Source organism: Lysinibacillus sp. PWR01, from assembly GCF_043359455.1.
In the GTDB taxonomy this organism is placed as follows: Bacteria; Bacillota; Bacilli; order Bacillales_A; family Planococcaceae; genus Lysinibacillus; species Lysinibacillus fusiformis_F.
Map to the genome: position 1 here is coordinate 1 of NZ_JBHERJ010000089.1, position 175,915 is coordinate 175,915.

The window sequence follows — 175,915 nt, forward strand, 5'->3', positions numbered from 1 at the left end:
TGCAGTAGATGAATTTACATCTACTGCACTTTTTAATTTACTTAAAAATAGCTACGATAATAATAACCCTTTACAGAAATTAAATCCTGTAAGGGCTTATTATTTTTCTGGAGGTTTAGATTGGAATTCTCGGTGTTTGTAGGTCCAAAACCAATGTATAACTGATATATTTGCTTGCTCTGAATACCCTTGTTTAATTTTGGTAATAAATTTTGTATTTTAAAGCTAGATCGACTAAGCTATTGGTAAAGGAGGAGATAGGTATGAAGGAAAAATTAAAGTGGGTGCACAATCAGCTAGGCAACACAAACCAAGGCTCACTATTACTATCATATTTTACACTGGAACAAGTAAAGAAGGTTGGTCAATTTCAGCGTACATATGAGCGATTTGAGCAGACACCTCTCCATCATCTTGAGGCACTTGCTTCATATATGGGTGTAGAAAAAATCATGGTTAAAGATGAATCTTATCGATTTGGTTTAAATGCCTTTAAAGTATTAGGCGGTATTTATGCAATTGCGCAATATATTGCCAATAAGCTTGGGAGGAATATAAAGGAGCTATCGTTTGAACAGTTAAAATCTCCGGAAGTAAAAGCAGAAGTAGGCGATTTAACATTTATTTCAACGACAGATGGTAATCATGGTCGTGGTGTTGCATGGGCAGCTAGAGAACTGGGTTTTCAAGCGCGAATATATATGCCAGCTGGCAGCGCGGCTGAGCGTTTGCAGCATATTAAAAGTGAAGGGGCTTTTGCTGAAATTACGACAATGAATTATGACGATACTGTTCGTTATACCTCACAGCTTGCACAAAAAAATGGCTGGGTTCTGGTTCAGGATACAATGTGGGATGGCTATGAAGAAATTCCATTATGGATTATGCAAGGTTACACAACCATTGTGCAGGAGATTGTTGAACAGATACAGCTAGCCCCGACACATGTATTTTTGCAAGCGGGTGTAGGATCCTTTGCAGGAGCAGTAGTTGCGTTTTTACAGCAATACTATGAGCAGGAAGTTACTTTTGTATTGGTTGAGCCTCATGTCGCTAATTGCTATTATGAAAGCTTTAAAAAAAATACGGATCAATTTGCCTCTGTTGGCGGGGAGATGCAAACGATTATGGCAGGGCTTGCTTGTGGTGAACCGAATCCACAGGCTTGGCAAATCTTAAAAGCCTCCACAAAAATAAGTATCTCCTGCGAGGAAGAAATAGCAGCTACAGGTATGCGCGTTCTTGGCAATCCATTAGACACAGACACTCGCATTATAGCTGGTGAATCAGGAGCGGCGCCATTTGGTTGCTTTTATGAAATAATGACAAATGAACAATATAAGGAATTAAAAAATGCCTTACACCTAAATGAACATGCGAGGGTGCTGTTTATTAATACAGAGGGTGACACAGATAAAGAGAACTATCGACAAATAGTATGGCATGGGAAATATGCGAACCAATAGCAAACTAGTGATGAACTAGCTTGCTATTTTACTTTGTAAAAGGTTTTATTGATGTATCTTAATGTTGGCAATTTTATAAGCACCATAATCATCCGTAATAACTGTATAAGTTTTATAGCGATCATAGAATTGGTAATTACCTTGTGTATCATAAAAATCAAAAGTTTCGTTCATGTCAACATAATATTGACCATTTGAGTATTGTACATCTAGCACGTCATTGTTTGTAAAATAGAAGTAATGACCCTGATAGGCAATCTCATTAATGTATTTCTCCAATTCTTGATATGCTGTACTGCCAGGTGAAAGCATATCAGCTATCCAATAAAAATCACCATCATTGAGTGCCATTTCATAATAGAGACGGAATGCTTGCACGAATTGACCTGCTAGTAAGGCGTCTGTTTCGTTGGTGGGTTTTGTTTCAATGGTAGACTGTTGACTACCTTCATAAACATTCGCAATAGCCCGAACCTCATTTGCAGAAAGTGGTTTAGCAATCCATCCATCAAATTGATCAAGCATACTATAAAGAGGAATGGAAAAGGCAAAGTTAGTACTTGTATCAGTTGTATAAAGTAGTGAGTTAATTCCAATTACTTTGCCTGTATTAACATCAACTAATGGGCCACCGCTGCTACCTTTATCAATTTGTGCATCTACCTGATAAATTTGCTTATAAATAAAATTTTCAAGTTTCATATCACGTTTATTACCTGTTATATAGCCAATAGAAGCCGAATTTTCAAAACCTTGTGGACTACCAAATGCAATGACTTCTAGACCTATAGGTGATTCTACAGTCTCCATGCCTAATGGCTCTGTGTCTTGGTAGTTAGGCACCTTTATTAAAGCAATATCATAGCGATCAGATATACCGATAACAGTACCTGGAAATTCTTGACCATTTGCATTACGAATCATTACATCAACTTCACCTTGGATAACATGAGCATTTGTAATAACATATCCACCCTTTTTATATAGGAAGCCAGAGCCTTGACTATTGTTAGTTAGGACAGTGAAGACTTTTTGTTGTATTTCCTTTATAAGGGTGACACGATCAACCTGCTGTGCATGAGCTTCTTGTTTTTTGGTGAGTTCTTCTGAAGAAACTTGTTGTGCATTTATCTTTTGATTATCGTTAATTTCCGAGTAAGCGGTGGTATAGCTCTTTTTATCATTAAAAAAATCCCAATATGCATAACCTAGACCGCCTATTGCAATAAAACAGATTGAAAGTACGATAATTGCCCATGTTGGGATACCTTGTTTTGGAAATGATGGATTTATGAGCTTATTACCACAATCCGAGCAAAATTTACTGTCTATAAGATTTACATGCTGACAATTAGGACACTTCACCTTATCACACCCCTGTGAAATATTTACTATTCATATCGGCTTGAAAATATAGCTTTATAGGTATTTATGGAATTATATTAATTTGAAGGGTGTATATGGAATGAAAAATTTTTTTCATTTTGCTCTTGACCTTAACGTTGCGTCAAAGCTTACAGTAGCATTAATGGAGGTGATTACATGGAATATACCATTCAGGAGCTTGCTCAGTTGTCAGGTATTAGTACAAGAACATTGCGCTATTACGATGAAATTGGGTTGCTGAAACCAGCAAGAACCAATGAGGCGGGCTATCGATTTTATGGCCAATGGGAGGTCGATATGTTGCAGCAGATTTTATTTTACCGCGCATTAGATATGAAGTTAGTGACGATTCAGGCTATTATTCAGGCACCTAATTTTCAGCATGCCGAGGCGCTTAAAACACATAGAGATGCTTTGCTTCAACGCAAGAAACAGTTGGAAACAATCTTACAGACAGTAGAAAAAACAATACAATCCATTGAGGAGGAACAACCAATGTCAAATGAAGAGAAATTTAAAGGTTTTAAAGAAAAGTTAATCGAGGATAACGAAAAGCAGTACGGCCAAGAAATACGTGAGAAATATGGGGATGAAACAGTGGATGCATCCAATGCTAAGCTTATGAATATGACAGAGCAACAATATCAGGCGATGCAACAGTTAGAGCAGCAAATGTTTGAGCGTTTAGCCGAAGCAATGGAGCTTGGAGATACTACAAGTGACATTGCGATGGAAGTAGCAGAGTTGCATAAACGTTGGCTGAGTTTTACGTGGAAAGAATATTCCAAAGTGGCACATGCTGGGCTGGCACAAATGTATATAGCTGATGAACGTTTTACGGCTTATTATGATGAGCGAGGGGCAACAGGAGCAGCGCAATTTTTACATGACGCCATTATAGCTTATACAAGTAAATAAATAGGTCTTCCTTATGCTGACATGTTTTAGAAATCGTAAATTAGGAAAAAATGAAAGCATGAGGAGGAGATTTTTGTGGATCAACAAGTAATGCAACAATTAAAAAGACAACTAGAGCAAGAATTACAAGAAATAGAACAGCGACTTGAGGAATCTGAGCGTCCTCAAGCGACAGAGCTATCTAATTATGATAATCACCCCGCTGATAATGCCAGTGATTTAACGGATCAATTGACAGAAATGGCTATGGATGAGCATCGTGAAGACACTGTGGAGGAAATTAAAAAGGCCCTTCAAGCAATGGCAGACGGAAAATACGGTAAATGTGTTGTCTGCGGTGAAGAGATTCCATTAGGACGCTTAGAGGCTATGCCTAAAGCTCTGACCTGCGTGGAGCATGCAGAGCAGAAAGAAGAAAATTTACGACCAGTGGAAGAAGATGTGCTATCCTCAACACCAAAATCAGATGATTTCATTGAGCTTGAGGAATTTGGCTCTTCTGATACACCACAAGATAAAATTTAGTAAGTTTTTCCTCACGAAAGCAGTATAATAACTGTAGAGGTGAGGATATGAAGATCATTGATTTACACTGTGATGCACTTTTAAAATTAACTACTCTTGAAACGGCGAATTTTGCTGAGGATGTGCGTATACATGCCAATCAAAAAAGATTGCAATTAGGGCAAGTAGAGACTCAAGTGTTCGCCATCTTTATTGACCCAAAAATCCCGCAAAATTTGCAATTTCTTGAGGTCATGCGTCAAATCGAAGTATTCCATACTCATGTTTTACAAACAGAGGGCATGGTGCATATTACAGATTGGGCACAGTTAGACCAATTAGCTCCACATGAAATAGGAGCTGTTTTAAGCTTAGAGGGCTGTAGTGCCATTGGCGAAGATTTAACGAAGCTAACAGCTGTACTGGATGCGGGCGTGAAATTAGTAGGTTTAACGTGGAATGAAGAAAATGCTGTAGCTCATGGCGCTGAACAGGATGCAACCCTTGGATTAAAGCCATTTGGTAAAGAAGTTATACAATTATTAAATGAGCGCGATATGATTATTGATGTCTCCCATCTAAATGAGCAAAGCTTTTGGGATGTCTTGCCGTTAGCGAAGCATATTATTGCAAGCCATAGTAATGCACGTGCACTATGTGACCATCCACGCAATTTAACAGATGCGCAGGCAAAGGCACTTGTAGAGCATGGAGGACATATCCATGTTGTTTATTTCCCACTCTTTATTGGAAAAGATGCAACACTAGACCATTTAGTGGGGCATGTGGAGCATTTAGCGAAACTAGTAGGTGTAGAGCATATAGGATTAGGCTCCGATTTTGATGGAATTGATAGGACTGTTAGTGGCTTAGCACATGCAGGAGAAGCGCAAAATTTACTAGAGGCATTACGCACACGTTTTTCAGATGAAGAAGTGTATGGTATTGCAAGTCTAAATTTCCGACGCTATGTAAAAAAAACAGCAACCCTTTAAGGCTGCTGCATCTTTAATAAAAGAAATAATGAAATAATAAACCGATTCCTAATAGGAAGCCGAAGAATGTATTTGTTTGCGCTGTATATTTCATCGCAGGCATTACCTCTTTGGCTTCTTTTTTGTCTCGGAAAATTTGAATGGCACGTAATGGTTTTGGAATACTTAGGAAGATGATTAATGCCCAAAATGTAATACCATCAACTGCTACAAGAGCGATCACCCATAAATAGGAGACGATAAAAAAGCCTGATAACACGGAAATCGCATTATCACGTCCTACCAAAATAGCCAAGGTCTTTCGTCCGCCCTCTGTATCACCAACAATATCACGAATATTGTTCGATAGCATAATGGCACCGACTAAAATCATGCTTGGTACAGAAAGCAACACAGCATCCAGTGTTACTGTAAGCGTTTGAATATAAAAGGCAATTAATACAATGCCCATACCCATTACTGCGCCAGAGACAATTTCACCAAATGGAGAATAGGCGATTGGGTACGGTCCACCTGTATATAAGAAGCCAATAAGCATACAAACAAGTCCGACAGCTGCTAACCACCAAGACGTTGAGGCACATATGTAAATGCCAAGAAGCATGGCAATAGCATAAAAGCTTAATGCAATCATCATAATTGTTTTTGGCTGTACACCATGACGGACAATCGTACCGCCAATCCCAACAGAATGCTCGTTATCTAATCCTAATTTGTAATCATAATATTCATTGAACATATTCGTTGCTGCTTGGATAAGCATACTTGCAATAAGCATAGCAAAAAATAGTCCAAAATCAATTGTTTCTTTATCAATTGATAAGGCAATAGCTGTTCCTAGGAATACTGGAACAAATGAAGCGGTTAAAGTATGTGGGCGTGTTAAATGCCACCAAACTTTAAAACCCCTATCAGCTTCAATGACTTTGGTCATAAGGTCTTTCTCTCCTTCAAATGTTGTCGACTCTTCTTATTTTAAACGAAGATTGAGAAAATGGGTAGGTTCACAGCTTATTACATACTGTTTAATGAAAAAAAGTGATACAATAGAACATGCATTTATGATCTGAAAATAAAAAAAGAGCGGTTAGCAACAGTACGAATAACTGTGTTGCCAACCAAAATATGATGTGTTTTAACCATCATTCATTATGTACATTGCAACAACGGAGGTAATTTTCATGCAACAGAAGTGGTACCAAGCCACAGAAGTAGAAGTGGACTCTTTGGGCCAAAGCCTTCATTTTTATATGGAAACAATTGAAGTAAGTCGCCTTTCTGCACTGGCGTTCTATGCAGCAGGCGAAGAATGTTATAAAGGTGAACGATTTTATTGGCAAAATAGAGAAAAAACAATGACATTAGTTGGACTAGGACATGCTCATACCATTCAAAACAACGCTAAAGATGACCGCTTTGATGCTGTAGAAGCGGAATGGAAAAAATTAACGAAAAACTGTCTAAAAGGTCAAAGAGAGCTACAACCTATTTTGTTTGGTGGCTTTACATTTGATCCTCAAAATAATGTGGATGGGGAATGGACGGATTTTCCAGAGGCTTATTTTGCATTAGCAACGTTTCAGCTTGTGATACGTGATGATAAAGCATACGTGAGTATTCATCTTTTGACACAAGATCAGCAGGCTGAGGGGCAGTTCGAAGCTCTAAGAAAAGAGCGAGATCATTTAATTCATGCGGCTCAGGTTAAAGAAGTGAAAACGTATACAAAACCTGAAATCACAAGTTATTTTGAGCCATATAAGGAACCTTATCTAGCCTCAATTGATCAAGTGACGGCATTAATTAAGGAGAAAAAGGCAGATAAAGTGGTCATTGCACGCTCGCTTGCTTTGCAATTTAAAGAGCATATATCTGCACCACAAGTGCTTTCCCAAATTATTCATGAGCAACCAGAAAGCTATTTATTCGGCTTAGAGCATAGAAATTTATTGTTTTTTGGAGCATCACCCGAACGTCTTGTGAAAGTAGAAGAGGGTCGTGCATTTTCTTCTTGTATTGCTGGCTCGATTAAACGAGGTAAAACAGCAGAGGAAGATGAGGCTTATGGGCAAAGTTTATTAAATGATCCTAAAAATGGCGGAGAACACCAGTATGTTGTCGATATGATTGCGGATACATTCCGTAAAAATTGCATGGACATGACGGTGCCAGATAGACCACGCTTATTAAAAATACGGGATATTCAACATTTATATACACCTGTAGAAGGTCAGTTAAATCAGGACGCAACAATCCTACAACTGACTAAATCATTACATCCAACACCCGCTTTAGGTGGTGTACCGCGCACAGAAGCAATGGCGGCCATTCGCAAATATGAGCCGATGAATCGAGGGCTGTATGCTGCGCCAATAGGCTGGCTAGATGCAGAGGGTAACGGTGAATTTGCAGTTGCCATACGTTCAGCTGCCTTACTAAGTGATAAAGCTTATTTATATGCGGGCGGTGGGATCGTCGCAGATTCAGAACCACAATCTGAATATGAAGAAACATTAGTCAAATTCCGTCCAATGCTTCGTGCGCTAGGGGGACAATTGCATGAGTGAACGAAAAATACTAACAGATTATGTTTATAAAATGGTCGCATCGCTAGTGCAGGCTGGTGTAGAAAATGTTGTCGTCAGCCCAGGCTCACGTTCAACACCGCTTGCTTATGCGGTTGCTTCCACTAAACAGGTAAAAATGTATCGGCAGGTAGATGAACGCTCAGCTGCGTTCTTTGCGCTAGGGCTGGCTAAGGCAACTGCTAAACCAGTAGTTCTCTTATGTACATCTGGTACTGCGGCAGCAAACTATTTTCCTGCGATTGTGGAGGCAAGCTATGCACGTGTACCATTGATTATCATAACAGCTGATCGCCCACATGAATTACGTGAGGTAGGCGCTCCACAGGCTATCAATCAGCCTAATTTATATGGTTCACATGTGAAATGGAGTGTTGATTTTCCCTTAGCAGATGGTGCTGAACCAACATTGCCTTTTATTGAGCGTCATCTTGCTCGTGCGGTAGCCATTGCAACGAGTGCACCTTTTGGACCAGTACATATCAATGTACCTTTCCGTGAGCCTTTATTAATTGATTTACAGCAGGATCTACCAGCAGTGACGTTTAAGCACAGCAGTATGGGACAATTAACCCCTACGACTACTGATCAGCAGGAACTTTCCTCTATTCTACAATCAACTAAAAGAGGCTTTATGATTATTGGTGAGTTAGCTCTTGGTACAGATTTATCCATTGTTTGGCAATTTATGCGTCAGCTGAAGTGGCCTGTCATTGTGGAAAGTTTATCGAATATGCGTACATCCGTACCAGAGGATTGTTTACCATATATCGTGACAACCTATGATGCCATTATGAAGAGTGATGACTTCAAGGCACTGGTGCAACCAGATACAGTAATCCGAATAGGAGCACAGCCTGTTTCGAAATTTATTATGCAATTTATAACAAAAACACAGCCCAATGCCTATGTGATTATTGATGAAGACCCTATGTTTAGAGATGCTACGGGCGTATCTACGCATTTTATTCATGCGAATATCGATCAGTGGCTGACAGAATTAGCTACCACTGAAACAGCTATTGAGGAAACCTACTTAGCTGAATGGCAAAAAGCGAATCAGCTTGCTACTATGCATATTGAGCAATACTCAGAGGTAGAAAAAGATGAAGGGGCCATAGTCAGTCGTTTACTCAAAATGATTCCTGACGGTAGTGATATTTTCGTTAGCAGTAGTATGCCAGTACGTGATATCGATACATTTTTATTGGCTACACCGAAAGATCTACGTGTTTTTGCCAATCGAGGCACGAACGGAATCGATGGGGTAGTATCAACAGCTATCGGTTTCAGTCAAGGAAATAATCGAGAAAGTTTTTTACTGATTGGTGATCTAGCCTTTTTACATGATGTCAATGGACTGATTGCTTCCAGATATCAGGAATGTAACTTAACGATTATTGTGATGAATAATGATGGTGGAGGTATTTTTTCTTACTTACCACAGTCAACTGTTGAAGATCATTATGAGGATTTATTTGGCACACCAACAGCCCTTGAATTCCGTGATATTGCCCATATGTATGATATGGACTATGTACGTGTGGAATCAATTGACGAGCTTTCCGAGAAATTTTCAACAAATAAGAAACGTTCTTTACGATTGGTTGAAATATTTACAGATAGAACCGAGAATGTGAATGCGCATCGAGGACTTTGGAATCGAATTAATGCGGAGTTAAAAGCATGACAAAATGGATGATTCGGGGGCTTGAAACCCATGTTGACATATGGAATGAAAATGGTGAACACACGCTCGTTGCGTTGCATGGATTTACAGGTAGTACGGCAACATGGCATAGTCTAGCACAAGCTCTTCCTCATGTTCGTGTTATTGCCATTGATTTAATTGGGCATGGTCAAACAGCTATTCCACAGCACGTACAGCGTTTTTCTATGGAGGAGCAATTGCAGGATTTAGAAGAACTATTTTGCCAACTCAATTTAGAGAAATTTACGCTGTTAGGCTATTCGATGGGTGGAAGAATCGCTTTATCCTATGCCATTACGTATCCAGGTCGCATTCATCAGCTCATTTTAGAAAGTGCTTCTCCTGGCTTACGAACAATCGAAGAGCAAAATGAACGTTGTAAGCGAGATGAAGCACTGGCACAAAAAATAATGACAAATGGTATATGGTCATTTGTCAATGCATGGGAAAACATATCGCTTTTTGCTTCACAGCAACGTCTATCTAAAAGTGTAAGAGAAGTCATTCGAGTCGAAAGGCTTTCACAGAAAGAAGAGGGACTCGCAGGAAGCTTGAGAGGTATTGGGACAGGAGTTCAACCTTCAAACTGGGATAGACTGGCGCAACTAGAAATACCTGTCCTGTTAATTACTGGAGCATTGGATGAGAAATTTTGTAAAATTGCACTAGAAATGAAAGCGTTCTTAAATACTGTTAAGCATTTAACAGTAAATGACGCAGGACATGCAATTCATGTGGAAAATCCCGCTGAGTTTGCTACAATAGTAGAGGAGTATTTAACGTAATATAACGATTACGTTAGCGCCTCGCTAGAAACGAGACGAATTTAATGCTATAGGAGGCAATTCAATGACACGTCAATGGACTACACTACATACTTATGAAGACATTAAGTATGAGTTCTATAACGGTATCGCAAAAATTACGATTAACCGTCCAGAAGTGCGTAATGCATTCCGCCCAAAAACGGTTATGGAAATGATTGACGCATTCTCACGTGCACGCGATGATAAAAATATCGGTGTTATTATTCTAACTGGTGAAGGTGAACATGCTTTCTGCTCAGGCGGAGACCAAAAAGTTCGCGGTCACGGTGGCTACGTAGGGGATGATGAAATCCCACGTCTAAACGTTCTTGATTTACAACGTTTAATCCGTGTGATTCCAAAACCTGTAGTGGCAATGGTTGCAGGTTATGCAATTGGTGGAGGACATGTTTTACATGTTGTCTGTGACTTAACAATTGCTGCGGACAATGCTCGCTTTGGACAAACTGGACCAAAAGTAGGTTCATTCGATGCTGGCTATGGCTCAGGCTATCTTGCTCGTATTATTGGTCATAAAAAGGCACGCGAAATTTGGTACCTTTGCCGTCAATACGATGCACAACAAGCACTTGATATGGGCTTAGTCAATACAGTTGTGCCTTATGCGCAATTGGAAGATGAAACAGTTCAATGGTGTGAAGAAATGCTTCAAATGTCACCAACTGCACTACGCTTCTTAAAAGCAGCGATGAATGCAGATACAGACGGTTTAGCAGGTCTTCAACAAATGGCTGGTGACGCTACACTTCTTTACTACACAACTGATGAAGCAAAAGAAGGTCGCGACGCATTCAAAGAAAAACGTCAACCAGATTTCGGTCAATTCCCAAGATTCCCTTGATTAGTAAAGGGTGTAAAGCTCGTATCTTTTTGGAGATACGAGCTTTTTGTATATGAATGAGGAGGATTGGTGGATAGAAAGCTTAAAGTTGCGGATAGAAGCGGCTAAGCAGTGGTTAAAAAGCTAAAAGTAGCGGATAGCATCTGAAGTGTGAAGGATAGAGTGGGGTTGTAATAAGAGTGTTGGATAGAAAGTTAAAAGTGGTGGTTAGAAGCAGCTAAGAGGTGGTTAAAAAGCTCAAAGTAGCGGATAGCATCTGAAATGTGAAGGATAGAGTAGGGTTGTAATAAGAGTGTTGGATAGAAAGCTAAAAGTAGCGGATAGAAGCAGCTAAGAGGTGGTTAAAAAGCTAAAAGTAGCGGTTAGAAGCAGCTAAGAGGTGGATAAAATGCTCAAAGTAGGGGATAGCACGTAAAATGTGAAGGATAGAGTGACTTAAAATAAGGGTAACGGATAGACATACAAAAATGTTAGATACCCCGTGGATTAATAGACAAACTAGACAGGAAAGCGTTAAGATGTAGGGTGATTGGAGTGACAAAGATGTATCCTAATTGGATTTTACAACGAGCTTATTTAACACCATTACGCAAGGCACTGACTTTTAAAAAGCGAAGCTGGACTTTTCAAGAATTAAATAATGAATCGATAAAACGTGCTCGACAATTAGTGGCACTCGGTATTCAACAGGGTGATCGAATTGCGATCATGGGGCCAAGTAAGCCTGAGCTTGTGATCATGATGTATGCTTGCATGCATTTGCAATGTGAGATGGTGATGCTTAATCGCAGACTATCACAGGAAGAGCTGGCTTATCAGCTAGAGGATTCAGAGGCTGTGGCAGTGTTGATTGCAGATGAGGATGTAGAGAAGCTGCCATCTGAAACAGCCTATCATTTATTTTCAGCGATTGAAGAGGGGGCAGAGGGTGCACTAGAGATTGTCAAGGAATGGCCTCTTCATCAAACAACAACGATTATGTATACTTCGGGTACAACGGGCTTTCCAAAAGGAGTTCGCCAAACGGTTGGAAATCATCAGGCTAGTGCGACTGCCTCCGTTTTAAATATTGGGCTGCAGGCTCAGGATGTTTGGTTATGTGCTGTACCTTTATTTCATATTAGTGGATTTTCCATATTAGTGCGGTCGCTGCTATATGGCAATCAAGTCGTTTTATATGATCAATTTGATGTGGAAGCTATCGCGCAAAATATTATGGATGGAGATGTTACCCATATGTCTGTTGTAGCGGTGACCTTGGAACGTATTCTACATACACTAGAGCAATGCAATGCGAAAGCTTCACCTCATTTTAAGCTGATGCTAGCTGGAGGTGGGCCTGTACCCGTGGATTACTTAGCGAGAGCGCATGCGTTAAATTTAGCTGTCGCACAAACATATGGGATGACAGAAACCTCCTCACAAACAGCCACATTGGCAAGTGAAGACGCTATGCGGAAAATTGGTTCTGCTGGAAAGCCTTTATTTTTTAATCAAATAAAGATTGCTGAGCCAAATGCTAAAGGTGAAGGGGAAATTTGCATTCGAGGTCCTCATGTCACACCTGGCTATATTGGACGTTTTGCACAAAAAAATGCAACGATGGCTGGCTGGCTTCATACTGGCGATATTGGTTATTTAGATGAGGAAGGTTACTTATTTGTCATTGATCGAAGGGCAGATTTAATTATTTCTGGAGGAGAAAATATTTATCCTGCAGAAATAGAAAATGTGCTACTCACACATCCAGCAGTCAAAGAAGCGGGTGTATGTGGTATGCCTGATGAGCAATGGGGACAGGTACCTATTGCATTTATCGTGTTAAATGAGCAGGTATCTGTTGAGCAATTACAAGCCTTTTGTATACAAAAACTTGCTAAATATAAAGTGCCTAAAGAAATGATTATCACAGACAGTCTTCCGCGAAATGGCGCGGATAAATTGCTGAGACGAAAATTATTACAATAAAAATCTTGAGAAAGAAGTCTTCTTAAAAGGAAGGCTTCTTTTTTATTTGAACTTTTAGCATGAAATTAATCATTTATTAACATAATAAAAAAAGAGAGGCATAAACTATTTAGTAAAGGAGAATGACTCATATGAGGAAATATATATATAATGTTGTCATTATATTATTTGTTCTACAAATGAGTCATGTGCAAGTATTTGCAAACTATGAAAAAGAAGATGTAGCAACAGCTCATACAATTGAAACACTACAATCTCTCATTAATAAAGAAGTTATGCAACTATCGTCCGAATTCTCGATTCGTTATACTGGTGATATAGCCGAGATAAAAGATGAACTAACGGACATTACTAAAAACGCGATTGAAAACTCTTATATTTATACTAATATTTCAAGTTTCCAATGGAAGTACGAAGGGTATAGCAATAATATTGTCATTGCATTTGCATTTACGTACCATTTATCACAAACGGAGGCGGTATTTGTAGAGCAAACCTTGGCGAATATTATTGCGCCTATGCATGGATTAAGTGACGTAGAAAAACTACAGGCTGCACATGATTTTATTGTCTTATCTGCGGAATACTCCAAGGAAACAGAAGGAAGTCAATATTCTCCTTATACATTATTAACGGAGAATAAGGGCGTCTGCCAGGCATATGCTTTAGTGCTATATCGAATGTTAGAAATGCTGGGCTTTGAGGTACAATATGTACCTGGAAAAGTAGGAGAACAGCTACATGCCTGGGTATTAGTGAAGCTTGATCATGCTTGGTATCATATTGATGTGACATGGGATGACCCTTTGCCAGATCGGAAAGGGGAAGTTCGCTATCAATATTTTTTAGTGTCGGATCGCCAATTAGCACAAGATCATACCTGGGACTATGCAAGCTTCCCTGCTGCAACAAGCGAGAAATATACGGAATTGCAGGAAGAAACGAAAAGACAAAGTTTAGCAATGCCAATACAACATCGTTTCAATCAAAATATGGGATTATCAATTATTGGAGAAAATAGGTTAGCAGTACAACAATTAGTGGAACAGCCGATGAAGCTTATTGCACAAAAAAACAATAAGCAAGACACTTTAGTTCAGTTTGACTTTACTGAATGGGCACCGATGCTAGTAGAAAGTAGTATAACGGCTTATGTTGCAATTCAGCCAAAAGCGAAGCATATGACTAAGCAAAAAACAATAAAGTGGCTAGCGTCTTTTTATCGAGCGGAGAAACGAATGCCACAAGAAAAATACGTCATAATAAAGGAGGTGTCCCATCCATTGCGGGGCACCTCCTTACTCATATTATTGAACGCTTAAAGCTTTTTCTAATGTTTGAATATTTTTTTGCATCAATGTGAAATAGGTTTCCTCATTTTTTTCATCATCAGCTGTTAATACGCTTAAATTATGCAAGACAAGAGATTCTGCACCTACTTCTTTTTGAATAACCTCTGCTAATTTTGAAGAGACATTTTGTTCAAATAAAATATAGTGAATATGCAATTCATTTGCTTTGTCTACAATCTTTGTTAATTCCTTTTGGGATGGCTCATTTTGTGAATTCAAGCCAGCAATCGGCACTTGAGTTAAGCCGTATTGACCTGCAATATAGCCAAATGCAGCATGTGATACAAAGAATGTTTTATTTTGTGCTTTGTCAGTCATTGCTTTAAAATCTTGATCTAAATCCTGTAACTCTTTTACTAATGCATCATAATTTGTGTTAAAAGTTGCCTCCTGCGCCGGCATTTTTTCAACTAATGTGTTTTTAATAGCCAGTGCTAAATCTTGACTAATTGTAGGAGATAACCAAACATGTGGATCGATATCGCCATGCTCATGCTCGTCATGTCCATGTTCTTCACCTTCATGTTCGTGCTCATGCTCTTCCTCTGTGGCACCGTGCTCATGCTCGTCATGTGTGTCTGCTTCATGTTCTTCATCTTCCGCATGCACATGCCCTGTGCTGACAGCTAATTTTTCATCTGAAACTGCATCAGCAGTTGCCACCATTGTAACATCTTCGTTCGCTAATGTTTTTTTAGCGTTTTCTACAAAGCCTTCAAGTCCTAATCCAATATAGAAAAAGATATCAGCATCTGCTAATTTCATCATATCTTTTTGTGTTGGTTCGAAGGTATGTTCATTTGCACCAGCTGGGTAAATGGAAGATACTTCAACATAATCGCCACCAATGCGCTGTGCAAAATAGCTTAACGGATAAACCGTTGTATAAATGTTTAACTTATCTTTTTCCTCAGTCTTTTGGGCTGTGGACGATTTGTCTCCACCTCCACAGGCGGCAGTAAATAAAGCAAGAACTGCGACTAGCAATACTAAATACAGTTTTTTCATATAATAAGATACCTCTCTTAAATAGTAATCATTACGATTTATTTTTTAGAACAGTTATTATGATAACGCACAACTTAAAAAAGTACAAGAAAAAAATGCCCTCCGAAAATTAATTCTTTTTCGAAGGCCATTTTTCAGGCACAGGATCAAAGCCACCAGGATGAAATGGATGGCATTTGGATATACGTGTAATCGTTAAAAGGAAACCTTTGAATGCACCGTGCTTTTGAAAAGCTTCGAGGCCATAAGAAGAACAGGTAGGATGAAAACGACAAGTCGGTGGCGTCATAGGTGAAATGAATTTTCTATAAAACCGAATGAGCCAAATAAAGGGGTATTTCATCGCTGCTCTTCCTTTTGCTGAGCTGTGATTTGTTCAGGCTTTGGATCAATTGTTTGTGTAAAGATATTATTTTTTTTCTTCATAATGATAATGACGGAAACGCCAAACATTAGCATCATCATGGCAATCATAATGATAATTGGTAAAGGTACGCCCATTGCTTTCACTCCAAATTCAAGTAATGATAATTAATTCTCCTCTTGATGATAGCTTTGCTTCGGTTTTTCATCAACAGTATGTTTAAAGGCATAGGCACGGTTGACACTGATAATCGTCGCAAGGGTGATAAAGATAACGATGATAACTGCGACTATTAAGAGCGTAGTTAAACTCATAGTATTCACTCCGTTCTTTATTCATCATACCTATTATAAATTATCTGGTCCTATTAATTGTGAAGGAAGTTTGACATAAAAGCGAATAAAACAACACCTATCACTCCATACTATGGAAAAAGGAGTGAATCATAAAGATGGATCGTCAGCGCGTATATTTTTCACTTGCCAATAGAACTTATTATACAAATCCATATGCAGGACCATGGAATTTTGAACTGAATGTAGATCGACAAGCATTAGATGTTTTTGAGAGGATCTTTCAGCAAATGCAGCTGTTGGAAATTTCGAATGCATGGCGTGCACAGTTACCGTATATACAGTATCACCTAGATAGGGAAAATGATGAAATAGATAAAAGATTAATGAAAATCTATGCACTTGTTCATGAATATGGGGATGATGATACGAAGGCATTCGTTGAGCAGCTTCCTTATTTTAATAAACGTGTCTAGCGAATAAGGGAAAAGGTCACTAATTCAGAAGTGACCTTTTCTTCTATTAACAAATGGCTTTTAAAATTGTAAAAACCGCCTCTCGAGGGACGATGATGGGGATAGTGAGTTGATCTTTAATCATGTTTTTCATCGTTGTGGAATAGCCCATGCAATCAAGGATAAGCAAATCCGCTCCTCGCTCTTCTAATTGTTGTGCATTTGCCAATAAATGTTGCTGATCAAAGTGGTATGGGGAGCTAGCTGAAAAAGTTACATCGAACTGTGCTTTTTGCCATTTCTCTGCAACTGTTCGTTGTTGTTCTGGTTCGGGACCTATTAAACCAATGGCTAATTTTGTATGTAACCCTTTCACTAAATTCGTCATCATACGATCAGGCAGTAAAAGATTTTTATAGGATAATTTATTCGTAAAATCTCCTGTACACATAAGTAGTATCCAAGTGAATTCATGTAGATCATCAATGCATCTCTGAATATAGGGCATAAGCTTTTGTTTACTGAGCTTTACTTGTTGACCATTGGTAAGAAGTGTCACTAACACATCAGTATCTTCACGAGAAGGAGAAAGGGTAGTAATTTCCTCTAAGGAAAGTGAATCCAGTACACCGAATTCATGAACATGTAAACCTGCTTCTCTTAATTGCTGTATATCCTCTGCCATATCTTTGCGTGGTGCCTGACCAATTGTTACAACGGCAATTTTCGAATGTTGCATTGTGCTCACTCCGCTTCGTAATATTTTTGTCCATTTACATAAGTTTGTAAAACCTTTGCTTCTGTTTCAAAAATAGGATGTGACCAAACAACAAAATCAGCATCTTTGCCTTCCTCAAGACTACCAATGCGATGATCTAGCTGTACGAGTTTAGCTGCGTTGATCGTAATACTTTTGAGGGCTGTGTCTTCATCTAAACCATAACGAATCGCTTCTGTGGCACAATATTTTAAGTATTGAATTGGTACGAATGGATGATCTGTCATGATGGCGAACGGAATATTATGCTCTTTAAAAATGGCTGCAATTGCTGGAGTAGAATGACGCGTTTCATATTTAGATGGTGTTAACATATAAGGGCCAAGCGTTGCATGAAACCCACTATTTTTAATGGCATCGACAATGAGATAGCCTTCTGTACAATGCTCTAAATGAAGCTGCACATTAAATTCTTTGGCAATTCTAATAGCTGTCATAATGTCATCTGCTCTATGACAGTGAAGGCGAAGGGGCATGTCGCCTCGAAGTACCTCAATAAATGGGCGTAACTCAGCATTTTGTTTAATTTGTTCTGCTCGTTGTTGTTCATTGAGTTGACTGGCACGTTGGAAACCATCCCGTAAAAGCTGTGCAATGGCCATACGAGTCATTGGCTTGCGTTTATACTGATTGCCAAAGACGTTTTTCGGATTTTCCCCTAGGGCGCCCTTTAAACCACTTCTTTCTACTAAAACTCGAGAGGCAAGGGTAGGTCCTGCTGTTTTAAGAATACTCCAAATGCCACCAATGACATTGGCACTACCTGGACCGGTTTGTACAGTGGTTACGCCACCTTCTAACGCATGTTGAAAGGAAAAGTGTCGGATATCTACACTATCTAAAGCGTGCATAAGAGGTGTAAAGGGTTCGCTATATTCATTGGCATCATTAATGTCTTCAGTAACTTCAGCCCACGTTCCAACATGGGCATGAATATCAATTAACCCTGGTGTGACATAAGCTCCCTGTAGATCAACTAGCTCTGCTTGTGGGGGGATTTCTTTCGCTGGACCAATATAGACAATACGCCCATCTTCGATCCATAACTGCTCACAAGTATCGTTTTGTTCATTGACTGTAAGAAACTTTGCATGATGATAAATAATCATTGTGTAAACCCTTCTTCCCGTGCATAAACTTTTGTTCCTTTAATATAGGTTGCGACAACCTGTGCATCTAAATCTAATGGATGCTTATCCCAAATCACAAAATCAGCAAAAAGACCATCACATATAGCGCCTGTTTTGTGGGCGATACCAAGGAAATTTGCAGCTCCTGTTGTTAGAGCATATAGCACATCCTGACGTGTCATACCTTCTCTTACAGCTAAACAACCTTCTAACGTTAGATGAGAGGTGCTACTAACGGGATGATCTGTACAAAAAACAAATGGAATATTGTGTTTGGACAGCTGGTGATACAGTTTTGGTGATAGCGCCATCATCTCATTATGCTCGATATATCGAAATGTTGGACCAGCAATAATTGTATTGAAGGATGTCTCCTGAAGGAGCGGAACTTCAGTGCCATGGATAATATGAAAATCGAAAATCGAAGCAAATTCTTGTTGAAGGCGGCTAATGAATTCAAGATCAACGGCTTTGTGTGCTCGAATAACGATTTTTTTAATCGACGGTTCTTGCTGCTGAATTTGTTGTAATGTTTCTCTTAAAATTTTGGCGATGCCCATGCGAGTGAGTGGTTTTTTCTTTTCAGCGAAAAATGTACTTTTTGCCTGATGTCCAATAGAGAAGGAATACGCCACATCTTTTGAAAGGACCATTTCATCAACGGTTGTATGTGTATGATGAATAATAGCCGTTTTTGCACCGATCAAGCTTTTAGGAGAGGGAACAATATGAGAGGCTGTCACCCCATGAGATATGGCTTTTTGAAATGCAGTATCAAATGGATAAATACCATCAACTACAGAATATTGCAGATGTGAATCAAATTCATAGCTATCATCACCCTCCCAACGAATTCCTATTTCGGCTAAACCGATTTGTGAACAGCTATCGATAAAGCCAGGTGTAATATAGTAGCCATCTAAATCCAATTCTGTTTCGGCTAGGCTAGTAGCGGATTCAAAGTATTGCCCTTGTACTTGAAACGATTGTTTAGTAAAGCTACGAGTCTCGGAATTAAAAACAAGTCCATTTATATATCGAGTCATTGGATCAGATCTCTCCTTATGAAGAGAAAAGCGGAGACGATCATCTCCACTTTTCCAGTTCAATTATTTAGTAATGGATACGTTTGTACCATTCGGATGTACAATTTGTACGGAGTTATCAGCAGAAACCTCAAAGCCCTGTACTTTTTTGTTTACACCTGCAACCGTTTGTGTCGCCTCTAATTCAATACGTGGCACATCAGCTAAAATCAGCTTTAATGCTTCTTGGTATAATTTTGCACGATCTTCTTGCACCACTGTTTCAGATACGGCACGCTCTAATAATTTATCCACTTCTGGGTTGCTGTAACCTTTACCATTTCCTAACGCACCAATTTGATTTGTATGGAATAACTGATAAAGGAAGAAATATGGATCTGGATACCAAGTCCAGCCACCAATATTCATTGGCGCATTACCCTTTGCGACAGTATCACTGTAAGTACCCCATTCAAGCACTTTAATTTCCACATCAATGTTTAAGTTTTTCTTTAACTGACTTTGGAAAATCGTTGCGTAAGGAACACGTGCTTCTGATACGAAAATGTCTGTCTTGAAGCCATCAGGATAGCCTGCTTCAGCTAGTAATTTTTTTGCTTCTTCTGGATTATATTTTGGTACTAAATCAACTAACGATTTATCATACCCCCATGAACCAGGTGGTAATGGTAAGTATGAAACATCACCGCCACCCCATTGGTTAACGCCAGAAATGATTTCCTCTACATTTGTTGCCATATAAATAGCTTCACGAACGCGTTTGTCAGCAGTCGGACCTACTTTGTTATTAAGATCAAGGTAAACAATGGATAGACCTGGATTTGTTAAAAGCTCAAGGTTGCTATCTTGGTTGATGATTTCACGGTTTTGGCCTTTGACATCCATGGCGATATCAATATCTCCAGAACGTAATGCATTCGTCATCATATTTTGATCGGAGATAAACTTCATTGTTAAGTTATCGATATTCGGCTTATCACCCCAATAATTTTCGTGACGAACTAATTTTACCTCTTGATCTTTTTTCCACTCTGTTAATTGGAATGGACCTGTACCAATAAAGTGTTCAGAAAAATTATCGCCCCAGCCTTCAATCTCTTCTTTTGGAATAATGATATTCCCTGCATCCGTTAGCATAGCAAGTAGGGCAGCATTCGGTGTGGCTAAGTGAACTTCTACTTCATAATCAGATAGCACTTTCACCTCTGTCACACCACTTAAACGATTCATAGCGGATTCTTTGGCAGAGCGTTCTAAAGAGTATTTCACATCTTCAGCTGTCATTTCACGGCCATCTTGATATTGACCTTTTTGGAATTTTACACCTTCGCGTAATTTGAACGTGTAAACTAACATATCCTCTGAAACATTCCATTCTGTTGCTAATGAAGGGATGATATCGGATAGATCTTTGTTATAAACAACTAACGTATCACCCATTTGACGCATTACCTGTGATTCATAAACCCCCGTGTATTTGATAGGGTCAAATGTTTTGGCATTGGCTGACAGACCGACATTTAATGTGCCGCCTGAAGTAGCTTCTCCGTCTTTTTCATCTGTTGAAGTACTTTTTTCATTGTTCCCACCACAAGCAGCTAAAACACCAATTAGTAAAGTTAACAAGAGAAGTAGTAAAGACTTTCTTACGTTTAATTTCTTCATATGCACTAGCCTCCTTAGTTTTTGTTTCACAATATGAACCGTTGATTCAAAAATGGTAGGTTCGAGAATAAAATTAGCACACTTGTAAACAGAAAGTAAATAAAAAATTACAAAGATTCAGAAAAAAATATATTTACAAACAATTATTAAGTGGTGTAGTATGTGGTTATTCACAATATGAACCACTGATTCTAATAATGAAAAGGAGGTCTTGCTAAGATGGGCTCATTTATTTTAAAAAGGTTAGTTAACCTCATCCCCACACTGCTAGTAGTAGGGATTATCGTCTTTATTATTACGCGAATGATTCCTGGTGACCCGGCTTCAGTCATGCTTGGACCACAAGCTAGTGTAGAAGATGTAGAGAATTTAAGAGAAGAGCTAGGTTTAAATAAATCCATGCCTTCGCAATTTATTTCATATGTAGGAGATCTAGCACAGTTAAATTTAGGATATTCCTATTCTTATAGTGAGTCTGTCATCGGGCTTATTCTCGAAAGGTTCCCTAACACAGTGATACTGGCATTGGCAGCATTGTTAATAGCAGTCGTGATTGGTATTCCAGCAGGAATATTTGCAGCGAGAAAGCAAAATACAATGATTGATTACGTTGTTATGCTTGTGTCATTAGTTGGTGTATCCATGCCAATTTTCTGGTTGGGCATCATGCTTGTTTTATTCTTTAGTGTTAACCTTGGTTGGTTCCCTGCGACTGGGATGGGGAATATCAGCGATGGCCTATGGACCTATTTGAAGCATTTAATTTTGCCAGCATTTGCTTTAGCAACAATTCCAATGGCGACATTTGCACGGATTACCCGTTCAAGTATGTTAGAGGTTATTTCGCAAGATTATATTAAAACAGCTCGTTCTAAAGGTATTAAAGAATATTTAGTGATTGGTAAACACGCATTTAAAAATGCCTTAACACCGATTTTAACGGTGCTAGGAATGCAAATTTCTAATTTACTGGGCGGGGCAGTATTAACAGAAACGATTTTTAGTTGGCCTGGTATGGGTCGATTAATTGTAGATGCCATTGATAAACGTGACTTTGTAGTCGTACAAGGTACTGTTATTTTCATTGCGTTTATCTTTGTGCTTGTTAATTTAGTAGTTGATGTGCTTTATAAAGTGGTCAATCCTAAGGTCAATTTAGAATCGGATGGAGGGAAAAAATAACAATGACTCAAGCAATCGTCAATGAAACGAGAAAAAGAAATACGTTATTGCGCAAGTTGCTAAAAAATAAATTAGCGACAATTGGGTTAATCATTGTCACCTTAATGGGTATTGTTGCTATTTTTGCCCCATTGATTGCTACCCATCCACCGAATGAAATGATTGTCGGTAAATCATTTTTACCAATGAATACAGAAGGACATCTATTAGGAACAGATAACTATGGTCGTGATTTGTTTAGTCGCTTAGTTTACGGTACACGCATATCGATGATTGTTGGGATTGCAGCGGTGCTATTTGGTGCTGTGTTTGGCACACTGTTAGGTTTAGTAGCAGGGTATTTTGGTGGTCGCATTGATTCGATCATCATGCGCACAATGGATGGTCTTTTCGCATTTCCGTTTATTTTACTAGCTATTACGTTAATGACGGTATTAGGGCAAGGACTTGTCAACGTTATTGTTGCGATTGGTATTGCTAATATTCCAGGTTTCGCACGACTTGTTCGTGGACAGGTTTTAAGTGTAAAAGAGGAAGAATTCGTTGAAGTGACGCATTCTTTAGGTGCTACACATACGAGAATCATTTTTAGCCATATATTACCGAACTGTTTAGCTCCTTTAATTGTCTATGGAACGATGAGTACAGCTGGCGCTATTATTTCAGAGGCTGCCCTTAGCTTTTTAGGATTAGGCGTTCAACCACCGACAGCTTCATGGGGCAGTATTTTAAAAGATGGTAAAGACTTTTTAGTATTAAATCCCCAAATGGCGACATTTTCAGGCATCTGTATTTTATTAACAGTTCTTGGGATTAACCTTTTAGGGGATGGATTGCGCGATGCATTAGATCCGAAAATGAAAGTTTAATGGAAGGGGGTGGAGTCATGACTGAACGTTTACTGGATGTAGAAAACTTAACAGTAGAATTTAAAAGTGGCGGCTCTACAATGAAAGCTGTTAATGGAGTAAATTTACAATTAAATAAGAAGGAAACACTAGGTATTGTGGGAGAGTCAGGATCAGGAAAAAGTGTGACAGCCACTGCTCTCATGCGTTTAATTCCATCTCCGCCAGGAAAAATAACGAATGGAAAAATTCTATTTAATGGCCGCGATTTAATAGGAATTTCTGAAAAGGAAATGCGCAATGTGCGAGGCAATGACATATCAATGATTTTCCAAGATCCAATTACAAGTTTGAATCCTGTATTAACGGTGGGCAATCAAATTATTGAAGTCATTCAAGCACATGAAACAATATCGAAGAAAGATGCAGCTATCAAAGCCGTTGATATGTTAAAAATGGTTGGTATTCCTGAGCCAGAGAAACGATTAAAAATGTATCCTCACGAATTTTCAGGAGGAATGCGTCAGCGTGTCATGATTGCTATTGCCCTTGCTTGTAACCCGAAACTACTCATTGCTGATGAGCCAACAACTGCACTGGATGTCACTGTACAAGCTCAAATTCTTGATTTAATGAAAAAGTTACAACAAGAACACGATACAGCCATCATTATGATTACGCACGATTTAGGTGTGGTTTGGGAACTATGTGACAAAGTAAATGTTATGTATGCAGGTCGTACAGTAGAGTCTACTACAACAAGACAGCTCTATGAAAAACCGTTACATCCCTATACGTGGGGATTATTAGAGTCTCAAATTACAATGGGGACACAAGAGCAACAAAGGTTGCCAGCCATTCCAGGTAGCCCGCCAGATTTAACGATGCCACATAGTGGTTGTCACTTCTCAGCACGCTGCCCTTTAGCAACAGATATTTGTCGTAGTACGGTGCCTGATTTAGTGGAAGTACAGGACAACCATTTTGTAGCCTGTCATTTACAAGCAAAAGATCGAATTGTCGCAAGGAAGGAGGGAATTTTTAATGCAACAGCACAATGAACTTGTCTTAAAGGTAAGTAATTTAAAAAAGCACTTTCCCATTAAAAGTTCAATTCCTTTTAAAAAATCAACACAATTTGTGAAAGCGGTAGATGGTGTAAGTTTTGAATTATATAAAGGGGAGACACTGGGGATTGTGGGCGAATCGGGTTGTGGTAAATCGACGGTTGCTCGTTTAATCAACCAGCTAATCTCACCAACAGAGGGAATGGTTGAATTTAAGGGGACAGATTTAGCAAGCTTAAATACAAAAGATATCCGCGTTGCTCGAAAATCCATACAAATGGTTTTCCAAAATCCTTATGCATCACTCGATCCTCGGAAAACGATTGAATACCTTATTGCTGAGCCACTAGTTATCCATGGTATTGGTGATGATGCATCACGTAAAAAGCGTGTTATTGAATTACTTGAAACAGTTGGATTAAGTGCATACCATGCAAAGCGCCATCCACATGAGTTTTCTGGTGGACAAAGACAACGCATTAATATTGCTCGGGCTCTTGCACTCAATCCAGATATTGTTGTATGTGATGAACCTGTTTCAGCATTAGATGTCTCTGTACAGGCACAGGTGATCAATCTATTAAAAGATTTACAGAAAGAATTCGGCTTAACCTATATTTTTATTTCACATGATTTAAATGTCGTGAACTACATGTGTGATCGGATTGCCGTCATGTATTTAGGGAAAATAGTGGAAATTGGCACATACAAGGAAATATATGAAAACCCTCAACATCCCTATACACAAGCCTTGTTATCAGCCATTCCTAAGGAAAATCCTTTTGATAAAAAGGAACGCATTATATTATCTGGCGATGTTCCAAGCCCAGTAAATCCTCCTAGTGGCTGTGCATTCCATAAGCGTTGTCGTTTCGCTACAGAAAAATGTGCAGACGTTCAACCGACACTTGATACAGTAACAGCTACACATCAAGTATCATGTCATTTATTTACGTCAATACAGCAAGAAGTATCATCGATTTAACGAAATGTATATTTTATTGAAGCAGAAAAAGGAGCGGACTGATTATGTCATTGAAGCATGTTATTGAATTATACGAGGTAATGGATAGTATTTATGTAAACGGAGCCACGATTAAAGAATATTTACACAATATTGATTCCACAGCAGATGTCAAGGTAAAAACTATTCAAGGCGAAAGCGGCTCAACTGATTTTGTTCGCGTCCTCGTGAAAGGAAAGAACGGCAAATCCTCAGGCGGGAATGCACCTACATTAGGAATTATTGGACGCTTAGGTGGTATTGGAGCGCGCCCTGAAATGACAGGCTTTGTATCAGATGGAGATGGCGCACTGGCATGTTTGGCAGGGGCAGCAAAAGCTATTGATATGGCCTTAAAGGGTGATCAATTAGAGGGTGACGTTATTTTCTCCACACATATTTGTCCAACAGCTCCAACCTTACCACATGAGCCAGTGCCATTTATGAACTCTCCAGTGGATATTAGTGTCATGAACGAAAATGAAGTAGAAGATACAATGGATGCTATTCTATCCATTGATACAACAAAAGGCAATCAAGTATGTAACCATAAAGGATTTGCTATTACGCCAACAGTCAAAGAAGGTTACATATTAAAAATTAGTGATGATTTATTGCAAGTGTATACACAATCAGCTGGCATTTCTCCAGTTGTTCTACCGATTACGATGCAAGACATTACACCATATGGTAATGGTTTATTCCATATCAATAGTATTTTACAACCGGCTGTTGCAACATCTAGCCCTGTTGTAGGTGTAGCGATTACAACTGAATCTGTTGTGGCAGGCTGTGCAACCGGTGCAACACATGTCACGGATGTAGAAAATGTTGTGCGATTTGTGTTAGAGGTAGCAAAAACTTATGGTGCTAATAAATGCTCTTTCTTTGATGAAACACAATTTACACATATGAAAGGCTTATATGGTAGCATGAGTCATTTACAAACGAAAGGAAACGAGGTACACACACATGAATGATTTACAAGCACTTAAAGCTCAATTAGTAGATGCAGTTGAAAATCATCAAGATGAATTGATAGCGTTTTGCTCGAAACTTATTCAAATTCCTAGTGTCAATCCTCCAGGGGATACGACTGAAATAACAGCTTTTATTGAAAACTATTTAAATGATGTTGGCATTACTTATCAAAAATATGAAGCTGCAGATAAAATGTTTAATTTAGTAGCTTCCATTGGGAATGGTGAAGGAAAGGAACTCGTTTATTGTGGTCATACAGATGTTGTACCTGTCGGTGATTTATCAAAATGGGATTTTGATCCGTTTTCAGGAGAAGTGAAGGATGGCTGGATGCTTGGCCGTGGAGCAAGTGATATGAAAGCCGGTTTAGCGGGTATTATTTTTGCAACAAAGCTATTAAAGAAACTGAACATTGAACTACCAGGGAAATTAACTTTGGCGATCGTACCAGATGAAGAAACGGGCGGCGAGTTCGGTGTTCCTTGGCTGTTAGAGCGCGGCTATGTGCAGGGAGATGGTTGTTTAATCGCTGAGCCATCTTCACCTTTAAATCCAACAATTGGACAAAAGGGCTCCTACTGGTTTGAATTAGAAGTGCGTGGGGAACCTGGACATGGAAGTCTATCACCTTTGGCTGGACGAAATGCCATTGTCGATGCTATTCGAGCTATTCAAGAGATTCGTACACTATGGGATGTAGAAATTACGATTCCAGAAGAGGTACAGCCACTTATCGAGGTATCAAAAAAATACATGCGTGAAGTGGAGAAAGATCGCTTGAAATATCAAGAAGTTTTAGAGAAAATTACTGTAAATATTGGTACAATTGAGGGAGGTACGAAGTCCAACGTAATCCCAGATTACTGTAAGGTTCAGGTCGATTGTCGCTTACCATTTGGTATTACACAAGAAGAAGTAACAGAAATCTTGACAAATAAACTAGATGGTTTGGCTATCGATTATTCGATCCAACGTTTTGGCTTCAAAAGTGTAGCCAATTATACGCCTGCTGAAAATCCTGTGTGCCAATCGATAGTGGAAAATATTTCGTACGTCACAGGGCAAGAGGCATATGGTGTCATGCAATGGGCAAGCAGTGATGCTCGTCATTTCAGACAATATGATATTCCTGTATTGCAATACGGCCCAGCTTATTTACCAAGTATTCATGGTTATAATGAAAAAGTGCGAGTTGAGGATATCGTACGCTGTGCAAAAGTTTATATAACTGCTGCTGTTGATTTCCTATATCAAAAGTAAGAGATTAGCTACTCTCTTACTTTTGATAAAGTGATATCAGGTGCTGACGGCTGCTAAATCTGTCGATTATTTCCCCCTTAAGAGAGAGATTTGCAGCCGTTTGTACAGATAAATAGATCAGAAGGATGAGAGATATGCTAAAGACATTAAATTTATCAATTGCGGTTTTAAAAATGTTTACAAAGGAAAAGCCAACATGGGGTGGACGAGAGTTAGCACTGGCGATGAATATGAATCATACAAATTTATATCGCATTCTTGAAACCTTCGAAAATAATGGGTTTATTACAAAAGATCCTATAACGAAAAAATATTCACTTGGTATAGCATTATGGGAAATAGGTATGAATATGTATGATTCATTAAACATAGATCAGCTATGTATGCCAGTTCTTGATAAATTAAAGGATGTCACTGGCGAAACAGCCATTTTTACCGTACTGAATGGACTGGAAGCGTTAACATTACTAAAAGCAGAACCTGTAAATAAGGTGAAATTTACAGTTTCAAGAGGAAGTAGATCACCACTTTATGTAGGAGCATCTTATCGTTCGATGCTTGCTTTTTTAAATGAAGAGCAAATTGCAAAGGTCATAGATGAACCGTTAACAGCTTATACGAATAATACGATGACAGATGCTACAGAAATACGGGCAGAGCTAGAAAAAATTCGATCATGCGGCTATGCACTTAGTAATAGTGAGTATTCTGTTGATGTATTGGCGCTAGCTATGCCTATATTCAATAGTGAGGAACAGGTCGTAGCATCTATTACCGTTTCTGGACCAATCTATCGTTTTACAGAGCAACGTGTTCCAGAGTTTTTGGGACCTCTGACGGAAGCTAGAAATGAAATAGAAGGAATTATTCGTAGATATCATTTGAATTTTAATTAAGGAGTCCTATTATGCAGCATTTACATGACATTGCACTAAATGTTTTAAAAGGCAATTTAAATGTTCAATCATCAGAGTCACTATTAATTTTGACAGATAGTCACAAACAAGACATCGCAAAAATCTTTTATGAAGCTGGAATGTCAATTACAGCAAATACAATGCTCATGGTGATGCCCCTGTTAGACAAATCTGGACAGGAGCCCATCCATGCAGTTTCTGAGCTTATGGCGAATGCGGATGTTACACTTTGTATTACCTCCCACTCCTTAACACATACAATGGCTCGTAAATATGCCTGTGAAAAGGGCGGACGTGTAGCGACAATGCCAGGTGTGACATTAGAGATGCTGGAGCAAGGTGCCCTTCATGCGGATGCACAGGAGATTGAAGCCACGGTAGAAAAATATGTCCTTTTACTTGATACGGCAAAAGATATTCGCATTGTCAAGGATGGCCATGAGCTGACATTTAGTGTAGAAGGCCGTTTAGGAATTCGATCCACAGGTGTTATTCGTCAACCTGGTGAATACGGGAATATTCCTTCAGGAGAATCATATATTGCGCCAATTGAAACATCTGCAAATGGAGAGATTTTAGTAGATGGTTCTATTGCTAATATCGGTGTCTTAAAGGAGCCATTATTATTAAAAATTAAGAATGGTCGTTTAGAAGAAGCAATTGGTCCTGATGGTTCACGTCTACTGTCCTTACTTGGTGAAGGAAATGGTAGAATCATTGCAGAGTTTGGCATCGGAGCCAATAAAAGTGCCATCCTATGTGGCAATGTACTAGAGGATGAGAAGGTATATGGGACAATCCATATTGCTTTTGGCAGTAATGCGCCATTCGGTGGAGCCAATGCGTCAGATGTTCATATCGACTGTGTTGTGAAAAGCCCTATCGTCTACTTTGACGGTCAGCAAGTAATTTAAAGAAAAGCGTGTCTTCCTAGGAAGCACGCTTTTTTATATTGTTGAAAAACAAAACAGTCAACTGAAAGGTAGAAATGGATTTCTGTTGCAGGCTACTTGCTTTCCTGGGGCGAGCGCCGAATCGCTTCCTCCGCTACCGCTCCGTTTAGAGTTTTGCCTGTCTCGCTATCCTACGGGAATCAAGTAGCCTTCCACTCCAACCCACAAAAAAGTTTTCTTTTTGGCAAAGGTTACACAAATAAAATGGAGTGTTCACTACCCAGTTCATTGATGGTTTCACTTTACCACATTGAAAATAAGAGCTTATCCCCTCTAAGAATACAGATAATGGGAGATTTAATCTCTATGAAAAGTAAAGACATTTTGCAGAATGGTTGATTGGAGTGGAGCCAGCGTCACTCCTAGGGGATTTAGCGTCACAGAGGAGACCCTGGAGCGAACGAAAGTGAGTGAAGCGGCTCATCGGACGCCCCCTGGAAAGGACGCTGGCGGAACGGAAATCAACCCCTCGCCTTGCAAAGTTGCCTTTTTACATGCTTTACCAGACTGTAGTTTAGAGTTGCTTGTCTTTGTAGAATTACACTATAGTTATTATAGATAGGAATAGGAATGATGATTAAATTCTGTCCATAAATATAGAAGTAATGAAGAAGAGATTAACTTTTGTTTTGCAACAAGAAAGAACGTGAGGTTGAAGAGATGTTAACATTTACAGATTTACATGGCCTACAAGTAGATTTGAGTTTTACAAGAGGCGAATTTAAAGTAGAACCTAAACACGTCCTTGTCCTTTTAAAGCATGAAAATAAATGGTTATGTACGGTTCATAAACGACGTGGTGTAGAAGTACCAGGGGGGAAATTAGAAGAGGGCGAAACATTAGAGGAGGCGGCGATTCGAGAAGTTTTTGAAGAAACGGGTGTTCATGTGAAAAATCTTCAATGGTTCGCAGAGTATGCAGTGCATGATGAAATCGTTTTTTGTAAAACCGTTTTCACTGCACAATTTTTAGCGCAAGAGGACATAGAATTTGATTTAGAAACGTCAGGCATGCTTTGGTTAACAGATGAAGAATTTACCCAGCATCCTAACTTGAGTTTTCATATGAAGGATGAGGGAATGAAGAAAATGCTGGAGGAGTTGAAAGACCGTGACATACAATGGTGAAATTGTGGAAAAACGTGCCTATCCCTCACCCAATCCAGCCATACGACTAACAGAAATAACCTATCTATCACAGGGCTTACGTATAAAAGGATTATTAGCGGAACCAAAGACAGAAGGTACATATGATGGCTTTTTATATTTAAGAGGCGGCATGCAAAGCATTGGGATGGTAAGACCCTCTCGTATTGCCCAATTTGCGGCGCAGGGCTTTATCGTCTTTGCCCCATACTATCGTGGAAATCGTGGTGGAGAGGGTCGCGACCAGTTTGCAGGGGCAGATCGTTATGATGCTGTCTATGCCGTAGATGTACTTAAGCAATACTGTAATGACAATATCCATGTTTTTGGCTTTTCTCGTGGGGGAATTATGGCTCTTTGGACAGCCATTTTAAGAAAAGATATTACCTCGGTTGTCACATGGGCAGGTGTTTCGGATGCAACGGCCACTTATTGGGAACGCACAGATATGCGAAGGATGATGAAGCGCATTATTGGAGGAACACCGAATCGTGTCCCAGAAGCGTATGATGCGCGAACGCCACTATTTGAGATAGAGCAGATAACAGCCCCCGTACTGATCATTCATGGCTATCGTGATGAAAATGTGGATATAGAACATGCCAGACAATTGGCATTTTTTTTAGAGGATGCAAATAAATCATTCGAAACGTGGTATGATCTTAACTACGCACATCAATATCCACCAGCAAAAAATCGTGAAACTGTTCGTGCTCTTTGCAAGTGGATGAAACAACAATAAAGCATAGAAGAAAACAAAAAGACAAAGGGAACGAATAATTTGTTCCCTTTGTCTTTTATTTAGTCGTTATTTTAATGGGCCACCAAGTGTAGTGATAGCTTCAGAAACGTTTGAGAATTTTTTGAAGTTTTCGTTGAATAAGCCTGCAAGCTCAGCAGCTTTTGCATCATATGCAGCTTTATCTGCCCAAGCTTCACGAGGGTTTAACACTTCTGAAGGTACACCTTCAACCGCTGTTGGAATGTGTAAACCAAACACAGCATCTTGTGTCGTTTCAACACCTGCTAATTTACCATCGATTGCTGCACGTACCATTGTACGTGTGTAAGAAAGTTTCATACGGCTACCTGTACCATATTCGCCACCAGTCCAACCAGTGTTCACTAGGAATACTTGTGCGCCGTGCTCGTCAATTTTTTGTCCTAACATTTCTGCGTATACTGTTGCAGGAAGTGGAAGGAATGGTGAACCGAAGCAAGTAGAGAATACTGGTTCTGGCTCAGTAACACCACGTTCAGTTCCAGCAAGTTTAGAAGTGAAACCACTTAGGAAGTGATACATTGCTTGCTCTTTTGTTAATTTACTGATTGGAGGTAACACGCCAAATGCATCAGCTGTTAGGAAGATGATTGTTTTTGGATGACCTGCAACAGAAGGATCAACAATATTTTCGATGTATTGGATTGGATAAGCTACACGTGTATTTTCTGTTAGTGAACCATCATCATAGTCACAAATACGAGTTTCTGGATCAACAGCTACGTTTTCTAAAACAGAGCCGAAGCGGATTGCATTGTAGATTTCTGGTTCTTTTTCAGCAGAAAGGTTGATTGTTTTTGCATAGCAACCACCCTCAATGTTGAACACACCATTAGCAGACCAACCGTGTTCATCGTCACCGATTAGCTTACGATCTGGATCAGCTGATAATGTCGTTTTACCAGTACCAGATAGACCGAAGAATAATGCCACATCGCCAGCTTCACCAACGTTTGCTGAGCAGTGCATTGAAAGAATACCTTGTTGTGGTAATAAGTAGTTCATGATACCGAAGATAGATTTTTTCATTTCACCAGCATATTCAGTACCACCAATTAAGATAATTTTCTTTTCAAGTGATACGATGATGAATGTTTCAGAAGCAGTACCATCAACCGCAGGATCTGCTTTAAAGTTAGGAGCTGAGATGACAGTGAAGTCGGCAACATGAGAAGCTAATTCATCTGCTGTTGGACGGATAAATAATTGATGAGCAAAAAGATTGTGCCAAGCGTATTCATTAATGACTTGAATGCTTAATTGTGAATCTTTGTCAGCACCTGCAAAGCCTTTGAATACGAATAACTCGTCACGTTCTTTTAAATATTTTATTACTTTTACGTATAGGTTATCGAACACTTCAGAGGAGATTGGTTGGTTGACTTTACCCCAGTCAATTTGATCTTTTGTGCTTTCTTCTTCTACCGTATATTTATCTTTAGGTGAACGACCAGTGTATTTGCCAGTTTCTGCACGAACTGCGCCATCTACTGTTAACATTGCTTCACCACGAGAGGTAGCTTTTTCTGCTAATTGTGGTACTGAAAGTTGAACATTAATGTTACCGCCGTTTAATAATTCCTTCAGTTCGTTTGCAATTTCTACTGAATTCATCGATTAAATACCATCCTTTTTTATAGTATTCCCTTGATTTAGAGGGATTTTTTCTTAATTTCAAAAATAGTATAACACAATTGCTTAAATAATCTATACTAATTAAGAAATTATTTTAGAGTTTTTATCACTTTTCAATAAACTGACAAAAAATAATGTTTTTCGAGTAGAATACCATCAATCCTACAGTAATTAGGCGCGAAAATTGAGCCACACATATGTTACCACAAGTAGCTAGGTATGTTGTAGGGATTAATTTGCTTCTATTTACATCATCATCCAAGTATGAAAAGTTTTTGTTTAATCTGTTCTTTCCTTTTTATACAGTAATACATAAGAAAATATTTGACAACGTTCGACCTTTTCAGTAACATGAGATTGAACGGATACTCTTATCCCGAGCTGGTGGAGGGTCAGGCCCTGTGAAACCCGGCAACCTGCATGAACTATTTCACGACATGCGTTGGTGCCAACCTGATGCAAGGGAACATCCCTTGAACGATAAGAGTGAAAGGTTACGCAGTCATTATTCCTTTCCTCATGTAAAGTAACGTGAGAAAAGGATTTTTTTATTGTTAAAAATCAATGTAAAGGTAAGTATATGTAGTTCTTTCCTTATTATAATGACGGATCTTTCGAAATCCTCGTGTTAAAAGCAGCAGTAACGGCTTGAGAGTTCAATCCTTAGGAGCGGACTTGACATGGGTAATGAGTACCGTATTCATACACAACTACTTATTGTAAGAGTATTTAGGAGGAAAACCAAATGACAAACCGTCGACTGTTTACATCAGAGAGTGTAACAGAAGGACATCCAGATAAGATTTGTGACCAAATCTCGGATGCCATTTTAGATGCTATTTTAGCAGAAGATCCAAATGCACGTGTAGCGTGTGAAACAACTGTAACAACAGGGTTAGTATTAGTAGCAGGAGAAATTACTACCTCTACGTACGTAGATATTAAAGGTATTGTTCGTGACACTGTAGCAGAAATAGGCTACACACGAGGTAAATATGGCTTTGATGCTGAAAACTTAGCGGTGCTTGTGGCGATTGGTGAACAATCACCTGATATTGCACAAGGTGTTGATCAAGCATTAGAGGCACGTGAAGGCTCTATGACAGATGCGGATATTGAAGCAATAGGTGCTGGTGACCAAGGCTTAATGTTTGGCTATGCATGTAATGAAACACCAGAGCTAATGCCATTACCAATTAGCTTAGCACACAAATTAGCACGCCGTTTAACAGAAGTACGTAAATCAGGTGAACTTGCCTATTTACGTCCTGATGGGAAAACGCAAGTAACGATTGAATATGATGACAATAATGTACCCGTTCGCGTGGATACAATTGTTATTTCAACACAGCATGATGAAGAAGCAACACTTGAACAAATTCAAGCGGATTTAAAAGAATTTGTTATTGCTCCAGTCGTGCCAAGTGAATTATTAGATGCTAACACGAAATACTTCATCAACCCAACTGGCCGTTTCGTAATCGGTGGGCCAAAAGGAGATGCTGGTTTAACAGGACGTAAAATCATTGTTGATACATACGGTGGTTATGCACGTCACGGTGGTGGTGCATTCTCTGGTAAGGATGCAACAAAGGTAGACCGTTCAGCGGCATATGCGGCACGTTATGTAGCGAAAAATATCGTAGCGGCTGGCTTAGCAGAACGTGCTGAAGTACAACTTGCCTATGCAATTGGCGTAGCTCAACCTGTTTCTATTGCGGTAGATACATTTGGTACAGGTAAAGCGAAAGAAAGTGAGATCGTAGAATGGGTACGCGAGCTATTCGATTTACGCCCAGCAGGTATCATTAAAATGCTTGATTTACGTCGTCCAATTTATAAACAAACGGCTGCGTATGGACATTTTGGTCGTACAGATTTAAATGTACCATGGGAACAAATTGATAAAGCAGATGCACTACGAGAAAAAGCACGTTTATAAACTATTGAACTAAAGTAATGAAGTCGTTAGAAAATTATTCTAATGTATTAATAAGAAAAGGGGCAACATTGCCCCTTTTGTTTTTTTACAAAAAATGCCTCGCTAGGATTCGTGAACAAATTCGTTACACGGAAACGCGAGGGATTTTTTCGTTAGTATTGATTTTTTGTGTATGTTAGTTATTTCTGAAGCGATTTATAGTATTGACCTTTTTCTGCGTATTCTCGTACGATGCGTTCCATATCCTCTTTATCTTCTGCATTTAATTCACGGACAACTTTTGCTGGACGACCTAATGCTAAACTATTCGGAGGAATGACTTTACCAGGAGGTACTAGGCTTCCTGCTCCAATAAATGCACCTTCTCCAATCTCAGCTCCGTCTAAAATAATGGAACCCATACCAATTAAGGCATTTTTGCGAATTGTACAACTATGTAAAGTGACTTGGTGTCCAACTGTTACCTCATCTTCAATAATGAGTGGATATTTTGGGCTTTGGTGTAAGCAGCAAAGATCCTGGATACTGACACGTTTACCAATAATCGTTGGGGAAACATCACCACGAATAACCGTATTAAACCAAATAGTTGTTTCGGCACCAATTGTTACGTCGCCCGTAACAGTTGCGTAATCAGCAATGAAAACAGACGGATCGATCTTTGGCATTTTATCTTTAAATGGATAAATCATGAAAATCGCCTCTTTTCTTTCTATAATGTAGTATTATCGTATCAAATACGCAACTTTATGGAAATATAAAATTAAAATGTGCTATTTATTTCGCTATAATTAAAGTGTAATTATTTTTTAGGAGGACTATGTAAATGTGGAAATGGGAAGCTGATGGACAAGCAAAAGCTGTGATTGCTATTCTTCATGGTGCTTATGAAAATCACCGTTGGTACGCATGGCTGATAGAAAAATTAAGATTGGAAGGCTTCCACATAGTCATGGGAGATTTACCGAATCATGGGGTGGAAGCAAGGTTTGCCCGTGTCCATGATGAGGACTTCAAATTGTACAATAAATATACAAGAAACCTGATTGAGAATGCTTTTTCATATAATTTACCAACTTTTGTAATAGGGCATGGGCTAGGCGCAACATTAATTCTCCATACAATGCAAAAGAGGCAATATGAATGTGCGGGTATTATTTTAACATCACCTTGGTTGCAACTAAAGCTATTACCAGGTAAATTAACAAATGCTTTAACGAGTTTAAGTGCATTAACAGCCAATGTCAAATTGACACATGACATTACTTTAGAGAAATTAACGCGTAATGTTGAAGGTAGAGAAGAAATGAAAGATGATGTACCGCTCATGTCTGTTGTTTCTGTGAAATGGTATCGAGAGCTTCAGCAGATGATGAAAAATTTAGTGATGCTGCCTAAAGGTGAAATGCCAAATATGCCTATGCTCATTATGACGGCTGAGAAAGATAAAATTACGGACACACGCCAAACTCGAAACTGGCTACATCAACAAGAATTTACGGAATTTCAGTTTAAAGAATGGGAAAATTGTTATCATAATTTATTTCATGAGGGAGAGCGTGAAGAGATTTTTATGTATATACGTGATTTTATTAATAATGCTCTTCGAAGAATTGGCTATATAATTAAATAGGTTTATACCCTTCCATTTACTAGGTTACTTACTTAAATATTGTTACTTGAAAATAATATTGTAATTTTCTGAAAAGTGTAATACTATAATGACTTAAAGTAAGGTATTTCAAAATTGGAGGGGTAAAATGGATGTAATTGTGGAGAAATTGAATGGGATTTTATGGGGACCATGGTTTATTTACGGTATTTTATTGATTGGGTTATTTTTCTCAATCATCACGAGGTTCCTACAAGTACGACACATCAAAGATATGTTTGTTTTAATGTTTAAAGGGGAGAAATCGGAAAAGGGAATATCCTCTTTCCAAGCAATGTCTATCGCATTATCAGGACGTGTAGGTACAGGTAATATTGCTGGTACTGCGACAGCGATTGGAATGGGAGGACCTGGTGCTGTCTTTTGGATGTGGGCAATCGCTTTCATTGGTGCGGCAACCGCGTATGTAGAGTCAACATTAGCTCAAATCTATAAAGAAGAGAAAGATACAGAATATCGTGGTGGACCGGCCTTTTACATAGAAAAAGGAATGGGTCAAAAATGGTTTGCAGTTATTTTTGCTGTAGCTGCTTTAATTGCAATGTTAATTTTGATGCCTGGTGTGCAGTCAAATGCCATTGCAGGTGCTGTTGAAAACGCTTTCGGTTTGGATACATGGATCACAGGACTTATTATTGTTGTTTTATTAGGTGCCATTATCATCGGGGGTGTTAAATCAATCGCAAATGCGGCCCAGATCATTGTACCGTTTATGGCATTAGCCTATATCATTATGGCAATTGTCATTATCTTTATGAATATTTCACAAGTACCAACAGTTTTTGGTTTAATTTTTTCTAGTGCCTTTGGGGCTCAAGAAATTTTTGGCGGCATTATTGGTTCAGCGATTGCTTGGGGTGTGAAACGGGGAATTTACTCCAATGAAGCTGGTCAAGGAACGGGGGCTCACCCTGCAGCAGCTGCGGAAGTATCGCATCCTGCTAAGCAAGGAATTGTGCAAGCAGCATCTGTGTATATTGATACATTATTAATTTGTTCTGCTACGGCATTTATGATTTTATTTACTGGTATGTACAATGTACACGATGAGAAGGCAGCTGAAGGAGCAGATCCATTTATTCATGTTGGAGAATTTAATAGTGGTGGATTAGCAGGCGATGAGCAAATGACTTTTGCAAAAAGTATTGAAGCAGGTGCAGCGTATACACAATATGCAGTTGACTCATCATTACCTGGCTTTGGCGCTCCATTTGTAGCCATTGCGTTATTCTTCTTTGCCTTTACAACAATCATGGCTTACTACTATATTGCAGAAACAAATGTCGCTTATTTATTTAGAGGTAGTACAGAAAAGATTTTCATTTGGATTGCGAAGATTGCCATTTTAGTTGCAGCCTTCTATGGTACAATCCGTACGTCTGGTTTAGCGTGGGCAATGGGCGATGTAGGGCTTGGTTTGATGGTTTGGATTAACGTTATAGCTATTTTAATTATTATGAAACCAGCTATTGTCGCATTAAAAGATTACGAGAAACAGAAAAAAGAAGGAAAAGATCCAGTCTTTGATCCTCGTAAACTAGGAATTAAAGGTGCAGATTTCTGGGTTGACTATAATGAAAAACGTAATAACAAGTAGATAAAGAGCAAGGCGATCAACTAGTTTTATAGAAACTAGTTGATCGCCTTTTAGCATGTCATCATTAAATAGAATATTCTTTCATTTTCTCTAATGCAATGACGAATGGTGGATCATTTTGTTGATTAAGAAATGCATATTTTAAGACATGGATATATTTTTGTGGAAGCTGACTTACATATTCAATGACCTTATCACGTTCTTCTTTTCCACCTGGATGACCATGATAAATAACAAGAACAATCAAACCGCCCACTTTCAAGAGCTTCAATAGATTTTCAATCGCTTGGATTGTTGTATTAGGTCTTGTAATAATATCATGGTTGCTTCCAGGTAAATAGCCAAGATTAAAAATAGCCGCAGTTACTGGCTTGTGTACAAACTGTGTGACTTCTTCATGACCTTTATTTAAAACGAGTGCGCGGTGTTCTAAACCATGATCTAAAAGTCGAAGGAGTGTCGCATCAACCGCCTCTTTTTGGACATCAAAGGCATACACTTGTCCTTCATCCCCAACAAGTTGTGCTAGGAACAACGTGTCATGACCGTTTCCTGCAGTCGCATCAACAACCGTATCTCCTTCTTCTATACTATCTGTTAGTAGCTGCTGGGCATATTGTAAAACGCGTTGTAGTTTCATTTCGTAACCTCAGCCTTATAAAACTTCCCTTGCCAACTACCACGTCGTTCAAGCTCAGCGTCAATGCCATTCAAAACTTCCCATTTATTTACACTCCACATCGGTCCAATCATTAAATCAATCGGTCCATCACCCGTAATACGATGAATGACCATCTCTGGTGGTAAAATTTCTAATTGATCTGCTACTAGTTTTGTATACACATCTTGATCTAAAAATTCTAGCATACCTTTTTCATATTGCTTCACCATGGGCGTCCCTTTTAATAGATGAAGTAAGTGAATTTTAATGCCTTGGACATCTAATTGTGCGACTGCTCGTGCCGTTTCCATCATCATGTCATAGTCTTCAAGAGGCAAACCATTAATGATATGTGAGCAAACACGAATGCCATGCTTACGCAATTTTTCAACGCCTTCTACATAGGTTGCATAATCATGGGCGCGATTAATAAGAGTGGCCGTTTTCTCATGCACCGTTTGAAGACCAAGCTCAATCCATAAATACGTTCGCTCATTTAACTCTGCTAAATATTCCACAACATCATCAGGTAAACAGTCCGGACGGGTAGCAATAGAAAGACCTACAACACCTTCTTGCGCTAAAGCAGCTTCAAATTTTTCTTTTAAAACCGGCAATGGGGCATGTGTATTTGTGTAGGCTTGGAAGTAAGCCATGTATTGGCCATCCTTCCATTTCTGATGCATTTTGTCTCGGATTTCAGCAAATTGAACATCGATTGGGTCTACCTTATTGCCAGCAAAATCACCAGAACCTGCAGCACTACAAAATGTACAGCCACCAAAAGCGACTGTACCATCACGATTAGGGCAATCAAAGCCTGCGTCTAATGCCACTTTAAATACTTTATGACCAAATTGATTACGTAAATAGCGATTCCATGTATAGTATCTTTTCCCCTCTGAAGGAAAAGGAAAATTCATCTCTGTCATTTATTTCACTCCTCTAACGCTCTATTCTATCATGTGCTTTTCGTTCCGTCATGGGGGAAGGATATTATCATGATTTGGATGAAGAAAAATGGGAGGGAACAAAAGCAGGGGGGCAACTAAATACGAATGAAAATAGGATGGGAGTCTTGTAAAAAAGGTAAAATTATTTTCCTTGTGCTTTTAAGTATTTCAGCATACACTAACTATTTAGAGAAGCGAAATAATGGAGGTCATCCTATGCCAAAACGTGTTTGGTTTTTAATTATCGGAATGCTTGTGAACACAACAGGCAACTCTTTTTTATGGCCTTTGAATGCCATTTATATGCATGATTATTTAGGCAAATCTTTAGCAATGGCTGGTTTTGTCTTAATGCTGAATTCTGCTGCTGGAGTACTAGGCAATCTATTAGGTGGCTACTTATTTGATAGAATTGGTGGCTATAAAGCTATTATGCTTGGCATCCTGTTAACGATTGCTTCATTAGTTGGCTTAACAATTTGGCATGGCTGGCCACATTATGTGTGGTTTTTAACGATACTAGGCTTTAGTGGGGGCATTGTTTTCCCAGGAATGTTTGCCTTGGCTGGAGCTGCTTGGCCAGAAGGTGGACGTAAAGCTTTTAATACTATCTATTTAGCACAAAATGTCGGTGTTGCAGTAGGGCCAGCACTTGCAGGTATAGTGGCAGATTATCAATTTGACTATGTGTTTAAAGTTAATTTAGGCATGTATATTTTATTCTTTTTTATTGCCTTATTTACATTTAAGCGTTTGGAGGCAGGCAGTATTGCACCTAAAAATGTCTTGAGCGAAAGTAAACGAATCGTAAACAAGGCACCTTTCTATGCTTTGTTAATAATTAGTGCATCCTCCGTTTTATGCTGGCTAGCGTATTCTCAATGGAGTGCAACCATTTCATCTTATACACAAGATTTAGGATTAGGATTAAAACAATATAGCCTACTCTGGACAATAAATGGCCTTCTGATTGTCATTGGGCAACCACTCATTGCACCGCTCGTAAAGCGTTGGGAAAACAATTTAAAGCGTCAGTTAGTATTTGGCGTAACGCTGATTGCTTTTTCCTTCGGCATTATTGCCTTTGCGAGTGATTTTAAAATGTTTGGAGTAGCGATGCTTGTCTTAACATTTGGCGAAATGTTTTATACCCCGGCATTACCAACGATTGCTAATCAACTGGCACCAAAGGGTCGACAAGGGTTCTATCAAGGCATTATCAATAGCGCTGCCACTGGAGGACGGATGATTGGTCCACTATTTGGCGGTATTATGGTGGATCAATTTGGCATGATTCCTCTTGTTTTAACATTAGTGGTCATTGTACTATTGGCAATTATTCCATGTCTAACTTACGATTACCCTTTAAAGAAGAACAAAATAGTAACAGATTAATCGTGTCGCAATGAAAAGAGCAAAGACGAGTGTTAAGCACTTGGTTTTGCTCTTTTTTTAATAGTAGATATTGAAAAATTCTTGTGACAGGATTACAATCATACATATTCAAATATTTGAATATGTAGTTATGTGGAGGGGTTTTTATGGAAGAGGGCTTACAACAGTTTAAGGCGGATTTTTTTAAAGCATTAGCACATCCGTTACGCATCAGAATACTTGAACTCCTTGTGGATGGTCATAAAAGTGTCAATGAGATTCAAGATTGCTTAGAGAAGGAGGGTTCCGCAGTTTCTCAGCAATTAAGTGTATTACGTGCCAAAAATATCGTTTATGGCGTGAAGGAAGGAAAAAAAGTTTATTATTCTTTAAGTGACCCAATGATTGGTGCATTACTTGGGGTGGCAAAGGATATTTTTAATAACCATTTGGTTCATACCATTTCGAGATTAGAGGAAATGACAAGTAATGAAGGTGACGAAGAGAATAAGTAAATCAATGGTGATGAAAAATTGGGCTTTGCTTATTATTTCGAAGGGAAGATTTATCTATGAAGTCACTGTTTACAGGACGCTTTGAAGGGTATTCAGTTCATCATGTAAAGAAGGATTTATTGTCAGGAATTATTGTCGGAATCGTTGCTATTCCACTTGCCATGTCCTTTGCCATCGCATCGGGTGTGAAACCTGAATATGGGATCTATACGGCATGTATTGCAGGTATTCTTATTTCTCTTTTTGGTGGATCCAAATATCAAATAGGTGGGCCAACTGGGGCGTTTGTGCCAATTCTATTGGGCATTGTTCTTACTTATGGCTATGAAGATTTATTGCTTGCGGGTTTAATGGCAGGGATTATGCTTTGTGTCATGGGCTTTTTTAAGCTAGGGACTTTAATTAAGTTTATTCCACGTCCTGTAACAGTTGGCTTTACAGCAGGTATAGCTGTGATTATTTTTACAGGTCAAATTGCCAACTTTTTAGGACTATCAAATGTTAAAAGGCACGAGTATTTTATCGCCAATATTCAGGAAATCATGAAGCAGCTTGGTACGACAAATATGTATAGTATTCTTACTGCCGTCCTATGCTTGGTGACAATATTGATCACACCAAAATTTTTTCCAAAGGTTCCTGGTGCATTAGCGGGTATCGTTGTCTCTACACTTGTGGCAACTTTCTTCTTTTCAGGACAAGTTGCTACCATTGCAACAGCTTATGGTCAAATTCCTAATACATTACCTCATTTTGCGTTACCGAACATCACGCTTGAACGATTACAACAACTTATTGGTCCAGCGTTTGTCATTGCGATGCTAGGTGGCATTGAGTCTCTATTATCTGCAGTTGTTGCGGATGGGATGACAAATAGTAAGCATAACAGTAATCGTGAGCTAATTGGTCAGGGGATTGCTAATATTGTGACGCCCTTGTTCGGTGGTATTCCAGCAACAGGGGCCATCGCACGCACAGCGACCAATATAAAAACAGGGGCAGTATCTCCTATGTCGGGTATCATACATGGTGTGTTTGTTTTAGTCACATTATTGTTATTAGCTCCATATGCATCTCATATTCCGTTAGCAAGTATGGCTCCGGTATTGATGGTCGTAGCTTGGAATATGAGTGAACGACATCATTTTGCACATATCGTAAAATTAAAATCAGGCGATTCACTGGTGTTATTGATTACCTTTTTATTAACGGTATTCACTAGTCTCACATTAGCAGTTGAAGTGGGGCTTGTGCTGGCTGTGCTATTATTTGCGAAACGCATGAGTGAAAAGCTTGTTGTCACGAAGGTACTTCCAGACCATTCGAATAAAAGTGAGAAGGTACAGCCACATGTTGTGCATCAGCAGCATGATTGCCCGCAAATTAGTATGTACACAATTGAAGGGCCGTTGTTCTTTGGTGCTGCACAAATGTTTGAACAAACAATTGAAAGTACTTTGCATCAGCAACCAAGAGTTTTGATATTACGAATGGGGAAAGTGCCCTTTATGGATTCTACTGGAGAGGCATATTTTAGCAATAGCATTGAAAACTATAAAGCACAGGGCGGTACTGTTTTGGTAACGGGTGTGCAAGGTGATTTAAAGGATGCTCTTCAGCACAATGGTCTTTACGATAAAATAGGTGCGCAACATTTTTATCAACATACTGGAGAAGCGATTACAAAGGCTTTCAATTATTTAAACGCAAATCAATGTATCGGATGTCAGCATTTTGCATTTCATGAATGCAAGGATTTATCAAAGCCTAAGGAAAAAAAGGAATTAATTGTTCAGTAATGGGTAAGCTGTAAACAAAGGCTTGTGCTTTTCAATACTTTCCATTAGAATAAATGCAATATCATGTAAAGACTGTGATGAGGAATAGTAGATTTGTGGTTCTTTTTAGAGAGCTAGCGGTTGGTGGGAGCTAGTAAGAAAGCAAGTTGAACTCGCCTTCTGAGTCTGCCCGCGTGAAACAGCGTGTGTCGTTTCTTCCGCGTTAAGGAAGCTTGAGCCGAGTGTAATCACTAATCTGGGTGGTACCGCGGGAGTACAAATTCTCTCGTCCCTTCTTTAAGAATGGGGCGAGTTTTTTTATTTTTTAAATATTTTGTCAATTATGATGGAGAGCAGCATGATCAATCGAAGGAGGAAAAAGAATGAGTTTTAATCATGAACAAATTGAAAAAAAGTGGCAGCAATATTGGGCTGATAACAAAACATTCAAAACTGAAAATGAAATAGAGAAGCCTAAATTTTACGCATTAGATATGTTCCCATATCCGTCTGGCGCAGGACTCCATGTAGGCCATCCAGAAGGGTATACGGCAACTGATATTCTATCGCGCTTTAAACGTATGCAAGGCTACAATGTACTACATCCAATGGGCTGGGATGCTTTCGGTTTACCGGCTGAGCAATATGCGCTTGATACAGGGAATGATCCAGCTGAATTTACAGCTAAAAATATTGCGACATTTAAACGTCAAATTCAAGAGCTAGGCTTCAGCTATGATTGGGATCGTGAAATTAACACGACTGATCCAGAGTATTATAAATGGACACAATGGATTTTTATCCAGCTTTATAAGAAAGGTTTAGCTTATGTGGATGAAGTGGCTGTTAACTGGTGTCCAGCACTCGGCACGGTATTAGCTAACGAAGAAGTGATTGATGGGAAATCAGAGCGTGGTGGTCATCCAGTAGAACGCCGACCAATGAAGCAATGGATGCTTAAAATTACAGCCTATGCTGATCGTTTAATCGATGACCTAGAAGAAGTTGATTGGCCTGAGTCTATTAAAGATATGCAGCGCAATTGGATTGGCCGTTCAGAAGGGGCAGAAGTGACATTTACCATTGACGGTTCAGATCAAAACTTCACCGTTTTCACAACACGCCCTGATACATTATTTGGTGCTACATACTGTGTGCTTGCACCAGAGCATAAATTAGTGGAACAAATTACAACAGCTGACCAACGCCAAACTGTTGAGACTTATTTAGAGAAAGTTAAAATGAAATCTGACCTAGAGCGTACAGATTTAGCGAAAGAAAAAACAGGCGTATTTACAGGTGCTTATGCAGTGAATCCGATTAACGGTAAAAAAGTGCCGATTTGGATTGCTGACTATGTGTTAGTGTCTTATGGTACAGGTGCTATTATGGCGGTGCCAGCACATGACGAGCGTGACTATGAATTTGCGACTGAATTTGGCTTAGACATCGTTCCTGTACTTGAAGGTGGAGACATTAGTAAAGAAGCGTTTACAGGTGATGGTCAACATATTAACTCTGAATTCCTTAATGGCTTAAATAAAACAGATGGCATTGCAAAAGCCATTGAATGGTTAGAGGAAAAAGGTGTAGGAGAGAAGAAAACTTCTTATCGTCTACGTGACTGGTTATTCTCTCGTCAGCGTTATTGGGGTGAACCAATTCCAATGATTCATTGGGAAGATGGCACGATTACGCCAGTTCCAGAATCAGAATTACCATTAATGCTGCCAAAAACAGATAATATTCGTCCATCGGGTACTGGTGAATCACCACTAGCTAATATTGCTGAATGGGTGAATGTTGTCGATCCAGAAACAGGCAAAAAAGGACGTCGTGAAACAAATACAATGCCACAGTGGGCAGGTTCTAGCTGGTACTTCTTACGCTATATCGATCCTACAAATACAGAAGCCATTGCAGATCCAGCGTTACTAAAACGATGGTTACCAGTTGATATTTATATTGGTGGCGCGGAGCATGCCGTATTGCATTTACTTTACGCTCGCTTCTGGCATAAAGTTCTGTATGATTTAGGCGTTGTTCATACGAAAGAGCCATTCCAAAAATTATTTAACCAAGGAATGATTCTAGGTGAAGGTAACGAGAAAATGTCTAAATCGAAAGGCAATGTCGTCAACCCAGATGAAATCATTACGTCACATGGTGCTGATACATTACGTTTATATGAAATGTTCATGGGACCACTTGAGGCATCTGTTGCATGGTCTACAAATGGTTTAGATGGAGCACGCCGCTTCTTAGACCGTATCTGGCGTCTATTTGTCAATGAAGAAGATGGCGCAATGTCAGCAAAAATCCAAGTGTCTAACGATCAATCACTTGAAAAAGCATACCACCAAACAGTGAAAAAAGTGACAGAGGATTATGAAGGCATCCGCTTTAACACAGCTATTTCACAAATGATGGTCTTTATCAATGATTGCTATAAAGCAGATGTGATTCCAACGGCTTATGCTGAAGGCTTTGTTAAAATGATAGCACCAATCGCTCCGCATATTGCAGAAGAACTATGGCAACTATTAGGGCATAAATCAACACTTTCATACGAGCAATGGCCAACCTATGATGAAACGAAACTTGTAGATGATGAAGTGGAAATTGCCGTGCAAGTGGCTGGTAAAGTACGTGCGAAAATTGTTGTAGCGAAAGAAGCGTCAAAAGAGGATATCGAAAAAGTAGCGCTTGCTGATGAAAAAGTTCAAGAATACATGGCAGGAAAGAACTTAGTGAAAATCATCGTTATTCCAGGCAAACTTGTCAATATTGTCGTGAAATAAAGAAATATAAATTAAAAATGTACATTACTAAATTCAATTTTAGTGATGTACATTTTTTAATTCGGAGTAACCTTATAGCGATAAATGAGGAAAAAACTACACCCAGCTATCTGAGTGCAGTTCAAATAATAGTTCCTTATTCAATTTAAATAATCAATCCAACAATAATAGCTGTTAGGATACTTACAAGTGTAGCGCCGTACAATAATTTTAAACCAAACCGAGCAACCACATTTCCTTGCCTTTCATTCAAACCTTTTACAGCTCCTGAAATAATACCAATTGATGAAAAGTTGGCAAAGGATACGAGGAAGACAGAAATAATGCCTAGTGTACGTTCACTCATGGACTCAGCAACGTCACCAAGGTTGATCATAGCAACAAATTCGTTTGTCACTAATTTGGTTGCCATAATACCGCCAGCAGCAACAGCATCTGCCCATGGGATACCCATTAGGAAAGCGACTGGTGCAAAGATATAGCCTAATATTTCTTGGAACGATATACCAATTATCATATCGAATAGTGAATTGATTAAATCCATTAATGCTACGAAACCAATCAGCATAGCACCAACAATGATGGCTACTTTGAAGCCATCCATAATATATTCACCAATCATTTGAAAGAACGCTTGCTTATGCTCATCTTCAATTGTTAAGATATCTTCTTTTTCATCAACAGTACAGGGATTAATGATGGAAACAATGATAAAACCACCAAACAGGTTTAACACAATGGCTGTAACGACATACTTTGGCTCAATCATCGTCATATAAGCTCCAACAACTGACATCGACACAGTCGACATAGCAGAAGCACATAGTGTATACATACGTTGTGGTGCAATTTTATCTAATTGTTTTTTTACAGTAATGAACACTTCAGATTGGCCTACCATAGCAGAAGCAACAGCATTATAGGATTCCAATTTCCCCATGCCACTTACCTTGCTTAAAAATAATCCTACCCATTTCATTAGGAAAGGAAGAATTTTGAAATGTTGCAAGATCCCAATCAGGACGGATATAAAGACGATTGGTAATAAAACAGCTAAAAAGAAGGGAGATTCTCCTTCATTTGCTAGGCCACCAAACACAAAGGATATACCCGCATTTGCATAAGACAATAAGTGATCGAATACTTTGGTGATTCCTTTGATTAGAACATAACCAACTGTTGTATTGAGTAGTAAAGCTGCCAATAAAAATTGGATGATCAACATAATCACTATATATTTATATTTTATTTCTTTTTTGTTTTTACTCATTAATAAAGCTAAGGCAAAAACAAGTAACAATCCACAAAGGGATATTAAGTATCTCATAAGTTCCTCCATAAGTATCTGTGATATTTTGTCCTGATGTTCCAATTTCAGAAGAACAGCTAAAGATCTTAATTAGTCAGACGTCAGACAAACAATCTCACTATAACAGTTTTTTCGCTAGTTATTCAATAGATAATAGAAAAAAAGTATGCGACATGGCATACGAATAAATTCAATGTAAAAAATGTTCGTTCTATCTTTGATAGTGACTATCCATATTTATGGTTGCCAGAATAATTCAAAATAAAATACCCTTTTATTGTGTGAAGATTTTTTCATTTTATGACCATCGTGTTGATGAAACTTTTTGGTTTTTTTTGAAACCAACTAAGATTGGGTTACGACTATAATGTGAATAGGAGGTGTTTGGGTGAGTGAGCATTTAGCGGCCATTATGGAAGAACACGGAGAATATTGCTTACGAGTGGCTTATCTTTATGTAAAGGACTGGGCGATAGCTGAAGAAATAGTCCAGGATGTCTTTTTTTCTTATTATCGGCAACAGGATCGCTTTGAACAAAGAGCATCCCTAAAGACCTATTTAGTTAAAATCACGGTACATAAAAGTCATGATTATCTGCGAAGTTGGAAAAATAAACGCCATCTACTGTTGGAAAAATTACATATTGGTGCAAGTAAACAAACACCAGAAACGATGTTACTAGCCCAGGATGAGCGGGCAACCATAACGAAAGCGTTATTTGAGCTACCTATTACTTATAGAGAAGTCGTCATTCTTTATTATTATCAGGAATTGAAGGTTAAAGAAATTGCAGATATTCTTCCATGTGCAGAAAATACGGTTAAAACCAGATTGCATCGGGCAAGGAAAATGTTACAGGAACGATTAGCGAATAGTGAGTGGGAGGTGTTAGTGGATGACAGCTTTTAAAGAGAAGTTGGATCAAGAACTTGGCGAAGCACCACGATTTACGAAGTCCTTACAGGAGGATATTTTACGGCAAGTGCGGCAAACAAAAAAGACAAGACGCTGGTCTTATCCATTGATCATCATAGGCACGATTGTCATGCTTCTATTGTTAATAGAAATGGGTCCGTTAGGGCAGATGGAGCAAACGAAACATGCTTCAATTGTTCAATTAGCACAGCAGGAGACCATAAAAAAATATACAATGATTTTCAATTCGGATGAGGAAATCTTTAAGGCTGGAAGACCTGGGTGGGTCATTGGTCAACAGGTGATGGAGCAAAGTTCAGAAAAAGCGCTGTTACAACAACTATTACAGCAAGCTACAGTGACACAAACGAATGAGCGCACTTTTTTTAGATTACAACGTGATGTCTGGGTAGAATTTGAAAAAGGGCAGGTTATTAAGCTGAAGATGTTCATAAACGAGGAGGATATCGGAATTGTTGATTATGATAACCATTCATTTTATAAAGTAGATAATAGAGATTTGGCAAAGGCTTATTTAGATCTTGCTCTCAAAGATGAGGCTAAATTTGGCATGACAGGTTTAATCGTTATGCTAGTTATTCTCTTAGCTAGCCAACTACTTGTCGATAAACTAATGAGGAAAAAGTTTAATATACCAAAGGACTACGTCAATAGAGGACATCGACGTGCTGTTTGGGCTATTAAAATTTTGAATATCATTATGCTTCCGCTACTTATGTTAAAAGGATGGATTTTATTTACTGTTATCATCGGAGGATATTTAGCTGTTATCCTTTTCAGCTCTATTTTTATCGACTATTACTACGGTCGAGAGGAAAAAAGACATTATCTTTCCATTAGTTCAGCCTTTATCGGAGTGCTATTCCTAATCCTATTCATTTATTATAGCAGTTAAATAAACGAATAAGCCTGAACCCGAATAATCTCGAGTTCAGGCATTTTTTTCTATAGTTTCAGTCTGAAGCATTAATTGATAAATACTCGAGATCATAAAGCTGGCAGCTAAACCGTATAGCGCATTGAAACTTATACCTACGCCAATTCCAATGATGATGGATAGCAGGATGACAAGCCAACTATGATTATGAATACGGCGATTCGTAAATAAAAGGATTAACATAAACGGTAGCAAGGTAATGTGCAGGAAGGCAAAAGAATAAATAACACCTAAAATTGTTAGATCTATAGATAAGAAGCAGGTAAATAAAATCACCATAAGGCCAATCAAATAGAAATAATAGGGTCTTTTCTTTACAAAAAAACGTTTCGTTGCCCGCATGTCTACAAGCAAGGTTGTGATAATGGCTAATAGGACAATGACGAGAAAAGCAAATGTAAGAAAGCCTGGTTGCACTTCATATAAAAACGTAAAAATCAGCACTTGAAACTGGCCAAAGGATCCGCTATATAAGGCAATCATTAAAATCGCAGTAAATGATAGTGTTAATAACGCTAAAATCACACCTGAGGAAAACAGGCTACGTCGTACTTTTTTGGGCTTAATAAATGCAATTAAATACCATGTTGATTTATCAAAAAATACTTGTCCTAAAACGGCTAGTTGAATAATGACATAGAACAGCAGGATTTCGCTATTTTTAAAATAAAATAAATAAGGGTGGTATAAGCGAATCCCCTCATATACGGTGCTTGCTCCATTTTGTACAAAGTAATAAATGGGGATAAAAATAAGTAACGAAAAAAGAGCAATAATAAATAAAATTTCCAGCCATAGTATACTTTTCACAGACATGATGCGATCAAGAAGTAACATACCAATTAAAAAGAAGAAAAGGGTAATAGGTACTGGGATATTTAACATAATTTCAGACAATACACTAATACTTATTAATTGAATGAGCCAAATTTCAATACCTGTCAGCAGGTAAAATAGCCGTATAACCTTTAAATTCATACCAGATAATTTTCGCTGTATGGTAAAGAGCAAAAAACTTTGGGTATGCTGGTGTTGCGTATAATCACTCTTATTCAACAATGAGCCAAGTACGATAAATGAAATAGCTGTTGCTAATGTATAACAAATACCTGCCATAAAACCAAAAGAAATAAGGGCTGAAGGAGAAGACAATAATAAGTTACCATTAATCCATCTGGCTAAAAGAATAATGACACCTGCTGCTGTGCTTAAACTTGCAAATGGTACGAGCAATGAAAATTTCCTTAGCATACAATCAAATCCCTTTACTCATTTTAGAGGATTTATATTGTCGCGGTGATTGATTATATTTTTTCTTAAACGCTACACTAAAATAGTGTTGACTATTAAAACCACAGCTCTCAGCAATCGCAGACATACTTGCATCCAGATTTTCATTGATTTTCTTTACGGCCATTTCTAGGCGATAATTATTAATATACTCATTAATTCCGATAGACTGCTCCTCCAAAAATTTACGACTTAAATAGCTTGGATTCAAATGAATTTTTTCAGCAATGATATTTAGACTCAGTTTTTCATGATAGTTTTCATGGATATAGGAAAGCGCGCTTTGAATCGCATCATGGTTAGAACTCCATACTTTATATTTCTCCACGATTGCATCTAATTCACTTGCAATGACAGGTTTTGTAAGATAATCTTTTACCCCAATACGCAATGCTTTTTGGGCATATTCAAAGGTCTGATAAGCGGTTACCATAATGATATCTACCTCATAAAGCGCTTTTAATTCCTTGCTCAACGTGATTCCATCTTTCCCAGGCATTTGAATATCCAAAAAGGCGATAGTCATACGGTGCTTTTTAGCTAATTGCAGGGCCTGTGAGGCATCTTGAGCAGTATGGAATGTCCAATTCGGAAAATGTGGCTTTAATAAATAAATCATTTGCTCAAGCTCTAATGGCTCATCATCTGCGATTAAAATATTCATGGTGAGATTCTCCTTTCTTATTCAAATTGATAGAAAGCCTAAGCGGGAACATGGATGGTAACAGTGTAATGCTGTTCATTGTTTTGAATCGAGAATAAAATATTTTCGAGACCATAAATAAGCTCAAGTCGTTTTCTAATATTTTCGAGACCATAACCTTGCTGCAATTCGTCTACTACCTGCTCAGTAGTCATTTCTATTTTTTCTAATGGTTGTGTATTTTTTATTTCTATTAATAAGACATTCTCCATTTTTTTAATTGTAATGGATAGCTCTGCAGCTCCTATATGTTTTTCAAAGCTATGTTTATATGCATTTTCAATAATGGTCTGCAGAATAAATGGAGGTATTTGAACAGAAAGAGCTTCATCATCAACATATTTATTTACAGTCAAACGATGTCCAAATCGTAACTGTTGAATATTTAAATAACTATCAACAAATTGTACCTCGTTCTTTAACGCAATTAAAACCTCATGATTATTGTATTTAAATTTAAAGAATGTTGCCAAAGCCTCAATGCCCGCAACCAAATCTTCCTTTCGATTGATGCGGGCTAGGCTAAGTAATGAATTTAATGCGTTAAAAAAGAAATGTGGCTGTATTTGCTGATTTAACTGGAGAATATTCGCTCTTTGTAAATCCTGCTCAAGCTCTAAGTTTCTTTTTTCCTCCTCAAGGCTATCGATTTGTTTTTCGAAAATAAATATAAAAGTAAGCAGAAAAGCTCCAATAATTGGAGCAATTACACATAGGAGAATATATATGTTGAAGGTTTCTAGTTGTAACATAATGACCTCTCCGTTTATTTTATAAGTGTATGATACATTAAACTAAATTTTCTGCGAAATGGCAAGCTACCTTATGTGTTGAAGAGATTTCTCGTAATGATGGCACTTCTGCTTTACATTTATCTGTTGCGAATGGGCAACGTGTGTGAAAGCTACAGCCAGTAGGAGGATTAAGAGGGGATGGTAGGTCACCTTTTAAAATAATACGCTCCTTACGATGCTGCTTATCAATAACTGGTATAGAAGAAAACAGTGCTTTGGTATAAGGATGATGTGGCTGTGTGAAAAGGGAATGCTTATCAGCAATTTCTACGACCTTCCCGAGATACATCACCATAATACGGTCTGAGATATGTCGAACAACACTTAAATCGTGTGAGATAAATAAAAAGGTTAAATCTAAATCTCTTTGTAGTTGCTTCAGTAAATTGAGTATTTGAGCTTGAATGGAAACATCTAGAGCAGAAACGGACTCATCACAAATAATAATTTTAGGATTAACAGCAAGGGCTCTTGCAATGCCAATACGCTGACGCTGCCCACCAGAAAATTCATGTGGATAACGCTCTAAATACTCAGGACGTAACCCAACAAGGGACATTAATTCAATCATGCGTGCTTCTTGTTGCTCAGGCGGTACAATTTTTTGAATAGACATGGCTTCTGTTAGCATTTTACGAATCGTTCTTCGTGGGTTAAGGGACGCATAGGGATCTTGGAAAATTATTTGAATGTCCTTGCGCGCAGCACGAAGCTCTTTTTTGTTCATATTCACTAAATTTTTACCAAATAACAATACCTCTCCAGCAGTAGGCTCATCTAATCTTAAAATAGAACGACCTGTCGTTGATTTTCCACAGCCAGATTCTCCAACAATGCTGAGTGTCTCACCAGGCATAATATCGAAAGACACACCATCCACAGCTTTTACAACTTGCTGTGGACCGAAGAGCTTTTCTTTTTTTAAGAAAAAATGCTGCTTTAAATCATTTACTTCTAATAGTGGTTGAGTGTGTTGCGTAGTTGTCATACTGTCAGCTCCTTCATAAGTGTTTCTCCTTGCCATTCATTACTGTACATCCAGCATCTTACCTTTTTGCCTTGCTCAACAGTCAAAAGTTCAGGCTGTTGTTCACGACATAAATCCGTAGCAAATGGGCAGCGTTCTGCATAACGGCAGCCAATCGGGTAATTATAGGGACTTGGGACAGTCCCATGAATAGTAGATAATTCTTCTTGGTCCTCATATAGCTTTGGTAGTGATTGAATTAATCCATTTGTATAAGGGTGTAACGGTTTTTCAAAGAGACTTTCTGTTGAGCTTTCTTCTACAACCTGCCCCGCATACATAACAGCAATCTTATCGCAGATTTCTGCTACAACACCAAGATCGTGGGTAATGAAGATAATGCTCATGCCTAATTGTTTTTGCAGGTTTTGAATAATATCAATAATTTGAGCTTGAATGGTTACATCTAATGCAGTCGTCGGTTCGTCAGCAATTAACACATCTGGTGTACATGCTAGTGCCATGGCAATCATTATGCGTTGTCGCATCCCACCACTTAACTGATAAGGCTCCTGCTTCGCTCTTTTTTCTGGTGCAGGAATCCCAACGAGGCGAATCATATCGACAGCCTTTTGCCATGCTTCTTTCCGTGACAAGCCTTGGTGCAAACGAATGGATTCAGCAATTTGCTCTCCAACGGATAATACAGGATTTAAGCTTGTCATAGGCTCTTGGAAAATCATTGATATTTTATTGCCTCGAATTTTACGTAGCTCTTCATCTGATAGTTTCAGGATGTCCGTATTATTTAATAAAATTTCACCATTGATGATTTTACCAGGAGGAGATGGTACTAAACGAAGTAATGACAGGGAAGTCATTGATTTCCCACAACCAGATTCACCAACAATGCCTAGTGTTTCTCCTTTTTGAAGAGTAAAGGACACCCCATCCACAGCTTTGGCAACACCTTCACTCGAATAAAAATAGGTTTGTAAATTTTTTACTTCCAACACGGTTTCTTGTTTCATCCGATTTTCCCCTCCTTAGTTTAAATCCATTCGTTTATTAAAGATTCGGTACAAAATATCTACAAAAAGATTAATGAAAACAAATATTAATGAGGCAACAAGCACGCCACCTTGAACGACAGGTATATCACGTGTCCGAATGGCATCTACAATCATTCGTCCTAATCCATTCACAGCGAAAACAGATTCAACTAAAACTGTTCCACCAAGTAAACTACCAAATTGTAAGCCTACTACTGTAATAACTGGAATCAAGGCATTGCGTAATGCGTGCTTTAAAATGATAATGTACCCTTTTAAGCCTTTTGCTTTCGCTGTTCGAATATAGTCTTGGTTTACAACCTCTAGCATACTAGAGCGAGTCATACGTGCTACGATGGCAGCTCCACCAGCACCAAGTGTGACAGCAGGAAGAATAATATGCTTGGCACTATCCCAACCTGCTACAGGAAGCCAATGTAACTGTACGGAGAATACATACATTAATAAAATACCTAACCAGAAACTTGGAAGGGAGATCCCTAATAAAGCGACAACCATTAATCCTACATCCATAAACGAATAAGGACGGATAGCGGAGATAATACCAGCAATAAGCCCTAAAACAATGGTGATTAAAATACTATAAAAGGCAAGCTCTATTGTAATCGGTAAACGAGACGTAATTTCCCCAAAGACAGGTTGGTTATTTTTTAATGAATGACCCATATCTCCTTGTAGAAGATTTTTAATATACTCTGTATATTGAACGGCTAATGGTTTATTGAGCCCTAAATTTTCACGTAATTCTGCAACCGTTTCTTGAGAAGCTCCTTCTCCTGCTAAAATGATCGCTGGGTCTCCAGGAATCATCTGCATAATTAGAAAAACAACAAGCGTTACACCAAGTGTCACAGGAATAATTTGAGCTAGTCGTTTTAAGATAAATAATGTCATATGTCTTCTCTCCTTTAATTTTTCATTCTTGGATCTAGCGCATCGCGTAAACCATCACCAAATAAGTTAAAGCCTAATACAAGTATGGAAATCATAATACCTGGGAATAGCGCCATATAAGGAGCGGTAAATAGGAAATCACGTCCGTTAGATAGCATGGCACCCCATTCAGGAGATGGTGGCTGAGCACCTAAACCTAAGAATGATAGACCGGCTGCAGATAAAATAGCCGTTGCTAAGCGCATAGACGCTTGTACAATAATAGGTGATAAAATGTTTGGAAAAATATGCTTAATTAAAATTGTCATATCATTTGCTCCAAGTGTTTTGACAGCATCGATATATTCTAATTTTTTAACTTCCATTGTTGAGCCACGTACAATACGAGCAAACATAGGAATAGAGAAAAAACCAACAGCAATTGTGACATTGATAAGGCTTGGTCCTAATGCACTAACAATAGCTAAAGCTAGCAAGATACCTGGGAAGGCAAGCATGATATCTAAAATTCGACTAATAATAGAATCAACCCATTTGCCATAATAGCCAGCAATAAGTCCTAAGAAAGTGCCGATTGTACCACCGAATAAAACAGCTGAAATACCAACACCAATTGATAAACGTGATCCATATAAAATTCGACTTAAAATATCTCGCCCTTTGTCATCTGTTCCCATTAGATGATCTAAGCTGGGTCCTTGTAATTTTTGATCTAACTGCACGTCGTATGGATCATAAGGGGCTAAAATGGGCCCGATAAGAAACATCAATATATATAGAAGAATGATGATGCCTCCTGCGACAGCTGCTTTATTTTTCTTAATTTTGTTTAGGAAAGAAACAAGATTCTTTTTTCTAGATGCCTTGCGTGCATTCACTAAAACAGAATGATCGATAGTAGTTGTTACTTTATTCATATCGAATACTCCTTTTCTATTTGATTTGATTTCAATTTAGTGAAAAGCGTAAAGAATGTAAATATTTTATGGCTTATTAGTCAGAAAATTTAAAAAACACGTAAAGATTTTAAAAAACAAGTGAAATTTATTTCTTTATAATTCGAAATGTAAGGAACAAATCACACAAGGAGGAAATGTTGATGAAGAAAATGAAGTTGTTTTTATTCATGGCACTAATGATAGTACTTATTCTGCAAGCATGTTCTACTGCTAGCAATAATAGTACGGAAGGTTCCAAAGAGGGATCGAAAAGTGTAGGAGGAGAATTAGTCGTTCTAAGAGCAGCAGATGCGACAAGCCTAGATCCTCATTTCATTACAGATATTCCATCAGCGAATATTATTCATGGCAAGGTATATGAAACACTTGTTGCTTTTGATAGAGATCGTAAAATTGTTCCACTACTTGCAAAAGAATGGGAGCAAAAAGATGATGTCACTTGGACATTTACATTGAATGAAGGTATTAAATTCCATGATGGTGCAGATTTTAATGCAGAGGCTGTTAAAGCTACATTCGACCGTATTTTAGATCCTGCAACTGGTTCACCACAACGTGATAAATTATCAATGATTAGTGAAGTAGTAGTAGATGATACGTATATTGTTACATTGAAATTAAAAGAACCGTATGCACCGCTGCTATCTATTTTAGCAAGTCAAGAAGGTAGTATGATGAGTCCGAAAGCTATTGCTGAAGCGGCTGACGAATTAGCAACACATCCAGTAGGGACAGGCCCATTTGTATTTGAATCTTGGAAATCAGGTCAAGAAATTACATTAAATTCGAATAAAGATTATTGGGGAACTGTACCGAAAGTAGATAAAGTAACATTTAAAGTTGTACCGGAGGATTCTACGCGTCTAGCAATGATTGAAAGTGGAGAAGCGCATATTGCTGAACAAGTACCTGTAACAGAGATTGATCGTATTGAAAATTCTTCAACGATGACTTTATTCCGTGCAGAAGGACTTGCAGTAGAATTTATCGGATTCAATGTGAAAGATACCCTATTATCAGATGTAAAAGTACGTCAAGCAATTAGCTATGCTGTTGACCGCGAAGCGATTATCAGCGGTATTTATGATAATGTAGGAACACTTGCGAATTCGGCAATGAGTCCAAAAATTATTGGTTATTCTAGTGAAACGAAACCATATGACTATGATGTAGTGAAGGCAAAAGAATTATTAAAAGAAGCTGGCGTGAAAGAAGGAACAAAAGTTAAATTACTGACAAGTGACCGTAAAGAACGTATCAATATGGCTGAGGTGATTCAATCTCAATTAAAAGGAATCGGATTAGATGTTGAAATTCAAGTAATGGAATATGGTGCATTTATTTCTGAAATCACGAAAGAACAGCACCAAATATTTATTAGTGGCTGGGGTAATGCTACTGGGGATGCTGATTATAACCAATTTAATCTATTCCACACTGCTTCTATGGGACCTCCTGGAAACCATTTCTACTATTCAAATCCAGAGGTTGACAAACTAATTGAGCAAGGACGCTCTGAAGCAAACCAAGAGGCACGTAATGAAATCTACAAAAAAGCAATGCAAATCGAGTTAGATGAAGCTGTGTATATCCCAGTGCGTAACTATGAGCATTTAGCAGTCTATAGCAATGCTGTAAAAGGTTTCTGGTTAGATGCATCTAACTACACGATGATTAGTGGCGTTGAAATTGTAGAATAATCGAATTTGGTGATAGATGTAAAATACCAATTGGGAGGAAACTATGAGTAAACTATTGCTGAAAAATGTGAGATTAGAAGAAGCATATGAGCGCGAAAATGAACACATTGTTGCAACTCGTACAGGTATTTATGATGTCCTAATCGAAGATGGGCATGTTCAACAAGTGGATAAGAATATAGTGGCTGATGGAGATGTAGAAGTAGTAGATGCGCAACAGCAACTATTAGTCCCTTCATTCCGAGAGATGCATATTCATATCGATAAAACGTATTTTGGTGGAGAATGGCAGGCGCCAAGACCCATTACTAAAGGGATTTTAACACGTATTGAAGAAGAAAGAACGCTACTACCAAAGCAATTGCCGACAGCTGCTTATCGAGCTGAGGAAATGGTGAAGTGGCTTATTTCACAAGGACACACACATATTCGTTCACATTGTAATGTTGACCCGCAAATTGGGACAAGACATATTGAAATTACAAAACATGTTTTAGAAAAATATCAAGATCAAATCACCTATGATATTGTGGCCTTTCCACAGCATGGCTTATTACGCTCCAATGTAGAGGGACTAATCCGTGAGGCAATGGCAATGGGAGCAACGCTTGTTGGGGGCGTTGACCCATCCATTGTAGATCGCAATATCGAAAAGTCATTGCAAACAACAATGGGCATTGCTCAAGACTATAATGCAGGGATAGATATTCATATTCACACTGCTAACACACTAGGTGAATTTGAATTTTATAAGCTGATAGCGTTAACGAAACAGGCAAAAAAAGAAGGACAAGTCACAATTAGCCATGCGATGGCACTTGCTGATTTAGAACAGTCACGCTTAGAAAATTTAGTTCAAGCAATGGCTGAGGTACAAATGGATGTAACAACAACTGTACCAATAGATTTGAACCGTTCGACGATACCAATTCCTTATCTTTATAACAATGGTGTAAAGGTATCTGTGGGGCATGATAGTTTAACAGATCATTGGTCACCATATGGTACGGGTAATACCATTATGAAATTAAATGTGATGGCGGAGAGATTCCGTTTTATTGATGAATATTCATTAAGTCGGGCTTGGAAATACGCTTCTGGTGGTATCACGCCATTGAATGATGCTGGAGAACGTGTTTGGCCACAAGTTGGTGATAAAGCCAATATGCTGTTAGTGGATGGCGTGAGCACTGCCCATGTGATAGCAAGAAGATGCCCAATTACTACGGTCATTTCACAAGGCAAAATGATTCACCAACAGGATGTAGGAGAGTTGAAAGGAGAATTCAGATGAAGCAATGGCTTACAAATGTTCTACTTGAAACAGGAGAATATCTAAAGGAAAATGACACAGTTGGTACGAAAGTGGAGCTTTTTCACCTTGAAATTATAGATGGCTTTATTTCTCAAATTGTACCTGCAACACAGGCAATCGATTCACCAAATGAAGTTACAGATATGAATGGAAAGCTGCTATTACCTGCCTTTAAGGAAATGCATAATCATTTAGATAAAACATACTTATCTTTACCGTGGAAGGCTTGTGTTCCCGTAAAGAATTTAAAGGAACGACTTGATCGTGAAGCACAAGAGTTATCCGTTCTTGCTACAACTGGTAAACAACGTGCAGCTGCAATGATTGAAAAAATCCTTAAGAATGGTGCAAATCATATTCGTACACATGTTAATATCGATCCATACATTGGATTAAAAAATTTAGAAGGTGTACTAGCAGCATTGGACGATTATAAAGATGTCGTGACATCCGAAGTGATTGCCTTTCCACAGCACGGCCTATTAAGAGATGATGTCCCTAAATTATTGCGTGAAGCTTTACGCAATGGAGCGACGATGATTGGTGGCCTAGATCCAGCTGGCATTGATAACTCGATTGAGCCTTCTCTATATGAAGTGATGGATATCGCACAGGAATTTAATGTAGATGTCGATATTCACCTACATGATGGTGGCCACGTTGGGTATTATACAATCGATAAATGGATTGATATCGTGGAGGATGCCAAGTATCAGGGTAGAACGGCAATAAGTCATGCCTTTTCACTTGGTGATGTATCGATCATGGAACAACATAAAATTGCAGATCGTTTAGCGCAACAACAAGTAAAAATAATGTCAACTGTGCCATTTGATTTGCGACGATTAATTCCACCGATTGAATTACTGACAGAGCACGGCGTGAATGTCCACTTTGGTTGCGATGGCTTTTATGATTCCTGGAGTCCCAATGGCTCAGGAGATATTTTAGAAAAAGCGACTACTTTTGCAGACATTTCTCGCAAGCTTGATGAACGTTCGATTCGACAAACATTAAAATATATTACAAATGGTGTTACACCATTGGATGCGAATGGTCAGAAGGTTTGGCCGAATGTGAAAGATGAAGCAAGTTTTGTATTCTTTGACGCAGTATCAAGCGCTGAAGTCATTGCGCGTAAACCATCCAACCGAGTGGTTATGTCTAAAGGTAAGTTTATCAACTAAGTATTAATCTAAATCCCCCTTATTTAGATAACATAGCAAACTAGAAAATTTCTAGTTTGCTATACTTATGTTTTAATAGAAAAGATGAATAAAGGAAAGGGAAGTAGATTTTTATTAGTTGATCCATAACTTATATAGAAGTCTCTTTATATGCAGGTGCGATAAAATATGAAGCAACTTACAATCTATATGATTTTATTTAGCTGTGTATTTTTTTGGGCCAGTAACTTCATTATTGGCTCTATTTTAATTGAACATTGGGACCCTTTAACGGTCGCCATCTTTAGATTGATTGTCATAGTTCTGTTTTTAGGGGGGATTAGTTGGAAAGCAATTAGCAGAACAACATTTACGCGCAATGAGCTATTGTTGTTGGTCCTTGCAGGAATACTGGGTGTTTCCATTAATCACTATAGCTTTTATGCTAGTCTCCAACACACTTCTCCTATCACTGCGGCTTTAATATTAGCCTGTGCACCGATTGTCACTTCTCTACTGAATAAAATGATTTATCATGAATCACGTAACAGCATATTTTGGTTAGGTGCGATAATTTCATTTGTTGGTGTTGGTCTCATCATTACAAAAGGAGCACTTATCACCATTTCCATCGGTAAGGGTGAGGTGCTGAGCTTAATTACAATGCTAAGCTTTGCTTTGTTCCTCATTATTGTCAATCATCTTAGTTTGAAAATGTCAGCCCAGTCGATTACGTTTTATACAAATTTAATTGGTTTACTAGTGCTTGTACCATTTTCTTTTACTATTTTGCCACAGACGAATTGGCAAGTTGCAAAGCCCTACTGGTTTTTGCTCATTTTATCAGCGATTATTATTCACGGGGTAAGTAATTTAATGTGGAATCAAAAAATGAAGGAAATCGGCTCGACGAATGCGTCACTGTTGTTAAACTTTGAGCCGGCTATAGCTATGCTATTGAGTGCGGTATTTTTAAAACAATTCCCTACAAGTGTTCAAATATATGGCTCTTTATTAATTTTAGTAGGAATTTTGCTCTGTATTTATTATAAAGAAATTAAAATGTTGCTTTTGCTGAAAAGAAAAATAAATTAAAAAATGCACTTTTCTGTACAGTATGTTAGAAATGATTTCTAACATGCTGTTTTTTTTGTAGGCTGTATGTATTGTTTTTCTGAAAAAATAATATTACTTCAAAAATATCCACTTTTAGAATATTTCTATCATGTAGAAGCAATTGATACTGAATTAATAGAATTTTACCTATAATTTTTTGTATTAAAAATATATATTTGGATAATAAAAATCTTGAGGTATTGAAAGCGTTTTATAAAATATGCATCCGCTGTATTGTAAAAAATTTATTTTTTTATTAATTTAAGTAAAAATATATTTTTTTATGAAAAATGCGAACCATTTCTAAATATAAAAATTTCGTCTATTACATTTGTAAAATGCTCTTTTGTTCTATAAATTTCTATATACTATTGATTTACTGTGCTTCTTCTTATGAGAGATACACATAATAATCCTGCTGGCAAAATAAGACGTATACATTTGATGAATGTGAAAATATGCACAAATTTAATTATATCAATATAATTAAATGTTGTTTGTGTAATAGAGCGGAAAAGTAATATTAGCTAAAAGGTGTTATGTTTTCTGTAAGATAAACGTAGTTATACTTAGAGGCTGTAAGGTTTTCTGGATAGAACGTAATAATAAAAAAGAGAAAAACTTTTTGGAGAAATAATATTTTTTAGAAAAACATCTTGCATTTGAATAATTCTAAGTGGTAAATTGTTTAACATGGACGTTCATAGAATTTTCACAGGTAGCAAATGAGGGGAGAAATGAGAATTTATGAATAAAAATAGATGGTTAATTGCATTATCTGCAATCGCTATTCACCTTTCAATCGGTGGAGCCTATGCATACAGTGTATACAAGCTACCGATTGTCACAGAAATGGGATGGAGTGAAACAAAGGTAACGATTGCCTTTACCATTATGATGGGGTTAGCTGGTTTCTCAGCCGCATTATTTGGTAGTTTAGTAGAAAAAATGGGACCACGTAAATCGGCGATGGTAGCAGCTGTCTTATTTGGAGCAGGACAAGCTGGTGCTGGTGTAGCCATTTCAATGGATTCTGTTGTCATGTACTGGTTAACATATGGTGTTCTTAGTGGATTAGGAATGGGGATTGGCTATATTGCACCTGTATCAACACTTGTAAAATGGTTCCCAGACCGTCGTGGACTAGCAACAGGTATGGCCGTACTTGGTTTTGGATCGGGTGCACTTATTACAGCACCAGTCGCAGCCAACTTAATGGAGGCAGTTGGCATTTCTACAACATACTTTATTCTAGGGGCAAGTTACTTCACGTTAATGATTTTAGGGGCTTCATATATAGCACCACCTAAGCCAGGTTATATGCCTGCTAATATGAAAGCAGCTGCCAATAATGGCAAGAATGTAGTGAAGAAAGATTTAGCTGTTATGTCAGCACGAGAAGCTGTTAAAACAAAGCATTTCTGGATGCTTTGGTCAATGCATTTAGTCAATGTAACAGCAGGGATTATGATGATTTCTGTTGCTTCACCAATGGCACAAGAAATTGTCGGTCTATCTGTTGCAGGTGCTGCAGCAATGGTAGGAATTATGGGGTTATTTAATGGTGGTGGCCGTTTAATTTGGGCTGCTGTGTCTGATTATATAGGTCGTTCAAACGTTTTCGTTATTTTCTTTACAGCACAGCTAATCACATTTATCGTTTTACCACATACAACTAACGTGATTATTTTCCAAGCACTTATTTTCTTAGTTGTTAGTTGCTATGGTGGTGGGTTCTCAAATCTACCTGCTTTTGCAAGTGATTTATTTGGAACAAAGCAACTTGGTGTTATTCATGGTTATTTATTAACAACGTGGTCATTGGGTGGAGTTTTCGGACCATTGTTAGTAAGCGCAATCAAAAATGCTTATGGAAGCTATATTCCTGTATTCTATGTATTTGCTGGGTTAATCGCAGCTTCGTTAATTATTTCCTTAACGTTACGTGCAGATGTACGTAAGCAAACAGCTTTAAAAGCAGCGCAAAATGTTGGAGACGTTTCCGCTACTCAATAATTTGAACTTTCAATTTACTATATAGGTGTCATTTCGTACATGGCACTTATATAGTTATTTTTTTGAAACGATTGTTATATAACAATTATGATTTCTTTGTTTAATGTATAACAGCACATGTCTGATGTCAATAACATTACTGGAAATAAAGTGATTTCGTAATTAAAAGAGAAATTTTGTAACGAAATGCACAATCCGTTAAAATTTGAATCTTTTCTCATAGACTAACGTATATAAAGTAACTAGGGAGGGATCAATCATGGGGAAATTTTCTTTAGATGAATTTGTTCATAAAACACAGCAGGATGATAATGAGAATGATTATTTTGAATTGGAAACTGAACGCGTATTAGAGGTTAATCTAAACGGTGAAGTATGGTCAAAAATGGGTGCTATGATTTCCTATACAGGTGATATTAAATTTGAACGTGAGCGCGTGTTGGAACATGGTCTTGGCAAAATGTTTAAAAAGGCTTTAACAGGTGAAGGTACGCAATTGATGAAAGCTAGCGGAAAGGGCCGACTCTATTTAGCGGACCAAGGAAAAAAAGTAACGGTTTTTGATTTGAAAAACGACAGTATTTGTGTCAACGGCAATGATTTACTTGCCTTTGAGCCTAGCATCGAATGGGATATCCGTTTAATGCGGAAAATGGCTGGCATCATGTCAGGTGGTTTATTTAATGTAACGCTACAAGGTACAGGCAAAGTTGCGATCACTACACATTTTGAACCATTGACATTATTAGTGAAACCAGGTGAAACAGTATATACCGATCCACATGCTACTGTCGCATGGTCAGGCAACTTAACACCTGAATTTAAAACTGATATTAGCTTCCGTACATTTATCGGTCGAGGCAGTGGAGAATCCATCCAAATGGCGTTTTCTGGTGAGGGCTTTGTCATTATCCAGCCATATGAAGAAGTTTATATGTCTAGTGAAAGCTAAAAAAGCGCGTCCGTTTTCCACGGACACGCTTTTTCTTCTATTATAATGCAGCATGCATTCCTGCAATTCGTCCCGTTACGAGGGCTGAAGTGATATTATAGCCACCTGTATAGCCATGAATATCAAGAATTTCTCCACAGAAGAACAGCCCCTCTTTTTTCTTTGAGGCCATTGTTTTGGGCTCGATTTCTTTTACAGAGACACCACCACCTGTAACAAATGCTTTGTCAAGTGACTGTGTGCCGCTCACTGTTAATGTGAAGTTTACTAATAAACGTGCAAGCTGACGGATTTTCTCTTGGGATAATTCCGCACCCGTCAATTGAACATCAATATGTGCTCGCTCACATAAGAACAAGAGCCATCGTTCAGGGGCTATGCCTTTCCAAACATTTTTCACAGCCTTTTTCGGATCTTCCTTCATTAATTTATTTAAATATTGCATACATGTTTCTTCATTATAATGAACCAGTGTTTGAATACGCATTGTCACAGGCTCATAGCCAGTCTTCATTAATTCTTTCACAACGAATTGACTACAACGCAAAATAGCAGGACCACTTAAACCAAAATGGGTAAAAAGCATATCCATTTGATGGGTGACGAGTGTCTTGCCTTTTTTATTTAGCACAGAGACAGCAACATCACGTAACGCTAGCCCTTGAAGTTCACGGTCTTGAATAAAGTCCTCTTTTGAAATAACAGGTACTTCTGTTGGGAATAAGGTTGTGATTGTATGACCGGCACGCTCAGCCCAAGGATAGCCATCACCTGTTGAACCAGTTTGTGGGACTGCCTTGCCACCAACGGCTACAACGACTGCTTGACTACGGACTTCGGAGCCGTCTGCAAGACGTACACCCAAAGTTTTATCTTCGTCCATCAGAAGCTTGCTAACAGCTGTGTGTAAACGAACTTCAATATGAAGACGTTGAAGCTGTCTAATCAGCGCATCAACCACATCTTGGGCGCGATTGGATACAGGGAACATTCTGCCATGGTCCTCTTCCTTTAGGGCGACACCAAGCCCTTCAAAAAATGCGATGATATCTTCATTATTATAAACGGTAAAAGGACTATAGAGAAAACGACCATTACCGGGTATATGCTTCACGATTTCTTCAACAGGCAAACGATTTGTCACATTACAACGTCCTCCGCCAGAAATGGCCAATTTCTTGCCTAGTTTTGTGCCTTTTTCTAACAATAACACTTTCTTTTTACGCTCTCCAGCAGCAATCGCCGCCATTAAACCAGATGGGCCACCACCAATCACGATTACATCATACATAGTTAGAAACTCACTTTCTGTTCAAATTAGGAATCTTTCCTATTATACATGAAGTCTATATAGAGAGGGGCTTTCTTTGACGTTGAAAATAATAGAAAAGTGTTTTATAATTCTTTATCTCATCTTTCAGGATGAAAGGCATTTCTAGTAGAATGAAACACAATATTCTTTGTTATACAATTGGATTAATGAAAGTTTTCCTTTATTAGCATTGTCGGCATGAAATGAATGTCTTTTCATGCTATTATGGTAAAGGTTATGCACTAAATTATGAGGTGAAAAATAGAATGTGCGGATTTATAGGTTATATTAATGGAACAAATGTGATTGATCATCATCAAACAATAGAAAATATGATGAATACAATTATTCACCGTGGACCAGATAGCGGTGGTATTCATAGTGACGATAAAGTGACGTTAGGTTTCCGTCGATTAAGTATTATTGACTTATCTGACGTAGCGAATCAACCATTGTATAGTGCAGATGGCAATATTGTGCTTGTATTTAATGGTGAAATTTTTAACTTCCAAGAGCTGCGTGCAGATCTTATTGAAAAGGGTCATACGTTTAAAACTCAGTCAGATAGTGAAGTCATTATTTATGGCTATGTAGAATATGGCGTAGATTTTGTGAAGAAACTGCGTGGGATGTTTGCTTTCTGTATTTGGGATAAAAAGAATGATTTACAATTCATTGCGCGCGATGGCTTTGGAATCAAACCATTGTACTACTCTGAGCATACAACAGACGGTACATTTATTTTTGGCTCTGAGATTAAATCGTTTTTACCACACCCTTCATTTATTAAAGAGTTAAATAAACAGGCACTACGCCCCTATTTAACATTCCAATATTCATCTATGGATGAAACATTCTTTAAAGGTGTCTTTAAATTACCACCAGCTCACTATATGCTGATTCAAAATGGACAAAAGCAAATCGTGCAATATTGGGATAAAAAATTCCATGCAAAAGAAGCGCCGATTGAAAAATATATCGAGGAAATTCGTTCAACTGTTAAAGAATCGGTAGAGGCTCATCAAATCAGTGATGTAAAAGTGGGTTCATTCTTATCGGGTGGTATTGACTCTAGTTATATTACATCTTTATTACGCCCAGATAAATCCTTCTCAGTTGGGTTTGCTGACTATGAAGATATGTTCAATGAAACAAATCTTGCAAAAGACTTATCAGATACGTTGAATATTCAAAATGAACGTAGATATATTACTGCGGATGAGTGTTTTGAAGCTCTTCCTAAAATTCAATGGCATATGGATGAGCCACAATCCAATCCATCTTCAGTGCCACTTTACTTCCTATCCGAACTTGCTTCAAAAGATGTAACGGTTGTCCTATCAGGTGAAGGTGCCGATGAAATTTTTGGTGGCTATGCTTGGTATCAAAACTCAGGAAGAATGCAAAAATACGAAAAATTACCATTAGGTCTACGTAAAACATTACGTGGAATGGCAGAAGCCCTACCGAAAAATCAATACACGAACTTCCTTATTAAAGGTGCTCAAACAGTAGAAGAGCGTTTTATTGGGGAAGCGGTAGTATGGGATGAAGTAGATGCCATTAATGTTTTGAAGCCAGCTTATAAAAATGCGCCATCTGTAAAATCGATTACAAAACGTATATATGATGAAGTACCTGGCGATGATGATGTGACAAAAATGCAGTATCTAGATTTAAATCTTTGGATGCCTGGTGACATTTTATTAAAGGCAGATAAAATGAGTATGGCGCACTCGATTGAATTACGTGTACCATTTTTAGATAAAGAAGTAATGGAGTTAGCGAAAGAGATTCCATCAAGATACCGTGTGAATGATATCGATACAAAATATGTTCTACGTCAAGCTGCACATCAGGAATTACCAGAAGAATGGGCAAAGCGTCCGAAACTTGGATTCCCAGTGCCGATTCGTCACTGGTTACGTGAAGAAAAGTATTACAGCATGGTAAAAGAAATGTTTACAACTGACTTTGCGAATGAATTCTTTGATACAAAACAATTAGTTGGTTATCTAGATGAGCACTATGAAGGAAAAGCAAATCGTGGTCGTTATATTTGGACGGCTTATGTATTCCTAGTATGGTATAAAAAGTTCTTTGTGGACATGGTATAAAGAAATACTTGAATCGGTGGGGATGTGCCATTCCTCACCGATTATTTTAAGGTCTTTTTTCATCAGATTTTCTTTGGAATGAACTTTTTGATGTATTTATGCGTCTCATTTCCTATAAATATGTTAAGATTACAGATGGTTTACTTTTATTGCTCTTAGGGTGATAGCGCTTGCATATATGTTATGTTAAAACGAAAAAGTTTTATAAGTATCCTTTGAAGTGTTACGATAATAATATTGATTTTACAATGAATGGATGGGTATGATGTCCAATTTAATGAAAGGTACTGCGATATTAACAATGGGGATGTTTTTATCGAAGGTACTCGGATTAATTTATATTTTTCCGTTTTATGCAATTGTCGGCGAGAAGAACATTGCGCTTTACCAATATGCATATATTCCCTATTCAATTATGTTGGCAATCGCCATTTCAGGTGCGCCAATTGCCGTCTCTAAATTTGTCTCTAAATACAATGCAATGGGGGATTATCAATCAGGTCGCAAGCTGATGAAATCCGGCATTCTGATTATGATGGTGACAGGCTTCGCAGCATTTATTGCCCTTTTTCTACTTGCAACGCCAATAGCAGGGCTAGTTATTAAGAGTGAGGAACAGGTCTTTACAGTTGAACAGATTGCTTCAGTAATACGATGGGTTAGTTTTGCCTTAATCGTTGTACCATTTATGAGTTTATGGCGTGGCTTCTTCCAAGGCTATGACAAAATGGAACCTACCGCCGTTTCACAATTGGTGGAACAAATTGTGCGAATTGTTGTATTACTTGGTGGATCGTTCTTAGTGGTTATTGTGTTTAAAGGGAAACCAGAGACAGCCATCTCCTTTGCTGTGTTTGCTGCATTTATCGGGGCAATCGGTGGATTAGGTGTTCTTTATTATTACTGGAAAAAATATCAGCCTGAATTTAACCTATTACGTAGTCAAAGTGTGACTTCCACACAGCTACCAATGTCCAATATTTATAAAGAAGTGATTACCTATTCCATCCCAATGGTGTTTGTAGGGGTAGCCAATCCGTTATTCCAATTAGTCGATATGCTTACGTTTAATGGAGCAATGACGTCCATTGGTTTAGCAGGAGTAACAGATACTTATTTATCGATGATTAACTTTATGACACATAAGGTTGTCATCATTCCCGTTATGCTAGCGACTGGATTCTCAATGGCGCTTGTACCAACGATTACAAAGTATTTTACACAGGGTGAGTATTTAGCGCTACGCCATGCAATGGATAAGACCTATCAAATTTTAATCTTTATTACATTGCCAGCTGTGGTTGGTATTTCTCTATTAGCCAATGAAATTTACTTCATGCTATATTCTGAAAGTGAAATGGGGGCAACCATTTTAGCGCATTATGCACCTGTTGCGATTTTATTTGCGTTATTCCAAGTTACAGCAGCCTTACTTCAAGGAATTGATTTTCAAAAGTGGATTGTTTTCAGCTTATTATCAGGGATTTTCGTGAAGCTAGCATTAAATATTCCATTAATTCGTTGGTTAGAGGCAGATGGTGCTATAGTGGCAACAGCTATTGGTTATAGTGTTTCGATTATCATTAATATGCTTGTGTTACGAAAAACGTTGAATTATCGATCAGAAATGGTTGTGCGTCGTGTCATGCTAATTGCTTTATTGACAATGGCAATGGCCATTAGCGTGCTGATTGTGCATAAATTATTGGAATTACTAATGGGTCCAGTTGATAGTAAATTCTCAGCATTACTATTCTCAATTATTTGTGCGGGTGTCGGTGCGGCTGTCTATGGCTTTTTATCATTACGCCTAGGTTTAGCACAAAAGCTATTGGGTGAACGATTAACCCGTATGATGAGTAAACTGGGATTGAAATAGGAGTGGAACGATGCGTTTAGATAAATTACTAGCAAATATGGGGTACGGCTCTCGTAAGGAAGTGAAGCAGCTATTAAAGCAAAAAGCTGTCACAGTAGACGGTGCTTATGTCAAGGATGCAGCTTTACACGTAGACCCAGAGCAGCAAATGGTATCAGTGTTTGGAGAGCGCGTTGTTTATACAGAATTTGTTTATCTTATGATGAATAAACCGCCTGGTGTTATTTCTGCCACTGAGGATTTAAGAGATGAAACAGTTATTGATTTATTAGAGCCATTACAGCAGCATTTTCAACCGTTTCCTGTTGGTCGACTAGATAAAGACACAGAAGGCTTGCTTTTATTAACAAATGATGGTGTATTGGCTCACAATTTATTGTCTCCCAAAAAACATGTGCCAAAAGTTTATTACGCACAGATTGAAGGGGTTGTGACAGAAGAAGATGTCGAGAAATTCGCAAATGGTGTTGAACTCGATGATGGCTATGTTACCAAGCCTGGAAAGCTTGTGATCTTAAAGTCTGCACAGCAATCTGAAATAGAGCTAATGATTCAAGAAGGAAAGTTTCATCAGGTAAAGCGAATGTTTGAGGCTGTAGGTAAACGTGTAACATATTTAAAGCGAATTTCTATGGGAAGCCTGACATTAGATGAAAATCTAGCGTTAGGTGAATATCGCGAGCTAACTACAGAAGAGCTAAACGGTTTACAAAACAATCATTAAACATAGTATTCCTCGATGCCTCACATAGCATCGGGGATTTTTATATACAGTAATATAACAGTAACTGTATAATATGAAATGAGTTATTGTGATATAGTCAAAGAACGTATCATGTTCTAAATGTTTACGAAAAGACGATGGTATAAATAAGTAGAGGACAATTAAATGAAGAACCTGCGTATTAAATTATTACTATCTTTAATAGCTTTTGCAGTCATACTCGTTGCTGTTATTTCATATGTGAACCGACAAATATTGATAGCGGAAATTGAAAAGCAAGTGAGTATGAATAAAGTTTTAATTGAAAACCATATTCTTACAGATATGCAAACTGTCGATAATGCCCATTTTTATTTTGATAATAATATTTCAGACAAAATGGAACAGGAGCTTAGACAGTTAAAAAACTATTATCTTGAAAACCCTGCTGTAGCTACTTGGGATTTGCAGCAAATGAAAAAGAAACATGGTATGGATATTTACATAGTGGATCAATCCAATACAGTGGTTTACACGACTTTTGCCAAAGATATTGGCTTGGATTTCTCGCGTTGCTGTCAACGTTTTTCTGCTTTATTAGATGAACGGCGAGCTAGTGGCGAATTTTTTACAGATGGAATCGATATTTCAACATCGACAGGAGAATACCGGAAATTTGGCTATCTGGCAACAGAGGATAAAAAATATCTGCTTGAGTTAGGTTTAGACTTACTGAATGATCCTGTTTTTCAAACCTTTAATTTTGAAAAAACTGCACAGTACTTGATTGGTAAATATGCTGATTTAGTAGAAGTGCAGACGATTAATGCAGGGGGAGTTTTCTTTGATGATTCGTCATTAAAGAAGATTACTGTAAAAGATCAATCCAAACAGTTCCAAAAATACTTTGAGCTGGCAAAGAAAACAATGGAGCCAGTTGAGTATCAAAAGGCTTTAGCCAATGGTTATCTAGAAACACATCGTTTTCTGCCATATGAAGCAGAGACAGTGAGAGGGGAGTCTTCAAAAAGAATTGTCTATGTGAAATTTATCAATTTCACTAAAATGGAAGCACTCCAAAAAAATACGAAACAATTTTGGAGCTTACTGTTCATCGCCTTACTAACATCCTTTATTATGCTGCTCGTCATTAATAAAATTTTATCTAAAACAATACAGCTAGCTACTTTCGATCCGTTAACTGGTGTCTATAACCGTGCTACCTATATTAGAAAGATTGATAATTTATTAAGGAAAAGAAAAATGAATGTGCCAGGTTTATTGTTAATCGATTTGGATAACTTTAAACAAGTGAATGATCAATTTGGGCATGTAGAAGGAGATCACATCCTGATAGAAACAGCGAGAATTTTAAAGCATGTTGTGAAACAAAGTGGTTTTGTCGTACGCTTCGGTGGGGATGAATTTGCCATTGTTTTATACGATACAACAGAGCAACAGATGCAGCACATGGCAGAGGCCATTTTGACTCAAATAAGGTCCGTTGAATATGATGGCCATGCTAGCGAGAAATGGTCTGTACTATCTGTAAGCATGGGTGGAGCCATTTATAACCATGATGAAGATACAGAAATGAGCTTATTTGAACGGGCCGATAAAGCGCTTTATCAATCGAAAAATGCTGGTAAGGATCAATACTCTAGTTATGCAGAGGTTGCTGCTGACGAAGGGTTATAATAGTTAAAAAAACGCCCCATTCTATCGATAGCAATGGGGCGTTTATTAATGAGCCGCTGTTTTGGTTCTATAAAAGATACAACTACATAAAACAAGAACAGCGATGACAGGAAACATAGCATTCATATAATGAGTCAATAGCCAACCGCCTATTATGGGGCCAATAAAGCCACCTAAATTTTTAAATTGCGCAGCACCTAAGTAAGTTGCCTTTTGAGTATCTGGCGCAATTTCATCAATCATGACATTCATCGTAGGGAAGGCAAAGATTTCACCTATGGTAAAAATAATCATGGCAATGATATAGAGCGTATAATTAGTGGAGAATCCAAACATAAATAGTCCAATAGCAAAGAACAGTACGCCTACTAATAATGTTGCTGTGGATGAAAAGCGCTCTGATACTATACTAATTGGTAATTGTAGTAGTAACACAACCGCTGCATTGAGAGAGATTAATAACGAATATAGTTTCGCACCTTCATCAATTTTTAATTCGATAATTTGTGGTAGCGTTGAGTCAAATTGCGAGTAGCCGATATTGATTAAAATGGCGCCCAAAATAAAGCTAAGCAGCACACGATTTGTCAAAAGAATCGTGAATGTACTGAGTATCTTTGTTTGAGTGACAGCTTTGGGTTGCTGCATTTGATAGCGATTTAACACAAAAAATAAAAAGACAGCGTAAATAATATACATAATCCCTGTCAGCATAAAAGGGATACTCGGGCTGGATAGCTGTGAGATATACACACCAATAATAGGACCAATAACCGCTGCAATATTGATGGCCGTATAACGTAAGGAAAATAGTCTTTTTCGTTTTTCAGCAGGTGTAAAATCAATCATTAATGCCTGTGTGGAAGGTTCGAAAAATGAACGACAAAGCCCATTCAAAGCATTGAATAGGACAAAAAGCCAAACAACATGAACCGTTGCAAAGCCAAAGAACACCAGACTCCAAACAATAATCGTTAATAGAATAACGCTTTTTCTACCAAAACGATCGGTTAGATAGCCACCAAAAAATCCACCTACTGTGGAAATGAGTGGTGCAATACCAATGGTCAATCCAATTTGTAATGGAGAGGCTTGAATTTCATTATGTAAATAAATAGCTAAAAAGGGCATTGCCATAAAGCTTGCAATACGTGTGAATATTGTTCCACCTAAAATGATCCATACTAATGGATGAAACAACTTTGACAATGTCATATCAAATCCTCCTCTCAACATTTAGAATGTTTCGAGTTTAACGGATTGTTAAGCAACTGTAAATAGTCAAAATAATCTTGAACGAGAACAATGCACCCTTTTTCAGTGTGAACGGTAAAGATAATGGCGCAAATATTTATGTTTCTATGCTACGGAAGTGAGGCACAGATTGAAGAACAGAAGAGTATGATCGCTTTGCGCGGATAGATGAGCGGAATACAGAAGAATATGATCACTTTACACAGTTAGATGAGCGGAATACAGAAGAATATGATCACATTGCCCAAATAGATGAGCGGTAGCGAGTTGAAGAAGTCAGTAAATACGTCTCTTCTTCCAAATAGGGAAAAAATCTAATAATCTTCTAACGACAAAAAAGAATGACCCCGACGAAAGGTCATTCTTTTTCCATACACAATGCTTTACGTACAAGACGTAAAACTAAGACGTCAATTTTACTTTTTTCTTCGTCGTTGTCCATCTGCCTCGACTTGGACTTGTCACCAAATCGTTAAAGGCTAACACGTTCAAATCTCTTTGAACGGTGCGAGGAGTGATACTAAACTCTTCGACTAAATCCTGTGTAGACACGGTTCCTTTGTCTAAAATAAACATGTACACGTCTTTAATACGATTAAGCATTCGATCAGTAGTTGGTTTCATTAAATGAACCACTCCTTCATCTTAATTCTCTTGGCAAAGACTAGCGGACGACAATATGTGCGGAGTGCACTTAGGCTAATAAGTAGCTGCCTTAGACATCCCCTTTTCTAATTTTATAGTCAGAACAATTATTCTGATAACTTTATTATATAGAAAAACGACTTGATTTTCTAGTGAATGCAATAGAAATTTACAATTGACATATAAATTTTATACTGTATTTTGTGGGAATACGTGAAAAACATGCTATATATGGTAGTGACAGTAGAAGTTACTGAAAATAGTTGTCAGAAAGCTGATTGTCATATATGTTGTAAGGTGTAGAATAATGTTAATACTTTGAAGGAGGTACATGGTATGGATTGGTTACAAGCTGCAAAAGAAAGGCAAGATGAATTAATACAAGAGTTACAGGAGCTTGTGCAAATTAATAGTGTGCTCGATGAGGATACAACAACTACTGAAGTACCTTTTGGAGAGGGTCCACTTCAAGCACTTAAATGGTTACTAGCAAAAGGTCAGAATGAAGGCTTACTCACGAAAAACGTTGATAATTATGCTGGACATATTGAAATGGGTACAGGTGAAGAGTTATTAGGTATTTTATGTCATGTTGATGTTGTTCCAATTGGAGAGGAAGCGGATTGGACATACCCTCCATTCAGCGGCACAGTAGCAGATGGTAAATTATTTGCACGTGGTGCGATTGACGATAAAGGACCTACGATTGCGGCATGGATGGCCATGAAGCTTGTGAAAGATGCAGGTATTCCATTAGAAAAAAGAGTACGAATGATTATTGGTACGGACGAAGAAACAGGATTCCGCTGTGTCGACCACTATTTTAAACAGGAGGAAATGCCGACAATTGGTTTTGCACCAGATGCGGATTTCCCGCTCATCAATGCAGAAAAAGGCATTGCAGAGCTTGTGTTCTCTCAAAATAAAGTGGGTGATGGAACGAAAGAACAACTATTACTATTTAATGCAGGAAAGCGCCCAAATATGGTACCTGATTTTGCAAAAGCAACGATTCAGCATGTATCAGCATCATTCAAACAGAATTTTCAAACATTTTTAAGCAAAAATCAGCTAGAAGGCTCTTTATTAATGGAGGACTCTCGCTATATAATAACTATCAAAGGTAAAGCAGCCCATGCAATGGAACCAGATAAAGGTGTCAATGCAGCTGTTTATCTTGCAGCATTTTTACAACAAGAGTTGACGACAGAAGCAAGTAAACAATTTGTCGACTTTATTGCAGATGTTTTTTATCAGGATCATTATGGCAGTCAGCTCGACCTACAGTTTGAGGATGCAATGTCAGGACAAACGACATTAAATCCAGGGATCGTCAGCTATGATGTTCATAAAGGTGGCAGTTTAGTAATTAGTATGCGCTATTCTGTTTCCTATCCATTCGATGAAAAAATAACGGCAGCACAACGCTTAACGGTAGAAAAAGGGTTTTCTCTTGATATTCAAGACGACTCGAAACCACATTATGTCAGCGAGGATGATCCATTTATCCAGACATTAGCAGCTATCTATAGACGTCAAACGGGAGATACAGAAACACCTTTATTATCAACTGGTGGTGGAACGTACGCACGTGTGATGAAAAAAGGCGTGGCATTTGGCATGCTGTTCCCAGGAGAGCCAGATGTAGCGCATCGAGCGGATGAGTTTGTTGTCGTTGAAAACCTCGTGAAAGCAGCGGCAATTTATGCTGAAGCAATTGTTGAACTTGCAGGAAAAAAATAACTCAAAGACGAAAAGGATGAACAAAACATGGCATATTCATTATGGAATGATCAAATTGTGGAAGAAGGATCCATTGCGGTATCACCAGAAGATAGAGGCTATCAATTTGGTGACGGCATTTATGAAGTAATCAAAGTTTATAACGGAAATATGTTTACAGCACAAGAGCATATTGATCGTTTCTATGCAAGCGCCGAAAAAATTCGTCTTGTTATTCCTTATACAAAAGACGTTTTACACAAATTATTACATGAGCTAATTGAAAAAAATAATCTAGATACAGGGCATGTTTATTTCCAAATCACACGTGGTGCCAATTCACGTAATCACGTTTTCCCAGATGCAAGTGTTCCAGCTGTATTAACAGGTAATGTAAAAGCGGGTGAACGTGCATATGAGAACTTTGAAAAAGGGGTAAAGGCTACGTTTGTAGAGGATATTCGTTGGTTACGCTGTGATATCAAATCGTTAAACTTACTTGGTGCAGTATTAGCAAAACAAGAGGCTGCTGAAAAGGACTGCTATGAAGCGATTTTACATCGTGGGGATATCGTAACAGAATGTTCATCAGCAAATGTTTATGGGATTAAAGACGGTAAGCTTTATACACATCCAGCAAATAACTTCATTTTAAACGGTATTACTCGTCAAGTGATTTTGAAATGTGCAGAGGAGATTAGTTTACCTGTCGTGGAAGAACCAATGACAAAAGCTGATTTATTAACAATGGATGAAATCATTGTATCATCTGTATCTTCTGAAGTTACACCTGTTATTGATGTGGATGGTAACCAAATTGGTGCGGGAGTGCCAGGTGAATGGACGCGTAAATTGCAACAAGCTTTTGAGGCGAAATTACCACTTTCTTTGAATACAAAATAAAAGAATCGTTTAAGAGAACTATCGATAAGGGTAGTTCTCTTTTTTATGGATGTAATGTTTGGTGTCGTCATGTAAAATAAAAAGGATAGTAATGAATAATTTTACAGATTGAAATTTGTAGAATAATTGTCGATGTATTGAATACAATGCCTCTTTTCTACCAAAGCAATCAAGATAAAAAGAGAACTATAGATATGGTGAGTAAGAATGGAGTGACCTTTACATGGCACAATTGGTGAAATTACAAGATTATATTTCACGCTATCAAATTGATTTAGCGAGATACCCAACACAGTTTGTGCGCCTAAAGAAAAACCAATGGGAGCGCATTAAGCGACAGTGGGAATTGGGAGAAGATATTAGCGAGTGGCAACATGTCGACAATGAGGCAGAAGCGGAGGCTTACGAGGAAAAAGAACGATTTTCCTTCATAAAAAAATGGTTTGCTGGACGGCAAAAGGAAATAACAGAGGATGTTGAAGAAGTAGAGATATCAAATGAGCTTGTCAGTGATGAGGATATCATTCCAGAAGAAGAAACAACGCTCACATTTGAACCTAAAATTGTGTATGCACCACAATCCATCCATGAGCTGAAACGAATGTTTATTGATCAATTTTTTCATTTTCAAATGAAATGGGCCAGTTCAACATTACGAGAAAAATCATATGTAGATCCTCGTTTTATGCGTGACTCATTGCTTCGTATGTTATTGCAAACATTACCAGATAATTATCTATTGTTTTATTATCCGATACTACAAATTAGAAAAGCCCCTATAGAGCTGGATGTAGTGTTAATGTCCCCAACTGAGTGTATTTGTATTACGGTCTTAGAGGCTGACAATCAAGCTGTTTACGTAGGTGGCAGTGATCGCTTCTGGATTAAAAAAGTAGGGACGAAGGATTCTAAAGTTTTGAATCCAACGATTAATTTAGGTCGGATGGAATCGGTACTGTCGCAGTTATTTAAACAAGAGGATATTGATATGCCTATCCGTAAGGTTGTGCTAACTCGTAATGGATATTTTGATTATCCTGGTTCACCATTTGGGGTTCGCTTTGTTGATCGTCGAAATTACCATGAATGGATAGAGCATTTAAGAAAAGTTTCCTCTCCTATGAAGCATATGCAAATCCGAGCTGCACAGACGATTTTAAATACAGTCCAAACGACTTCCTTTAACCGAGATATTTGGCAGCAAGCTCCTCAGCCAACAGAGGACTGATGTATGAACATTCTATTTATTGTCAATGAGGCAGCAGGAAATGGAAAAGGAAAAAAAGTTTGGCTCCAACTTCAACAGCAACTAACGATTCCCTATCAAGTGGCTTTTACGGAATATGAAGGACATGGACAGGAAATCGCGCAACAATGGGCACATCAGCAGCAAGATAAAAAGTTACTTGTCGTTGTTGGTGGTGATGGCACCATCCATGAAGTGGTTAGTGGCGTTGTACATAATGAATACATCATAATTGGTGTTGTTCGTGCTGGCTCAGGTAATGACTTTGCACGCTATTTTCACTCATTTTCAAATGCTCAGCAAATCGAGGACTATGTAAAAACTTCCTTGGCCAATGTGAGGATGGATGCAGGAATCGTTCAGCTTGGGAATAGACGAAAAGAAATATTTGTCAATAATGCTGGCATAGGCTTCGATGCGTATGTGACAAAATCAATTAATACTTCTCGTCTTAAGTTTTATCTCAATAAGATTGGACTTGGAAAACTTTCGTATGCTGTCGCTGTTATTAGAGGGCTATTTCGCTTTGAACGCTTTGACATAACGATACGCTCAGGAGAACAGGAATGGCAATTTCAGCAGACATGGTTTGTGGCAATGAGTAATCAACCTTATTTTGGGGGAGGCATGAAAATATCACCTGCCGCAAAAGCAGATGATGGCCAAGTGGATATAACGATTGTACATGGGATTTCACGTATCAAATTATTAGTTGTATTTGTCACTGTGTTTTTTGAAAAGCATACAAAATTTAAGGAAGTTACTTTTTTACAGGGACAGAATTTTGATCTTATCGCAGCAGATAAGGTTGATTGCCATGCGGATGGTAATTATATTGGCATTGTCAATCAAGGGACCAATATCCACTGTACAATACAACAAAATGCTTGGCAGGTTATTAGCAAGGATTCATAAAAAATATCATTGTGCAATAATTTCATGCGAATTATAAGGGAATACGTTATACTATAAAAAAATCAATAATTTCACAAGAAAGAAATGAGGAACAACATTGAGATTAAGAAATAAGCCTTGGGCAGAGGAAATGATTACAGATCATCCAGAGGTGATTATTCCAAATCCTGAAGACTTTAAAGGAAATTGGCAGGCCGTTTTCGGCAATGATAACCCTATCCATATTGAAGTAGGTTCTGGAAAAGGGCAATTTGTGACAGGTATGGCTTTGCAAAATCCAACGATCAATTATATTGGTATTGAACTTTATGATAGTGTGATTGTTTGTGCATTAGAAAAAGTACTAGAGGCAAAATCTCCAGCGAATTTACGTTTACTAAAAGTAAATGGCGCAGATTTATATAAATTCTTTGACAAAAATGATGTATCACGAGTATACCTGAATTTCTCAGATCCTTGGCCAAAAACACGACATGCAAAAAGACGTTTAACGCACGGGGATTTTTTGAAATTATATGAGTCGATTTTAGTGGATAATGGGGAAGTCCATTTTAAAACGGATAACCGTGGTCTGTTCGAGTATTCTTTAATCAGTGTGTCTGAATATGGGATGTTATTAAAGTATGTATCTCTCGACCTACATGCAAATATGCCAGAGGATAATGTGATGACAGAATATGAAGAGAAGTTTTCTGCGAAGGGGCAGCCGATTTATCGCTTAGAATCGCAATTTATCACTAAATTGTAGGGGGAGTATGGATGGATCAGTTACAGTTTCACAATATGTCATTATCATGGCTAAACGGGGGTGTCACGTGCCTAGATGGTGGTGCGATGTTTGGCGTTGTACCAAAGCCACTTTGGTCTCGCAAATATCCAGTCAATGAAAAAAACCAAATTGAATTACCAACAGAACCGATCCTCATTCAATATGAGGGCAAAAACTACCTCATTGATACGGGTGTTGGTTTTAACAAATTAAATGAAAAGCAGTTACGAAACTTTGGTGTAACAGAAGAATCTTCGTTAGTAGATAGCTTACAAGAGTTAGGCTTAACGACAGCAGATATTGATGTAGTGTTAATGACGCATTTACATTTTGATCATGCTGGTGGTTTAACGCAATGGGAAGGGGATGTACTTGTACCAACTTTCCCGAATGCTAAAATTTTTGTAACGAAAATTGAATGGGATGAAATGCGTAACCCAAATATTCGTTCTAAAAATACCTATTGGAAAGAAAATTGGGAGCCCGTACAGCATTTAGTTGAAACTTACGAAGGATCGTTGGAAGTAGTACCTGGAATCGAAATGATTCATACGGGTGGTCATAGTGAGGGACATGCCGTAATCAAGCTAACGCAAAATGATGAAGTGTTATTGCACATGGCAGATATTATGCCGACCCATGCTCACCAAAATCCACTATGGGTATTAGCCTATGACGATTATCCAATGACAAGTGTATTTGCAAAAGAGCGACTGATGAAAGAAGCGCTAGCGAATAACTATGGCTTTATTTTCTATCACGATGCTTATTACCGTATGATTAGATGGGATGAATCAGGCAAAGAGATGGTGGATAAACTAGAGCGTAGTAGACAAGCTGTTATTACATTTTAATAGAGCAAGCAAAGGCGAGGTATTTGGCACATAAAATGTCAATGCCTCGCGTTTTTGTTCGTGAACAAGATAGAAAATATGATACACTTAACACGAAACTAAAATACAAAAGAGAGTTGAAATAAACATGGCAACTGAACAACCATTTTTACCAGTTTTACTAGGATCGGATATGAATGCATATGGTATGGCACGTGCGTTTTATGAAGCATATGGTATTAAACCACTTGTCTTAGGACGTTCTCATTTAACAGCAACACAAGATAGCCATATCCTACAATTTCAAGAAATAGACCGTTTAAATGAACAGGATGTTTTTGCACCTGCTCTTGCAGAAGTTGCAAAAAAATATGCTGATAAAAAACTATTATTGTTAGCATGTGGGGACGATTATGCCAAGCTGATCATCAAAAATAAGCCAGCGTTACAAGAGCACTTTACCGTACCTTATATCGATGAATCGTTGATGGATGAAATTTTATTGAAAGAAAATTTCTATAAAATGTGTGATCAATATAATTTTAAATATCCAGGTACAACAACGGTGACAGCTGACAACTATGAAAACTTTACACCACCATTTGCTTACCCTATTATTTTAAAGGCTTCAAATTCTGTAGAATATTGGGCATGTAAATTTCCAGGAAAGAAAAAAGTATTTGTTGCACATGATGAATCGGAAAAAACGGCTATATTAAAAGCAATTTATAGCTCGTCTTATCAGGATACAATGATTATTCAAGAATTTATTCCTGGGGATGATTCCTATATGCGCGTGTTAAATGCTTATGTAGGGAAAGATGGAAAAGTGAAGCTGATGTGTCTAGGTAATCCTATTCTAGAAGAACATTCTCCTGAAGGGATCGGAAGTTATGCAGCCATTGTGACAACCTATGATAAAGAATTAATGGATCAAGTACGATTCTTCCTAGAGGATATTGGCTATACAGGCTTTGCGAATTTCGATATGAAATATGATATTCGGGACAAGCAATATAAGCTATTTGAAATTAATTTACGTAATGGTCGATCTAGCTACTATGTAACGGCAAGTGGTCATAATTTAATGAAGTATGTTGCGGATGATCATATGTTAAATATCGAGCAAGAAGTCACATATGTGCAGGACAAGCATTTATGGATGATTATTCCGAAAGGTGTATTATTCAAATATGCATCGAATGAAAAGCTCAAACTAGAGGCGAAAAAATTAATTAGTGAGGGCAAATACACAAATTCTCTTTATTATAATGAGGATATGAATGCGAAGCGTTGGGTGAAGTTAACGCTCAATAACTTAAATTATTATCGTAAGTATAAAAAATACTTTAATAATAAAGGTTTATCCGAATAACATAGAGAAGCCATCTCCAATTCGTGAGATGGCTTCTTATGTTGTTGAAATAGATAAGTATCACTAGCAGAAAAAGACCTTTTCATAAGGCGAGAGGTTGATTTCCGTTCCGCCAGTGTCCTTTCCAGGGGTCGCCCACAGGAAAGCAAGTAGCCTGCAACGTAAATCCCTTTTCACCTTTCACAAAAATATTTTGTTTTTCAACATTATAAGAAGCCATCTCCAATAAATGAGATGGCTTCTATTGTCTATACATGATTAAACTTCTATTAGTTCCACGACAACACCAGAGCGTGCATCGGCAGCAAATTCGAATGTCTGCATCTCACCTTCATGCATACGCGAGATCCCCCCGCGATATACTGGGATGGTAATAATACCATTTGTGAAATCTTCAGTTTTCATAAAAATCCAAGAACCATCAATCGGCGAATCCTTTTTAAATTCTCTTTTTATGTTTTCAAGTACTTGTCCTGCAGGTACGAACGGAGAAACTTTTTCACTAGCTTCTTTAATAATGACTGCGGCAGCTAAGCCAGTTGCGACACCAATTAAAAAATCACGTAATTTCATACTTTTTTCCTCCTTTTTCTATACCCTTATTTTAGCATAGCCTATAGAGTGAATGCACGTTCACAATTTAGCGGATTTAGGAAATGTATCAATATTTCGAATTCGGAAATAATTGTGTTACAATAGGCAAGGAAGAATATTCTACTTCGTGGGGAGAGAGTCATCATGAATGAGGAAACATTACAATTATTTAAAACATTAACAGAATTACCAGGCGCTCCGGGTAATGAACACGCTGTACGTGCGTTCATGCGTTCTGAGTTAGAAAAATACTCGGATGAAATTGTTCAAGATAATTTAGGTGGTATTTTTGGTGTTAAGCACAGTGATGTTGCGGATGCACCGAAAGTTTTGGTTGCTGGTCATATGGATGAAGTAGCATTTATGGTTACGTCCATCACAGATAATGGGATGATCCGTTTTCAAACATTGGGCGGCTGGTGGAACCAGGTTATGCTTGCACAGCGTGTAGAAGTATATGCGAAAAATGGTGCAATTCCTGGTGTTGTTTCATCCATCCCACCACATTTACTAACAGATGCAGAACGTGCGAAGCCAATGGATATAAAAAATATGCTCATCGATGTTGGTGCTGACAATAAAGAAGATGCAATGGCTATGGGTGTTCGTCCTGGACAATCCATCATACCAATTTGTCCATTCACACCAATGGCAAATCCGAAAAAAATTATGGCCAAGGCTTGGGATAACCGCTATGGCTGTGGTCTAGCGATTGAATTAATGAAAGAAGTACAACACGAAAAACTAGGTTCGCATTTATATTCAGGTGCAAATGTAATGGAGGAAGTTGGCTTGCGTGGTGCACAAGTATCAGCAAACATGATTAAACCAGATTTATTCTTTGCGTTAGATGCTTCTCCTGCCAACGATATGTCAGGAGAAAAAAGTCAATTTGGACAACTTGGCAAAGGAACTTTACTCCGTATTTTAGATCGTACAATGGTTACACATCGTGGTATGCGTGAATTTATTTTAGATACTGCCGAATCAAATCATATCCCTTACCAGTATTTTGTCTCCCAAGGTGGAACAGACGCTGGACGAGTGCATACAGCGAATGATGGTGTTCCAAGTGCAGTTATCGGCGTATGCTCACGTTATATTCATACTTCAGCGTCTATTATTCACATTGATGATTATGCGGCTGCCAAAGCGTTAATTCTTGAATTAGTGAAAAAAGCAGATCGTTCGACATTAGAGACAATTCGCGCTAATGTATAAGAAGTTAGGAAGATGCCTTTTAGGGGCATCTTTTTCTATGGAAAGAAAGTAGGGATTAGATGAAGATAGCAATTGGCACAACCAATAAAGCCAAAACAGAAGCAGTTGAAGTAATTGCTCGAAAATACTTTGAGGGTTCTATCTTTACTCATGTGAAAGCTGCTTCTGAAGTATCAGATCAACCAATAAGTAATGAAGAAACCCGATTAGGGGCAATGAATCGTGCTAAAAATGCTTTGATTTTAACAGGTGCAGAATTATCATTCGGTTTAGAAGGTGGCGTAACTGAAATCGATGGTGACATGTATGTTTGTAACTGGGGTGCCTTAACGGTGTCAGACGGGACAATGTTTACAGCTGCTGGTGCACAAATTATACTACCAAAAGAAATTGCCCGGGAAATAAGAACTGGGGGAGAACTTGGCCCTATTATGGAACAATATACAAAACGCCGAGATATTCGTCAAGGTACAGGTGCTGTAGGTATTTTTACACAAGGTTTAGTGAGTAGACAGATGATGTTTGAGCATATTGTATCACTTTTGATCGGACAATATTTGTTCACATTTTCACAAAAATAGTTAAATAGAATTAGTGATAACAGGATAGTTAGGTTGCATCTTATGAATAATTTTTTTAAAATAGAAAAAAGTTCGTAGTGAAAGGAAGAGAGACATGTCGTTTTCATGGCTAAGAGCTATTGGCCTAATGCTTTTACTTCTTGTCCTTTCTGGCTGTAATCAATCTATAGATGATCAAATTGCTAATGGCCTCCAATTAACGGAGACGGTTTTTGCTGAAGAGCCAGAAGAACATACAGTGGAAATTGGGGATATTAAATTATACTTACCTTCAAACTTTAAAGTTGAAGACAGTTCAGATGCTTATAATATTGTGATTTCAAAAGGAAAAGAAAGCTATATTCTTTTTATCAATGATCGTGAAGCACAAGACAGTAAGCTTTATTATAGTCTTTTAAAAGAAAATGAAGCTGACAAAATTATCGAAGAGTCAACTTATGATAAGGACGGTCGTTTTGGCTTCACTGCGGTTCTAAAAACAGACGAAGAAAATGAAATGGAGCTCATTGTTAGTAGTGGTGGTGTGAAGATGACAACCATTTCAAAGGCTAAACAAATTGAAAATAATTTGCGTGAGATGACGAAAATCGTTCATTCGGTTAAGATGAAGTAAATAGAAGGATTGAACAGAACGGTTCACAAACATGTGAGCCGTTTCATTTTGAAGTTAGGATGTGAAAAAGATGAAACAAATGAAGTCCGAACAACTAGTCGAGCTATTAAAAAAGCAATTAACGGAAGAAAAATATGAATTTCATTTTGATAAAAAGCATGATAAATTACGTTTGAATCATAAGACGATTGAAAAAGGGATGGAGCTTTCCTTGCCTGGAATCTTAGCAAAATATAATGAGAAGCAAGAGGCGGCGATTAAAGAAGTCGTATACACGATTGAGCAAACCTTTAATGCGATGGAGCGAGAAAAAGAACAGGGTTTCCAAACGACTACACATATTTATCCAGTTATTCGTGCCACTTCTTATCCCCAAGCATCGAAAGAAGGACATGCCTTTATAACAACTGAGCATACAGCTGAAACACGTATATTTTATGCACTCGATTTAGGTAAAACCTATCGCTTTATTGATGAATCCATGCTAGAAACATTACAATTAACTGTCGAGCAAATTAGAGAAATGGCACGCTTTTCGGTGAAGCAATTACCAACCGCTTATAAAAAAGATGAGGTAGCAGGTAATATTTTTTATTTTGTCAATGTGAATGATGGCTATGATGCTAGCCGTATTTTAAATGATAGCTTTTTGAAAGAAATGCATGCACTAGTGGAAGGTGATATGACATTATCTGTGCCACATCAAGATGTATTAATTATAGGTGATATTCGCAATGAAACAGGGTATGATGTATTAGCACAGATGACGATGCATTTCTTTGCTGTCGGTACGGTACCGATTACGTCATTATCTTTTATTTATGAAGATGGGGAACTAGAACCGATCTTTATCTTAGCCAAAAACAGAGTGAAAAAGGAGCAAGAATAACAATGAACGTATTTTACAACAAAGAGCATGTAGGAGATGTCTTACTAGTTCAACTAGCAACGGAGGCTATTGTGAAAACAGTAGTAGAACGCGCTGGAGATATTGCTATTTTAAAGGAAGCTCAAACAGGAGAAATTAAAGCCTTTAATTTATTTAATGCAAGCAGTTACATCCAAACTGAAGCAAAAGGCTTAGTGGAAGTGACACCAGAATTAGTAGCGCAGCTAACAGCAGCAATCGAAAAAAATGGAGCTAGTATCAATCTTGATGTTGATTTTTCTCCAAAGTTTGTTGTTGGTTATGTAGAGACAAAGGACAAGCATCCTAATGCTGATAAATTGAGTATCTGTTCAGTGAATGTAGGAGATGAGACATTACAAATTGTTTGTGGTGCTCCGAATGTAGATGCAGGTCAGAAGGTAGTTGTTGCGAAAATTGGTGCCGTAATGCCTTCAGGAATGCTTATTAAAGAAGGAAATTTACGTGGTGTTGATTCTTACGGCATGCTTTGTTCAGCACGTGAATTAGCGATTCCTAACGCACCATCTGAAAAAGGAATTTTAGTATTACCAGAGGATGCTATTGTTGGTAGTGCTTTTGAAGCACCAACTAAATAAAAATTCCTCTATTTTAAAAAGAAATTATTAAAATTTAAATGTTTTATCATGATATTATTCCTTGTATCAAGGTGAAATGCCCTAAATCGTTATGTTACTAATATGCTAGTAGCATAACGATTTTTTTGTTTAGAATGAGCCTCTAAATGCAAGTTTCAAGACCGTTTTTATGGTATGCTTTTTCATGTAGACATTGAGCTATGGAATAATAGAAAACTAGACAATGCTATAAATGAAGTGTAAGAGAAATGAGTGAAACGAAGTGAACTGGTTTAAAAAACAAATTAGTAAATTTATTAATAAAGAAGACGAAGATTATGAGTATGAAGAATATTATGAGGACTATGGAGAAGTACAGTCAGAGCAATTACATACACATAAAGAACCACCAATGGCTAAGCAAAAGACTTTCCGTTTCCCTTTGATTGACGATGATGAAGGTGGGACATCATACACGCCATCAAAAGAAATGTTTGACCAAATGGATGAGGATGATTATGGACAAATTGGAGATTTATCGTTACCAAAGCATTTAAATCATCATATTGTCGACTCTAGTGTTTATGATGTAGAGGTTTCAGGGATTCGGGATTTACTAGCAAACCGGTCTAAACGAACAGGTAGAAAAACAATGATGAAAAGTCAGCCTTTAGAACAGGAATATCGTTCAAGAGCAAGCTTAGTGTTTCGAGATGCACAAAATGAGACTGCTAATATAAACCCTACACCTGCACCAAAAGAAAAGAGTCAGCGGAAAGAACAAAAAGTTGAAAATATTTTACCTGAGAATCGTAAGCGTTTTGTGCCAACAGATGTGCCTTCACCCGTCTATGGTTTTGCAAAACCAAGTCCAATCAAAGAATTATTAGATAAAAGAAAAGAAGAATATGAGAAGCAAGAAACGGATGTACAGGCAGTTGAAAAGATAACTGCTGCAAAGCCTTTAAAAGAAGCGACAACAAATGAGGTAAATGAAAATATAATAGAAGAAAAAGAGCCGGCTAGCACAATCCAAACGGTTGTTACAGAGCATCATGAAATCATTCAACCGAAAGAGCTATCGACAGTAAATGAACCCATTATTTTTGAGGACGAAGTGTTGGTTGAGCATAAAGATGAAATGGATAATTTGTCATCAAATGCAACTGTACCTCAAACGTCTTCTTTTGCAATGGATTTTGAAGATCAAGTGAAGGAAGCTGTTGTGCAAGATCAAACTGTTCAACAACTTTCTGCAGATTCATCTGAAATCCATGTCAAGGAAATGATTGTGGAACAAGTACAAATCGAAAATTCTACGATCCATATTGGAGAAGTTACAGTCGTTCAACCGTCAATGGATGACCAATCTCCTGATACTGCATCGAGGGAAGAAAAAAGTCGAATTCCATTTAATGTACTCATGTTAAAAACAGATAAAGAAAGATGGAGAATTCAACAGCAATTAAAGGTGGCCCAGCAGCCTATCCGTGTAGAAAGCAAGCCTGAAGCAGTGAAAAATAGGCTAGTGGATGTGACGACAGAAGAATCATCTTCCTTAGACAGCATTACAACAAATGAAACTTGCGTAACAAAGCCAGAAGAGGACATTGATTTGCTTATGACAGAGAATGTTCAATCACAAGCAGATTTTCCAGTCCAACTTGATATTAAAGATGATGTAGAAAGTGTCACTTCAAAATACAGTGCTGAAGAGCCTGTAGCTGTGATTACAATGGCCCCTGTTACATCAATGTCAGGTATCTCCACGAAAGAAAGAATAGCAATCGAAAAAGCAACCGCTGATGAAATTTCAGCAACTATTGAGCTAGAGCCTGAACCTGAGCTAGAGCCAGAACCAGAACTAGATTCGGAACTGGAACAAGAGCCAGAACTTAAGCTAGATACGGAACTTGAGGTAGAGCCAGAACTTGAGCTAGATCCAGATCTTGAACCAGTACCAGCTCCCGACATAGAAGTAGTTTCAGAAATTGTAGAGGCTGTTCCAGTAGAATCGGTTGAGGATCAAGTAGTAGAAATGGAAGCTGTAATACCTGCGAAGCCAGTTCATGTCTATCAAAAGCCAACGGATGAATACCTAGAGCCACCAGAGGAAAAAACACAGGATACGGATTGGATGGAGCAACAGGGCGATACATTAGTCGAAGCATTATCTTATTTCCAAGTTTCTGCGCAAATTGAATCGATTATGCAAGGCCCAGCTGTTACTCAATTTGAAATAACGGTGAGTCATGGTACGAAGGTTAGTAAAATTCGAAACTTAGCAGATGATTTAAAACTTGCCTTAGCAGCAAAAGATATTCGTATTCAGGCACCAATTCCTGGGAAAAGCTCAATAGGTATTGAGATTCCAAATCGAGTATCTCGAGCTGTTCGATTATCTGAGGTAACAAATAGTGCCTCTTTCGTTGAGTCGGATTCGCCATTAGAGGCAGCTTTAGGTCTTGATTTAACTGGAAAGCCTGTTACGTTAGATTTACGAAAAATGCCTCATGGCTTAATTGCTGGTGCAACGGGTTCGGGTAAATCGGTTTGTATTAATTCTATTTTGGTTAGTTTATTATATAAAGCTGCACCTCACGAGTTAAAACTCATGCTGATCGACCCTAAAATGGTGGAGCTGGCGCCATTTAACCATATTCCACATTTAGTTAGTCCAGTCATTACCGATGTAAAGGCTGCAACGGCTGCACTGAAATGGGCTGTAGAGGAAATGGAGCGTCGCTATCAACTATTTGCACATGCAGGTGCACGTGATATTACACGTTATAACGCAATAGCGGATAAAAATAATGAACATAGTCTGAAGTTGCCTTATATTTTAATTGTCATTGATGAGTTAGCTGATTTAATGATGATGTCTCCAGCAGATGTAGAGGAAGCTATTTGCCGTATTGCCCAAAAGGCGCGTGCATGTGGTATTCATTTAATTGTTGCAACGCAAAGACCTTCTGTGGATGTTATTACAGGGTTAATCAAATCAAATATCCCTACACGTATTGCCTTTGCTGTTTCCTCTCAAATTGATTCCCGTACCATTTTAGATGGGCAGGGAGCAGAAAGGTTACTTGGTCGAGGGGATATGTTATATTTAGGTAATGGTATGTCAGCGCCAGTGCGCCTACAGGGAACATTTGTTACAGACGATGAAATTGAAGCGATTATTGAGCATGTTCGTGAACAAGGAGAGCCTGATTATATTTTCGATCAAGAGGAATTATTGAAGAAAACAGAGGTGTCCGCAGAACAGGACGATTTGTTTGAAGATGTTTGCCGATTTGTCTATGAGCAAGGGGGCGCTTCTACTTCATTGATTCAACGAAAGTATCATATTGGCTATAATCGTGCTGCTCGTTTAATTGATATGTTAGAATCACATGGTTTTGTTTCGGAAGCGAGAGGAAGTAAGCCGCGTGAAAGTTACATTACAGAAGAAGATTTAATTACTATGTTTGAATAAGAATTGCATTGTTTTCGTCTAGATTATCTAATTTAAGTCGAATTTAGTTTTTTTAGAAAAGTTACACATCTATCCTTATGCATAAAAAGTGCTATAATAGACAAGATGTGTTGAATAGTACGTATTTTTTAACACTTGTGAAGGTATTAATACCTAACCATTCGTAAAATAATACGATACACCTAATAGATGATAGATGGGATATTGAAATTCCCGGGGGGTTTAATTAATGACAGTTTTTCATTTCACAGGCATTAAAGGTTCTGGCATGAGTTCGCTAGCGCAAATCTTATTTGATGCTGGTGAACAAGTACAAGGCTCAGATGTCGATAAATATTTCTTCACGGAGCAACCGTTACGTGAACGTAATATTCCAATTTTTACATTTAATGCAGATAATATTAAAGAAGGTATGACAGTGATTGCAGGAAATGCATTTTCCGACGATCATCCTGAATTAGTACGTGCTCGAGAAATCGGTGTAGAAGTCATTCGTTACCATAAGTTTTTAGGTGAATATATTGGCAACTATACATCCATTGCTATCACAGGTGCACATGGTAAAACATCTACGACTGGCTTAATGGCACATGTGGTAGGTGGTTATAAACCAACATCTTATTTAATTGGTGATGGTACTGGTGCAGGTCATGAAAATTCGGATTTCTTTGTCATGGAGGCATGTGAATACCGCCGTCACTTCTTAGCCTATAATCCTGATTATGCTGTGATGACGAACATCGATTTCGATCATCCAGACTACTTTGCTAATATAGAGGACGTATATTCTGCCTTTCAATCATTAGCATTACAAGTGAAAAAAGCAATTATAGCATGTGGCGATGATGAACAGCTTCAGCGTATTCAAGCAAAAGTGCCAGTTGTGTATTATGGATTTGGTGCTGAAAATGATTTTGAAGCTCGTAATGTAGAAAAAACAACTGAGGGTACAAAATTTGATGTTTTTGTACGTAATGAATTTTATAGCACTTTCTTTATCCCGTTATTTGGAGATCATGCTGTTTTAAATACATTGGCGGTGATTACGCTATGTGAATATGAAGGCATTTCACCAGACATTATTCAGGATCGCTTACACACGTATAAAGGTGTAAAGAGACGTTTTACTGAGACCGATATAGGGGATAATGTTTTAATAGATGACTATGCACACCATCCAACTGAAATTCGTGCGACAATTCAATCAGCACGACAAAAATTTCCTGAACGTGAGCTAGTTGCAATTTTCCAACCACATACATTTACACGTACACAAGCTTTTTTACAAGATTTTGCGGATAGTTTGAGCCTTGCGGATACAGCCTATTTATGTGATATATTTGGCTCTGCGAGAGAAACGCAAGGTGCGCTTTCTATTCATGATTTAGCATCACTTATTGAAGGCAGTGCAGTGATTACCACTGAAGGAATTGATATATTAACAAAACATAATGGCGCGGTATTCCTATTTATGGGCGCTGGTGATGTTCACAAGTTCCAAGATGCTTTTGAAGACGTGCTTAAAAACAATGAAACAGCTTAGTCCGTAGGGGTTAAGCTGTTTTTTCTCAAATTTAAGCAGGAATTCCGTTTTTTTTGTCGAAGATAGGGAAAGTAATAGTAAAGACAATTTACTAGCAGGAGGTCAACTTATGGAAGTGATTTTGTATATTGCAGCCATTATTGCTGCAATCGGTTTTTTAATTTTATGTGTGAGCGTGGGCATGACTTTATTCTCACTCAAGTCCATTCTAAACAGCTTAGCTGGGACATTATCTGGGATTGAAGGCCAGATGGAAGGCATTACACGCGAAACAACGTCTTTATTATCAAAAACAAATAGCTTAGCAGAGGATATTCAACATAAATCTGAACAATTAAATTCAGTTGTTCAAGCTGTTAAAGGTATTGGTGACTCCGTGAATGGTTTAAATAATTCTGTTCAGCAGATTACTTCTTCTGTTTCTAAAAGCGTAGAACAGAACGAAGAAAAAATTGCACAAGTTGTACAATGGAGTAATGTTGCGATGGGTATTGCAGATAAATGGAAAAAACGCAAAATCATTGAGCAAGAATCGGTATCACCTGATGCCTATGCATTTGAAACTGTGCAAGTAGAAGAAACACCAAAAAGAAAATGGGGTCGTAAAAAATGATGATTATTCAGTAAGTATTCCATGCTGACTGAATAAAAATAAAGTCTTAGACATAAGTTGAAGATGCATCTGTGAAAGTAGATGGACAACCAGTCTAGACAAATTTGATAATTAGATGGGGAGGAATTGTTGCATGACAACTCAAAAGCCAAATTTTAACGAAGTAAAGGAACAACAGCTTGAAAGTTCATTGCCTCAGCTTTATCATCCGCAAGACTCGATTTATGAAGAGGAGCGTGTAAACATGAAGGATTTTGTGATTGGCGCATTAGTTGGAGGAATCGTAGGTGCTGCTGCAGGTCTACTGTTAGCTCCAAAATCAGGAAAAGATTTACGGAGTGATGTGGCTGTACAAGCTGTTCAGTTAAAAGATAAGAGTGCAGACTTCTCGACAACTGCAAAAGATAAAACAGTTCAACTTTCTAAACAAATTCAAGAGCAATCTACACAATTAGTGGAGAAAGTAAAAACATTAAAAACGGCAAAAGCACCAACTGTTTTTGATGATGGTACGGTTTCCTTTGAAGGGGAAGAACCGCTAGAGGATTTTCTTCCAAGTGAGGAACCAAAAGCCGAAGAGACGACAGAAGAAACACAACAAAAAGAAGAGACAAATGAAGAAGTTCGTGCTTAGTGCATAATATAAAGGGATACGTTACAAGATAAAGTTGTAACGTATCCCTTTTTTAAATGATTGGTGAAGTTTCTAATAGTATTTCTAATTGATCACCACCGAATATTTCTGTATCAAAGCTTGCTGGCTGACCATTTCTTAAAATCGTAAAATTCCCCTTAAAGGCGCTTGGTAGCTGCCAATTAGAGAAACGGAAAACATCTTGATAAATCCAACGACTGCGATCCTTTTCTTTAAATACTAAAGTCGCCCCATTTGGTACAGTGGACTGTGGTGACACAACCATTTTATTGACAATCGCTTCATTTGCTGTTTTCCTTAGTTCCAAAACTTCTTGTTGAAAATGAATGATGATTTTATCCTCTAGCAAAAGGTTCATTTGGTCTGCTATATGTTGTACGGTTGGTAAAGATGGTTGTTGGAAGCTAATCACATCTCCATTTTGTACAGCATAGCTCAGTTTGGCTACTTTTCCATTAATCATTAGCTGTGATGAAAATTCTGGTAAATACAAAGGTTGTCCATCAACTTGAATCGTATAGGATTCAAATTGCTTTAATAAATGCCAATTATTTGTGATTTTAAATACATCCTCGATTGTTTCGGCTATGTCAAAAACGACAATATCACGATCGTTTAAAACCGTTTCAAGAGATGCTGAAGAGGTATTCACAGTAATTTTCGGCTCAATCACATATTTGGTATTTTGAATAGTCACCGTCTTTATTGCTGCTTCATCTATAAGATCTCTTACTGTAGCCGTTGCCTGTTGCCCATCTAGCCCTTCTATTAGCTGAATGGCATCTCCAGTTTTAATCAGGCTTTTTGTTGATGCCTGTTGCCCGTTTACAAATATTTCTGCTGGCTGGCCATGCCCACCTGGTATAAAAATATCCTGTCCGTTGACACTGATAGAAAGCCCATGACCTGGTTTTCCATATAATTGCTTTGCGCGAATATTCGCAGCTAAAAAAGCATCTGCCACAGTCATTTCTTTTAGTTCAAAAAGGCGAACCACTTGATTATTGACCGTTAAACTCATATATTGAATCGGCATTTTTTTAGCAGCAATGGCAATACCGATTGGCGTGACTAATTCAGGTGAGGCTTTGATATGTTCTTCCTTTGTTAAGTTTTGAATAGCATCAATACCTCGAACAGCAATACGATTTGCTGGTAAATCCAGAACTTGGCCAAGTTCTGTAGTTAGATTTGGTGTTAAGCTACCTCCACCAACGAGCATAACGGCTTTGGGTGCTACTCGGTTATTGAGTCGTAAAATTTCTTCTCCGATAGACTTTGCCAACTGTTTCACTGCAGGCTCAATCGCTAAAAAAACTTCCTCCTTGGGATAGAACTGATCAAAGCCTAGTATATCTTGAATCAGTATCTCCTCTGCTGTTTGTAGTTGACGTTTTGCCTCTTCAGCTACAGGGAAGTCTAGCAAATAGTGATCGCTTAAAGCTTCTGTTATTTCATCGCCAGCTGTTGGTACCATGCCATAAGCCACAACTGTACTTTTATCCGTAATGGCAATATCCGATGTCCCAGCTCCTATATCAACAAGTGCCACATTTAAGCGACGCATCGTTGGAGGAATTAGCACATTAATGGCAGCAATCGGCTCTAATGTCAATGCTTCCATCTCTAAATCCGCCCGTTTAAGAGCGGCAATCAGTGATTCCACCACTACCCGAGGTAGAAACGTTGCAATCACTTCGATTTGGGCTTCATCCCCTTGTTGATCCAAGAGGCTGCCAATTTCCTCGCCATCCAAGCGATAATAGAGGACTGAGTAGCCTACACAATAATAGTGGCTAATTTTTGCATCCTCTTTTTGTTGCAAGAGTTGTTGCTGTGCTTGTTGCACAGCCTGAAGTTCCAAGCGACTAATATCTTCTTCAGTAAAAATTGGTCGATTACGTATATTGATGGTCACACTAGCCTGTTCCGTTTTCAAAGATCGACCTGCTGCAGCAACACTTACCTTTGTGAGAGGCCCGTGTTTCTCTTCAAGTTCACGTTTTATTTCATTAATTAAATCTGCCACATACATGACATTATGTATTTGTCCATCTACCATGGCACGTTCTTTATGCTCTTTTACTAGAATATCTTCCACATGAAAATGGTCATTTTCTTCTTGTAGAATAATCCCGACCACTGAGCGTGTGCCAATATCAAGTGCGAATAGTTTAGAACTCAATGTAATCGCTTCCTTTCGCGTCATACTTGAAAATAATTTAGCGAGTTGAAGCGCTAAATTAAAAATGCGTGACATTCTGAACAACATTGATTATAATAATGCTATTATCTAAAAATGTAACATACATTTCAGAGTTCTGAAAGTGTCTGTCATGAGGAGAGGAGCAAGAAAGCATGAGCCAAAAAGATTTAGAAAGCTTACGTAGTCAAATAGACGGTTTAAACTTAGAAATTCTTCGTCTAATTAACGAACGTGCAGCTGTAGTTGATGAAATCGGTAAAATTAAAGAAAAACAAGGTGTGAATCGCTATGATCCACTGCGTGAAAGACACATGCTTGATCTTATTAAAGAACACAATCAAGGTCCATTAAACCAAATGACGGTTGATTATATATTTAAGCAAATCTTTAAAACAGCTTTAAAACAACTTGAAGCTGATAAGAAGAAAGAGTTGCTTGTATCTCGTAAGAAGAAATCAGAAGATACAATTATTAATATCAATGGTGAATTAATTGGACAAGGAAAACCATCTTTCGTATTTGGTCCTTGTGCGGTTGAGTCGTATGAGCAGGTAGCAGCTGTTGCCGCTTCTATTAAAGCAAAAGGTGAAAAGTTAATTCGTGGTGGTGCATATAAACCACGTACTTCTCCATATGACTTCCAAGGTCTTGGGTTAGAAGGTCTGAAAATTTTAAAACGTGTGTCAGAGGAATATGGTTTAGGTGTTATTACTGAAATCGTGACACCAGGTCATTTAGAGGAAGCATTAGATTATATTGATGTTATCCAAATCGGTGCACGTAATATGCAAAACTTTGAATTATTAAAAGCAGCAGGTGCAACAAATAAACCTGTCCTATTAAAACGAGGTTTAGCTGCAACAATTGATGAGTTTATTCATGCGGCAGAGTACATTATGTCTAAAGGAAATGAAAACATTATCCTTTGTGAACGTGGTATTCGTACTTATGAAAAAGCAACTCGTAATACATTAGATATTTCAGCCGTACCAGTTTTAAAACAAGAAACGCATTTACCAGTATTCGTAGATGTTACACATTCAACAGGGCGTCGTGATTTATTATTACCATGTGCGAAAGCAGCTATTGCAATCGGTGCTGATGGCGTCATGGCAGAAGTACATCCAGATCCATCTGTTGCATTGTCTGACTCACAACAACAAATGGATATCCCAACATTTGACGCATTCTATGAAACACTACAAAAATTCATGAAAAATCATGAAATTCATGCGTAATTGTTAACAGCGAACACCGCTTGCTTATTTCGGCAGGCGGTGTTTGTTATATCGTGACAAAATAATGTCTAGAATAGGACTATTAGTACTTGGTTTTTACGTAGTTCTTCTTGAAAATAATATGAAAATTATCGTATGATAAGGCTATAATAGGAAAAAAGGGAGGCACGTACGATGACTGTTACAATTTATGATGTTGCAAGAGAAGCAAATGTTTCCATGGCAACGGTCTCTCGTGTAGTCAATGGTAATCAAAACGTAAAACCAGCAACACGAAAAAAAGTACTAGAAGTAATTGAACGATTAGAATACCGTCCGAACGCAGTAGCGCGAGGTTTAGCAAGTAAGAAAACAACAACAGTTGGCGTGATTATCCCAGATATTGCAAACAATGTTTATGCGGAGCTGGCTCGTGGTGTAGAGGATATTGCCACAATGTACCGTTATAATATTATTTTAGCCAACTCAGATCAACATGAAGATAAAGAGTTACAGCTACTGGATACAATGCTTGGAAAACAGGTTGATGGTATTGTCATGATGAGTGATGAGGTCACAGAAAAAATGCAGCAAACGATGGATCATTCGCCAGTACCGATTGTGCTTGCAGGCTCAGTGGATGAATCCCAAACAATTGCAACTGTGAATATCGATTATTTCCAGGCAGCTTATGAAGCAATTTCATTACTTATTCAAAATGGACATACACGGATTGGTTTCGTGACTGGCCCACTTTCGTATACAATTAACGGAAAATTCAAGCTAGCAGCCTATAAGAAAGCATTGCAGGATGCTGGTTTACCAATAGATGAAGCATTAATTGCCGCAGAAGAGTCCAGTTATGATATGGGCTTAGAGGCTTGGGAGATTTTATCTACTCTTGAACAGCCGCCAACAGCTTATTTTGCAGGTAGTGACGAGTTGGCCATCGGTTTAATTCATGGTGCACAAGACGCTGGCAAAAATGTTCCAGAGGATATTGAAGTTATCAGCTTTGAGAACTCAAAGCTAGCACGAATGGTTCGCCCACAGCTAACAAGTGTCGCACTACCGCTTTACGATATTGGTGCTGTTGCTATGCGCCTGCTGACAAAGTTAATGAGCAAGGAAGCAGTCGAGGATGAGGCGGTAATTTTACCACACCGTATTGAGCATCGACAATCTGTCAAAAGTAAATAATGATTCCTAACACGTAAATCGCTTCTGAAGGATTTGCGTGTTTTTTATTGATTGATGGAAAGAACATCAGAAATAGAGGATAGCAGTTCAAAAGTGCTGGATAGAACGCAAGAATGGATGGATATACCACCAAAAGCGGTGGATAGCTCTCCAATCCAAAGAAAAAGCCCCACGAATGTCGTGAGGCAAAGAGGTTAATCTCGTTTTTCATTCCGAATAATATGTAGCGACTTTGCTAACATTTGAGCATTCTTTTCCTCTATTTCTGCTTTACGAGGAATGTGCTCATATAAAGGAATTGGGTCCTCCCATGTTGGAATAAATGGAACAGGTGCTTCTGGTTGCCAGCGATCAAGCCATGCTTGAGGGAGTGGTCCTGTTGGTAACGCTTGTTCAGTCATTTCCAACCATAACATGGACCAGGCACGAGGCACCACTCGCCAAATATCATAGCCACCGCCACCAACAGCAATCCATCTACCATCACAATACTCATGTGCTAATTGATGAGCAAGCTTTGGAATTTCACGATAAATATTCATGGTTCCATGTAAATGTGTTAATGGATCAAAGTAATGGGCATCTGCACCATTTTGCGTTAATACTACATCTGGCTTGAAAAATTCAAAAATCTCTCGCATGGACTGTTCATAGATTTCTAGAAAGCTTTCATCCTCTGTAAAAGCATCCATTGGAAAATTAAACGAGGTTCCATAGCCTTGGCCATTACCACGTTCGGTAATATTTCCTGTTCCAGGGAATAGATAACGACCTGTTTCATGAATGGACAGTGTACAAACATTAGGATCCTCATAAAAGCTCCATTGGACACCGTCTCCATGATGAGCATCTGTATCTACATAAAGTACACGAGCATTGTACTTTTCCTGCAAGTAACGAATAGCAACCGTGCTATCGTTGTAAATACAAAAACCGGACGCACGACCACGGAAACCATGATGGAGTCCACCGCCAAGGTTAAGGGCGTGTTCGGCTTTCCCTTCCATTACATAATCAACAGCCGTTAAAGTTCCACCAACTAGCTGTGCACTTGCTTCATGCATATTTTCAAAAATGGGGGTATCTTCAGTGCCAATACCATAACTTTCACATTGAGCTTCTGATAATTCACCATGTCCTGCTTTTTTCACGATGTCTATATATTTTGGATCATGTGCAAGCAACAATTCTTCTTCCGTTGCAACACGTGCTGGCACAATATCTACATCATCGAGAGCATTAATATTTTTTAGTAAATCCATAGTTAGCGTCAAGCGTTTATGATTGAAAGGGTGTGTATCTGAAAATTTATATCCGAGTTGTTCCGGCGAGTATACGAATACGGCCTTTTTCATTATAGCGAAACACCTGGTAAATTAGGCCATAGGACATCGAAGCCCTCTTTACGTAGATCTTCAATCATTGCTAAAGGATTTAGTGTTTTTACTCGGACACTTAAAATTTTGTTTTGTGTATTTTCAGAGTCAGGATAAACTAAGACGCTTTGGACATTGGCATGATGTTGGTGAAATATTTTCGTGATTTCAAATAAAACTCCTGGTGTATCTGATACTCGAATTTCGATTTTGGACCCAGGCTCTGTAGCACCAGTCAGCTCTATATAGGTATAGAGTAAATCTGTTGTCGTAACAATGCCTACCAATTTTCCGCCAGAGACAATAGGTAAACAGCCTACTTTTGACTCATAAAACGTAAGTGCTACCTCTTCAACAAAATCTAGTGGATGACCTATAAGAGGGTCTTTCACCATAATTTCCTCTACTTTTGCATTAAAAACAGGAGAGTTTGGTTCATCCTGTAAAGATGAAGGCAAGACCTCTTTAATATCTCGTTCAGTAATTACACCTAAAACGTGGCGTTCGTCATCTACAACTGGTAAATGACGAACCTTTTTTTCACGCATTAACTTCAGAGCCTCATGCACTGTATTGGTAGGAGCTAATGTGTAAGGCTCATCATTCATAATTTCTTCTACAATCATATATGCATCCCCTTTGTATTGGTTTTAATACATGAAACGATTTCTAAAACGAAGCCTATCAAATCTTTCCATTGTCTCAGGAGGCACACGTTTTCCTTCGCGCGCCATAAGGCAATTGGCTGGATGTGATGTAATTTCGGGATCATCCGTGGCAAAATATTCGAAACCAGCGGAGCTCATCATTTTCTCCATCATTTTGCGGTAATCCCAAACATTTAAACCAGTTCCTTTTAAATCCCAATGCCAATAGTACTCGGTAGTAATCACAAGATAATCTTCCATTTCATCTCCCATAAATGAAACGGCTAGTAGTGCCTTACCAGCACCAGTTCCACGGTAGTCTGGAATGACTTCAATGGCGCCTAATTCAATCATGTCATCGATACGATCTTCTGCCCATCGTTCAAGTGGATCAGGATAAAGATAGGTAACATAGCCTACGATAATATCTTCGTTTCGAATAATAATAATTCGGCCTTCAGGAAGTCCTGCAATTTCTATAATGGCCTGCTGCTGTTGTTTTGGAGGTCTGAAGGCAACCAGGCCTTCATGGAATGAATATGTAGCTAATTTTTCTGGAGGCACAGGTCCTTCCACATACACAGTACCATGCTTTGTTTCCTTTGTGACAGAAAAAAAAGTTTTTTTATGTTCCATAATTACACCACCTGAGTTTAATAATTCCATTATAGCTGATTTCTTGCGTAAAAACGCTTATTTTTGCAAAATACACCTGTATTTTTGGAAAAATAAAAATATTGAGACAATCTATGTGAATTCGTGTAAAATAAGATTATATTGCTTCTGTTATTCAACAGATAAAAGTAGTGCTGTTGGGAATTTGAACATTATTACTATGGCTAACTGTTATATAACAAGGGCTACATATCAATTTTGCTTTTGAAATATTTTCTGAATTTCAACAGGGGGGATTGTTGAAATTTAGTCAAAAACAAAAGCGAAGAAAGGGGTATTTTCATGGGGATGAAAATGAAGGAGAAGTTAATGGCTTTACCTGGTCAACACCATTTAATGAATTATGAAGAAGTGGCAGAGTCTCATAATTGGGCAGATACGGAAAAGGCATTTAGCTGGTTCGAAACAGGTTTAGTGAATATGGCGTATGAGGCTATCGATCGTCATACAGAAACACATCGTAAAAATAAGGTGGCACTTTATTTTAATGATGGTAAACGGAAAGAGGCATACTCATTTAATGAAATGAAAAGGTTAACAAACAAAGCAGCGAACGTTTTTAAAACGGCTACTAATTTGCAAAAGGGTGACCGTTTATTTATTTTTATGCCACGTTCACCTGAGCTTTACTTTTCATTATTAGGTGCGTTGAAAATGGGTGTTATTGTTGGACCGTTGTTTGAAGCTTTTATGGAAGGTGCTGTGTATGATCGACTTGCTGATAGTGAGGCAAAAGTATTAGTCACGACACCAGCGTTACTTGAACGTGTACCTTTAGCTAAATTGCCTAAATTGGAGCATATCTTTTTAGTAGGGGAGGATGTTGAGGAAACAGCTCAAATCCTAGACTTTACTAAACATTTAAAAGAAGCTTCAGCTCATTTTGAAATAGAGTGGGTAGACAGAGAAGATGGGATGATTCTTCACTATACCTCTGGTTCAACTGGTGCTCCAAAGGGGGTATTGCATGTCCATAATGCGATGGTTCAGCAATATCAATCGACACAATGGGTACTTGATTTACGCGAAGATGATATTTATTGGTGTACAGCCGATCCTGGGTGGGTTACAGGAACAGCTTATGGCATCTTTGGCCCGTGGTTAAACGGTGTAACAATGCTAATTGTTGGGGGAAGATTCTCACCTCAAGCATGGTATCAAGCTATTGAAGATTATAGTGTGACAGTTTGGTACAGTGCACCAACTGCGTTTCGTATGCTGATGGGTGCAGGAAGTGGCTTGCTTGAAAGCTATGATCTAACGTCTTTACGCCATGTACTATCTGTTGGTGAGCCTTTGAATCCAGAAGTTATTCGCTGGGGAGTAGAGGAACTAGGACATCGTATACATGATACATGGTGGATGACAGAGACAGGAGCCCATATGATTTGTAATTATCCTTCGATGGATATTAAGCCAGGTTCAATGGGGAAACCTCTCCCTGGTATTCATGCGACAATTGTAGATGATGCAGGTAATGAGGTGCCACCTTTTACAATGGGCAATCTTGCCATTCGTCGTGGTTGGCCTGCCATGATGCGCCAAATTTGGGGCAATCCAGAGCGCTATGAATCTTATTTCCTAAAAGGAGAATGGTATGTATCTGGAGATTCAGCCTATATGGATGATGAAGGTTACTTCTGGTTCCAAGGACGTGTGGATGATGTCATTATGACGGCTGGTGAGCGCGTTGGGCCATTTGAAGTGGAAAGTAAACTGCTTGAGCATCCAGATGTAATCGAAGCAGGAGTTATAGGGAAACCAGATCCGGTGCGAGGGGAAATCATTAAAGCCTTTGTATCCTTACGAGAAGGTGTTGAACCTTCTGATACATTAATTGATGATATACGTGATTTTGTTAAGAAAGGTTTATCTGCACATGCAGCACCACGTGAAATTGAATTTAAAGATAAATTGCCAAAAACACGTAGTGGTAAAATTATGCGTCGCGTATTGAAAGCTTGGGAATTAAATTTACCGACTGGTGATTTATCAACGATGGAAGATTAATCATCTCTACTAAAACAACAATTGATATTTATACAACATGTGCATAAAAAGAAGGCAGGGATTCATTCGATGAGCGAAGGGATTCTTGCCTTCTTTTTTCTGAATTTACAAGTGATGTGAAGGTGAAATAATGTCTATTTAAAAAAACAGGGAATTAAATAAAAATTCAGTTGACTTAATAAATATGCAGACGTATACTATTTTTAACTTATTTCAGAGGTGAGTGCAGTGAAAGTAGGTATTGTTGGAGCAACTGGATATGGTGGACTAGAGCTTATTCGGTTTTTACATAATCATCCAGCTGTAGATCAGATTGATTTATTTACTTCTTCAGAAGAGGGTGTTCTTTTTTCTTCGAGATTTGGTCATCTTGTTAGGATAGCTGATACACCGTTACAAAAGATAGCGTATGACACTTTAGAAAAATTTGATGTTGTTTTTACGAGTACACCATCCGGGGTGACAAGTGAGCTTTTACCGCCTTTGGTTGGGAAAGGACCAAAATTAATCGATTTATCTGGTGATTTTCGGTTAAAAGATCTCGCAAGCTATGAAACCTGGTATGGCAAAAAAGCGGCACCGTTCCATAGTGTTCAACAGAGTGTATATGGTTTAACAGAGTGGAATGCAGAGCTTATACGTCAAGCACCACTCATTGCTAACCCGGGTTGTTACCCGACAGCGGTCTTATTATCCTTACTACCACTGATAAAAGAACGCTTAATTGATCCTAGCTTTCTAGTGATTGATGCAAAGAGTGGCATTTCAGGAGCTGGCAATAAGCCTTCACAAACTACCCATTTTAGTGAGACAAATGAGAATTTCTCAATCTATAAAGTAAATACACATCAGCATATACCAGAAATTGAACAGGCACTTTCCATGTTTGCTCAAGTAGAGACAACGATTACTTTTAATACGCATTTGGTTCCCATGACACGGGGAATTTTGGCGACATCTTATGCCCCTGTAATGCCGGGTATCACGGAGTCGCAATTGATCACTTGTTTACAGGCAACCTATGAAAATCATCCATTTGTTCGGATTGTGACCGATGCATCAAGTTTAGGGACAAATCGTGTCAAAGGATCAAATTATTGCGATATTTTAGTGAAAGTAGATTCCCGTACAAATCGGGCAACAATTGTCAGTGTGATTGATAATCTCGTCAAAGGGGCAGCAGGGCAAGCTATCCAAAATATGAATGTGCAATTTGACTTACCACAAACGACAGGACTAGATGTCGTGCCGTTCTTTATTTAACAGCATGCAGGAAACTGTATGCTTCTCTTATTTATTAAACTAAGGAGGAATTTTGAATGACAGTAATCACTTCAACGAATGTAATGAAAAAATTATCAAGTAAAAATATCGTTTCACCAAAAGGCTTTAAGGCAGCAGGATTACATTGTGGTTTAAAGCATAAGAAAAAGGATTTAGCCCTTTTAGTAAGTGAAGTACCAGCAAGTGTAGCAGGTGTTTTTACAACAAACGCTGTGCAAGCAGCACCATTAAAAGTCACGAAGGAAGTTGTTTATACAACTAAGAAAATGCAAGCGATGATCGTAAATTCCGGCAATGCCAATGCTTGTACAGGTAAGCAAGGTGTAAAAGATGCCCAAACGATGCAAGCGCTAGCTGCTGAAAAATTAGGGATTGCTTCAAATTTAGTAGGAGTTTGCTCAACAGGCGTTATTGGGGAAATGATGAAATTAGAGCCAGTAGCGAACGGTATTCAACTGTTAGAGCCAAAGGACAGTTTAGAAAGTGCTATTGACTTTGCACAGGCTATTTTAACGACAGATACTGTCATGAAAAACACGAGCTATAGTACAACTGTGGATGGCAAGGAAGTTATTATCGCTGGTGTTGCAAAAGGTTCAGGTATGATCGAACCAAATATGGCAACAATGCTAGGCTTTATTACAACAGATGCCAACATTGAATCTGATGTGTTGCAGGCAGCTTTATCGACTATTACTAATTTAACATTTAACGCGATTACAGTTGATGGGGATACATCCACAAATGACACAGTGGTGGTATTGGCTAATGGCTTAGCAGGAAATGATTCTTTAACACCTGAGCATCCAGATTGGCAAAACTTCTATTACACATTGCAAACAGTAGCGGAAGATTTAGCAAAAATGATTGCCAAAGATGGTGAAGGGGCAACGAAGCTCATCGAAGTGGAAGTTGTTGGTGCATTTTCAGACGAGGAAGCACGTAAAATTGCAAAAACAGTCGTTGGTTCACCACTTGTAAAGACTGCTGTTTTCGGCTGTGATGCTAACTGGGGGCGTATTATTGCAGCGGTAGGATATAGTGGCGCAACAGTTGATCCAGATAAAATTACCATCCAAATTGGTGGGGCTACGATGGTAGAAAACGGTGAGCCGATTCCTTTTTCTGAGGATGAGTTAATACAAATATTAAAAATGCATGAAGTAAAAATCTATGTGTCTCTTGGTGTGGGTGATGGTAAGGGGCATGCTTGGGGATGTGACTTAACGTATGACTATGTCCAAATCAATGCATCATACCGCTCGTAAACGTATGGTCATTAAACTTGGGGGCAGTACACTGGAAGGTTTAAATGAGGCTTTCTTTGATAATTTTAAAAGATTACAAGAGAGTGGAGTAGAGCTGATTATTACCCATGGGGGTGGGCCAGCCATTAATCGTGAACTAGCTGCTCAAGGCATACAATCTCATACGTTAAATGGAATACGTGTCACAAATGAGGCTGCTATTAAGGTTGTCCAATCGACCTTAATAGGCCAAGTGAACCCTGCGTTAGTTCATGAATTAACAACCGCCGGTATAGCAGCCATCGGATTAAATGGCTTTGATGGTCAGTTGATGGTTGCGGACTTTTTGGATCAAGATATGTATGGCTTTGTCGGAGCGATAACAAACATCAATACATCCTTATTGGAAGCTTTAATGGGTGTAGAAATTGTACCTGTTATTGCCTGCGTAGGTGCTACCGAAGCAGGTCAGGCTCTTAATATTAATGGCGATACGGTGGCAAGTGAAATTGCTTTAGCGGTCGGAGCAGATAGCTTATTACTCGTGACGGATGTGAGTGGTATCCGTATTCAGGATGAATACCAAACAATAGCTACGCCTTCACTCATTGACCAATGGACAGAACAGGGTCATATATACGGTGGGATGATTCCGAAAGTACAAGGAGCCATCGACTGTTTACGGGCAGGGATCCCTTCCGTACAAATCGTGGGTGCAACATTAATTGGGACGACGATTGTAGCCTCAAGTGAACTTCATTCTTCCTAGTGTTCTAATAGGATAGCTTGAGAAGTATAGTTGTTGAAAGAAACTATTTTAAATGATAGTGGAGATGATAACATGAGTGTTTTATTCGAGAACTACGGCAAGCGTCGTGCACAAATCGTCAAAGGTCAGGGGACAATTGTTGAGGATTCTACAGGTAAGCAATACTTAGATTTTACAAGTGGCATTGCTGTGGTGAGTCTTGGTCATGCCCATCCAGCCGTTGTACAGGCGCTACAAGAGCAAAGTGAAAAGCTATGGCATATTTCAAATCTTTTTGATATACCAGGCCAGGAAAAGGTAGCAGAAAAATTAATTGCTAATACGCACTTTGCTCATGCCTTTTTCTGCAATAGTGGGGCTGAGGCTAATGAAGCGGCCATTAAATTAGCACGAAAACATACAGGGAAACATCATATGATTACGTTCGAAAAATCATTCCATGGTCGTACCTTTGGAGCTATGTCTGCAACAGGTCAAGGCAAGGTACATAATGGCTTTGGACCACTCGTGGAAAAGTTTACGATTTTACCATTTAATGATGTTGCTGCACTTGAAGCAGCCATTGATGATTCTGTGGCAGCCATTATGCTGGAGATGATTCAAGGAGAGGGTGGCGTTAATAGCGTCTCAGCAGAATTTGCTACAGCTATTGCAAAAGCCTGTGAGGAGCAAGGGATACTACTAATTATTGATGAAGTGCAAACAGGTATTGGACGAACAGGAACGCGCTATGCCTTTGAACAAACTGTATTAAAGCCACATATCATGACATTGGCAAAAGGCTTAGGTGGTGGATTCCCTGTGGGTGCAATGTTAGGGACTGCTGAGCTTCATGCTACATTTAGTCCAGGAACACATGGTACAACATTTGGTGGAAATCCTCTTGCGATGAATGTGGCACAAGCTGTGTTGAGTCATGTATTTGAGCCAGCCTTTTTACAGCAGGTACAAGAAATATCTGCCTATTTTGTGGAACAACTAAAAGCTCAATTACCTTCTAGCTATACCGTTCAAGGACAGGGTCTTCTGTTAGGGATTGGCTGTGGTGACACGGAAGTAGCGCCTTATATCTCGGCAGCAGAAGAGAGTGGTCTTTTGCTAGTGGGGGCTGGGCCAACTGTTATTCGTCTCTTACCTCCTTTAACGGTCACAAAGGAAGAGATTGATAAAGCAGTAGCTATTTTAAAAAACATATTACCGTGATAGACTTCAGTTCAGCAATGCAAGTGAAGCATCTGCGGCAAAAACGCTGATGCATAATGGATGAACAAAGAATCTGCTAATTATCTAGCAGATTCTTTGCGTTGTTAAAGCTATTGTAGCTGTTTTACTAAGGTTGTCACTAATTTTGGTAGCCAATCCTCAAGCTGACTAAATGTAAATCCTGCCTTCTCTGCTTTTGCGTTGGACATATACCAATCAGCAGGCACCCCATAAGGCGATGGTGATTCCTCATCGCCACCAATAAGGGAAATTTTTGCACGCTGACCACTCGCTTCTTCGATTAGAGCAATGAGGTCTTTGAGAGACATAGCACCAGATGCGGTAGCATTGTATGGTCCTTCAATAGGCGTAACGCCAGCAAAATATAAAAATTCAGCTGCTTCCTCATCTGTAATATAACTCATCTTTGCATCAATGTTCGGTAAAGTAATCGGCTGATTCTGTAAAATACGTTCAACGTGGAAATGTAAACGACGTGTATAGTCATCCTCGCCCATCACAATGGGGAAACGTACAGCAACGACTGGGAATGAAGCTTCTTTAAATAAGACAGCCTCCGCTTGTCGCTTTCCTTCTCCATAAGAAAATTCCTCTTGATGTCCCATGCGAATTTGATACTGGAATGGATCAAAGTCTTCTTCCTTTTTCATCTTACCATCTACTTCATAGGTTGAAAGAGTAGAAGTAAAGACCAGCTTTTTCGTTTTCCCTTTTAATATCTCGCAAATTGCTTGTGCCTCGTTGGGAGAATAGCAAATATTATCATAGACAATGTCCCATGTTGTATTGGCTAGTGCCTGTGCTAGAGTATCACGATCATTACGATTTACTACCAACTGCGTAACATTTGTACCAAAGGGATTGCCACTTTGACCACGTGTTAAAATCGTTACATGATGTCCATTTTGAATACAAAGATCCACTAGCTTTTTTCCAAAAAAACGTGTGCCCCCTAAAATCAATACGTTCATATATTTCCACCCCTTCAAAATAGTAGTCTTCTTTATAATGACAAAAAAACAGACTTACTACAATTCATAAGTAATATGTAGTAAGTCTGTTATTTGATTATTTAATACAAATGCTTTTTGCTAGGGCATAATGGCTTATCGCCTTGATGTGTCAGGTGGAGGCGTGGTATTTTCTCCTCCGTTTGAGCCATCTCCAGGGTTACCAGAGCCCTCGCCATTGCTTCCGGATCCATTTCCATTATTGGAGCCATTGCCGTTGTTACCAGATCCATCACCGTTATTGGAGCCATTGCCGTTATTACCAGACCCGTTTCCGTTATTGGAACCATTGCCGTTACTACCAGAGCCATTGCCATTATTACCAGACCCGTTGCCATTCCCATTAGTTGGTGGCGTTGTAGGTGGTATTGGTTCTTGGTCGTTTTCCTCTGGGTCAGGTTCATTTTCACTACCGCCAGTAGAAACAACATTGGATTGAGGTGATGATAAGCCTGTAATATCTACAGCGACTACTACATAAGCTTGTCCACTAGCAACCGTAATGCTTTGTGTTGATTCTAGTACGGATGTTACAAGCGTATTACCGCCATTCGTAACGTTGTAGATACGATAACCAACAACATCATTCGATGACTCTGACCATGATAATGTAGAGCCATTTACTGAAGCTGAGACAGCTGCTGGTGGGCTGCCATCTGCTGGGAAATCAACAGCTGATACAGATGAATTCGACAATGTTGAATTCTTTGGTAACAGACTAGCAGGGTTACCGCCAAGTCTACCTAACATTCGTTTAATAAAGTCTTGATTAATGCCTGCACCACCTGCTTTGACAAATTCTGCTGGTGTATTTGGCAGGGCATTATAAGTTTTACCTTTAATCGTCACAACACTTGAAGATGCTAAGCTATCATCAGGTTGAGATGGTAAAAATACCTTCGCATTAAATAAATCGGAACGTACAAGACCTGCGCTAGCGCAAGCTGCAGAAGGGGCCATACCGGAAATGCCACAGAATGATGCAGTCACAACATTTTTAGGCGCCTTAAAGCTTGTTGGTGGATCAATTAGCTGAGGGTCCGCATCGTAAACGGCATTCATTAACGTACCCCAAAGCTTATTCACACGAACGCTTGGCTGTAAGTAGGTGTTGTTAAATGCATAAAGTGTACGAGGTTGATCGTAACCCATCCAAACACCAAGAGATACATTTGGGTTATAACCAACTAGCCAAACATCTTTATACTCTTGAGAAGTCCCTGTTTTTGCAGCGAAATCAGAAGAGAATTTTAAGGTATTTCGTGCCATTGTCCCTGTACCTTTAGTAAGAACATCACGTAACATATCTGTCACGATATAGGATGTTTCTGGGCTAAATACTTGAACAGGTTCTACCTCATGTTTGTAAATAATATTTCCTTCTTGGTCTTCGATACGATCAATCATATAGGCATCAATGAATTGACCACCATTTGCAAAGGTAGCAAAGGCATTTGTATTTTCTTCTACAGTAGTCCCTTCACTTAAAGCACCAATACCAGTTGCTAGGTTAGTGAAGTCATCTGGGTGTAATTTTGTGAATCCCATTTTTACTAACAAATCAGCGGGGCGTCTATTAATAATATCATTATATAAACGTAGCGCTGATATGTTTTGAGAGTCTGCTAATGCCTCACGTGCAGGAATAAGTCCTCGCTCATCACTTGTAATATAGTTGCTTGGACTCCATTTACCAATAGAGAATTTCACGTCAACTAATGGGCTACCTGCACCGATAACTCCATATTCTATAGCAGGACCATAAACAAGTAATGGCTTCATTGTAGAACCGTTAGAACGGTAAGCTTGTGTTGCGTGGTTTACTTGAATTGTTTTAAAGTCTCGACCACCGACAAAGCTTAAAATGCGACCTGTGGTATTTTCTATTAAAATACTACCTACCTGTACGGGCATTTCAATATCAATTTCTTCACCAGTAACAGGGTCTTTCCCTTTACCAGTATACGTATGTCCATAATACTGGAAGTCCTTTGCTGCTTTTTGCATCGCATCATACATATCTTTATTAATGGTTGAGTAAATGCGATAGCCCTTAGAACGAACATCACGATCTGCTAAAATCGTATATTTATCCTTTAATTTTTTTTCTGACTTTAAGCGCTCTGGGTCAATGCCATCATCTTTTGCTAGTTTTTCAGCAATAATGTCATTTGCACGAGCTTCAAGCTCATAAGTCAGCCATGGATAACGATCCTCCGCACGCATTTCTGGTCCGCGGAAATCTGCAGCAATATCATAGTTTAACGCTTCATTATATTGTGCATCGTCAATATAACCAGCTTCTTTCATACGATAAAGTACTGTTTTCATACGATCAATACCTGGTTTCAAAGCTTCTTCACTTTTCAGTTCACCTGTATTCGTAAATGGTGTATAAGCAAATGGTGCCTGTGGAATACCAGCTATGTACGCTGCTTGAGGAAGAGACAATTCTTTTGCTTTTACGCCAAAAATCCCTTCAGCAGCTGTTTCAACACCTGCAATATTTCGTCCTGAAGAGTTACGACCATACGGAATAATATTTAAATAAGCCTCTAATATTTCTTCCTTCGTCATAAAATGTTCTAAACGCATCGCCAGTAAAATTTCCTTAGCTTTACGTTCATAGGATACTTCATTTGTTAGTACTTGGTTTTTAATAAGCTGTTGGGTAAGTGTAGATCCACCTGTTTGCGTAGCAGAATTTGTGACATCTTGTAATAACCCACGAATAACCGCTTTTGGTACAATTCCGTTATGCTCTCGGAAATATTCATCTTCTGTTGCCAGAACAGCATTCACAACCTCTGGTGCAACATTGCTAAGCGAAGTTTCACGTCGGTCTAAATCTGTCCGCAATTTCCCAATATAAATATCGTTGGCAAAATAAATTTCACTGGTTTCTTCATAACTAAAAATTTGATCGCGCAGCTCTTCTTTTGAGCGTAGCGGTTCTTCTTTTACAAGAGAAGCAAAATAACCAGCTCCAACTGAACCGACAAATACAGTACCAACCAATGCAAAGACTAAAAATAGTAAAAATAAGTTCCAGGTAACACTACCTGAAATACGTAATTTCTTCATCCATTTTTGTTCAAGTAATTCATCGATCTTTGCATTGATTTTTTCAATCCAATCTTTCAATGTATCGACCTCCTAAAATCTTGTCTATTATAGCACATATTGTTTTAACACGAACATAGTTATTGACTTTGAAAAAGAATCGTATAGAATTATGTTTATAGTTTTCTGGTGATGAAGAGTTTGCAGTAGTGTCTATATTCCCTGTTTAGAGAGCCGGTGGTTGGTGAAAACTGGTCATAATGTAGAGACGAATTACGTGCTTGGAGCTTAGACGTGCGCGCCTGCGATAAAGGCGATTGAATGAAGTGGAAGGTGGATGACATCTTCAAGCTGGGTGGTACCGCGTTAGTTTGCAACTTAACGTCCCTGCATGCAATTGTTTGCGTGTAGGGACTTTTTTTATTTAAAAATATCCATGCACGTAACGAATTTTAACCATTTTAGGAGGAATGAACATGACAAACGAATTATTACAAGATTTAGAATGGCGTGGCTTGCTCTACCAACAAACAGATGCGGAAGGTATGGCAAAACTATTAGATGAACAATCAGTATCTTTATACTGTGGTGTAGATCCAACAGCTGACTCCATGCATATTGGACATATTGTTCCATTGTTAACACTTCGTCGCTTCCAAAAAGCGGGTCACCGTCCAATTTTACTTGTTGGTGGTGCGACAGGGATGATCGGTGATCCATCTGGTCGTTCAGAAGAGCGTCAATTACAAACGGTAGAGCAAATCGATAAAAACGTTCAAGGAATCCGTAGTCAATTAGAACGTATTTTTGATTTTGCGGAAGATGGCAATGGTGCTCAGCTTGTGAACAATCGTGACTGGATTGGTAATATAAACACAATTGAATTTTTACGTGATTACGGGAAATTAATTAACGTGAACTATATGTTAGCAAAGGATACGATTGCTTCTCGTCTTGACACAGGAATCTCGTTTACAGAGTTTGCCTATACATTAATTCAAGGTATTGATTACAATCATTTATACAATCACTACAATTGCCGTATTCAAGTAGGTGGCTCTGACCAATGGGGTAATATTACAACAGGTTTAGAGGTTATTCGTAAAACACACGAGGAAGAAACGAAAGCCTTTGGGATTACGATTCCATTAGTAACAAAGGCAGATGGCACAAAGTTTGGTAAAACAGCAGGTGGTGCTGTATGGCTAGATAGTAAGAAAACATCTCCATATGAGTTCTACCAATTCTGGATCAATGCTGCGGATGCAGATGTCATTAAATACTTAAAAATCTTCACGTTCCTTTCTCGTGAAGAAATTGAAGCATTAGCAGTCTCTGTAGAGGAGGAGCCGCATTTACGTAAGGCACAAAAAGCGCTAGCTGAAGAAATGACTCGTTTAATTCATGGTCAAGAGGCATTAGAGCAAGCCATTCGTATTACAGCAGCTTTATTCTCAGGGGATCTAAAAGCACTTTCAGCTGAAGAAATGAAGGATGCTTTTAAAGATGTTCCTTCTATTGAAATGGCTAAAGAGGACAAAAACATTGTTGACCTTCTTGTAGAAGCAGGCATTTCATCTTCAAAGCGTCAAGCACGTGAGGACGTATCAAATGGTGCAATTAGTGTAAATGGTGAAAAAGTGACGGATTTAGACTATGTATTCGATGCGAAGGATCGTTTAGAGGATGCATTCAGCATTGTCCGTCGAGGTAAGAAAAAATATCATATGGTAAAATTTGTATAATTTCTATTAGCAAAACCACATTCCCAAAAACGAGGGGATGTGGTTTTTTAATCATAAGAAACTCGGCGGTTTTAATTGCTGATATTCTTTAGGATGCAGTATTTTTGCAAGCTTGATGGCACCTTCAATAAGACGTGGAGAAGGGCGACAATACAGCCATTCTTCCATTACATGAAGCTGTTCCGATTGAACGGCATGTAGCTCTTTGGCATATGGACGTTTTAATAAATGAGCAGGTTGTATACGCTCAAATGCTACACCAACCCAAGCCATCATGATGTAGTCGGGCTTACGTTCAACAACATCTGTCCAATCAGTTTGAACACTGGCAAGTTCTACATCTTGAAATAGATTGATGCCACCAGCAAGAGCACTAATTTCCGTTAGCCAATTTATTTTCCCAGGAGTAAAAATAGGATTTGGCCACCATTCCCAATAGAGGGTAGGTTTCTTTGAGATGGTTTGTGCAATGGAATGCATTTTTTCGATGGAATGTATATACTCTTCAGCAATGTTCTTTGCTTGTTCTTCCACTTGACAAGCCTTACCGAGGGTTATAAGATCCTGCGCAATTTCCTCTAATGAGTTTGCGTTAAAAATAATATGAGGAATATTTCTTTCTTTTAATGCCTCGATGTTTCTTTCCATACCGGGTACACTCAAGGAAGCCAGGACAAGATCAGGCTGTAATGCCTCTAATGCATCCATATTAATCGATAAATCTGGCCCAAGCTGCGGTAACTCTTTAACCGTTGCTGGCCAATCCGAATAATCATCGACGCCAACGAGCTGGTCTATCAGCCCTAAATAGGCGACTAATTCTGTATTGCTAGGACAAATTGAAATTAAACGCATATCGTTTTCTCCTATTCTTTTTAAGAAAAGTATAGCGAGAGTTTCTAGGATAGACAATGTGTGTATAAAAAAGGTGGAGAAAACATTTGTTTTCTCCACCCATTGTCATAAACTTATAGGAAACCTTCGATTAAGAAAGGGCAACTGCTTCGAGTGACTGTTCTTTTTTCACAATAGGTCCCATTGCGTTTGTAATGATTTGTTTGATATCCTCTAGTGTTGCTTTACGAGGGTTCGTCTCAGCACACACATCTAACAATGCATTTTTTGCTAGGATCTCAATATCCTCATCTTTTGCCCCTAATTCACGGAAGCCACTAGGAATATTTAAATCTTGTGATAACTTCTCAATAGCTGTAATAGCCTTTTCAGCGGCATCGCGCTTACTTAAACCCTCCACATTTTCTCCTAATAATTCAGCGATACGAGCAAAGCGCTCTGTACGTGCTGTTACATTGAATCGGCAAACATGTGGCAATAAAATAGCATTGCACACGCCATGCGGTAGATTATAGAAACCGCCCAATTGATGAGCAATTGCATGTACATAGCCAAGTGATGCATTATTAAAGGCCATTCCCGCTAAAAATTGTGCATATACCATTTGTTCACGTGCTTCTATATCAGCTCCATTTGCATAGGCACGTGGTAAAAATTCAGGAATCAGTTGGAGTACTTTTTCAGCACATGCATCTGTAATTGGTGTAGCATTCGTAGAAACGAATGATTCGATGGCGTGTGTTAATGCATCAACACCAGTTGCCGCAGTTAGAGCAGGAGGTAAGCCAATCATAAGCTCAGGGTCATTAATGGACAGTAATGGTGTTACATGCTTATCAACAATGGCCATTTTCACTTTACGTGCTGTATCTGTAATAATGGTGAAACGAGTCATTTCACTTGCAGTGCCTGCAGTTGTATTGATCGCAATTAATGGCACAAGTGGATTTTGTGATTTATCAACGCCTTCATAATCATGAATGCGTCCACCATTCGAAGCAATAAGTCCGATACCTTTTGCTGCATCGTGTGCGCTGCCTCCTCCAAGAGAAACAATAGAATCGCAGTTTTCAGCATGATACACTGCAATGCCATCTTCAATGTTTTGATCTGTTGGATTTGGTTCTGCTTTAGGGAAAATTGCTACATCAATTCCAGCAGCTGTAATGATATTTGCAATTTGTTCTGAGAGACCTAATTTGTGTAGGCCCTCATCTGTTACGATTAATGTCTTTTTCACTTCTAAATCATTTAAGCGCTTACCAACTTCTTGAATTGCTCCAGGTCCAAATAAGTTTGTTTTCGGCATAACAAATTGCTTTAGAACGTCTGACATATTTCCAACCCCTTTTAAAAAATTATTATTGCTTGAATGATGGTGAACCACCTTTCGCAATTCATCGTATTCTATTTTTTGTTAAAGTTCAACTCGTATTTTTATTAAAATTGTTAATTTTATTCATGTTATTATTTTACAAAAAAGTTAATGGGTCGAAGAAGGTGTGAAATGTTGTTTTGTAGTAGAATATTTAATTTAATAAGGTTTGAAAAATATTTTACTATGAAAATAAAATATATTTTTTGGAAAACAGTTCTATTTTGATGATCTATTGAATAGTAAATAACTGATATTTTGTTTTTATTATTAAGGTAGTGATTATGTTATTTTGAAACTATGTAATTACTATTTTAAAGTACATAAAATTGTCACAATATGTGGGGATAATTATTGTAGGTTATAATAATTAGGGCAATGCGTCTACGCTAAAAAAGTAGTGGCTTTATTTTGAAGAAATTTGTGGAAATAAAAGTTCTTGCCTTCGATTAAATTTATAGTTAGAATAGTTGATAGTTAGATAATCTAATTAAAAGGTGATTCAATGACAAAAATTAAGAAAACGTACACGAATGAAGATGATTTGCCAGTATTAGGGGTAGAGCCATATATTGAACTGATTCAGACGTCTTCTGCCAGTGATACAAATCAAGAAGATGCGAAATTGGGATTAATATTGTTATGGTTAAGTGATCATGTTTTAGATGTAATAGACAATGAGTTAGCTCCTTTTGGAATTACAGAAAGTAAATTAGACTTATTACTATTGCTGACACTACATGGAGAGAGACGTGCGACTCCGTCTGCTTTAGCTAAACGATTGGGCATTACGAGAGCATCCGCAACGTCAATGCTTGATTGGCTAGAAAAGAGAAATCTTGTTGTACGGAATCATAGTAAAGAAGATCGGAGGAAGATCTATGTAAGTTTAACGGATGAAGGTCGTATTTTTATTGCTGAAGTTTTACCGACTTATTGGTCGTCATGCGCTTCTAATGTAAGCGATTTGGAACCTGATGAACGACAAGTATTTGAGAAGTTAGTGAGTAAATTATTAAAATCTATACAAAGAAAACTAAAGGTGGAACGTTAAACTGTAGCTATATTGATGCAGTTTAATTTTCAGTCATTTAATTAGATTATCTAACTATAAGTTAATCGAACTAAAAAGGGTGATTTATTTAATGAACATTGTAATTTCAGAAAATCGCGCAAATTATGCTTTAATGACAACTATTTTATCCTGGACAGGTATGGTAGTGATGTCGAGTCTCTATTTAACAATACCGCTGATTAGTGTATTCAGTGATTATTTTAATATTTCATTGACTAAAGCGGGCTTTACATCAAGTGTTTTTTCACTTGGATTTGCACTAGGGTGTTTTTTCTATGGTGCGATATCAGAAAAATATGGACGTAAAAATGTCATTGTATTCGGGCTTTTTTCATTAAGCATGATAACGTTACTTCTAGGTTTAGTTAATGATTTTTCTTTTATCCTTCTATTAAGAGGATTACAAGGGCTCGCGGCAGCTACATTTTCACCCGTAGCACTTGCTTATACACTTGAGGTTTTTCCTAATGATCGAAAAGTTGGGGCAGTTGGTTTTATCAGTACGGGATTTCTTGTAGCGGGTATAGTTGGTCAGGTGTTTAGTGGATATGTAAGTGAACATAGTCATTGGCACGTCATCTTTTATGTGCTTGCTGCAGTGTATGTTATGACTGCTTTGTTAGTCATGTGGATCTTACCGAAGGGAATAATTCAGAACGAAACTAAAAATATATGGGCTCCTCTGAAGAGAATCGGTATTATTTTCACCAATAGAAATTTGATATTTAGTTATCTCATTGCGTTTGTATTATTAATGTCATTTGTCAGTATGTACATTATTTTAGGTGCATATTTAACGAGTGATTCCTTTGGTATGAAAAGTCAGAACCTCATTTACATTCGTGCCTTTGGGATAATAGGAATGGTTATGTCACCATTTGCAGGGAAATTAGCAAAGCGTTTTAATGTGCTGTTTGTACTGAAAATGGCCTTATCTCTATCGATTATTGCACTAATCCTGATGAGCTTTATTTCAACTATAGCTGGTTTAACGATCATTAGTATTTTATTTGTTAGTGGGATTGCACTTGCTGTTCCTTCATTAGTAACACTTGTTAGTCAGTTAGGCTGGAATATGGGAGGGATTGCAGTCTCGATGTATACAGTCATTTTATTTGCTGGAACAAGTGTTGCACCGTTCATATCTGTTTATTTGATACAATCTGGTAGCTTTACTGTAGCCTTCCTTCTTCTTGCTACAACACTTAGTACGGGATTAGTTTCTGCACTAATGATTAATAGCGGAAAAAACGTAGGTTCGAATTGATTGTCATAGGAATTAGGATAAAATGGTGAAACAATAAAAAAGCCCTGAAACCTTGATATACAAGGGATTTCAGGGCTTTTGTTGTCATTAACGAGAGTAGTACTCTACGATGAATGATTCGTTGATTTCAGCTGATAATTCAGAACGCTCTGGAAGGCGAGTGAATGTACCTTCTTTTTTGTCAGCATCGAATGTTAAGTAGTCAGGTACGAAGTTGTTTACTTCGATAGCTTCTACTACTACAGCAAGGTTTTGAGATTTTTCACGAAGAGAAATCGTTTGACCTGGTTTTACGCTGTATGATGGGATATCAACGCGTTTGCCATCTACTAAGATGTGACCATGGTTAACTAATTGACGAGAACCACGACGAGTACGAGCTAAACCTAAACGGTAAACTAAGTTGTCAAGGCGAGTTTCAAGAAGGATCATGAAGTTTTCACCGTGAACACCTTTCATTTTACCAGCACGGTCAAATAGTGTACGGAATTGACGTTCGTTCATACCATACATATGACGAAGTTTTTGTTTTTCTTGAAGTTGTAAACCGTATTCTGATAATTTTTTACGTTGGTTTGGACCGTGTTGACCTGGTGCGTAAGGGCGTTTTTCGATTTCTTTACCTGTACCGCTTAGTGAGATACCAAGACGACGTGATAATTTCCAAGATGGACCTGTATAACGAGACATATTGTTGTCTCCTCCTTTAAATTTGGTTTTTTTGTTGTAAAACAAAAACCAGTAGTACCCGTTCTTACACGTATTTTATTTTCATGTACTTTCGCCTATGCAGCCGTTAGGTTACGCAATACACCATCTAATTTTCATTACTGAGAATCTCAAGTAGTTGTATATCAGAAAATAGAGGAATAAAATACAATCATAAGCTTATACCACTGCTGCGTTTATTTTACACAACCTCCATTGTAACTGCTTAGGACAAGGACGTCAATTATTTGCTTTTAAAAATTTGTAAAAGAACATAGTAGGAAATTCCTCACTATCTATTTTAAATGATATAGGAATAGTTAATGATACGCTGTGTAATGTAAATTGTAAAAGTAAGGGATAATTACATAGTCAAAATGACACAAATTATGTATAATATATTATAAGTTAATAGTAATTGATTTGGACGTTATATAGAAAAGGTGATTTCATGACAGACCATTTACAAACGCTAAAATATATAAAATCTGATGTTTTGAGCTTTTGGGTGAGTTCTTATGAAGAACAAACTAGTTTTAATGGGTATTTTTGTTCATTGAAACAGTTTCTAAAGAAGCGCTTGAAAATTGACAATGCTGCTTTTCTCAGTTTTGAAGGTAATTCTTTAATACCTATTGAAGAGATGGCTTCATTAACAATTGAAACAAAGCTAAATGCTGTGTCATGGCTGATGATCGAAGCTAGTTTTTATCAACAAAAAGTAGTGAAAATTCCTTATATATTAAAAGCAAGACAAGCCTATTCAATGATGACAGATATGGTGCTTTTCCAAGCAGAGGGCAAAAATCCCATTGGTGTATTACTTGTGGAGGCAACAGAGTCTTGGACAGACTTTATGACCTCGGAGTACGGTGAAGAGTGTATAGAAATACTTTCAAAGGTTCTTCAAATGATTAGAGACAATTTAGATGTCAAAATAAATGAAGACCAATATAGAAAACTATATAACATGACTGATTTATTTCATTCAACAATGGATATTGATTTAATTTTAGAAAATGTATTAAAAAATATACGGGATAATTTCCCTGAATTTAATGTGGAGCTGATATTATCGAATGATCAAGATCGACACACGACCATCGATATTAAGCTTTTTGATTATTTATCTGAAAGACCTGCTACAATTGAAGCCTTTGTATCAGGAGAGTTAACGACAGAGTTAGCGAGCGATTTAAATTGTCGGTTGTTAAATGCACCTATTAAGGGCAGGCAAGCTATCTATGGCATCTTGCAAGTAAGTGCTCCCACGACTTATCTTTTTTCAACAACTGAAAAAGATTTTGTACGGATGCTGGCGCAAGCGTCAGGAAATGCTCTTGAAAATGCAAAATTATATCATCAATCGCATCGCCTCGTAAGTGACTTACAACTCATTAATGAAACATCGCATCGTTTAAATATGCGAATTGACATTCATGAAATGTTACTTTTCCTACAAAAGCAGTTACTGAAATCTTTTCAGCCAATGGAAGTTTGTTTCGCATTTAAAAAACACGATACATTTGAAATAACAGGTGCAAGTACCTCCTTGTTCCATTCAGAAAATGGTCAGAGTTATATAAAACATGTTGAACAGCATTTTGCTCAAACGAATGATCCACTATTTGTTGCCGATTTCAGCCGTCTAACTCCTAATCAAATTGAGTATCGTTCTATTATGGCGATTCCTATACTTATGGAGGAAAAGATTAATGGTTTTAGTATTGTCTTACATAAAGAGCCATATTTCTTTTCGTTCGATAGTTTCAAATTAATGCAATCTTTAATTCACCACTCATCGTTAGCCATTGCAAATTCAATTTTACGAACACAGCTTCAGGAAATGGTCGATTTGGATCATTTAACGAAACTATATGCTCGCAGTTACCTCGATCAGTTTGTAGAAAAATCACTTGAATATGATCAATCTGGTATGTTTTTGTTAATTGATATTGATAATTTTAAACGTATAAATGATACGTACGGTCACCAAGTTGGAGATAAAATTCTTGTACAGATTGCGGTTCAATTAAAAGAGACGATTGGAAGTCGTGGGATTTGCGCAAGATGGGGTGGAGAAGAAATGTCTGTCTATGTGCCTAATATCAATGAAAAAGAAGCTTTAGAATTAGCATCAACCATTGTGAAAGTAATCCCAAGTGCCACAGATCCACAAGTTACAATTTCTGCGGGGCTTATAACATGGGATGAGCGAGATCGACCAGCATTCCAATCTGTGTTTTTACATGCTGATACAGCCTTGTATGAAGCAAAAAATAGTGGGAAAAATCGTTTTTGTACTCATAACGGTTCGTATCAAACAAATTTATAGGTTTGATGAAGCACAATATAAATAGTTGTTTAAATAAATTACCCTGAAATGACAATATAAAACATTTCAGGGTAATTTTTGTTGTTTTATTATAAATGATTGAGTAGTGTTTTAACAAATTCCTCTAAGCCATTGCGATCTTCCTCTGAAAAGCGATTCACAATAGGACTATCAATATCTAATACACCAATGATCTCACCTTGTTTCAGCAGCGGTATAACAATTTCAGACTGTGAGGCCGCATCACAAGCAATATGCCCTGGAAAATCGTGTACATCTTTTACAACAATTGTTTCTCTCGTTGCCACAGCTGTACCACAAACACCACGTCCAATAGGGATTCTAACACAGGCAGGAAGACCCTGGAATGGCCCTAGCACAAGTTCATTATCCTGTAAAAGATAAAAACCAACCCAGTTGATGTTCGTTAAAAACTGATTTAATAGAGCAGAGGCATTACTTAAATTGGCAATTTGATTGGTTTCACCAGTGAGTAGTGCATCTAATTGTTTTGATAATGTTAGATATTGGTCAGCAATGGATCCTTCGTAATTAATTTGTGTAAACATATAAGCACCTCGTTTAAAAATTATTTATATTGGTAATATAACATTATAGTGTTGATGTAAATCCTCTGCGCTATGTGCATCCGAACCAAATACATATGGTAGTTGAATAGCTTGACTATAATGGATAAAGGCAAAAGGTGGATAGGGCTCCTGACAATATTGTTTACTTAAACCAGCACTATTTAAATCTAATTCATAGCCCGCACATTTCATGCTGTCCAATACTTCTCTAATACGTCGGGCATCATCGATTTTTTCGTTGTGCGCCAGTTGGAATTTATGAATAAGTGATGGGTGCCCAATCCGTTTTGGTTTGTATGGACCAAGATCTGCTCTAATTGATTGTAGGACAGTATCATAATATAAATCATAAACCTGTTCAACAGAGCCAACTTTTTTTGAAAAATCAATAAAGCATTCAGAAGAAAAGTCGATACATACAAAGGTATCTTGCCATTTTAAAAAATGAACTGATAAAATAGCGTCATCTAAAAAATGTCCATATGTATCAAGGAATTGACGAGTTTCTTGTTCGTAACCTTGAATATAGTCAACCTCTAATCCGATACGGATGCGAATATCCTGTGCATACCGTTGTTGCAGGTGTTGCAATTCTTCAATGTAAGGCATGAGATCATCAGGGTTCATGCCACTATCTTGTTGCGGGGTTGGATCAAAAAAACTTTTGGGCAATGGGGCGTGTTCTGTAAATGTTATATCTGTGAAATGATGAGAAATTGCTTTTTCAATATATTGGTTGAATGAGTCCGTAGTGCCATGTGGACAAAAAGGACTATGTATATGCCCATCACGTTTCATAATTTACCACTCCTTTAGCTCTATAGATACGCTATTTAAATATTTCACAATAGCGAAAATACAGTTTTCTGAAAAACACTTAAATTTTAGTACAAAAGGCGAAAACATAGTATATAATAAATACAACTAGCCAATTCGTTTATTGTAGAATAGGAGGCTTACGATGGAGTATATCATCATTCCGATTATCCTACTATTAATTTTAGCCATAGTAGGATTTATGATGCGAAGAAAACATGTTGCAATTATTGCAAAACTTGAAAATGAAAAATTACAAATACAACATAATCCTATAAATGAAGAAATTTCAAAAGTAAAATCTTTAAACATGAACGGTGAAACGGAAGAAATGTTTGAACGATGGCGCAATACTTGGGATGAAGTCATCGATGTACATATGACTAAAATCGATTCTCTTCTATTTGATGCTGAGGATCAAATTAATCGACTTCGTTTTAAAAGGGCAACTTTAATAGAACGTGAAATTGAAGATTACATTGAAAAATGCGACCAAGACAAAAATAATATTTTAGAAGAACTGAATGAATTAATTGGCAGCGAAGAAAAAAATCGAATTGAAATCGAACAATTAAAAGAATACTATCGCTCTGCAAGAAAGACATTGCTGGCTCATCAGCATTCATTTGGTGTAGCACTACCTGCATTGGAGAAAAAGCTGGAGACATTTGTTCAAAAATTTGAAGAGTTCGATGTATTGACAAATGAAGGCAATTATTTGCAAGCACGAGAAATTGTTATTAGCTTAAATCAAGAATCTCAGCAGACATTCGAGTATATTAATGATGTTCCTACTATTTTAACGGAAATTCAAGTTAAGTTACCAGGTGCGGTTCAGGAATTGCGTAATGGTCAGCGAGAAATGGAAGACCAATCTTACTATTTACAGCATTTAGAATTGACAGATGCACTTAATAAATATGAAAAAGAATTTGATGCATTAAAGCTGGACCTTGCAGAGCTTAATTTAAAAGTTGTTAAACCTCGTGTGACAGAAATTAATGAAGAAATCGATCGTTTTTATGATTTACTTGAAAAAGAGGTTATTGCTAAAAATTATGTAGATCAAAATTGTGATCGTTTATTAAGCTCTATCACCAATGTCATTTCTTCTACAAAGTTAGTGAATGATGAGGCAACGTATGTGCAACAAAGTTACCATTTAAATGAAAAGGATGCTGAAATTCCAAAAGCCGCTTTAAAACAATTGGAAGCACTGCAACGTCGCTATGATTTATTAGCCATGCGAGTTAAGGAAGAAAAATCGGCTTATTCTAGCTTACAGGAAGAGTTAATCGAAATTAGTGAAGAGCTAGAACGAATTCATGAAGAACAAGGGCATCTATCGAATACAATGAAGAAACTTCGAATAGATGAAAATAAGGCACGCGCTCAAGTCGAAAACTTAAAGAAAATATTACAAGATACCGATCGTTTATTAAACAAGGCAAATATTCCAGGGATTCCTGAGGAGATGGATGCACGTCTTGATGAGGCAGCAGAGCACATCTATGTTGTCATGCAAAGCTTGCAAGAAGTACCGCTTAATATGGGAACGGTTCATAATAATCTAAATGCAGCAACACTTTGCGTAGAGGATGTTAAAGTAAAGGCACATGAATTAATAGAAAATGTGATGCTCATTGAACGCATTATTCAGTACGGTAATCGTCACCGTGCATCGAACCCGAAATTGAACGGACGTTTAAAAGAAGCAGAAGAGGCTTTCCACCAATTCCGTTATGCGAAGGCTTTAGAAGAAGCAGGTACAGCAGTGGAAGAAATGGAGCCAGGTGCTTTAAAGCGTATTCAAGAAATGGTTGCTGAACAATTCACAGTAAAATAATTCGAATAACATTTTGAGCTGTCTAAAAAGTATAGCGATTACTTTTTAGACAGCTTTCTATTTATTGCATAGATGAGGATGTGATTCAGTGTGAAGCTGTCAATAAAAAAAATGAATGAACAGTTTGCAAGTGAAATTTTACAATGGCAATATGCAGAACCTTACGATTTTTACAATAATGAGTTATCGGATGAAAATGTACAAGAAATGCTTGATCATCCCTACTTTGCTATCTTGAATAATCAGGGGGAGTTAATCGGCTATTATTGCACAGGTTTGGCAGCACAAGTGCCAAAGGGACAGGATATTGGTGCATATATAGAATGCTGTGTAGATATTGGAATTGGTATGAAACCAAATCTAACAGGTCAAGGATTAGGAACGGCATTTTTTTCGTTTATTGTACAAACAGTTCAACAAGAGCATCATCTACCACTTCGCTTAACAGTCGCCCTATTTAATAAGCGAGCAATCCATCTTTATGAAAAATTAGGTTTTGTTAAAGCGATCGAATTTAGTACGCCCACAGAATTTATCACGATGTTGAAAAAAATGTAGGATACCAATTAAAATTTAAAGAATCGTTAAAGTTAGTGGTCAATCGCCAAAGATTGCGTTATGATAAATACCGTTAAATCAACGTTTTGAAAGTGTGTGAAAAGTTATGGTTAATACAATTTATTTAGATAATAGTGCAACAACAAAGCCTTTAAATGAGGTTATGCAAGCATTCATGGCTGTCAATGAGCAGTATTATGCCAACCCTGCTTCCATCCATGCCATGGGTGTTGAAGCAAATGATTTATTAATGCGTGCGCGTGAGCAAGTAGCAGATATTTTGCAGACAGAGGCAAAAAATGTGCTATTTACTTCAGGTGGTACAGAATCAAATAATGCAGCTATTTTTGGCATAGCACGTAGTAATACACATATAGGAAAGCATATTTTAACGACTGAAATTGAACATCCTTCAGTGCTAGAAACGATGAAACAGCTTGAAAAAGAGGGCTATGATGTTGAATATCTTCGTGTTGATCGAAATGGTGTGATTTCTCTCGATGAGCTTCGTACTAAAATACGAAAAGAAACCATTTTAGTTAGCATCATGCATGTGAATAATGAAATGGGGGCGATTCAGCCTATAAAGGAAGCAGCAAAAATGATTCATGAAATGAGTCGTGCAGCCTTTCATGTTGATGCTGTTCAAAGCTTTGGGAAATTAGCTATATCCTTTAAAGAAGAAGGCCCAGACTGTATTTCTATCTCTGGTCATAAAATTCATGGCTTTAAAGGCTCAGGTGTATTAGCATTCCGTAAACCCATGAGATGGCAGCCTTTTGCTCTTGGTGGTGGTCAGGAATTTGGAATGCGAAGTGGTACTGTGGCAGTTCCGCAAGCTGTTGCTTTAGCGAAGGCGGCTCGACTAGCTGTTGAAACAATGAACGAACGCGTAAATAAATACCGTCAATGGCATGACGAAATTCGAGCTCAGCTAGACGGATATGGAGAAGCAGTCCATGTTTTATCAACCCCACAAGGAGCTGCGCATATTGTGTCATTTAGTGTTCGTGATTTAAAAGGGGAAGTTATTATTAATGCTATGCAAAAGCGCGGTGTCATTGTGTCAACATCAAGTGCATGTTCATCCAAGCAAACGAAAACAAGCCATGTAGTCGAGGCACTACACCTTGATGAGCATTATAAAAAAGGTGTGATTCGCATTAGCTTTGGCGCACATAACACAATAGAAGATATAGAAAAGTTTAAACAAGTACTTGCAGAAGTAATGTTGGAACTCAAAGGAGAAAATAAGTAAATGATTTGGAAAGAAATTTTAATTCGATATGGTGAGCTTTCTACAAAAGGCCGCAACAAAATGGATTTTATTCGCCGCTTACGTGAAAATATTCGACATGCTTTTGCTGATTTAGGTCAACTGCATATTCGTACAGAACGTGACCGTATGTTTATTGCTATAGAGGGCGAAGCACAAATGCAGACGCTAATTACAGGTTTACCTAAAATTTTTGGTATTCAATCATTTAGCCCTGTAGCTGCATGTGAAAAAGATATGGAAAGTATGAAAAAGCTCGCTATCACGATTATGGAGACATTTAAAGACGAGCAACATACATTTAAAGTAGAAGTAAAACGTACTGATAAAACATTTCCATTAGAATCTCACGCCATCCAACGTGAGATCGGTGGCTATGTTTTACCGCAATTTCAAAATTTATCTGTCAAAGTGAAAAAGCCTGATATTGAGCTACGTGTAGAAGTTCGTCATGATGCAACTTATATGATGGCACAAGTTATTCCTGGTGCAGGTGGAATGCCAGTAGGATCTAATGGGAAGTCTTTATTAATGCTATCAGGCGGTATTGATAGTCCTGTCGCAGGTTATTTAATGATGAAGCGTGGTGTGAGATTAGAAGCGATTCACTTCTTTAGTCCACCTTATACAAGCCAAAATTCATTGGAAAAAGTTAAAGTGCTTGCTAATGAATTAACGAAATTTGGTGCTAGTATTCGTTTGCATGTTATTCCTTTTACTGAAATACAAGTTCTTATTAAAGAAAAAGTACCTTCTAACGTGTCGATGACAACAACACGCCGAATGATGCTGAAGGTTGCTGATCAGGTGCGTGAGGAGATTGGTGCACTTGCTATTGTAACAGGTGAAAGTCTTGGACAAGTAGCGAGTCAAACGCTTGAAAGCTTAACAGCAATTAATGCAGTAACAAATACACCTATTCTACGTCCGCTGATTTCAACAGATAAATTAGAAATTATCGATATGGCTGAGAAAATCGGCACATACGAAACATCTATTCAGCCATTTGAAGATTGCTGTACGATTTTTACACCAGCAAGTCCTAAAACAAAACCAAAGCTTGAAAAGGTGGAGCATTATGAAAGCTTCTCTGATTTTGATGAATTGATCGAGCGAGCAGTGAAAAATCGCGAGGTCTATATTTTCCCTAAGAAAGAAGAACAGCAACAAGATAAATTTGCAGATCTATTATAAGGTTTTAAAAGCCGTCTCAAAGCCCATTTTGAGACGGCTTTTTTGCGTGATTAACGGTATTCCAATAGAGGTACAATTTACCTCTAAAATTTTTGTATTAAAAATCTAATATCGCACATTCTATATTCACAAGGAGGTGAGAGACATGACTTCAAACAACAACCGCAGTTCAAACAAGCTTGCAGTACCTGGTGTACAACAAGCACTTGATCAAATGAAATACGAAATTGCACAAGAATTTGGTGTTCAATTAGGAGCTGAAGCTTCAGCTCGTGCCAACGGTTCCGTTGGTGGTGAAATCACTAAACGTCTTGTACAAATGGCAGAATCTCAATTAAAAGGTATGCCAAACAACCAATAAATGCTGATTAAGCATTTATAAACTTAAAACCAGTGACCGTAAAAGGCACTGGTTTTAGTTTGTTTATTGATCATTTATTTATACGACATAAAGACTTAAACGTAGATACTGTATGTTCAATATCTTCGCTTTGACAGATAGCTGAAATCACAGCAATACCATCAGCACCAGCTTGAAATACAGTATGTGCATTTGTACAATTAATTCCTCCGATTGCTACAATCGGTAATTCAGGATGAAGATAATGAGCCTGCTGTAAAAAAGATGTGCCACAAGGTGGTTGTGCATCACTTTTAGAAGATGTTGCAAAGATTGGACCAATCCCTACATAATCAGCTTGATGGTTAATAGCCGTTTGCAATTCGTCCTGTGAATGGACAGAAACACCAAGAATCATGTTCCCAATTCTTTTACGTGCTACTCCAACAGGTAAATCATCTTGTCCGATATGAACACCATCAGCACCGAGTCGCATCGCTAGCTCGACATCGTCATTAACGATAAAGGGTACACTATACTGATGACATCGTTTTTGACATTGGCGTGCAAACTGTTCATAGGCTAATCCAGTTAACGCATGAGGACCTTTTTCGCGAAATTGAAACATTGTAATGCCTGCTTGTAATGCCTTTTCTAGGATATAGATCGATTGTTCATGATGAGGAACATTGCTCGTACCCATAATAAAATAAAGCTGCAAATCCTTACGTTTCATGAATAATCACCTCACAGGCTTCCTTATGCTGTTGATAAGCAAAATGATTTGTGGGTCCATGACCATTTCCAATCGATAAATCATACATAATTGCTAATTGGATAAACTTTTTAGCTTCAATAATGGCTTCTTCCATAGCAAATCCCCGTCCAAGAAAAGCAGTAAGTGCTGCTGAAAATGTACATCCAGTACCGTGCGTATTTTTTGTTTGGATTCGAGGAGACTGCATCGAAAAAGATCGTCCATTTTTGAAAAATACATAATCAATAGCATAAAGTGGATCTGTTAAATGTCCACCTTTGATGATGACACATTGTACACCAAGTTGTAACAAGCTTTGAGCTACTTCTTTCATATCTTCAAAATGATGAATAGTTCTCCCTGTAAGTGTCTCTGCTTCGGGTATATTGGGCGTAACAACCGTAGCAAGTGGTAGTAAAGTTGAGCATAGTGCATCGATAGCTTCTTGCTGCAATAGGCTTTCTCCACCTTTTGCAATCATCACTGGATCAACAATCAGTGGAATGTTTAGCTCACCGATCATGCTTGCGATTGTTTTGATAATAGCTGAGGAATAAAGCATTCCTGTTTTAATTGCAGTTATTGAAAAATCTTCTACTAAGGCCTCGAATTGTTTTTTTATAAAGGAAACGTCAATTGGGTAAACACCTGTTACACCCAATGTATTCTGTGCAGTTAATGCTGTAATGACAGAGGTGCCAAACACTTTTAATTCCTGAAATGTTTTTAAATCAGCCTGTATACCAGCACCGCCTCCGCTATCTGAGCCAGCAATCGTCGTTACAATATGCATGAAGCTTCACCATCCTTTGACAAACGATGTATAGCATTAAGTAAGGCGATTTGAAAATCACCGATATCTGCAGTAAATGCTGATGCTAGTAAACCTGCTTTTTTATAGTAAGTAAGTGTTTCTGTTAATTGCTGGTAAGGGTTAGGTCCAACACGATAGGCAGCACCGCAAATTGCGCTTAGTAAACAACCTGTACCCGTTACTTCCGTCATTTGTGGATGACCACCAGCAATCCATTGGCTATGCTTACCATCAGTTATAAAATCACGTTCCCCCGTTACAATAACTATGCATTGATAGCGTTGAGCCAATAATGTGGCTTCTGCTTCCATAGCGATGGAGCCATGACCACTATCGACACCCTTTTGTTGCCAATCTACACCGGCTATTGCAGCAAGCTCGCCAAGATTACAGCGAATCACAGCAAATTGTATGTTCTCAAGTAAATGTTTGACGGTTTCCTTACGATAAGTTGTGGCTCCAACGCCAACAGGATCTAAAATAACAGGAATACCAAGTGCATTCGCTTTTTTACCTGCTAATAGCATGGCGCTTTTTGTACGATCATTAAGCGTTCCAATATTAATTAATAGTGCTTGAGCAATCGCTACCATTTCCTCTGTCTCTTGGCTGTCATCAGCCATTACCGGTGAGGCACCTATTGCTAATAAACCATTTGCTTGAAAATTTGCCACTACATAATTGGTGATGCAATGGACGAGTGGTTGCTGTTGACGAATTGTTTGAAATATCATTGTAGTCCTCCTCTGTGGATGGACGTAAGCATGCAAAAAAGGCTCTTTTTGTGTAAAAATGCACGAAAAAGAGCCTTTCATCTGTAAAAAACGATGTCTATTGCTCCCTACGTCAGTATTAACTAACAGGTTCAAAGGGTCAGGTTTTACCTTCTCAACTCTTGCGAGTCCCCCTGCAATCTTGTATTTAGTTGACCAAAATGTACCACACTTTTCATATGTATTCAATAACTAGTTTTCCTATAAACAAAACGTGACTGATGCCATATAGCAAAGTATGATAGTTGTCATGACTTTAAAGAAATTGAGTGTAAACCATTGAAAATAATGAAAAAGGAGTTTTATAATGTGTCATAGCAAAAGGGGGCATTTGCCATGAAAAGACAAGATTTAGTTGCACCAGAATGGTATAACATAGCAGAGGAAATTGAAAAATATGCGCAGGATGCAACAAAAAATGCTTTAATCATTTATGAAGAAAATCAAGACGTCCAATTTATTACATATGCACATTTATTGGAAAAAGCGAATCAAGCAGCACATGTTTTCACCAAGCAAGGCTTAAAGAAAGGTGATGTCATTTTAGTGATGGTACCACGTTCAGTGGAAGCATATATTGTGTATATTGCTGCATTGAAAGCGGGTTTAACCATTATTCCAAGCTCAGAAATGTTAAGAACAAAAGATATTGAATATCGTATTCACCATGCCAATGCTAAAGCGGTTATTGCATTTGAACCTTATATTGAACAATTTGATGAAGTGGGGAATTTACAAGGCATATTGCAATTTGTCATAGGGCATGCACACGAACCTTGGCAGAACATACTTGAAAAAATGCATAATCAACCTACAACTTACATAAACCCTATCCCGACTAAAAGCACTGACAATGCATTTTTAGCCTATACAAGCGGAACAACAGGAAATCCGAAAGCAGCGGTGCATACTCATAGTTGGGGCTATGCACATTTACGAACAACAGCACCACATTGGCTGGGTGTACATGAAAATGATATTGTTTGGGCAACTGCAGCACCAGGATGGCAAAAATGGATTTGGAGTCCGTTTCTTGCTACTTTGGGTAGTGGTGCTACCGCATTTGTCTACAAAGGTAAATTTGAAGCAGCTACTTATTTAGCATTGCTTGAAAAATTCAAAATCAATGTACTATGCTGTACACCAACAGAATATCGTTTTATGGCAGCGCTTGAAAATTTACATGAATATGATTTAAGTGCAATTCGCCAAGCTGTATCAGCTGGTGAGCCTTTAAATAGTGAGATCATTAAAGTTTTCTTGGAAACATTCAAATTACAAGTACGAGATGGCTACGGGCAAACGGAAAATACATTATTGGTGGGAACAATGGTGGGGATGGAGGCGCGAGTTGGCTCTATGGGGAAACCTACTCCTGGCAACACCGTTGAGATTATTAATGATTTGGGCAAACCCGTTACTGTGGGAGAAGTGGGCGATATTGCTGTTCATCGTGAAACACCAGCCCTCTTTAAAAAATATTTAAATGATCCTGAACGTACAAATTTACAATTTCGTGGGGATTGGTATATTACAGGAGATCGTGCCTATAAAGATGAAGATGGCTATTTTTGGTTTGATGGCCGAGGCGACGATGTCATTATTTCCTCAGGCTATACGATTGGACCCTTTGAAGTAGAGGATGCCCTAATGAAGCATCCGACTGTGAAAGAGGCTGCAGTGGTTGCGAGTCCTGATAAAGTCCGTGGAAATATTGTCAAGGCATTTATTGTTCTGCGCAACGATGAAAAAGGTGATGAAGCACTTATTCAAACACTTCAAAGTCATGTGAAATCACTGACTGCTCCATACAAATATCCACGTGCTATTGAATTTGTAGAGGAGCTACCGAAAACATCTTCAGGGAAAATTAGACGTGTCGAATTACGACAACAAGAAATCAAACAACTCCAATCATGATCATTTCCTAGGAAATAATGTCGAAAATCAAAGTTCATGCAAAGGTATGGACTTTGATTTTTTTAATTTTTTTAGGTAAGGTAGGATAAGGAAATAAATAGCATAAAGCTTTTTGCATAGTATTATTGCAAAAAAATGAAACAAATGTGTAATTCATACGTATTACGTGTTAAGGAGGCGGAAAGACATGAATGTAAAAAGGTGGGTTGCTTTAGTAGTTGCAGGTGTTCTTTTACTATTTTCATTAGGAATTAACACCATTTTTGCGCTTTTTAAAGCAGATTTCCTAGGTAATTTTGATAGTTTAATGGCAGGTAATAATTTAGATGTATATGAAAATGTAATTGAAGGGGAAAATTTTGATAAGCGAATTGCTTATTTAAAGGTAGATGGAGCGATTCAAGATATTGGCTCAAGTACATTGTGGCAACCAGTTGCCTATGATCATCAATTTTTCTTAGAACAATTGGATAATATTTTATATGATGAGTCCATACAGGGTGTTGTTTTAAGCGTCAATTCACCAGGTGGTGGTGTGAAGGAATCAGCAGAAATCTATAAAAAGCTTCTGAAAATTAAAGAAGAACGACAAATTCCAATTTATGTATCAATGGATTCTATGGCCGCTTCAGGTGGTTATTATATTTCGGCACCTGCAGATAAAATATTTGCCCATCGTGATACAATAACAGGTTCTATTGGTGTCATCATGCAATCCATTAACTATCAAGAGCTGGCTGAAAAAGTTGGTGTTAAATTTGAGACGTTTAAATCAGGGGAGCATAAAGATATGCTAAGCCCAATGCGTGAAGTGACAGCAGAGGAACGTGCAATGATGCAAGATATGATTAATGAAACGTACGAAGAATTTGTAGATATTGTAGAACAGGGACGTAATATGTCTGAAGCAGAAGTGAAGAAGGTTGCAGATGGTCGTATTCTTGGTGGTACAAAAGCGCTTGAAGCAGGATTAATTGATGAAATTGGTGATGAAGAAGCGGCCATTGCAGCTCTTCGTGAAGATTATGGACTTGAAGATGCCGCTTTATTTGAGTATTCATATGATATGGGTGGCTGGCAATCATACGTTGGTATGAAAATTGGCTCCATGTTTGGTCCATCTGCAGAAGAGAAAATGCTAATGAAAATCATGACGGACTATAGCGCACCGAAAATGATGTATCTATACGGGGAATACTAGGGGGGGAGCACAATGACAAACAATGAAATTGTTATGCAAGGTTCACCCTCTATGGAAAATGGCTTTCTTATGAAGACATCAGGAGAATCAGCAAAGCATAAAAACTATGCATTAAAAACTGCTGGTTTTTGGGTACGATTTTGGGCATTTTTATTAGATGGATTCATTATTTCTGCTGTAGGTGGAATACTCGTTAATCCTATTTTTTATCTGATGGATTGGTCCTTATCTGATTCTGTTTGGTACGCGCCGATTTCTATTATTACAGCAATCTTCTACTATAGCTATTTTGTGTTGATGACAAAGTTCTTTGGGCAAACATTAGGGAAAATGGTATTTGGATTACGTGTGATTTCATTAAAGCATGATCAGCTAACTTGGTCAGATGTGTTATTCCGTGATTGGATTGGGCGTATCATCAATAATATTTTTATGCCACTGTATATTTTGGTAGTGATTTTACCAGAAAATCAAGGTTTACATGATTATTTTGCCGATACAACAGTGGTGCACGAAAAAATCTTTATTGAAAAGGATTCAACACCAACTACTTTACCAAAGCAAGAAGAGATTATAGAAACTACTGAACAAGAAGAAAAACTAGAACTAGCCAAGCTAGAGGAAAAAAATGAACAATAAACAAATGGCTGTCTCAAATTAGGAGACAGTCTTATCTATTTCTAAGTATGTAAGCTATCATAGTTGCAATTAATTCCCTTCATTTAGTAATATTATGTACATATGAAGATTAGGAGGCGTTTGTATGGCACAAGTAACATTTAAAAATGGTCCAGTGACACTAGTAGGAAATGAAGTAAAGGTGGGCGATCAAGCTCCAGATTTTACGGTATTAGCGAATGACCTATCACCTGTAACATTAAATGATTCAGAAGGAAAAATTCGTTTATTTAGTGTTGTCCCATCATTAGATACTGGTGTATGTGATGCGCAAACACGTCGATTCAATGAGGAAGCAGCTAATTTAGGTGACAATGTAGTTATTTATACGGTATCTGTGGATCTTCCATTCGCTCAAAAGCGCTGGTGTGGTGCAGCAGGTATTGATGCAGTTCAAACTGTATCAGATCACCGCGACCTTTCATTTGGTGAAGCATATGGTGTGTACATTCAAGAATTACGTCTTCTGACACGTGCAGTATTCGTTGTGGATGCAAACAATAAAGTAACATATGTTGAATATGTACCTGAAGCTACAGATCATCCAAACTATGAAGCGGCCATTGCAGCTGTCAAAGCACTAGCATAATAAGCTGCTTTTAGGCTAAGATAATACTAGACAAAGGGGCTGTGACAAGTGTTTGTCACGGCTCTTTTCTGCGTGAAAGGAAGTTAGATATGGAAAATATCGAGAAGTTATTTGGTTTGCTAAATGAGCATGCCGAAAAAATCGAAAAAGAACACAATATAACGTTACTAGAAGGATTATTAGATGGGTTAGAGGCATGGCTTGATGGCGAAGTAGATTTTTCTCAAAAAGGTGCAACAAAAGAGGATATTCGTAAAGCTATTCAAATTGCTATTTTAAAAGGGATGCGCAAAGGCTCACAGCCGAATCATCAAATGACTCCTGATACGTTAGGGTTATTAGTGGGCTACTTTGTGGAGCAAATTTTTGCAGAGCGTCTTGAAAATGAAAAGATTTCGATCATGGACCCAGCAGTAGGCACAGGCAATTTATTACTAACGGTTATGAATTTATTAGATGGGAAAGTGGAAGCAACAGGTGTAGAGGTTGATGAGCTACTTATTCGCCTTGCTGCGGCTACTGCTGATCTATCAGAACAGCCTATTTCTTTATACCGTCAAGATGCCTTAGAAGATTTATTGGTCAATCCAGTTGATGCCGTTGTTTGTGATTTACCTGTAGGTTATTATCCAAATGAAGAAGTGGCGCTCGATTATGAATTATGTCCAGCAGAGGGGATGAGTTATGCCCATCATTTATTCATCGAGCAATCAATGAACTATACAAAGAATGGCGGCTATTTATTTTTCCTTGCACCATCTCATCTTTTTGAGTCAGAGCAGTCTAAGCAATTACACAAGTACATTCAAAAGCATGCGTGGATTCAAGCGATTATTCAATTACCTGATGCCATGTTTGCTAATAAGACACTTGAGAAGAGCATTGTGATTTTACAAAAACAATCGAAGGAATTGAAAGCACCTAAAGAAGTTCTATTAGCTAAAGTGCCAAATATGCAGAATAAGCAAGCTCTTGCGCTATTCTTTGAAAAAGTGAAGATGTGGAAAGAGGGCAAGTAATTGCTCATGAAGTCAATACAAGTAAAAAGGTATCCTATTCAAGGATACCTTTTTATGTATTACAAATTAGTTTTCTGGTGTACGGATAACTAGTACGTCACATTTAGCTGAACGTACAATAGCTTCAGATACAGAACCGATTAGGAAGCGTTCTACTGCATTTAGACCAGTTGCACCACAAATGATTAAATCTGCGTCTACGATGTTAGAAAGCTCTTTTGTTATGATATTTTTTGGAGAGCCATACTCGATGATAAGATTAACATTCGCTAAACCTTCATCTTCAGCTTGCTTTTTGTAACCATTTAATAGTTCTTCAGAAAATGCTTGAGCACGTTCTGCGATGGAACGGTCATATGCTTCGATAGCAGCAAATGAACGAGTATCGATTACATTTACTAGATTTAATACTGCACCTTCGTTTCGTTTTGCAACATCAATTGATTTACGAAACGCGTATTCAGCTTCTTTTGAACCGTCTACTGCAACAACAATGCTTTTATAATGATTAGCCATTTGAAAAACCTCCCTGATTTGTATATGTTGATTATACCAAATGATTTTCTAAAGGAAATACTTTCCGTAAGAAAAATTATGAAAATGTGAAGGCATTTCATAAAGAAATGCTAATTAAATATAATTACTTAATTCCCACTATTTGCAGTGTGCAAACGTTTTTCGTGTGTTTGCAACTGCTCATGAATGAGCCTCATTAACTTCTATTTAGTCTCCTTTTTAGTTTCTAAATATAATAATTTATCATGTTATACAACGTTTGAATATTTGTTATTTTGTAAATCTTATAAATTTTATCTGTATTTGCATTAGTTAAAGCTTTTTTTGCAATTGTTTGGTAATATGGAATGGCAAGGGGTGCATCAAGTTTAGTTACATAAATGATGCTTATTTCTTACGTTATGGAAGGGGATAGGAAACAATGAAGATTGGTATTCCAAAGGAAATTAAAAACAACGAAAATCGTGTAGCAATGACACCAGCAGGAGTTGTCACTTTAACACATGCAGGTCATGAAGTGTACATTGAAACAGGAGCGGGGCTAGGTTCAAGCTTTACGGATGCTGATTACATTGCAGCTGGTGCGCATATTGTTCAAACAGCTAAGGAAGCATGGTCACAAGAAATGATTATGAAGGTAAAAGAACCAGTTGCTTCTGAGTATGATTACTTCTATGAAGGCCAAATTTTATTCACGTATTTACACTTAGCGCCAGAGGTTGAATTAACTCAGGCACTTTTAAATAAAAAAGTTGTAGGAATTGCCTACGAAACAGTACAATTAGCAAATGGTTCATTACCTTTGTTAACACCCATGAGTGAGGTTGCTGGTAAAATGGCTACACAAATTGGTGCTCAGTTTTTAGAAAGAAACCATGCTGGTAAAGGTATTTTACTAGGTGGCGTATCAGGCGTACAACGTGGGAAAGTCACAGTAATCGGTGGTGGTATTGCAGGAACAAATGCTGCGAAAATCGCTGTTGGTATGGGTGCTGATGTGACAGTTATCGATTTAAGCCCAGAACGTTTACGTCAATTAGAAGATATGTTTGGGCGTGATGTTCAAACATTAATGTCTAATCCATATAATATTGCAGAATCAGTGAAAAATTCAGACTTAGTCATTGGTGCGGTGTTAATCCCAGGCGCAAAAGCTCCAAAACTTGTATCAGAAGAAATGATTCAATCCATGCAAGCTGGCTCTGTTGTAGTCGATATCGCCATTGACCAAGGTGGTATTTTTGCTTCTTCTGATCGTGTGACAACACATGACGATCCAACATATGTGAAGCATGGTGTAGTACACTACGCAGTTGCAAATATGCCTGGTGCGGTACCACGTACTTCTACAATTGCTTTAACAAATAATACTATTCCATATGCACTTCAAATTGCAAACAAAGGCTACAAACAAGCTTGCCTTGATAATGCAGCACTGAAAAAAGGTGTGAATACATTAGATGGACAACTTGTTTATAAAGCAGTGGCAGATTCACAAGGTCTACCATTTGTCAATGTGGATGAGTTAATTCAATAAACCATGCAGGACATAGAAAAAGGAAGCACACTAGTTGCTTCCTTTTTTGCATTATAGAACGATTAAATCTTTTGGGAACTTTGTTAATACCTCAACGCCATCTTTTGTTACAACAACATCATCCTCAATACGTACGCCAGTTACATCTGATTTATAAATACCAGGCTCAATCGTAAAGACCATACCTTCATCCATCGTCATTTCATTAGCACCTGTAACAGATGGGAATTCATGCACAGAAATACCAAGACCATGTCCAAGACGGTGCGTGAAATATTCACCATAACCAGCCTCAGTAATTGTATCACGTGCAATTTTGTCTAAATCCATCGCACGAATACCTGGTTTCACTGCTGCGACAGCATTTGTGTTGGCAGCTAAAACGGCATGATAAATTTCTTTTTGAGCTTCACTTGGCTCACCAAAAGCAACAGTACGTGTAATATCTGAGCAATAGCCATCGTAAATAACACCAAGATCAAATAGTACCATATCGCCCTTTTCAATTTTACGTGCACCTGGCTTCCCATGAGGAGAGGCAGTCTTTGGACCACTCAATACCATTGTTTCAAAGGACATTTTACAGCCTTTATCTTGAATGGCACTTTCGATCGCTGTTAGAATTTCCATTTCTGTTTTACCTTCAGCGATTTCCTTGCAACCGATTTCAATTGCATAATCAGCTAACTCTGCAGCTTTACGTAATTTTTCTAATTCACTTTCATCTTTGATTACGCGCATCGCATTAATCTTTTCATCAAGACGCACAAAGCTAGCTTGAGGGAAAGATTGCTGTAAAGCTTCCAAACGCTCAACGATGAGCTGTGCCTTTTCAATAGCAAATGTAGCTGGATTGATTTGACGTGCTACGATGGCCTGGGCAAGAACTTCCATCGAATTTTCTGTATCTTGATGGCCAATCACTTCATAAGACCAACCAGCAGCCTTCGCATCTGGAATCTCCATTTGTGGACAAATTAGAAAAGGCTCCGCATCTTTAAAAATCATGACTCCTAGTAATCTTTCATGTGGATTACTTTTAAAGCCTGAAACGTAAAAAACATTGTCAGGTGTTGTTACGAATGCTGCATCGATGTGATTTTGCTGCAAGTAACGTTGGATTTCTTCAACCTTTGACATCAATATGTCCTCCTTTTATTACATGGAAAATTTTACGTAAGAAAGCTTCGACTGCTTAAAAAGTAGCGAGGATTCTTATCTAGTACTGAATAATTGTGCTCTAACAGGGTATAAGGCTGTTAGAGAATACGACGATTATTCTCTGTACAAGCATATCAAAAAAAGGGAAAAAGCGCATGGGTAGCGAATTAAAATGTTGGACTGTACTTTGTTAATCGAGGAGGATTTTAAGATGGAAATAAGTTATCATGGGCATTCAGTTGTCAAAATTCAAACAAATGGAAAAACGATATTAATTGACCCTTTTATTAATGGCAATGGGCAAACAGACTTAAAAGTAGCTAATGAAGCGCCAGATATTATTTTACTTACACATGGGCATAATGATCATGTTGGAGATACAGTAGAGTTGGCGAAGAAAAAAGATGCATTAGTTATTGCGCCAAATGAGCTGGCTAATTGGATTTCTTGGCAAGGTGTAAAAACACATCCAATGCATATAGGTGGTGCGAAGGAATTTGACTTCGGTAAAGTAAAGTTTACACAAGCCTTTCATGGATCTTCCTATGTAACAGATAATAACGAAATAATTTATATGGGCATGCCAGCTGGAATTTTATTATTTGTTGAGGGATTAACGATTTATCATGCTGGTGATACAGCTCTATTTGGTGATATGAAACTAATTGGTGAACGACATCCGATTGATATTGCATTCTTACCTATTGGTGATAATTTTACAATGGGACCTGAGGATGCAGCTTGCGCAGTTTCGTTTTTAAAGCCGAAAATTGTCGTACCGATTCATTACAATACATTCCCACCAATCGAGCAAGATCCACAAATTTTTGCAGATCTAGTGCAAAATACAGAGGTTCAAATTTTGAAAGCTGGAGAAAAAGTAAACTGTTTCTAATCGATGGTAATGCTGTACTATATGAATTGACACCACGCTGGTAGTTGAAATGATGGGAAAAGTTAAACAATTTCATCACTTTATATTAAATATTTTCTTAAAAAATATGGTACACTAAGAGCAGAATTGAAGCTTAGGAAATAGGTGATATTTTGTCTACAAAACATGAGAAAATTTTACAATACATCGAATCACTACCCGTGGGCGATAAAATTTCAGTACGTCAAATTGCAAAGGAAATGCAAGTGAGTGAAGGGACGGCTTACCGTGCAATAAAGGAGGCCGAAAATCGTCGCTTAGTAAGTTCGATTGAACGTGTTGGAACAATTCGTATTGAGAAAAAAAAGAAAGAAAATATTGAGCGCTTAACTTTTGCAGAAATTGTCAATATTGTAGATGGCCAAGTTTTAGGTGGAAAATCAGGTCTACATAAAACATTAACAAAATTTGTTATCGGTGCTATGCAATTAGAGGACATGATGCGTTACACAGATGCAGGTAGCTTATTGATTGTTGGTAACCGTATTAAAGCACATGAAAATGCCCTTCGAGCGGGTGCAGCTGTTTTAATCACTGGCGGTTTTGATACAACGGAAGATAATAAGCAGCTTGCAGATTCATTAGATTTACCAATCATTTCAACAAGCTACGATACGTTTACGGTCGCAACAATGATTAACCGGGCAATTTATGACCAATTAATCAAAAAAGATATTTTATTTATTGAAGACATTTATGTCCCAATGACTGACACAGCAGCGTTAAAAAATGATGAAACGATCTATCATTTCCAGAAGCTGAATGAACGTACGACACATGGTGCATTTCCTGTGGTCACACACCAAAATAAACTCGTCGGTATGATTACCGTCAAAGACGTTATTGGGCGTGAAGAAAACGAGCTTATCGAAAAAGTGATGACGAAAAATCCGATTGCTGGCTCCATGAAAATGAGTGTCGCTTCTGCTGGACATCGAATGATTTGGGAAGGAATTGATCTTCTACCAATTGTTAATGATGACAATATTCTGCAAGGTGTCATTAGCCGTCAGGATGTGCTGAAGGCATTGCAATTAGCACAAAGGCAGCCGCAGCATGGTGAAACGATTGATGATTTAGTGAAAAATGAAATGAAGGTACTAGGTGATGAAGAACTCATTGTTGAGTTTAAAGTCACACCACAAATGACCAATCAATATGGGGCAATTTCATACGGTGCTTTTACAACTTTACTAGCTGAGGTCGGTTCATTTGCATTAAAACGTCGTAAACGTGGGGATGCAGTGGCAGAGAATATGACGATTTACTTTATAAAGCCTGTTCAAATGGAAAGTACGCTTACTGTTAAGCCTCGAATTTTAGACATGAGTCGTAAGTTTGTGAAAATGGATTTTGAAGTGTATAATCAACAAATACTTGTTGGTAAGGCAATGATGATGTTCCAACTATTAGAACGTTAAGTATTGAAAAGGGATGGCCTAGCGCAATTGCTTGGTCATCCCTTTGTTACATATATTATTGATTAATGCGGAATTCTTCCTCAACAAATTGTCCATAATGGCGTGCTTTTTTTATATTTTCTAAAAGAACTAAGATGCCGAGCGCGACAAGAATTGCTACAATAATAAATGTAAATAAGCCCGGGAATAAATAAGCTTGATTTAAAGCGAAGGACAAAATTAAGGAACCTAAGCCGATGTTCGCTTTACTTTTATACCAGTTTTTAGCAATAGGTAATGGAGAACGGAACTGTTTTGTTTTAAAATAAAAATAAAAAACAAAAGATATGATTATCGCAAACACAAATATTAAATTGAGCATAGTAAACCTCCTAGCATAACTAGACATTATTGTAACGATAATTATGTAAAAATGCTAACGGTTCTTACTATCATTTTGGGGGAAATTATTGTGAAAAGACAAATCATCGACACAATTGAGGCCAATGAAACGATCATTATTCACCGTCATGTACGTCCTGATCCTGATGCTTATGGCTCACAGCAAGGCTTAAAAGAGATTATTTTAGCCAATTATCCTGAGAAAAAGGTTTTCGCTGTAGGGGAACATGATACGTCCTTATCTTTTATGGCACAGCCGGATGAAATAGCGGATGAAGTGTATGACAATGCTTTAGTAATTGTCACAGACACGGCTAATACAGAACGTGTTGACGATCAACGTTATACAAAGGGCAAAATGGTGATAAAAATTGATCACCATCCAAATGATGATGCTTATGGTGATCTTTTATGGGTGGACACAACAGCAAGCTCTTGTAGTGAAATGATCTACGAATTATATGAAGAAGGCAAGGAAGTAGCAAACTGGAAACTTTCAGATGCTGCTGCGCGCTTATTATTTGCAGGAATAGTAGGCGATACAGGTAGATTTCAATTCCCAAGTACAACAACGAAAACATTTAAAGTTGCTGCTGACCTGATTACATATGATTTTGATCGAAATCAACTATTTGATGGCATGTACGAAATGGAGCAAAAGTTACTTAATTTACAAGGGTATATTTATCAAAACTTTACAATGAACGAACATGGAGCTGCCTATGTGAAGCTGACAAAGGAATTACTGGCAGAGCATGATACTGTGCCATCTGAGGCTTCTTTATTAGTAGGTTGTCTTGGCAGCGTTAAAGGTATATGTTCATGGGTTGTGTTCATTGAAGAAGGGGATCAGATCCGTGTACGATTGCGTTCAAAGGGTCCCGTTATCAATACATTAGCGAAGGAATTTAACGGAGGCGGACACCCGCTTGCTTCTGGAGCTACTGCTTATTCGTGGGAAGAAGCAGACCTCGTTATTTCAAGATTACAAGAGATTTGTAAAGCGTATCATTAACAGAGAAAAGGAAGGGATTCATTTGACACATGTATATACAAAGATGCATACGAGCGCGGATTTATTGAAAAGCACAATTCGGCTTGAGCAATTGATTCCTTTTTTACAAGAACAAAAGACACAAGCCTGTGCAATCGTTAATACGAAATTGTACGGGCTTTTGCCTTTTTGTAAAGCATTGCAGCAAGCAAATATTCATGCTGTTATTGGGCTTTCGGTTAACATACAGTGGCATGAAACAACGCTTCCCCTCGTACTGTATGCGCAGACGCAGGAAGGCTATCAACATTTATTAAAGGTTAGTAGTGCGATATCCATTAGACAAGACGAGGTGCTGCCATGGAAGTGGCTTGAGGGGTATTCAGCAGGCTGTGTAGCTCTACTTTCTGCTAATGATTTAACGGATTTAGATGACTGGCAGGCAATGGTTTCTGCATTGGTTCAGCTATTTGGTCATCAATTTTATATGGGAATTGCTAGACCAGGAGGGGAAAAGACTCAACATGAAGATGAATTCGTTTTCTGGTGTGAAGAACATGCCATTCCGCTTGTAGCCTCTCAAAGCTGTTATTTCTTGCGTCCAGAAGATCATTTTGCTTATGAAGTAGCAAGAGCAATTGATACAGGGGAAAAGCTTGGAAATACTATGCAAACGGCTGATGTACAAGGCTATTTTGCCCCAACAGCATATGAATGGCAAAATTGGTTTGCTGATCGACCAGATTGGCTTGATTCCAGTATGAAAATGCTTGTTAGCTGTAAAGCTTATATACCTGAAATGCCTGTGCAAATGCCTAAATTTCCTGTACCTGAAGGTGAAACGGCTGAAAGCTTGCTTGTTAAAGAAGCATTTGCTGGATTAGAAGAGCGATTTAAGCAAATCGCAATACCCGTTGCCTACCGTGAACGCCTACAGTATGAGCTTGAAATCATTTGCTCTATGGGCTTTGCTGACTATTTTTTAGTTGTAGCGGATTTCATGCGTTATGCGAAAGAAAATCGAATTTTGACTGGACCTGGACGTGGTTCCTCAGCAGGTTCACTTGTGGCGTATAGTCTTTCCATTACACAAGTAGATCCACTTGCCTATGGTTTATTATTTGAACGCTTTTTAAATCCAGAAAGAATCACTTTACCTGATATTGATATCGATTTTGTTGATAGTAAAAGACATCAAGTAATTCAGTATGTTGCCCAAAAATATGGCAAGGCAAATGTAGCGCAAATTATTACATTTGGTACATTGTCTGCAAAAGCAGTTGCAAGGGATGTTGCGCGGGTTTTTGGCTTTGATGCGGAGATGCTAGAAAAAATTTCGAAGATGATTCCAAATAAGCCAGGAATGACATTGCAAAGAGCTGTGGCTGAGTCACAGGATTTTCAAGGTTGGCTAGCAGAAAATGATAACCATCTGCGTTGGTACGAGGTAGCGCTAAAATTAGAAGGTCTACCAAGAAATTCTTCTACACATGCAGCTGGTATTGTGATCGCTCCATCACCTTTAGTGAATACTGTACCGATTGAAGAAGGGCATGATGGTATTTATAGTACGCAATGGCCAATGGGAGATATTGAAGCGTGTGGTCTCGTTAAAATGGATTTCTTAGGCTTGCGCAACCTTACTATTTTAGAGCAAATACGTTGGTCTATTTATAAAGCGGGGGGTCCCTGGATAGAATTTGAACGAATTCCGATGCATGATGACAAGACGTTTCAGCTTTTACAAAGAGGGGACACGCTGGGGATCTTTCAATTAGAATCAGACGGTATGAAGCAAGCTTTACGTGATATCAGTCCTACAAGCTTTTTAGATATTGTGGCTGTAAACGCACTTTATCGTCCAGGACCAATGGATTTTATTCCTGTCTATGCAAAACGGAAAGCTGGCAGAGAAAAGGTGACGATGCCACATCCTGTGCTAGAGCCTATTTTACAAGAGACCTTTGGTGTGATTGTTTATCAAGAACAAATTATAAAAATTGCATCAGTACTGGCAGGCTTTACAATGGGACAGGCAGATTTACTTCGCCGTGCAGTGAGTAAAAAAAATCGTCAAGTTTTAGAGGAACAACGTACTGCCTTTGTTCATGGGGCGTTAAGCCAAGGCTTTGATCAGCGTGTAGCAGAAGAAGTCTATGAATTGATTGTACGCTTTGCGGATTATGGTTTCCCTAAAAGTCATGCTGTGGCCTATAGTGTTATTTCCTATCAAATGGCCTATTTAAAGGCACATTTCCCTCAAAGCTTTTATGCAGCTTTATTATCCAATGCAACGGGAAATGTAGAAAAGATTCAACAACTTGTCCATGAGGCAAAAGATAAGGGTATCCCATTTTATCCACCTTCTTTAAAAAACAGTACCAAGTATTTTACTGTAGAAAATGAAGGCATTCGCTACAGCTTATCAGGAATCAAAGGTGTGCCCCATACTTTGATAGAAAAAATGCATGGGCTCCGTCAAACAAATCCAGAGGTATTAAATAACCTATTTGACCTGGCTGTTGCCTTAAGTGCGCAGCATTTTAAACCAAAAGTGATGGAATCATTAATTTATGCTGGGGCGCTTGATTATCTAGAAAAAGACAGAGCAGTCCTCATCATGACAGTAGACGCAGCTTTGAAACACGCAGAGCTTTTACGGCCAACTGAAGACATTGATTTGGCGTCGGCTATGGCATTTAGTTTTGGTAAGCCCAAATATATGCAGGCAGAAGAAATGTCTCAGAAGGAAAAATTGATGCATGAGAAAGAGAGCTTGGGCTTTTATATTTCTACACATCCAGTAGCACAAGAAAGACTATACTGGGGGGATGTCAATAGTACTTGCCGAGAGTTAAAGCAGAAGCGTGATGGTACTTCTATAAGAATGATTGGTATGATTGAAGAAGTGAAGAAAATTCGTACAAAAAAAGGTGAGCAAATGGCTTTTGTTCAGCTACAGGATGAGTTTGGAACGGTTTCAATTACATTTTTCCCACAAACTTTTCAATTGGTCCAAGACCTGCTGTTAGAGGAGGAAATGCTGTTGATTGATGGTGTCTTGGAGAGACGTTTTGGCAAGCCACAAATCAAAGTAAAACATGCGCAAACGACGAAAAAGATATAAAATGAAACAAGAATTGAGAAACTGCATTAAATTTTATGCAGTTTTTTCTTTACTTTTGAACAGTTATTTTGTAAGCTAGAGACAACGTTAAAAAGTGGTCAGACCACTTTTTTGATAAGGGGAGTTAGTCGTATGGATAAAAAAACCGAACAAAAGAAAGTGTTTTTAGAAATCGTCCAACAACTACGTCAACTCATTAAATTGGAAAAAATTCAAGCAGGTGAAAAACTGCCTTCAGAACGAGTTCTATCAGAGCGTCTAGGTGTCGGGCGATCCTCTGTGAGAGAGGCATTGCGAAGCTTAGAGTTGCTAGGGCTTATTGAAACGAGACATGGTGGTGGTACTTTTCTTGCGTCCACACATAAGCATCAGCTCGTAGAAATACTGTCGATGTTTATATTAGAAGATGAAAAATCAAAAAAAGATGTCGAATTAACGCGACAAATTCATGAAATGGAAGCAATCCGCGTAATAAGTTGTACAGAGATTCTTCGCACACTACCTGTGTGGGATAGTTTTTTTGTGAAACTAGAAATAGAAGGTACGGTTAATTGTCGAGATATTTTGCGAGAATTATTAATTACGACAGGTAATCGTCTTTCATTAAAAATCTGGTTTCAATTAGCAGCTTATGATGGCGACCGTTTAAATCGAAACTCAACAGAAGATGAAAAAATAATCATTCAAACAATGTTGAAATCGATGCAGCTTGGTTACGAAAAAGAAGCATTAAAAGCTTATGAGCAGTGGATGAGTACTGTACAGAGCATTTAGACAACAACAAAGGGGGAGTCGAACATGGCAATACGTAGCTTATTTAGTGGTAATCGAAAAAAGAAAGAGGATGGGCAAGAAAAGGCATTTCCGGAAGGGTTAATGACAAAATGTCCTGAATGTCGTCACATTCAACTGACAAAGGAATTAGAAAAAAACCATAAAGTATGTTCAAAATGTAGTCATCATTTCAAAATGACGGCACAAGAGCGTGTGGACTATTTCTTAGATGAAGGCTCATTCGAATCAATGGATGACCATTTACAAACTAGTAATCCCCTGAATTTCCCAGCATATGTTGAAAAAATTTCAGCAGACCAAGAGAAAACAGGCTTGAACGAGGCTGTTCTAACAGGTGTCGGTACATTAGATGGAGAAGAAATTGTCGTAGCGATTATGGATTCTCACTTCCGTATGGGTTCAATGGGCTCAGTTGTCGGAGAAAAAATTACACGAGCAGTGGAAAAGGCAACTGAACTAGGTGTACCATTTATTATCTTTACTGCCAGTGGTGGTGCCCGTATGCAAGAGGGCGTATTATCGTTAATGCAAATGGCGAAAACAAGTGTGGCTTTAAAACGTCACAGTGATCAAGGGTTATTGTTTATTTCTATTTTAACGCATCCAACAACAGGTGGGGTTTCCGCAAGCTTTGCTTCTGTTGGTGATATAAATATTGCAGAGCCACAGGCATTAATTGGCTTTGCAGGTCGTCGTGTAATTGAAGAAACTGTACGAGAAAAATTGCCAAGTGATTTCCAAACAGCAGAATTTTTATTAGAGCATGGTCAGCTTGATGCCATTTTCCATCGCAAGGATTTACGTAAACAAGTTTCATTACTTGTAAAAATGCATACGAAAGGCGGCGTGCAACATGTCTAAAAATTTAGCATTTGAAGAACCAGTCGTACAATTACGAGAGAAAATTGATGAATTAAAAACAATTGCTGCAGAAGCAGAAGTAGATATGTCAGGTGAAATTGAAAAGCTTGAAACACGTTTATCGCAATTAGAGCAATCGATTTATGCCAATATGAAGCCGTGGGATCGTGTACAAGTAGCAAGACATCCAGAAAGACCTACAACACTCCAATATATTGAAGCGATATGTGAAGATTTTATTGAATTACATGGTGATCGTACATTTGGTGATGATGCAGCCATTCTTGGTGGGATTGGCATTTTTGAAGGGCAACCAGTAACGATAATTGGACATCAACGTGGTAAGTCTACAAAGGAAAATATACGTCGTAATTTTGGTATGCCTCATCCAGAGGGCTATCGAAAAGCGCTACGCTTGATGAAGCAAGCTGAAAAATTTAAACGACCAATTATTTGTTTTATCGATACAAAAGGTGCATACCCAGGGAAAGCTGCTGAAGAACGTGGTCAAAGTGAAGCAATCGCTAGAAATCTTGTTGAAATGGCTGGTTTAACTGTGCCCGTAATTAGTATCGTTATTGGTGAAGGAGGAAGCGGTGGTGCACTAGCATTAGGTGTAGCAAACCGTGTCTTTATGCTAGAGAACTCAACATATTCTGTTATTTCTCCAGAAGGGGCAGCATCTATTTTATGGCGTGATGGTAGTCTTGCAAAGCAGGCAGCGGAAGCAATGCGTATTACAGCACCTGATTTAAAAGAGCTTGGTGTAATTGATGGCATTATTCCTGAAATTATTGGTGGAGCACATCGCAATGTAGCAAAGCAGGCTCTTTCTATTAAAGAATGCATTAGTGACACACTTCATGCATTAAATTCTCTAAATGGAGAACAATTAATTGAAGATCGTTATGAAAAATTTAAAAAAATTGGACAATATACAGAAGCGTAATTCTGTTTGTTCGTAACAGATGAATGTTCTTTACCTTAATAGTGTATAAAAATCTAAAGCTATAAATTTGCTCGTTAAGAGACAGAATTTGTATCTTAACATATTAAAAAGCTATAAAAATGAAAGAAGAAAATAGCGCGAAATAAACGCCAGACTTCTTGAAAAAATGTTAGATTTAGGATATTTTAAGGTGGAAAGAGTGTGTGAAAGCGCATTCTTTTCATTTTTTATGTAAAAGTTATGTTTTTGTATCCTCAGAACCCTTACATAGTTTGTTTTTTCATGTTAATGTGAATAATAATAGTAACTGCAGGAGGTTCGACAATGAAAAAAATTGCTGTATTAACTAGTGGTGGAGATGCGCCTGGAATGAACGCAGCTATTCGAGCGGTAGTTCGTAAGGCAGCATTTCATGGAATCGATGTTGTCGGAATTAAGCATGGTTATGAAGGCTTAGTAAAAGGTAATATGGAAGAACTTGATTTAGGTGCAGTTGGTGGTATTATTCAACGCGGTGGTACGCATTTGAATTCAGCAAGATGTCCAGAATTTAAAGAAGATGCTGTCCAGCAACGAGGTATTGAAAATTTACGAGCTGCTGGAATTGAAGGACTTGTTGTCATTGGTGGTGACGGGTCCTATCGAGGTGCGATGGATTTAGTGAAAAAAGGCTTCCCTGTTGTAGGTGTACCTGGAACAATCGACAATGATATTCCAGGAACAGAATACACAATCGGCTTTGATACGGCCCTTAATACAGTCGTAGAGTCCATTGATAAAATCCGAGATACTGCTACATCTCATGAGAATTCTTTCATTGTAGAGGTCATGGGCCGGGATGCAGGAGATATCGCTTTATGGGCAGGTCTTGCGGCCGGTGCTGAAACAGTCTTAATTCCAGAAGAAGATTATAATTTAGACGATATTGTCGCACGCTTAGATCGTGGTGCGGCACGTGGTAAAAAGCATAGCATTATTATTGTTGCAGAGGGTGTTATGTCTGGAAATGAACTGGCAAAGCTGTTAAAAGAAAAAACAGGAAAAGAAACGCGTGTTTCAGTATTAGGTCATATTCAACGTGGTGGTTCACCAACAGCACGAGATCGTGTACTAGCAAGTCAGTTTGGCGCACATGCAGTTGAATTACTAATGGAGGGCAAAGCTGGTAGAGCAGTAGGTATTCGCAATCATCAAGTCATTGATTACGATATGCCAGAGGCTTTTGAAAAGAATCATGAGGCAGATGTTAGCCTTTATACACTAATGAAAGAACTATCAATATAATTTGTTATAAAACGGAGTGGGCAAAAATGAGAAAAACTAAAATCGTATGTACAATTGGACCTGCAAGTGAGTCACCAGAAACTTTAGAAAAATTAATCGAAGCAGGTATGAATGTTGCCCGCTTGAATTTTTCACACGGATCTCATGAAGAACATGCAGGACGTATTCATTTAATTCGTGAAGTGGCACAAAAATTAAATAAACCAGTGGGAATTTTACTTGATACAAAGGGTCCGGAAATTCGTACACATAACATGAAAAATGGCGAGCTTCATTTGTCAGCAGGTCAAGTAATAGATATTTCAATGACTGAAGTAGAAGGTACTGAGACGAGCTTCTCTGTCACGTATGAGCGCTTAATTGAAGACGTTGAGCAAAATTCAATTATTTTACTTGATGATGGTCTTATTCAACTACGTGTATTAGCAACAGATATGGAAAAAGGATTAATTCATACAATTGTTGAAAATGCTGGCGTTCTAAAAAATAAAAAGGGAGTTAACGTCCCAGGTGTTTCTGTACAACTACCAGGTATCACAGAAAAAGACGCACAAGATATTTTATTTGGTATCGAACAAGGTGTTGATTTTATTGCCGCTTCATTTGTTCGTCGTGCAAAAGATGTTCTTGAAATTCGTGAATTGCTTGAACAAAATGGTGGTAGTCATATTCACATTATCCCAAAAATCGAAAACCAAGAGGGTGTCGATAACATCGATGAAATCATCCTAGTATCGGACGGTTTAATGGTTGCTCGTGGAGATCTTGGTGTTGAAATTCCAGCAGAAGAAGTACCACTTGTACAAAAGAAATTGATTCTAAAATGTAATCAAGTTGGTAAACCAGTAATTACGGCAACACAAATGTTAGACTCCATGCAACGTAACCCACGACCAACACGTGCAGAAGCAAGTGATGTAGCCAACGCAATTATTGATGGAACAGATGCTATCATGTTATCTGGAGAAACTGCCGCAGGTCTTTATCCAGTAGAATCAGTACAAACGATGAATAAAATTGCACAACGCACTGAAAATTCATTAGATTATAGATCAATTGTTTCTGCACGTAGTCGTGAGAAAGAAGCAAATATGACAGAGGCCATTTCTCAAGCTGTAGCTTATACTTCTATCAATTTAGGGGTGAAAGCCGTATTAGCTCCAACTGAAAGTGGCAATACAGCGAGAATGATTGCAAAATATCGACCAGGAGTGCCAATTGTAGCCGTAACGGGCTCTACAAATACAGCTCATACATTAACACTAGTATGGGGCGTATACCCAATTGTGTGTCAACGCGTGACAACAACAGATGAGATTTTAGAGCTAGCTGTAGATGAAAGCTTAAAGCATAGTTTTGTTACTCATGGCGACGCTGTTGTCATTACAGCAGGGGTGCCTGTTGGTGAAGCGGGTACAACAAACTTAATGAAAGTACACATTATTGGTGATTTACTTGCTCGTGGACAAGGAATTGGAAAAGCATCCGTTGTTGGTAAAACAGTGGTTGCTAAAAATGCAGCTGAGGCACTTGCCTACGATACAGATGGATGCATCATTGTCACAGTTGGTTCAGATCGTGATATGATGCCAGCTTTAGAAAATTGTATTGGTCTGATTACTGAAGAAGGTGGGCTAACTAGCCACGCGGCAGTTGTAGGGCTAAGCCTAGGTATTCCAGTAATCGTTGGCGTAAAAGAAGCAACTACATTAATTCGTCATGGTCAAGAAATTACAATGGACGCTGAAACAGGTGTTATTTACAAGGGGCATGCAAGTGTTCTTTAATCATTAACAAAAAGCTCTAGTGCGGTTTGTTGTACTAGAGCTTTTTCATAAAGGTTGTACACACTCTTTCTGGAAACTATTTTATTCTTCCTCTAACAGAAGTTGCTTTCTCTTTGAATAGGTGTATTCATTTTTTTTATGAAACTAAACGGGCTATAATAACGTATAAAAGGTATAGCTTTTCAAGTAGAAAGGAGAAAAATATGCGAAAAATTTTTCTTGGTTTCATTGTCTACGCATTAGCCGAATTGGCGTTATTAATAGTCATTGGACAAAATATTGGCGTTTTAAGTACTTTATTGCTCATTATGGCTACGAGTATTATTGGGATTTATATCATGAAGAATAAAGGTATGAATTCTGTTCAAAATGTTAAAAATACATTGGCACGTGGAGAAGCACCAGGAGCTGCATTAGTGGATACTTTCTTAACTTTTGGTGGTGGTTTGCTTTTAGCGTTACCTGGATTTTTAACAGATGTCCTAGGTTTATTCCTACTCATGCCATTTTCTCGAAAAATGTTCCAACCCATTGTCTATTACTGGATGCGTAAAAAAATGAAAAAAGGTAAATTCATTATCGTTCAAAGATAGAGTTTTCCTTGAGTTTTACGGCTAGAAATAAAAAGATAGGGCTCAGCAAGATACCATAAAAGCCAAATAATAGAATAGAGGCAGCACTGATAAAGAATGTATGGAACGTGCGTAGCTGAAGCGTATTGGACCAAAGCATCGAATCGGCTAGCTGCCTTGTTAATTGTACAAATAAATATAGTAGTAAAATGGCTACACATAAAAAGGTATTGCCATTGAAATAAAAATAAATGCTCATTGGCACAAGAAAAACGCCGATTCCGAAAAACGGTAGTACATCTGCAAATGCTACAATAAATGCTTTAATGATGGCTTGTTCAAATTGAAGAATCATAAACCCTGCACAAAGAATGAGTAGGGTAATCGTAAATAATTGAAACTCCACAAATAAGAAGTAATGAAAGAGCTGCATGATTTTTGCAAAATGAGATTGCCACTCTTGCCGATATTTTTTAGGCACATATTGAAAGAACCAATAGCGTGATTTACGAGTTTCTAGAAGCGCAAAGTAATAAGCGACTAAAAAGATGAATACCTCAATGACATGCTTCATTAATAATTGGAAAAGATCTGCTGTGTAGATGATGATAGAGTCGAAAATGGACAGTGACTTTTCTTTTAATACTTGTACAAACATGGATTCATACTCACTGAAAAGCGGGAAATTTTGTAGTGTCTCTCGAATTTCTGGAAAGATAACGATAATACTGTTTATCGTTATGACAACTAACAGAAAAATACATGTTAATATCAATACTTCCACAACAATTGCTGCGATCCAATACGCAATCCTACAATATTTATGTAAAAAATTTATGATAGGATACGTTGAAAATGACAAAAAAATTGCAAGTGAAACAGGTAATACAAACCAAAGTATGACTAAATAAAAGATAAAAAACAAAACACTTGTAGTTCTTTCGTATGAAAAATATTTTAAATTCCTCATTTTTACAAATTCACCCCAAACCAATTAATAAATTAATGTCAAAATATACAAAAAAATCTCTTTAGGACAGTTATATAGTCGTTCGGACGTCTTTTTCTTTATTTGGAGGATTTTCATTCACAAAGCTGTCAAAAATGATTATAATAGCAATGTAAGCGATTTACTTAATGGTTCATATGAGCAAAATTCGTAAATGCAACATAAAAAACGCATTTGCAACAAAAAAATAAGTATGAGGGAGCGATAATTTATGTCAGCAACTAAAGGTTTAGAAGGTATCGTAGCAGCGGAATCTAAAATCAGTTCAATTATCGATGACACACTTACATATGTTGGTTACAACATTGATGATTTAGCAGAAAATGCGTCATTCGAAGAGGTAATTTACTTGTTATGGCATACTCGTTTACCAAAAGAGGACGAGCTAGCTGAATTAAAACAACAATTGGCAGACAACATGTCAATTCCGCAAGCGATTGTCGACCAATTTAAAACATACCCACTTTCAACTGTACATCCAATGGCTGCATTGCGTACTGCAGTATCTTTACTTGGTGTATTCGATGAAGAAGCGGATGTTATGGATCCAGAAGCAAACTACCGTAAAGCAATTCGTCTACAAGCTAAAATTGCGACAGTAGTAACTGCATTTGCACGTGTTCGTAAAGGTTTAGAGCCAGTTGCGCCAAAACCAGAACTAGGATATGCTGCAAACTTCTTATACATGCTAAAAGGTGAAGAGCCAGAAGCTATTGAAATTGAAGCATTTGACAAAGCATTAGTATTACACGCTGACCATGAATTAAATGCATCTACATTTACAGCACGTGTATGTGTAGCTACATTATCAGACGTTTATTCAGGTGTAACTGCAGCAATCGGTGCATTAAAAGGACCACTTCACGGTGGAGCAAATGAGCAAGTTATGAAAATGTTAACTGAAATCGGCTCACTTGAAAATGTTGAATCTTACATTCAAAATAAATTAGACAACAAAGAAAAAATCATGGGCTTCGGTCACCGCGTATATCGTAAAGGCGACCCACGTGCTCCGCATTTACGTGTAATGTCTAAAAAATTAACTGAACTAACTGGTAAACCAGAGCTTTATGAAATGTCAGTTAAAATCCATGACATGATCGTAGAACAAAAGAAATTACCTGCAAACGTAGATTTCTTCTCTGCGTCAGTGTATGATTCTTTAGGTATTGATCATGACCTGTTCACACCAATTTTCGCAGTATCACGTACTTCAGGTTGGGTGGCACACATCCTTGAGCAATATGCTAACAACCGCCTAATCCGTCCACGTGCTGAGTATGTTGGACCAGGCATGCAAAAATATGTTCCAATCAGCGAGCGCTAATTTGGAAAATATGCTAGAATGTTTGGGACTGTGTTATCACTAACACAGTCCTATGATTATGAATTTAGGAGGCAACAGAATGTCAAACAAAATTGTAGTTGAAAATGGCGTACTTAATGTACCAAACAATCCAGTAATTCCTTTCATCGAAGGTGATGGAATTGGTCCAGATATCTGGGCTGCAGCATCACGTGTAATCGACGCAGCTGTAGAAAAAGCTTACAACGGTGAAAAGAAAATTGAATGGTTAGAAGTTTTAGCTGGTGAAAAAGCATTTAACCAAACTGGTGAATGGTTACCACAAGAAACTTTAGACAAAATTAACGAATACTTAATTGCAATCAAAGGTCCTCTTACTACTCCAATCGGTGGTGGTATCCGCTCTCTTAACGTAGCATTACGTCAACAACTTGACTTATATGTATGCTTACGCCCAGTACGTCACTTTGATGGAGTGCCTTCTCCAGTTAAACGCCCAGAAGACGTTGATATGGTTATCTTCCGTGAGAACACAGAAGACATCTACGCTGGTATTGAATTCGAATCTGGTTCAGAACAAGCTCAAAAAATCATCAACTTCCTACAATCTGAATTTGGTGTAAACCAAATCCGCTTCCCAGAAACTTCTGGTATCGGTGTAAAACCTGTATCTAAAGAAGGTACTGAGCGTTTAGTACGTTCTGCTATTGAATATGCAATTAAACATAAACGCCCATCTGTTACTTTAGTTCATAAAGGTAACATCATGAAATTCACTGAAGGTGGATTCAAAAAATGGGGTTATGAATTAGCAGAAAAAGAATTTGCTGATCAAACTTTCACTTGGAACCAATACGATGCAATCAAAGCTGAACAAGGTGAAGAAGCAGCAAACAAAGCACAAGCTGATGCTTTAGCAGCAGGTAAAATCTTAGTGAAAGATTCTATCGCTGATATCTTCTTACAACAAATCTTAACTCGTCCAACTGAGTTCGATGTAGTAGCTACAATGAACTTAAATGGTGACTATATTTCTGATGCACTTGCTGCACAAGTTGGTGGTATCGGTATCGCTCCAGGCGCGAACATTAACTATGTTACTGGACATGCGATCTTCGAAGCTACTCACGGTACAGCTCCAAAATATGCTGGTTTAGATAAAGTAAACCCATCTTCAGTATTACTTTCAGGTGTATTAATGCTTGAACACTTAGGATGGCAAGAAGCTGCTGACATGATCACTCAATCTGTTGAGAAAACAATTTCTTCTAAAGTTGTTACTTATGACTTCGCACGTTTAATGGACGGCGCTACAGAAGTGAAATGTTCAGAATTCGCAACTGAGTTAATCAAAAACCTATAATTTTCTATTCTACAATAGAATTTATCACTAAAGCGGATGCTTTTTTCTGCCGATATAATTAGGGTGACAGTAAATTTTAATTTAATATTTACGATAAACTTGTTTAAAATGAGGGAGTGAGATGGATGTCTCCTCCCTCTTTTAAAATATATAACCTAATTTTAAAGGAGCGTATTCAAATGTCTCTGAAACGTAAAAAAATCTCAGTAATCGGTGGCGGTTTTACAGGCGCTACGGCAGCATTTTTAGCAGCTCAGAAAGAACTTGGTGACGTCGTATTAGTGGATATTCCACAAGCGGAAAATCCAACAAAGGGTAAGGCGCTAGATATGTGGGAAGCAGCACCAATACAAGGGTTTGACTCTTATGTACAAGGTACTTCCAATTATGCAGATACGGCGAATTCTGACGTCGTGATCATTACAGCTGGTGTTGCACGTAAACCAGGGATGAGTCGTGATGATCTCGTTCAAATCAATCAGGGTGTCATGAAAACAGTTTCGAAAGAGATTGCTACACATTCACCAAATGCTACAATCCTTGTACTGACAAACCCAGTTGATGCTATGACTTACACAGTATACAAAGAAACTGGCTTCCCTAAAAACCGTGTCATTGGTCAATCGGGTGTTCTTGATACGGCTCGTTTCTGCGCATTTGTGGCAGAAGAACTTAATATTTCAGTAAAAGATATCACTGGTTTTGTATTAGGTGGTCACGGTGACACAATGGTACCATTAACACGTTATTCATTCGCAGGTGGTATTCCATTAGAAACGTTAATTTCTGCTGAACGTTTAGAAGAAATTGTTGACCGTACACGTAATGGTGGAGCTGAAATCGTCAATTTACTTGGTAACGGCTCTGCTTATTATGCGCCAGCAGCGGCACTGATAGAGATGGCTGAAGCCATTATAAAAGATCAAAAACGTATTTTGCCATCTATCGCTTATTTAGAAGGCGAATATGGCTATCATGACTTATACTTAGGTGTTCCTACATTACTTGGCGAAAACGGTATTGAAAAAATCTTTGAGCTAGAATTAACGGACAAAGAAAAAGCAGCTTTAGATCAATCGGCAGAAGCAGTTCGTAATGTGATGAAAATTTTAGCGTAAAATTTCGTTCTGAATCTTAAAACGAGTAGGGATTGTTCCTGCTCGTTTTTTTTATGTTTCAAGTGTTGAGAAAGGTAAGGTTCTTCTGCTTTTCATTGTACTTTTAGCATAAAATTGATACTATGAATGTAGTATGATAGAAAAGGGGTTGGCGTATCTTTGCTTCAAAAAAATAGTAAACTTGGTCTCACAATCGATGAAATTACAGTTGGCGAGAAGATCCATATAACTGAAAAAATTGAAGATCGGGATCTATTGCTGTATTTAGGGCTTACAAACGATAGTAATCCGCTTTATATTCAACATGATTATGCGGCTATGACACCTTTTCAAAAACCAATTGTGCCGACAATTATGTTAAATGGTATTATTACTTCAGCTGTGTCAAAGTATATTCCAGGACCAGGTGCACGAATTATTGAGCAACATTTAAAATATTTAGGACCTCTCTATCATTATGAACTGTTCGATACGCTATTAGAGGTTACAGCAATCAATAAATATGACAATACCATTACTGTGTCTGTACACTCATATAATGAGCAGAAGCAGCTTGTAATTGAAGGTTTGTTGCTTGTGACTCCACCACTTGCGCTATAAACGTCTTGAGATTTGAAATGGGGGTTTCAAATCACTAACGGAGGCATTAGATATGACAAAAACGATTTTAGTAATTGAAGATGAATTTTCGATTGCAACATTATTGAAATATAATTTAGAACAGGCAGGCTATGTAGTTGAAACGGCTGCTGATGGTCAGGAAGGGCTTGAAAAAGCAATCGATTTACAGCCAAATTTAATTCTTTTAGATTTGATGCTTCCAAAACTAGATGGTATGGAGGTCTGTAAACAAATCCGACAGCAACGTATGAATACGCCAATTATTATGTTAACTGCAAAAGATGACGAATTTGATAAAGTTCTTGGTCTTGAGCTGGGTGCAGATGATTATATGACTAAGCCTTTTAGTCCACGTGAAGTATTAGCGCGTGTCAAGGCTGTATTAAGACGTTTCACGCAAAACGTTGTGGCAGATGATAAGGATGAGCCGCAGGAGAAAATGTATGAGTTTGGACAATTGCGAGTGTTCCCAGAGCGATTTGAAGTATTTTTACAAGATGAGGCACTGGAATTTACACCAAAAGAGTTTGAGTTACTCATCTATTTACTTGAAAATAAAAATCGTGTATTAACACGTGATCAGCTATTAAGTGCTGTATGGAAATATGATTTTGCTGGCGATACTCGAATTGTGGATGTACACATTAGCCACCTTCGCGATAAAATTGAAGAAAATAGCCGTAAGCCGATGTTTATTAAAACAATTAGAGGCCTTGGTTATAAATTTGAGGAGCCGAAAACGACATGAAATCAATGAGCAATCGCTTATTCATGACATTCATGCTTTTACTTGGAACGATACTAGCTGTCCTAATGATTGTTATAGGTCAGCTTTTTCCTGTTTATATCGAGCAATACAATGAGCAAGCAACCACGCAAATACGAGCTTCAATGGACCAAGTAATCGATGAACGCAAAATGGATTTAACGCAGGAAGATCAGGAAGCTTTGTATGCAGCCCAGGCTATGGAACAAGACGAATCCTTATTGACCTACGTACGCGCTCGACTTTACGGAGTACTGGCTATTCTTTTCACAATCACTTTGATTTTAATAGCGATTATCAGTCGCTATATGATACGTAATTTTACGGCACCGATTGATAATGTGACAGAAACGGCTCTTGAGCTTGCAAAGGGTAACTATCGTGCGCGTGCCCAAGAAAATGAACATGAACGCATGATACCACTCAGTCATTCCATAAACATCTTGGCACGCAATTTGCAGGATATTACAACGATACGTGAAGTAGAGGAAGAAAGACTGAAAACCTTAATTGAAAATATGGGGAGCTCTCTTATGATGATTGGTCGCGAGGGGAATATTTCCATTGTGAATCGAGTATTTCTAGAGCGCTTTGGGATGCAGCTTGATGATGTACAAGGAAAGGTATTTCGTACAATAGGCTTACCGAAATCATTAGAGCAATTTATCGATCATGTCTTTCTGACAGAAATGCCCTATCGACAACAAATTAAAATGGAAGTACAGCAGGAGCTTTATAATAAAGAAGTTTATGGGGCACCTGTCATCGGAGATCATGGACGATGGCTAGGCGTTGTTATCGTGATGCATGACATAACGGAACTAGTTCGATTAGAACAAATTCGGAAAGACTTTGTTGCGAATGTATCGCACGAGTTACGAACACCTATTACTTCTATTAAAGGCTTTTCTGAAACTTTATTGGATGGGGCCTATAAAGACGAAAAAATGTTGATCTCTTTCTTAGAGATTATTTATAAAGAAAGTAATCGACTACAAATGTTGATTCAAGATTTACTAGAGCTATCAAAGATAGAGCAGCATGGCTTTACTGTCAATATTATGCCGATGGGCTTACAGGATGTTTTAATTCGTGGAGCAGAATTGACAGCACCGCGATTGGATGAAAAAAATATGAGCTTCCAGGTGGATATCGAACGAGATGTCCAAGTCATGGGGGATGCCAATCGTATTATTCAAATCGTGACGAATTTAATTACCAATGCGATTACGTATTCTCCTGAAAACACGACTGTTTCTATTCGATTAAAAGAAAATGAAACACACGGCATCATCGAAATAGAGGACCAAGGAATAGGTATTGAAAAACATGAAATCGCCCGCGTTTTTGAAAGATTTTATCGGGTGGATCGAGCAAGAAGCCGAAATTCTGGCGGAACAGGCTTAGGATTAGCGATTGTGAAGCATTTAGTAGAGGCTCATCATGGCCGTATTCAAGTAGAAAGTGAAGTCGGCATAGGGACTAAAATGATTGTCACGATTCCGAAAAATTAACAAATCCTTTACATGAACAACATGTTACATTCATATTTGGGCACTATACTTATTACTAGAAACCCCCAATATGATTGTTAAGACGATACCATAAAAATCTAATATACTAGAGGATTTTTAACTGCTTTATATTCGCTACAGAAAGAATTTAGTGTTTTCTTTTAGACACTAGGTTCTTTTTCTGTTTTACAGGGAACGTAAATAGGTGTAAAGTATAGTGGCATAAAAGTTTAACAACCATCTTATAGCGATTGTCTGTTAGACGAACGCTTTTACAGTCAGTGAATCAACCTTCTTTTCATTTGAATCTTGTTTTTCTGACTGTTGAGGCAGAGAAAAAAATGAGAGAAGGATGACCATGAAAATCGTCAAAAGTATCGTGCAAATCGGCTATCTTTACATCCTATTATTTATCGGAAATACTATTGCACGCCTACTTCACTTGCCGATTCCAGGGAGCATAATAGGGCTCGTCCTATTATTTTTACTGTTACAGTTTCATATAATCAAGCTTGAATGGATTGAGTTAGGAGCAGCCGTACTATTAAGTGAACTCTTACTATTCTTTATTCCATCTGCCATCGGTGTTATTGATTATCATGCCTTATTTGGTGTGCAAGGAATGAAGGTTGTGCTGGTCATTGTTGTGAGTGCGATTGTCGTAATGTTTGTAACGGGCTACACGGCACAATGGCTAGAGCAGCGAAAGAAGGGTGATGCTGTATGACGTTATTAATCGCCATTGTCAGCTTACTTGGGACCATTGCTATTTTCTATATTTGTAAAATGTTTTATAAAAAATATAAAAAAGAATGGCTGACACCTATGCTGATTACACCTTTAGTGATTATAGGCATTTTACTGCTGACAGGTATACCTTATAAATCCTACAATTCAGGAGCCAATATCTTAACAAATTTACTAGGGCCAGCAACTGTTGCGTTTGCGGTTCCTATTTATAAAAATGTCAATCTATTAAAAAAACACGCATTCGAAATTTTCATCAGCATTGCTGTTGGTTCTGCAGTTGCTATTGTGTCATCCTTTATGATGGCTCTAGTGGTAGGCTTAAATGATGAGTTGGTGCATAGTTTAGTGCCACGCTCCGTAACAACACCTATTGCGATGGATATTTCAAATATGATCGGTGGTTCTCCTACGCTTACAGCTGTTTTTGTTATGACGACTGGTATTTTAGGGAGCTTGTTAGCACCCATCGTTATTAAAGTATGTCGTTTCCATAGACCTTCTTCTAGAGGCTTAATGCTTGGTATGGGTGCCCATGGAACAGGTACATCTAAAGCATTTGAAATTGGAGAGCTAGAAGGTACATTTGCTAGTCTAGCGATGATCGTTGCTGCATTAATTAGCATTGTATTATCCACTACCATTTTCCCTGTATTTGAACATCTAGTTATCAATATCCTGTTGCCATAAAAGGTAACAGGATTTTTTGTATTGCTTCAGAAAAGCTTTTGTGAAGCGGAAAATAAAGAAGATTCTCTCCTCTACAATCATTATATAAAAATATTTTGAAACTTTTTATAAAGGTCTCCCGTAAACAATAGTACTAAGCAAAAGGGAGGAACAGACATGAGTGTGAAAAGGACACTAATGCTAGTTGGACTTGGAATATTTGGAATTATTGCACTTATTACAGTTTTTACTTCATGGTACACGGTAGATGAATCAGAACAAGCTGTTGTTGTTACATTTGGTCGTGCCGATGATATGGTGACAAATCCAGGTCTTCACTTTAAATTGCCTTGGCCAGTGCAATCGGTCGAAATTTTGTCAAAAGAAACATTTAGTTTACAGTTTGGCTATAAGCAAAATAAAGCAGGAGAGCTTGAAGCCTATGATGCTGAAACAAAGATGATAACAGGGGATGAGTATATTGTACTAACAGACCTTGTAGTACAGTGGAAAATTACTGACCCTCGTAAATTTTTATTTAACGCACAGAGCCCAGAGGAGATTTTACATAGCGCTACATCGAGCGCGATTCGTTCCATTATAGGTAGCTCAACAATTGATGCTGCATTAACGGACGGTAAAGCAGAAATTGAAGCAAAAACACGTGATCTACTTGTTTCATTAATAGAAAAATATGATATTGGGATTGGCGTGTTAGGTGTGAAGTTACAAGACGTTGAATTACCGAACAAAGAAGTTCGTGCCGCTTTCACAGCTGTAACGGATGCACGCGAAACAAAGAATACCAAAACCAATGAGGCAGATAAGTATAAAAATCAGCGCATAAGTGAAGCTAACGGTGAAAAAGATGCCATTATTTCTAAGGCTCAAGGTGCAAAAACAGCCCGTATTGAGCAAGCTCAAGGTGATGTCGCTGTATTTAATAAAATGTATGAGCAATATAAAGGTAATCAACAAATTACACGTGAGCGTTTAATTTTAGAGACACTTGAAAATGTATTACCAAAAGCGCAAATATATATTATGAACGATGATGGCAGTACAATGAAGTACCTACCATTACAAGCATTACAGCCTCAGCAGGCACAAACAGAGAAAAAAGAAGGGAGCGGTAACTAATGGACAAAAAAAATAAGGACCTAGATAAATTCCTCAATTTTTTATCCGGTAAAGGTAAAAAAACTGCTCCTTCAGAAGGTAATTCAGGGGAGAATGTAGTGGAAATGCCAAAAAAAGGACCCCTGAATCCTAAAAAATTTCTTTCTCTTGCTGTTACGCTAACAATAGTTTTTGCAGCGGCCATCATTATATTTGCCAATGTTTATATTGTGAAAGAATCTGAATACGCAGTTGTTCGACAGTTTGGGGAAGTTGTGAAATTTGAACGAGAGCCCGGTTTGAAAATGAAAATACCATTTATACAAAGTGTTACGAGACTACCTAAAAATCAAATGACCTACAATATCTCAGAGGAAGAAATTAATACAAAGGACAAAAAACGTATAATTATTGACAATTATGCTGTTTGGCGTATAACAGATCCGAAAGCGTTGATTTCTAATGCAGGAACACTGAGCAAAGCTGAGTCCCGAATGGAAGAATTCATCTACTCTGTTATCCGAACAGAGCTTGGACAATTAAGATATGATGAAATTATTAATGATGAGGACTCTTCACGAGGTAGCCTAAATGATCGTGTAACAGCGCGAGTAAATGAATTATTGCAAAACGATAAATATGGAGTAGAAGTAGTAGACGTGCGTATTCGTCGTACAGACCTACCAGCAGAGAATGAACAATCCGTATTTACACGGATGATTTCAGAACGTGAATCAACTGCTCAGCTCTATCTGTCTGAGGGGGACGCTCAGAAACGTCGTATTGAAGCTCAAACTGACCAACAAGTACAAGAAATGCTAGCTACTGCTAATAAGGAAGCGGCTATTATTCAAGCTGAGGGAGAAGCAGAAGCTGCAAAGATTTACAATAAATCATTCTCTCAAGATCCTGAATTTTATTCCTTATACCGCACGCTAGAATCTTATAAGAAAACGGTTGGAGAAGATACGGTTATTATTTTGCCATCTACTTCACCATATGCCAATATCTTGTCTGGTTATATAAAATAAACGCAAATTAAAGTCGTCTCTGTAGTGAAAGAGACGACTTTTTTTGTTTCTATATAATTATAACTATCCATTAAATCAGATTATTATAGTATGAAAATAATAGAAATTTATAAGTTTGTATTCCCCAATCAACGATAATTTGATAGAATGATAATGTTTAAAAAAGAATAGTTGGGGGTAAGGGCTTTGAAATTACAAATTAGCAAATGGCTCCAAAATTTAGGGATCGCTTGTAGTATAGCATCGTTATTGACGCTTTTCTTCCGTCTATCCGATTTTTCATGGATGACGAAGAGTGTTTATCATATACCAGTATTTTTTGTTAGTATCTTTTTAGTTAGTATCATTATTGCAGATGATGTAAGAAACCTTTTTAAGAAATTATTTTGGTATGAAAAACGAAAGGTTAAGCGTCCTATTTGGCAAGTTGGAATTGGCTTAATTTTCTTTTTAGCACAAATTAGTACAGTAATGGTATTTAATCAAGAGTTAACACATCCACAATTAGGTGGCATGCCTTTATTCCTCGTGTTTGCCTTTATGAATGCATTTATATTAACTGTCATATATGAAGAAATTTTTTATCGTGCATCAAATCAATAACGTCCATTATGGACTTTCATTCAAAAAGCTATTCTTTCTGAATGAAAGTCTTTTTTTATGATAAAACAGCGATAATCACACTAAGGACAAGTTGCTAGGCTTCACATAGCGGAGATAAATATTTATTTTTTAACCTAATTTTAACCTTCATTATTTATGATAAATGAAATTGCATTTTACTATGAGGAGGAATAAGATGAAGAAAGTAGTATTTGGAAGCGCATTAGCAGTAGGTTTATTATTTAGTGGGGCAGGGCAATCCTCTGCCAATGGCCAAATTCAACCAATTGATATTCAAGGCATGGATCTAGAATCGGCATTACAGGCAGTTCAATCACAACGAGCACAGTTGTTAGAAAACCAACTTAAAGATCAACTAGAGGGTGTTCAACAACGAAATCAACAGCTAGCTGATTTGAATACACAGTTAGCAGGGTTACATCAGGAAAGAGCAGCTATACCTGTAGAAGATCAAGACACACATTCAGCGCTTGATCGAGAAATCCAAGATGTTAAAGGTCAAATAGATGGTTTAAGTAATTCACAGCAAATGGATATGCTACGTTTACAAGGTTTGAGTAATAAACGCAATGAAGCTTTTGATACAATGACGAACTTTATCAAAAAAATGCAAGATAGTCGTTCATCTATTATAGGTAATATGCGTTAATGATTTTAGAATATTTTAAGAAAAGTCAATCGCTATGTGCGATTGGCTTTTTTTGAATGGATAGGAATGCTAAAGTGGCGGATAGACCATTAAAAATGACGGATAGCACTGTAAAAGTGATGGATAGGATATGAAAAGTAACGGATAACCTTGCGAATGGACGCCTGCTTTTTTTACTTGAAATGTATTGTTATGATAAAGTAGAAGTAGAAGACAACGCAGGAGGATAAAATCATGACCAAGGATAAATTACTATTATTGGACGGTAATAGTTTAGCGTATCGCGCGTTTTTTGCGTTGCCATTGTTAACGAATGATAGTGGCATTCATACTAATGCTGTATACGGCTTTACAACAATGCTACAAAGAATATTAGAGGAAGAACAACCAACGAAAATATTGGTTGCTTTTGATGCTGGGAAAACAACATTCCGCCATGAAACCTTTACAGAATATAAAGGTGGACGTCAAAAGACACCACCAGAATTATCAGAGCAATTTCCTTATTTACGAAAGCTCATTGATGCTTATGGTATCAAGCAATATGAACAAGAATTATATGAAGCGGATGATATTATCGGAACGCTTGCTAAAGAGGCTTCATCACAGGATATGGATGTCATCATCGTTTCTGGAGACCGTGATTTAACACAGCTGGCGACAGAGCAAGTAACCGTTTATATAACGAAAAAAGGTATTACTGAAATAGAGAAGAATACACCAGCCTTTATTGCAGAGAAATACGGGTTAACGCCGCTCCAAATTATTGATATGAAAGGCTTGATGGGGGATTCCTCCGATAATATTCCTGGTGTACCAGGCGTCGGTGAAAAAACGGCTGTAAAATTATTAAAAGAGCATGGCTCCGTTGAAGCACTTTATGAAGCAATGGATACATTGAAAGCTTCTAAAATGAAGGAAAAGCTGGTAGCTAATGAAGAGCAGGCCATCATGAGTAAGCAGCTGGCAACGATTTATACGGATGCCCCAATCACGATTTCACTCGCTGATCTTGCGTATAATGGGCCAAAAGAAGATGAATTAATCAGTGTGTGGCGTGAGCTTGGCTTTAAATCACTGCTTGATAAAAGTGACTTTACAGTGCACGAAGAAGAGCAAGCACCTTTCGACTATGACCTTGTTCAGGAAATTCAACCTGAGGACTTACAAGATGTGATGGCTGTGCATGTTGAACTGGAAAATGAGCATTATCACACTTGTCAGCAGCTAGGGATTGCGTTGTCAGATGGAACAAAGACACAATATATTCCTTTTGAAAGTGCAGCAAAATCAAATACTCTCCGTCGTTGGTTAGAAGATGCCACAAAAATAAAATATATGTCCGATTCAAAGGCGGCTCAAGCATCATTGAAGCGAGCAGGGATTCAATTAGCTGGCGTTGACTTTGACTTGCTACTTGCCTCTTATATAAATAATCCAGCATTAAGTGGCGATGATATCGCCACACTTGCAAGGGAATTAGGCTATTATGATGTTCAATCAGATGAGGCGGTTTATGGAAAAGGTGCCAAGCGTGCAATACCTGACTTGGATCAGCTTGCACAGCATGTAAGTCGCAAAGCCTTTGCTGTGTGGTCATTACAGCCGAAGCTGGAAGCATTATTAAAGGAAAATGAACAATTCGATCTTTATAAAAACCTAGAGCTACCATTGGCAGGAATTTTAAGTGAAATGGAAAGTGAAGGAATTACAGTTAACCGTGCTACATTAGAGAAAATGGGGCAAGAGCTTAATGACAAGCTTGTGGTGATTGAGCAAGAAATTTATGCGGAGGCTGGAGAAACGTTTAATATTAATTCACCTAAACAATTAGGTGTGATTTTATTCGATAAGCTAGGGTTACCTGTAATTAAAAAGACTAAAACAGGCTATTCCACTGCTGCAGATGTACTGGAAAAATTACAGTCAGAGCATGCAATCATTGAACATATTCTGTTGTATCGTCAGCTTGGAAAATTACAATCCACGTATATTGAGGGCTTACTAAAGGAAATTCATGCATCAGATAGCAAGGTGCATACACGCTTCCAGCAAGCTTTAACTGCGACAGGGCGTTTGAGCTCTACAGACCCGAATTTGCAAAACATCCCAATCCGTTTAGAGGAGGGTCGCAAAATTCGTCAAGCCTTTGTACCATCAAAAGAGGATTGGATACTATTTTCTGCTGACTATTCGCAAATTGAATTACGAGTACTTGCACATATGTCAGAAGATAAAAACCTTGTTGAGGCTTTCCGAGAAGGAATGGACGTTCATACACGTACAGCTATGGATGTATTCCATGTATCGGAAGATGAGGTGGATAGTAATATGCGTCGCGCAGCGAAAGCTGTTAACTTTGGCATTGTCTACGGTATTAGTGATTATGGCCTTTCACAAAACTTAGATATCACGCGTAAGGAAGCGGCCAATTTTATTGAAAAGTATTTCGCAAGTTTCCCTGGCGTAAAACAGTACATGGATGACATTGTTCAAAATGCGAAATTTAATGGTTATGTTACAACGATATTAAATAGACGCCGCTATTTACCAGACATTACAAGCTCCAACTTTAATTTAAGAAGCTTTGCAGAGCGTACAGCAATGAATACGCCAATTCAAGGAAGTGCTGCTGATATCATTAAAAAAGCAATGATTGATATGGATGCTCGATTGAAAAAAGAAAAGATGCAGGCCAAACTACTGCTTCAAGTGCATGATGAGTTAATCTTTGAAGCACCTAAGGAAGAGATTGCATTGCTGGAAAAAATTGTACCAGAGGTCATGGAAAATGCTATTGAGCTTTCAGTACCGCTAAAAGTAGATTTTAACCATGGTTCAACATGGTACGAGGCAAAATAAGGAGGGGTTCAAATGCCTGAATTACCAGAGGTAGAAGGTGTCGTCCAGGCATTGAAGCCAAAGGTTGAAGGACGTACCATTCAACAGGTTCAACTTTCTGAAAGAGTACATTTCTCTTTTAGTGAGGGTAAACAATGTATTGTCAAACAAGCAGAGCCTGATACTTTTGAAATAACGATGTCCCAGATGACAATTACCAAAATTGAACGACGAGCAAAATATATTTTCTTTCATTTGCTGAAGGATGATGTTCCATATGTCCTTGTCAGTCACTTAGGTATGACAGGTGCATGGTTTGTTGTGAATTCACCCGATGAAATTAATGAGGCGAAGTTTCAAAAGCATATCCATGCAACATTTGAAATGGCAGATGGAGGATATTTGATTTATTCAGATATTCGCCGTTTTGGTGAACTTCGTTTTCTGACAAAAATTGAAGATCATGCGCCATTGACAAAAATGGCACCAGAGCCATTTGATGAGCATGCTTGTGACTTTTTTATAACAAAATCTAAGCTACCAAAGTATGAAAATAAAGCAGTAAAAGAAGTGATTATGGATGGGCAAATCATTTCGGGCTGTGGCAATATTTATGCAACGGAGGCATTGTTTGCTCAGAAAATTCACCCTGCACGCAAAATGAATCGCATTAGTGAAAAGCGAAAGCGGGCATTATTTGAGGAGATTGTTGCTGTCCTACGTCAAAGTATTGAAGCGGGTGGTTCAACTATTTCTGATTATCGAAACATTAATGGGGAAGCCGGAAGTATGCAGAATCGACTAAAAATGTATGGGAAAAAGATATGTCCAGCATGTGAAACGGCAACAAGTCAAATGACAATTGGTGGGCGTACTTCGGTTTATTGCCCAAACTGTCAACATTAAAGGGGATTTAGCAATGATTATCGGACTTACAGGAAGTATTGCAAGTGGAAAAAGTACAGTAGCTAAAATGATGAGCGAACTGGGATTACCGATTGTTGATGCGGATGTTGTAGCACGAGATGTCGTAGAACCTGGAACGGAGACATTAGCCCTCATAGCTGAAAGCTTCGGACAAGCTATCTTGCTTGAGGACGGCCATTTAAATCGAACAATGCTTGGAGATATCATTTTTCATGAGCCTGCCAAACGCAAAACGTTAAATGATATTATGCATCCAGCAATCAGAAAAGAAATGTTACGTCAGCGTGATGCCTATTTAGAGGCAGGACATGAGCATGTTGTGATGGACATCCCATTGTTATTTGAGAGTAAGCTGCAGCATTTTGTGGAACGTATCATTGTGGTATCGGTCAGTGAAGAAGTTCAGCTTCGACGCTTAATGGAGCGAAATAATTTAACAAAAGAGGATGCATTGGCACGTATGCACTCACAGCTGCCGATATCTGTCAAAGAAAAGGGTGCACATGCGGTCATTTATAATAATGAAAATATAGAAAACACAGAAGAACAATTAAAAAAAATCCTGCGCTATTGGGGTGTTATTTAATTGGTTCTTTTACGATGCGTAGCAAGCCAACTTTGCTGCGCATTTTTTTATGGGGAAACGCCATAATAAAGAATAATTTTTCAGAAAATAAGAACTTTTATATTCTCAATATATAATGTTCATCTTTTTTAAAATTGTGTTATACTAATCACCATAAAGTATATAATTAATTAATCTGAGTATGTACTCACAGGAGGATATTTTAAATGACAGTATCAATTGCTATTAATGGTTTCGGACGTATCGGACGTATGGTTTTCCGCCAGGCTATCGTACAACAAGATTTAAACATCGTTGCAATTAACGCAAGCTATCCTGCAGAAACGTTAGCACATTTGATTAAGTATGACACAAATCACGGAACATTTGAAGGTACGGTAGAACCAGCAGGCGATGCTTTAGTTGTAAATGGTAAACGTGTTCAAATTATTAGTGAACGTGATCCATTAAAATTACCTTGGGCGACAATGGGTGTAGATATCGTTATTGAAGCTACTGGAAAATTTAATGAACGTGATAAAGCAGCCATGCATTTAGAAGCTGGCGCGAAAAAAGTAATCTTAACAGCACCTGGTAAAAACGAGGACGTAACAATTGTTTTAGGTGTTAATGATGATAAACTTGATATTGCTAAACATGATGTTATTTCAAATGCTTCTTGTACAACAAACTGCCTAGCGCCAGTAGCAAAAGTATTGAATGACACATTTGGCATTGAAAATGGCTTAATGACAACAGTTCATGCCTATACAAATGATCAAAAGAACTTAGACAATCCACATAAAGATTTACGTCGTGCACGTGGATGCGCACAATCTATTATTCCAACATCTACTGGTGCTGCAAAAGCATTGAAATTAGTTTTACCTGAATTAGAAGGTAAAATTCATGGTATGGCACTTCGCGTTCCAACACCAAACGTATCTTTAGTGGACCTTGTAGTAGATTTAAATACAGATGTAACAGTTGATGCTGTCAATGCAGCATTTGTAAAAGCGGCAACAGAAGGTCCAATGAAGGGTATTCTTAATTTCTCTGTTGAACCATTAGTATCTGCTGATTACAATACAACAACGTATTCTTCAACAGTTGATGGACTTTCTACAATGGTTTTAGGCAACCGCAAAGTAAAAGTACTTGCTTGGTATGATAACGAGTGGGGCTACTCTGCACGTGTTGTAGATCTTGTGAAAAAAGTGGCAAATGCTTTAGAAACGGTAAACGCGTAATAATCTTTATAGAGAGCACATTGAAATCGAAAAGGTTTCAATGTGCTCTTTTTTTGTAGAAACTTTCCTTGTACTTTAGGTGCTTTAGATTTATCATGAGCACACAAACGTGAATGCACTTTTCTTACATGTAGGAAATTTGTTATAATAGATATATTAAATTGTTGTAAACCAGGAGAGTAATTATATGAGATGTCCATCTTGCCAGTTTAACGGAACGCGTGTTGTGGATTCGAGGCCAGTAGATGATAATAAAGAAATTCGTAGACGTCGTGAATGTGAGTCATGTGGCTTCCGTTTTACAACGTTTGAAAAAATTGAAGAGACGCCATTAGTCGTTGTGAAAAAGGAAGGTTCACGAGAAGAGTTTAGCCGTGAGAAGGTACTTCGTGGGCTTATTCGTGCTTGTGAAAAACGTCCAGTGGCACTTGGTGTACTGGAGGAGCTTGTCCTGTCAATTGAAAAAGATCTTCGTCGTATTGGAAATTCGGAAGTACGCTCAGAAGATGTTGGTGAAATGGTTATGGACCGTTTAGCCAAAATCGATGAGGTCGCTTATGTGCGTTTTGCATCGGTCTACCGTCAGTTTAAAGATATCAATGTCTTTATTGAGGAAATCAAAGACATTATTCAACGTCAAACGGAGAAGAAATCATAGCAAACAGAGAGGATGAATGACGTTGATCCATTTATATAAGGAATTGCAGCCTGGCGATCCTTTCGACATTCGTCTACCTCATGCATTTTCTACACAGGAGCGTCAATTAGTTACATTATTGTATCAACCATTAACGGGATCAGAGCCAATTAGCCTTTATCTAACATTATGGGCAGAAGCAGAGCAAATGCCAAAGCAGCAAATGACACATTATTATTTAATGAATGTGCTAGGGTTGCCCATTGGTAAAGTGTTTGAGGCTCGTATTGCACTAGAGGCGATTGGTTTGCTGCGTACATGGAAAAAAGAAGATGCTGGTGAACGTAGTTTTTTATATGAGCTACAGCGCCCATTAGATGCAGATAGCTTTATGAAAGACCCGCTGCTGTCGATGTTTTTGTTTAGCAAAATTGGAGAGCAGGCTTATCGCAATTTACGTCAGCGCTTTATGTCACCTGTAAAGGACACGGCGTTTAAGGATGTATCTCGTGCTTTTATCGATGTCTTTAAGCCCGTACATGCTAATATTCCATCAGATTTACAAGTAGATACGAATCATAAGGATAAACAACAAAAAGTATATCCTTTTTATTTGGAGCAATTTGATTTTGATTTATTGCAAGCAGGTTTGTCCGAGCAATTGGTTCCTTCCAATTTGTTGACATTCGAAGTGCGTGAAACCATAGCCAAGCTGGCCTTTTTATATCATTTAACAGCCCTTGATATGCAAAAAGTAGTGATACTTGCTTTAGATGATGATTTAGGGATTTCTCAGGAACGTTTACGAAAGGCTGCTGCTGATTTTTATAAATTAACAGTGTCTAAGGAGCCGCCCAAACTTGCGCGCGTTACTGAACCATTACCAGCAGCAGAAGCTGGCCTAAAAACCAAGGATCAGGAGCTCCAACACTATTTAGAAACAACGGCGCCTGTCCAAGTGTTACGTGATATAAATAATGGTAAAGAACCATTGCAAACATCTGTTCAGCTTGCGGAAAATTTAATCGTTCAGCATGGCATGCCAATTGGAGTGGTCAATGCATTGTTAGAATACGTTATGCTAACGACAGATATGAAGCTGCCTAAAAAATATGTGGAAACGATTGCTGATCACTGGGTACGAAAAAATGTCCAGACGGCTAAGGAAGCAATGGAACTTGCCCGCCAAGAGCATGATAAATATACAGCTTGGAAAAACAAGCCCCAAACTACCAATAAAACGAATCAACAGACAAAGGGACGTTCAAGATATCAACGTGAAGAAAAAGTGCCTGAATGGTTTTATAAACGGAATGAAAAACAAGAGGAATCTACTTCTAGTACTATAGATTTTGAAAAAGAGCGACAAAAAATATTAGAGATGCTAGGAAAAAGCGAATAGTAAAGAAGGTGAGCAATAATCGAACCTATAAATGGACCATTAAAACGAGCAATTAATGTACCCTCGTTCAAAGAGCGCTATGAAGCCATGCGACGTGAAATTTTAGAACATCCGCATGTGCAGGAATTTTTAGCACAGCATGCAGATGAATTAAACTATGACAATGTTGAGCGAAATTTACCTAAGCTTCATGAATTTATTAGTCAATCTACTGAGTGCTGTGGCTGTGATAATACAGAACATTGTACAAATTATTTAAAAGGGTTCCTACCGACATTAAGGGTAGTTCGGAATTCTATTGAAATGGACTATGTGCGCTGTGAGCAAAAGATACGGGAAGAAGAACGTCGAGATGTTGCGAATATGATTGCAAGTATGCATATGCCAAAAGATGTGCTACAAGCAACCATTCATGATTTAAGTATTGACGATGAATCCCGTGTGGCGATTGCACAAAAAGCAGCTCAATTTGTAAAATTGACAAAAGAAACTGGTCAATTACCTGCAAAAGGTTTTTATCTATATGGTAAATTTGGTGTAGGGAAGTCCTTTGTACTTGGTGCATTGGCCAATGAATTAGCGTCTATTAAAATTCGCTCTGTTGTAGTTTTCGTTCCAGAGTTTTTACGAGAAATGAAAAATGCCATTGGCGATAACACATTGAATGAGAAGATAGATTATATTAAAAAGGCTCCTGTCTTAATGCTAGATGATTTAGGAGCGGAAACCATGACTGCCTGGACACGTGATGAGATTTTGGGGACTATTTTCCATTATCGTATGGCAGAGCAATTGCCAACTTTTATTACGTCTAATTTTAATTATGATGAATTAGAGCATCATTTAGCGCAGTCACAAAAAGGTGATATTGAGGTAGTTAAAGCGGGACGAATTATGGAGCGAATTAAAGCCTTAACCGTGCCGATCGAAATGCAAGGCAAAAATCGTCGGATGTAACATTGATAGTTGCATTTTTCGACAATCGAGCGTATACTGACTCATATACTTAATATCAATATGCATTGATGAGGACATGAATTTTGTGTATCGGCTTATAGAGAGGGAAGTCATCGGCTGAAAACTTCCTAGTGTGAGCACATCATTTACTACCTACTGAGCAGCGAAAGGGATAATCTTTCGCCGGTCCCTAGCCCGTTAGCTAGCCTTGAGCTTCGTCTGACTTTATGTAAGTCGGAAGGAAGAAGGGTGGAACCACGAGCATACGCTTCGTCCCTTTTGTGAGGGACGGAGCTTTTTTTATTTTTCTCAGATTTCTTTGAAATTGTTGTGAAAAGTGGTGGCTCCGCTCATATAGGGAGGGAAGTCGCTCACGAAGGTGGCTAACCCGCTCCTAGAGAGTAAGAAACCGCTCAGAAAAATGAAGATTCCGCTCCAATCGAGTAAAGAATCGCTCAAAAAAGTAATGACTCCGCTCAAACTAAGCCATCGAGTCATGCAAACAATGGCTCCAGCCAATCATCAAGCATTATGTATTTAACAAAAACGAAGGAGTGCAAAGAATATGTCAGAAATGATTAAATTAACTTTCCCAGATGGCGCCGTAAAGGAATTTGCAAAAGGCACATCAACTGATGACGTAGCATTATCCATTAGCCCAGGCTTACGTAAAAAAGCTTATGCAGGTAAAATTAACGGTGTGTTAGTGGATTTAAAAACACCAATTGAAGAAGATGCAACAATTGCGATCATTACACAAGACGATGAGGAAGCACTTGAAATTTTACGTCACTCGACTGCCCATTTAACAGCACAAGCTATTAAACGTTTATTCCCAGATGTAAAGCTTGGTATTGGTCCAGTGATTGAAGGTGGTTTCTACTATGATATAGACTCACCAACACCAATCACTGCCGAAGATCTACCAGCAATTGAAAAAGAAATGAAAAAAATTATTGCTGAAAACCTAGAGGTGGAACGCAAAAATGTAAGTCGTGCAGAAGCACAAGCACTCTATGAAGAAATTGGCGATGAGTATAAATTAGAATTACTGGAAGCCATTCCTGCAGATGAGCAAGTATCTATTTATTATCAAGGCGAGTTTTTCGATCTTTGCCGTGGTATTCACGTACCATCTACAGGGAAACTTCGTGAATTCAAGCTTTTATCATTAGCAGGTGCCTACTGGAGAGGGAACTCTGATAACAAAATGCTACAACGTATTTATGGTACAGCGTTCTTCAAAAAAGAGGAATTAAAACACCACCTACAAATGCTAGAAGAAGCAAAAGAACGCGATCACCGTAAAATTGGGAAAGAATTAGACCTGTTCACAACTTCTCAAAAGGTAGGTCAAGGGTTACCGCTTTGGTTACCAAATGGTGCAACAATTCGTCGTGTCATTGAACGTTATATTGTCGATAAAGAATTATCACTTGGATATAAGCATGTTTATACACCAGTATTAGGTTCAAAAGAGCTTTATCAAACTTCTGGTCACTGGGATCACTATCAAGATTCCATTTTCCCACCAATGGAAATGGATAATGAGACATTAATTATGCGTCCAATGAACTGTCCTCACCATATGATGGTGTACAAAAACAGCATGCATTCATATCGTAACCTACCATTGCGTATTGCAGAGCTTGGTACAATGCACCGTTATGAAATGTCAGGCGCGGTTTCAGGTTTACAACGTGTACGTGGGATGACATTAAATGATGCGCATATTTTTGTTCGCCCAGACCAAATTAAAGCGGAATTCCAAAAAGTGGTACAGTTAATTTTAGAGGTTTATAAAGATTTCGATTTAAATGATTACTCATTCCGTTTATCTTATCGCGATCCTGCAGATACTGAAAAATACTTCGATGATGATGCCATGTGGGAAAAAGCACAAAGCATGCTAAAAGAAGCAATGGATGAGCTTGGCTTAGACTACTTTGAAGCGGAAGGTGAGGCGGCATTCTATGGTCCTAAACTTGACGTTCAAGTAAAAACAGCAATTGGTAAAGAAGAGACTTTATCTACAGTTCAATTAGACTTCCTATTACCAGAACGCTTTGACCTAACTTATGTTGGGGAAGATGGTAAACCTCATCGTCCAGTTGTTATTCACCGTGGTGTTGTATCGACAATGGAACGTTTTGTTGCCTTCTTAATTGAAGAATACAAAGGGGCATTCCCAACTTGGCTAGCACCGGTACAAGTAGAAGTCATTCCGGTATCAAATGAAGCTCACTTCGACTATGCAAAACAAATTGAAGAGCAACTTACAGCAGCTGGTTTACGTGTGGAAATGGATGATCGTGAAGAGAAATTAGGCTATAAAATCCGTGAAGCACAAATGAAAAAAATTCCTTATATGCTTGTCATCGGAGATAAGGAAGTAGAGGCAAATGGCGTAAATGTTCGACGTTATGGCTCAAAAGATTCCGAAACAATTAGCTTTGAGGATTTCCTAGCAGCTATTAAAGCAGAAATTACAAAATAAGCTTCAACTAGAAACTCTCGCTTGCTAAAGTGAGGGTTTCTGTATAAAATAAATCTTGCATTTGTATAGAATATTTTCATTTTGGTTATGTTAGCAGTGATAAGAAAATAAATATTTGACAGCTTATCATATACATGCTAATATAATTAAGGTTAATGAATACAAAGTTTGTGGTTGAAGTAGAGGCTGCCCGCTTCTCACCTGATACAACGCTTTAAAGGCTGTGAACAGGTATGACACGTTGAATTGTTTTGCGTAGACTTGCGCATGCACATATAGCGGGCGGACATCTTCAAAAATGTCCGTCCTTTTTTTATGGACATGACGAGAGGATGTACCGTTCAACCGGGCAAGGCTTTGCCCAAACCATGTATTCGCGACAACTACTTGGAGGTGGATTACTATTAGCAAAGACATGTATGTAAACGAAGGCATTCGCGCACGTGAACTTCGATTAATCGATCACAATGGTGACCAGCTTGGTGTAAAGACACGTAATGAAGCGCTAGAAATCGCCGCTCGTGTAAACTTGGATCTTGTCCTTGTGGCCCCTCAAGCCAAGCCGCCAGTCGCTCGTATCATGGACTATGGTAAATTTAAGTTTGAACAGCAAAAGAAAGACCGTGAAATTCGTAAAAATCAAAAGGTCATCGTAATGAAAGAGGTTCGTTTGAGCCCAACAATCGATGAGCATGATTTCCAAACGAAGTTACGTAATGCGATTAAATTCCTTGAAAAAGGCGATAAAGTAAAATGTAGCCTACGTTTCAAAGGTCGTGCGATTACACATAAAGACATTGGTCAACGTGTGTTAGATCGTTTTGCTGAAGCTTGTGCTGAAGTATCAACGGTAGAACAAAAACCGAAGATGGAAGGCCGAAGCATGTTCTTAGTTCTTCAACCAAAGAACGAGAAATAATATTAGACGAACAGTTTAGGAGGAATTCGACATGCCAAAAATGAAAACTCACCGTGGAGCTGCGAAACGTTTCAAAAAAACGGGTTCAGGTAAATTAAAATACGACCGTGCTTATGGAAGCCACTTATTCGCAAACAAATCTACGAAACAAAAACGTCACCTACGTAAAGCGAACATCGTTTCATCTGGTGACTTCAAACGCATCAAATCATTACTTGTTTACATGAAATAATTGACTACAAAAAAATACTAACATTCATTTTTTAATGAAAAGCAGGAGGTAATTCATATGCCACGCGTAAAAGGCGGAACAGTGACGCGCAAACGTCGTAAAAAAGTATTGAAATTAGCTAAAGGTTACTATGGTTCAAAACATACATTATACAAAGTTGCTAACCAAGCAGTGATGAAGTCAGGTTCATATGCATACCGTGACCGTCGTCAGAAAAAACGTGATTTCCGTAAATTATGGATCACTCGTATCAACGCAGCTGCTCGTATGAACGGTCTTTCTTACAGCCGTTTAATGCACGGTTTAAAAGTTGCTGGTATCGAAGTTAACCGTAAAATGTTAGCTGACCTTGCTGTAACTGATGCTGCAGCATTCACTCAATTAGCAGACGCTGCTAAAAAAGCAGTAGCTAAATAATAGTTGACAACATTAACTATTATTTCTGCACTGAAAGCATAGCGACAAGTGCAAAAAAAGACTGATGGATTTTTCCATCAGTCTTTTCATGTTGTTGAAAAAAGATGATGTCAA

The 175,915-nt window shown here is 38.1% G+C and carries 155 protein-coding genes, 2 riboswitches and 2 other annotated features; of the genes, 111 read left to right on the plus strand and 44 right to left on the minus strand.

The genetic code is table 11. The annotated features are described in order from the left end of the window. The first annotated feature begins 263 nt into the window (after positions 1-263). Positions 264-1,466 carry a diaminopropionate ammonia-lyase gene (locus ACEVFT_RS20285; protein ID WP_393951145.1) on the plus strand — a complete coding sequence of 401 codons (1,203 nt, stop codon included), beginning with the start codon at positions 264-266 and terminating at the stop codon, positions 1,464-1,466. Positions 1,467-1,511: 45 nt separating this feature from the next. Here ACEVFT_RS20285 and ACEVFT_RS20290 read toward each other — a convergent pair whose 3' ends face one another. Next, positions 1,512-2,831, minus strand: a complete 1,320-nt coding sequence (locus ACEVFT_RS20290; RefSeq protein ID WP_393951146.1) for a trypsin-like peptidase domain-containing protein — start codon at positions 2,829-2,831, stop codon at positions 1,512-1,514. 177 nt (positions 2,832-3,008) lie between these two features. On the opposite strand from ACEVFT_RS20290, the gene ACEVFT_RS20295 reads away from it, so the two are divergent. The 3 genes from ACEVFT_RS20295 to ACEVFT_RS20305 all read left to right on the plus strand — a co-directional run bounded on the left by ACEVFT_RS20295 (position 3,009) and on the right by ACEVFT_RS20305 (position 5,269). After that, on the plus strand, positions 3,009-3,770 hold the full coding sequence (locus ACEVFT_RS20295; protein WP_205445151.1) for a MerR family transcriptional regulator: 762 nt from the start codon (positions 3,009-3,011) through the stop codon (positions 3,768-3,770). Between the two features lie 75 nt (positions 3,771-3,845). Next, the gene (locus ACEVFT_RS20300; protein ID WP_205445149.1) at positions 3,846-4,295 is read left to right on the plus strand and encodes a TraR/DksA C4-type zinc finger protein; all 450 of its coding nucleotides are present in this window, start codon (positions 3,846-3,848) and stop codon (positions 4,293-4,295) included. A gap of 47 nt (positions 4,296-4,342) precedes the next feature. After that, entirely contained in the window at positions 4,343-5,269 is a 927-nt protein-coding gene (locus ACEVFT_RS20305; protein ID WP_205445148.1) for a dipeptidase, read from the plus strand. A 13-nt stretch (positions 5,270-5,282) separates the two neighbouring features. On the opposite strand, the gene ACEVFT_RS20310 is transcribed toward ACEVFT_RS20305, so the two are convergent. Further along, positions 5,283-6,203 carry a 1,4-dihydroxy-2-naphthoate polyprenyltransferase gene (locus ACEVFT_RS20310; protein ID WP_205445146.1) on the minus strand — a complete coding sequence of 307 codons (921 nt, stop codon included), beginning with the start codon at positions 6,201-6,203 and terminating at the stop codon, positions 5,283-5,285. Between the two features lie 247 nt (positions 6,204-6,450). On the opposite strand from ACEVFT_RS20310, the gene ACEVFT_RS20315 reads away from it, so the two are divergent. From ACEVFT_RS20315 to ACEVFT_RS20340, 6 genes are all read left to right on the plus strand, one after another. Beyond that, a complete protein-coding gene (locus ACEVFT_RS20315) occupies positions 6,451-7,836 on the plus strand; it encodes an isochorismate synthase (protein ID WP_205445145.1) in 1,386 nt (461 codons plus the stop codon). Then, complete coding sequence (gene menD / locus ACEVFT_RS20320; RefSeq protein WP_205445144.1) at positions 7,829-9,544, plus strand: 2-succinyl-5-enolpyruvyl-6-hydroxy-3-cyclohexene-1-carboxylic-acid synthase; 1,716 nt, start codon at positions 7,829-7,831, stop codon at positions 9,542-9,544. The genes ACEVFT_RS20315 and menD overlap by 8 nt, the downstream gene beginning before the upstream one ends. Further along, positions 9,541-10,350, plus strand: coding sequence for a 2-succinyl-6-hydroxy-2,4-cyclohexadiene-1-carboxylate synthase (menH, locus tag ACEVFT_RS20325; protein WP_205445142.1), 810 nt, complete (start codon positions 9,541-9,543; stop codon positions 10,348-10,350). Before menD ends, menH begins: the two co-directional genes overlap by 4 nt. A 64-nt stretch (positions 10,351-10,414) precedes the next feature. Continuing rightward, positions 10,415-11,233 carry a 1,4-dihydroxy-2-naphthoyl-CoA synthase gene (gene menB / locus ACEVFT_RS20330; protein ID WP_205445140.1) on the plus strand — a complete coding sequence of 273 codons (819 nt, stop codon included), beginning with the start codon at positions 10,415-10,417 and terminating at the stop codon, positions 11,231-11,233. Positions 11,234-11,776: 543 nt separating this feature from the next. Further along, positions 11,777-13,201, plus strand: a complete 1,425-nt coding sequence (locus tag ACEVFT_RS20335) for an o-succinylbenzoate--CoA ligase (RefSeq protein ID WP_393951147.1) — start codon at positions 11,777-11,779, stop codon at positions 13,199-13,201. 131 nt (positions 13,202-13,332) lie between these two features. Continuing rightward, positions 13,333-14,523: a transglutaminase domain-containing protein gene (locus tag ACEVFT_RS20340; RefSeq protein WP_393951148.1), complete on the plus strand. Its 1,191-nt coding sequence runs from the start codon at positions 13,333-13,335 to the stop codon at positions 14,521-14,523. On the opposite strand, the gene ACEVFT_RS20345 is transcribed toward ACEVFT_RS20340, so the two are convergent. The 4 genes from ACEVFT_RS20345 to ytzI form a co-directional block, all read right to left on the minus strand. After that, positions 14,509-15,561 (minus strand): metal ABC transporter solute-binding protein, Zn/Mn family, encoded by a 1,053-nt coding sequence (locus tag ACEVFT_RS20345; protein ID WP_393951149.1) that lies wholly within the window; start codon positions 15,559-15,561, stop codon positions 14,509-14,511. The two genes, ACEVFT_RS20340 and ACEVFT_RS20345, sit on opposite strands and share 15 nt — an antisense overlap. Positions 15,562-15,670: 109 nt before the next feature. Continuing rightward, positions 15,671-15,904 carry a membrane protein insertion efficiency factor YidD gene (gene yidD / locus ACEVFT_RS20350; protein ID WP_205445135.1) on the minus strand — a complete coding sequence of 78 codons (234 nt, stop codon included), beginning with the start codon at positions 15,902-15,904 and terminating at the stop codon, positions 15,671-15,673. Then, a complete protein-coding gene (locus ACEVFT_RS20355; RefSeq protein WP_342441340.1) occupies positions 15,901-16,062 on the minus strand; it encodes a hypothetical protein in 162 nt (53 codons plus the stop codon). The genes yidD and ACEVFT_RS20355 overlap by 4 nt, the downstream gene beginning before the upstream one ends. 30 nt (positions 16,063-16,092) lie before the next feature. Next, the gene (gene ytzI, locus ACEVFT_RS20360; protein WP_205445131.1) at positions 16,093-16,239 is read right to left on the minus strand and encodes a YtzI protein; all 147 of its coding nucleotides are present in this window, start codon (positions 16,237-16,239) and stop codon (positions 16,093-16,095) included. 137 nt (positions 16,240-16,376) lie between these two features. Here ytzI and ACEVFT_RS20365 point away from each other — a divergent pair, with 137 nt between their 5' ends. Then, a complete protein-coding gene (locus tag ACEVFT_RS20365; RefSeq protein WP_016992524.1) occupies positions 16,377-16,694 on the plus strand; it encodes a hypothetical protein in 318 nt (105 codons plus the stop codon). Positions 16,695-16,740: 46 nt separating this feature from the next. On the opposite strand, the gene ACEVFT_RS20370 is transcribed toward ACEVFT_RS20365, so the two are convergent. The 4 genes from ACEVFT_RS20370 to ACEVFT_RS20385 all read right to left on the minus strand — a co-directional run bounded on the left by ACEVFT_RS20370 (position 16,741) and on the right by ACEVFT_RS20385 (position 21,292). Further along, positions 16,741-17,412, minus strand: a complete 672-nt coding sequence (locus tag ACEVFT_RS20370; protein WP_393951150.1) for an AroM family protein — start codon at positions 17,410-17,412, stop codon at positions 16,741-16,743. 5 nt (positions 17,413-17,417) lie between these two features. Beyond that, complete coding sequence (locus ACEVFT_RS20375; RefSeq protein WP_393951151.1) at positions 17,418-18,560, minus strand: amidohydrolase; 1,143 nt, start codon at positions 18,558-18,560, stop codon at positions 17,418-17,420. Beyond that, positions 18,557-19,627, minus strand: coding sequence for an amidohydrolase family protein (locus ACEVFT_RS20380; protein WP_205445127.1), 1,071 nt, complete (start codon positions 19,625-19,627; stop codon positions 18,557-18,559). Before ACEVFT_RS20380 ends, ACEVFT_RS20375 begins: the two co-directional genes overlap by 4 nt. A gap of 63 nt (positions 19,628-19,690) precedes the next feature. Next, positions 19,691-21,292: an ABC transporter substrate-binding protein gene (locus tag ACEVFT_RS20385; RefSeq protein WP_393951152.1), complete on the minus strand. Its 1,602-nt coding sequence runs from the start codon at positions 21,290-21,292 to the stop codon at positions 19,691-19,693. A gap of 219 nt (positions 21,293-21,511) precedes the next feature. Between ACEVFT_RS20385 and ACEVFT_RS20390 the strand changes: the two genes are divergently transcribed. From ACEVFT_RS20390 to ACEVFT_RS20435, 10 genes are all read left to right on the plus strand, one after another. Further along, on the plus strand, positions 21,512-22,474 hold the full coding sequence (locus ACEVFT_RS20390; RefSeq protein WP_205445124.1) for an ABC transporter permease: 963 nt from the start codon (positions 21,512-21,514) through the stop codon (positions 22,472-22,474). Between the two features lie 2 nt (positions 22,475-22,476). Next, the gene (locus ACEVFT_RS20395; protein WP_205445122.1) at positions 22,477-23,343 is read left to right on the plus strand and encodes an ABC transporter permease; all 867 of its coding nucleotides are present in this window, start codon (positions 22,477-22,479) and stop codon (positions 23,341-23,343) included. Positions 23,344-23,360: 17 nt separating this feature from the next. Further along, positions 23,361-24,383, plus strand: a complete 1,023-nt coding sequence (locus ACEVFT_RS20400) for an ABC transporter ATP-binding protein (RefSeq protein ID WP_205445120.1) — start codon at positions 23,361-23,363, stop codon at positions 24,381-24,383. After that, positions 24,367-25,374, plus strand: coding sequence for an ABC transporter ATP-binding protein (locus ACEVFT_RS20405; protein ID WP_205445118.1), 1,008 nt, complete (start codon positions 24,367-24,369; stop codon positions 25,372-25,374). Before ACEVFT_RS20400 ends, ACEVFT_RS20405 begins: the two co-directional genes overlap by 17 nt. A gap of 44 nt (positions 25,375-25,418) precedes the next feature. Next, positions 25,419-26,372: a DUF1177 domain-containing protein gene (locus ACEVFT_RS20410; protein WP_205445117.1), complete on the plus strand. Its 954-nt coding sequence runs from the start codon at positions 25,419-25,421 to the stop codon at positions 26,370-26,372. Continuing rightward, positions 26,365-27,633: a M20 family metallopeptidase gene (locus ACEVFT_RS20415; protein ID WP_205445116.1), complete on the plus strand. Its 1,269-nt coding sequence runs from the start codon at positions 26,365-26,367 to the stop codon at positions 27,631-27,633. Before ACEVFT_RS20410 ends, ACEVFT_RS20415 begins: the two co-directional genes overlap by 8 nt. A gap of 134 nt (positions 27,634-27,767) precedes the next feature. Then, positions 27,768-28,529 (plus strand): IclR family transcriptional regulator, encoded by a 762-nt coding sequence (locus ACEVFT_RS20420; protein ID WP_205445114.1) that lies wholly within the window; start codon positions 27,768-27,770, stop codon positions 28,527-28,529. A gap of 11 nt (positions 28,530-28,540) precedes the next feature. Continuing rightward, entirely contained in the window at positions 28,541-29,464 is a 924-nt protein-coding gene (locus ACEVFT_RS20425) for an aminopeptidase (protein ID WP_393951153.1), read from the plus strand. Positions 29,465-30,163: 699 nt separating this feature from the next. Then, a complete protein-coding gene (locus ACEVFT_RS20430; protein ID WP_342443768.1) occupies positions 30,164-30,631 on the plus strand; it encodes an NUDIX domain-containing protein in 468 nt (155 codons plus the stop codon). Further along, positions 30,615-31,391: an alpha/beta hydrolase family protein gene (locus ACEVFT_RS20435; protein WP_393951154.1), complete on the plus strand. Its 777-nt coding sequence runs from the start codon at positions 30,615-30,617 to the stop codon at positions 31,389-31,391. The genes ACEVFT_RS20430 and ACEVFT_RS20435 overlap by 17 nt, the downstream gene beginning before the upstream one ends. Before the next feature lie 66 nt (positions 31,392-31,457). Here the strand turns inward: ACEVFT_RS20435 and pckA are convergent, their stop codons facing one another. Then, positions 31,458-33,044 (minus strand): phosphoenolpyruvate carboxykinase (ATP), encoded by a 1,587-nt coding sequence (gene pckA / locus ACEVFT_RS20440; protein WP_205445109.1) that lies wholly within the window; start codon positions 33,042-33,044, stop codon positions 31,458-31,460. 389 nt (positions 33,045-33,433) lie between these two features. After that, a riboswitch (SAM riboswitch) is annotated at positions 33,434-33,552 on the plus strand. A 258-nt stretch (positions 33,553-33,810) separates the two neighbouring features. Here pckA and metK point away from each other — a divergent pair. Continuing rightward, positions 33,811-35,007 carry a methionine adenosyltransferase gene (metK, locus tag ACEVFT_RS20445; RefSeq protein ID WP_205445107.1) on the plus strand — a complete coding sequence of 399 codons (1,197 nt, stop codon included), beginning with the start codon at positions 33,811-33,813 and terminating at the stop codon, positions 35,005-35,007. 179 nt (positions 35,008-35,186) lie between these two features. On the opposite strand, the gene ACEVFT_RS20450 is transcribed toward metK, so the two are convergent. Further along, positions 35,187-35,699 (minus strand): gamma carbonic anhydrase, encoded by a 513-nt coding sequence (locus ACEVFT_RS20450; RefSeq protein WP_205445105.1) that lies wholly within the window; start codon positions 35,697-35,699, stop codon positions 35,187-35,189. Between the two features lie 134 nt (positions 35,700-35,833). Between ACEVFT_RS20450 and ACEVFT_RS20455 the strand changes: the two genes are divergently transcribed. Beyond that, positions 35,834-36,640 carry an alpha/beta hydrolase gene (locus ACEVFT_RS20455; protein ID WP_393951155.1) on the plus strand — a complete coding sequence of 269 codons (807 nt, stop codon included), beginning with the start codon at positions 35,834-35,836 and terminating at the stop codon, positions 36,638-36,640. Between the two features lie 127 nt (positions 36,641-36,767). Further along, positions 36,768-38,276 (plus strand): alanine/glycine:cation symporter family protein, encoded by a 1,509-nt coding sequence (locus tag ACEVFT_RS20460; protein ID WP_393951156.1) that lies wholly within the window; start codon positions 36,768-36,770, stop codon positions 38,274-38,276. A gap of 64 nt (positions 38,277-38,340) precedes the next feature. Here the strand turns inward: ACEVFT_RS20460 and mnmM are convergent, their stop codons facing one another. Together mnmM and mnmL are read right to left on the minus strand one after the other, a co-directional pair. Continuing rightward, entirely contained in the window at positions 38,341-38,916 is a 576-nt protein-coding gene (mnmM, locus tag ACEVFT_RS20465) for a tRNA 5-(aminomethyl)-2-thiouridylate-methyltransferase MnmM (protein WP_393951157.1), read from the minus strand. Beyond that, positions 38,913-39,869 carry a tRNA modification radical SAM protein MnmL/YtqA gene (mnmL, locus tag ACEVFT_RS20470; RefSeq protein ID WP_393951158.1) on the minus strand — a complete coding sequence of 319 codons (957 nt, stop codon included), beginning with the start codon at positions 39,867-39,869 and terminating at the stop codon, positions 38,913-38,915. Before mnmL ends, mnmM begins: the two co-directional genes overlap by 4 nt. Before the next feature lie 237 nt (positions 39,870-40,106). Here mnmL and ACEVFT_RS20475 point away from each other — a divergent pair, with 237 nt between their 5' ends. From ACEVFT_RS20475 to leuS, 4 genes are all read left to right on the plus strand, one after another. Beyond that, entirely contained in the window at positions 40,107-41,285 is a 1,179-nt protein-coding gene (locus ACEVFT_RS20475) for an MDR family MFS transporter (protein WP_342533220.1), read from the plus strand. A gap of 146 nt (positions 41,286-41,431) precedes the next feature. Further along, the gene (locus tag ACEVFT_RS20480; RefSeq protein WP_205445095.1) at positions 41,432-41,779 is read left to right on the plus strand and encodes an ArsR/SmtB family transcription factor; all 348 of its coding nucleotides are present in this window, start codon (positions 41,432-41,434) and stop codon (positions 41,777-41,779) included. A 56-nt stretch (positions 41,780-41,835) separates the two neighbouring features. Further along, positions 41,836-43,578: a SulP family inorganic anion transporter gene (locus ACEVFT_RS20485; protein ID WP_393951159.1), complete on the plus strand. Its 1,743-nt coding sequence runs from the start codon at positions 41,836-41,838 to the stop codon at positions 43,576-43,578. A 65-nt stretch (positions 43,579-43,643) separates the two neighbouring features. Beyond that, positions 43,644-43,854: a binding site (T-box leader), on the plus strand. Between the two features lie 86 nt (positions 43,855-43,940). Then, positions 43,941-46,358: a leucine--tRNA ligase gene (leuS, locus tag ACEVFT_RS20490; RefSeq protein WP_393951160.1), complete on the plus strand. Its 2,418-nt coding sequence runs from the start codon at positions 43,941-43,943 to the stop codon at positions 46,356-46,358. 145 nt (positions 46,359-46,503) lie between these two features. Here leuS and ACEVFT_RS20495 read toward each other — a convergent pair whose 3' ends face one another. Then, on the minus strand, positions 46,504-47,685 hold the full coding sequence (locus ACEVFT_RS20495; RefSeq protein ID WP_393951161.1) for a NupC/NupG family nucleoside CNT transporter: 1,182 nt from the start codon (positions 47,683-47,685) through the stop codon (positions 46,504-46,506). 370 nt (positions 47,686-48,055) lie between these two features. Between ACEVFT_RS20495 and ACEVFT_RS20500 the strand changes: the two genes are divergently transcribed. Together ACEVFT_RS20500 and ACEVFT_RS20505 are read left to right on the plus strand one after the other, a co-directional pair. Then, positions 48,056-48,577, plus strand: coding sequence for a sigma-70 family RNA polymerase sigma factor (locus ACEVFT_RS20500; RefSeq protein ID WP_342533217.1), 522 nt, complete (start codon positions 48,056-48,058; stop codon positions 48,575-48,577). Then, a complete protein-coding gene (locus ACEVFT_RS20505) occupies positions 48,564-49,499 on the plus strand; it encodes a DUF4181 domain-containing protein (protein ID WP_393951162.1) in 936 nt (311 codons plus the stop codon). Before ACEVFT_RS20500 ends, ACEVFT_RS20505 begins: the two co-directional genes overlap by 14 nt. A 36-nt stretch (positions 49,500-49,535) precedes the next feature. Here ACEVFT_RS20505 and ACEVFT_RS20510 read toward each other — a convergent pair whose 3' ends face one another. Genes ACEVFT_RS20510 through ACEVFT_RS20540 form a run of 7 tightly spaced genes read right to left on the minus strand, consistent with a single transcriptional unit; the run spans position 49,536 to position 56,179 of the window. After that, positions 49,536-50,792, minus strand: coding sequence for a permease (locus tag ACEVFT_RS20510; protein ID WP_393951163.1), 1,257 nt, complete (start codon positions 50,790-50,792; stop codon positions 49,536-49,538). A gap of 4 nt (positions 50,793-50,796) precedes the next feature. Continuing rightward, a complete protein-coding gene (locus tag ACEVFT_RS20515) occupies positions 50,797-51,495 on the minus strand; it encodes a response regulator transcription factor (RefSeq protein WP_393951164.1) in 699 nt (232 codons plus the stop codon). Between the two features lie 38 nt (positions 51,496-51,533). Then, entirely contained in the window at positions 51,534-52,286 is a 753-nt protein-coding gene (locus ACEVFT_RS20520) for a sensor histidine kinase (RefSeq protein WP_393951165.1), read from the minus strand. 37 nt (positions 52,287-52,323) lie between these two features. Continuing rightward, positions 52,324-53,316: an ABC transporter ATP-binding protein gene (locus tag ACEVFT_RS20525; protein WP_393951166.1), complete on the minus strand. Its 993-nt coding sequence runs from the start codon at positions 53,314-53,316 to the stop codon at positions 52,324-52,326. Next, positions 53,313-54,326: an ABC transporter ATP-binding protein gene (locus tag ACEVFT_RS20530; protein WP_342441323.1), complete on the minus strand. Its 1,014-nt coding sequence runs from the start codon at positions 54,324-54,326 to the stop codon at positions 53,313-53,315. Before ACEVFT_RS20530 ends, ACEVFT_RS20525 begins: the two co-directional genes overlap by 4 nt. A 15-nt stretch (positions 54,327-54,341) precedes the next feature. Next, complete coding sequence (locus ACEVFT_RS20535) at positions 54,342-55,262, minus strand: ABC transporter permease (protein WP_205445076.1); 921 nt, start codon at positions 55,260-55,262, stop codon at positions 54,342-54,344. Between the two features lie 14 nt (positions 55,263-55,276). Further along, a complete protein-coding gene (locus ACEVFT_RS20540) occupies positions 55,277-56,179 on the minus strand; it encodes an ABC transporter permease (RefSeq protein ID WP_393951167.1) in 903 nt (300 codons plus the stop codon). 182 nt (positions 56,180-56,361) lie between these two features. On the opposite strand from ACEVFT_RS20540, the gene ACEVFT_RS20545 reads away from it, so the two are divergent. From ACEVFT_RS20545 to ACEVFT_RS20570, 6 genes are all read left to right on the plus strand, one after another. Continuing rightward, positions 56,362-57,921, plus strand: a complete 1,560-nt coding sequence (locus ACEVFT_RS20545; RefSeq protein ID WP_205445072.1) for a glutathione ABC transporter substrate-binding protein — start codon at positions 56,362-56,364, stop codon at positions 57,919-57,921. Positions 57,922-57,964: 43 nt separating this feature from the next. Continuing rightward, complete coding sequence (locus ACEVFT_RS20550; RefSeq protein WP_393951168.1) at positions 57,965-59,215, plus strand: amidohydrolase family protein; 1,251 nt, start codon at positions 57,965-57,967, stop codon at positions 59,213-59,215. Next, positions 59,212-60,423: an amidohydrolase gene (locus tag ACEVFT_RS20555; RefSeq protein ID WP_393951169.1), complete on the plus strand. Its 1,212-nt coding sequence runs from the start codon at positions 59,212-59,214 to the stop codon at positions 60,421-60,423. Before ACEVFT_RS20550 ends, ACEVFT_RS20555 begins: the two co-directional genes overlap by 4 nt. 168 nt (positions 60,424-60,591) lie before the next feature. Beyond that, a complete protein-coding gene (locus ACEVFT_RS20560) occupies positions 60,592-61,497 on the plus strand; it encodes a DMT family transporter (RefSeq protein ID WP_393951170.1) in 906 nt (301 codons plus the stop codon). Between the two features lie 768 nt (positions 61,498-62,265). Further along, positions 62,266-63,534 carry an L-lactate MFS transporter gene (locus tag ACEVFT_RS20565; RefSeq protein WP_393951171.1) on the plus strand — a complete coding sequence of 423 codons (1,269 nt, stop codon included), beginning with the start codon at positions 62,266-62,268 and terminating at the stop codon, positions 63,532-63,534. 259 nt (positions 63,535-63,793) lie between these two features. Beyond that, complete coding sequence (locus tag ACEVFT_RS20570) at positions 63,794-64,486, plus strand: AIM24 family protein (RefSeq protein WP_342441319.1); 693 nt, start codon at positions 63,794-63,796, stop codon at positions 64,484-64,486. 40 nt (positions 64,487-64,526) lie between these two features. On the opposite strand, the gene ACEVFT_RS20575 is transcribed toward ACEVFT_RS20570, so the two are convergent. After that, entirely contained in the window at positions 64,527-65,777 is a 1,251-nt protein-coding gene (locus ACEVFT_RS20575) for a BaiN/RdsA family NAD(P)/FAD-dependent oxidoreductase (protein WP_393951172.1), read from the minus strand. A 287-nt stretch (positions 65,778-66,064) separates the two neighbouring features. Between ACEVFT_RS20575 and asnB the strand changes: the two genes are divergently transcribed. From asnB to ACEVFT_RS20595, 4 genes are all read left to right on the plus strand, one after another. Beyond that, the gene (asnB, locus tag ACEVFT_RS20580) at positions 66,065-67,915 is read left to right on the plus strand and encodes an asparagine synthase (glutamine-hydrolyzing) (RefSeq protein WP_205445051.1); all 1,851 of its coding nucleotides are present in this window, start codon (positions 66,065-66,067) and stop codon (positions 67,913-67,915) included. Between the two features lie 265 nt (positions 67,916-68,180). Continuing rightward, positions 68,181-69,794 (plus strand): putative polysaccharide biosynthesis protein, encoded by a 1,614-nt coding sequence (locus tag ACEVFT_RS20585; RefSeq protein ID WP_205445050.1) that lies wholly within the window; start codon positions 68,181-68,183, stop codon positions 69,792-69,794. 10 nt (positions 69,795-69,804) lie between these two features. After that, positions 69,805-70,518 carry a pseudouridine synthase gene (locus tag ACEVFT_RS20590; protein ID WP_342533205.1) on the plus strand — a complete coding sequence of 238 codons (714 nt, stop codon included), beginning with the start codon at positions 69,805-69,807 and terminating at the stop codon, positions 70,516-70,518. Between the two features lie 165 nt (positions 70,519-70,683). Further along, positions 70,684-72,195: a GGDEF domain-containing protein gene (locus ACEVFT_RS20595; RefSeq protein WP_393951173.1), complete on the plus strand. Its 1,512-nt coding sequence runs from the start codon at positions 70,684-70,686 to the stop codon at positions 72,193-72,195. A 45-nt stretch (positions 72,196-72,240) separates the two neighbouring features. Here the strand turns inward: ACEVFT_RS20595 and ACEVFT_RS20600 are convergent, their stop codons facing one another. After that, entirely contained in the window at positions 72,241-73,410 is a 1,170-nt protein-coding gene (locus ACEVFT_RS20600; RefSeq protein ID WP_342533203.1) for an MDR family MFS transporter, read from the minus strand. Positions 73,411-73,851: 441 nt separating this feature from the next. Next, positions 73,852-74,073 carry a DeoR family transcriptional regulator gene (locus ACEVFT_RS20605; RefSeq protein ID WP_004226074.1) on the minus strand — a complete coding sequence of 74 codons (222 nt, stop codon included), beginning with the start codon at positions 74,071-74,073 and terminating at the stop codon, positions 73,852-73,854. Positions 74,074-74,430: 357 nt separating this feature from the next. On the opposite strand from ACEVFT_RS20605, the gene pepV reads away from it, so the two are divergent. The 7 genes from pepV (at position 74,431) to ACEVFT_RS20640 (ending at position 81,857) form a co-directional block, all read left to right on the plus strand. Then, entirely contained in the window at positions 74,431-75,837 is a 1,407-nt protein-coding gene (gene pepV / locus ACEVFT_RS20610) for a dipeptidase PepV (protein WP_393951174.1), read from the plus strand. Between the two features lie 27 nt (positions 75,838-75,864). Then, positions 75,865-76,719, plus strand: coding sequence for a D-amino-acid transaminase (dat, locus tag ACEVFT_RS20615; RefSeq protein WP_393951175.1), 855 nt, complete (start codon positions 75,865-75,867; stop codon positions 76,717-76,719). A 223-nt stretch (positions 76,720-76,942) separates the two neighbouring features. Further along, complete coding sequence (locus ACEVFT_RS20620) at positions 76,943-77,947, plus strand: NERD domain-containing protein (protein WP_205445038.1); 1,005 nt, start codon at positions 76,943-76,945, stop codon at positions 77,945-77,947. 3 nt (positions 77,948-77,950) lie between these two features. Further along, positions 77,951-78,880 (plus strand): diacylglycerol/lipid kinase family protein, encoded by a 930-nt coding sequence (locus ACEVFT_RS20625; RefSeq protein WP_393951176.1) that lies wholly within the window; start codon positions 77,951-77,953, stop codon positions 78,878-78,880. A 97-nt stretch (positions 78,881-78,977) separates the two neighbouring features. Further along, a complete protein-coding gene (gene trmB, locus ACEVFT_RS20630; protein WP_205445035.1) occupies positions 78,978-79,628 on the plus strand; it encodes a tRNA (guanosine(46)-N7)-methyltransferase TrmB in 651 nt (216 codons plus the stop codon). 11 nt (positions 79,629-79,639) lie between these two features. Continuing rightward, positions 79,640-80,503, plus strand: a complete 864-nt coding sequence (locus ACEVFT_RS20635) for a YtnP family quorum-quenching lactonase (protein WP_205445033.1) — start codon at positions 79,640-79,642, stop codon at positions 80,501-80,503. Between the two features lie 127 nt (positions 80,504-80,630). Continuing rightward, complete coding sequence (locus tag ACEVFT_RS20640; protein ID WP_393951177.1) at positions 80,631-81,857, plus strand: carboxylate--amine ligase; 1,227 nt, start codon at positions 80,631-80,633, stop codon at positions 81,855-81,857. A 258-nt stretch (positions 81,858-82,115) separates the two neighbouring features. Here ACEVFT_RS20640 and ACEVFT_RS20645 read toward each other — a convergent pair whose 3' ends face one another. Next, on the minus strand, positions 82,116-82,430 hold the full coding sequence (locus tag ACEVFT_RS20645) for a hypothetical protein (RefSeq protein WP_337976851.1): 315 nt from the start codon (positions 82,428-82,430) through the stop codon (positions 82,116-82,118). 165 nt (positions 82,431-82,595) lie between these two features. Between ACEVFT_RS20645 and ACEVFT_RS20650 the strand changes: the two genes are divergently transcribed. The 9 genes from ACEVFT_RS20650 to ACEVFT_RS20690 all read left to right on the plus strand — a co-directional run bounded on the left by ACEVFT_RS20650 (position 82,596) and on the right by ACEVFT_RS20690 (position 92,622). Then, complete coding sequence (locus ACEVFT_RS20650) at positions 82,596-83,672, plus strand: M42 family metallopeptidase (protein ID WP_393951178.1); 1,077 nt, start codon at positions 82,596-82,598, stop codon at positions 83,670-83,672. Positions 83,673-83,731: 59 nt separating this feature from the next. Beyond that, positions 83,732-84,253, plus strand: coding sequence for a DUF84 family protein (locus ACEVFT_RS20655; protein WP_393951179.1), 522 nt, complete (start codon positions 83,732-83,734; stop codon positions 84,251-84,253). A gap of 94 nt (positions 84,254-84,347) precedes the next feature. After that, entirely contained in the window at positions 84,348-84,866 is a 519-nt protein-coding gene (locus ACEVFT_RS20660; protein WP_205445025.1) for a hypothetical protein, read from the plus strand. A gap of 70 nt (positions 84,867-84,936) precedes the next feature. Further along, entirely contained in the window at positions 84,937-85,755 is an 819-nt protein-coding gene (locus ACEVFT_RS20665) for a DUF1444 domain-containing protein (RefSeq protein ID WP_205445023.1), read from the plus strand. A gap of 2 nt (positions 85,756-85,757) precedes the next feature. Beyond that, positions 85,758-86,372: a YtpR family tRNA-binding protein gene (gene ytpR, locus ACEVFT_RS20670; RefSeq protein WP_342441308.1), complete on the plus strand. Its 615-nt coding sequence runs from the start codon at positions 85,758-85,760 to the stop codon at positions 86,370-86,372. Between the two features lie 262 nt (positions 86,373-86,634). Further along, entirely contained in the window at positions 86,635-89,832 is a 3,198-nt protein-coding gene (locus ACEVFT_RS20675) for a DNA translocase FtsK (RefSeq protein WP_393951180.1), read from the plus strand. A gap of 229 nt (positions 89,833-90,061) precedes the next feature. Next, a complete protein-coding gene (gene murC, locus ACEVFT_RS20680) occupies positions 90,062-91,375 on the plus strand; it encodes a UDP-N-acetylmuramate--L-alanine ligase (RefSeq protein WP_205445019.1) in 1,314 nt (437 codons plus the stop codon). 109 nt (positions 91,376-91,484) lie between these two features. Beyond that, positions 91,485-91,988, plus strand: coding sequence for a DUF948 domain-containing protein (locus ACEVFT_RS20685; protein ID WP_004226103.1), 504 nt, complete (start codon positions 91,485-91,487; stop codon positions 91,986-91,988). A gap of 133 nt (positions 91,989-92,121) precedes the next feature. Then, on the plus strand, positions 92,122-92,622 hold the full coding sequence (locus tag ACEVFT_RS20690; protein ID WP_393951181.1) for a YtxH domain-containing protein: 501 nt from the start codon (positions 92,122-92,124) through the stop codon (positions 92,620-92,622). A gap of 52 nt (positions 92,623-92,674) precedes the next feature. On the opposite strand, the gene pilM is transcribed toward ACEVFT_RS20690, so the two are convergent. Continuing rightward, the gene (gene pilM / locus ACEVFT_RS20695) at positions 92,675-94,828 is read right to left on the minus strand and encodes a pilus assembly protein PilM (RefSeq protein WP_205445015.1); all 2,154 of its coding nucleotides are present in this window, start codon (positions 94,826-94,828) and stop codon (positions 92,675-92,677) included. A gap of 173 nt (positions 94,829-95,001) precedes the next feature. Between pilM and ACEVFT_RS20700 the strand changes: the two genes are divergently transcribed. Together ACEVFT_RS20700 and ccpA are read left to right on the plus strand one after the other, a co-directional pair. Then, positions 95,002-96,087 carry a bifunctional 3-deoxy-7-phosphoheptulonate synthase/chorismate mutase gene (locus ACEVFT_RS20700; RefSeq protein ID WP_004226108.1) on the plus strand — a complete coding sequence of 362 codons (1,086 nt, stop codon included), beginning with the start codon at positions 95,002-95,004 and terminating at the stop codon, positions 96,085-96,087. Positions 96,088-96,261: 174 nt separating this feature from the next. Beyond that, positions 96,262-97,266: a catabolite control protein A gene (gene ccpA / locus ACEVFT_RS20705; protein ID WP_342441303.1), complete on the plus strand. Its 1,005-nt coding sequence runs from the start codon at positions 96,262-96,264 to the stop codon at positions 97,264-97,266. Positions 97,267-97,460: 194 nt separating this feature from the next. On the opposite strand, the gene ACEVFT_RS20710 is transcribed toward ccpA, so the two are convergent. The 3 genes from ACEVFT_RS20710 to ACEVFT_RS20720 are packed head-to-tail and all read right to left on the minus strand — an operon-like array spanning position 97,461 to position 99,925. Further along, positions 97,461-98,621: an acetoin utilization protein AcuC gene (locus tag ACEVFT_RS20710; RefSeq protein ID WP_205445012.1), complete on the minus strand. Its 1,161-nt coding sequence runs from the start codon at positions 98,619-98,621 to the stop codon at positions 97,461-97,463. Then, complete coding sequence (locus ACEVFT_RS20715; RefSeq protein WP_205445010.1) at positions 98,621-99,268, minus strand: acetoin utilization AcuB family protein; 648 nt, start codon at positions 99,266-99,268, stop codon at positions 98,621-98,623. The genes ACEVFT_RS20710 and ACEVFT_RS20715 overlap by 1 nt, the downstream gene beginning before the upstream one ends. 24 nt (positions 99,269-99,292) lie before the next feature. Beyond that, complete coding sequence (locus tag ACEVFT_RS20720; protein WP_036078398.1) at positions 99,293-99,925, minus strand: GNAT family N-acetyltransferase; 633 nt, start codon at positions 99,923-99,925, stop codon at positions 99,293-99,295. A gap of 321 nt (positions 99,926-100,246) precedes the next feature. On the opposite strand from ACEVFT_RS20720, the gene acsA reads away from it, so the two are divergent. The 5 genes from acsA to ACEVFT_RS20745 all read left to right on the plus strand — a co-directional run bounded on the left by acsA (position 100,247) and on the right by ACEVFT_RS20745 (position 106,477). Further along, positions 100,247-101,974 (plus strand): acetate--CoA ligase, encoded by a 1,728-nt coding sequence (gene acsA, locus ACEVFT_RS20725; RefSeq protein ID WP_393951182.1) that lies wholly within the window; start codon positions 100,247-100,249, stop codon positions 101,972-101,974. 228 nt (positions 101,975-102,202) lie between these two features. Next, a complete protein-coding gene (gene argC, locus ACEVFT_RS20730) occupies positions 102,203-103,237 on the plus strand; it encodes an N-acetyl-gamma-glutamyl-phosphate reductase (protein WP_393951183.1) in 1,035 nt (344 codons plus the stop codon). A 56-nt stretch (positions 103,238-103,293) separates the two neighbouring features. Then, a complete protein-coding gene (gene argJ / locus ACEVFT_RS20735; RefSeq protein ID WP_393951184.1) occupies positions 103,294-104,526 on the plus strand; it encodes a bifunctional glutamate N-acetyltransferase/amino-acid acetyltransferase ArgJ in 1,233 nt (410 codons plus the stop codon). Continuing rightward, the gene (argB, locus tag ACEVFT_RS20740; protein ID WP_393951185.1) at positions 104,489-105,274 is read left to right on the plus strand and encodes an acetylglutamate kinase; all 786 of its coding nucleotides are present in this window, start codon (positions 104,489-104,491) and stop codon (positions 105,272-105,274) included. The genes argJ and argB overlap by 38 nt, the downstream gene beginning before the upstream one ends. A gap of 72 nt (positions 105,275-105,346) precedes the next feature. Next, positions 105,347-106,477, plus strand: coding sequence for an acetylornithine transaminase (locus ACEVFT_RS20745; protein WP_393951186.1), 1,131 nt, complete (start codon positions 105,347-105,349; stop codon positions 106,475-106,477). Between the two features lie 110 nt (positions 106,478-106,587). On the opposite strand, the gene ACEVFT_RS20750 is transcribed toward ACEVFT_RS20745, so the two are convergent. Both ACEVFT_RS20750 and ACEVFT_RS20755 read right to left on the minus strand, forming a co-directional pair. Next, a complete protein-coding gene (locus tag ACEVFT_RS20750) occupies positions 106,588-107,469 on the minus strand; it encodes an NAD-dependent epimerase/dehydratase family protein (RefSeq protein WP_393951187.1) in 882 nt (293 codons plus the stop codon). 135 nt (positions 107,470-107,604) lie between these two features. Continuing rightward, positions 107,605-110,652 (minus strand): transglycosylase domain-containing protein, encoded by a 3,048-nt coding sequence (locus ACEVFT_RS20755; protein ID WP_205445002.1) that lies wholly within the window; start codon positions 110,650-110,652, stop codon positions 107,605-107,607. Between the two features lie 102 nt (positions 110,653-110,754). Further along, positions 110,755-110,963, plus strand: a binding site (T-box leader). Between the two features lie 84 nt (positions 110,964-111,047). Here ACEVFT_RS20755 and tyrS point away from each other — a divergent pair. Continuing rightward, positions 111,048-112,316 carry a tyrosine--tRNA ligase gene (gene tyrS / locus ACEVFT_RS20760; RefSeq protein ID WP_205445000.1) on the plus strand — a complete coding sequence of 423 codons (1,269 nt, stop codon included), beginning with the start codon at positions 111,048-111,050 and terminating at the stop codon, positions 112,314-112,316. Positions 112,317-112,367: 51 nt separating this feature from the next. Here the strand turns inward: tyrS and ACEVFT_RS20765 are convergent, their stop codons facing one another. Together ACEVFT_RS20765 and ACEVFT_RS20770 are read right to left on the minus strand one after the other, a co-directional pair. Further along, the gene (locus tag ACEVFT_RS20765; RefSeq protein WP_393951188.1) at positions 112,368-113,171 is read right to left on the minus strand and encodes a cobalamin-binding protein; all 804 of its coding nucleotides are present in this window, start codon (positions 113,169-113,171) and stop codon (positions 112,368-112,370) included. A 130-nt stretch (positions 113,172-113,301) separates the two neighbouring features. Beyond that, on the minus strand, positions 113,302-114,507 hold the full coding sequence (locus ACEVFT_RS20770; RefSeq protein WP_393951189.1) for an iron-containing alcohol dehydrogenase: 1,206 nt from the start codon (positions 114,505-114,507) through the stop codon (positions 113,302-113,304). A 544-nt stretch (positions 114,508-115,051) separates the two neighbouring features. Here ACEVFT_RS20770 and ACEVFT_RS20775 point away from each other — a divergent pair. Together ACEVFT_RS20775 and ACEVFT_RS20780 are read left to right on the plus strand one after the other, a co-directional pair. Beyond that, the gene (locus ACEVFT_RS20775; RefSeq protein ID WP_205444997.1) at positions 115,052-115,600 is read left to right on the plus strand and encodes a MarR family winged helix-turn-helix transcriptional regulator; all 549 of its coding nucleotides are present in this window, start codon (positions 115,052-115,054) and stop codon (positions 115,598-115,600) included. Between the two features lie 91 nt (positions 115,601-115,691). Then, positions 115,692-116,888 (plus strand): MFS transporter, encoded by a 1,197-nt coding sequence (locus ACEVFT_RS20780; protein ID WP_393951190.1) that lies wholly within the window; start codon positions 115,692-115,694, stop codon positions 116,886-116,888. A gap of 87 nt (positions 116,889-116,975) precedes the next feature. Here the strand turns inward: ACEVFT_RS20780 and rpsD are convergent, their stop codons facing one another. Beyond that, positions 116,976-117,578 (minus strand): 30S ribosomal protein S4, encoded by a 603-nt coding sequence (gene rpsD / locus ACEVFT_RS20785; protein WP_205444994.1) that lies wholly within the window; start codon positions 117,576-117,578, stop codon positions 116,976-116,978. 661 nt (positions 117,579-118,239) lie between these two features. On the opposite strand from rpsD, the gene ACEVFT_RS20790 reads away from it, so the two are divergent. After that, positions 118,240-119,931, plus strand: a complete 1,692-nt coding sequence (locus ACEVFT_RS20790; protein ID WP_446721640.1) for a sensor domain-containing diguanylate cyclase — start codon at positions 118,240-118,242, stop codon at positions 119,929-119,931. Positions 119,932-120,020: 89 nt separating this feature from the next. Here ACEVFT_RS20790 and ACEVFT_RS20795 read toward each other — a convergent pair whose 3' ends face one another. Further along, complete coding sequence (locus ACEVFT_RS20795; RefSeq protein WP_342441213.1) at positions 120,021-120,500, minus strand: GAF domain-containing protein; 480 nt, start codon at positions 120,498-120,500, stop codon at positions 120,021-120,023. A gap of 24 nt (positions 120,501-120,524) precedes the next feature. Then, positions 120,525-121,319: a histidinol-phosphatase HisJ gene (hisJ, locus tag ACEVFT_RS20800; RefSeq protein ID WP_393951191.1), complete on the minus strand. Its 795-nt coding sequence runs from the start codon at positions 121,317-121,319 to the stop codon at positions 120,525-120,527. 163 nt (positions 121,320-121,482) lie between these two features. Between hisJ and ezrA the strand changes: the two genes are divergently transcribed. The 5 genes from ezrA to ACEVFT_RS20825 all read left to right on the plus strand — a co-directional run bounded on the left by ezrA (position 121,483) and on the right by ACEVFT_RS20825 (position 126,572). Next, on the plus strand, positions 121,483-123,183 hold the full coding sequence (ezrA, locus tag ACEVFT_RS20805) for a septation ring formation regulator EzrA (RefSeq protein WP_342441211.1): 1,701 nt from the start codon (positions 121,483-121,485) through the stop codon (positions 123,181-123,183). Positions 123,184-123,273: 90 nt separating this feature from the next. Beyond that, positions 123,274-123,741 (plus strand): GNAT family N-acetyltransferase, encoded by a 468-nt coding sequence (locus ACEVFT_RS20810; protein ID WP_342441210.1) that lies wholly within the window; start codon positions 123,274-123,276, stop codon positions 123,739-123,741. A gap of 106 nt (positions 123,742-123,847) precedes the next feature. Beyond that, the gene (locus tag ACEVFT_RS20815) at positions 123,848-124,999 is read left to right on the plus strand and encodes a cysteine desulfurase family protein (RefSeq protein ID WP_393951192.1); all 1,152 of its coding nucleotides are present in this window, start codon (positions 123,848-123,850) and stop codon (positions 124,997-124,999) included. Continuing rightward, positions 125,000-126,211 (plus strand): tRNA uracil 4-sulfurtransferase ThiI, encoded by a 1,212-nt coding sequence (gene thiI / locus ACEVFT_RS20820; RefSeq protein ID WP_393951193.1) that lies wholly within the window; start codon positions 125,000-125,002, stop codon positions 126,209-126,211. Positions 126,212-126,356: 145 nt separating this feature from the next. Then, positions 126,357-126,572 carry an alpha/beta-type small acid-soluble spore protein gene (locus tag ACEVFT_RS20825; protein ID WP_036118875.1) on the plus strand — a complete coding sequence of 72 codons (216 nt, stop codon included), beginning with the start codon at positions 126,357-126,359 and terminating at the stop codon, positions 126,570-126,572. A gap of 70 nt (positions 126,573-126,642) precedes the next feature. Here the strand turns inward: ACEVFT_RS20825 and thiE are convergent, their stop codons facing one another. Genes thiE through thiM form a run of 3 tightly spaced genes read right to left on the minus strand, consistent with a single transcriptional unit; the run spans position 126,643 to position 128,856 of the window. Further along, positions 126,643-127,287: a thiamine phosphate synthase gene (gene thiE, locus ACEVFT_RS20830; protein WP_393951194.1), complete on the minus strand. Its 645-nt coding sequence runs from the start codon at positions 127,285-127,287 to the stop codon at positions 126,643-126,645. Further along, positions 127,277-128,101, minus strand: coding sequence for a bifunctional hydroxymethylpyrimidine kinase/phosphomethylpyrimidine kinase (gene thiD / locus ACEVFT_RS20835; protein ID WP_393951195.1), 825 nt, complete (start codon positions 128,099-128,101; stop codon positions 127,277-127,279). The genes thiE and thiD overlap by 11 nt, the downstream gene beginning before the upstream one ends. Continuing rightward, positions 128,089-128,856, minus strand: a complete 768-nt coding sequence (thiM, locus tag ACEVFT_RS20840) for a hydroxyethylthiazole kinase (protein ID WP_393951196.1) — start codon at positions 128,854-128,856, stop codon at positions 128,089-128,091. Before thiM ends, thiD begins: the two co-directional genes overlap by 13 nt. An 87-nt stretch (positions 128,857-128,943) precedes the next feature. Further along, positions 128,944-129,041, minus strand: a riboswitch (TPP riboswitch). Positions 129,042-129,231: 190 nt separating this feature from the next. On the opposite strand from thiM, the gene mbcS reads away from it, so the two are divergent. From mbcS to ACEVFT_RS20865, 5 genes are all read left to right on the plus strand, one after another. Continuing rightward, entirely contained in the window at positions 129,232-130,815 is a 1,584-nt protein-coding gene (gene mbcS / locus ACEVFT_RS20845) for an acyl-CoA synthetase MbcS (RefSeq protein WP_393951197.1), read from the plus strand. A 187-nt stretch (positions 130,816-131,002) separates the two neighbouring features. Further along, a complete protein-coding gene (gene sppA / locus ACEVFT_RS20850; protein ID WP_205444973.1) occupies positions 131,003-132,016 on the plus strand; it encodes a signal peptide peptidase SppA in 1,014 nt (337 codons plus the stop codon). A gap of 12 nt (positions 132,017-132,028) precedes the next feature. Continuing rightward, positions 132,029-132,655 (plus strand): RDD family protein, encoded by a 627-nt coding sequence (locus ACEVFT_RS20855; RefSeq protein ID WP_342441203.1) that lies wholly within the window; start codon positions 132,029-132,031, stop codon positions 132,653-132,655. A gap of 124 nt (positions 132,656-132,779) precedes the next feature. Continuing rightward, complete coding sequence (tpx, locus tag ACEVFT_RS20860) at positions 132,780-133,283, plus strand: thiol peroxidase (protein WP_004226187.1); 504 nt, start codon at positions 132,780-132,782, stop codon at positions 133,281-133,283. Positions 133,284-133,372: 89 nt separating this feature from the next. Next, complete coding sequence (locus ACEVFT_RS20865) at positions 133,373-134,302, plus strand: class I SAM-dependent methyltransferase (protein ID WP_393951198.1); 930 nt, start codon at positions 133,373-133,375, stop codon at positions 134,300-134,302. Positions 134,303-134,368: 66 nt separating this feature from the next. Here the strand turns inward: ACEVFT_RS20865 and ACEVFT_RS20870 are convergent, their stop codons facing one another. Beyond that, the gene (locus ACEVFT_RS20870; RefSeq protein WP_205444968.1) at positions 134,369-134,818 is read right to left on the minus strand and encodes a universal stress protein; all 450 of its coding nucleotides are present in this window, start codon (positions 134,816-134,818) and stop codon (positions 134,369-134,371) included. Between the two features lie 421 nt (positions 134,819-135,239). Here ACEVFT_RS20870 and ald point away from each other — a divergent pair, with 421 nt between their 5' ends. After that, positions 135,240-136,355: an alanine dehydrogenase gene (ald, locus tag ACEVFT_RS20875; RefSeq protein ID WP_205444967.1), complete on the plus strand. Its 1,116-nt coding sequence runs from the start codon at positions 135,240-135,242 to the stop codon at positions 136,353-136,355. 51 nt (positions 136,356-136,406) lie between these two features. On the opposite strand, the gene ACEVFT_RS20880 is transcribed toward ald, so the two are convergent. Beyond that, the gene (locus ACEVFT_RS20880; protein WP_393951199.1) at positions 136,407-137,495 is read right to left on the minus strand and encodes a M24 family metallopeptidase; all 1,089 of its coding nucleotides are present in this window, start codon (positions 137,493-137,495) and stop codon (positions 136,407-136,409) included. 232 nt (positions 137,496-137,727) lie between these two features. Between ACEVFT_RS20880 and ACEVFT_RS20885 the strand changes: the two genes are divergently transcribed. Continuing rightward, positions 137,728-138,411, plus strand: a complete 684-nt coding sequence (locus tag ACEVFT_RS20885) for a metal-dependent hydrolase (protein WP_205444963.1) — start codon at positions 137,728-137,730, stop codon at positions 138,409-138,411. Positions 138,412-138,563: 152 nt separating this feature from the next. Then, on the plus strand, positions 138,564-139,871 hold the full coding sequence (locus ACEVFT_RS20890) for a DRTGG domain-containing protein (RefSeq protein WP_393951200.1): 1,308 nt from the start codon (positions 138,564-138,566) through the stop codon (positions 139,869-139,871). Positions 139,872-139,926: 55 nt separating this feature from the next. Here ACEVFT_RS20890 and ACEVFT_RS20895 read toward each other — a convergent pair whose 3' ends face one another. After that, positions 139,927-140,232 (minus strand): YtpI family protein, encoded by a 306-nt coding sequence (locus ACEVFT_RS20895; protein WP_205444960.1) that lies wholly within the window; start codon positions 140,230-140,232, stop codon positions 139,927-139,929. A 90-nt stretch (positions 140,233-140,322) separates the two neighbouring features. On the opposite strand from ACEVFT_RS20895, the gene ACEVFT_RS20900 reads away from it, so the two are divergent. The 8 genes from ACEVFT_RS20900 to ACEVFT_RS20935 all read left to right on the plus strand — a co-directional run bounded on the left by ACEVFT_RS20900 (position 140,323) and on the right by ACEVFT_RS20935 (position 150,642). Beyond that, the gene (locus tag ACEVFT_RS20900) at positions 140,323-141,267 is read left to right on the plus strand and encodes a DHH family phosphoesterase (protein WP_207794398.1); all 945 of its coding nucleotides are present in this window, start codon (positions 140,323-140,325) and stop codon (positions 141,265-141,267) included. Between the two features lie 22 nt (positions 141,268-141,289). Then, complete coding sequence (gene dnaE / locus ACEVFT_RS20905) at positions 141,290-144,373, plus strand: DNA polymerase III subunit alpha (RefSeq protein WP_393951201.1); 3,084 nt, start codon at positions 141,290-141,292, stop codon at positions 144,371-144,373. A gap of 132 nt (positions 144,374-144,505) precedes the next feature. After that, on the plus strand, positions 144,506-145,147 hold the full coding sequence (locus tag ACEVFT_RS20910; RefSeq protein ID WP_205444955.1) for a FadR/GntR family transcriptional regulator: 642 nt from the start codon (positions 144,506-144,508) through the stop codon (positions 145,145-145,147). Positions 145,148-145,171: 24 nt separating this feature from the next. After that, a complete protein-coding gene (gene accD, locus ACEVFT_RS20915) occupies positions 145,172-146,029 on the plus strand; it encodes an acetyl-CoA carboxylase, carboxyltransferase subunit beta (RefSeq protein WP_393951202.1) in 858 nt (285 codons plus the stop codon). After that, positions 146,022-146,978 carry an acetyl-CoA carboxylase carboxyltransferase subunit alpha gene (locus tag ACEVFT_RS20920; RefSeq protein ID WP_205444952.1) on the plus strand — a complete coding sequence of 319 codons (957 nt, stop codon included), beginning with the start codon at positions 146,022-146,024 and terminating at the stop codon, positions 146,976-146,978. The genes accD and ACEVFT_RS20920 overlap by 8 nt, the downstream gene beginning before the upstream one ends. Before the next feature lie 324 nt (positions 146,979-147,302). Beyond that, complete coding sequence (gene pfkA, locus ACEVFT_RS20925) at positions 147,303-148,262, plus strand: 6-phosphofructokinase (protein ID WP_205444950.1); 960 nt, start codon at positions 147,303-147,305, stop codon at positions 148,260-148,262. A gap of 26 nt (positions 148,263-148,288) precedes the next feature. After that, on the plus strand, positions 148,289-150,049 hold the full coding sequence (gene pyk / locus ACEVFT_RS20930; RefSeq protein ID WP_205444948.1) for a pyruvate kinase: 1,761 nt from the start codon (positions 148,289-148,291) through the stop codon (positions 150,047-150,049). A 203-nt stretch (positions 150,050-150,252) separates the two neighbouring features. Further along, a complete protein-coding gene (locus ACEVFT_RS20935; RefSeq protein WP_393951203.1) occupies positions 150,253-150,642 on the plus strand; it encodes an FxsA family protein in 390 nt (129 codons plus the stop codon). On the opposite strand, the gene ACEVFT_RS20940 is transcribed toward ACEVFT_RS20935, so the two are convergent. Beyond that, positions 150,626-151,591, minus strand: a complete 966-nt coding sequence (locus ACEVFT_RS20940; protein WP_205444945.1) for an AI-2E family transporter — start codon at positions 151,589-151,591, stop codon at positions 150,626-150,628. The two genes, ACEVFT_RS20935 and ACEVFT_RS20940, sit on opposite strands and share 17 nt — an antisense overlap. 250 nt (positions 151,592-151,841) lie before the next feature. Between ACEVFT_RS20940 and citZ the strand changes: the two genes are divergently transcribed. The 23 genes from citZ (at position 151,842) to rplT (ending at position 175,801) form a co-directional block, all read left to right on the plus strand. After that, positions 151,842-152,957 carry a citrate synthase gene (citZ, locus tag ACEVFT_RS20945; protein ID WP_004226238.1) on the plus strand — a complete coding sequence of 372 codons (1,116 nt, stop codon included), beginning with the start codon at positions 151,842-151,844 and terminating at the stop codon, positions 152,955-152,957. Positions 152,958-153,036: 79 nt separating this feature from the next. Further along, complete coding sequence (gene icd, locus ACEVFT_RS20950) at positions 153,037-154,299, plus strand: NADP-dependent isocitrate dehydrogenase (RefSeq protein WP_205444944.1); 1,263 nt, start codon at positions 153,037-153,039, stop codon at positions 154,297-154,299. Positions 154,300-154,478: 179 nt separating this feature from the next. Continuing rightward, positions 154,479-155,417, plus strand: coding sequence for a malate dehydrogenase (gene mdh / locus ACEVFT_RS20955; RefSeq protein WP_393951204.1), 939 nt, complete (start codon positions 154,479-154,481; stop codon positions 155,415-155,417). Between the two features lie 159 nt (positions 155,418-155,576). Further along, on the plus strand, positions 155,577-156,017 hold the full coding sequence (locus tag ACEVFT_RS20960; RefSeq protein ID WP_004226245.1) for a MaoC/PaaZ C-terminal domain-containing protein: 441 nt from the start codon (positions 155,577-155,579) through the stop codon (positions 156,015-156,017). A 52-nt stretch (positions 156,018-156,069) separates the two neighbouring features. Further along, the gene (locus ACEVFT_RS20965; RefSeq protein ID WP_205444940.1) at positions 156,070-156,786 is read left to right on the plus strand and encodes a response regulator transcription factor; all 717 of its coding nucleotides are present in this window, start codon (positions 156,070-156,072) and stop codon (positions 156,784-156,786) included. Continuing rightward, a complete protein-coding gene (pnpS, locus tag ACEVFT_RS20970; protein ID WP_342441198.1) occupies positions 156,783-158,318 on the plus strand; it encodes a two-component system histidine kinase PnpS in 1,536 nt (511 codons plus the stop codon). Before ACEVFT_RS20965 ends, pnpS begins: the two co-directional genes overlap by 4 nt. A gap of 358 nt (positions 158,319-158,676) precedes the next feature. Then, complete coding sequence (locus tag ACEVFT_RS20975) at positions 158,677-159,045, plus strand: CidA/LrgA family holin-like protein (RefSeq protein ID WP_205444937.1); 369 nt, start codon at positions 158,677-158,679, stop codon at positions 159,043-159,045. After that, the gene (locus ACEVFT_RS20980; protein WP_393951205.1) at positions 159,042-159,755 is read left to right on the plus strand and encodes an LrgB family protein; all 714 of its coding nucleotides are present in this window, start codon (positions 159,042-159,044) and stop codon (positions 159,753-159,755) included. The genes ACEVFT_RS20975 and ACEVFT_RS20980 overlap by 4 nt, the downstream gene beginning before the upstream one ends. Before the next feature lie 156 nt (positions 159,756-159,911). Then, a complete protein-coding gene (hflK, locus tag ACEVFT_RS20985; RefSeq protein ID WP_205444934.1) occupies positions 159,912-160,874 on the plus strand; it encodes an FtsH protease activity modulator HflK in 963 nt (320 codons plus the stop codon). After that, a complete protein-coding gene (hflC, locus tag ACEVFT_RS20990; RefSeq protein ID WP_342533171.1) occupies positions 160,874-161,884 on the plus strand; it encodes a protease modulator HflC in 1,011 nt (336 codons plus the stop codon). The genes hflK and hflC overlap by 1 nt, the downstream gene beginning before the upstream one ends. A gap of 186 nt (positions 161,885-162,070) precedes the next feature. Beyond that, positions 162,071-162,487 carry a DNA polymerase I gene (locus ACEVFT_RS20995; RefSeq protein WP_205444930.1) on the plus strand — a complete coding sequence of 139 codons (417 nt, stop codon included), beginning with the start codon at positions 162,071-162,073 and terminating at the stop codon, positions 162,485-162,487. Between the two features lie 196 nt (positions 162,488-162,683). Then, on the plus strand, positions 162,684-163,157 hold the full coding sequence (locus tag ACEVFT_RS21000) for a hypothetical protein (RefSeq protein ID WP_205444929.1): 474 nt from the start codon (positions 162,684-162,686) through the stop codon (positions 163,155-163,157). Between the two features lie 234 nt (positions 163,158-163,391). Continuing rightward, the gene (gene polA, locus ACEVFT_RS21005; RefSeq protein WP_393951206.1) at positions 163,392-166,019 is read left to right on the plus strand and encodes a DNA polymerase I; all 2,628 of its coding nucleotides are present in this window, start codon (positions 163,392-163,394) and stop codon (positions 166,017-166,019) included. A 12-nt stretch (positions 166,020-166,031) separates the two neighbouring features. Next, a complete protein-coding gene (gene mutM, locus ACEVFT_RS21010; protein WP_393951207.1) occupies positions 166,032-166,904 on the plus strand; it encodes a bifunctional DNA-formamidopyrimidine glycosylase/DNA-(apurinic or apyrimidinic site) lyase in 873 nt (290 codons plus the stop codon). 13 nt (positions 166,905-166,917) lie between these two features. Next, a complete protein-coding gene (gene coaE / locus ACEVFT_RS21015) occupies positions 166,918-167,511 on the plus strand; it encodes a dephospho-CoA kinase (RefSeq protein ID WP_393951208.1) in 594 nt (197 codons plus the stop codon). Positions 167,512-167,717: 206 nt separating this feature from the next. After that, positions 167,718-168,740: a glyceraldehyde-3-phosphate dehydrogenase gene (locus ACEVFT_RS21020; RefSeq protein WP_342441194.1), complete on the plus strand. Its 1,023-nt coding sequence runs from the start codon at positions 167,718-167,720 to the stop codon at positions 168,738-168,740. 187 nt (positions 168,741-168,927) lie between these two features. Beyond that, positions 168,928-169,398: a transcriptional regulator NrdR gene (gene nrdR, locus ACEVFT_RS21025; RefSeq protein WP_205444920.1), complete on the plus strand. Its 471-nt coding sequence runs from the start codon at positions 168,928-168,930 to the stop codon at positions 169,396-169,398. Positions 169,399-169,414: 16 nt separating this feature from the next. Next, positions 169,415-170,779 (plus strand): replication initiation and membrane attachment family protein, encoded by a 1,365-nt coding sequence (locus tag ACEVFT_RS21030; protein WP_393951209.1) that lies wholly within the window; start codon positions 169,415-169,417, stop codon positions 170,777-170,779. A 27-nt stretch (positions 170,780-170,806) separates the two neighbouring features. Continuing rightward, complete coding sequence (gene dnaI, locus ACEVFT_RS21035; RefSeq protein WP_393951210.1) at positions 170,807-171,736, plus strand: primosomal protein DnaI; 930 nt, start codon at positions 170,807-170,809, stop codon at positions 171,734-171,736. 565 nt (positions 171,737-172,301) lie between these two features. Beyond that, positions 172,302-174,233, plus strand: coding sequence for a threonine--tRNA ligase (gene thrS, locus ACEVFT_RS21040; protein ID WP_205444916.1), 1,932 nt, complete (start codon positions 172,302-172,304; stop codon positions 174,231-174,233). Positions 174,234-174,648: 415 nt separating this feature from the next. Further along, positions 174,649-175,152, plus strand: a complete 504-nt coding sequence (infC, locus tag ACEVFT_RS21045) for a translation initiation factor IF-3 (protein WP_012295602.1) — start codon at positions 174,649-174,651, stop codon at positions 175,150-175,152. Positions 175,153-175,183: 31 nt separating this feature from the next. After that, positions 175,184-175,384 carry a 50S ribosomal protein L35 gene (gene rpmI / locus ACEVFT_RS21050; RefSeq protein WP_004226312.1) on the plus strand — a complete coding sequence of 67 codons (201 nt, stop codon included), beginning with the start codon at positions 175,184-175,186 and terminating at the stop codon, positions 175,382-175,384. Positions 175,385-175,441: 57 nt separating this feature from the next. Further along, positions 175,442-175,801 (plus strand): 50S ribosomal protein L20, encoded by a 360-nt coding sequence (gene rplT / locus ACEVFT_RS21055; RefSeq protein WP_205444915.1) that lies wholly within the window; start codon positions 175,442-175,444, stop codon positions 175,799-175,801. The last annotated feature ends 114 nt before the right edge of the window (positions 175,802-175,915 follow it).

Excerpts from the sequence above, each read along its gene's own strand:
- ACEVFT_RS20285 (WP_393951145.1), top strand. The coding sequence starts at position 264 with ATGAAGGAAAAATTAAAGTGGGTGCACAATCAGCTAGGCAACACAAAC.
- ACEVFT_RS20295 (WP_205445151.1), top strand. The coding sequence starts at position 3,009 with ATGGAATATACCATTCAGGAGCTTGCTCAGTTGTCAGGTATTAGTACA.
- ACEVFT_RS20305 (WP_205445148.1), top strand. The coding sequence starts at position 4,343 with ATGAAGATCATTGATTTACACTGTGATGCACTTTTAAAATTAACTACT.
- ACEVFT_RS20310 (WP_205445146.1), bottom strand. The coding sequence starts at position 6,203 with ATGACCAAAGTCATTGAAGCTGATAGGGGTTTTAAAGTTTGGTGGCAT.
- ACEVFT_RS20315 (WP_205445145.1), top strand. The coding sequence starts at position 6,451 with ATGCAACAGAAGTGGTACCAAGCCACAGAAGTAGAAGTGGACTCTTTG.
- menD (WP_205445144.1), top strand. The coding sequence starts at position 7,829 with ATGAGTGAACGAAAAATACTAACAGATTATGTTTATAAAATGGTCGCA.
- menH (WP_205445142.1), top strand. The coding sequence starts at position 9,541 with ATGACAAAATGGATGATTCGGGGGCTTGAAACCCATGTTGACATATGG.
- menB (WP_205445140.1), top strand. The coding sequence starts at position 10,415 with ATGACACGTCAATGGACTACACTACATACTTATGAAGACATTAAGTAT.
- ACEVFT_RS20335 (WP_393951147.1), top strand. The coding sequence starts at position 11,777 with ATGTATCCTAATTGGATTTTACAACGAGCTTATTTAACACCATTACGC.
- ACEVFT_RS20340 (WP_393951148.1), top strand. The coding sequence starts at position 13,333 with ATGAGGAAATATATATATAATGTTGTCATTATATTATTTGTTCTACAA.
- ACEVFT_RS20345 (WP_393951149.1), bottom strand. The coding sequence starts at position 15,561 with ATGAAAAAACTGTATTTAGTATTGCTAGTCGCAGTTCTTGCTTTATTT.
- yidD (WP_205445135.1), bottom strand. The coding sequence starts at position 15,904 with ATGAAATACCCCTTTATTTGGCTCATTCGGTTTTATAGAAAATTCATT.
- ACEVFT_RS20355 (WP_342441340.1), bottom strand. The coding sequence starts at position 16,062 with ATGGGCGTACCTTTACCAATTATCATTATGATTGCCATGATGATGCTA.
- ytzI (WP_205445131.1), bottom strand. The coding sequence starts at position 16,239 with ATGAGTTTAACTACGCTCTTAATAGTCGCAGTTATCATCGTTATCTTT.
- ACEVFT_RS20365 (WP_016992524.1), top strand. The coding sequence starts at position 16,377 with ATGGATCGTCAGCGCGTATATTTTTCACTTGCCAATAGAACTTATTAT.
- ACEVFT_RS20370 (WP_393951150.1), bottom strand. The coding sequence starts at position 17,412 with ATGCAACATTCGAAAATTGCCGTTGTAACAATTGGTCAGGCACCACGC.
- ACEVFT_RS20375 (WP_393951151.1), bottom strand. The coding sequence starts at position 18,560 with ATGATTATTTATCATCATGCAAAGTTTCTTACAGTCAATGAACAAAAC.
- ACEVFT_RS20380 (WP_205445127.1), bottom strand. The coding sequence starts at position 19,627 with ATGACTCGATATATAAATGGACTTGTTTTTAATTCCGAGACTCGTAGC.
- ACEVFT_RS20385 (WP_393951152.1), bottom strand. The coding sequence starts at position 21,292 with ATGAAGAAATTAAACGTAAGAAAGTCTTTACTACTTCTCTTGTTAACT.
- ACEVFT_RS20390 (WP_205445124.1), top strand. The coding sequence starts at position 21,512 with ATGGGCTCATTTATTTTAAAAAGGTTAGTTAACCTCATCCCCACACTG.
- ACEVFT_RS20395 (WP_205445122.1), top strand. The coding sequence starts at position 22,477 with ATGACTCAAGCAATCGTCAATGAAACGAGAAAAAGAAATACGTTATTG.
- ACEVFT_RS20400 (WP_205445120.1), top strand. The coding sequence starts at position 23,361 with ATGACTGAACGTTTACTGGATGTAGAAAACTTAACAGTAGAATTTAAA.
- ACEVFT_RS20405 (WP_205445118.1), top strand. The coding sequence starts at position 24,367 with ATGCAACAGCACAATGAACTTGTCTTAAAGGTAAGTAATTTAAAAAAG.
- ACEVFT_RS20410 (WP_205445117.1), top strand. The coding sequence starts at position 25,419 with ATGTCATTGAAGCATGTTATTGAATTATACGAGGTAATGGATAGTATT.
- ACEVFT_RS20415 (WP_205445116.1), top strand. The coding sequence starts at position 26,365 with ATGAATGATTTACAAGCACTTAAAGCTCAATTAGTAGATGCAGTTGAA.
- ACEVFT_RS20420 (WP_205445114.1), top strand. The coding sequence starts at position 27,768 with ATGCTAAAGACATTAAATTTATCAATTGCGGTTTTAAAAATGTTTACA.
- ACEVFT_RS20425 (WP_393951153.1), top strand. The coding sequence starts at position 28,541 with ATGCAGCATTTACATGACATTGCACTAAATGTTTTAAAAGGCAATTTA.
- ACEVFT_RS20430 (WP_342443768.1), top strand. The coding sequence starts at position 30,164 with ATGTTAACATTTACAGATTTACATGGCCTACAAGTAGATTTGAGTTTT.
- pckA (WP_205445109.1), bottom strand. The coding sequence starts at position 33,044 with ATGAATTCAGTAGAAATTGCAAACGAACTGAAGGAATTATTAAACGGC.
- metK (WP_205445107.1), top strand. The coding sequence starts at position 33,811 with ATGACAAACCGTCGACTGTTTACATCAGAGAGTGTAACAGAAGGACAT.
- ACEVFT_RS20450 (WP_205445105.1), bottom strand. The coding sequence starts at position 35,699 with ATGATTTATCCATTTAAAGATAAAATGCCAAAGATCGATCCGTCTGTT.
- ACEVFT_RS20455 (WP_393951155.1), top strand. The coding sequence starts at position 35,834 with ATGTGGAAATGGGAAGCTGATGGACAAGCAAAAGCTGTGATTGCTATT.
- ACEVFT_RS20460 (WP_393951156.1), top strand. The coding sequence starts at position 36,768 with ATGGATGTAATTGTGGAGAAATTGAATGGGATTTTATGGGGACCATGG.
- mnmM (WP_393951157.1), bottom strand. The coding sequence starts at position 38,916 with ATGAAACTACAACGCGTTTTACAATATGCCCAGCAGCTACTAACAGAT.
- mnmL (WP_393951158.1), bottom strand. The coding sequence starts at position 39,869 with ATGACAGAGATGAATTTTCCTTTTCCTTCAGAGGGGAAAAGATACTAT.
- ACEVFT_RS20475 (WP_342533220.1), top strand. The coding sequence starts at position 40,107 with ATGCCAAAACGTGTTTGGTTTTTAATTATCGGAATGCTTGTGAACACA.
- ACEVFT_RS20480 (WP_205445095.1), top strand. The coding sequence starts at position 41,432 with ATGGAAGAGGGCTTACAACAGTTTAAGGCGGATTTTTTTAAAGCATTA.
- ACEVFT_RS20485 (WP_393951159.1), top strand. The coding sequence starts at position 41,836 with ATGAAGTCACTGTTTACAGGACGCTTTGAAGGGTATTCAGTTCATCAT.
- leuS (WP_393951160.1), top strand. The coding sequence starts at position 43,941 with ATGAGTTTTAATCATGAACAAATTGAAAAAAAGTGGCAGCAATATTGG.
- ACEVFT_RS20495 (WP_393951161.1), bottom strand. The coding sequence starts at position 47,685 with ATGAGATACTTAATATCCCTTTGTGGATTGTTACTTGTTTTTGCCTTA.
- ACEVFT_RS20505 (WP_393951162.1), top strand. The coding sequence starts at position 48,564 with ATGACAGCTTTTAAAGAGAAGTTGGATCAAGAACTTGGCGAAGCACCA.
- ACEVFT_RS20510 (WP_393951163.1), bottom strand. The coding sequence starts at position 50,792 with ATGCTAAGGAAATTTTCATTGCTCGTACCATTTGCAAGTTTAAGCACA.
- ACEVFT_RS20515 (WP_393951164.1), bottom strand. The coding sequence starts at position 51,495 with ATGAATATTTTAATCGCAGATGATGAGCCATTAGAGCTTGAGCAAATG.
- ACEVFT_RS20520 (WP_393951165.1), bottom strand. The coding sequence starts at position 52,286 with ATGTTACAACTAGAAACCTTCAACATATATATTCTCCTATGTGTAATT.
- ACEVFT_RS20525 (WP_393951166.1), bottom strand. The coding sequence starts at position 53,316 with ATGACAACTACGCAACACACTCAACCACTATTAGAAGTAAATGATTTA.
- ACEVFT_RS20530 (WP_342441323.1), bottom strand. The coding sequence starts at position 54,326 with ATGAAACAAGAAACCGTGTTGGAAGTAAAAAATTTACAAACCTATTTT.
- ACEVFT_RS20535 (WP_205445076.1), bottom strand. The coding sequence starts at position 55,262 with ATGACATTATTTATCTTAAAACGACTAGCTCAAATTATTCCTGTGACA.
- ACEVFT_RS20540 (WP_393951167.1), bottom strand. The coding sequence starts at position 56,179 with ATGAATAAAGTAACAACTACTATCGATCATTCTGTTTTAGTGAATGCA.
- ACEVFT_RS20545 (WP_205445072.1), top strand. The coding sequence starts at position 56,362 with ATGAAGAAAATGAAGTTGTTTTTATTCATGGCACTAATGATAGTACTT.
- ACEVFT_RS20550 (WP_393951168.1), top strand. The coding sequence starts at position 57,965 with ATGAGTAAACTATTGCTGAAAAATGTGAGATTAGAAGAAGCATATGAG.
- ACEVFT_RS20555 (WP_393951169.1), top strand. The coding sequence starts at position 59,212 with ATGAAGCAATGGCTTACAAATGTTCTACTTGAAACAGGAGAATATCTA.
- ACEVFT_RS20560 (WP_393951170.1), top strand. The coding sequence starts at position 60,592 with ATGAAGCAACTTACAATCTATATGATTTTATTTAGCTGTGTATTTTTT.
- ACEVFT_RS20565 (WP_393951171.1), top strand. The coding sequence starts at position 62,266 with ATGAATAAAAATAGATGGTTAATTGCATTATCTGCAATCGCTATTCAC.
- ACEVFT_RS20570 (WP_342441319.1), top strand. The coding sequence starts at position 63,794 with ATGGGGAAATTTTCTTTAGATGAATTTGTTCATAAAACACAGCAGGAT.
- ACEVFT_RS20575 (WP_393951172.1), bottom strand. The coding sequence starts at position 65,777 with ATGTATGATGTAATCGTGATTGGTGGTGGCCCATCTGGTTTAATGGCG.
- asnB (WP_205445051.1), top strand. The coding sequence starts at position 66,065 with ATGTGCGGATTTATAGGTTATATTAATGGAACAAATGTGATTGATCAT.
- ACEVFT_RS20585 (WP_205445050.1), top strand. The coding sequence starts at position 68,181 with ATGTCCAATTTAATGAAAGGTACTGCGATATTAACAATGGGGATGTTT.
- ACEVFT_RS20590 (WP_342533205.1), top strand. The coding sequence starts at position 69,805 with ATGCGTTTAGATAAATTACTAGCAAATATGGGGTACGGCTCTCGTAAG.
- ACEVFT_RS20595 (WP_393951173.1), top strand. The coding sequence starts at position 70,684 with ATGAAGAACCTGCGTATTAAATTATTACTATCTTTAATAGCTTTTGCA.
- ACEVFT_RS20600 (WP_342533203.1), bottom strand. The coding sequence starts at position 73,410 with ATGACATTGTCAAAGTTGTTTCATCCATTAGTATGGATCATTTTAGGT.
- ACEVFT_RS20605 (WP_004226074.1), bottom strand. The coding sequence starts at position 74,073 with ATGAAACCAACTACTGATCGAATGCTTAATCGTATTAAAGACGTGTAC.
- pepV (WP_393951174.1), top strand. The coding sequence starts at position 74,431 with ATGGATTGGTTACAAGCTGCAAAAGAAAGGCAAGATGAATTAATACAA.
- dat (WP_393951175.1), top strand. The coding sequence starts at position 75,865 with ATGGCATATTCATTATGGAATGATCAAATTGTGGAAGAAGGATCCATT.
- ACEVFT_RS20620 (WP_205445038.1), top strand. The coding sequence starts at position 76,943 with ATGGCACAATTGGTGAAATTACAAGATTATATTTCACGCTATCAAATT.
- ACEVFT_RS20625 (WP_393951176.1), top strand. The coding sequence starts at position 77,951 with ATGAACATTCTATTTATTGTCAATGAGGCAGCAGGAAATGGAAAAGGA.
- ACEVFT_RS20635 (WP_205445033.1), top strand. The coding sequence starts at position 79,640 with ATGGATCAGTTACAGTTTCACAATATGTCATTATCATGGCTAAACGGG.
- ACEVFT_RS20640 (WP_393951177.1), top strand. The coding sequence starts at position 80,631 with ATGGCAACTGAACAACCATTTTTACCAGTTTTACTAGGATCGGATATG.
- ACEVFT_RS20645 (WP_337976851.1), bottom strand. The coding sequence starts at position 82,430 with ATGAAATTACGTGATTTTTTAATTGGTGTCGCAACTGGCTTAGCTGCC.
- ACEVFT_RS20650 (WP_393951178.1), top strand. The coding sequence starts at position 82,596 with ATGAATGAGGAAACATTACAATTATTTAAAACATTAACAGAATTACCA.
- ACEVFT_RS20655 (WP_393951179.1), top strand. The coding sequence starts at position 83,732 with ATGAAGATAGCAATTGGCACAACCAATAAAGCCAAAACAGAAGCAGTT.
- ACEVFT_RS20660 (WP_205445025.1), top strand. The coding sequence starts at position 84,348 with ATGTCGTTTTCATGGCTAAGAGCTATTGGCCTAATGCTTTTACTTCTT.
- ACEVFT_RS20665 (WP_205445023.1), top strand. The coding sequence starts at position 84,937 with ATGAAACAAATGAAGTCCGAACAACTAGTCGAGCTATTAAAAAAGCAA.
- ytpR (WP_342441308.1), top strand. The coding sequence starts at position 85,758 with ATGAACGTATTTTACAACAAAGAGCATGTAGGAGATGTCTTACTAGTT.
- murC (WP_205445019.1), top strand. The coding sequence starts at position 90,062 with ATGACAGTTTTTCATTTCACAGGCATTAAAGGTTCTGGCATGAGTTCG.
- ACEVFT_RS20685 (WP_004226103.1), top strand. The coding sequence starts at position 91,485 with ATGGAAGTGATTTTGTATATTGCAGCCATTATTGCTGCAATCGGTTTT.
- ACEVFT_RS20690 (WP_393951181.1), top strand. The coding sequence starts at position 92,122 with ATGACAACTCAAAAGCCAAATTTTAACGAAGTAAAGGAACAACAGCTT.
- ACEVFT_RS20700 (WP_004226108.1), top strand. The coding sequence starts at position 95,002 with ATGAGCCAAAAAGATTTAGAAAGCTTACGTAGTCAAATAGACGGTTTA.
- ccpA (WP_342441303.1), top strand. The coding sequence starts at position 96,262 with ATGACTGTTACAATTTATGATGTTGCAAGAGAAGCAAATGTTTCCATG.
- ACEVFT_RS20710 (WP_205445012.1), bottom strand. The coding sequence starts at position 98,621 with ATGAAAAAGGCCGTATTCGTATACTCGCCGGAACAACTCGGATATAAA.
- ACEVFT_RS20715 (WP_205445010.1), bottom strand. The coding sequence starts at position 99,268 with ATGATTGTAGAAGAAATTATGAATGATGAGCCTTACACATTAGCTCCT.
- ACEVFT_RS20720 (WP_036078398.1), bottom strand. The coding sequence starts at position 99,925 with ATGGAACATAAAAAAACTTTTTTTTCTGTCACAAAGGAAACAAAGCAT.
- acsA (WP_393951182.1), top strand. The coding sequence starts at position 100,247 with ATGGGGATGAAAATGAAGGAGAAGTTAATGGCTTTACCTGGTCAACAC.
- argJ (WP_393951184.1), top strand. The coding sequence starts at position 103,294 with ATGACAGTAATCACTTCAACGAATGTAATGAAAAAATTATCAAGTAAA.
- argB (WP_393951185.1), top strand. The coding sequence starts at position 104,489 with ATGACTATGTCCAAATCAATGCATCATACCGCTCGTAAACGTATGGTC.
- ACEVFT_RS20745 (WP_393951186.1), top strand. The coding sequence starts at position 105,347 with ATGAGTGTTTTATTCGAGAACTACGGCAAGCGTCGTGCACAAATCGTC.
- ACEVFT_RS20750 (WP_393951187.1), bottom strand. The coding sequence starts at position 107,469 with ATGAACGTATTGATTTTAGGGGGCACACGTTTTTTTGGAAAAAAGCTA.
- tyrS (WP_205445000.1), top strand. The coding sequence starts at position 111,048 with ATGACAAACGAATTATTACAAGATTTAGAATGGCGTGGCTTGCTCTAC.
- ACEVFT_RS20765 (WP_393951188.1), bottom strand. The coding sequence starts at position 113,171 with ATGCGTTTAATTTCAATTTGTCCTAGCAATACAGAATTAGTCGCCTAT.
- ACEVFT_RS20770 (WP_393951189.1), bottom strand. The coding sequence starts at position 114,507 with ATGTCAGACGTTCTAAAGCAATTTGTTATGCCGAAAACAAACTTATTT.
- ACEVFT_RS20775 (WP_205444997.1), top strand. The coding sequence starts at position 115,052 with ATGACAAAAATTAAGAAAACGTACACGAATGAAGATGATTTGCCAGTA.
- ACEVFT_RS20780 (WP_393951190.1), top strand. The coding sequence starts at position 115,692 with ATGAACATTGTAATTTCAGAAAATCGCGCAAATTATGCTTTAATGACA.
- rpsD (WP_205444994.1), bottom strand. The coding sequence starts at position 117,578 with ATGTCTCGTTATACAGGTCCATCTTGGAAATTATCACGTCGTCTTGGT.
- ACEVFT_RS20790 (WP_446721640.1), top strand. The coding sequence starts at position 118,240 with ATGGCTTCATTAACAATTGAAACAAAGCTAAATGCTGTGTCATGGCTG.
- ACEVFT_RS20795 (WP_342441213.1), bottom strand. The coding sequence starts at position 120,500 with ATGTTTACACAAATTAATTACGAAGGATCCATTGCTGACCAATATCTA.
- hisJ (WP_393951191.1), bottom strand. The coding sequence starts at position 121,319 with ATGAAACGTGATGGGCATATACATAGTCCTTTTTGTCCACATGGCACT.
- ezrA (WP_342441211.1), top strand. The coding sequence starts at position 121,483 with ATGGAGTATATCATCATTCCGATTATCCTACTATTAATTTTAGCCATA.
- ACEVFT_RS20815 (WP_393951192.1), top strand. The coding sequence starts at position 123,848 with ATGGTTAATACAATTTATTTAGATAATAGTGCAACAACAAAGCCTTTA.
- thiI (WP_393951193.1), top strand. The coding sequence starts at position 125,000 with ATGATTTGGAAAGAAATTTTAATTCGATATGGTGAGCTTTCTACAAAA.
- ACEVFT_RS20825 (WP_036118875.1), top strand. The coding sequence starts at position 126,357 with ATGACTTCAAACAACAACCGCAGTTCAAACAAGCTTGCAGTACCTGGT.
- thiE (WP_393951194.1), bottom strand. The coding sequence starts at position 127,287 with ATGAAACGTAAGGATTTGCAGCTTTATTTTATTATGGGTACGAGCAAT.
- thiD (WP_393951195.1), bottom strand. The coding sequence starts at position 128,101 with ATGCATATTGTAACGACGATTGCTGGCTCAGATAGCGGAGGCGGTGCT.
- thiM (WP_393951196.1), bottom strand. The coding sequence starts at position 128,856 with ATGATATTTCAAACAATTCGTCAACAGCAACCACTCGTCCATTGCATC.
- mbcS (WP_393951197.1), top strand. The coding sequence starts at position 129,232 with ATGAAAAGACAAGATTTAGTTGCACCAGAATGGTATAACATAGCAGAG.
- sppA (WP_205444973.1), top strand. The coding sequence starts at position 131,003 with ATGAATGTAAAAAGGTGGGTTGCTTTAGTAGTTGCAGGTGTTCTTTTA.
- ACEVFT_RS20855 (WP_342441203.1), top strand. The coding sequence starts at position 132,029 with ATGACAAACAATGAAATTGTTATGCAAGGTTCACCCTCTATGGAAAAT.
- tpx (WP_004226187.1), top strand. The coding sequence starts at position 132,780 with ATGGCACAAGTAACATTTAAAAATGGTCCAGTGACACTAGTAGGAAAT.
- ACEVFT_RS20865 (WP_393951198.1), top strand. The coding sequence starts at position 133,373 with ATGGAAAATATCGAGAAGTTATTTGGTTTGCTAAATGAGCATGCCGAA.
- ACEVFT_RS20870 (WP_205444968.1), bottom strand. The coding sequence starts at position 134,818 with ATGGCTAATCATTATAAAAGCATTGTTGTTGCAGTAGACGGTTCAAAA.
- ald (WP_205444967.1), top strand. The coding sequence starts at position 135,240 with ATGAAGATTGGTATTCCAAAGGAAATTAAAAACAACGAAAATCGTGTA.
- ACEVFT_RS20880 (WP_393951199.1), bottom strand. The coding sequence starts at position 137,495 with ATGTCAAAGGTTGAAGAAATCCAACGTTACTTGCAGCAAAATCACATC.
- ACEVFT_RS20885 (WP_205444963.1), top strand. The coding sequence starts at position 137,728 with ATGGAAATAAGTTATCATGGGCATTCAGTTGTCAAAATTCAAACAAAT.
- ACEVFT_RS20895 (WP_205444960.1), bottom strand. The coding sequence starts at position 140,232 with ATGCTCAATTTAATATTTGTGTTTGCGATAATCATATCTTTTGTTTTT.
- ACEVFT_RS20910 (WP_205444955.1), top strand. The coding sequence starts at position 144,506 with ATGGATAAAAAAACCGAACAAAAGAAAGTGTTTTTAGAAATCGTCCAA.
- accD (WP_393951202.1), top strand. The coding sequence starts at position 145,172 with ATGGCAATACGTAGCTTATTTAGTGGTAATCGAAAAAAGAAAGAGGAT.
- ACEVFT_RS20920 (WP_205444952.1), top strand. The coding sequence starts at position 146,022 with ATGTCTAAAAATTTAGCATTTGAAGAACCAGTCGTACAATTACGAGAG.
- pfkA (WP_205444950.1), top strand. The coding sequence starts at position 147,303 with ATGAAAAAAATTGCTGTATTAACTAGTGGTGGAGATGCGCCTGGAATG.
- pyk (WP_205444948.1), top strand. The coding sequence starts at position 148,289 with ATGAGAAAAACTAAAATCGTATGTACAATTGGACCTGCAAGTGAGTCA.
- ACEVFT_RS20935 (WP_393951203.1), top strand. The coding sequence starts at position 150,253 with ATGCGAAAAATTTTTCTTGGTTTCATTGTCTACGCATTAGCCGAATTG.
- ACEVFT_RS20940 (WP_205444945.1), bottom strand. The coding sequence starts at position 151,591 with ATGAGGAATTTAAAATATTTTTCATACGAAAGAACTACAAGTGTTTTG.
- citZ (WP_004226238.1), top strand. The coding sequence starts at position 151,842 with ATGTCAGCAACTAAAGGTTTAGAAGGTATCGTAGCAGCGGAATCTAAA.
- icd (WP_205444944.1), top strand. The coding sequence starts at position 153,037 with ATGTCAAACAAAATTGTAGTTGAAAATGGCGTACTTAATGTACCAAAC.
- mdh (WP_393951204.1), top strand. The coding sequence starts at position 154,479 with ATGTCTCTGAAACGTAAAAAAATCTCAGTAATCGGTGGCGGTTTTACA.
- ACEVFT_RS20965 (WP_205444940.1), top strand. The coding sequence starts at position 156,070 with ATGACAAAAACGATTTTAGTAATTGAAGATGAATTTTCGATTGCAACA.
- pnpS (WP_342441198.1), top strand. The coding sequence starts at position 156,783 with ATGAAATCAATGAGCAATCGCTTATTCATGACATTCATGCTTTTACTT.
- ACEVFT_RS20975 (WP_205444937.1), top strand. The coding sequence starts at position 158,677 with ATGAAAATCGTCAAAAGTATCGTGCAAATCGGCTATCTTTACATCCTA.
- ACEVFT_RS20980 (WP_393951205.1), top strand. The coding sequence starts at position 159,042 with ATGACGTTATTAATCGCCATTGTCAGCTTACTTGGGACCATTGCTATT.
- hflK (WP_205444934.1), top strand. The coding sequence starts at position 159,912 with ATGAGTGTGAAAAGGACACTAATGCTAGTTGGACTTGGAATATTTGGA.
- hflC (WP_342533171.1), top strand. The coding sequence starts at position 160,874 with ATGGACAAAAAAAATAAGGACCTAGATAAATTCCTCAATTTTTTATCC.
- ACEVFT_RS21000 (WP_205444929.1), top strand. The coding sequence starts at position 162,684 with ATGAAGAAAGTAGTATTTGGAAGCGCATTAGCAGTAGGTTTATTATTT.
- polA (WP_393951206.1), top strand. The coding sequence starts at position 163,392 with ATGACCAAGGATAAATTACTATTATTGGACGGTAATAGTTTAGCGTAT.
- mutM (WP_393951207.1), top strand. The coding sequence starts at position 166,032 with ATGCCTGAATTACCAGAGGTAGAAGGTGTCGTCCAGGCATTGAAGCCA.
- coaE (WP_393951208.1), top strand. The coding sequence starts at position 166,918 with ATGATTATCGGACTTACAGGAAGTATTGCAAGTGGAAAAAGTACAGTA.
- ACEVFT_RS21020 (WP_342441194.1), top strand. The coding sequence starts at position 167,718 with ATGACAGTATCAATTGCTATTAATGGTTTCGGACGTATCGGACGTATG.
- nrdR (WP_205444920.1), top strand. The coding sequence starts at position 168,928 with ATGAGATGTCCATCTTGCCAGTTTAACGGAACGCGTGTTGTGGATTCG.
- ACEVFT_RS21030 (WP_393951209.1), top strand. The coding sequence starts at position 169,415 with ATGACGTTGATCCATTTATATAAGGAATTGCAGCCTGGCGATCCTTTC.
- thrS (WP_205444916.1), top strand. The coding sequence starts at position 172,302 with ATGTCAGAAATGATTAAATTAACTTTCCCAGATGGCGCCGTAAAGGAA.
- infC (WP_012295602.1), top strand. The coding sequence starts at position 174,649 with ATGTATGTAAACGAAGGCATTCGCGCACGTGAACTTCGATTAATCGAT.
- rpmI (WP_004226312.1), top strand. The coding sequence starts at position 175,184 with ATGCCAAAAATGAAAACTCACCGTGGAGCTGCGAAACGTTTCAAAAAA.
- rplT (WP_205444915.1), top strand. The coding sequence starts at position 175,442 with ATGCCACGCGTAAAAGGCGGAACAGTGACGCGCAAACGTCGTAAAAAA.